The sequence below is a fragment of the Modestobacter italicus genome, from assembly GCF_019799965.1.
Classification (GTDB): Bacteria; Actinomycetota; Actinomycetes; order Mycobacteriales; family Geodermatophilaceae; genus Modestobacter; species Modestobacter italicus_A.
Genome location: NZ_JABGCJ010000002.1, coordinates 225253 through 452100, shown reverse-complemented (window position 1 = coordinate 452100; position 226848 = coordinate 225253). Strand labels below are relative to the sequence as shown.

The window sequence follows — 226848 nt, the reverse complement described above, 5'->3', positions numbered from 1 at the left end:
CCACTCGCACGCTCGTGGCGGGCCCCTGCAGGAGGGCCGAGGGGCCGGCACCGCGAGTTGGTGAGCTGAGCTAAGTACTGTCGGGTCGTGCAGACACGACGCCTCGGCCGTTCTGGCCTGACCATCTCCGAGATCGCCTACGGCAACTGGCTGACCCACGGCAGCCAGGTCGAGGAGGACGCCGCCCACGCCTGCGTGCGGGCCGCCCTCGACGTCGGGATCACCACCTTCGACACCGCCGACGTGTACGCCGGAACCAAGGCCGAGTCGGTGCTGGGCCGGGCGCTGGCCGGCCAGCGCCGCGAGGGGCTGGAGATCTTCACCAAGGTCTACTGGCCCACCGGCCCCGGGGCCAACGACCGCGGGCTCTCCCGCAAGCACATCGTCGAGAGCTGCAACGCCTCGCTACAGCGACTGCAGACCGACTACGTCGACCTGTACCAGGCCCACCGGTACGACTCGTCCGTGCCGCTGGAGGAGACGATGACCGCGTTCGCCGACCTGGTGCGGCAGGGCAAGGTCCTCTACCTCGGCGTCTCGGAGTGGCGGGCCGAGGAGATCGCCGCCGCCGCCGAGCTCGCCCGCGAGCTCAAGGTGCAGCTGATCAGCAACCAGCCGCAGTACTCGATGCTGTGGCGGGTCATCGAGGCCGAGGTGGTGCCGACCAGCGAGCAGGAGGGCCTCTCCCAGATCGTCTGGTCGCCGCTGGCCCAGGGCGTGCTCACCGGCAAGTACCTACCGGGCCAGCAGCCGCCGGCCGACAGCCGGGGCGGCCACGCGACCGTCGGCGGGTCGATGAAGAACTACCTGACCGACGACGTGCTGACCCGGGTGCAGCAGCTGCGCCCGATCGCCGACGAGCTGGGTCTGTCGATAGCGCAGCTGGCCGTCGCCTGGGTGCTGCAGAACCAGAACGTCGCCGCGGCGATCATCGGGGCCAGCCGCCCCGAGCAGGTGCACGACAACGTGAAGGCCGCCGGGGTCGAGCTGCCGGCCGAGGTCATGACCCGCATCGACGAGGTGCTGGGCGACGTCGTCGAGCGCGACCCGGCCAAGACCTCCCGGGGCTGACGGAGGCCCCCCTGCCCCCACCGCTCGCAGGCTCGCGGCGGGCCCCTGCACGGGGGTCGGAGGCCGTGGGGTGGACGTCGCTCGGCGGCGTCCACCCCACGGTCACGTCGCGGCCAGGCCCATCGGGCCGTAGACCCGTTCGCCGTCCTGCTGGAGCGTGACCGTCGCGACGCCGCGCTCCAGCAGGTCGCGCCAGCTCTCCCCCAGCCAGGACTCGGCATCGCCCTGGTTGTCGCACTCGGGCACCTCCACCCCGAGCGTGGCGGGGTCCACGGGCGCACCCGATGCGTCTTCCAGCTGCCAGGTCCAGCTCATGGCGGGAGGCTAACGGCCCGGGGACGCCTCGGCAGCCCCCGACCGCACCGGGACTGCCGCCGCGGCAGGGTCAAGCGATCTTGGTTTACACGGTAAGTGCATGGGCATGGTGCAGGCACCACCCACGCCCGAGACCGCGGAGGACCCATGAGCCAGCCCACCCCGGGCGCCGGCGCGAGCCGCGTGGCCACACCGCCGCCCGCCCCGGAGCACGCCTCGACCGGTGAGCTGATCGGCCAGCTCTCCGACCAGCTCACCCGGCTGGTCCGGGACGAGATGCGGCTGGCCCAGGCGGAGGTCAGCACCAAGGCGAAGAAGCTCGGCGTGGGCGCCGGGCTGTTCGGCGGCGCCGGCCTGTTCGCCTTCCTCGGCCTGCAGGTGCTCGTCGCGGCCGCCGTCCTCGCCGTGGCCCTCGCCGTCCCCGGCTGGCTCGCCGCGGTGATCGTCGCCGTCGTGCTGTTCGCGGTCGCCGGTGCGCTGGCCCTCCTCGGCAAGAAGGACGTGCAGCAGGCCGCCCCGCCGGTGCCGACCGAGGCCATCGCCAGCGTCAGGACCGACGTGGCCACCGTGAAGGAGAGTGCGTCCCGATGACCGGAGCCGACGCCGCTGAGCCGGACGGCGGGGCGGGCCCGACCGACCCCGACGCCATCCGGGCCGACATCGAGCAGACCCGCGAACAGCTGGGCCGCACGGTCGACGAGCTGAGCCACCGGCTGGACGTGCCCGGCCGGGCCAAGGAGAGCGCCGACCGCGCCCGGACGTCGGCCGTCGAGGGCGTCAACCGGACCAGGGACACCGCGGTCGAGACCTACCGCGAGAACCCACCAGCGGTGATCGGCGGCGGGGTCGCGGCCGTCACCGCGCTCGTGGGCCTGGTCGCCTGGCGGGGGCGCCGCCGGGCCGGCCGGGCGGAGCGCACCGCGGCCGAGGAGGCCGCCGAGCGCCGCGCCGCGGCAGCCCGGGCAGCTCGAAGGGCCGGCCAGGAGCGCGCAGCGGCCCGACGGGCGGCAGCCGAGCGGGCGGCCGCCCGGCGCACAGCGGCGGCCCGGGCCCGCGCCGCCCGCCGGCACACGGCGACCACCCGGGTCACCGCCACCCAGCGCGCTGCCACCGCCCGCCTGACCGCCGGCCAGCGGGCCGCCACCGCTCAACTGGCCGCCAGCCAGCGCGCCACCGCGAAGCGGCTGACCCGCCGGCGCAGCGGCTGGCGGCGGACGCTGGCCCGGGTCCTGCGGTGAGCCCCAGTCTCAAGGCCGTCTACCGCCCCTTCGGTCTGCTCGCCAGCGTGCTGGCCGGTGCCCTCTCCGGTGCGGTGTTCAAGCAGGTCTGGAAGCGCGTCGCCGACGAGGACGACGCCCCCGGGGCACTGCAGAGCGAGTACGGGATGCGCGAGGTCGTGCTGGCCGCCGCCGTCCAGGGCGCGCTGTTCGGCGCCACGAAGGCCGTGATCGACCGAGCCGGCGCCCGTGGGTTCACCAAGCTGACCGGCAACTGGCCGGGCGACTGACCCGCGAGGCCGACGACCACACCTGAGACGAGGGGACCACCCAGATGGTCGACACCGGGCGACCGGGCAGCGCCGTGGACAACATCCGCGCGCGAGTGCAGGAGAAGGCTGAGCGGCGGGCTGCGGCCCGGGCCGCCGAGCAGCGCGAGGCCGCCGGTGGGGGCACCGGCGGCGCGACGTCGTCCACGGTCGTGGCCACCGAGGCCCGTGAGGCGGCCCGGCCGGCGCCCGAGGTGCCCAGCAGGTCGGAGATGCCCGGGGTGCACGCGGAGAAGCCGACGGAGATCCCCCCGCGTGGGTGGCTGCAGATCGTGAAGCGGGCATGGGCGGAGAACAACGCCGACAACATGCCGATCATCGCCGGCGGGGTGGCCTTCTTCGCCTTCCTCTCCATCTTCCCGGCGCTGATCGCGACCATCTCGATCTACGGCCTGGTCGCCTCCCCCGAGCAGGTCAGTGAGCAGATCGCCGCGGTGTCCGACCAGCTCCCGGAGAGCGCCCAGGACATCCTCACCGAGCAGCTGACCGACATCACGAGCAACGCCGGCGGGGCCCTCACCTTCGGGTTGATCGCCTCGGTGCTCGGCGCGCTCTGGACGGCGTCCGGCGGCGTGAACAACCTGGTGAAGGCGGTGAACATCGCCTACGACGAGGTCGAGACCCGCAACTTCCTCAAGCTGCGTGCGCTCTCCTTGTTGCTCACCCTGGGCGCGATCGTGTTCGTGCTGATCACGTTCGCCCTGATCGCCGTGGTCCCGGTGGTGCTGGACGCGCTCCCGCTGGGCGGGGTCGGCACGGTGCTCGCCCAGGTTCTGCGCTGGGTCCTCCTGCTGGGCGTGGTGGCCGGCTCGCTCGCCGTCCTCTACCGGATGGCCCCCGACCGGGACGCGCCGAAACTGCGCTGGGTGAGCCTCGGCTCCGTCGTGGTCACCGTGATCTGGGCGGTCGTCAGTGTCGCGTTCAGCTTCTACGTCAACAACTTCGGCTCCTACAACGAGACCTACGGCGCCATCGCCGGGGTCATCGTGTTGATGCTGTGGCTGTACCTGACGTGCTACCTGGTGCTGCTGGGAGCGGAGATCAACGCCGAGACCGAGCACCAGACGGCCCGGGACACCACCCAGGGCGACCCACAGCCGATGGGCAAGCGGGACGCGGTCGTCGCCGACGAGATGCCCGACCCGCCGGTCCCGACCAAGGACTCCCACCCCAAGCGCTGACGCTCACGGCCCCGGCTCAGGGCCGGTGGCCGTTCGGCCCCGTGCAGGGGCCCACGGCGAGCTAGCGAGTCGTGGGGGGCACGGGGTCCTTCGTGTGGGACTCCACGAACGGCGGACGGCGGACGACGACCGGCTGCGGCCGGCCCCGGACGTCGACGGCGACCTCGTCGCCCTCGGCCACGCCCGACGCGGTGTCCAGCAACGCCAGCGCGATGCCGGTGCGCAGCGTCGGGGAGAACGTCCCGCTGGTCACCTCGCCGATGCGGGCGCCGTCCCCGTCGAGCACGACCATCCCGGGGCGCGGGATGCCCCGCCCGGGGGCCTGCAGGCCCCACAGCCGCCGGGCCGGCCCGGCGGCCTTCTCCGCCAGCAGCGCCTCCCGCCCCCAGAAGGCCTCCTTCTGCCAGCCCACCGCCCAGCCGGACCGCGCCTGGTTGGGCGTGATGTCCCGGGCCAGCTCGTGGCCGTGCAGCGGGTAGCCCATCTCGGTGCGCAGCGTGTCCCGCGCGCCCAGCCCACAGGGCCGGATCTGCTCCGGTGCCCCGGCGGCCAGGAGCGCGTCCCACAGCTGCCCGGCCCGCTCCGCGGCGACCAGCAGCTCGTAGCCGTGCTCCCCGGTGTAGCCGGTGCGGCACACGGTCACCTCGTCACCGCCGGTGCCCGGCGTCTCGGCGAAGGACATGTACTCCAGCCCGCCGGGCAGCCCCACGGCAGCCAGCACCTCGGCCGACCGGGGGCCCTGCAGCGCGAGCACGGCCACCTCGGTGTGCCGGTCGGTGACCGTGACCCCGGACGGGGCGTCCGCCGCGAGCCGGGCCAGCACGTCGGCGGCGTTGACAGCGTTGGGCACCAGCAGGACGTCGTCCGGGCCGTGCAGGTAGACGATCAGGTCGTCGACCACCCCACCGGCGTCCGGCTGGCCGTCGGCGACGCAGCACAGCGTGTACTGCGCCTGCCCCGGTCCGATCTTGCCGAGGTCGTTGGTGAGGCAGGCGTTGACGTACGCCGCCGCCCCGGGGCCCCGGACGGTGGCGGTGCCCAGGTGCGAGACGTCGAAGAGGCCGACGCCCTCCCGCACCGCGGTGTGCTCGGCCAGCACCCCGCCACCGGCGTACTCGATCGGCATCGACCAGCCGCCGAAGTCGGCGAACTTGGCGCCGGCGGCCGCGTGGCGTTCGTGCAGGGGGGAGGTCAGCGGGCTCACCGGCAGCACGCTAGTGGAGGGCCCGCCCGCGCGGCCCTCTGCCGGGCCACCTGGGCGGTGACCAGGCCCGAGGGCGGCCGACCCGGTCCGGTCCTACGCCGTGCTCACCACCTCCCTAGGATCGGCGGCGTGCCTCCGACTGTCTCCGCCACCGACCGCCCGCTCGAGAAGCTCAGTGCCGACGCCGTCGTCGTCGGCGTCGGGAAGGGACCCGACGGGCTGCTCAGCACACCGGGTGCCGATGCGGTCGACCGCCTGCTCGGTGGCCGCCTGCTCACCGCGCTCGCCGACCTGGGTGCCCGCGGCGGCGAGGACGAGGTCACCAAGCTGCCGACCTTCGGCCAGGGCCCGTTCCCGGTCGTCGCGGTGGTCGGCCTGGGCGCACCGCAGTCCACCGGTGGGTACTCGGCCGAGGCGGTCCGCCGGGCGGCCGGCTCGGCCAGCCGCGCACTGACCGGCCGCGGCTCGGTGGTCAGCCTGCTGGCCGCCGTCGGCGGCGCCCCGGACGCCGACCGGCTGCACGCCGTGGGCGAGGGGTCGCTGCTGGGCGCCTACGAGTTCACCGCCTACAAGTCGCAGCTGCCCGCCGACCGGCCCACCCCGCCGTCCTCGGTCGAGCTGGTGGTCCCCGACGCCGCGGCCGCCAAGGCCCCGCTGGCCCGGGTCCGCGCCGTCGTCGACGCGGTGACCCTGGTGCGCGACCTGGTCAACACCCCGCCCAACGACCTGTACCCGGCCGAGCTGGCCGCCCGCGGCGCGGCCGCCGGGAAGAAGGCCGGGCTGTCGGTCGAGGTGCTCGACGAGAAGGCCCTCGCGGCCGGCGGCTACGGCGGCATCCTCGCCGTCGGGGGCGGCTCCGCCCGGGGTCCGCGGCTGCTGCGCATGGAGTACAAGGGCAAGAAGGCGAAGACCAGCGTGGCGCTGGTCGGCAAGGGCATCACCTTCGACAGCGGCGGCATCTCGATCAAGCCCGCCGCGAAGATGGAGGACATGAAGAGCGACATGGCCGGTGCCGCGGCCGTGATCGCCACCGTGTGCCTGGTCGCCGAGCTCGGGCTGCCGGTCGACGTCACCGCCACCGTGCCGATCGCGGAGAACATGCCCAGCGGCACCGCCTACCGCCCGGCCGACGTGGTCACGTTCCGCAACGGCAAGAAGGCCGAGATCACCAACACCGACGCCGAGGGCCGGGTCGTGCTCGCCGACGCGATCTGCCGCGCCGTGGAGGACTCCCCCGCCTACCTGCTCGAGACCTCGACGCTCACCGGCGCCCAGCTGGTGGCGCTGGGCACCCGCACCGCCGGGGTGATGGGCAGCGACGACCTGCGCGAGGCCGTCGTCGAGGCCAGCAAGCGCAGCGGTGAGCCGATGTGGGGCATGCCGCTGCCGCCGGAGCTGCGCCGCGGCCTGGACTCCCCCGTCGCCGACCTGGTCAACGCCAACGCCGACCGGATGGGCGGGATGCTCGTCGGCGGGCACTTCCTGTCCGAGTTCGTCCCGGCCGGGCTGCCGTGGGCGCACATCGACGTCGCCGGGCCGGCGTACAACACCGGCGCGCCGTGGGGCTACACGCCCAAGGGCGGCACCGGTGTCCCGGTCCGCACGCTGCTGGCCACCATCGAGGGCCTGCTCGCCGACTGACGGCCCGGCCCCGCGCACCGCGAGGCGGCTCGACCGAGGCCCCCGTCCCGGACTCCACGTCGGGACGGGGGCCTCGTCGCCTGCCTGAGGCCCGCCGCTCGCCCGGGCTCGTCGCCTGCCTCAGGACAGCCGGTTGTCCTTCTGCCGGGCGCTCCAGTCACGCATCCGCTGCGGGTAGCCGGTCACCTGCGCGTCGTACACCGGGACGGCGAGGTCGCGGGACAGCTTGCGGGCGGTGTCGGGGCCGTCGATCCGCCGTCGCGTCCACTCGCCGTCGGCGGCCACCAGCAGGATCGTCGTCTCGGTCACCGCCGTCCGCGGCTCGACGTACCCCTCGACGCCGCGGCGGGTGGCGACGAACTGCTCCAGGTGGCTGAGGTCGGCCCCGGCGGACGCCCGGTCGAGCGTGCCGCGGCGGTCGCGGCCGCCGCCTCCGGCGCGGCGTCCGCGCAGCCGGTCCCACAGCCCCATGCCCTGCTCCCGTCCCCGGGGTCGCGGGTGACTCCGCGACGCTCCCGAGGGATGCAACGGAGCATCCGGACGCGCCGTTCCCGGGAGTGGCAGGATGGGCAGGCGCAGGATCGCCGTGCCCGGGCACCTCCGGGCCACCCAGTACTGAGGAGCACTCGTGAGCGCACCGACCACCCCCGCTGACCTGGTCATCCTCGGTGGTGGCTCGGGTGGCTACGCCGCGGCACTGCGGGCAGCCGAGCTCGGCATGAGCGTCGTCCTGATCGAGAAGGACAAGGTCGGCGGCACCTGCCTGCACCGTGGCTGCATCCCCACCAAGGCACTGCTGCACACCGCCGAGGTCGCCGACAACGCCCGCGAGGGCGAGCAGTTCGGCGTCAAGTCCACGCTGTCGGGCATCGACATGGACGGGGTGAACGCCTACAAGGACGGCGTCATCTCCAAGAACCACAAGGGCCTGCAGGGTCTGATCAAGAGCCGCGGCATCAACTACGTGACCGGTGAGGGCCGGCTGGTCTCCCAGACCGCCGTCCAGGTCGGCGACCAGACCTTCGAGGGCAAGCACGTCCTGCTGGCCACCGGGTCCTACGCCCGCTCGCTGCCCGGCATCGAGATCGACGGCACCAAGGTCATCACCAGCGACCACGCGCTCAAGCTCGACCGGGTGCCCAGCTCGGCGATCATCCTCGGCGGCGGCGTCATCGGCTGCGAGTTCGCCAGCGCCTGGAAGTCCTTCGGCGTCGACGTGACCATCGTCGAGGGCCTGCCGCACCTGGTCCCGCTGGAGGACGAGTCCTCCTCCAAGCTGCTCGAGCGCGCGTTCCGGCGCCGCAAGATCGACTTCTCCCTCGGCAGCCGGGTCTCCAGCGTGCAGACCACCGCCGACGGCGTGAAGGTCACCCTGGAGAACGGCAAGGAGCACGAGGCCGAGCTGGTCCTCGTCGCCGTCGGCCGCGGGCCGGTCAGCCAGGGCCTGGGCTACGAGGAGGCCGGGGTCGCCATGGACCGCGGCTACGTCCTGGTCGACGAGTACATGCAGACCAACGTGCCGACCATCTCCGCCGTCGGCGACCTGGTGCCCACCCTGCAGCTGGCCCACGTCGGCTTCGGTGAGGGCATCCTGGTGGCCGAGCGCCTGGCCGGGCTGCCGGTGGTGCCGATCGACTACGCCGGCGTCCCGCGCGTCACCTACTCCGAGCCCGAGGTCGCCTCGGTCGGCCTCACCGAGGCCCAGGCCAAGGAGAAGCACGGCGAGGTCGAGGTCGCCACCTACGACCTGGCCGGCAACGGCCGCGCGGCGATCCTCAAGACCGCCGGTGCCGTCAAGCTCATCCGCGTCGCGGGCAACGGCCCGGTCGTCGGCGTCCACATGGTCGGTAGCCGCGTCGGCGACCTCGTGGCCGAGGCCCAGCTGGTCTACAACTGGGAGGCCCTCCCCGAGGAGGTGGCCCAGCTGATCCACCCGCACCCGACGCTGAGCGAGGCGCTCGGCGAGGCCGCCCTGGTGCTGGCCGGCAAGCCGCTGCACGCGCACAGCTGACCCCCGCTCACGCACTCCCCCACCCGCTGCTCCACCCCCACGACCTGAGGAGACCTGTCTTCGATGCCGACGTCCGTCACCATGCCCGCCCTGGGCGAGAGCGTCACCGAGGGCACGGTCACCCGATGGCTGAAGCAGGAGGGTGATCAGGTCGAGGTCGACGAGCCGCTCCTGGAGGTGTCGACCGACAAGGTGGACACCGAGATCCCCTCGCCCGCGGCCGGCGTGCTCACCAAGATCGTCGTAGCCGAGGACGAGACGGTCGAGGTCGGCGCCGAACTCGCGGTGATCGGTGGCGGTGAGGACGGCGGCTCGCCGGCACCGGCCCAGGAAGCACCGGCTCAGGAGGCCCCGGCCCAGGAGGCCCCCACTCAGGAGGCCCCCGCTGAGGAGTCCCCGGCCCAGGAGGCCCCGGCGCCGTCCGGCGACTCCGGTGGCTCGGGCGGCGGCGAGGGCACCTCGGTGACCATGCCGGCGCTGGGCGAGAGCGTCACCGAGGGCACCGTGACCCGCTGGCTGAAGGCGGTCGGCGACGAGGTCACCGCCGACGAGCCGCTGCTGGAGGTCTCCACCGACAAGGTGGACACCGAGATCCCGGCGCCGGTGTCGGGCACCCTGCTCTCGATCACGGTCAACGAGGACGAGACCGTCGATGTCGGGGCCGAGCTCGCCGTCATCGGCACCGCCGGGGCCGCACCGGCCTCGGCCCCGGCGCAGCCCCAGCAGCAGGCCCCGGCCGAGGAGCCGAAGGCCGCCGAGGAGTCCAAGCCCGCCGCGGAGTCCGAGCCCGCCGCGCCGCAGCAGGCGCAGCCGACGCCGGTGGAGGCGAACACCGACACCGGTCAGCCCGGCGCCGACTACGGCTCCGGTGGCGCCATGCCGACCCAGTCGCCCACCGACCAGCCCTCCCCGGCCGAGGCGGTCGCCCCGGCGTCCCGTCCGGCCGCGGCTCCGGCGCCCGACGGGGGCGCTGCCTACGTGACCCCGCTGGTCCGTCGGCTGGCGGCCGAGCGCGGCGTCGACCTGGCGTCGGTCTCCGGCACCGGTGTGGGCGGACGGATCCGGAAGCAGGACGTGCTCGCCGCGGCCGAGCAGGCGGCGAAGCCGGCTGCCCCCGCGCCGGCCGCCTCCGCCGGCACCCGCCCGTCGCCGGCCGCCACCCCGGACTCCTCGCTGCGCGGCCGCACCGAGAAGCTCTCCCGGCTGCGCACCGTCATCGCCAAGCGGATGCTGGAGTCGCTGCAGGTCAGTGCCCAGCTGACCACGGTGGTCGAGGCGGACGTCACCAAGATCGCCCGCCTCCGTGACCAGGTGAAGAACGACTTCGTCGCCCGTGAGGGCGTCAAGCTGTCGTTCCTGCCGTTCTTCGCCAAGGCGGCCGTCGAGGCGCTGAAGGCCCACCCGGTGGTGAACTCCTCGGTCGACCTCGAGGCCGGCACGGTCACCTACCACGACGCCGAGAACCTGGGCATCGCGGTGGACACCGAGCGCGGGCTGCTGGTGCCGGTCATCCACGGCGCCGGTGACCTCAACGTGCCCGGCATCGCCCGGAAGATCGCCGACCTGGCGGAGCGGACCCGGGTCAACAAGGTCACCCCGGACGAGCTCGGCGGCGGGACGTTCACGCTGACCAACACCGGCAGCCGGGGCGCCCTGTTCGACACCCCGATCATCAACCAGCCGCAGGTCGCCATCCTCGGTGTCGGCTCGGTGGTCAAGCGCCCGGTCGTCATCAAGGACCCGGAGCTGGGCGAGGTCGTCGCGGTCCGGTCGATGGTCTACCTGGCCCTCAGCTACGACCACCGCATCGTGGACGGCGCCGACGCCGCCCGCTTCCTGACCACGGTCAAGGAGCGCCTGGAGGGCGGCCAGTTCGAGGGCGAGCTCGGCCTCGCCTGACGCAGGACCCCGTCCAGCGCCTCGCCTCCCGCACCCACGGGACGAGGCGCTGGACGGGGCTGGGGGCCCCGGCGCACGCCGGGGCCCCTCGTCGTCCGTCCGCGGCGCAGCCCGCCCCGTCCCAGGGAGCTCTCGATGAAGGTCGCCGTCACGGGTTCGTCCGGGCTCATCGGGTCGGCGCTGGTCCGCGCGCTGGCCGCCGACGGGCACGAGGTGCTGCGGCTGGTCCGGCGCACGCCACGTACCGCGGACGAGCACCGGTGGGAACCGGGACTGCGCCGCATCCCGCCGGGCCTCCTCGACGACGTGGACGCCGTGGTCAACCTGGCCGGCGTGGGCGTCGGCGACCGACGGTGGACGGCGAAGCACAAGGAGCAGGTGCTGCGCAGCCGCGTCGACAGCACCGCCACGATCAGCCAGGCGCTGGCCGATGGAGCGGCCGCCGACCCCACGCGTCCGCGGGTGCTCCTCTCGGCCTCCGCGGTCGGCTGGTACGGCGACACCGGCGCACGGGTCGTCACCGAGGACGACCCGGCCGGCGACGACTTCCTGGCCCGGGTCTGCGTCCAGTGGGAGGCGGCCACCGCCCCGGCGGCCGACGCCGGGATCCGGGTGGCGATGCTGCGCACCGGCCTGGTCCTCGGCCCCGGTGGCCTGCTGGGTCGGCTGGCCCCGCTCTTCCGGCTGGGGCTGGGCGGCAAACTGGGCTCCGGGCAGCAGTACGTGCCCTGGATCGGGCTGCACGACGAGGTCGACGCGATCCGCTTCCTGCTCACCGCCGCGGTGTCCGGGCCGGTCAACCTGAGCGCGCCCACGCCGGTCACCAACGCCGAGTTCACCGCCGCGCTGGCCGCTGCGGTGCACCGGCCGGCGGTGCTGACCGTGCCCGCCCCGGCCCTGCAGCTGGTGCTGGGTGAGTTCGCCCGGGTCGGTGTCCTGGCCGGCCAGCGGGCCGTGCCCTCGGTGCTCGAGTCCGCCGGCTTCCGGTTCCGCCAGCCGGACCTGTCCAGCGCGCTGGCCGCCGCGCTCGCCCGCGGCTGACCCAGCGCCCAGCCGCCCGACGAGCCCAGCACACGGGCCGCCACGACAGGTGTCGTCAGCCGGGCATGAGCATCAGCCGACCAGGGACGCGTCGGCGATGCGCCAGCCGTCGGGTCCGCGGTCCAGCACCATCCGCACCTGGGCCTCCCCTCGGCCGGGCACGGTGACCTCATCGACCGCTGCGCCGGCGGCGGCCTGGGTCTGCACCCGGTAGCCCGGCACCGTGTCGACCAGCAGCAGGCGGACCTCGTCGGGGTGCCGGCGGTCCACCTCGAGGACCTCGACGACCCGGGGCGAGAAGCCCTCCAGGACCTGGCCGGCCGCTGCCAGGTCGGCAAGCTGTTGCCGGTCGCGATCCCGGAGCGGGGCGTCCGCGGAGTAGACCGCGTCCAGCGCGGCAGGAGCGGCCCCGGCGAAGGCCACCGCCCGCTGTCCGTAGAGGCCGCCGACCAGGTCGGCCCAGCCCTGGGCATCGACCGGGTCGTCCGGTCCCGGTGCGGAGGTGGTCGTCCGCGGCTCCGCCGGGTCGACGGGCGCGGTCGCTCCCGTGCTGCCCGCGTCGGACGGTCCGGTGCCCGGCGACCCGGGATCCGAGGCCGCCGGCTCAGGTGCCGACGCCGCCGAGCCGCTGCCCGGCGGCTCGGGGGCCGGTGTCGCCGTCGTCCCCGCAGCGGTGGGGTCGGCGCCCGACGTGACCGCTGCGGCCTCGGCTGCCGGCACCGGGTCCGTGGCCGGCCCCCCGCCCCAGCTCGCCCCCGCCCACACCGCGACCGCGAGCCCCGCCGCGATGCCGGCCAGCACCAGCAGCCCGACACCCACCCGCCGGGCCCCTGCCCGCACCAGCTGCCCTGCGTCCGGGACCGAGTCGCCGAGCGTCGTCCGCCAGCGGCTCGCCACGCCGGCCCGCAGCCGGGTCAGCCGGCCGGCGGGGACCGGAGCGGAGTGCCCGGCCCCTGCGCGCCGACCGGGCACCTGGTGGGTCAGCTCCGTGCGCGGCCCGCGCCCGGTCGCGCCGAGCTCCTCGTCGGGCACCCCGCCCACCGGCAGCCGGACGGGCTCGGGGCGGCAGGCGTGCCGCAGGTCGAGTGCGAAGGCCGCGGCTGATCCGCGCAGGTGCGGTTCGGCGGACAGGCCGCGCAGCACGACCCGGACGAGCTCCTCCGGTGCCTCCGGGGCCAGCAGGGCCAGGTCGGGGAGCTCGCCCGCGGCGGCGACGGTCAGCGTGGCCCCTGGGCCGGCCGCGTTCCAGGGCGCCACCCCGGTCAGCGCATGGAAAGCGGCAGCGGCGACACCGAAGACGTCCGAGGCCGGCCCCGGCGCGCCACCGCGTGCCACCACCGGGTCGACGTACGCCGGGGTCATCTCGGCCCGGGCGGTGTCGCCCACGATGCGGGCCGTGCCCAGGTCCGTCAGCACCGGCCGGCCCTCCGCGGTGAACACGACGTTGCCCGGCGAGAGGTCGCCGTGCACCACGCCGCGCTCGTGGGCGTGCGCCAATGCGGCTGCCACCGGGGCCACGGTGGTGACCACCTCACCAGGCCGCAGGCGCCCACGCCGGGCCAGCAGCGCGGCCAGGCTCCCTCCGGCGAGCAGGTCGAGCACCAGGGCGACCTGCGCCGGGCCCTCGCGGACCTCCCGGCGCACCACCTCGTGCAGGCGCACCAGGTGCGGGTGGTCGAGCTCGCCGAGCATCGCGGCCTCCCGCTCCTGCCGACCCGGGTCGCCGCAGACGAGGACCTTGACGGCGACCGGAGGCCCGCCGGACCGCGGCCGGGCCCGCCAGACCTGCCCGGAACCACCCCGGCCGAGCAGCTCCTCGAGCACGTAGCCGGGCACGACGGGAGCAGCCGAGGGAGGGACGGGCGCAGGCATGCCCGGACGGTAGGGCGCAGCGGGCCCAGCGCGTGCGCGCCGTCCACAGGCAGGCGAACCGTCCACGACACCGGCGCCCCTGGTCTGCGGGGGACCACGGGGACACCCCGTCCATCCAGGGCGCGACGGCCGGCCGAGCCCGCACCGTCCGGGCCGTGCTGGGCCGGCTGGCCAGGGGGCCGGCTGACGCCCATGGCCGCCGAGCACGGCGCGCCACCGACGGGCGTCGTCCACGACCCGACCGCACCGCCGGGTACGCCCCCGCGGGCCTGCCGGCTGCACACCGAACGGGCATAGGCTCGCCGTCATGAGCGAGCTGGTGGTCGTGCGGGCGGGTCTGGTCCCCTACGAGGAGGCCTGGGAGCGGCAACGCGAGCTGCACGAGCAGCGGGTCGCGGGCACCGGCCCGGACACCCTGCTGCTGCTGGAGCACCCGCCGGTCTACACCGCGGGCAAGCGCACCGAGCCGCACGAGCGGCCCTTCGACGGCACCCCGGTCATCGACGTCGACCGGGGCGGCAAGATCACCTGGCACGGCCCGGGCCAGCTGGTGGGCTACCCGATCGTCGCCCTGCCCGACCCGGTCGACGTGGTGGCCCACGTCCGCCGGATGGAGCGGGCCCTGATGGAGGTCTGCGGCAGCTTCGGCCTGGCCACCGAGCAGGTCGACGGGCGCAGCGGCGTGTGGGTCCTGGCCGACGAGCGCGGACCCGACCGCAAGATCGCCGCGATCGGCGTACGGGTGGCCCGTGGCGTGACCATGCACGGCTTCGCCCTCAACTGCGACCCCGACATGCGTGCCTTCAGCAACATGGTGCCCTGCGGCATCCCGGACGCCGGAGCGACGTCACTGAGCGTCGAACTCGGTCGCGACGTCCCCGTCGCCGAGGTGATCGACGCGGTCGAGGCCGCGATGCGCCGCGTGCTCACCGGCGCGCCAGTGGCATGACGGGCCTGCCGACCAGCCGCTACGTCAGTCTCACCACCTTCCGCCGCTCGGGTGCGCCGGTGTCGACCCCGGTGTGGGCGGCGCCCCTCGTCGACGGTCCGGGACCAGCGCACGGCGGAGAGGTCCACTCCCTCGTCGTCTGGACCAACGCCGACTCCGGGAAGGTGAAGAGGCTGCGGCACACCAGCCGGGTCACCGTCGCGCCGTGCGACGTACGCGGCCGGCCCGCGGGACCCGCGGTGGAGGCCGTCGCCACGCTGCTCGAACCGAGCGACTGGCCGCCGGCGCTGCACGCCTTGGCCCGGCGGTACGGCTGGCAGTGGCGGATCACCTACGGCGCCTCCCGGCTCGCCACGCTGGTCACCCACCGGGGCCGGGAACGCCGGGCGATGATCCGGATCACCCCCGTCCCCTGAGCCCCCGTCCCCGTCGAGGGCGAGGTCCACACCGCCGCACACCGGTCGGCTGTCTCCCGCCGACCGGCCACGGCACACGCCTCCCACCGCACCGACGTCGGTGCGGTGGGAGGCGTCCTCGATCAGGTGACCTGATCGCCTGCGCCCCGGACGGCGGTGGGTCAGGCGACGACGAAGTTGACCAGCCGGCCCGGCACCGCGATCACCCGGCGCACGGTCCTGCCCTCCAGCTGCGCGGCCACCTTCTCGTCCGCCCGGGCCGCCGCCTCCAGTGCGGCGGCGTCCGCGTCGGCCGGCACGGCGACCTGCGCGCGGACCTTGCCGTTGACCTGCACGGCGACCTGCACGGTGTCGTCGACCAGCCACTGCGGGTCGGCCACCGGGAACGCCGCCCAGGCGACCGAGCCGGTGTGCCCCAGCCGGGACCACAGCTCCTCGGCCAGGTGCGGGGCCAGCGGCGCGACCAGCAGCACCAGCGACTCGGCGACCGACCGGGGCACCGGCGTGCCCGGCGGGCAGGCGGAGGTCAGGTGGTTGGTCAGCTCGGTGATCCGGGCGATGGCGATGTTGAACCGCAGCGTGGTCATGCCGTCGCGCACGGCCTCGATCGCCCGGTGCAGCGCGCGGGAGGTCTCGTCGTCCGGCTCGACGTCGGCGGCGCGCACGTCGCCGGACTCCTCGTCCACCACGACCCGCCAGACCCGCTGCAGCAGTCGCTGCGAGCCGACGACCGCCTTGGTCTCCCACGGCCGGGACTGGTCCAGCGGCCCGGTGGACATCTCGTAGACCCGGAAGGTGTCGGCCCCGTACTGCCCGATCATCTCGTCGGGGGTGACCATGTTCTTCAGGCTCTTGCCGATCTTCCCGTACTCACGGTTGACCGGCTCCCCCTGGTACAGGAACTGACCGTCCTGCTCCACGACCTCGGCCGCGGGCACGTAGAAGCCCCGGGCGTCGGTGTAGGCGAAGGCGGAGATGTAGCCCTGGTTGACCAGCCGGCGGAAGGGCTCCTCGCTGGTCACGTGCCCCAGGTCGAACAGGACCTTGTGCCAGAACCGGGCGTACAGCAGGTGCAGCACGGCGTGCTCCACGCCGCCGACGTACAGGTCGACCCCACCGACGTCGCCGGGCTGCCGCGGGCCCATCCAGTAGGCCTCCAGCTCGGGGTCGACGAAGCGCTCGTCGTTGCCGGGGTCCAGGTAGCGCAGGTAGTACCAGCACGAGCCCGCCCAGTTGGGCATCGTGTTGGTCTCCCGGCGGTACTCCCGCGGCCCGTCGCCCAGGTCCAGGGTGACCGTCGTCCACTCGGTGGCCCGGGACAGCGGCGGCTCGGGCTTGGAGTCGGCGTCGTCGTCGGCGAACGTCTTGGGCGAGTAGTCGTCGACGTCGGGCAGCAGCACCGGCAGCATCGACTCCGGGACGGCGACCGGCAGGCCGGCGTCCTCGCCGTCCACGGCGTAGACGACCGGGAACGGCTCGCCCCAGTAGCGCTGCCGGCTGAACAGCCAGTCACGCAGCTTGTAGGTCGTGGTCGCCTCGCCGGCGCCGGTGGCGACCAGCCACTCGGTGACCTTCGCGATCGCCGCGGCCTTGTCCAGCCCGTCCAGGGACAGCTGCTCGTTCGAGCTGTTGATCATCGGGCCGGTGCCGGTGTAGGCGCCGCCGTCGAAGTCGGCCGGCGGCTGCACCGTGCGGACGACGGGCAGCCCGAACGCCTGCGCGAAGTCCCAGTCGCGGGCGTCCTCTCCCGGCACCGCCATGATCGCGCCGGTGCCGTAGCCGGTCAGCACGTAGTCGGCGATGAACACCGGCAGGTCGGCCCCGGTCAGCGGGTTGCGCGCGGTGACGCCCAGCCAGACCCCGGTCTTCTCCCGGCCCTCGGCCTGCCGGTCCAGCTCCGAGCGGCGGGAGGCCTGGCGCTGGTAGGCCGCGACCGCCTCGGCCGGGGTGGCCGCACCGGCGGTCCAGCGCGGGTCGGTGCCCTCGGGCCATGCGGCGGCGGTCAGCGTGCCGACCAGCGGGTGCTCGGGCGCCAGCACCAGGTAGGTGGCGCCGAACAGGGTGTCGGGGCGGGTGGTGAAGACCTCGATCTCCTGCCCCGACAGCGGGAACCGCACCCGCGCGCCGGTCGAACGGCCGATCCAGTTGCGCTGCATCTGCTTCAGCGAGTCCGACCAGTCCAGCCGGTCCAGGTCGGTCAGCAGCCGCTCGGCGTAGGAGGTGATCCGCATCATCCACTGGGTCAGCGGACGCCGGAAGACCGGGAAGTTGCCGCGCTCGGAGCGCCCGTCGGCGGTGACCTCCTCGTTCGACAGCACGGTGCCCAGGCCCGGGCACCAGTTCACCGGGGCCTCGTGCAGGTAGGCCAGCCGGTGGGCGTCGACGACCCGACGTCGCTCGGCGGAGGACAGCTCCGCCCAGGTGCGGCCCTCGGGCAGCGTGCCCTCGGCCGGCTGCCGGGTGCCGGCGTCCAGCTCGGTGACCAGCTCGGCGATCGGGCGCGCCTTGCCCGCCTCCGGGTCGAACCAGGCCTCGAAGATCTGCCGGAAGATCCACTGGGTCCACTTGTAGTAGCCCGGGTCGATCGTGGCGAAGGTGCGGCGGGTGTCGTGGTCGACGCCCAGCCGGCGCAGCTGGGCGCTGATCGCCGCGATGTTGGCCTCGGTGGTGACCCGCGGGTGCTGCCCGGTCTGCACGGCGAACTGCTCCGCGGGCAGGCCGAAGGCGTCGTAGCCCATCGGGTGCAGCACGTTGTGGCCGTCCATCCGCAGGAAGCGGCTGGTGACGTCGGTGCCCAGGTAGCCCAGCGGGTGCCCGACGTGCAGGCCCGCGCCCGAGGGGTACGGGAACATGTCCATCAGGAAGGCCTTGGGCCGGTCGGCGACCCGGTCGAAGCCCTCGCTCAGCCGGCCGACCGGGTTGGGCGTGTGGAAGGTGCCCTCGGCCTCCCAGCGGTCCTGCCAGGCGAGCTCGATCTGCTGCGCCAGCGCCGGGGTGTAGCGGTGCGGCGGCACCCCGTCGGCGGGGGGCTCGGTGTGCTGGCTGGCCGTCTGGCTCATGGTCGGTGCTCCCGGGTACGAGGGGCGGACATGAAAAGACCCCTCACACAGGAGGGGTCGCCGTGCTGCTCTGCTCAGGTCAGATCAGCACGGCTGGGGAAGCAGGAGTCCGCCGGTCACGGGCCGATCCTAGCGCGCGGCTCCGGCCCCCAGCTCGACTCCGGGGCCGATCTGCCCGTAGCCTGCACTGGCTCGACTGCGGACGGGTGCGCGACTCCGGTCCGGGACGGGCCCGCCCGGACGAGCACGACCCGCTCGCACCGGGACGTCGAGACCCACCGGACTCCGCAGCGCCGCTCGGCAGGCGGCAGCGCGACCGGTGGCCAGGCCGGTGGGGGGCCGGGTGCATCGACGCCCCGACCAGCGCAGCTGCGCCCGCGAGGGGCGCGACCCCGCTCGCATCCCTCCCGGGGGTGCAGCCGAGACCGGTGGACGCAGCGGTCGAGCCCAGAGCACGGAGGAGGAGTGAGCATGCGACAGCGCCCAGCGCGCCGCCGGACGACGGGGTGCACCCCCGGCCGGGTCTCCCCTGTCTCCTCCGTCCCGGGCCGGCGGCGATGAGGGTCGTCTTCAGCAGCTTCGGCGGCCGCTACTCCGACAACCCGCGGGCGATCTACGAGGCGCTCGTCGCGCGCGGCGCGGACGTCGACGCCGTCTGGCTGGCCCGCCCGGAGCTGCGCGGCGACTTCCCGGCCGACGTGCACACCGAGGAGCACTGGGGCCCCGGCGCGCGGGCGGCCCTGGAGTCCGCCGACGTCATCGTCTCCAACGACGGCCTGTCCCGGGAGTGGGACAAGCAGCCGACCACGACCTACCTGCAGACCTGGCACGGCACACCGCTCAAGCGGCTGCACCGGGACGCGCTGTGGGCGCCGGAGGGCCGGCTGGAGATGATCATGCGGGACATCGCCCGGTGGGACCACCTGCTGTCGCCCAACGCGGCCAGCACCCCGCACCTGCGCAGCGCGTTCGGGTTCACCGGCCCGGTGCACGAGACCGGCTACCCGCGCAACGACGTGCTCAGCGCCCCGGACCGGGGGGAGCGCCGCGCCCGGGTCCGCGCGGCACTCGGCATCGCCGAGCACGTGCGGGCGGTGCTCTACGCACCGACCTGGCGGGACGACCTGGTGCTCTCCGACGACGGCCCGTCCTACGACCTCCCGGTCGACCTCGGTGACCTGGCGCGGGGCCTGGGGCCCGACCACGTGCTGCTCGTCCGGCTGCACGCGATGGTGTCCGACCGGCTGGACGTGCAGGGGTCACCGCCGCTGCTCGACGTCTCCCGGTACCCCGACGTGAGCGAGCTCTACCTGGCCGCCGACGTCCTGGTCACCGACTACTCCTCGACGATGTTCGACTTCGCCGTCACCGGGAAGCCGATCGTCCACTTCACCTACGACCTCGAGCACTACCGGGACGACCTGCGCGGCTTCTACTTCGACCTCGCCGAGATCGCGCCCGGGCCGCTGTGGACCACCAGCGAGGAGGTGCTCGCCGCGATCGCCGAGCTGGGACGGCGACCGTGGGCACCCACGGAGCGGTACAACCGTTTCCGGGAGAGGTTCTGCTCGCTGGAGGACGGCGCCGCCACCGAGCGGGTCCTCCAGCTGTTCTTCCCCGCGGCCGGCGCTCCCGCCCGGCCGGTCACCACCCCGTGCCCACGAACGACGAACCGAGGAGATGAGCATGCGCACTGCTGACCCGATCCTGACCGGGGGCCGCGATCAGCGGTCTCGTCCCCTGGTCGCCGTCCGTCCCGCCGAACCCACCACCGGGGTGCCGCAGGTGGTGGTGCTCGCCGCGGGCATGGGCACCCGGCTCGGCCGGAAGCTGCCCAAGCCGCTCACCCCGCTGATGGACGGCCGCAGCATCATGCAGCAGCAGCTGGACGGCGTCCGCGCCGTCTTCGGCGACGCGACCCCGATCACCGCAGTCGTGGGCTACCGGGCCAAGGCCGTCATGCGGGCGCAGCCGGACCTGCTGTTCGCGTTCAACCCCGACTTCGCCGTCACCAACACCTCGCAGAGCCTGCTGCGCGCACTGCGGACCTCGCAGCCCGGTGGCGTGCTGTGGCTCAACGGCGACGTGGTGTTCGACCCGGCGGTGCTCGACCACGCCGCCCCGCTGGTGCACGCCGACCAGAGCTTCGTCTGCGTGGACACCTCCACGGTCGCCGACGAGGAGGTCAAGTACACCCTCGACGAGGACGGCTACATCGCCGCGCTGTCCAAGACCGTCGTCGGCGGGCTGGGCGAGGCGGTGGGCATCAACTACGTCTCCGGCGCCGACAAGGCCGCGCTCATCGAGCACCTGGCGGCCTGCGAGGCCAGCGACTACTTCGAGCGGGGCATGGAGCTGGCCATCCAGCACGCCGGGGTGCAGTTCCGGCCGCTGGACATCTCCCGGTTCTCCGCGGTCGAGGTGGACTTCGACGACGACCTGCAGCGGGCCAACACCTGGCTGGGGTCGCGCGCGGCGCTGGAGCCGCTGGCCTCCGAGCTCGGCTGAGCCCGCGATGCCCCACCCGCCACCAGCGGGCGGGGCATCGCGCCGATCAGCCCAGCGCCGATCAGCCCAGCGCCGGTCAGCCCAGCTGCGGGGCGACCTCGGCCGCGACCAGGTCCAGGTGGTCCAGGTCGGCCAGGTCGAGCACCTGCAGGTAGACCCGGCTCGCGCCGGCCTCGGCGTACCGGCCGAGGGTGTCGACGGCCTCCGCGGGGGTGCCCGCCACGCCGTGCGCCCGCAGCTCGTCGACGTCCCGGCCGATCGCGGCGGCGCGGCGGGCCAGCTCGGCCTCGTCGCGGCCGACGCACAGGACGAGGGCGGAGCTGTAGACGAGCTCGCCGGGGTCGCGGCCGGCCTCGGTGCAGGCGTCGCGGACGCCGGCGAACAGCCGGGCGTTGTCCTCGGCCGAGGCGAACGGGACGTTGAACTCGGCGGCGTAGCGGGCCGCGAGCCGCGGGGTGCGCCGCTTGCCGTTGCCGCCGACCAGGATCGGCACGCCGCCGGGCTGTACCGGCTTCGGCAGCGCCGGGGACCCGGTGAGCTGGTAGTGATCCCCGGCGAAGTCGAAGGTCTCCCCCACCGGCGTGCCCCACAGCCCGCTGATCACCGCCAGCTGCTCCTCGTAGCGGTCGAAGCGCTCCCCCAGCTCGGGGAACGGGATGCCGTAGGCGCTGTGCTCCTCGGCGAACCAGCCCGAGCCGATGCCCAGCTCGACGCGGCCACCGCTCATCTGGTCGACCTGGGCCACCGAGATGGCCAGTGGCCCGGGCAGCCGGAAGGTGGCGGCGGTCATCAGCGTGCCCAGCCGGATGCGGCTGGTCTCCCGGGCCAGCCCGGCGAGGGTCACCCAGGCGTCGGTCGGACCGGGCAGCCCGTCGCCGCCCATGGTCAGGTAGTGGTCGGACCGGAAGAAGGCGTCGAAGCCGGTCTCCTCGGTGCGCCGGGCCACCGCGAGCAGGTCGTCGTAGGTGGCGCCCATCTGGGGTTCGGTGAAGATCCGTAGCTGCACAGGGGCAACCTAGCCAGCCACCTAGCCAGCCATGCCGCCCGCTGCCCGCCCGTGCGGAGGCCCGGCGGCGGGCTCGGGGTGTGCCCGCGGACGATGGCGGGCAGGATGATCGCGACGCGATCAACTCGGAGGTGCTGGAGTGTTCGGCAAGAAGAGCTCGACAGAGGTCATCGGGACCGAGTTGCAAGAGGGCCTCGCCCACATCGGCGCCGCGGTCACCGAGGCCCGCCGGGCGACCGCGGAACAGCTCGCGCCCCAGGTGGCAGCGGCGACCAAGGCCGCACAGACGGCGTACGCCGCCGACGTCGCCCCGCGGGTGGAGGCTGCGGTCGCCGCCCTGGCCCCGCAGCTCGACGCCGCCCGTGAGGTGCTCGTGCCCCGGCTGGAGGCCGCACAGAAGACGCTCACCCCGCGACTGGAGGCCGCGCAGAAGGCCTACGAGGCCGACGTCGTCCCGCGCCTGGAGGCCGCGACCAAGGTCGCCCGGGCCAACCTGGAGACGGCGGTCGCGGCTGCCACGCCCCGGATCGAGGCCGCGCGCGAGGCCAGCGGACCGGCGCTGGAGGCCGCCGCCAAGGCTGCCCGCGCCAACCTGGAGACGGCCATCGCCGCGGCCACCCCGCGGATCGAGGCGGCGCGGGACGCCGCCGGCCCGAGGTTGAGCGCCGCCACGTCGGCGGCCGCTGCGTACGCCGTGCCCCGGGTGACCGCGGCCCGCGAGGCCGCCGGGCCGGCACTGGACGGCGCCCGGGCGAACCTGATCGCCCAGGCCGAGGCCGCCCGCGCGCTGCTGGAGGCCCGCACCGCCGAGCTGGCCACCTCGGCCACCGCCGTCGGCGCGGTCACCGCCAAACAGGGCGAGAAGGTGCGCGCCGACGCCGTGGCGGCCGCCGAGGCGGCCCGCGACCAGGCCGCCGCCCGGTTGGTCGCGCTGCGTGCGGTGGCCGACGCCAACCGGGCGGTCGCCAGCAAGAAGGCGGCGAAGCTCGGCAAGAAGGCCGACAAGCTCGGCAGGAAGGCGGCCAAGCGGCGGGCCGAGCTGGAGAAGGCGGCCGCCCGGGCCCGCAAGGAGGCCGGCAAGCGCACCGCCACCACCGTCACCTCGGTGAAGCGCAGCGTGGGGATCGAGCCGCAGCCCCGTCGCTGGCCCTGGGTGGTCGCCGCCCTGGCCGTGCTGGCCGCCGGCGTCGCCATCCTGATCCGCCGCAACGCCCCCGAGGACCAGTGGACCCCGGCGCCGACCGGCGACGGCCCCGTGCCCAGCTACCGAGAGGACCCCGTGTCCAGTTCCCCGAGCACCCCCGCAGGCGGTACCGAGTCCCCGCAGGCACAGGGCAAGACCGTCTCCACCGCCGAGACGGCGCCCTCGGACTCCAGCCCGACCGACACCGACATCGGCGCTCTGGAGGCCCAGCCGGCCTCCGGGCCCGGCGAGCCGAGCAACCAGTCGGCTCCGGAGCCGTCGACCAGCAGCTTCAACGACCCCGACACCCCGGTGGCCTCCGCCGGTCCGACGGGTGACGACGAGGCGCCGGCCGGCACGCCCGGCAACACCCGCGGCTGACCTGCGCCGCGCGCACCCGGAGGGGGCCCAGCCATCGGCTGGGCCCCCTCTGGCGTCCCCGGGGGTGGCCGGGAGGCGGGAGTACCGTGCTGGGCATGAGCCTGGGCATGGAGGAGGCAGCCACGACTGCAGGGCCGGCGACCCCGGACACGTCGCGGATCGAACCGGCCGGCCGCAAGCTGCTGCGCCTGGAGGTCCGCAACAGCCAGACACCGATCGAGCGCAAGCCCGAGTGGATCAAGACCAAGCTGAAGACCGGCCCGGAGTACACCGAGCTGAAGTCGCTGGTCCGCCGCGAGGGTCTGCACACGGTGTGCGAGGAGGCCGGCTGCCCCAACATCTACGAGTGCTGGGAGGACCGTGAGGCCACGTTCCTCATCGGCGGTGACCAGTGCACGCGGCGCTGCGACTTCTGCCAGATCGACACCGGCAAGCCCGCCGACTTCGACGCCGACGAGCCCCGCCGCGTCGCCGAGAGCGTCGCGACGATGGGCCTGAAGTACGCCACGATCACCGGGGTCGCCCGCGACGACCTGCCCGACGGCGGCGCCTGGCTGTACGCCGAGACCGTCCGGCAGATCCACGCGGCGCTGCCCGGCTGCGGCGTGGAGCTGCTCATCCCCGACTTCAACGCCGAGCCCGACCAGCTCGCCGAGGTCTTCTCCTCCCGCCCGGAGGTGCTGGCGCACAACGTCGAGACGGTGCCCCGCATCTTCAAGCGGATCCGCCCCGGCTTCCGGTTCGAGCGTTCCCTGTCGGTCATCACCGCCGCGCGGGAGGCCGGGCTGGTCACCAAGTCCAACCTCATCCTGGGCATGGGCGAGGAGCCGGAGGAGGTCGTGGAGACCATGCAGGCGCTGCACGAGGCCGGCTGCGACCTGCTGACCATCACCCAGTACCTGCGCCCCAGCGTCCGGCACCACCCGGTGGTCCGGTGGGTCAAGCCGGACGAGTTCGTCGGCTTCAACGCCGAGGCCGAGCGGATCGGCTTCGCCGGCGTCCTCTCCGGCCCGTTGGTGCGCAGCTCCTACCGCGCCGGGCGGCTCTACCAGCAGGCCGCCGAGGCCCGCGGGCTGGCCGTCACCACCCGCTGACCGCACCGCCCCGCGCAGGCGCGGCGCGCGTCGCGCGGGGCGGGCACAGCAGGGTCTTACTCTTGGGGCATGGCACGCAGCAGGTCCACCGACTCCTCCGCCCCCTCCGGCGCCGCCGGGCGCGGCCCGGCAGGCGGCGCGCCCGGACGCGGCACGGGCGCCAGCGCGGTGGGCGCCCCGGGCAAGGCCGCCAAGCCGGGCAAGACCCCCAAGCCGGGCAAGGCCCCCAAGCTCGGCAAGGACGGCCAGCCGAAGACGTCGCGGCTGACGAAGCTCAAGGGCCAGGCCGGCATGATGCGCCAGGCCTACTCGATGACGTACAAGAACGACCCGAAGCTGCCGTGGTTCATGCTCATCGCCTTCGTGGTGGTGTTCGCGGTGATCGAGCTCGTCGGCGTGCTGCTCAGCTCTCCGTTCATCTTCCTGCCCATCGCCGTCCTGCTCGGCCTGCTGGCGGCGCTGATCGTCTTCGGCCGTCGCGCGCAGGGGTCGGCGTACCGGCAGGTCGAGGGCCAGCCGGGTGCGGCGTCCTGGGTGCTGGACGGGATGCGCGGTGACTGGCGGGTCAGCTCCGGCGTGGCCGGCAACCGCGAGCTGGACGCCGTGCACCGGGTGCTCGGCCGGCCGGGGATCGTGCTGGTCGGCGAGGGCAACCCCGGCCGGGTGCGCGGCCTGATCGCGGCCGAGAAGCGACGGATCGCCAAGGTCGTCGGCGACACCCCGATCTACGACGTCACCGTCGGCGACGGCGAGGGGCAGGTCCCGCTGAAGAAGCTGAGCGCCCACGTCATGAAGCTGCCCCGCAACCTCTCCGGCGCCGAGGTCAACGCCCTCGGCAAGCGGATGGCCGCCCTGGGTGGTGCCCGGATGCCGGTCCCCGGCGGGCCGCTGCCCGGCGGCCGGCAGATGTCGGTGAGCCAGCGTCAGGTCCGCCGCCGCTGAGTCGCCCCGCACCGCAGGACGCCCCCGAGCCGACCGGCTCGGGGGCGTCCTGCGTGTCGAGGGCCCACCGATGGCGGGGAGGTCGCATCAGCGTTCCCGGATCACCGCGGTGTCGGTGAGCCGGTCGTGCAGGCCACGACCGTCGGAGTCGACCACCAACGCCGGGAGCAGCAACATCAGCAGGGCCGTGCGGACGACGGCCCGCCACGGCGCCAGCCGGCGTCCCGGGCTCGGGTGGGCCAGACGCAGCCCCATCAGGCGCATGCCCGGGGTCTGCCCGGTCAGCACCAGGAACACCACGGTGACCAGGCCGAAGGACAACAGGCTCCAGTTGCGCGGCAGCTCGGGGGCGGTCACCAGCCCGGCGATCAGGGCGGCGGCGAAGGCGTCGAGGAGGAACGCGACGCTGCGCTGACCGAACCCGGCCAGCGATCCCGGGCCGTCCGCGGGCAGCCCCAGTGCGGCGCCACGGGTGCGTTGCTGAGAGGGTGGGGCGTCGTCCGCGGCCATCCCGCCAGCGTAGGACCTCCCCGGCGCCGTCCCGGCCGGGGCCGCTGGGCGGGGCGACCGGCCGCGGCGACCGTCTCCCGGCGACACGCCGGAGACGGTGTTACCGGCAGGAAACACGAGGGACACCGGAGAGCAACTCCTCGCTCGTAGCTTGCCGTTGAGCTGGCCGTCCACTCCCGGAGGATCGATGTTCAACAGTCCCGAAGAGGTCACCGCCTACATCCGCGACAACGACGTGAAGTTCGTCGACGTCCGGTTCTGCGACCTCCCCGGCGTCATGCAGCACTTCACCATCCCCGCCGAGACGTTCGGGCCGGACACCTTCGCCGACGGCCTGGGCTTCGACGGCTCGTCGATCCGCGGTTTCCAGGCGATCAACGAGTCCGACATGCTGCTGCTGCCCGACGCGAGCAGTGCGTTCGTCGACCCGTTCCGCATCCACAAGACGCTGAACATCAACTTCTTCATCCACGACCCGATCACGCGCGAGGCCTACAGCCGCGACCCGCGCAACGTGGCGAAGAAGGCCGAGGCGTACCTCGCCAGCTCGGGCATCGCGGACACCGCGTACTTCGGGCCGGAGGCGGAGTTCTACGTCTTCGACTCGGTGCGGCACAACACCTCGATCAACGAGGGCTACTACCACATCGACGCGGTCGAGGGCTCCTGGAACACCGGGTCGCTCACCGGCGAGAACGGCGGCCCGAACCTGGGTTACAAGACCCGGCCCAAGGGCGGTTACTTCCCGGTCGAGCCCTACGACCACCAGAGCGACCTGCGCGCCACGATGATGGTCAACCTGGCCAACGCCGGGCTGGAGCTCGAGCGCGGCCACCACGAGGTGGGCACCGGCGGTCAGGCCGAGATCAACTACAAGTTCGACACGCTGCTGCGGTCCGCCGACAGCTTGATGCTGTTCAAGTACATCGTGAAGAACACCGCCTGGGCGCACGGCAAGAGCGCCACGTTCATGCCCAAGCCGCTCTTCGGTGACAACGGCTCGGGCATGCACTGCCACCAGAGCCTCTGGAAGGACGGTCAGCCGCTCTTCCACGCCGAGACCGGCTACGCGGGGCTGTCCGACATGGCCCGGCACTACATCGGCGGCCTGCTCAAGCACGCCCCGTCGCTGCTGGCCTTCACCAACCCGACGGTGAACAGCTACCACCGGCTGGTGCCCGGCTACGAGGCGCCGATCAACCTGGTCTACTCCGCCCGCAACCGGTCGGCGTGCACGCGCATCCCGATCTCGGGTGACAGCCCGAAGGCCAAGCGCATCGAGTTCCGGGTGCCCGACCCGTCGGCCAACCCCTACCTCGCCTTCTCGGCGATGCTGATGGCCGGCCTGGACGGCGTCAAGAACAAGATCGAGCCCCCGGCGCCGATCGACAAGGACCTCTACGAGCTGCCGCCCGAGGAGGCCCTGGGCATCGAGAAGGTGCCGGCGTCGCTGGACGCGGTGCTCGACCGGCTCGAGGTCGACCACGACTACCTGCTCGACGGTGGCGTGTTCACCTCCGACCTGATCGAGACCTGGATCGAGTACAAGCGGGAGAACGAGATCGACCCGATCCGGCTCCGCCCGCACCCGCACGAGTTCGCGATGTACTACGACATCTGATCCACCGGCTGACCACAGCGGCCCCCGACCTCACCGAGGTCGGGGGCCGCTGTGCGTACAGGTCAGCAGCAGCGGCTGACCGGCGTGCGCTCCAGTGCGTCGGACCGGCGGCGTTCGAACTCGCGCCGGCTCAGCGGCTCGTGCCCGTGCGCGGCGCACTCGCGCAGGTGCTCGTCCCAGCGGGCCTCCCCGCTGAACTCCCGCAGGTACCAGCGCACCCCGCGCGCGGCCCGGACGACGGCCTCCCGGACCGCCGTCACCGTCGGCTCCCCTCCCCCGCGCCGGCCAGCGCCCGGTGCTCGGCGATGGCCCGCTTCTCCGCCGCGGTGGCGAACAGGTCGGCCGGCTCCACCAGCTGCGACGGCGTGGCCGGCTCCTCCGTGGTGGGCAGCCCACCGGCCCGCAGCGCCCGGACGATCACCACGACGGCGTTGGCGGCGACCACGAGCACCAGCACCGCGAAGAAGCTCTGCAGGACGCCGTTGAGGGTGGAGTTGAAGACGACCTGGTCCATCTGCCCCCGGTCCTGCGCGGGCGCGAGCAGCTCCCCGGCGTCCCGGGCGTCCCGGTAGCGCTCGGCCTGGGCGAAGTAGCCGATCGCCGGGACGTCGGAGAAGACCTTCTGCCAGCTGGCCGTCATGGTGACCACGAGGTCCCAGACCAGCGGCACGCCGGTCACCCAGGCGTAGCGGAGCTTGCCGTGCTTGATCAGCAGCACCGTGCACAGGGTCAGCGCGATCGCCGCGAGCAGCTGGTTGGCGATGCCGAACAGCGGGAAGAGCTGGTTGACCCCACCCAGCGGGTCGGTCACCCCGATGTAGAGCACCGAGCCCCACAGGGCGACCACGACCGCGCTGGCGATGACGTTGCCGGGCCGCCAGGACAGGTCGCCGAACTTCTTCCAGACGTTGCCGACCGTGTCCTGCAGCATGAACCGGCCCACCCGGGTGCCGGCGTCCACCGCGGTGAGGATGAACAGCGCCTCGAACATGATCGCGAAGTGGTACCAGAAGGCCTGGAGCCCGCCACCGAAGGCGTCGCTGAAGATCTGCGAGATGCCGACCGCCAGGGTCGGGGCCCCGCCGGTGCGCGAGACCAGCGTCGGTTCCTGCACCGCGGCCGAGGCGGCGGCGAGGTCCTGCGCGGTGGTGTCGAACCCGAAGCCGTTGACGAACGCCGCGGCCGACTCGACGGTGCCGCCGGTGGCCCCGGCAGGGCTGTTCATCGCGAAGTACAGGCCCTGGTCGATGACGCAGGCGGCGATGAGCGCGCTGATCGCCACGAAGGACTCCATCAGCATGCCGCCGTAGCCGATGAGCCGGATCTGGCTCTCCTTGGCCACCATCTTCGGCGTCGTGCCCGAGGAGATCAGGGCGTGGAAGCCGGACAGCGCACCGCAGGCGATGGTGATGAACACGAACGGGAACAGCGACCCGGCGAACACCGGGCCGGTGCCCTCCCGGGCGAAGTCGGTGACGGCGTCGGCCTGCAGCACCGGGCGGGCGATGAGCAGGCTGACCGCCAGCAGGGCGATGACGCCGATCTTCATGAACGTCGACAGGTAGTCGCGGGGCGTGAGCAGCAGCCAGACCGGGAGGACCGAGGCGACGAACCCGTAGACGACCAGCGCCAGGACCAGCCACTCCTTGGACAGCGTCAGCGCGTCGGCCAGCCCGCTGTCCTGCACCCAGCCGCCACCGATGATCGCCAGCAGCAGCAGGACGACGCCGATGCCGGTGGCCTCCAGCACCCTGCCCGGCCGGAGCGTGCGCAGGTAGACGCCCATGAACAGCGCGATCGGGACGGTCAGCGCGATGGAGAAGACGCCCCACGGGGACTCGGCCAGCGCGTTGACCACGATCAGCGCCAGCACCGCGAGGATGATGATCATGATGGCGAAGACGGCGATCAGCGCGGCGACGCCACCGACGATGCCGATCTCCTCGCGCACCATCTGGCCCAGGCTCTTCCCGTTGCGGCGCATCGAGAAGAACATGACCGTCAGGTCCTGCACGGCGCCGGCGAAGACGACACCCACGACGATCCAGATCGTGCCGGGCAGGTAGCCCATCTGCGCCGCGAGCACCGGCCCGACCAGCGGGCCCGCTCCGGCGATGGCGGCGAAGTGGTGGCCGAAGAGCACCCGCCGGTCGGTGACGTCGTAGTCGACGCCGTTCTGCAGCCGCTCGGCCGGCGTCGCCCGGCGGTCGTCGGTGCGCAGCACCTTGTAGGTGATGAAGCGGGCGTAGAAGCGGTAGGCGATGGCGTAGGAGCAGAGCGCCGCGAACAGGATCCACAGCGCGGACACCGCCTCGCCGCGCGCCAGCGCCAGCACCGTCCAGGCGACCGCACCCACTGCGGCCACCGCCACCCAGACGAGCACCGAGCGCACCGAGCGCCGCCCGGTGTCCGGGCCGCGGTGCCCGCCTCCGCCGCCTGTGTCGTCCCTGGTCACCGTCGTGGACATGCGCGCCTCCGAGCACCGCGGCGTCCTCGTCGACGCCGTCGTGCACGGAGCTTAGGGCCACATCCGGAACGATCGTGACCGCCTGCCGAACGGCTCGCGGTGGACGTCTGAGCCGCCGCCGCGTGGCCGCCACGCCGCGCCCCGGTGCGCCGTCGGCCGGGCCACGGTGCCCGGCCGGGTCCGACCCGCCGGAGGACGGCGGCACACCACCGGGTCGTGAGCCGCCGTCCGAGGTCCCGGGTCAAGTCCGGCCGCCGCCTGCCGATGTCGAGGAGGACGTCACCCATCGCACGGGTGACCGGGGACACCCGCCGGCTCGGCCGGTCAGGCGATGGAGGACATGGATGAGGCGGCGCGCGAGCACCCCGGACAAGGTCGTGCTCACCACGGCGGAGATGCCCCGTGACGTCGAGGCGGTGGAGAAGGTGATCGCCGTCCTCGACCGGGGGGTGACCGACGCCCTCGACGCGCACCGCACGATCACCGCCACGCTGGTCGAGGAGCTCGGGCTCTCCTACGGAGCCGTGTGGCTCCCCGGCCCGGACGGCGCGTTCCGCCTGGCGGGTGAGTCCGGTGAGATGACCGCCGCGATCGCCGCCACCGCGGCTGCCCGGGTCGAGGCCGTGACCTCCGGGGACGGCTACGGCGGCCAGGCGATCCGCACCAAGTCCGCTGTCCTGGTCGACCTGGACAGCGACCCGAAGGTCTGCCTGCGCTGGGCCGGGGCACTCGCCGCCGGGGCGACCCACGGCTGCATCCTGCCGACGGTGGAGAACGGCGTCGTCACGGCGCTGAACGAGTACTACGAGCGCGGGGAGCTGCCGTTCACCGGCGCACGCCAGGGCAAGTGGGACTCCCTGGGCCGGCTGCTCTCCCACGCCCGCCGGGCTGCGCTGGCCCGCAACGAGCTGCAGGAGACCCTCGACGACCGGGTCGCGGTGACCAGCGTCGTCACCGAGCTCGGGGCAGCCGCCGACCAGGCGTCGGCGCTGCGGATCGCGCTGGACACCGTGCGGGAGGCCTTCGGCTGGGCCTACGGCTCGTACTGGGCGCTGGACGAGTCGGCGAACGTGCTGCGCTTCCAGCAGGAGTCCGGCTCGGCCGGTGAGGAGTTCCGCCGGGTCACCCTGGCCGCCTCCTTCGCCGAGGGCGTGGGTGTGTCCGGGCGGGCCTGGCGTTCCCGGGACCTGTTCTTCGTCCGCGACATCGGGGAGATGACCGACTGCGTGCGCGCACCGGCCGCCCAGCGTGCCGGGGTCAAGTCCGGGGTCTGCTTCCCGCTGATGGTCGGTGGCCGGGTGATCGGCACGATGGACTTCTTCGTCACCACCACCATCGAGCTGTCGGAGTCCCGCCGCTCGGCGCTGCGCAACGTGCAGCAGCTGGTCTCCCAGCGGCTGGACGTGCTGCGCCGCACCGAGGAGTCCGCCGACAACGCGCGCGAGCTGCTGGACACCGTCTCCCGGCTCCGCGAGGCCGCCGGAGACGCCGGCCGGGTGGCCGAGAGCGCGGTCAGCCAGGCATCCACGATGACCGGTGAGGTCGAGGCCCTGGACGAGGCCTCCGCGGCGGTGGGCGAGGTCATCCGGATCATCTCCGGCATCGCCGACCAGACCAACCTGCTCGCGCTCAACGCCACCATCGAGGCCGCCCGCGCCGGGGAGCTGGGCAAGGGCTTCGCCGTCGTGGCCAGCGAGGTCAAGGACCTGGCCCGGGAGACCGCCAACGCCACCCAGAAGGTGTCCGACCAGATCGCCGGCATCCAGGCCAGCAGCAAGGCCGTCGCCGAGGGCATCCACACCACCAGCGAGATCATCGGCCAGCTCGACGCCGTCCAGGCGCGGATGGGCGAGGTGCTGGAGGAGCAGGCCCGGATGGCCTCCGCCTTCGACCGCCAGGTCTGACCCCCAGCTGCAGCACCGCGGAGCCCCGCACCTCACCGAGGTGCGGGGCTCCGCAGCATGTGGCGCGCGACCGATGTCCCGCGGGAGGTTCCGGACGCCGACGGCCTGGGCATGATCACCCCATGCGCCTTCCCAAGCCACGGGGCCCCGTCAGCGCCGCGCTGTGCGCGGACCTCACCGCCGGGTCGACCATCAGCCCGCGCACGCTCGCCGCCGCCGAGGGGCTCACCACCTCGGCGGCCGCCCCGCTCACCGACGACGACCTGCAGCTCAGCCTGGCGATCTGCTACGAGCTGCACTACCGCGGCTTCGACGGCGTGGACGACGCCTGGGAGTGGTCGCCGGACCTGCTGCGGCTGCGCGCCCTGCTGGAACAGCGGCACCTGGCCGCGCTGCGGGAGCTCATCACCCCCGTGGAGGTCACCGACGAGCCGGTGGACCAGCAGCTGACCGCGGTGATCGACGCCGACGACGGCCCGTCGCTGTCCAGGTACCTGGCCAAGGAGGGCACCCTCGAGCAGTGGCGGGAGTACCTGACCCTGCGGTCGGTCTACCACCTCAAGGAGGGCGACCCGCACACCTGGGCGATCCCGCGCATCGGCGGGCGGGCCAAGGCGGCGATGGTGGAGATCCAGGCCGACGAGTACGGCGGCGGCGCGGTCGAGCGCATGCACAGCCAGCTGTTCGCCGGGATGATGGCCGACCTGGACCTGGACACCGGCTACGGCGCGCTCTGGGACGACGCGCCCGCGGTGGCCTTCACCTCGGTCAACACCATGTCGCTGTTCGGCCTGCACCGGGCGTTCCGGGGCGCCTGCCTGGGCCACCTGGCCGCAGTGGAGATGACCTCCTCGGAGCCCAGCCGCCGGTACTCCGCGGGGCTGCGCCGCCTCGGCTTCGGGGACCGGACCACGGTCTTCTACGACGAGCACGTGGAGGCCGACGCGGTGCACGAGCAGATCGCCTCGGTGGACATGTGCGGGTCGCTGGTCGCCGAGGACCCGTCCCTGGCCGCCGACGTCCTCTTCGGCGCGCAGTGCTCGCTCGCCCTGGACGGCCTGACCGCCGAGCACCTGCTGGGCGCCTGGCGGGCCGGCCGCTCCGGCCTGCGCGAGCAGGACCCGGTCGCCGCCTAGCGACGACCGGGTCCACTCCGGGCCCCTGCAGGGGCCCGGAGTCAGCGGAGGCCGAAGACGGACAGGGTGCCGTCGTCCTCGTTGCTGGTCACGAAGAGCCCGCGGGAGGGGATGGCGAGCAGCCCTTCGGGGGCGTCGCCGACCGGCAGCACCTGCAGCAGCTCGGGCGCGGCGTCCCGGTCGGTGTCGTAGACCAGGACGGCGTCACCGCGCTCGGAGCCGATGAAGGTGTAGTCGACCCCGCGCATGCGGGCCACCTCCGCGCCCTCGAACTCCGCGCCCTTGTCGTCGCTGCGCCCGTCGGGGTACGCCCCGGCCGCCGCGAGCGCCTGCTCGGCGGAGCCGCCGCTGCTGTAGAGCACCGTTCCGGACTGGTCGAAGACCGTCCAGCCGCGGCCGCCGGCGGGCTCGTCGGCCAGGTCGCCCTCGTCGGCGGTGACCAGGTTCCCGCGCAGGGTCCACTGGACCGCGTCGGGCTCGCGCGGGGCCACCAGCGTGTCGTCGAAGGCGATCACGTCGTCGTCGGAGGTGTCGGCGTCGGTGCGGGTGACCGTGCCGGCGGAGAACGAGCCGACCACCCGCTGACGGGCCAGGTCGACCAGCGCGACGGCGTTGTTCTCCTGCAGGGTGACCGCGGCGATGTCGCGGCCGTCGACGTCGACGAACTCCGGCTCCGGGTCCTCGGCGTACACGGCCCCCGGCAGGCCGGTCAGCTCGACCCTTGCGGCGGTCCAGGCGCTGACCGGGCCGCGCAGGTCGACCACCGAGAGGTACCCGGCCGGCAGCTGCGGCAGCCCGCCCTCCACGTCACCGACCTCGAGGTCCTCGTCGCGCTGGTTCTCGATGGCGATGGCGGCGAACACCCCGCTCGGGCCGACGTCGATCGAGTCGGGCTGGCCGCCCAGGTCGATGGTGCGCACCACCGCGCGCCGGGGCAGGTCGACGACCGCCAGGTGCCCCGAGGGCCGGGCGAGGTCGGTGGTGGTGTCGACGGCGACCAGGGCGTACCGCGCGTTGGTGAGCACGGTGACCGAGGTCGGCGAACCGCCGACGTCGATCGAGCCGAGGTCCCGCGGGGTCCCGGGACGGCTGAGGTCGACCAGGCCGATCCGGCCCAGCTCGGAGTCGGTGTAGACGACCGTGCGCCCGTCCGGGGTGGCGGAGAGGATCTCGGCGACCTCGCCACCCACCTCGACGGTGGCCAGCGGCGCGAAGGTCGCAGCCGGCGCGGCGGCGGCCGGGCCGGCAGCGGCCAGCACGGCGAGCGTGCCGAGGGAGAGGACGGCGGAGACGGGACGGAGCGGACGACGGAGCACGGGCCACCTCGGGAGTTCGGGTCAGGGTCGCCGCTGACCCTGCTGCCCGCGGGGGTGCGCCCAGTGACCGGACGGCAAACTCCCGGTGACCCGGACGAGGCGGGCCGGGATCAGCCCTGGTGCTCCTGGAAGATCCGCGCGGCCGGCCGGGGGCGGGACGGCGCGCTGCCGGAGTGGAACCCGGCCCGCTTGTGCGTGCCGTCGCAGAACGGCTTGATGCCCGACTTCCCGCACCGGCACAGCGCGACGGTCTTGCGGCCGGGGTCGATCTCGTTGCCGTCGGTGTCGACCAGCCGGAAGTCCCCGCGCACGATCAGCGGCCCGTCCCGGTAGGGCGTGATGGTCGCCGTCGGCTCGTCCGCCGGCGGCTCGTCGCGCACGGCCTCGTCGGTGACGTCGTCGGCCGCCGGGAGCTGGGCGGCGGGGGTCTGCTGGTCCTCGGGCACCGGTCCGTCGTTCCCGGCGGGAACGCCGCTCAACCCCGGTCCCCCGGGTGGGTGAGCCGCACGGCCGCGGCGGTCGCGGACTCCCCGTCGGCGAGCAGCCCGGCGACCACGCCGTCCACGTCGGCGGCCGGGCGGTTCTGCGACATCTTCCACTTGGCCTCGATGCGGCTGATCCGCACCTCGACCCCGACGATCGCCCGCAGCTGCCCGGCGACGAACCGCGGCGGCGCGTCGGTGACCGCCCACCGCTCGGCCCGGCCGGCCTCGTGCGCGTCGGTGAGGCCGGTGACGTGTGCGGCCAGCCAGTCGGGGTCGGTGTGCGCCACCAGCTCGCCGTGCACGTGGGCGACAACGTAGTCCCAGGTGGGCACCACCCGGCCGTGCTCGGCCTTCGACGCGTACCAGGACGGCGAGACGTAGGCGTCCGGTCCGCGGACGATGACCAGCACCTCCCCCACGGTGTCCCGCCACTGGGTGTTGTTCCGGGCCAGGTGGCCGGTCAGGGTGCGGGCCTGCGGGTCGTGCAGCATCGGGAGCGTGGTGGCGGTCAGCCCGTCGGGCGTGCTGCTGACCAGGTCGACCGCACCCGGTGCGGCGAGCAGCTGGGCCAGGGCGTCGTCCGGGGCGGTGAAGTGTGCGGGCACGTACACGGTGCTCAGGCCTCCTCGCGGCCGTAGAAGACCTGCTCGACCACCGTGCGGGCGTGCCGGGTGACCCGCCGGTAGTCGTCGACGAACTGGCCGGCGTCCACGTCCGGGCCGTAGCCGCAGGCGCGGGCCACCCCGTTGAGCTCCAGGCCCTGCCGGGGCAGCTGGTCGCCGGGCCGGCCGCGCACCAGGAAGACCGCGTTGCGCGCCCGGCTGGCCAGCTCCCAGGCCGCCTGCAGCGCCTCGACCTGACCGGCGTCCAGCAGCCCGGCGTCCCCGAGCGCGGTGAGCGCCTGGACGGTCGGGGTGACCTGCAGCGGAGGGTGCGTCGCGGCGTGCTGCAGCTGCAGCAGCTGCACGGTCCACTCGACGTCGGCCAGCCCGCCGCGGCCGAGCTTGGTGTGCGTGGCCGGGTCGGCGCCGCGGGGCAGCCGCTCGCTGTCGACCCGCGCCTTGATCCGCCGGATCTCGGCCACCTGCTCCGGGCTGAGCCCCTCGGCCGGGTACCGCAGCGGGTCGACCAGCGCGACGAACTCCCGGCCCAGCGCCTCGTCGCCGGCCACCGGTTCGGCGCGCAGCAGCGCCTGCACCTCCCAGGTCGAGACCCACCGCTGGTAGTACTCGGCGAAGGCGCTCAGGCTGCGCGACAGCGCGCCCTGCCGGCCCTCGGGGCGCAGGTTGGCGTCCACCTCGAACGCCGGGTCCGGCGCGGGCTCGCTGAGCAGCCGGCGCAGCGCGTGCGCCACGGCGTTGGCGACCTGGCTGGCCCGGGTCTCGTCGTGCCCGGGCCGCACCCGGTGCACGAACAGGACGTCGGCGTCCGAGCCGTACCCCAGCTCCGCCCCGCCGAGGCGGCCCATCCCGATCACCGCGAGGTCCACCGGGACGTCGGCCACGGCGGTGCCCGACTCGGCGGCCCAGCTGCGCACCGCGGCGTCCAGCCCGGCCCGCAGGGTGGCGACGGCGACGTCGTGCAGCGCCCGGCCCACCCGGTGCACGTCGAGCCGGCCGAGCAGGTCGGCGCAGGCGATCCGCAGCAGCTCCTGGCGGCGCAGCGAGCGCAGCACCCGCACCCCGGCCGTCGCGTCCCCGGCCCGGGCGACCGCCTGCCGCCAGGCGGTGCTCAGCGCCTCGGCGCTGCGCGGCTCCAGCTGGGCGTCGTCGGCCAGCAGCCGCATCGCCTCGGGCGTGCGGGTCAGCAGCCCGGCCACGTACTGGCTGGACCCGAGCAGCACGGCCAGCCGCTCGGCGGTCTGGCCCTCGTCGCGCAGCAGCCGCAGGAACCACTGGTCGTTGCCCAGCGCCTCGCTGACCTTGCGGTAGGCCAGCAGCCCGGCGTCGGGGTCGGCGCAGGAGGCGAAGGTCTGCAGCAGCACCGGGAGCAGGTAGCGCTGCATCGACGCCGAGCGGCTCAGCCCCCCGGTGAGGGCGGTCAGGTGCCGCAGTGCGCCGTCGGGGTCGGCGAACCCCAGCGCGCGCAGCCACTCCCCCGCCGCCTTCGGGCCCAGCGCCAGCTGCTCGCCGGGCACCCGGGCCACCGAGGACAGCAGCGGCCGGTAGAACAGCTTCTCGTGCAGCCGGCGCACCACCCGGGTGTGCAGCGCCAGCTCCGCCTGCAGCACGGCGACCGAGTCGCCCCGGTCGTCGGGCTTGTAGCCCAGCGAGCGCGCCAGCCAGCGCAGCTGGTCGTCGGCGACCGGGAGCAGGTGGGTGCGGCGCAGCCGGAGCAGCTGCAGACGGTGCTCCACGGTGCGCAGGAAGCGGTAGGAGGCCACCAGCGTCGCGGCGTCCTCCCGGCCGATGTAGCCCCCCGCACCCAGCACGGTCAGCGCCGGGATGGTGCCGCCGACCCGCAGCGAGACGTCGGCCCGGCCGTGCACCAGCTGCAGCAGCTGCACGCTGAACTCCACGTCGCGCAGCCCGCCCCGGCCCAGCTTCAGCTGCCGGTCGGCCTGGGCGGCGGGGATGTTCTGCTCGACCCGCCGGCGCATGGCCTGGATCTCCGCGACGAAGCCGGGCCGGTCACCGGCCTTCCAGACCAGCGGCCACAGCTGGTCGACGTACTCCCGGCCCAGCGCCGGGTCACCGGCGACCGGGCGCATCTTCAGCAGCGCCTGGAACTCCCAGGTGCTGGCCAGGGTGTCGTAGTAGGCCCGGTGCCCGGCGAGGGTGCGCACCAGCGGTCCGCGCTTGCCCTCCGGCCGCAGCGCGGCGTCGACCTCCCAGGCGGCCTCTCCGCAGATCCGCATCAGTGCGCCGGCGACCCGGGCGGCACTGGCCACCGCGGCCGCGTCGTCCGCGCCGTCCTCGACCGGCTCGGCGACGAAGACGACGTCGACGTCGCTGACGTAGTTGAGCTCCCGGCCACCGCACTTGCCCAGCCCGATCACCGCCAGCCGACAGGGGGCCGCGTCAGCCGGCTGCTCGGCCACGGCCAGCGCCAGCCCGGCGGTGAGCACCGCGCCGGCGATGTCGGCCAGCTCGCCGGCCACCTCGTCGGCGGGCAGACCATCAGCCAGATCGCGGCCGGCCAGGGACAGCACGGCGCGCAGGTACGCGTGCCGCAGGTCGCGCACCCGGGCCGGGCTGGCGTCCGGTGCGGCGCTGCCCAGCCGGACGCCCCACGGCGGGTCGTCGGGGTCGGCGCCCACCGCGAACAGCAGCTGCTGCTCCAGCTCCTGCGGGCTGGGCCGCGGCGCCGCGCGGTCCTCGACGTCCAGCACCACCCAGTCGGTCGGGTGGGCGGCCAGGTGGTCGGCCAGTCCGGCGGAGGCGCCCAGCACCGCGAGCAGCCGGGCGCGCACCCCGGCCGAGCCACGCAGCCGGGCCAGCAGCGACGCGGCGAGGCCACCGTCGGGGTCGGCGTCGTCCAGCGCCTCCACCAGGCGGGTCAGCGAACGGACGGCGAGGTCGGGGTCGCCGGCCCGGGCCAGGGCGGACACCACCGGCGCGGCCTCGGGGTCGGCCGGCTCGTTGCGGTCGAGGTCCCAGAGCCCGAGCGCCGGTGAGGCGAGCAGCCGGGCGGCCCGGGCGCCGTCGTGGAAGCCCAGCCGGACCAGCCGGACGACGGCCCGGCGGGGCACCTCGTCGTCGACCTGTGGGGCGGTCGACACGGCTCAGGCCCCGGTCGCGGCGCGGGCCCGCACCAGGTCGGCGAACCGGGCGGCGAACGGCGCCCAGACCTCGGCCAGGTCGTCGAGGACCGCGGCGGCGCGTGCGCAGATCGTCGGCACGTCCAGCCCGCTGCTGGCCACCCCGACGGCGTCCCCGGTGGCCCACTGGCGCACCAGCGCCTCGTCGGTCTCGATGTGGAACTGCAGCCCGTAGACGTGCTGCCCGACCCGGTAGGCCTGGTTCTCGTAGCGGGGGTTGCTGGCCAGCAGGGTGGCCCCGGCCGGCAGCCGGTCGACCTCGTCGTGGTGCCACTGGAGCACGTCCGGGGACAGCGGGACCGGCCCGAACAGCGGGTCGGCGTCGGCAGCGTCCCGCTTGGCGACCAGGGTGGCGCCGACCTCGGGGCCGTCCGAACCGACCCGGGTGCTGCCGCCGCCGACCTGGGCGAGCAGCTGGGCACCCAGGCAGATGGCCAGGGTCGGCAGGTCGGCCGCGATCGCCTGGCCCAGCAGGTGCCGCACCCCGACCAGCTCCGGGGAGGTCCGCTCGTCGTCCAGCGACGACTGCGGGCCCCCCATGACCAGCAGCCCGTCGAACCCGGTCAGGTCCGCCGGCAGCGGCTCCCCGGTCGACAGCCGACGCTCGTCGAGCTCGAGCCCGGCGTCCCGGAGCCACTCCCCCAGCCGGGTCGGTGGGTCGGTGTCGGAGGGGACGACGACGAGCAGGCGGGCCATGCCGAGAGGCTAGTTCCCCGCCCCGGCTGGGCAGGAACGGCCATTCCTGCCCAGCCGGGGTCCTTCCTCAGAGGCCGGGGAGGTAGCGCTTCAGCTCGAACGGCGTGACGTTCTGCCGGTAGGAGTTGAACTCCTCCCACTTGTTGCGCAGGAAGAAGTCGAAGACGTGCTCGCCCAGGGTCTCGGCGACCAGCTCGCTGCCCTGCATCGCGGTCAGCGCCTCGCCCAGGGAGACCGGGAGGTCCTCGTAGCCGGCGGCCCGGCGCTCGGTGTCGGTGAGCGACCAGACGTCGTCCTCGGCCTCGGGCGGGAGCTCGTAGCCCTTCTCGATGCCGCGCAGGCCCGCGGCCAGCAGGACGGCGAAGGTGAGGTAGGGGTTGCAGGCGGAGTCCGGTGAGCGCACCTCGACCCGCGCGGAGTTGCCCTTGTTCGGCTTGTAGGAGGGCAGCCGCACCAGCGCCGACCGGTTGGCCCGCCCCCAGGTCGCCGCGGTCGGCGCCTCGGTGCCGGCCAGCAGCCGCCGGTAGGAGTTCACCGTCTGGTTGGTGACCGCGGTCATCTCCCGGGCGTGGGTGAGCAGGCCCGCGATGAACTGCTTGCCGGTGGTCGACAGCCGCATCGGGTCGGCCGGGTCGGAGAAGGCGTTGCGGTCGCCCTCGAACAGCGACACGTGGGTGTGCATCGCCGAGCCGGCCAGCTCGGTGAACGGCTTGGGCATGAACGTGGCGTGCACGCCCTGGGCCAGCGCGACCTCCCGGACGACGTGCCGCAGCGTCATGATGTTGTCGGCCATCGACAGCGCGTCGGCGTAGCGCAGGTCGATCTCCTGCTGGCCGGGGGCGACCTCGTGGTGGCTGAACTCCACCGAGATGCCCATCGCCTCGAGCGCGAAGACCGCCTCCCGGCGGAAGTCGTGCGCCACGTTGTGCGTGGACAGGTCGAAGTAGCCGCCGACGTCGGCCGGCTCGGGCGGGCTGCCGTCGCTGGGCAGGTCCTTGAGCAGGAAGAACTCGATCTCGGGGTGGGTGTAGAAGGTGAACCCCATGTCCGCGGCCTTGGCCAGCGCGCGCCGCAGCACGTGCCGCGGGTCGGCCCACGCCGGGGAGCCGTCGGGCAGCGTGATGTCGCAGAACATCCGCGCCGTCTCACTGGCCTGCCCCCGGGAGCCGGGCATCACCTGGAAGGTGGCCGGGTCGGGCTTGGCGAGCATGTCGGACTCGTAGACCCGGGCGAAGCCCTCGATCGCCGAGCCGTCGAACCCGATCCCCTCGGCGAACGCCGCCTCGATCTCGGCCGGGGCGACGGCGACGGCCTTGAGGTAGCCCGACACGTCGGTGAACCACAGCCGCACGAAGCGGATGTCGCGCTCCTCCAGGGTGCGCAGGACGAACTCCTGCTGGCGGTCCATGGCGGTCATGCTGCACTCCGGTCGTGACGAGGGTGTTACGGCCCCCTCAGCCTGCCCCCTCCGGGTGGCCGGCGGAAGCAGGGCGCGCGGTCAGCGGGCAAGGGCGGAGCCGGCCTGCCACTGCGCCCAGTCGGCGTTCCAGTCACCGAAGCCGTCGGTCGTCTGCAGCCGGGCACCGGCCCCGGTCACCTCGACCACGTCGCCGCGGCCGAAGTGGGTGTAGAACCAGCCGGCGTCGGCGACCGAGACGTTCAGGCAGCCGTGCGAGACGTTGCGCCGCCCCTGGTCACCGACCGACCACGGGGCGCCGTGCACGAAGATCCCGGAGTTCGACAACCGCGAGGCGTACTCCACCGGCGTCTCGTAGCCGTCCGGGGAGTCCGCCGGGACGCCGTAGCTGGCCGAGCGCATGGTGTAGTGCCGCGACTGCTGCATCACCACGTAGGTGCCGCTGGGCGTCGGGCTGGAGCGCTTGCCCATCGAGGTGGGCATCGTCCGCACGAGCTGGTCGTCGACGTAGAGCCGCAGCACCAGTTCGGTCGCGTCCACCACCGCCACCCGCTTGGGCCCGACGTCGAACTCCACGTGCTCGCTGCGCTGGCCGCGGATGCCCCGGCCGACGTCCACCCCGTACAGGTCGACGTCCACCGCCACGTGCGTGTGCGCCGGCCAGTACTGCTCGGGGCGGTAGTGCACGGTGCGGTCGGACAGCCACGACCAGGACCCGGTCACCGCCGGGGTGCTGGTCACCTGCAGCCGGCGCTCCACCGCAGCCCGGTCGGTGACGTCCTCGTCGAAGGTGACCGAGATCGGCTGCCCGACACCGACGGTGCCGGTGTCCGCGGTCGGGAAGACCGAGGCCAGGGTGAGCGTGCGCGGGGCGACCGTGGCGATCGACCCGGTGGCGGTGGTCGGCGTCCCGCCGGCGTCCACGGCGGTGGCGCGCACCGCGTAGCTCGTCCCGTACGCCAGGTCGGCGGCGGCCACCCAGGAGGCGCCGGTGGGGTCCAGCGCCCCGGGCAGCACGGCGCCGTCCTCGTCGGTGACGAGCACCTCGGTGAGCGTCCCGTGCCCGGCGTCCACGTGCAGCGGGGTGACCGGGGCGACGTCGACGGCGCCCAGCGGCGGGTCGGTGCTGATCACCGCCGGCTCGACGGGCTCGGGGCTGGGTGCGGCCGAGGTGGTCGGTGCCGCAGCGGACGGCTCCCCCGCCTCGGCGCCCTGGCAGGCGGGCAGGGTGAGGACGGCGAGCGCCACGAACAGCGCGGACGGGGCGGTCGACCGGGCGGGCCGGACACCGGACATGGCAGGTCCCAGGGGCTCAGGGGGGGGGTGCGACGCCTCTCCCATCGGCAGGCCGGGCCGGCGGTGTGACGGCACCCACAGCGCACGGGGGTCCCCGCCTGGCCTCGCCGCGGGTCCGCCGACCACACTCTGGGCTGTGAGTGATCAGCAGCGGACGGCGGAGTCGACACGGCAGCTGCGGGTGGCCCTGGCCCAGGTGGACACCCGGGTCGGCGACCTGGCGGGCAACGCGGGGCTGGTGGTCGACCGGGCCCGGCAGGCGGCCGGGCGAGGCGCCCACCTCGTGGTCTTCCCGGAGATGACGCTGACCGGCTACCCGGCCGAGGACCTCGTGCTGCGTGAGTCCTTCGCCCGGGCCAGCGAGCAGGCGCTGCTCGACCTGGCCGCCACCCTGGCCGCGGAGGGCCTGGGCGACACCGCCGTCGTCGTGGGCTACCTGGCGCACACCGCGGGCAGCGGCCCGGCGCCGGTGGACCAGCCACCGACCGACGCCGACGACGCACCCGGTGACGCCAACCCCCGTCGCGGCGCCCCGCGCAACGCCGCCGCCCTGCTGCACGGCGGCGAGGTGGTGGCCCGGTACCACAAGCGGCACCTGCCCAACTACGGCGTCTTCGACGAGGCCCGCTACTTCGTGCCCGGCACCGAACTGCCCGTCGTCCGGCTGCACGGGGTCGACGTGGCGCTGACCATCTGCGAGGACCTCTGGGTGGAGGGCGGCCCGTGCGGGGTCGCCGGGCAGGCCGGGGTGGACCTCGTCGTCTCCCCCAACGCCTCCCCCTACGAGCGGGCCAAGGACGACCTGCGCCTGCCGCTGGTGCGGCGCCGCGCCGCCGAGGCCCGGGCGACGATCGTCTACTGCAACCAGGTCGGCGGGCAGGACGAGCTGGTCTTCGACGGTGACTCGCTCGCCGTCTCCCCCGACGGCGAGCTGCTGGCGCGCGCCCCCCAGTTCGTCGAGCACCTGCTGACCGTCGACCTGACGATCGACCCGACCTCCGTGCCCGACCGGCGGGAGGGCCGGCTCGGCCCGATGACGGTCACCAGGCACCTGGTCTCCGACGCACCGGTCGCCCCCTACGAGCCGCGGCCGGGCACGGTCGCCGAGCCGCTGACCGACTGCGAGGAGGTCTGGCGGGCCCTCGTGCTCGGCCTGAAGGACTTCATCGACAAGAACGGCATGCCCTCGGTGGTGCTCGGCATGTCCGGCGGGATCGACTCCGCGCTGGTCGCCGCGCTCGCCGTGGACGCCCTCGGCCCCGACCGGGTGCACGGGGTCGGCCTGCCCAGCGAGTACTCCAGCGACCACTCGCTCACCGATGCCGCGGACTCCGCACAACGGCTCGGCATGCACTACTCCGTCGTCCCGATCGCACCGATGGTGGAGGCCTACCGCGGCTCGGTGCAGCTGACCGGGGTGGCCGCGGAGAACCTCCAGGCCCGGGTCCGCGGCACGCTGCTGATGGGGCTGTCCAACCAGCACGGCCACCTGCTGCTGGCCACCAGCAACAAGAGCGAGGTCGCCGTCGGCTACTCGACGCTCTACGGCGACGCCGCGGGCGGCTTCGCCCCGATCAAGGACGTGCTGAAGACCCTGGTCTGGGACCTCGCCCGCTGGCGCAACGCCCACGCCCGGGACCGCGGCGAGGTGGAGCCGATCCCGCAGAACTCCATCGACAAGCCACCGTCGGCCGAGCTCGCCCCGGGTCAGCAGGACAGCGACTCGCTGCCCTCCTACGAGGAGCTCGACGCGGTCATCGCCGACTACGTCGACCGCGACCTCGGGATGGCCGAGCTGCTCGAGCGGGGCCACGACCCCGAGGTGGTGGCCCGGGTGCTGCGGCTGGTCGACCTGGCCGAGTTCAAGCGCCGCCAGTCCGCGCCGGGCACCAAGATCTCCTTGAAGGCCTTCGGCCGGGACCGCCGGCTGCCGATCACCAACCGCTGGCGGGAGAGCCTGCCCAGCGTCCGCGAAGGAGCAGGCGCATGACCGAGTCGGTGCTCTACGGGGGCGGCTCGACCGCCCGGGTCCGCATCCACCACCTGCGCCAGGCCAAGGAGCGCAACGAGAAGTGGGCGATGCTCACCGCCTACGACACCTACGCAGCAGCGGTGTTCGAGGAGGCCGGCATCCCGGTGCTGCTGGTCGGTGACTCCGCCGGCAACGTCGTCCTGGGCCAGGCCTCGACCGTCGCGGTGACGGTGGAGGACCTGCTGCTGATGACCAAGGCGGTCACCCGCTCGACCAAGCGGGCGCTGATCGTCGCCGACCTGCCGTTCGGCAGCTACGAGTCCGGTCCGCAGCAGGCCTTCGACACCGCGGTGCGGATGATGAAGGAGGGCGGCGCGCAGGCGGTCAAGCTGGAGGGCGGCGTCCGGGTCGCGCCGCAGATCCGGGCGCTCACCCAGGCCGGCATCCCGGTGATGGCGCACATCGGCTTCACCCCGCAGAGCGAGCACGCCCTGGGTGGCTTCCGGGTGCAGGGCCGGGGAGCCGGGGCCGAGCAGCTGCTCGCCGATGCGCACGCCGTGCAGGAGGCCGGTGCGTTCGCCGTCGTCATGGAGATGGTGCCGGCCGAGATCGCCGGGCAGGTGACCGAGGAGCTGGCCATCCCGACGATCGGCATCGGTGCCGGCGCCGACTGCGACGCGCAGGTGCTGGTCTGGCCGGACATGGCCGGGATGACCGCCGGCCGGGTGCCGAAGTTCGTCAAGAAGTACGCCGACCTGCGCGGCGAGCTGCTGCGCGCCGCCCAGGAGTACGCCACCGAGGTCCGCGACGGCGTCTTCCCGGCGCCCGAGCACTCCTTCGACTGACGTCCTCCGGAGGTCATCGCGGCCAGGAGCCGTGCCCCAGCGGGGCTGAGCCGCTTCGTCCGCCCCTCGATCGCGAGCCGGAGGCTCGCTGTGCGGGTCCGGTGCGGCGGCCGGAGGCTGCCCGCCGGGGACGCACCGAGCGGCTCAGCCCAGGCGCGAGCCGGAGGCTCGCTGTGCGGGTCCGGTGCGGCGGCCGGAGGCTGCCCGCCGGGGACGCACGGAACGGCTCCGCTCAGGCGGGTACGCCTCCTGGCCGCGGTGCGACCCGGAGGGTCGCCATGTGCTCAGACGTCGGTGATGCGGATGCCGGCGTGGGCCTTGTAGCGGCGGTTGACCGAGACCAGGTTGATCGTCAGCGCCTCGACCTGGCGGGCGTTGCGCAGCCGGCCGGCGTAGACCCCGCGCATCCCGGGGAGCCGCCCGGCCAGCGCCTGCACCAGGTCGGTGGCCTCCCGGACGTCGCCGACGACCATGACGTCGCCCTCCAGGGTGGGCGTGGAGAGGTCCTCCAGCGTCACCGCGGACAGGTGGTGGAAGGCGCCGACGACGGAGCTGTCCGGCAGCAGCACGGCCGCCTGCTGGCAGACGCTGCCCTCGGCGACGTCCAGCACGTAGGCACCGAGCTCGTCCCAGCCCATCGGCACCACGCAGTCGACGACGACCTTGCCGGCCAGCGGGGTGGCCAGCTCGGCCAGGGTCTCGGCGTGGCCGGCGAAGGGGACGGCGATGATCACCAGGTCCGCGGCGCCCGCGACGTCGGTGTTGGACCCGCCCCGCACCGACACCTCGACCCCGCCGGCCGCGGCACCGGCCCGGACGGCGACCTCGGCCGCCACCTGCTCGGCGCGCTCGGCGTCCCGGGAGCCGAGCAGCACCCGCTGCCCGGCGGCGGCCAGCCGCACCGCGAGCCCGCGGCCCTGCGGCCCGGTGCCCCCGAGCACGCCGACCACGAGGTCCTCCACCGCACGTCCGTCCGTCACGACCCCTCCAGTTCCTCGGGCGCCCTGCCGGGCCCGCCTCTGCCGAGGATCATGCCCCGGCGGCCCCGACCTGGCCGATCGGGTCGGTGACCGGCGGCGGCGTGGCGTCGGGTCAGCGCCGGCCCTCCTCCCACGCCTCGTCGGCGGCGTCCTGCTGCTCGTTGCGCTCGGCGACCTTCTCCAGCGCGGACTCCGCCTCGGCGCGGGTGGCGTACGGGCCGAGCCGGTGGCGTTCGGCGCAACCGTCCCGGTCCTCGACGGTGTGGTGCTTCAGGCAGAAGAACCAGGGGCCCTGGGTCAACGTCGCTCTCCCTCCGGATGGGTGCACGTGCGCCGTCCAGCCTGGCACCCGGAGGGCCGGCACGCCCCTCCTGTCACGGCCGCCCCAGCGGAGGCGTGAGTTCCGGAAATGACGCGCCCCAGCCGGTTATGCCCGGGGCCGGGCTGCGGCATGCTGCTGCGCATGGTGGGGGCGCAACGGCCCGGTACGGGCCATCGGCACCGCGAGCGGTCCAGACCGGTGCACGACCTGCCGCGCCCGGAGCGAGGCGGTGAGCACCGCCTGGTCGCCTGGTGCCTGGCGGCCCTGTTCTGCGCCGGCGCCGCACTGGGCTCGGTCAACCTGTTCGTCGAGGGTGCGCTGCGCGACGGGGTGAGCCGCCCGCTCTTCGCCGCTGCCCTGGGCGCCTGTCTGCTGCTCGCCGTGGGCCTGGTGGTCCGCCAGCACGCCGGGGAGGCGCTGACCGCCGTCCTGGTGCTGCTCGGTGACGCCACCTACGTGCTGCTGGCCTGGTCCACCGGCGACCCGCTGCGGCACGCGCCACCGCTCATGCTGCTGTTCGGCTGCTTCGTGGCCGCCTGGTTCCTGGGCACCCGGGCCCTGGCCGTGCACATGCTGGCGGTGGTGGCCGCCTGCTGGGTCGCCCTGGCCGGCAGCTACCCGAGCACCCCGTTGCTGCTGGTGCACGTGGCGGTCAGCGCCGCCACCCTCGACGTCGCGACGCTGGGGGTGTTCCTGCTGCGCCGCCGGGTGCAGCGGCTGCTGGCCGTCACCCAGGAGATGTCCTCCACCGATCCGCTGACCGGGCTGGCCAACCGTCGGTCGCTGGTCGACCAGGCACCACGCATCTGGCGCCAGGCCCGCCGTGACGGCCAGCGGGTGGGTGCCCTGGTGCTCGACCTGGACCACTTCAAGCGGCTCAACGACGAGTTCGGTCACGCCGTCGGCGACGCGGTGCTGCGCAGCGTCGGGTCGGCACTGGCGGCCTCCGTGCGCCCACCGGACGTGCTGGCCCGCACCGGCGGGGAGGAGCTGGTCGTGCTCGGCCTGGTCGCCGACCCGAGCGAGGCGCGGCGGCTCGCCGAGCGGCTCCGCCTGGCGGTCAAGGGCAGCGTGGCCGGTCAGCAGCGGCAGGTGACCGTCTCCATCGGGGTGGCGCTGACCGGCCCGACGGACGGCGAGGACCCCACCGACGCCCTGTGGCGGCTGGTCGACCGGGCCGACGCGGCCATGTACCAGGCGAAGCAGGGGGGTCGCGACCGGGTCGCGGTGGCCGGCAGCACGGTCGTCCCGTTCCGTCGGGTCGGCAGCTCCCACCCGACCGCCGGGGGCATGGCCTGACGGGCCGCCCGGCGCGGGCGCAGTCCGAGCGGGACGGCGGCCGGTCTGATTTCCTGCCTGCATGACCGTGATCGCCGAGCGAGCCACCCCGGACCCCACCCGTACGGTGCCCCTCCCGCTCCGGGACCAGGCCGACGTCCGCGACCGCTGGCTGACCCAGCGGCTGCTGGACCTCCTCCCCGGGCTGATGGACCGCGCCGGGATCGACCTGTGGGTGGTCATCGGCCGGGAGTACAACGAGGACCCGGTGCTCCCCACGCTGCTGCCGGCGACCTGGCTGTCCGCGCGGCGGCGCACGATCCTGATGTTCCACCGCAGCGACGACGGGGTCACCGCGGTCGCCGTCTCCCGGTACCCGGTCGGCCAGTTCCTCCCGGCCTGGGAGGCCGACGACCAGCAGGGGCTGTCCGCCGAGGACGCGCAGTGGGCGGCGGTCCGCCGGTTCGTCGACCAGGCCGCGCCGCGCACCATCGGCGTCGACGTCTCCCGGGTGTTCGCCCACGCCGACGGGCTCTCGCACACCGAGCACCAGCTGCTGGTCGAGGCCCTGGGCCCGCACGCGGAGAAGCTGGTGTCGGCCGAGGCGCTGGCGGTCGGCTGGCTGGAGACCCGGCTGCCGGAGGAGATCGGCGCGCTGCACGCGATGAACCGGCTGGTGCACGAGGTGATCGACGAGGCCTTCTCCCCCGCCGTGATCACCGTCGGGGAGACCACTGCCCTGGACGTCGCCTGGTGGATCCGCCAGCGCTTCGCCGACCTCGGCGTCGACCCCTGGTTCCAGCCCACGGTCGGCCTGCAGCGGGCCGGCAGCCCCCTGGCCGACGAGCGCGGCACCGTGCTGCCCGGCGTGCCCTACGACGCCGTCGTCCAGCCGGGCGACCTGGTGCACTGCGACGTGGGGCTGTCCAGCCTGGGCCTGATGACCGACACCCAGCGCAACGCCTACGTGCTGCGCCCCGGCGAGACCGCCGCGCCGGCCGGGCTGGTCGCCGCCCTCGGCGTCGGCAACCGCATGCAGGACCTGACCACGGCCGAGCTGCGCCCCGGCCGCACCGGTGACGAGGTGCTCGCCGCGGCCCGGGCCGCCGCGGCGGCAGCCGGCATCGACGGCGACGTCTACTCCCATCCGGTCGGCGTGCACGGCCACGGTGCGGGACCGGCGATCGGCATGTGGGACCAGCAGGACGGCGTCCCAGGAGCGGGGCAGGCTCCCGTGCACCTGGACACCGTCTACGCCCTGGAGCTGTGCGTGCGGGTACCGGTGGCCGAGTGGGGCGGTCAGCTGGTCCGGATGGCGCTGGAGCAGGGCATCGCGCTCACCGAGGCCGGGGTGGAGTACCTGGACCGGCGGCAGACCGAGCTGATCCTCGTCCCGTCGGCCTGACCTGAACGCAGGTCAGCCGGCGGACGACGGCCCGCCGGCGGCCAGCTCGGCGCGCAGCCGCCGCACCTCCTCGGCCAGCGCCCGCACCTCGGCCCGCATCGCCTCGTCGGCGGCGGCGTCCGCGGCGTCGTCCTCGGCGCGTGCCGCGTCGGCGACCCGGCCGACGAACCAGGAGGCGACGGCGGCGGTGACCACACCCAGCAGGGCGATGCCGCCGACCATGAGCAGCCCCGCCACCAGCCGGCCCTCGGTGGTGACCGGGTACTCGTCGCCGTAGCCGACCGTGGTGATCGTGGTCAGCGCCCACCAGACCGCGTCCCCGTAGCTGGTGATCTGCGCGTCCGGGGCGCCGCGCTCGGCGTCGTAGGCGGCCAGTGAGGCCATGAAGACCACCAGCGAGGCGGTGAGGGTGACATAGGCGGCCACCCGGCCGTGCAGGGTGGCGGTGAGCCGGCGGTCCAGCACCCGCGCGACCCGTACCAGGCTGACGATGCGCAGCGGCCGCAGCAGCGGCAGCAGGACGGCGACCCCGTCGACCCAGTTCTGCCGGACGAACCGCCACCGGTGCTCGGCCAGCACCAGCCGCAGCAGGTAGTCCGCCAGGAACACCGGCCAGGTCACCAGCGTCACCACCGTCAGCACGGTGCGCAGCCAGCCGGGCAGGTCCGGCCGCAGCACTCCCCAGGCGTAGGCCACCACGAACAGCAGGGCCAGCACCACCAGCGGCCACTGGCTGACCTCTTCGTAGCGCCGGCGCAGGTCCTCCCGAGTCACCCGGTCAGTCTGGCCGGGTCACTTCCGGCGGGCCTCGGCGGTCTTCCGGTCGTTCGACTCCTGCAGCGCGTCGGCCAGCTCCTCCTTGTCCATCGTCGACCGGCCCTCGATGCCGGCGTCCTTGGCCAGGTCGTAGAGGTGGGCCTTGGAGGCGTTGGCGTCGACCCCGCCCAGGCTGCGCAGGTCGGTGTCGGCGTTGCCCTCGGCCGACTGCTGGTCGCTGGGCCCCTTGTGGTCCTTGGGCTCCCAGTGGTCGCCCACCTTCTCGTGGGTGTGCTTGACCGCGCCCCAGGCGACCCGGTTGGCTCGCTGCTCGTCGCCGTACTCCTCCGCGGCCGAGTCGTGTGCCTTGGCGAAGGTGCGCTGCGCCTTCTCGTCCGAGCGCTGCAGGGTGCTGGGGATCTCGTCCTGCTCCGCGTCGCCGCTCTTCGTCGTCTTCGGCATGGTGACTCCTCTCTCCGGCCGCTGGGCTACCCGGAGCACGGCGGTGGCATGCCCGTGCGAGGCCGCAGGCGGCGCAGGCGCGGCCGACCGCGGTGCGCGCCCTAGGCTGTCGGCCGGATGAGGAGGACCCAGTGACCGACACCCAGGCCCGCGGGGTCACGATCGCGACCATCGCCGCGGAGGCCGGGGTCTCCGTGCCCACGGTCTCCCGCGTCCTCAACGGGCGCTCCGACGTCGCCCCGCACACCCGGGAACGGGTGGAGCAGCTGCTGCGCGACCACGGGTACCGGCGCCGCGGCGGCCGGACGAGCACGACGGCGCGCCTGATCGACCTGGTCTTCAACGACCTGGACAGCCCCTGGGCGGTGGAGATCATCCGGGGCGTGGAGGACGCCGCCCACGCCGAGGGGGTGGGCACGGTGGTCACCGCCATCCACCGCCGGGCCAGTGACACGCGCAGCTGGCTGGACAACCTCGCCGGCCGGGCCAGCGACGGGGCGATCCTGGTGACCAACGAGGTCGACCCCACGCTGGCGGCAGAGCTGCGGCGGCTGCACGTCCCCGCGGTGGTCATCGACCCGGCCGGCGTCCCGGCGATGGACGTGCCCACGATCGGCGCCACCAACTGGGCCGGTGGGCTCAGCGCCGCCGAGCACCTGATCGGGCTCGGGCACCGGCGGATCGGGGTGATCGCCGGCATCCCGGCGCTGCTCGCCAGCCGCGCCCGGCTGGACGGGCACCGCGCCGCGGTGGAGGCAGCCGGGCTCACCGTCGACCCGGACCTCGTGCTGGTCGGCGACTTCGAGCACGAGTCGGGGTTCCGGCTCGGCGCCCAGCTGCTGGCCCACCCCGAGCCGCCGACGGCGATCGTGGCGGCGAACGACCAGATGGCCCTGGGCGCCTACGAGGCGGTGCGGCAGCGGGGTCTGCGGGTGCCCGAGGACGTCAGCGTGGTGGGCTTCGACGACCTGCCGGGTGCCCGCTGGTCCTCTCCCCCGCTGACCACCGTGCACCAGCCGCTGTCGGAGATGGGTGCGCTGGCCGCGCGCACCGTGCTGCGGCTGGTCCGCGGTGAGGAGCTGGAGGTGCCGCGGCTGGAGCTGGCCACGGCGCTGGTGGTCCGGGAGAGCACGGCACCGCCCCGGGGGCGGTGAGCCCCCGGGGCGGTGCGGTCGGTCGGCGGTGCGGGTCAGTCGGCGGTGTCGGAGGACTGCCGGTGACCGCCCTGGGCGTCGTCGGCGTCCGCGTGCACGGTGCGCTCCTCGGACTCGGCCAGGATGACCGCGGCCTGCTTCTCCGGGTCGGCGCTCGGCCCGCTGGAGCGCTCCTCGGGCAGCAGCTGCGCCCGGGTCTCGACGTTGTGCTCGGTGACGTTGGCGATCGCCTCGGGCGAGGGGTCCTTCATGTCGGGCATGACGTCCCCTTACCCCGCTCTCCATCGGCGACACCGTTCCACCTGGCCCCCTTGCAGGGTCCCGCCACGAGCCTGCGAGTGGTGGGGGCAAGGGGGCCCTTCATCAGAAGCGCTGCTGCTCCGTGTGGATGCCGAGGGCCTCGGCGACCTCCTGCACGTTGGTGAACTCCGCGTGCGCCGGCAGGCGGTCCAGCGAGGCGAGCACCCGGTCGGGGGCGTTGGACTCCCGGGCCTTGGCCACGAGGGCGTCCTTGTCGGCCGGCCACACCTCCTTGCCCAGCGCTTCGGCGATGGCGGCCCGGTGCTCGATGTCGGCCGGGTCGGTGCCCGGGGACGTCGCAGGCTGGTGGGGGTCGGTCATGAGGTGGTGCTCCGTTCTCTCGTGCGGCCGCGTCGCGGCCGGCGGATGGGGTGCCGACCGGGGTCAGCTGGGGGTGGAGTCGTCGGTGTAGCGGAGGACGGCGGCCACCGGGATGTCGCCGGGCATGGCCGTGCGGGGCACGACGACGACCGCGGCGTCGCTGCCGACCGCGGCGCGCAGCAGGGCCTGGTCGGCCGGGACGCGCTGGGCGTCACCGACCCCCAGCGCGGTCATGTCGTCGGCGCCCACCCCGAGCTGGAGCTGGTCGGGGCCGATGAACAGCTGCTCGTCGTCGAGCTGGTCGGCGAGCACGAGCGTCTCGACCTGGGCCTTGCGCAGCGCCTCGACGACCAGCGCCGTCCCGGTCACGGCGAGGCCGTGGGCCGAGGCCGCCTGCACGCGCTCGACCGCCTGGGCCTGCTCGTGGGCCTCGTGCTCGGCGACCAGCTCGATGGCGCGCTGCTCCACGACCTCCCGGTCGGCACCGGCGGCCCGGCCGCCCTCCTCGATCGAGACGAGGACGGCGCCGACCTCGTGGCTGGCCTTGTCGCTGATCAGCTGGCGGGCCCGCACGTCGCCGGCGACCAGGACGAACTGGGCCTTGTCGCGGGTGACCAGCGAGTGGAGCTCGTCGGCGACCCGGCCGGCGTTCTCCTCCCACTGGTTCTCCGCGGTGTGCATGTAGGTGTTGTGGGCCCAGCCGCCCACCTTCACCTTGCGGGCGTGGAAGTCGTCGCCCTCGATGGTGTCCTGGTCCTCGGGCTGCCCGGCCAGGGTGGCCACCGCGATGTCGGCGCCGATCCGGTCGGCGAACACGACCACGTGTGGCACGCGGCCGGCGAGCTGGCGGAGCACCGGCATCAGGTCCGGGCTGGGCGACCAGCGGGCGACCGGGTCGCGCGGCGCGTCGGCGAGGACCTCGTCCAGCACGACCGAGCCGTCGGCGGCCACGATCAGCGCGCGGCCGCGCAAGGTGGCGAGCTGCCCGCCGTCGTTGGTCTGCAGGAGACGCTCGCGCACCGCGTCGACGACCTGTTCCGGCGCGCCCTGCTCGACCAGCTGCTCGGCCACCGCCCGGACCCGGAGACCCACCTCGGCGTCGGCGTTCTCGGTGTTGTGGGTGATGTCGGCGCAGACCGTGGCGTAGGGGCCGGAGGCTGCGAAGACCGGCTGCAGGAAGGTCACGTCCATGGGACGGGGAGCTCCTTCACGTGTTCGGGGTACGGGGGCCGTGGCTCGGCCCGTGCGTCGTCGCGGCCTACCCACCGGTCCGGCCGGTTCACACCCGTGTGTCATCCCGGCCGCGCCGGGTAGCCGGTCCCGGACCCGTTCCCGCGATCGGAAGGAGCCGGGATGCCCGAGCACGACACCCTCCCGCTGCCCGACTACGACCACCTGCCCGTGGGGAGCCTCACCTCCCGCATCCGCACGCTGGACGCCGACGACCTCCGGACGTTGCTGAGCTACGAGAAGTCCCACGCCAACCGCATCCAGGTGGTGCAGGCGATGGACCACCGGCTCGGCCAGCTGGCGGAGGGCGTGCAGCCCTCCGGCGGCGACCCGGCCGGCGCCCAGCCCGAGCAGGCCCCCGCACCCTCCGGCGGCTCGCCGGTCTCCGAGGCGACCACCGGCCCGCCGGTGAACCCGCCGTCGCAGGGCGACCCGACCAACCCGGCGCAGCCCCGCTGAGGGCCGGTCAGTCGGGCTCGGCGGCGTTGTAGCGCCGCAGGGCCGCCTCGAAGGCGGCCAGCTCCTCGTCGCTCCACGCCGCCACCCGGCGGGCCAGCTCGGCCTGCCGGGCGGCGGCTGCCTCGTCGAGCAGGGCTCGGCCGGCGGCCGTGACGCTCAGCCGCCGGCCTCGCCCGCGCGAAGCGTCGCCGGCCCGGGTCACCAGCCCGCGCCGTTCCAGGTCGCCCACCTGTCGGCTGACCGTCGACCTGTCCAGCCGGTAGAGGTCGGCGAGGTCGACGCTGCGGCAGCCGCCCGCGGCGCTGATCGAGCTGAGCATCGAGTACGCGACGAACGGCAGCTCCCGGTGCAGTCGCTCCGGGAGGCCGCGCACCCGGCGGGCGAAGACGGTCAGCTCGCGCTGGACCCCTGCCGCGATCGTCTCCCGGTCCATCGACCACCTCCGAAGGTTGTATTGTGCAACTCGTCGTTTGAGTTGCCACTTACAACACAGTGAGGACGGCGCAGTGACCGCGCACGCAGCAACCGAGGTGCCCCCCGTCCGCACGGTGGTCCGGCACCTGCTCAGCCACCTCGTCGTGCCGGTCCTGCTGGCGACGGGGATGGCCCTGGCCTATCTCGGCGCCTTCCACCAGCCCGAGCCGCACGGCGTCCGGCTCGACGTCGTCGGCACCGGCCCGCAGGTCGCCGTGCTGGCGCAGACGCTGCAGGACGGGTTCGGCGACGCCGCCGCCGTGCGCACCGTGGCCGGCGTCGAGGAGGCGCGGGCCGAGCTGGAGCACATGGAGATCGCCGGGGCCTACGTGCCCGACGCCGACCGGCCTGCCCTGCTGATCGCCAGCGCCGCGTCGGACACCACCGCGACGATCGTGCAGCGGATGCTCGCCCCGGTCGCCCTCGACCAGGGGCTGCCGCTGCAGGTCACCGACGTCGTCCCCACCGCCGACACCGACCCCACCGGGCAGGGGGCGTTCTTCTACCTGGTCGCCCTGTCGGTGGGCGGCTACAGCGCGGCGATCGCGATCGGCGCGGCGGGCGCCCGCCTGCGCATGCGACTGCGGCTGCTCTTCGGGCTCGGCGCCGCCGCGGTCATCGCGACGGTCGCCACCGTGGTCGCCGGGCCGCTCTACGGCGCGCTGCCGGCCGCGGTGCCGCAGATCGGCCTGCTGGCCTGGCTGTACGTCACCGCCGTCGTCTGGATCGGTGTCGGGCTGCACTCCTTCCTCGGCCGGTGGACGACGCTCACCGTGGTCGGCCTGTTCGTGATGCTGAACTTCACCTCCGCCGGCGGTGTCTTCGCCCCGGCGGTGCAGCCGGGCTTCTTCGCCTCGCTGCACGGCTTCTGGATCGGCTCCGGCCTGGTCGAGGCGGCCCGCCGGCTGCTGTACTTCCCCGCGCTCGGCGTCGGCGCGCAGGTGCTCACCGTCGCGCTGTGGGCCGTCGCCGGCCTGATCCTGGCGGCCGTCGCGGGCCATGTGGAGCGCCGGCGGATCGCCGCCACCCCCGCCCCCGGCAACCCGGCCGACGCCGCCCGGCGGACCGACGACGGCGCGGCCGAGGACCGCACCGAGGAGGAGATCGAGGAGGCCGTCGGCGTCTGAGTCGCGGCCCTACGCCTCCGGGGCGCCCGCGGGGCCCAGCAACCGCTCGAGGACCCGGCGCTCCCCCGGCCAGGCCGCCAGCAGCACGTCCCGCGGGACCCGGCGGCCGGCGTAGCGCAGCGCCAGCGCCACCACCACGACGTCGTCCAGCGGGCCGATGACCGGCAGGAACTCGGGGATGAGGTCGACCGGCGAGAGCACCCATAGACCGGCGAGGAGCAACGCCCCCTTCGCCCGCCGCGGCACCGCCGGGTGCCGGCGCAGCCGCCGCACAGCGGTCACCGAGTCCGGGAGGAACCGGGCCAGGTCACGGGCGATGCCCGGCGGCAGCCGGCGGGCCAGCAGCACCAGCACCGACCAGCTCAGCAGCACGACGACGGCGGCCACGGCCAGACCCCGCCACCAGGCCTCCACGGCACCATCCTGGCGCAGCCGGGGCCGCGGACGGCCTGCAGGGCGGGGACGAGACCGGCCGTCCGGAGCCCACCGCGCGGCCGGGCCGGGCGATCCGCCGTCGTCCCCGGAGTGCTCCATCGGGTGAATCCGCAGGATCGCGCTTCACCCGGCTCCGACGGCACCCGATGACTGCAGCATGCCCGCAGCCCGCAGCCCGCAGCTCCTCGCCGGGGTGCCGCGCGGGCTGGCCTGCACCGTCGGCGTCCTGGCCGGCGCGCAGGTCGCGCTGGCGCTCTCCCCCGGCCGCGAGCTCGCCGGTGGGGTCGTGCTGCTGGCCCTCGCGCTCGCCCTCCAGCTCGCCGTGGCCGTGCTGCTGGTCTGGCGGGCCCGTCGCGCCGGTGACGACCGCTCGCTGTGGCAGCGCCTGGCCATCGCCACCGGGCTGGTCTCCGGCGGGCTGGCCACCGCCACCGCGCTCACCGCGGGCCACGGCGCCGGCGCCGCCACCACCGTGCCGCTGGCCGTGGCCCACCTCGCCGCGTTCCCGTTGGTCTACGGCGGGATGGTGCTGTGGAACCGGGACAGCACGGCCGTCGCCGACCCGAGCGACACCTTGCTCGGTGTCGCCGCCGTGCTGGCCGTCGTCGCCGTCACCGACACCGTGCTCGGCCACGTCGGCGGCGGCCTGGCGACGGCCTCCTGGTGGCAGGTGCAGCCGGCGCTGGCGCAGACGGCTGCGGGGCTGGTGCTGCTGGGCACGGCCGCGACGGTGCCCTTCATCTCCGGGATGTCCCGCGACCCGCGCGCCTGGTGGCTGACGGCGGCGCTGGCCGCCCAGGTGGTCGCCGGCACGGCCGTCGCGACGGGCCACCCGCAGGGCTGGGCGGCGGCCGCCGTCGGTGCGTGCTGCCTCTGTGTGGCCGCCGTCCGCCGGCCCACCCCGGTCCCCCGGACGACGACCGACCCCTCGACCACGACCATCGGCGCCTTCGTGGTGCTCATCGCCTCGACCGTGGTGCTGGTGGTGCTGGCGCTGTGCGACGCCGGTGCCACCGCGGCCTGGTGCGGCGGCATCGCCGCGACCGGTGCCGGCATCCGGCTGCTGCTCAACGTCCGTGACCTGGCCCAGCTGACCCAGAGCCGCCGGGAGGCGCTCACCGACGACCTCACCGGCCTGGCCAACCGGCGGGCCGTGCTCCGCCGGGTGGAGGAGCTGTGCGTGCAGGGCACCCCCCTGGTGGTCGGCGTGCTGGACCTGGACAAGTTCAAGGAGGTCAACGACGGCCTCGGGCACTCGGCCGGCGACGACCTGCTGCGCCTGGTGGCGCAGCGACTGCAGCACGTGCTCGCGACCGGCGACTCGCTCGGCCGGCTCGGCGGCGACGAGTTCGCGCTCATCGCCCAGGTGGCGCCGGGGACGTCACCGGCCGACCGCGCCGCTGCCCTGGACCGGGACCTGCAGCACTGGATGGCCGCGCCGTTCGAGGTCGGCGGCCTGACCGTGCACGTCGCGCTCAGCCTCGGGCTGACCTGCCACGCCGGGGCACCCGTGCCGCCGGCGGCACTGCTGCGCCAGGCCGACGCCGCGATGTACGACGCCAAGCGGTCGGGCAGCCGGGTCGTGCACTACGAGGCCGACCGGCACGGCGACAGCAGCGGCCGGCTGGCGCTGGTCGAGGAGCTCCGGGCCGGCGTGCTGGGCGGCGAGCTCGTGCTGCACCACCAGCCGCAGGTCGACGTGGCGACCGGGCGCACCGTGGGCGTCGAGGCGCTCGTCCGCTGGGCGCACCCGACCCGCGGGCTGTTGCAGCCCGGCGAGTTCCTGCCGCTGGCCGAGGTGCACGGGCTGATGGGCCCGCTGACCAACGAGGTGCTGGCCCAGGCCGTCGCCCAGGCGGCGACCTGGCACCGGGCGGGCCGCGAGCTGCGGGTCTCGGTCAACCTCTCGGCCAGCAACCTGCTGGACACCGGCCTGCCGCAGCGGGTCGCCGACCTGTTGCGGGCGCACGCCCTGCCGCCGTCCGCGCTGGTGCTGGAGGTGACCGAGACGGTGCTGCTCAGCGACCCCGAGCGCAGCCTCGCCGTGGTCGCCGCGCTCGCCGACCTCGGGACGACGGTGAGCATCGACGACTTCGGCACCGGCTACGCGTCCCTGACCTACCTGCACCAGCTCCCGGTGGCCGAGCTGAAGCTGGACCGCTCGTTCACCGCCGACCTGCTCACCGACGCCCGGGCGGCGGCGATCGTGGCCAGCACCGTCCGGCTGGCCCACCAGCTGGGCCTGCGGGTGGTCGCCGAGGGCGTCGAGGACCCGGCCACGCTGGTGCACCTGCGTGCGCTGGAGTGCGACGAGAGCCAGGGCTTCCTGCACTCCCCGCCGCTGCCGGCCGCGGAGCTGGAGGCCTGGCTCGCCGTCCGTGAACGCCTGCGCGCCGGCGTCCGGGCCTGACACCAGCGGGAGCCCTGACGCCCGTTGTGGCGGGAGAGGTCAACGCGAGACGACACGGTGCCGGAACCTGACGGACGGCGGTGGACGGACTGCCTACCGTCCGTCCATGCCCGAGCGCCGTCTCCCCCCGGTCCCCGACTCCACCGCCCGCCTGCACCAGCTGCGGCTGATCGCCGCCGCGCGGGTCAGCGCCTGCCGCACGACGTCGCGGCAGCAGGTCACCGACATCGTCCGGGTCACCGTGGACGACGAGGTGGACACCCGCACGTTCCGGGCGATCGTGGACGACGTCGCCGGCGACTCGCTGGGCTGACCGGGGCAGGCTCCCCCGCCAGTTCCAAGCTATAGCGCACCTCGGGGCTTGCGGCAAGCCCCGGGGTGCCGCGCAGAATCGCCGACCATGGCTCTGACCTGCAGCGATGCCGACGTGTTCGACCTCCCCGACCGCCTCGCCGCCAAGGCGGACCCGGCCCTGATCGCCGCCGACGCCGAGCACCTCACGGCGGTCGGCGCGACCCTCGCCGCCTCGGTCGCCGAGCTGTCGGCCCGCCTCGGCGCCGTCCGCCAGGCGCCCGGTGGGACCGGGCAGGCGGCGCTGGACCGCGATCTGGAGGTCCACCGGCTGGCCGCCCGGCTGCGCACCCTGCGCCGGTTCGGCCTGGACCTCTGCCTCGGCCGCATCGTGCACACCGAGGACCCCGAGCCGGTGTACGTCGGGCGCGTGGGCCTCACCGACCGCACGGGTCGCCGGCTGCTGGTCGACTGGCGCTCCCCCGCCGCCGAGCCGTTCTTCGCCGCCACCCACGCCCGGCCGATGGGCCTGGCCAGCCGGCGCCGGTACCGCTGGACCCGCGGCCGGGTCACCGACTACTGGGACGAGGTCTTCACCCCCGACGCGCTGGCCGGGCACGCCGCCCTCGACGACCAGTCCGCCTTCATCGCCAGCCTGGGCGCCGACCGCACCGACCGGATGCGCGACGTGCCCGGCACCATCCAGGCCGACCAGGACGCCGTCATCCGCGCAGGGTCGGCCGGCGCCCTGGTCGTCGACGGCGGTCCGGGCACCGGCAAGACCGTCGTCGCCCTGCACCGCACCGCCTACCTGCGCTACGCCGACCCGCTGCTCGGACCGGGGCGGGGAGGCGTGCTGTTCGTCGGCCCGCACCAGCCGTACCTGGCCTACGTCGGCGACGTCCTGCCCGACCTCGGCGAGGAGGGCGTGCAGACCTGCACCCTGCGCGACATCGTCCCCGAGGGCGCCGCGGCCGTCGAGGAGACCGATCCGGCGGTGGCCCGACTGAAGTCCTCCGCCGGGCTGGTGTCGGCGATCGAGGCCGCCGTCCGGTTCCACGAGGAGCCGCCCGCCCGGGGGACGACGGTGGAGACCGACGCCGGCGACCTGTGGCTCGGCGCCGACGACTGGGCGGAGGCGTTCACCGCCGCCGAGCCCGGCACCCCGCACAACGAGGCCCGCGAGGAGGTCTGGTCGGCGCTGCTGACGATCCTGGTCGACTCACACGGCGCCGCCCACGACGACGACGAGCTGCGCCGGTCCCTGCTGCGGGACCGGGAGCTGCGCTCGGCGTTCGACCGCGCGTGGCCGCTGGTCGCGGCGACCGACCTCGTCGCGGACCTGTGGTCGGTGCCGGCCTATCTGCACCGGTGCGCGCCGTGGCTCGGCCACGACGAGGTGCGGATGCTGCAGCGTGCCGACCCGCACCGCTGGACGGTGTCGGACCTGCCGCTGCTGGACGCGGCGCGGCAGCGGCTCGGCGACCCGGAGACGGCCCGCCGCAACCGGCAGCGGGCGGCCGCCGCCGCGGTCGAGCGCAGCCGGATGGCCGACGTCATCGACCGGCTGGTCGAGGCCGACGACTCGGAGCTGCTGCTGATGACCACGCTGCGCCACCAGGACCTGCGGGACGCGCTGGTCGACGACGCCGCGCTGCCCACGCCCGACCCGGACCTGCTCGCCGGCCCGTTCGCGCACGTGGTCGTGGACGAGGCACAGGAGCTGACCGACGCCGAGTGGCAGATGCTGCGCTCCCGTTGCCCCTCGGGCAGCTTCACCGTCGTCGGCGACCGCGCCCAGGCCCGGCGGGGCTTCCCCGAGTCCTGGTCGGAGCGGCTGTCCCGGGTCGGCATCGACCGGGTCACCGTGGCCTCGCTGACGATCAACTACCGGACGCCGGCGGAGGTCATGGCCGAGGCCCAGCCGGTCATCCGCGCCGCACTCCCGGACGCCAACGTGCCGACGTCGGTCCGCCGCACCGGGGTGCCCGTCCGGCACGGGACGGTCGCCGAGCTCGAGCCGCTGGTGGACACCTGGCTGGCCGAGCACGCCGACGGGGTGGCCTGCGTGATCGGCGCCCCCTCGTTCCCGCCGCGGCCCCGCGTCCGGTCGCTGGACCCGGTGCTGGCCAAGGGGCTGGAGTTCGACCTGGTCGTGCTGGTCGACCCGGCGGCCCTCGGCACCGGCACCGCGGGCGCGGTCGACCGCTACGTGTCGATGACCCGGGCCACCCAGCAGCTCGTCGTCCTCACGAGCCGCTGATCCCGGCGGAGGGCGACGGACGAGTCGGCCTGTACGCCGGGTTCTGTCCCCGGGCGCCTCGCGGCGTCCCGATGGGCGGCCATCCATCTAGGCCTGCCGTTGCCGGCAGGCTCGAGCGGTCCACCCGCAGGCTCGGGCGGGCAGCCCTCGATCGCCTGCGCAGGACGGCGGCGAGCCGCCGTCCCTTTTCGACCTTGCTCCGGGTGGGGTTTACCGAGCCACACCGGTCACCCGGTGTGCGGTGGTCTCTTACACCGCCGTTTCACCCTTACCAGTGCACGCACTGGCGGTCTGTTCTCTGTGGCACTTTCCCGCGGGTCACCCCGGGTCGCTGTTGACGACCACCCTGCCCTGTGGAGCCCGGACGTTCCTCGGCGGCAGGGTCTCCCCCGCCGACGCGACCGCCCAGCCGACTCGTCCGTCGTGCCGGCAGCCTACCTGCTGCTCATCCCCACCAGAGCCGGAAGCCGACCTGGCGCTGCCCGTCCTCGGTCAGGGTCGCCATGTCGACCTGTCGACGGGCCTGCTCCTCGACCGGGTCGTCGGACAGTGCCGCCAGGTACCGGCGGTGCTCGGTCAAGGAGGCGACGGCGGTCTCGACCGCGTCGCCGACGTCGACGACGTGTGGCGGCGGGCGCTCGACGGTGTGGACGGCGACGTACTCCACGCCCGACCACGGCGTCTCGGCGAGGTCGGGGAAGATCCACTCGTTCGCCGCGTCGGCGACCGCGTCGAGCACCGAGCGGCTGAGCGCCCGGTGGTCCGGTGAGTTCAGCGCACCGGGCGACACCTCGGGCGCGGTCCAGGCGTCCCCGCCCCACATGGTGACCACCAGGTCCGGGCGGTGCCGGCGGATCGCGGCGGCCAGGTCGCGGCGCAGCCCGAGGTCGGCGACCAGGACGCCGTCCCGGTGGTCGAGGAACTCCACCTCCGAGACCCCCACCACCGCCGCGGACCGGCGCTCCTCGTCCTCCCGCAGCGGGCCGGCCTCGGCCGGCGGCAGCCCGGCGATGCCCGCCTCCCCGCGGGTGGCCAGCAGGTAGTGGACCTCCTTGCCGGCCGCCGTCCAGACCGCGACGGCCGCTGCTGCCCCGTACTCGATGTCGTCGGGGTGGGCGGCGACGACCAGCGCGCGGTGCCAGTCGTCGGGGAACGGGAGGGGTGCCATGGCCGCGAGTCTGCCCCGCTCAGCGCGTCGGTGCGGCCGCTGGCTGCTCCGCCTGCCGGGGACGCTGCTGGGCCTGGCCGGGGGCGGCGGCGCGGACCAGCCAGAGCACCAGCAGACCGCCGACGATGCCGGCGGTGCCGCTGACCAGGAAGACGTCGTGCAGGCCGCTGGCGTAGGCGCTGCCCAGCAGGTCGGCCAGGCCGGCCCGGTCACCGGCGGGTGCTGAGCCGATCAGCTGACCGGCCTGACCCGCGGTCAGCGCGGAGGCGGTGCCAGCCGGGTCGGCCGCGCCGCCCTCACGCAGCACCGTGGCCGCCTGGGCGGTGAAGACGCTGCCCAGCACCGCCACCCCGAGGGCGAAGCCCAGCTGGCGGGAGGTGTTCACCGCGCCGGAGGCCATGCCGCTGCGCTCGCGCGGCACCGCGGCCAGCGCCGCCGAGGCCAGCGTCGGGTTGGCCACGCCCACGCCGATGCCCAGCACCGCCAGGCCGGGCACGAGGACGGTCCAGGAGGAGTCGGCGTCGACCAGGGCCAGCAGCAGCCCGGCGACGCCGATCACGACCAGGCCGCCGCCGACCACGAACCGCGGGGCCAGCGTCTGCAGGTAGCGGCCGGCGAATGCGGCGACGGTGAAGCTGAGCGCCGACAGCGGGATGAAGACCAGCCCGCCCTGCAGCGGCGAGAGCCCGAGCACCGACTGCAGCCACAGCGAGATGTAGAGGTTGTGCGCGAACGCCGCTCCGTTGAGCAGCAGGGCGCCCAGCATGATGCCGGTGAAGGAGCGGTTGCCGAACAGCGAGACGTCCAGCATCGGCGCCCGGCGGCGCCGCTCCACCAGCACCCAGGCGACCAGGACGAGGACGCCGGCGGCCAGCGGACCGGCCGCGACAGGGGCGCTCCACCCGTCGGCGGCGGCCCGCACCAGCCCGAAGACGACGCTGCCGGCGCCGAGGGTGAACAACACGATGCCCGGGACGTCGGGCCGGGGGGCGTTCGGCTGGCGCGCCTCCTGCACCGCCATCAGGGTGACCACCACGCCGAACACGCTGATCGGCAGGTTCACGAAGAAGATCCAGCGCCAGTCCAGCTCGGTGAGCAGCCCGCCGAGGATGGGGCCCAGCGCGGCGGCGGCACCGACCACGGCACCCCAGACGCCGAACGCCGTCCCCCGGTCGCGCCCCTCGTAGCTGGTGTTGATCAGCGCGATCGTGGTGGCCAGCATCGCCGCGGCGCCGATCCCCTGCACCGCTCGGGCGACGATGAGCAGCTCCGCGCTCGGGGCGAGCCCGCAGGCCAGCGAGGCCGCGGCGAACAACCCCAGGCCGGTCAGGTACACCTTCCGCCGGCCGTACAGGTCGGCCAGCGAGCCCGCTCCCAGCACGAGCGCCGCCAGCGCGAGGGCGTAGACGTCGACCACCCACTGCAGCTGGCCGAAGCTGGTGTCCAGGTCGGTGGCCATGTCGGGCAGGGCGACGTTCACGATGGTGACGTCGATGAGGAGCATGAACGTGCCGGTGCAGACCGCCACCAGCGGCAACCACTTGCGCATGCCGTCCACTCTGACGGTTGGCTCGGACAACACGCCCGCCGACCCGGTCGTCGTGACGGGATCCTCCATCCGAAGCGGACGTGGTGCAGGATCATGGTCGTGATCGACGCCACGGACCGCCAGATCGTGCACGCCATGCAGGTGGACGGCCGGGCGCCCTTCAGCCGGGTGGCCGGTGTGCTGGGGGTGTCCGAGCAGACGGTGGCGCGGCGCTGGCGACGGCTGCGGGCCGACGGCGTGGTCCGCGTCCTCGGGCTGGCGACGCCGGCCGCCACCGAGCCCAGCTGGCACATCCGGGTGCGGGTCCAGCCGGCCGCGGCCGGCGCGGTCGCCGAGGCACTGGCCCGTCGTCCGGAGGTCTCCTGGGTCAGCATCACCGCCGGGGGCGCGGAGATCACCTGTTCCACCCGGCCGCGCACGCCCCGCCAGCGCGACGCGCTGCTGCTGGACCGGCTGCCCCGCACCGTGCAGGTGATCGACCTGACCGCGTTCTCGGTGCTGCACGCCTACGTGGGCGGCGAGTACGAGTGGACCGGGTTCGAGGACCCGCTGACCGACGACCAGCTCGCAGCGCTGCGCCCTGCCCCGGCCCCGACGCCGACCAGCCCGCTGGCCCTGGACCCGGAGGACGAGCTGCTGTTCGCGGCGCTGGCCACCGACGGGCGGTTGAGCTACGCCGAGCTGGCCGGGGTCACCGGCTGGTCGGAGAGCCGGGTCGCCCGCCGCGTCGAGGCGCTGCGCGCGGCCGGTGCGTTGTACTTCGACCTGGAGATCGCCAACGAGCTGCTCGGTCACCCGGTCAGCGCGATGCTCTGGCTGGGGGTGGCCCCGGCGGACATCTCCCACGTGGGCGAGTCACTGGCCCGCCAGCCGGAGACCGGCTTCACCGCGGTGGTCACCGGGCCGGTGAACCTGATGGTGGCGGTCATCTGCCGGGACACCGCGCACCTCTACCGCTTCCTCACCGAGCAGGTGGGCGCGCTGCCGGTGCGCACGATGGAGACCTCCACCGTGCTGCGCCGGGTCAAGCAGGCCGGCAGCCGGATGGACGGCCCCCGGCTCACCGACCCCGAGCCCCCGCCCGCCCGCGGCCGCTGAGCCCCGCGAGGTCGATCAGCGGGCGCGGGCCACGCGGAGGGCCGCCCGGAGCATGGGCACCTGGAACGGGATCCGGGCCACCGCGACCGCCAGTTTCGCCTTCTGGTGGCGGAACACCCGCAGCGTCTGCGCGTGCGCGGGCAGGACGCCGACCAGCACCGCCACCGCCGCCCACCCCCCGGCCCGCCGGGTGGCCGGCACCGCCAGCAGCCCGGCGGTGACCAGTTCGACCACGCCGCTGCCCAGCACCCAGGGCCGGGCCGGGCCCAGCTCGGGCGGGATCATCCAGTCGTAGGCCTGCGGGCGCACCAGGTGGAACACCCCGGTGCCGGTCATCCCGGCGGCCATGACCAGTGCGCGCACGTCCCTCGGCATGGGGCACACCGTAGGCTCGGCGGCCGTGTCCGTTGCCGACCTCCTCATAGCCGCCGGGGTCGCCCTCCTGGCCGGCGGGATCAACTCGATCGCCGGCGGCGGGTCGCTGATCCTCTTCCCCGTCCTGGTCGGCCTCGGCCTGGGCACCGTGGCCGCGAACGTCACCAACTCGATCGCCCAGTGGCCCGGGTACATCGGCGGGGTGCTCGGCTTCCGCAAGGAGTACGCCGGCCAGCGCGGCCGGATGATCCGCTTCTCGGTGGTCGCCGTGCTCGGTGGCACGGCCGGCTCGGTGCTCCTGCTGACCACCCCGTCGGAGGCGTTCGACACCGTCGTCCCGGTGCTGGTCTTCCTGGCCAGCATCCTGCTGGCCTTCCAGCCGCTGATCACCAAGCGGCTCAAGCGCCAGGAGGGCGGCGTGGCCACCGCCGATCCGGTGTGGTTGTACCTGGCGCTCTTCCTGGCCACCGTCTACGGCGGCTACTTCGGCGGTGCGCTGGGGGTGATCCTGGTCGGCGTGCTGGGCCTGGGGCTCGGGCGGCTGAAGCTGGCCAACGCGATGAAGAGCGCCATCGCGCTGGTCACCGCGTCGGTGACCGTCGTGGTCTTCGGCATCTGGGGCCCGGTGGCCTGGGAGTACGTGGCGGTGTGCGCCCCGGCCAGCCTGCTCGGCGGCTTCCTGGGCGCCAAGGTGGCCACCCGCATCCCGAGCACGCCGCTGCGCGCGCTGATCGTCGTCTTCGGCGTCGCGGTCTCGGTCTACCTGTTCATCCGCGGCTGAGGCTGGCCCCCGTGCAGGGGCCCACCGCGAGCTTGTGAGCGGTGGGCCCCTGCACGAGGGGTCGTCCTGCTCACTCGCCGCCGCGGCCGGGCTCGCCGATGGCGATCATCGCCTCGACCGCGCGGCGGGCCCGGGCGGCGACGTCGGCGTCCACGTCGATGGCACCCTCGCCGCTGCGCAGCGTGTGCAGCAGCTTCGCCGGGGTGATCATCTTCATGTAGCGGCAGGCCGCCCGGTCGTTCATCGGGAGGAACTGCGTCCCGGTGTTCAGTGCCCGCAGCTGGTGCAGGATGCCCACCTCGGTGGCGACCAGCACCTGCGCCGCGCTGGTCGACGCCGCGGCCTCGGCCATGCCGCCGGTGGACAGCACCCGGGTGCGCTCGGCCGGCAGGTCACCGTGGCTGACCAGGTCCAGCACCGAGGTGGTGCAGCCGCACTCGGGGTGCACCAGGATCTCCGCGTCCGGGTGGGCAGCGATCCGGGAGCGGACGTCGGCGGGGCTGATGCCGGCGTGCACGTGGCACTCCCCCGCCCAGATCGAGATGTTCGACCGGCCGGTCACCCGCTTGACGTGCGCGCCGAGGAACTGGTCGGGCAGGAACAGGATCTGCCGGTCCGCGGGGATGGAGCGGACGACGTCGGCGGCGTTGGACGACGTGCAGCAGATGTCGGTCTCGGCCTTCACCGCTGCGGTGGTGTTCACGTAGCTGACGACGACGGCGCCGGGGTGCTCGGCCTTCCACTCGCGCAGCTGCTCGGCGGTGATGCTGTCGGCCAGCGAGCAGCCGGCGGCGTGGTCGGGCAGCAGCACGGTCTTGTCCGGGGACAGGATCTTCGCCGTCTCGGCCATGAAGTGGACGCCGCAGAACACGATCTCCCGGGCGTCGGTCTCCGCGGCCACCCGGGACAGGTACAGCGAGTCGCCGGTGTGGTGGGCGACGTCCTGGATCTCGGGCACCTGGTAGTTGTGCGCCAGGACGACGGCACCGCGCTCGTCGGCGAGCCGGCGGACCTCGGTGGCCCACACCTCGTACTCGGCGGCGCTCATGGTGCGCTCGTCCCCGACGAGGGTGGCTGGCGCTGTCGTGACGGTCATGCGGGTGCTCCTGGCTGGCGGCTGGTCACCTGTCGGACACAGTGTCCACGCTCCCGGGCCGGTGCCGACGGGCGCGACCTGCGGGTGGTGCGGCTGGGTCAGCCGAGGTGGCTGGTGTCGTTGACCAGCCGCACGGTGGCGCGGCCGTCGGAGGACCAGGTCACCGTGGACAGCGAGGCCGCCTCCAGGAACACCCGGTGCACCACGTCGTCGGCCACCCCGAGCCCGGCGGCCAGCAGCAGCTTGATCGGCATCATGTGGCTGACCAGCAGCAGGGTCTTGCCGGCGTGCCGCTCCAGGATGCGCGCGCGAGCACGGGCCACCCGGGCGGAGACGTCGGCGATCGACTCGCCACCGGGTGGGCGGACGTCGGTGGCCCCCGACCAGCGCCGGAACGCCAGCGGGCTCTTCTGCTGGGCCTCCGCGGCGGTCAGCCCCTCCCAGGCGCCGAAGTCCAGCTCGCGCAGGTCGGTGTCGACCTCGACCGGGACGCCGAGCACCGCGGCGGCGGCCTCGGCGGTCTGCCGGGTGCGCTGCAGCGGGGAGCTGACGATCACGTCGATGCCCCGGCCGGCCAGGTGCTGGGCCGCGGCGGCCGCGTCGGCCCGGCCGAGCTCGGACAGCGGAAGGTCGCTGCTGCCGCTGAACCGGCGCTCCGGGGTGTGCTCGGTGCGCCCGTGCCGCAGCAGGTGCGTCAGCGTGGTGACCACCGGCGCGGGCTCGGTGGCCGGCTGGACGTCGTCCTCGACGACGACCGGCTCGGCGGCCAGATCCCGGCGCACCGGCTTGCCGTCCATCGCGCTGTTGGCGAGCGCGTCGGCGGCCCCGTTCTGCGCGCGGGGCACCCAGGTGTAGCGCACGGAGCCGAGCTGCCGGGCGATGTCCCGGGCCTGCACGGCCAGCGCCTTCATGTCCGGGTGCTTGATCTGCCAGCGGCCCGACATCTGCTCCACGACGAGCTTGGAGTCCATCCGGACCTCGACGCTGGCGGTGGGGTCCAGGTCGAGCACCGCCTGCAGCCCGGCGACCAGGCCGCCGTACTCGGCCACGTTGTTCGTCGCGCGGCCGACCGACTCGGCCCGTTCGGCGAGCACCCGGCCGGTCTCGGCGTCGCGGACGAGAGCGCCGTAGCCGGCCGGCCCCGGGTTGCCCCGCGACCCGCCGTCGGCCTCGACGATGACGCGCCGGGTCACAGCCCGGACTCGGCGGTGCGGACCAGCACCCGGCCGCAGTTCTCGCAGCGCAGCACGGTGTGCGGGTCGGCGTTGCGGTAGGAGGCCAGCTCGGTGCCGTAGAACTCGATCCGGCAGCCCTGGCAGCGGCGGGCCTTGAGCTCGGCGGCGCCGGTGCTCCCGGTCTGCGCGGCGACCCGGTCGTAGACCTTGAGCAGGTCGGCGGGGATGGTGGCGGCGACCTCGTCTCGGGTGGCCTGGTGGGCCGCGGTGGCCTCGGCGATCTGCGCCAGCGCCTCGTCCCGTGCCTGCTCGGCCTGCTCCTGCTGCGCCTGCGCGCCAGCCAGCCCGCCCTGGGCGGTGGCCAAGGCGGCGTCGGCGGCCTCGCGGCGCTCCATCAGCTCGAGCACCTGGTCCTCCAGGTCGCCCTGCCGCCGGTTCAGCGACTCCAGCTCGTGCTGCAGGCCGGTGATCTCCTTGGGCGTGGCCCCGCCGGAGTCGATCCGCGCCTGGTCCCGCGCGGCGCGCTGCCGCACGGTGTCGACGTCGGCCTCCAGCCGCTTCTGCTCGCGGTCGAGGTCGCGCACCTCGGTCTCGGCCCGGACGACGTCGTCGGCCAGGGCCCGCTGCGCCTCCACGGCGGCCTCGACGGCGGCGAGCTCGGGGAGGGTGCGCTTGCGGTGGGCGAGTTGCGCGAGGGCGACGTCCTCCGCAGCGAGGGCCAGCAGCTTCTGCTGGACGAAGTGATCAGCCTGCACCCGGCCAACCTACCCGCGTGCGGGGGGCGCGGAGACACACCGGGGCGCATCGCCTCCCCGAGGGGGCGGGTCAGCCGGTCGTGCCCCCGACCTGCCAGGTCCACGGGTCGGTGGGCCGGGCAGAGACGGTCACCTCGACCCGCGCACCGAGGTCGCGGTGCAGCAGGTCGGCGGCGCAGGCCAGCCAGGGGTGCTCGGAGGCGAAGTGCGCCACGTCGCACAGCGCGGGGCCGTGGCCCTCTGTCGCCTCGGACACCGTGTGGTGCTTCAGGTCGCTGGTCAGGAAGACGTCGGCGCCGGCCGACGTCGCCGCCCCGAGCAGGGAGCTGCCGCTGCCCCCGCAGACGGCGACGGTGTGCACGAGGCGCTCGGGATCACCGGCGATCCGCACACCACCGGGCGTGGCGGGCAGCGCTGCGGCGACCCGTTCGGCGAACTCGCGCAGGGTCACCGGCCGCGCCAGCTCACCCACCCGGCCCAGCCCCGCCCGGCTGGGCGTGGAGGCGCTCTCGAAGAACGTGTAGCCCGGGTCCTCGTAGGGGTGCAGGTCGCGCAGCGCGCGCAGCACCGCGTCCCGGCGGGACCGCGGGACGACCATCTCCAGCCGCACCTCCGGCACCCGCTCGAGGTGGCCCTCCCGGCCGATCGCCGGGTGCGCCTCCTCACCGGGGATGAACGTCCCGGTGCCGGTGGTCTGCCACGCGCAGCGGGTGTAGTCGCCGATCACCCCGGCACCGGCCGCGGAGAGCGCGTCGACCAGCTCGTCGGTGTCCCCGACCGGGACGAAGACGACGAGGGTGTCGGTGTCCGGCGCCGGCACCGTCTCCAGCGGCCGGGTGTCGACCAGGCCGAGCGTGGCCGCGAGCGCGTCGTTCACCCCGTGGTCGGCGGCCCGGTCGGCGTTGGTGTGCGCCACGAACAGGGCCGTGCCCGCACGGACCATCCGGTGCACGAGCCGGCCCTTGGGGTCGCTGGCCGGGACGCCGTGCACCGGCGTCAGCAGCAGCGGGTGGTGGGTGACCAGGAGGTCGACCCCGGCGGCGATCGCCTCGTCGACCACCTCGGTGGTCGGGTCGACGGCGAACATCACCGACCGGACGGGCTCCTCGGGGTCACCGCAGACCAGGCCGACGGCGTCCCAGTCCTCGGCCAGCGCCGGGTCGTAGCGAGACTCGAGCGCGGCGATCACCTCGCCGAGGGCGACGCCCGGGAGCGGCAGCTCCCGGACCTGGGCCGTCGTCGCCTCGTCGGACACCGGGAGAGCCACGAGATCGGACTGTAGGTCAGCACGCCGGACCCGGCCTGTTGTGCGCGACATACCTGCCGGGGGCGCGCTGAACGGGTGCCCGGACGGCTCGGGGGCGGTGGTGGTCATCGCACGGTCTTCGTCGTCGGTCCCGCGGTCGGATTGCCGGCCGGGCTCATCGGGCCAGCCGGACCGGGCCGGCCCCGATGGGGGTGCGCACGAGGAGGTAGGGGTAGCGGCGTCCGTCCACGCCTCCGGAGTACCGGGCCTGCCTGTGCAGCTGGTTGGCGGTGACGTAGAGGTGGCCGTCGGCGGCGACGGACATGGTGTCCGGCCAGAGCAGCCGCGGGTCGTGCAGCACCGTCTCGATCGTGCCGTCGGGACGGCGGCGCAGCACGGCGTTCTGCTCGCCCGCGGTGGCGTAGAGGTTCCCGGCGTCGTCGGTCTCCAGCCCGTCGCCGGCGCTGCCCTTGTCCCCCTCGTCCACGACGGTGGCCGCGACCGCGTCGTCGTCCAGGCTCCGGTCGAGCAGGGCGTCGGTGGCCACGCTGTACCAGTGCCGGGCGGCGAGCGGGCAGTACCAGAGCCGCTCGCCGTCGGCGGAGATGGCGATGCCGTCGGCGCCCATGGCGACCGGCTGCGGCTCGGCGTCGGGCTCGGGCTGCTCCAGGAACGGCCGGCCCTCGACCATGAGGAGCAGCTCCGGCGGGGTGACCGCCTTGGTGGAGGGGTGGTCGCGCAGCCGCCGCCAGGACTCCCCGGTCGCCAGGTCGACCACGATGATCGCGTTCTCGCCGGAGTCGGCCGAGTCGGTGATGTAGGCGACGCCGGCCTCCCCGCGCCGCAGGTCGAAGCGGACGTCGTTGAGGTAGGTGGTCTCCAGCGCGACCTCGCGCGGGAAGACGATGGTCTGCACCACCGTGTCGGTGCTCAGGTCGATGCAGACCAGCTTCGGGCCGCCGACCTGGGTGGGCTGGAACAGCGGGGAACCGGTGTCGAGCACCCAGAGCCGGTCGGCGGGGTCCACGACGATGCTCTGCACGCTGACGAACGCCGCGCGGTCGTCGTCCGAGCCCGGGTCGTTCCAGGCCTGGTCGGGGAAGGCGACGACCTGGCCGTCACGGATCTCGGCGACGGTGGACTCCACGTCGTCGCCCCACTTGGGGAAGTTCACGAAGACCCGGCCGGTGTGCGAGACCGAGACGCCGGTCGGCATCGGCCCGTCCGTGAAGGCGTGCACCACCTCCAGCTCGCCCAGGGTGCGGTCGGTCTGCAGCTCGCCGGCGTTCTCGGTCATGGACCTGTTGTGCCCCGCCGACCGTCGGCTGCAACGTCAGGTGACCAGCCGCACCATGGCGACCCGCGGCCCGTGCCGGTCCAGCCCCAGCTGCTCCTCCCGGCGGCGCAGCGCGCGCAGGCCCGGGGTGAGTTCGGTGGTCACCTGCCAGCCGTGCCGGGCGTAGAACGGCGCGTTCCACGGCACGTCGGCGTAGGTGAGCAGGGTGACCCGGTCGGCGCCGTGGTCCCGGGACGCCTGCACCGTGGCGGCGAGCAGCGCGCCGCCGATGCCGCGCCGGCCGTGTGCCGGGTCGACCGACAGCTGCTCCAGGTGCACGGCGCCGTCCAGCAGCTCCAGGACGGCGAAGCCGCGCACCGGCCGGCCCACGACCAGCACCCGCCAGGCGTGCGCCCGCTCGGCTGCCGGCGCGGGTGCCGGCAGGTCGGTGATCCCCAGCGGCACGAACAGCTCGTCGGCGGCCGCCTCGACCGCCGGCAGCTCGACCAGGTCGTCGCCGTCCGCCTGCCGTACCTGCCCGTGCCGGTCCACGGCGCGACGGTGGCATGCCGGGCCGTCCTCCGCGAACCACGTGTCGACGCGTCGACCTGGCTGCCGCTGCGGGTGGGACCGGCCGGCCGCCTCCTCGACCAGCAGCCCTCCATCAGGTGAACGGCTGCGCGGCCCCCTGGTCAGGTGGCGCGGCAGCTGTCACCGTCCAGTCCATGAGCGCCCCGGCACTCGACCCCACCCGGACCGCACCTCGCCCGGCCGGCGGCCGGGCGGTCGCCCTGTTCGCCGGCCTGGCCGCACTGGCGATGGCGCCCTACCTGGCCGGGGTGCTGGTGCCCTACTACGTCAACGACCTCGACGCCCTGCCGCTGGCCGAGCTGACCAGCGGCGCCCACGACCCCAAGGACCTCTGGCCGCAGGGCCCGCTGAGTGGCCTCGTGCAGCTGGGCGGCCTGCTCTCCCTGGCGCTCACGCCGATGGGTCTGGTGGCCGTGCTGGCCGGCACGCTGCACAGGGTCGCCTCCCGCGGGCACCTCGACGCCCCCGCGGTGATGGTCGGGCTGCTCCTGGTGGCCCTGGCCTGCCTGGCCGGGCTGGTGCTGGTCTTCTCCCCGCTGGGCGGCGCGCTGGCGACCTGGCGGCTGGACTGATGCCCGGGTCGGTCGCCACAGCGGCGACGTCGGGGCAGGCGCCTCCGGAGCGGGTCTCCGTGCGCTCGGTGGCCGTGCTGACCGCCGTCCTGCTGCTCCCCGGGCTGGCATACGCCCTCACCGTGCTGGTGCCGTTCGTGCTGAGCGACCTCGACGAGCTGCCGCTCGCCGACCTGGCCGCCGGCGCGGACGCCCCTGGGTGGCCGGGCGGCCGGGTCCTCGGCCTCGCCGGGTTCGCCTCCCTCCTGATCGCGCCGCTGGGCGCCCTGCTGGCACTTGGCGGGGCGGCCGTGCAGCTGCTCGCCGCGCTGCCCACCGACCCACGCCGGCTCGGCCGCGGCGTCGCGGTGGGGCTCGGCCTGGTCGCCGCCGGCAGCGCGGCGACGCTGTGGTGGTTCCTGTCGCCGCTGGGCAGCGCGCTCACCAGCTGGCTGCTGGACTGACTCAGTCCATCAGCGGGTCGGCGTCCTCGTCGGCGGTGTAGGCCGCCCACAGTGCGGCGTAGGCGCCACCGGCGGCCAGCAGGTCGGCGTGCGTCCCGACCTCGACCACCCGCCCGCCGTCCAGCACGGCGACCCGGTCGGCGCGGGCGGCGGTGGTGAGCCGGTGCGCGACGACCAGCGTGGTCCGCCGCCGGGCGAGCGCGTCGGCCGCGCGGGTGACCGCCGCCTCGGTGGCCAGGTCCAGTGAGGCCGTGGCCTCGTCCAGCAGCAGGACGTCGGGGTCGACCAGCTCCGCCCGGGCCAGTGCCAGCAACTGCCGCTGCCCGGCCGACAGCGACCGGCCGCGCTCCCCCACCCGCGTCCGGTAGCCCTGCGGGAGCCCGGCGACCATCTCGTGCGCGCCCACCGCCCGGGCGGCGGCCTCGACCTCGGCGTCCGAGGCGTCCGGCCGGCCGTAGGCGATCGCGTCGCGCACCGTGCCGGCGAACAGGAACGCCTCCTGCGGGACGACGCCCAGCCGGGCCCGGTACTGCAGCAGGTCCAGCGAGCGCAGGTCCGCGCCGTCCACGCACACCGAACCGGACGTCGGGTCGTAGAACCGGGCCACCAGCTTCACCACCGTGGACTTCCCGGCCCCGGTCTCCCCGACCAGCGCGAGGGTCTCCCCCGGCGCCACGGTCAGCGAGACACCGCGCAGCGCGGGGGCCGGTGCGCCGCGGTAGGTGAACGTGACGTCGGCCAGCCGCACCTCGCCGCGCAGCCGGCCCACCGGTGCCGGGTCGGCGGCGGCCGGGGTGGACGTCGGGGTCCGCAGCAGGTCGCGCAGCCGGCGCAGCCCCACCGCGGCCTGCTGGTAGCTGTCGAACACCTGGGACAGCTGCTGCACCGGGGAGAAGAACGTTGAGACGTACAGCACGAAGGCCAGCAGCACGCCTGCGGTGATGTCCCCGTCGGCCAGCCGGGCGGCGCCCACCGCCAGCACCGCGGCCGCGGCCACCTCGGAGAGGAACTCCACGAAGGGGAAGTAGGTGGCGATGTAGCGCTGCGCCCGCAGCCGCACGTCCCGGTAGGCCTGGGCGTACTCGCGGAACACCTCGGTGGAGCGCTCGGTGCGGTCGAACACCTGGGTGGTCCGCAGCCCGGCGACGTCCTCCTGCAGCCGGGCGTTGACGGCGCTCACCCGCTCGCGGGCCTCCGTGTAGGCCGGCACCGAGCGGGCGCGGAACCACACGGTGGCCACCACCAGCACCGGCAGTGAGGCGACCAGCACCAGGGCCAGCTCGACGTCGTAGACGAAGACCACCACCAGCACCCCGGCCAGGGTGAGCACGCTGATCACCGCCGTGGTCAGCCCGGTCTGCAGGAACGCCGACAGTGCGTCGACGTCGGTGGTCATCCGGGTCATGATCCGGCCACCGAGCTCGCGCTCGTAGTGGTCCAGGCCCAGGCGCTGCAGCTGGGCGAAGGTCTTCACCCGCAGCGTGTAGAGCAGCCGCTCCCCGGTGCGACCGGTCAGCCAGGCCGCGCCCCGGGCGACCACGAGGTCGGCCAGCACGACGGCGAGGGCGATCCCGGCCACGCCCAGCAGCAGGGACAGCGAGCGGGCGGCGATCCCGTCGTCGACGCCCTCGCGCACCAGCGCCGGGATCGCCAGCTGCGCGCCGGTGTCCAGTGCGACCAGCACCAGCGCACCGGCCAGCACCCAGCGGAAGGGCCGGATCAGCCCCCACAGCGAGAACTCCGGGTCGGCGGCGCGGGCCCGCCCGGCCGGGACGTCGGGCTCGTCCACCGTCGGCGGCAGCCGGTCCACCAGCGCCCGCAGCGCCGGCGTCGGTGCGGCCGCGGCCATCGCCGAGCCCCGTCCGCCGATCGAGGGGGCCGCGGGCCGGCCCGGGCCGCCGTCCTCGGCGACCGGCTCGGGGTCCGGCCAGGCCGCGGGTGTGGTGCCACCGGGCGGCGGGGCGTCGTCGGCGGCCGGGGCCCCGCCCTCGCCGGACAGCAGCAGCCGGAACAGCGGCGAGCGCGCCTCCAGCTCCGCCGCGGTGCCGACGTCGACCACCCGGCCGGCGTCCAGCACCGCGACCCGGTCGGCCAGCGCGAGGGTGGAGCGGCGGTGCGCCACCAGCAGCGTCGTCAGGCCCTGGACGGCGGTGCGCAGCGCCGCGTGGATGCGGGCCTCGACCGCGGCGTCCACGGCGGAGGTGGCGTCGTCGAGCACCAGCACCCGCGGGTCGGTGAGCAGGGCGCGGGCCAGCGCGACCCGCTGCCGCTGGCCGCCGGAGAGGGTGAGCCCCTGCTCGCCGACGACGGTGTCGTAGCCGTCGGGCAGCTCGGCGATGAAGCCGTCGGCCTGCGCGGCGCGGGCCGCGGCGCGCACCTCGGCGTCCGAGGCGTCCGGGCGGCCGAAGGCGATGTTGGCCCGCACCGTGTCGGAGAACAGGAAGCTGTCCTCGAAGACGACGCCGAGCGCGCCGCGCAGCGCGCCGAGGTCCAGGTCGCGGACGTCGCGGCCGCCGATCCGCACCGCGCCCGCGGAGGCGTCGTAGAACCGCGGCAGCAGGCTGACCACGCTGGACTTGCCCGATCCGGAGGTGCCCACCAGCGCGAGGGTCTCCCCCGGCTCGACGCGCAGCGACACCCCCGACAGCACCGGCCGGTCGGTGGAGTGGCCGAAGGTGACCTCGTCCAGCTCGACGGTCAGCGGGCCATCCGGCAGCGGCTCGGTGCCGGAGACCAGCGTCGGGCGGGCGTCGACGATCTCCAGCACCCGCTCGACCCCGGCCCGGGCCTGCTGGCCGATGGTGAGGACGGCGGCCAGCTGCCGCACCGGTGAGACCAGCGCGGCCAGGTAGGTGGCGAAGGCCAGGAACGTGCCCAGCGTGATCGACCCGCGCAGTGCCAGCCAGCCGCCCAGCGCGAGCACCCCGACCTGCCCCAGCGCCGGGACGGCCTGCAGCAGCGGGTTGTACCGGGCGGTGAACCGGACGACGCGCATCCGGGCGCCGAACAGCCGACGGGCGTCGTCGTCGATGCGGTCGAGCTCCCGGTCCTCCTGGCCGAAGCCCTTGACCACCCGCACCCCGGTGACGGCGGCCTCGACGTCACCGGCGACGACCCCGGCCTGTTGCTGGGCGGCCCAGTTGGCCGGGAAGAGGTCCTGGCGGGAGCGCAGCGCCAGCCACCACAGCGCCGGGCCGACCGCGAGGGCCACGACGGTGAGCAGCGGGGACAGCCAGGCCATCACGCCGAGGGAGACGACGAACAGCAACGCGTTGCCGGTCAGGTTGGGCAGGAAGGCCAGCAGCCCCTGCACCAGCGTGATGTCGCTGATCGACCGGCTCACGGTCTGACCGGTCGACAGCCGGTCCTGCGCCGGGCCGTCCAGCCGGGACAGCGCCGTCGCGACGTCGTTGCGCAGGTCGACCTGCACGTCCAGGGACAGCCGCCCGGCCAGGTAGCGGCGGACGAAGCCGGCGGCGAACCGCAGCACGCCGGCCAGCACGAGGGCGACCACGAACGGGGTGACGTCGACCGGGGTGCCCGCCTCGGCTCCGGCGACCACCCGGTCGACCACCTCGCGGGTCAGCAGCGGCACCCCCGCGGCGATCACCGAGCCGACCAGCGCCGCGGTGAACGCCCCGACCAGGTCGCGCCGGTGCCGCAGGCAGTAGCCGACCAGCCGGCGGAACCAGCCGCCCTCGGGCACCGGCTCGACCGGCACGGTCCGCCGGCCGGGTGCCTGGACGGTGGCGGTCACCGGCGTCCCGCCGGCCCGGGCGGGACGACGAGGGGGCGCGGCACGGCGTCCAGTGTGCGACGCCCTGCCCCGCTCCGCCCTGCCCGGGGTGGGAGGCTCCGGTCCATGGTGGAGCGCGGGTTGCGGGCACCGGCCTGGCTGGAGGAGCTGGTGCGCACCAGCCCGGCCGGGGTGCCCTGGCGCGACGTCGTCCGCTTCGCCCTGGTCATCCCCGCACCGCTGGCCCTCGCCCTGGCGGTCGGCGGCATGCAGGGCTCGGCGCTGGGCGCCGGCGTCTTCGGCACCATGGGCTCGCTGGCGGCCACGCTCGCCCCCCAGTCCGGGCCGCTGCGCGTGCGGCTGCGCCGGGTCGCCGCCGCGTCGCTGCTGGGCGGCGCCGGCCTGCTCGTCGGGCACGCGCTCACCGGCGGCGGCTGGCAGCCGGTGCTGCTGCTGGCGGCGGTCTCGGCCGTGGCGGCGTTGATCAGCTCGATCAGCGGGGCGTTCTCCCTGGGCGCACTGCAGCTGCTGGTCTACACCGCGATCTCCTCGGGACTGGTCACCCCGCTGTCACCGGTGGTCGAGCTGGGCTTCTTCCTGGCCGGCGCCGCCTGGGGCACCCTCGCCGTGCTGGTGCAGGCCCGCACCGAGCAGGTCGACCCGGACCGGGCCGCCGTCGGCGCGGTGTTCCGCCGGGTCGCCGAGCTGCTCGAGGCGATCGGCGGCGACCACGTGGAGGAGGCCAGGCGGGAGCTCACCCTGGCGCTGAACGCCGGCTACGACCGGGTCATCCACGCCCGCAGCCGCTCGGCCGGCCGCAGCCGGGAGCTCGCCGAGCTGGCCGGGGTGCTCAACGCCGCCGCGCCGTTGATCGAGGCAGCCGTGGCCAGCGCCCGCGGCGGGGTCACCCCCGACTCCCGGGACATCGGCGCCGCGCACGCGCTGGCCACCGCCGTCACCGAGCGGCGTCCGCTGCTGGGCGAACGGCCGGCGCCGGTGGAGGACGGGCCCGCCCCCCGCCGCGCGGTGCGGCACGGCCTGCGGCTGGTGTGGAACGTGGTCGGGGACCCCGAGGAGCGGGCCTCGGCGGCGGTGGTGCGCCCCGAGCTCGAGTGGCGGGTGCAGCTGCACGACCTGTTCGACCGGACCCTCGGCAACGCCGACTCCCGCGCCTTCGTCGTCCGGCTCACGCTGTGCATGACGGTCGCCGAGGTGGCCCGGCAGCTGCTGCCGATCGAGCGGCCCTACTGGGTGCTGCTGACCGTGGCGATCATCCTGAAGCCCGACTACGGCTCGGTGTTCACCCGCGCCGTCCAGCGCGGCGCGGGCACGCTGCTCGGCGTCCTGATCGGGTCGCTGCTGCTGACCTTCCTGCACCGGGACGCCTGGGTGCTGCTGCCGATGGCGCTGGCCGCCGGCGCGCTGCCGTGGGCCCGCAGCGGCAACTTCGGCCTCTTCTCGGTCTTCCAGACGCCGTTCATCATCCTGCTGCTGGACCTGGCCACCCCCAGCGGCGCCGAACTGGTCGGCGCCAGGCTGGTGGACACGCTGATCGGCTGCGGCATCGTGCTGGTGTTCGGCTACCTGCTGTGGCCGCAGACCTGGCGGGCCCCGCTGGACGACGCGCTGCGCGCCGCCACCCTGGCCCTGGACCGGTTCGTCGACGCCGCCTTCACCGCCGGCCCCGACGCCACCCGCCGGGCCCGCCGGGGCAGCTACCGGGCGCTCACCGAGGTGCAGACCCAGCTGCAGCGGCGGCTCGCCGAGCCGCCGCCGATCAGCACCCGTGCCGCCGCCTGGTGGCCGGTGATCGTGCAGCTGGAGCGGACGTCGGACGCGGTCACCGAGGCGGTCATCGCCATGCGCGCGGGTGAGCCGGCGCCCGACCCCGCGCAGGTGGCGGTGCTCCGGAAGGCGGTCCGGGAGCTGGAGCAGGACCTGCGCGAGCACCGGCAGCCCGACGACGCCGAGATCCACGCCGAGGGGGTGCTCGCCCCGGTCGCCCGCGAGGTCGACGCCGCCCGCCGGCTGGTCCGGGAGACGACCCCGGGACGGCGCACCGGCGTCCGCGGCGCCGAGGACTGACAAAACCGCTGGCCGGGTGGCCGACCGGCCGCCTACGGTCCTCCCTGCCCGGGGTCAGCAGCCGCGGCGGCATCGCCGTCGCAGGTCCTGCGGATCGGCCCCGGGCGTGCCATGTCAGGGCAGACGTCTGCGGGACGTCCGGGGTTCGACTCCCCCGGCCGTCCGGCGCGCGGTCATCGGCGGTCCGGCCGGCCTGCGGCGCCTCGGCGTCCCCCGTCCGGGCCCGACCGCGCGCCGGCCGGTTCCCCGAGGGCAGCCGGAGCGAGCAGGGAGGAGGCAGGGACGTGCGCATCGTCGTCGAGGAGTGGGAGCGGGTCCTGGCCTACCGGGACGGCCGCTTCACCGAGGTCCTGGCCCCGGGGCGGCACCGCCGGGCGCGCCGGCGGCAGCGGTTCGTCCGGGTCGCCGTGCGTCCGCGGCTGCTGGTCGTGCCGGGTCAGGAGGTGCTGACCGCCGACGGGCTGACCGTCCGGGTGAGCCTGTTCGCGACCTGCGCGACGACCGACCCGCGCCGCTGGCACGAGGCGGTGCAGGACGCCGACGCGTTCGTCTACGCCGCGCTGCAGGTCGCGCTGCGGGAGGCGGTGGCCGGGCGGACCCTCGACGAGCTGCTGACCGACCGGGGTTCCCTGCCGTCCGTCGTGCGCGAGCCGGTCACCGAGCGGGCGGGGGCGGTCGGCGTCACCGTAGAGGACGTCGCGCTGCGCGACGTGATGGTGCCGGCCGAGCTGCGCCGGGCCGCGGCAGAGGTCGCCACCGCCCGCGCGCAGGGCCAGGCGGCCCTGGAGCGGGCCCGGTCGGAGGTGGCGGCGACCCGGGCCCTGGCCAACGCGGCCCGGATGGTCGCCGACCAGCCGGCCCTGCTCCAGCTGCGGACGCTGCAGGCGGTGGAGGCCGGTGGCGCGACCGTCGTCCTCACCACCGCGCCGGGCGGGGGCGACCCCGGCATCCGGACGACGCCCTGACCGGTCGCGCCGACGGCGGGATCCGCCGTCGGCGCGACCGCGCCCGGCCGCCCGGCGCCCCGCCCGCTACCCGGGGTCGCCGGCCGGAACGGGACCGGCCGGGACCCGTGGCTGCAGGAGCGCCCCGGCTGCGGCGGCCGGCAGCGGCCGGTAGAGCAGGTAGCCCTGCGCCTGGTCGCAGGCCTCGGCCCGCAACCGGGCCAGCTGCGCCGGCTCCTCCACGCCCTCGGCGACCACGGTCATCCCGAAGGTGTGCGCGGCGCGGATCATCAGGGCCACCAGCTCGCCGTGCCCCGGCTCCACCGAGGCGATGAAGCTCCGGTCGATCTTCAGGGTGTCCACCGGCATGTGCCGCAGCTGACCGATCGAGGTGTAGCCGGTCCCGAAGTCGTCGATGGCGATGGCGGCGCCGAGGGCCCGCAGCGCGGCGAGGTTCTCGATCGCGGCCGGGTCGTCGACCAGCACCGTCTCGGTGACCTCCAGCACCAGCAGGTGCGCCGGCAGACCCGAGGCGGCGAGCGCGTCGGCGACGTCGGCCACCACCCGCCGGTCGACGAGGTGACGTCCGGAGACGTTGACCGCGATGGTCGGCTCCGGCTCGCCGTCGGACACCCCTGCGGCCAGCCGCCACTCCGCCAGCTGACGGGTGGCCTCGTGCAGCACCCAGCGGTCCAGCTCGCAGATCAGCTGCGACTCCTCCGCCGCCGGGATGAAGTCGTCGGGCGCCACCCGGCCGCACCCGGGCCGCTCCCAGCGCACCAGCGCCTCGTAGCCGGTCAGCCGGTCGGTCGTGACGTCGATGACGGGCTGGTAGTGCAGCTCCATCTCCCCGTTCGCCAGACCGGAGGCGATCGCCGCCTCCAGCTCGGCCCGCTCGGCCAGGTGCGCGCGCAGCGCCTCGTCGAAGACCTCCGCCCGGCCCCGTCCGTGCCGCTTGGCCCGGTAGGCGGCGGTGTCGGCCTCGGCGAAGAGGACGTCGGCGTCCACGCTGCCGTCCCGGCTGACCGCGACGCCCACGCTGGCCCCGATGGTGACCACCTGGTCACCGGCCTGGATCGGCGCGCTGACCGCGGCGATCAGGCGCTCGGCCAGCTCGACCAGGGCGCGCTCGTCCTCGACGGCCTCTACCAGCACCACGAACTCGTCGCCACCGAGCCGGCAGACCACGTCCCCGGTCCGCACCGTCCGCCGCAGCCGGTCCCCGACCACGCGGAGCACCTCGTCACCGGCGGCGTGCCCGTGCCCGTCGTTGACGGTCTTGAAGCCGTCCAGGTCGACGAAGAGCAGCCCGGTCATCTCCCCGGACCGCTGGCCGCGGTGCAGGGCCGAGGTCACCAGCGTGACCGCCTGGCCCCGGTTGGGCAGCTGGGTCAGCGCGTCGTGCGCGGCCTGGTGCGCCAGCGCGGACTGCAGCTCCTCGCGCTGCTGCATCGAGTGGACGATCTGCTGCACCGAGGCGTGCACCACCTCGCCCAGCGGTCCGGGCAGCGGCTCGGCCAGCACGCTGTCGGACAGGTCGCCGCGGGCCACCGCCGCGGCCTGGTCCTGGATCCGGCGCAGCCCGGCCACGGCGGAGTCCAGCGCGGTGGAGACGGTGCGCACCTCGCGCGGCCCGCCGACCTCCACCCGCACCAGAGCGCCCTCGCTGACCTGGCGGGCCTGGCCGGCCAGCAGCTGGAGCGACCGGGTCACGCTGCGGCCGAGCACCAGCGCCACGGCCAGCGCGACCAGCAGCACCGACAGGCCCAGGACCAGGGTGCTGGTCAGCCGGCTGCGCGCCTCGGCACGGTCGGCCGCGGCCGAGGACTGCGCGCTGTCGGCCGCGACGTGCACCAGCTCGGTGAGCAGGGCGTCCCGGTCGCCGCTGTCGTAGAGCAGCGGCGTCATCTGCAGCACCGACATCATCGTCACCTTGCCGTCCTCGGTCGGGGTGAGGACGGCGTCGAGGCTCGTGGCGACCTCCGAGCTGCTGATCTCCTGCCAGCGCTCCACCAGCGAGGGCTGGGACAGGTCCGCCATCTGGTCCCGGGCGTCGGTGTAGGCCAGCCAGCCGGTCTCCGAGGCCAGCCGCGAGCCGATCAGCCCGCCCTCGTCCACACCGTCCGCGCCGCCGAACATGGCCCCGAGGTACAGCGGCATCTGACGGCTGGCGGTGGTGGCCAGCTGCGCGACCAGCTCGACGTCCTGGATCGCCCGCTGGGTGCGTGCGGGCAACCCCTCGGCGGTCGCGGAGGCGGCGGCGGCACGTTGTGCGTGCATCAGTGCGTTGGAGATGGCCAGGTACCGGAGGTAGACCTCCTCGGGCGCCACCTCGTGCGCGTCGGCCAGGGCACGCAGCGCACGGACGTCCGAGGCCGCACGGGCGGCGGCGGCCCTGCCGTAGGGGCTGCGGCCGGCGTTCTCCAGCGCCTCGTCGGTGACCCCGCGGGCGACCGCCTGGGTCCCCGCGGCCTGCTGCCGGGGCGCCGCCAGCACGGCGAGCGGCAGGCCCAGGGCGGTGGCGGTGTCGGGGTCGTCGACCACGGCGAGCGCCAGCGTCGGGAGGATCTCCTGCTCGACGCCGCTGCGGGCCGTGTCCAGCTGGGCCAGGGCGCGGACGGCGGCCTCGGCACGCTCTGCGCTGGCCGCCTCGGTCATCCGTGACCTGGCGACCACCACGGTCAGCGCCACCACGCCCATGACGGGGACCAGGGCCAGCGCCGTCAACAGCGTCCACAGCGGCACGCCACGACCCGGTCGTCGTCCTGCCTCGCGCCCTGCCCCTGGCTCGCGCCCTGCCCATCGCATGGGTCGACCATCGACAGGTCAGGGCCGGCGGTTCACCGGGTGGCCCCGAAGGAGTGAGGCGGGACACGGTCGGAGAGGTGGGCGCGGAGGGGTTCGAACCCCCGACCACTCGCTTGTAAGGCGAGCGCTCTACCGCTGAGCTACGCGCCCAGGTGCGGCCGGTGGGACCGGCCGCGGGCCGTCAGGCGGCCGCGGGCAACTGCGCGACGGCCGCCTTCCAGCCCGACTGCGGCCTCGGGTCGCCGACCTCGTTCACCTCGGTGAAGACGACGGTGCCCTCGGCGTCGATCAGGAAGGTCCCCCGCAGCGCCATCCCCGCCCGCTCGTTGAACACCCCGTAGGCCTGGGCGGCGGCACCGTGCGGCCAGAAGTCCGACAGCAGCGGGAAGGTCAGCCCCTCCGCCTGCCGGAACGCCTTGAGGCTGAAGGTCGGGTCCGTGGAGACGGCGACCACCTGGACGCCCGCGCCGGTGTAGGTGGCCAGCTCGTCCCGCAGCTGGCACAGCTCGCCCGTGCACGTGCCGGAGAAGGCGAACGGGAAGAACACCACGAGCACCGGTGCGCCCCGCAGCCCGGCCAGCGACACGACCTGCTTGTCCTGGTCGCGGAGACTGAACTCGGGGGCGGCGTCGCCGACGGAGACGGTCATCCCCCGATGGTGCCGCACCGAAGGCGACAGGCGCCGTTCGGCCCCCTCGCAGGGGCCCGCGCCGAGCTCGCGAGGCGTGGGGGCGAGGGAGTCCTTCCTCAGCGGCGGGAGCGGGCGGCCTTCGGGGTGACCAGCCGGATCCCGGACCAGTCCTTGGCCGCGGAGATGCTGGAGGTCTGCTGCAGCCCGGCGGTGGGAGCGGCCTCGGTGACGTCACCGGGCTCCACGTGGCCGGGGCGCCCGGACTTGGGCACGAGCAGCCACACCACGCCGTCCTCGGCGAGGGAGGCGATGGAGTCGACGAGGGCGTCGATCAGGTCGCCGTCCTCCTCGCGCCACCACAGCAGGACGACGTCGGCCACCTCGTCGGAGTCCTCGTCGACCATGTCTCCACCGGACAGCTCGACGACCGAGTCACGCAGGTCCTCGTCGGCGTCCTCGTCCCAGCCGAGCTCCTGCACGACCATGCCCGGCTTGATCCCCAGCCGGGCAGCCATGCTGGTGCTGCCCGAGTCGACGCTCATCCCTGCTGTTCCTCCGTGTGCTCGTCTGCCCGGTCTGCCCGGGCGGTGCGGTGTGCGGGGCCCCGTCGCGGTGTGCGGCGAGGCGGTGGCTCTGGGGGGATGGTGCCTTGTCCCGGGCCGTCCTGCCCGCTCGGGACCCCCGCCCAGCCCCTTCGTCGGGTGACGGCGGCGCCTGGGGAAGCCCGCCCCCCGGCTCAGCCGGCGTTCCGGGTCGACCGCCACCGGGGCCACCGTTGGAGCGGAGCGTAGGGCATCGACGACCACACGCAAGGCCCGTGACCGGGTCGGCAGCGCGGCCGTCGTCCCGTCGAGCAGGACGCGACACGGGGCAGACGTGACGTACGCCGCCCCGGCAGGAGACGATGTCCCCATGAGCGCACCGCAGCAGTCGGACGGAGACCCCGCCCGCACCACCGGCACCCCCCGCGCGGTCATCACCGACGGGCGGGCCAGCCAACTGCCCGACACCGACCCGGACGAGACCCAGGAGTGGCTGGAGTCCCTCGACGCGGTCGTCGACCACGCCGGTCGCAACCGGGCCCGCTACCTCATGCTCCGGATGCTCGAGCGCAGCCGTGAGCAGCAGGTCGGCGTCCCCGCGCTCCGCAGCACCGACTACATCAACACGATCCCGCCGGAGCAGGAGCCCTGGTTCCCCGGCGACCTGGAGGCCGAGCGGAAGATCCGCCACGCCATCCGCTGGAACGCCGCGATCATGGTGCACCGGGCGCAGCGGCCGGGGATCGGCGTCGGCGGCCACATCTCCTCGTACGCGTCGTCCGCGATGCTCTACGAGGTCGGCTTCAACCACTTCTTCCGCGGCAAGGACCACCCCGGCGGCGGCGACCAGATCTACTTCCAGGGCCACGCCTCCCCCGGCATCTACGCCCGCGCCTTCCTCGAGGGCCGGCTGACCGAGCACCAGCTCGACGGGTTCCGCCAGGAGGTCAGCCACCCCGGCGGCGGGCTGTCGTCCTACCCGCACCCCCGGCTGATGCCGGACTTCTGGGAGTTCCCCACCGTCTCGATGGGCCTCGGCCCGATGAACGCGATCTACCAGGCGCGGTTCAACCGCTACCTGCACAACCGCGGCATCGCCGACACCGCCGACCAGCACGTGTGGGCCTTCCTCGGCGACGGCGAGACCGACGAGCCGGAGTCGCTCGGCCCGATCGGCCTGGCCGCGCGTGAGGAGCTGGACAACCTCACCTTCGTCATCAACTGCAACCTGCAGCGCCTCGACGGCCCGGTCCGCGGCAACGGCAAGGTCATCCAGGAGCTGGAGTCGTTCTTCCGCGGCGCCGGCTGGAACGTCATCAAGGTGATCTGGGGCCACGGCTGGGACAAGCTGCTGGCCGCCGATCGCGACGGCGCGCTGGTCAACCTGATGAACAGCACCCCGGACGGCGACTACCAGACCTACAAGGCCGAGGACGGCGCCTTCGTCCGCGAGCACTTCTTCGGCCGCGACCCGCGCACCCGCAAGCTGGTCGAGGGGATGTCGGACCAGGAGGTCTGGGACCTCGCCCGTGGCGGGCACGACTACCGAAAGGTCTACGCCGCCTACAAGGCCGCGATGGACCACAAGGGCCAGCCCACGGTCATCCTCGCCAAGACCATCAAGGGCTGGACGCTGGGCAGCCACTTCGAGGGCCGCAACTCCACGCACCAGATGAAGAAGCTGACCGCCGAGGACATCGTGGGCTTCCGCGACCGGCTGGAGATCCCGATCCCGGACGAGCAGCTGGACAAGACGCTGCCGCCCTACTACAAGCCCGACCCGGACTCCCCCGAGATGCAGTACATGCTCGAGCGGCGTCGTCAGCTGGGTGGGTCGGTGCCCCGCCGCCGGTCGGAGCACAAGCCGCTGAAGGCCCCCGAGGACAAGGCCTTCGACGTCCTCAAGCGCGGCTCGGGCAAGCAGGAGGTGGCCACCACGATGGCCTTCGTCCGGCTGCTCAAGGAGCTCATGAAGGACAAGGAGCTGGCCCCGCGGTTCGTGCCGATCATCCCGGACGAGGCTCGCACCTTCGGGATGGACTCGCTCTTCCCGAGCATCAAGATCTACAACCCGCACGGCCAGAACTACACCTCGGTCGACCGCGAGCTGATGCTGGCCTACAAGGAGTCCGAGCAGGGTCAGATCCTGCACGAGGGGATCAACGAGGCCGGCTCCACGGCCTCGTTCATCGCCGCGGGCAGCTCCTACGCCACGCACGGCGAGGCGATGATCCCGATCTACATCTTCTACTCGATGTTCGGGTTCCAGCGCACCGCCGACTCGATCTGGGCGGCCGCCGACCAGATGACCCGTGGCTTCCTGCTGGGCGCCACGGCCGGCCGGACGACGCTGAACGGCGAGGGCCTGCAGCACGAGGACGGGCACTCGCTGCTGCTGGCCGCGACCAACCCCGCCGTCGTGACCTACGACCCCGCGTTCTCCTACGAGGTCGGGCACATCACCAAGGACGCCCTGGCGCGGATGTACGGCAACGACCCGGGCGCCCCGCTCGGTGGCCACCGCGACCCGAACGTCATGTACTACCTGACGATCTACAACGAGCCGTACCAGCAGCCGGCCGAGCCCGAGGGCCTGGACGTGCCCGGTCTGCTGGCCGGCATGTACCGCTACGCCGAGGGCCCGAAGACCGACGGCCCCAAGGCGCAGGTGCTGGCCTCGGGTGTCGCGGTGCCGTGGGCGCTCCGGGCCCAGGAGCTGCTGGCCAACGACTGGGGTGTGTCGGCCGACGTGTGGTCGGTGACCTCGTGGACCGAGCTGCGCCGCGAGGCGCTCGAGGCCGACGAGTGGAACCTGCTGCACCCGGCCGAGGAGCCGAAGGTCCCCTTCGTCACCCAGAAGCTCTCCGGCGTCGAGGGCCCGATCGTGGCGGTGTCGGACTGGATGAAGGCCGTCCCCGACCTGATCGCCCCGTTCGTCCCGGGTGGGATCGCCAGCCTGGGCACCGACGGGTTCGGGCTCTCCGACACCCGGCCGGCGCTGCGGCGGCACTTCCACGTCGACGCCGAGGCGGTCGTCGTCCGCACGCTGGCCTCGCTGGCCCAGCGCGGGGAGATCGACCGCGACGTCGTCCGGCAGGCCGTGGAGAAGTACCAGGAGCGCGACGAGCAGGCCGCCCCGGCCGAGGAGCGCACGGACGACCACCCGGCCACGTAAGGCAGCAGGCACGAACGGCCCGTCTCCCCTCGGGGAGGCGGGCCGTTCTGCTGTCCTGACCCCTCCGGGTCGACCCGCACCGGGCGGGGTGGAGCCGCGTGCGCCCGCGGCTCCACCCAGACTCGAGCGGGTCGACCCGGTCAGCCGGCGAGGGCGGTGAGGGCCATCTGGGCGTACATGGCGACGCCGGCGGGGAACGCGGCCTCGTCGAAGACGACCAGGTTGGAGTGGTTGCCCGGCGCGGTGGCCGGGTCGAGCTCGGGCAGCCGGGCGCCGAGGAACGCCATCGCGCCGGGCACCCGCTCCAGGACGTAGGAGAAGTCCTCGGCGCCCATCAGCGGCCACTCCATGACGGCGCCGGCCTCCTCGCCGAGCAGGGCCGCGGCCGTGGCGGTGACCTGGGCGGCGACCTGCGCGTCGTTGACGGTGACCGGGTAGCCCTCGACCCGCACGAACTCGCCGCGCAGCTCGTGCGCGGCGGCGACGTGCTCGCCCACCCGCTGCACCGAGGCCACCATGTCGGCCCGGCGCTCGGCGGACAGCGTGCGGATCGTGCCGTGCACGAGTGCGGTCTCCGGGATGATGTTGTCCGTCCGGCCGGCCTCCAGGTGCCCGACGGTGACGACGGCGGGGTCGAAGACGTCGACGCGGCGGGTGACCATCGACTGCAACGCCAGGATGACCTCCGCGGCGACCGGCACCGGGTCGGCGGCCATGTGCGGGGTGGAGGCGTGCCCACCCCGGCCGTGCAGGGTGATCGTGAACTGGTCGGCCGAGGCCATCATCGGGCCGGGCCGGACGTTGATCGTGCCGGTGGGGAACATCGTGGTGATGTGCAGCGCGAAGGCGCCGCTGACCGGGGCCTCCGGGACGACGTCCAGCAGCCCCTCCTCCAGCATGAACCGGGCGCCGTGGAAGCCCTCCTCGCCGGGCTGGAACATGAACACGACCTGCCCGGCGAGCTGGTCACGACGCGCGGACAGCAGCCGGGCCGCGCCGGCGAGCATCGCGACGTGGGTGTCGTGGCCGCAGGCGTGCATGACGCCGGGCACCTCGGAGGCGAAGTCCAGGCCGGTGTCCTCGGCCACGGGCAGGGCGTCCATGTCGCCGCGCAGCAGGTAGGTGGGGCCGGGGCGGGCGCCGCGCAGCACGCCGACGACGGAGCTGGTGCTGGTGCCGGTGGTGACCTCGATCGGCAGGTCGGCCAGCGCCTCCAGGACCATCGCCTGGGTGGTGGGCAGCTGGAGCCCGATCTCGGGGTGCCGGTGCAGCCGGCGGCGCAGGTCGACGGTGAAGGCGGCGTCGGCGGTGGCGGCGGCGAGCAGGTCAGCGGCAACGGATGCGTCGGCAGGCATGCCGCTCAGTCTGTAGCAGTGCTCACGATCCTGGGAAGGGTCACCGCGCCCAGGCCGGGCGGGCGGCGTCCAGCTGCCAGACGAGCACGGTCGCGGCGTCCGCGACCGGGCCCTCCCCCACGCCGGCGGTCACCTCGCCGTCCCGCAGCACCACCCGCAGGCCGGGCGGGACGTCGTCGGCGGAGGAGCCGGTCCACAGCCGGGCGTCGGCGCGGCCCAGGTCGACCCAGCCGCGGGGCCGCAGCAGCGCGTCGTGCGCCGGCTGCGCACCCGGCTCCGCCGACCGCAGGTAGGCCTGCAGCACGTGCGCGCCGTCCGCGCCGGCGACCTCGTCGTGCTCCAGGCCGCGCCCGGCGCGCAGCACCGCGACGTCCCCCGGTCCGAGGACGGCCTCCCGGCCCCAGGCGTGCCGCAGCGAGCCGGCCAGCACCACGGCCACCACGTCGACGGCGGCGTGCGCGTGCCGCCCGTACCCCGCGCCGCCGTCCAGCCGGTCGTCGGCCAGCCGCAGCAGCGGGCCCAGCGAGCCGTCGTCGGGGTCGAGCAGCACCCGGGAGTCGAGTCCGGTCATGGGTCCATCGTCGCCGACCGGGGACCCAGCGCCGCCCGGCCGCCGGGCAGCGCGCCGAGGGCCAGCGCCACCAGCAGGGTCCAACCCGCGCCCAGCGCCCAGCCGGCGACCACGTCGGAGGGGAAGTGCACGCCCAGCCACAGCCGGGTGAGGCCGACCAGCACGACCAGGACGACGCCGGCGGCCAGCCACACGCCACGGCCGGTCGGCCGCAGCCGCGGCCAGGCCAGCACCAGGGCGACCGTCACGAGCGTGGCGATCCCCGACGAGTGGCCGCTGGGGAAGCTCAGCGACTCCCAGCCCGCCCCGCCCTCGGCGAACTGCGGGCGGGCCCGGCCGGTGGACTCCTTCAGCAGCGTGGTGAGCGGGCCGATCAGCGCGGTCGAGGTCAGCACGAAGGTCGCGGTCCACCAGGCGCGGCGCAGCACCAGCCAGGCCAGCACCGGCAGGAACACCACCACCCGGACGGCGGACGACCCCGGCGCGGTCAGCAGCTGCAGTGCCACCTCGACCAGCCGGGACCGGTCGTCGCCGGCGTACAGGGCACCGCTGACCGCGCGGTCGGCCCGCAGCAGCGCCCCGGAGCCGCCGGCCACCGCCCAGGTCAGCCCGGCGACGACGGCCGCGCAGCCGGCAACAGCGGTCCACGCCGGTCGGACCGGAGCGGTGGAGGTACCCGGACGGGCGGTCTGCACAGCTCCACGATCCCCGACGCGCCGGCGTCATGACACGCTGGAGCCGTGGAGGACGCCGGTGCAGCGCGGGAGGGCACGCACCCTTCGGAGGCGACGCTGCGCCGGCTGGAGCGGGCCTCCGGTGCGCTGGCGACGCAGGCCGTGGCCCGGATGGACGAGGAGCTGGGCTGGTTCCGCTCGATGCCGGCGGCCCAGCGCTCCTGGGTCACCCTGGTCGCCCAGGCCGGCATCGCCTCCCTGGTCGAGTGGTGCCGCAACCCCGGCCGGCCGCCGCGGCTGACCGGCGAGGTGTTCGGCGCCGCTCCCCGCGAGCTGATGCACGCCGTCCCGCTCAAGCGGTCGGTCGACCTGATCAAGGTGACCGTCGAGGTGGTCGAGGACCGGGTGGAGCAGGTCGCCGAGCCCGGTGACGCCGAGCGGCTGCGGATCACCGTGCTGCAGTTCAGCCGGGAGATCGCCTTCGCCGCCGCGCACGTGTACGCCAGCTTCGCCGAGAACCGCGGCGCCTGGGACGCGCGGCTGGAGGCACTGGTCGTCGACGCCCTGGTGCGCGGTGACCGCTCCGACGAGCTGCCCGGCCGGGCGGCTGCGCTGGGCTGGACGGAGACCGAGCCGGTCGTCGTCCTGGTCGGTTCGGCGCCCCCCGGAGCGGAGGACTCCCGGGCCGCGGTGCGCCGGGCGGCCCGGTCACTGGGCTGCGAGGTGCTGGTCGGGGTGCACGCCGACGAGCTGGTCGTCGTCCTCGGTGGCGCGGCCGACCTCGCCGCGGTGACCAGCCGGGTGTGCCGCGAGTTCGGCCCCGGGCCGGTGGTCCTCGGCCCGCGGGTGGACTCCCTGGCCCGCGCCGGGGAGTCCGCGGCCACCGCGCTGGCCGGGCTGCGCGCCGCGGTCGCCTGGCCCGACGCCCCCCGCCCGGTGGAGTCCGAGGACCTGCTGCCCGAGCGCGCCCTGGACGGCGACCCGCTGGCCCGCACGGCGCTGGCCGAGCGGGTCGCGCTGCGCCTGCAGGGCGCCGGCGGGGAGGTGCTGGAGACGGTGCGCGCGGTGCTCGGCAACGGCGGCAACCTGGAGGCGACCGCCCGCGCCCTGTTCGTGCACACCAACACCGTGCGGTACCGGCTCAAGCGGGCCAGCGAGCTCACCGGCTACTCCGCCACCGACCCCCGCGGGGCGTGGACGCTGCAGGTCGCGCTGGCCCTGGCCCAGCTGGAGGGTGACCGCTCGCTCTGGCACTGAGTTGTGCCCTCCACCACCGACACGCGGGCGCGACCCGGGTTGCACACCCCTCGTTTGGAGGGATCCTCCAAGACACCGGTGTGGTTCTTCGTCGGGCATCCCACCTCTCCCGAGCGCCCGGTACTGGCACGGTGGACACGTGCTGGCCGTACTCGCCCCCGGACAGGGTGCTCAGAAGCCCGGGATGCTCACCGACTGGCTCGACCTGCCCGGAGCGGAGTCGTTCTTCCGCTGGGCCGGTGCGATCGCCGACGCCGACCTGCTGACCCTCGGCACCACCGGCGACGCCGAGGCCATCAAGGACACCGCGGTGACGCAGCCGCTGGTCGTCGCGATGAGCCTGTTCATCGCCCGCGAGCTGGGCGGCATGCCCGGCCCGGTGGTGCACTCCCCGCACGCCGGCCGGGACGTCGTCATCACCGGGCACAGCGTGGGCGAGCTGACCGCCGCCGCGCTGGCCGGTGTCCTCTCCGTCGAGGCGGCGATCGCGCTGACCGCGGTCCGCGGCCGGGCGATGGCCCGCTCCTGCGCCCAGACGCCCACCGGCATGTCCGCCGTCCTGGGCGGTGACGAGGCCGAGGTGCTCGCCGCGATCGAGCGGCACGGGCTGGTGCCGGCCAACCGCAACGGCGGCGGCCAGATCGTCGCCGCCGGCTCGCTGGAGGGCCTGGCCGCGCTGAAGGCGGACCCGCCCGCGAAGGCCCGGATCATGCCGCTGTCGGTGGCCGGCGCCTTCCACACCCACCACATGGCCAGCGCCCGCGAGGAGCTCGAGGCCCTGGTCGGTGGCCTGCGCCCGGCCGACCCGAGCCGGCTGCTGCTGTCCAACGCCGACGGCGCCGCCGTCAGCAGTGGCGCCGAGGTCGTCTCCCGGCTGGTGAGCCAGGTGACCAGCCCGGTGCGCTTCGACGCGTGCCTGGCCACCCTGCGCGACCTGGGCGTCACCGCCGTCCTGGAGCTGCCGCCGGCCGGCGCGCTGGCCGGGCTGGCCAAGCGGGAGTGGAAGGGCGCCGGCATCGAGGTGCTGGCCCTGACCGGCCCGGCCGAGCTGGACCGCGCCCGCGAGCTCATCGCCGCCGAGCGTGGCCGCGCCGAGGCCGAGCACTCCCCCGACTGGCGGGTGGTGGTCTCCCCGGTGCGCGGCACCGTCAGCCCCGCCGAGGTCGCCGAGGGCACCCGGCTCCCGGCCGGCAGCCCGCTGGGTTCCATCCGCAGCCGGCGTGAAGAGGTCAACGTCTCGGCCGGCTACGACGGCGTGCTCGCCGAGTGGCTGGTGCACGAGGGTGACCTGGTCGACGCCGGGGACCCGATCGCCCGTCTCTACCCGGAGGTGTCCCAGTGAGCACGATCAAGCTGCGGGAAGGTGCGCCCGGCGCGCAGATCCTCGGCCTGGGCGCCTACCGCCCGCGCCGCCGGGTCACCAACGACGAGCTCGCCCAGGTGATGGACACCAACGACGAGTGGATCCAGAGCCGGGTCGGCATCGCCGAGCGCCGCTGGGCGTCGGAGGACGAGACCCTGGTCGAGATGGCCGTCGCCGCCGGCGGCAAGGCACTCGCGGCCAGCGGCCTGGCCCCCGACGAGGTCGACCTGGTCATCCTGGCCAGCGCCAGCCTGCGCGCCCCGATCCCGGGCATCGGCCCCCAGGTGGCGCACCGACTCGGCATCCCGCGGCCGGGCGCCTTCGACCTGAACGCCGGCTGCGCCGGGTTCTGCTACGCCCTCGGCGTGGCCAACGACGCCATCCGCAGCGGTGAGTCCCGCAACGCGCTGGTGGTCGGGGTCGAGCGGCTGACCGACGTCACCGACCAGACCGACCGCAGCACCGCGGTGATCTTCGCCGACGGGGCGGGCGCCGCGGTGATCGGCGCCGCCGACGAGCCGGGCATCGGCCCGGTCGCCTGGGGCTCGGACGGCGACCAGTACAGCGCCATCGAGATCGCCGCCGGCCGCTCCACGATGACCATGGCCGGCCAGGCCGTCTACCGCTGGGCCACCACGAAGCTGACCGCCACGCTGGAGGAGGCGATGGAGAAGGCCGGCGTCACCGCCGCCGACATCGACGTCTTCGCCCCGCACCAGGCCAACCTGCGGATCGTCGAGTCGATGACCAAGAAGCTCGGCTTCGGTCCCGACACCGCGATCGCCCGCGACATCGTCCAGTCGGGCAACACCTCGGCCGCCTCCGTCCCGCTGGCGCTGACCGCGCTGATGGAGTCCGGGGAGGCCAAGTCCGGCGACCTGGCGCTGGTGCTCGGCTACGGCGCCGGGCTGACCTTCGCCGGTCAGGTGATCCGGCTGCCCTGAGGGGCACACCAACTGCCGGGACACCCGTCCCGGACGACGACGGCGGACCCGCACCCGGGCCGCCGCCACCAGCCAGAGAGAGGACCCCGCGTGCCCAGCACCGCAGACATCCAGGCCGGTCTCGCCGAGATCCTGGAGGAGGTCGCCGGCGTCACCCCCGCCGACGCCACCCCGGAGAAGTCCTTCACCGAGGACCTCGACGTCGACTCGCTGTCGATGGTCGAGATCGCCACCGCCGTCGAGGACAAGTTCGGCGTCGCGATCCCGGACGACGAGCTCGCCAACATCAAGACCGTCGGCGACGCCATGTCCTACATCGAGAAGAACCAGGGCTGATCCAGCTCTCCCCGGCCGTCCGGCCAGTCACTCCCAGGAGGAACGTCCATGAGCACGCCCACCGCCGACGTCGTCGTCACCGGGCTCGGCGCCACCACGCCCCTCGGTGGTGACGTGGCCTCCACCTGGGAGGCACTGCTGGCCGGCCGGTCCGGGGTCAGCCGCATCACCGACGACTGGGTCAAGGAGTTCCCCGCCCAGCTCGTCGCCCGGCTCACCAGCGAGCCGGCCGAGACCCTCGACCGGGTGCGCACCCGCCGGCTCGACCGCAGCCAGCAGGTCGCGGTCGTCGCCGCCGAGGAGGCCTGGCGCGACGCCGCCGGCGCCGACTCCGGGGTCGCGCCGGAGCGCATCGCCGTCGTCTTCGGCACCGGCATCGGTGGCGCGCTGACCCTGCTCGGCCAGGACGACGTCCTGGAGGAGAAGGGCCCCAAGCGGGTCTCCCCCTTCACCATCCCGATGCTCATGCCCAACGGCCCGGCCGCCGCGGTCGGGCTGGCCGTGGGCGCCCGCGCCGGCGTGCACGCACCGGTCAGCGCCTGCGCCTCCGGCGCAGAGGCCATCCGCTGGGGCCTGGACCTGCTGCGCCTGGGCCGCGCCGACATGGTCGTCGTCGGTGGCACCGAGGCCTGTGTGCACCCGCTGCCGATGGCCGGGTTCGCCGCGATGCGCGCGATGAGCACCCGCAACGACGAGCCCGAGCGCGCCTCCCGCCCGTTCGACAAGGGCCGCGACGGCTTCGTGCTCGGCGAGGGCGCCGCCGCGCTCGTGCTGGAGCGTGCCGAGGCGGCCCAGGCCCGCGGTGCGAAGGTCTACGCGCGCCTGGCCGGCGCCGGCGGCACCGCCGACGGCTACGACCTGGTCGCCCCGCACCCCGAGGGCGAGGGCGCGGGCCGCGCGATCGGTGCCGCCATCCGCGACGCCGGTCTCACCGCCGCCGACATCGGCCACGTGAACGCGCACGCCACCTCGACGCCGCTGGGCGACACGGCCGAGGCCACCGCCATCCGCGACGCGATCGGCGACCACACCCTGGTGACCGCGACCAAGAGCCAGACCGGCCACCTGCTCGGCGCCGCCGGCGCGCTGGAGTCGGTGTTCACCATCCTGGCGCTGCGCGACCAGCTGGTGCCGGCGACGGCCAACCTCGAGGACGTCGACGACAACCCCGCCGTCCAGGCGCTGGACATCGTGCGCCGCGAGCCGCGGAAGGCGACCTTCTCCGCAGCGCTGAACGACTCGTTCGGCTTCGGCGGCCACAACATGGCCCTGGTCTTCACGACGGTCTGAACAAGGGCCCCCTTGCCCCCCCACCACTCGCCAGCTCGCGGCGGGCCCCTGCAAGGGGGCCACGTGCGCCTCCCCTGCTCCGAGGAGCTGCTCATGACCACCGTGCACGCCGACCCGCCGGCTGCCGCCACCGTCGACCCCCGGGACCCCGAGGACCGGCTGGCCCGCTTCTTCGACGCCGGCTCGATGCAGACGCTGGCGGCCCGGGACACCTCGGGCGTGCTGGCCGCCCGCGGCACGGTGGCCGGCTCCCCCACCATCGCCTACTGCACCGACGCCACGATCATGGGCGGCGCGATGGGCGTCGACGGCTGCCGGCACATCGTCGACGCCATCGACACCGCACTGCGCGAGCGCGTGCCGGTCGTCGGCATCTGGCACTCCGGTGGTGCCCGGCTGGCCGAGGGCGTCACCGCCCTGCACGCGGTCGGTGAGGTGTTCGCCGCCATGGTGCGGGCCTCCGGGCGGGTGCCGCAGATCTCCGTCGTCCTCGGCGCGGCCGCCGGTGGCGCCGCCTACGGGCCGGCGCTGACCGACCTGGTGATCATGGGCCCGGCCGGCCGGGTCTTCGTGACCGGCCCGGACGTCGTCCGGTCGGTGACCGGCGAGGTCGTGGACCAGGAGCAGCTCGGTGGCCCGGACACGCACGGACGGCGCTCCGGCGTGGTGCACGTGGTGACCGACACCGAGGCCGAGGCACTGGAGACCGCGCGCACCGCGGTCGACCTGCTGGCCGCGCAGGGCACGTTCGCCCCGGCTGCGGACGAGCCGGCCGTCGACCTGATGGCCCTGCTGCCCGAGCAGCGCAACCGGGCCTACGACGTCAAGCCCGTGGTGGCCTCCCTGCTGGACGGGCCGGGGCTCGAGCTGCACCCACGGTTCGCGCCGAACGTGGTCACCACGCTGGGCCGGCTGGCCGGGCGCACCGTCGGGGTGATCGCCAACAACCCGCTGCGGCTGGGTGGCTGCCTGGACTCCGCCTCGGCGGAGAAGGCGGCCCGGTTCGTGCGGATGTGCGACGCCTTCGGGGTGCCGCTGGTCGTGCTGGTCGACGTCCCCGGTTACCTGCCCGGTGTCGGCCAGGAGTGGGACGGCGTGGTCCGCCGTGGCGCGAAGCTGCTGCACGCCTTCGCCGAGGCGGTGGTGCCGCGGGTGACGCTGGTGACCCGCAAGTCCTACGGAGGCGCCTACATCGCGATGAACGCCCGCTCGCTGGGCGCCACCGCCGTCTTCGCCTGGCCGGGCGCCGAGGTGGCCGTCATGGGCGCGAAGGCCGCGGTCGGCATCCTGCACCGCAAGAAGCTCGCCGCCGCCCCGCCCGGGGAGCGCGAGGCGCTGCACGCCCAGCTGGCCGCCGAGCACGAGCTGATCGCCGGCGGGGTCAACCGGGCCCGGGAGATCGGCGTCGTCGATGACGTCGTCGACCCGGCACAGACCAAGCGCCGGCTGGTGGCCGCGCTGGCCGAGGCGCCGTCCGGGCGCGGGGCGCACGGCAACATCCCGCTCTGAGCGAACGACGACGGCCCGGCCCCCTCCGCGGAGGGGGCCGGGCCGTCGTCGTTGGTGGGGCACACCGACCTCACCCCGTGGTCGCCGACCGCCCGCTGCAGCGTGAGGACGGCGTCGACCCGGTGGGTACGGAGCTGGACTACACGACCTGGTGCAGCCAGGTGACGGGGGTGGCGTCGCCGGCGTGCCGGTAGGCCTCGAGGTCGGCGTCCCAGGCGGCGCCGAGCAGCTGGTCGACCCCGTGCCGGAAGGCCTCGACCGAGCTGGCGGTGGCCGCGAGGTGGCGCAGCTGCTGCTCGGTGATGATCAGGTCGCCGTTGGCGCTGACCGGGGAGCGGTGCACACCGTGGCCGGGCACGTAGGACATGCGCTCGCCGTCGTTGCCGTGGCTGGCCCCTTCGGTGACCTCGAAGCGCAGCATCGGCCACTGCTTGAGGGCAGCGACGAGCTTGGCCCCGGTGCCGGGCGCGCCCGTCCAGGCGACCTCGGCACGGTAGGACCCGTGCGTCACGGGCTGTTCGGCCCACGACAAAGACACCGGCGCGCCGACGACGCGCTCCAGCGCCCACTCGACATGCTGGCAGAGCGCCTTCGGGCACGCATGCACGAAGACGACACCCTGGGTTGACCGTCGCTGCACGGCGCACCTCCATCGACTCGACTGGTTCGTCTTCCCCAACGGACCTGTCGCGCGATGACTGCATTCGTACCTCGGCGGCTCTCAGAGCAACCGAGCAAGAGTTTGCCGGATCGTGACCCGATCGCGCCAGCCCGAGTCGGTGCAGATGAGACGGATGTGACGGGATGCGTCCACTGAGCCGGATGATCTAGCAGGTCAGGGCGTTGATCGCCGCGACACGTGGACGATCCTGACGTGAACTGTCCACCGTGTCGCGCGGATGCCGGCTCCGCCGTGCGGTGGGAGGCTCCCGACCATGCAGAGCGCCCTGGGCCGACTGGTCGGAGTGCTGACCCTAGCGTGCCTGGGCACCCTGTCGACCGGTTGCGGCAGCGCGGACGACACGGCCGCACCTGCCGTGGCCGAGGGGCTGAGCTACCTGAGCCGGCCCGACCTCACGCCGCCCGACCTGGAGGTCACGTGGTCGGGACCGCCCCGGACGCCGGACGGCACGGTCGTCGTCCTCGGGCCGAAGGGCGAGGACGCGCCACTCACCGGTGCGCTGATCGTGGACGACGCCGGCGAGCCGATCTGGGTGCAGCCGACCGAGCGCCGCGTCTACGACGTCCGGGTGCAGGAGTACGAGGGCGAGCCGGTGCTCACCTGGTGGGAGGGCACCAGCCCGGTGGTCGGCCTGGGCGCCGGTGAGTTCGTCGTCGTCGACAGCGCCTACCGGGAGATCGCCACGGTGACCACCGGCGGGGACGTCGAACCGGGACAGGCCGACTTCCACGAGGGCCGGCTCACCGCGCGCGGCACCGCGCTGATCACCGCCTACGTCAAGGAGCCGGCCGACCTCACACCGGTCGGCGGACCGGAGGACGGGTGGCTGTGGGACGGCGTCGTCCAGGAGGTGGACGTGGCCACCGGCGAGGTGCTGTTCTCCTGGCGCTCGCTGGACCACGTGCCGCTGGAGGAGACCAAGAGCGAGCTCCCGGAGGACGGCGGGACCGAGGAGGAGCCCTTCGACTACTTCCACGTCAACTCCGTCGCCGAGGACGCCGACGGGTCGCTGCTGGTCTCGGCCCGCAACACCTGGGCCGTCTACGACGTCGACCGCACGACCGGTGAGGTCCAGTGGACGCTGGGCGGCGAGGCGAGCGACTACGTCCTCGGTGAGGGCGTGGAGTTCGCCTGGCAGCACGACGCGGAGCGGCAGTCCGACGGCACGCTGACGCTGTTCGACAACCAGTCCGAACCCGACGTCGGCCCGACCTCCCGCGGACTGCGCCTCGCGTTGGACGATGCCGCCCGGACGGCGACGCTGGTCACCGAGTACCTGCCCCCCGACCCCGACCGGCTCGCCGGCAGCCAGGGCAACCTCGAGCAGCTGCCCGACGGCAACGTGCTCATCGGCTGGGGCTCGCGGCCGTTCTACTCCGAGTTCACCGCCGACGGCACCCTGCTCTACGACGTGGCGCTGGGCAGCGGCGACAACTACCGCGCCTACCGGGCTCCGTGGACCGGCACACCGGCCGACCCGCCGGACGCGGTGCTCGCCGACGGTGCGGTGCACGTCAGCTGGAACGGGGCGACCGAGGTGGTGTCCTGGCGGCTGGTCAACGGGGACGACGAGGCGAGCGCGACGGCCGGGCAGCCGGTCGCGCGGGACGGCTTCGAGACGCAGCTGCCGGTCGACGGCGACCCGGCGTACCTGGCCGTGGAGGCGCTGGGCGTCGACGGCGCCGTGCTGGGCAGCACCGTGCTGGCCGACTGAGGGCGACCGCTAGCGTGATCGCCCTGGGGCGGTAGCTCAGCCGGTCAGAGCATGGGACTCATAATCCCTGGGTCGTGGGTTCGAGCCCCACCCGCCCCACCACGGATCCCCTGGTCAGTGGCTCGTCGAGAAGGTGCAGGGCGCCCCGGGCCAACGTTCTGTGACACGGTGTCGGCGTGGCCCGCGTGCTGAAGGTGTCCGCTCCGCTCGACTTCGCCGCGATCCGGGCGGAGGCAGGGGTGCCCGAGGGTTTCCCGGCCGACGCGCTGGCCGAGGCCGATCGGGTGGCCGCCGACCCGCCGTTGCCCGAGCACGACGCCACCGACCTGCCGCTGGTGACCATCGACCCGGCCGGCGCCCGCGACCTCGACCAGGCGGTACACCTGGCCCGCACCGCGGGCGGCTACCGGGTGTCCTACGCGATCGCCGACGTCGGCGCCTTCGTGCCGCTCGGCAGCGCGATCGACGCCGAGGCCCGGCGCCGCGGCCAGACCGTCTACTCCCCCGACGGACGGACGCCGCTGCACCCGCCGCAACTGTCCGAGGGCGCGGCCAGCCTGCTGCCCGGCCAGCTCCGGCCGGCCGCGCTGTGGACCATCGACCTGGACGCCGACGGCGAGGTCACCACCGTGGACCTGCGCCGCGCCCGGGTGCGCAGCCGGGCCCAGCTGGACTACGAGTCGGTGGGCGCGCAGGTGCCCGCAGAACTGGAGCTGCTGCCCGAGATCGGCCGACTCCTGCAGTCTCGCGCCCGGGACCGTGGCGCGATCGAGCTGGGCACGCCGTCCCAGGAGGTGGAGCCCGGACCGGACGGCGGCTGGACGATCGCCTTCCGCGGCCAGTCCGACGTCGAGGGGTGGAACGCGCAGATCTCCCTGCTCACCGGACGCTGCGCGGCGCGGCTGATGCTGGACGGCGGGGTCGGGGTGCTGCGCACCCTGCCGCCGGCCGATCCGCGCGCGGTGGACGCGCTCCGCCGGCTGGCCCCCGAGCTGGGCGTCGACTGGCCGGACGGGGCTGGTCCCGGCGAGGTGATCGCCGGCCTCGACCCGGCGCTGCCCCGGCACGCCACCTTCCTCGACGCCGCCGCATCGCTGCTGCGTGGCGCTGCCTACACCGCCTTCGAGGGCGCACCACCCGCCGAGCCCGGACACGGCGGGGTGGGCGGTCCGTACGCCCACGTGACCGCGCCGCTGCGCCGGCTGGTCGACCGGTTCGGCACGGAGGTCTGCCTGGCGCTGGCCGCCGGTGAGCAGCCGTCGGCGCGGCTGCGCGCGGCGCTGCCGGAGCTCCCCGGGCTGATGGCCGCCTCCGACCGGCGCACGCACGAGGTGGAACGCGCGGTCGTCGACCTCGTCGAGGCGACCCTGTTGGCCGACCGGGTCGGCGAGGTCTTCGACGCCGTCGTGCTCGACGCGGACGAGAAGCGGTCGACGGTGGTGCTCACCGAGCTCGCGGTGCAGGCCCGATGCGACGGCCGACTGACCGCAGGCGACCGGGTCCGCGTCCGGCTGACGACGGCGGACCCGGCCACCCGCACCGTCCGGTTCGCCGCCACCGACGATGCCGACCGGCCGCTGACGTGAGTGCCCACCCGAGCGAGGCGGGTCGCCGGGACGAGTGGCAGATCGGGTCGCGGCGTCCCGTCTCAGTCGCTGAGCGTCTCGACGACTGAGAGCACGACCGGCGGGGACGACGCAGCGGCGAGTTGTTCGGCCACCTTCAGCTGGGCGCGCAGCCGGGCTTCGGCCACCTGGTCCCGCAACGGCGCCAGCGGATCGGCAGGCGCCTCGACCAGCCCCAGTTCCCTGGCCGCTGCCGCCTCGGCGGCCCGGTCGACGAGGGACATGGGTGAGACGGCGTCCCGGAGCCCGGAGCCGGCCTCCGCCGCTGCGGTCAGCGCCGGGAGCAGTGTCGACACAGCGCGAGCCCGCTGCAGCGACGAGTCGGTCGTCTCGGCGGAGATGCTGGTGAGCGCACCGAGCTCGTCGAACACCACGGCGACGGCGCTGGAGGACCGGCCACCCGACTCCACCGGTAGTGCCGCCTCGTTGCCGGGATGGGCGACCAGCAGCCGCTGCACCTCGACCCGCCGCAGGTGGCACCGCCGGGGGCCCCTCGGCGTGGCCCGCCTCGGCGGCTCAGCGACCAGTGGGGTGCCGACGGACGAGGACGAGACGTCAGTCGCGGGCCGGGCCGGCACCGCAACTCCCGGCTCGACCTCGACCTCGTCATCGGAGGACGCCTGGACGGGCACGACCTCCCAGACCTCGAGCACTGCCGGCCGGGGCTGGCGGTAGCGGACCAGGCCGTCGTCCTGCCCGGGCTGGTAGTCGACGCGGCGCAGTCGCTGGCTGTCCCCTGGGATGGCCTCGAGGGTCACCGAGACGACCACGCGGAGCGTGTCGGCGAGACCCGTCCAGTCCGCGGAGCCACCGTCCTGGCCGCGGGCCCAGTCCTCGACCTCCCGGCGATCCGGGAGGTCGTCCACCCGGATCCGCTCGTCGACGTCCACGACGGTGGTCTGCAGTTGCCCGCTCCGCCAGGCGGCGTAGGCGGCCTCCGCTGCCCGCGCACCGATCGAGGCCGACAGCACCACCTGTTGCACGACCAGCAGCCGCTGCTGCCAGTGGCTGCTGGACGCTTCGTCGTCCCAGCACAGCAGGGCGGCCTGGGAGACCTGGGCGTGCGCCCGGGCCCCGGCGGCCATGGCGGACCGATAGGTCGCCAGTCTGGCGGCGTCGTCGGGGTGCTCGTCGACGTACCGGGGGTGCACGTCCCACGCCACCGGCTCAGCCATGGGTGGCAGGTCGGGAGCCACGCCATCGCCGGTCGGCTGATGATCGTCGAAGAGGTTGCGTCCCCCACCCACCGCGATCCCGGTGCCAGCCGCGGCCACACCCGCGAGACCGGCCAGGGCCGCCCACCCGGGCGGGCCCAGGGGCAGCAGGGCGGGTCCGGCGGCACCGAGGACCGCCGTGCCGGCCTGCAGCGCGGCCTGCCAGCCCGCCAGTGGCTCGACGGTCGTGGTCGCCTCCGCTCCGGTCAGCCGGCCGTCGGCCAGCAACCTCCACGTCGACTTCTGTGTCGCCATCCGCTGCGGACTCAGCTGCACCTGACACCGGGTCAGGAGGTCGGCGCCGACCTCCGTCGTCACCGTCGACGAGCACTCTGCGGTGCTCGTGCCGGTGAGCGGGTCGGCCGTGGTCCGGCGTGATCCGGTGACCCGGATGTAGGTCAGCGGCAACCGGTAGGAGAGGACGGGCATGGACGGCATCGGTGCCTCGATCCGTGCGGCCGGAGGTGGGCGAGTGGAGGCCGAACCGTCCTACCGACCGCCGGTCGCGTCCAGTGCGGGCCGCACTGTCGACCACTGGCCCGGCGTGCCGCTCCCCACCCCGAGCGCGCCGTCACACGCCCGGGCGGCGACCTCACCCACCGTCCCCGGGGTGACCCAGGGGCGGCCAGTCGACCGGTTCCCCTCGTGGCCCGGCGGGCAGACCACCCACCCCCGAGGATGGGGCCGTGGCCATCGACACCTCGAACACCTACCCCGCGACCCCGGACGCCGTCCTCGCCCTGCTCACCGACGAGCAGTTCCTCCGCGACCGCGCCGCGGCGCTCGGCGCGCAGGTGCAGGAGGCGACCGCGTCGGGCGCCACCACGACCACCCGGCTGTCGGCGCCCACCACCGGCGTCCCGCCGGTGTTCGCCCGCTTCGTCGGCTCGTCGGTCTCCGTCACCGAGCGCAGCGCCTGGACCCCGGACGGCGCCGGCGGGCACCGCAGCGACCTGGACGTGCAGTCGGAGGTCTTCGGCCGCCCGGTGCGGGTGACCGGCGAGCGGCGCCTGGTCCCGGCGGACGGCGGCACCCGGTCGACGGTCACCGGCGACGTCACGGTCGACGCCCCGCTGATCGGCCGGCAGGCGGAGGGCGCCGTCCGCGAGCTGATGGGGGTCGTGCTCCGCAAGGAGGACGAGCTGCTGCGGCGCCGGCTGGGCTGAACCGTCAGCACCACCGGCGAGGATGGCGGGCATGGTGGCCTTCTTCCTCCCGCGCGCCAGTGACGACGAGCAGGCCGAGCGGCTCTACGACGCCCTCGCCGAGTTCGCCGGCTGCGAGCCCGCGCCGCCCGGGCAGCGCGTGCAGTCGATCGCCTTCACCGAGGACGGAGCCCAGTGGGTCGCCGCGGTCGGTGAGCAGCTGTCGGGTCGCCGGACGACGCAGCAGCTGCGCCGCGGTGAGCTGATCGAGCGGATCGAGGAGCTCTCCTCCCCCACCCGCGTGCTCGCGGTCTACCCGGGCACGCCGTTCGTCGTCGTCACCGATGCCCAGCCGATCACCGGCACGCCGTCGGAGTGGTCGAACCCGTTCACCGCCCGGCCCGACCAGGTGACCCTGTTCGACCGGCCGTGACTCAGCGGCCCTGGCGCTCGCGGTACCGGGCCGCCCGCCTCTCCGCGGCCGCCCGCCTCTTCACCGTCTCGGCGGCCTGCCGGTCCAGCTGGGTCTCCTCCCGCACGGCCTGCGCCGTCCCGGCCGGGTAGCCGGCCTTGCGCACCCGGTTCTCGGTGGTCTCGGTCATGTAGGCGGTGGAGAAGATCAGCCCGAGCAGCACCCCGCCGAGCGCGGTCATGCCGCGGATCCAGAACGGGCCGGGCACCAGGAGGAGCACCAGCGCGATCGGGATGCTCATCTGGACGGCGGCGCGGGCGACGTGCCGGTAGGCCCAGGTGCTCGTCGTCGTGTCGTGCAGCACCCAGCTGCGGTGCCGGGCCGGCAGGCCCCCGCCCAGCGCGTACCAGAGCCAGCGCAGCGGTCCAGGACGGTGGAGCTGGTCGGCCGTCGACGGCTGCTCAGGAGGCACCCTTCCTGTGTACCGCACGGCGCGCTCACAACCGGCTCTTCCCTGATCACGCTGCGGGAGGACGCCGCGGTACCGGATCCCGGCCGGGCGGGAGCATTGACCGCCGCCCGACAGCGAGGATCATCGCGGGCATGTTCCCGCTCGTCGTGGACGACGTCGTCCCCTTCGAGGACTGGACGGCGGCCGCCCGCGCCTCGGTCGCCTTCCTGCACCGCACCGTCGGGCTCGACGTGTGGATGGTGACCCACGTCGAGGAGCCGGTGCAGGTGGTGCTGCACTCCCACCCGCAGGGCCTGGTCCCGCGCGGCACGGAGGTGCCGTGGGAGCGCAGCTTCTGCCGCCCGATGGTCAGCGGTCTGGGCCCGCGGGTGGCCACCGTCGCCGCGGCCACCCCGGCCTACGCCGACCTGCAGACCGGACTGCCGCTGCGGGTCGCCGCCTACATCGGCGTCCCGCTGATCACCCGCGACGGCGAGGTCTTCGGCACCCTGTGCGGGATCTCCTCGCGCGCGCAGCCCCGCACCCTGGCCCGGCACCTGCCGCTGGTGGAGATGACCGCCCGGATGCTGAGCACCCTGCTGCCGGAGGAGCCGCCGGACTGAGCCGACTCAGCGCGCGGCGAGCAGCTCGCGCGGCTGGATGCGGGCGCGGCCCACGTAGTAGAGCGTCGTCCCCTCCGGCACCGGGGTCGCCCAGCCGGGGCTGACCGTCAGGCCGTCGGGCCCGCGCAGCGCCAGGACCGTGGCCCCGAACGCCTCGCCGAAGCGCACCTGGCAGTCGCCGAAGGTGGCGAACGGGTGCCCGGCGGGCAGCCGGAGCGAGTAGGTGTTCCCGTGCCCGTGGCTGCTCATCAGGTCGCCGTAGACCTCGGTGAGGCCGGGGTCCAGCGCCTCCTCGGTGATCAGGAACGGCATGTGCCACTGGACGCAGGCGATGCGCGGGTCGACGTAGCGCAGGTTGTCCCGGCGGTCGAGGTCGCGCAGCGCCGCGACCTTGTGCACCCCGGGGGCCGCGTGGTGGACGGCGACCGCGATCGCCAGCGTCTCGTTGTCGTCGCGGCCGTCGATCACCACCGACCGCGCCGCCGCCACGTTGGCCCGGGTCATCACGTCGGCGTGGCTCAGGTCACCGCGGACGAAGGACACCTCGGTCCGGTCCGGGACCGGGTCCTCCGGCACGTCCTCCCAGGCGCACAGCGCGACCCGGGTGCGCCCCTCCGCGGCGAGCTCGGCCAGCATCCGCTCGGTCCGGCCCGGGAAGTAGCCCAGGACGACGAGGTGGTCGGTCAGCTCCAGCTCTCCCACACCCTTCAGGCGCCTGCTGCGGACCGACTGCAGGTAGTCGGCCAGCCGGGTGAACAGCAACGTCAGCGTGACGATGCCGCCGATGATCACGTACGCGCCGACGACGTGACCGGCGGCGGACACCGGGAAGAAGTCCCCGTAGCCGACCGTCGCGGCGGTGACGACGAAGTACCACCAGTAGTTGCCCGGCGCGGCGAGGTCACTGTCGGCCGGCTCCACCAGCGCCATCGCCGGCCAGCTGGTCAGGAACACGAAGACCAGCACGGCCAGCGGCAGCCGCCAGCCGTGCAGCCGCGCCTGGACCACCCGCGAGAAGCGCGAGAACAGATGGAACACAGGCCTCCTGCCAGGACGGACGGGTGCGGGCAACCTAGCGCGTGCACCGTACTGGGGTCAGGGTGTCGACATGACGACCCCGATGGACGACGACCTGCCCGAGCCCCGGGACATCGCCCTGGAGCAGGCCACCCCCGAGCAGGTCGAGGAGCTGGAGGCCGCAAGCGACGAGGACGACTGACGACTTCAGTTCCCGGCCGGTCCGGCCGATCTCCCCGTCGACACCGCGTCGATCGAGAGGCTGGACGAGGTCCATGTGGATCCGGGCACGAGCCCGTCTGTGGTCGTGGCAGAAGGCACTGGCGGTCGCCTGCGCGGCCGTCGCCGTCCTGTGGGGCGGCTGGCCGCAGGCCGTGGTCGTCGGCGGGGTGCTGCTGCTGCTGACGGTCAAGGCGTACGCGATCGTCCGGGCGATCGGCTGGGCCGCCGCCAACGCCAAGGAGTACAGCGCGGCGTACAAGGCCGACGTGCCGCAGACGGTCGAGGAGGGCATCGCCCTCCTCCGCGGGCGCGGGCGGTTCTTCCTGCCCTTCGGCATCAAGGACCACGTCCTGCGAGGCTGGACCCACGAGCGCGACAGCGACACACCGCAGCGGGCCCGCACCCGCGAGGTCGCCCGCCGCACGGTGTCCTGCCTCTTCGGCGCCCGGCCGCTGGTGAAGGCCGCCGCAGCGGTGTGCGTGCTGGCCGACCTGCGCCTCGGACGGCGAGCGGACGCGTTCCACCTCCCCTGGACGGAGGTGCCGCTGGTCGTCGTCCTCGCGGTGACCACCGCCGTGGTCAGCACGGTGCTCGTCGTGGAGGCGGTCACCTGGTACGTCACCGCCGGGTCGTACGCGCGGCCGTTCCACATGCTGGGCTTCACCCGGCGGACCGCGGCCGCCCAGCCCCCCGCGTCGGCGGAGATCCGGGTGTTCGCCCGGCTCACCGCCTACGCCGTGCTCGCCGACATCGTCGCGTGCACCGCCGTCCAGCGGTTCAGTGGCGGCTTCAGCGCCGCCCGGGAGGGCGGTGGCCTGGCCGCGGAGTTCGACCGGCTGACCCACTTCGCCTACTTCGCGCTGAGCAGCCTCACCACCACCGGCGGGTCACCGGTGGAGCCCGAGAGCTCGGTGGCGAACCTGCTCAGCGCCCTGGTGATGACCCAGACCCTGCTGATCGTCGTCTTCGCCCTGACCCTGGCCAGCAGCCTGCTGCGGGAGGACGCCGACTCACCCCGCACCGCTCCCCGACGTGTGCTCGACCCCGCGGACGACGACGCTGCCGACCTCCCGGAGAGCGGGCCGACCGTCGGCCCGGCGGTGACCGGCGTTGGTTGAGCGGCGCGGCGACACGGGTAGGTGCGGCACATGGAGATCCGGGACCTGCTGCTGACCGCGTTCGACAACGTCGAGGAGGCCGTGCGCGGCGCCCTCGACGGGATCGACCCGGAGCTGCTCAACGCCCGGGTCGACCCGGAGGCGAACACCATCGCCTGGCTGGTCTGGCACCTCACCCGGGTGCAGGACGACCACGTCTCCGAGGTCGCCGGCACCGAGCAGGCGTACACGGCCAACGGCTGGGCGGAGCGGTTCGGGCTGCCCTTCGACGTGGGCGCCATCGGCTACGGCTTCAGCAGCCAGGACGTCGCCCGCACCCGGATCACCGACCCGCAGCTGCTGATCGACCACCACGCCGACGTGCACGCCCGCACCGCCGAGTTCGTCCGCGGCCTCTCCCCCGCCGACCTCGACCGGATCGTCGACGAGCGCTGGGACCCGCCGGTCACCCTCGGCGTCCGGCTGGTCAGCGTGATCACCGACGACCTGCAGCACGCTGGGCAGGCCGCCCTGCTGCGGGGCACGTTGGAACGGCGCTGAGCACACGGCACTCGGTGTCACCCGGAGGTACCGTCCGAACGGTGAGCAACGACGCCACCAGCCCCGACTTCTACGCCCTCGAGGACCTGCTGGAGCCCGCGGAGATCGAGGTCCGCAACCGGGTCCGGGAGTTCTGCGCCCGGGAGGTCACCCCGGTCATCAACGACTACTGGGAACGGGCGGAGTTCCCGTTCGAGCTCGTCCCGAAGATCGCCGAGCTGGGCATCGCCGGCGGCACCGTCGCCGGCTACGGCTCGGCCGGGATGAGCGCGGTCGCCGCCGGCCTGGTCGCCGCCGAGTGGGCCCGCGCCGACGGCAGCCTCGGCACCTTCTACGGCGTGCACAGCTTCCTGGCGATGCAGTCGATCGCCCTGCTGGGCGACGAGGAGCAGCGCGAGCGCTGGCTGCCGGCGATGGCCCGGATGGAGCTGATCGGCGCCTTCGGCCTGACCGAGCCGCAGCACGGCTCGGACGCCGTCGCGCTGGAGACCCGGGCCCGCCGGGACGGCGACGAGTGGGTGCTGACCGGGGCGAAGAAGTGGATCGGCAACGGCACCATCGCCGACCTCGTGCTCATCTGGGCCCGTGACGAGGACGGCGCCGTCGGCGGCTACGTTGTCCCGAAGGGGTCGATCGGCTGGACCGCGACCCGGATGACCGGCAAGACGGCGCTGCGGGCGGTGTGGCAGGCCGAGATCACCCTGGACGAGGTGCGGGTGCCGGCTGAGAACAAGCTGACCAACTGCCACTCGTTCAAGGACGTGTCGGTGGTGCTGGACCGCACCCGGTACACCGTGGCGTGGCGCGCGCTGGGCATCGCCGAGGCCGCCTACGAGCTGGCGCTGCGGCACACCCTGCAGCGGGAGCAGTTCGGCCAGCCGATCGCCGGCTACCAGCTGGTGCAGGACAAGCTGGCCCGGATGCTGGCCGAGATCACCAGCATGCAGCTGCTGAGCTGGCGGTTGAGCAAGCTGGCCGACGAGGGCCGGATGACCGCGGCGATGGCGTCGATGGCGAAGATGAACAACTGCAAGAAGGCCCGGCAGATCGTCGCCGACGCCCGGGACCTGTTCGGCGGTGACGGCATCCTGCTGGAGCACCACATCGCCCGGCACCACGCCGACATCGAGGCGATCTACACCTTCGAGGGCACCGACCACGTCCAGGCGCTGATCGTGGGCCGGGACATCACCGGCATCTCGGCGATCACCGGACGGCGGTCGGCTCGCGCCGAGCGGAAGCCGGCCGAGCCGCCGCAGTCGATCTAGCCGACCTGCCGGAGCGCCGGAGTGGTCCGCTGCCGGCACTCCGCGCAGGTGGACCGGCCGGCGCTCATCCGGTCCCAGCGCTGGGCGCCCCAGACCTGCACGATCGCCCCGCAGACGGCGAGCTCGACCTCCCCGTCGAGCTCGTCGGCGGGGCGGTGCGCCTCCACGGCGTGCCAGGACATCGGCTGGTCGACCGGCTGCGCCCACGACCTGCGGTCGGGACGGGCGAATCCGACGGCGTACGTGCTCACGCACCACGGTGTGCCCCAGGCCACACCCGCTCAATCATCAGGTGAACTGCCGGTGCGCCGTCAGTGCAGCAGCTTGAGCCCGATCACGCAGCCGACGATGCCCAGCAGCAGGAGCACCTTGGCCACCGACGCCGGCTCGTCACCGGTCACCATCGCGTAGGCCACGGTGAGCGAGGCTCCGATGCCCACCCACACCGCGTACGACGTCCCCACCGGCAGCGTCCGCATGGCGTAGGCGAGCCCCACCATGCTGGCCACCACGGAGACCCCGAAGACGACGGTCGGACCGAGCCGGGTGAAGCCCTCCGACCGGCCCAGCGCGGTGGCCCACACCGCTTCGAGGACGCCGGAGAGCACGAGCACGAGCCAGGACATGAGGAGCTCCTCCGTGCCGTCTTGTCGCACACCGGGTACGGCACCCTCGTCCGGGAGCCACGTCGGGCTCTGATCCCAGCGTGCCACACCCGGTCGGGCGCCACCGGACACCCAGGCCCACCAGCCACGACGTCCGGGGCTTGGCGAGATCCGACAGACATCTCATTCGTCCTTGGTGACCCAGGGCACACAGCTCGACCGGTCAGCTGCCGATGATGGCGACATGTCACGTCGGCTCGCCTCTGTGGGGACCGCGACCGAGCAGCAGGTCGCCCCCGAGCGTTCGGCCTCGCCCTGGTGGCGGACGGCCGTGGTCTACCAGGTGTACCTGCGCTCGTTCGCCGACAGCAACGGCGACGGCATCGGTGACCTGGCCGGGCTGCGCGCCCGACTGCCCTACCTGTCCTGGCTGGGCGTCGACGCGCTGTGGATCAACCCGCACTACCCCTCCGGCGGCGCCGACGGCGGCTACGACATCTGCGACTACCGGGCGGTCGACCCCGACTACGGCGACGTCGCCGACCTGGAGGCCCTCGTCGCCGACGCCCGCCGGCTCGGCCTGCGGGTCGTGCTGGACGTCGTCCCGAACCACACCTCCGACCGGCACCCCTGGTTCGCCGCGGCGCTGGCCGACCCGGACTCCGCCGAGGCGTCCCGCTACCACTTCGCGCCGGCCTCGGAGGAGCCGCCGAACAACTGGCGCTCGCTGTTCGGCGGGCCGGCCTGGTCACGTACCCCGGACGGCCGCTGGTACCTGCACCTGTTCGCCCCCGAGCAGCCCGACCTGAACTGGCGCGACCCGGCGGTGGCCGCCGACTTCGAGAAGACCTTGCGGTTCTGGCTGGACCGCGGCGTCAGCGGATTCCGGGTCGACGTCGCCTACGGCCTGTTCAAGGACGCGCAGCTGCGCGACAACCCCGGCGCCTACTCCCCCACCCTCTTCGGCCACGGCCCCGAGCAGGCGATGACCTGGAACCAGCCCGAGGTGCACGACGTCTGGCGCCAGTGGCGGGCGGTCTGCGACGAGTACGAAGACGCCATGCTGGTCGGCGAGGTCTGCCTGGCCGACCTGAGCCAGGTGGCGCTGTACTCCCGGCCCGACGAGATGCACCAGTCGTTCTCCTTCCGGCTGCTCAAGTCGCCGTGGGACACCGCCGCCTTCGCCGACGGCGTGCAGACCGCGCTCGACGCGTTCAGCCAGGTCGGCGCGCCGGTCTCCTGGGTGCTGGGCAACCACGACAAGGACCGCCAGGTCACCCGCTTCGGCGGCGGCGAGCTCGGCACCGCCCGGGCCCGCGCGGCCGCGCTCATGGTGCTGGCGCTGCCGGGCTCGCCGTACCTCTACGCCGGCGACGAGCTCGGCCTGCCGCAGGCCGTCGTGCCCGACGAGGCGAAGACCGACCCGATCTTCTTCCGCAGCGGCGGCGCCCGCGCCGGCCGCGACGGCTGCCGGGTCCCGATGCCGTGGAACGCCTCGGACGGCGTCGGCTTCTCCCCCGACGGTTCCGCGGAACCGTGGCTGCCCATCCCGGCCGACTGGGACCGCTACGCGGTCTCCTCCCAGGTGCGGGACGGCAGCTCGATGCTCACCCTCTACCGCCGGGCGCTGGCGCTGCGGGCGGCGCACTCCGCCCTCGGCTCCGGTGAGGCGGTCGTCAGCACCCAGGGCGACGTGCTGACCGTGCGCTGCACCGGGGACGGCGAGGTGGTGCGCTGCGTGGTCAACATGGGCAGCGAGACCGTGCTGGAGCGGACGTCGGGCTCGGTGCTGCTCGCCTCGGCGGCCCGGGTGCACGACCGGGCCGGCACCATCGCCCTCCCGCCGAACACCGCCGTCTGGCTGCTGGAGGACTGAGCCCCGCGTTCAGTCGAGGCAGAACTCGTTGCCCTCGGGGTCGGTCATCACGATGAACCCGAGGCTCAGCGGCGGCTCGGGCTCGGCGCGGCGCACCCGCGTCGCGCCGAGCGCGACGAGCCGGGCGCACTCGGCTTCCAGCGCCGCCATCCGCTCCTCCCCCTCGAGCCCCGGAGCCGCCCGGACGTCGAGGTGCAGCCGGTTCTTGGCGACCTTGCCCTCCGGGACCTGCTGGAAGAACAGCCGTGGCCCGGAGCCGTCCGGGTCCTCGACCGCCGAACTGGAGTTCCACTGGTCCTCGGGCACGCCGACCCGGGCGAGGAAGTCGTCCCAGGCGGCCAGCGGGTCGGCGCCGGCGGGCAGGTCCGTGCCCGGCGGGGCCGGGTGCACGTAGCCCAGCACGTCCCGCCAGAAGGTGGACAGCGCCCGCGGGTCGGCGGCGTCGAAGGTGACCTGCCATTCGCGACTCATCGCGTGGCTCCGTTCTCGGCGGCGTGTGGTGGCGGCGACCTCGGCCCCATCGCACGCTGACCTCCCACTTCAGGTTCTCCCACACGCGGGGGCTTGCCGCAAGCCCCCGGTGGTGCAGCAGAGTCTCCGGCCGGACCAACGAACTGGGGGCGCGGCTGTGGAGTTCGACGTGATCGTCGTCGGTGGTGGACCCACCGGCGTGCTGCTCGCCGCCGAGGTCCGGCTGCACGGGGTGCGCGTGCTGGTGCTGGAGCGGGACGCCGAGCCGACCCGGGTGGTCCGGGCGCTCGGGCTGCACGCGCGCAGCATCGAGGTGCTGGACCAGCGTGGGCTGCTGGGCCGGTTCCTCGAGCTCGGCACGCGGTACCCGGTGGGTGGCTTTGCCGGGATCAGCAAGCCGGCGCCGGACGGGCTGGACACCGCGCATCCCTACCTGCTGGGCATCCCCCAGCCGACCACCGACCGCCTGCTGACCGAGCACGCCGCCGGGCTCGGCGTCGAGATCCGGCGCGGCGGCGCGGCGGTCGGGCTCAGCCAGGACGACGACGGGGTGACCGTCGACCTGGGCGACGGCACGCAGCTGCGGTCGCGCTACCTCGTCGGCTGCGACGGGGGGCGGAGCACGGTGCGCAAGCTGCTGGGCGTCGGCTTCCCCGGCGAGCTTGCCCGGCGCGAGTGGCTGTCCGGCGAGGTGGCGCTGACCGCGTCGCCGGAGGAGGTGGCTGCGGTGGTGACCCGGGTGCGGAAGACCCAGCAGGGGTTCGGTGTCGGGCCTTCCGGAGAAGGGCTGTTCCGGGTCGTGGTTCCGGCCGAGGGGGTGGCCGAGGACCGGGCGGTCACCATCGAGGAGGTCGCACAGCGGCTGCGGGTGGTCGCAGGAACCGACTTCGGCGTGCACTCACCGCGGTGGCTGTCCCGCTTCGGCGACGCGACGAGGCTGGCCGAGCGCTACCGGGTCGGCCGGGTGCTGCTGGCCGGGGACGCCGCGCACGTGCACCCGCCGACCGGTGGCCAGGGGCTCAACCTCGGTCTGCAGGACGCCTTCAACCTGGGCTGGAAGCTGGCCGCGCAGGTCAACGGCTGGGCGCCGGACGGGCTGCTGGACAGCTACGAGTCCGAACGGCACCCGGTGGCCGCGGACGTGCTCGACACGGCGCGCGCGACGGCGGAGCTGCTGTCGACCGAGCCGGGCCCGCAGGCGGTACGCCGGCTGCTGTCGCAGCTGATGGACATCGAGGAGGCCAACCGGTACCTCGTCGAGAAGGTGACGGCGATCGGCATCCGCTACGACTTCGGCGGGGAGCACCCACTGGTGGGCCGACGCCTGCGGAACGTGGCGCTGACGGGCGGGCACCTCTACGGGCTGATGCACGCCGGCCGTGGTCTGCTGCTCGACCAGACCGGCCGGCTCTCCGTGGCGGGCTGGGCCGACCGGGTCGACCTCGTCGTCGACGAGAGCGACGAGCTGGACGTGCCAGCAGCGCTGCTCCGGCCGGACGGCCACGTGGCGTGGGTCGGCGACGACCAGCACGACCTGCTCAGCCATCTACCGATGTGGTTCGGCGCAGAGCTCCCCGGCCCGCAGGTGACGCTGTGACCCCACGACTCGATCTCCACCTCGTTGATCAACGTCGGCGTCCAGAGCCCCTGCGCTGCCGACTGTTCCGCCTACCCCGGTCGGGAGTTCAGGCCGGCAGTCGGGGAGCCAGGAACCGGGCTGTCCGGCTCTCCGGCACGGCGGCGACCTCCTCCGGGGTGCCCGCCGCGACGATCCGGCCGCCGTCGTCGCCCGCGCCGGGGCCGAGGTCGAGCACCCAGTCGGCGCCGGCGACGACGTCCATGTCGTGCTCGACCACGACGACGGTGTTGCCGGCGTCGACGAGCTGGTGGAGCTGGCGCATCAGCAGCGCGACGTCCGCGGGGTGCAGCCCGGTGGTCGGCTCGTCGAGCAGGTAGAGGGTGTGCCCGCGCCGGGCTCGCTGCAGCTCGCTGGCCAGCTTCACCCGCTGCGCCTCCCCGCCGGACAGCTCGGTCGCCGGCTGCCCCAAGCGCAGGTAACCGAGGCCCACCTCCTGCAGGGTGCGCAGGCTGGTGGCCACCGACGGCAGGTCGGCGAGGACGTCGATCGCAGCCTCGACGGTCAGGTCGAGCACCTCGGCGATGTTCCTGCCGCGGTGGGTGACCTCCAGCGTCTCGGCGTTGTACCGGGCGCCGGCACACGTTGGGCAGGGCGCGGAGGTGCCGGGCAGGAAGAGCAGCTCGACAGCGACGACACCCTCGCCCTGACAGGTGGGGCAGCGCCCCTCGGCCACGTTGAAGGAGAACCGGCCGGCGCTGTACCCGCGCGCCCGCGCCTCGTCGGTGGCGGCGAAGACCTTGCGGACGTCGTCGAAGAGCCCGGTGTAGGTGGCCAGGTTCGACCGCGGCGTGCGCCCGATAGGCTTCTGGTCCACCCGCACCAGGCGGTCGACGGCGTCCAGCCCCTCGACCCGCACCGGAGCGACGGCGTCGTCGTCCGGGGCGTCGTCGTCGGACTCCGGGTCGGGCTGGGGACCGACGTGCTGGGCGACGACGTCGGCGAGCGCCTGGCTGACCAGCGTCGACTTGCCCGAGCCGGAGACGCCGGTGACCGCGGTGAAGACCCCCAGCGGGAACGCGGCGTCGACGCCGCGCAGGTTGTGCCGCTCGACGCCGAGCAGGTTGATCCGGCCGGTGGGCCGGCGCCGGGGCCGGACGGCGGGACGCTCGGTGTCGAGGAGGTACGGCCGGGTCACCGAGTCCTCGACCTCGGCCAGACCGGCGACCGGGCCGCTGTAGAGCACCCGGCCACCCCGCTCCCCCGCGTACGGGCCGACGTCGACGATCCAGTCGGCGCGGCGGGCCAGCGCCATGTCGTGCTCGATGACGAACAGCGAGTTGCCCGCCGCCACGAGCTGGTCCAGCACGTCGAGCAGCGGCTCGGCGTCGGCCGGGTGCAGCCCCGCGGAGGGCTCGTCGAGGACGTAGACGACGCCGAAGAGGCCCGACCGCAGCTGGGTGGCGATCCGCAGCCGCTGCAGCTCGCCCGGCGACAGCGTCGGGGTGGTCCGGTCGAGGCTGAGGTAGCCCAGGCCCAGCCGGGTGAGCACCTCGATCCGGGCGACGAGGTCGGTGGTGATCCGGACGGCGACCTCGCCCGCCTCCTCCGCGCCCCGGAGCGTGGCCGCGAGATCGGTGAGCGGCTGGGCGGCGAGCTCGGCGATGGTCCGGCCGGCGAAGGTGACGGCCAGCGACTCGGGCCGCAGCCGGCGGCCGCCGCACACCGGGCAGGGTGAGGTCCGCACGAACCGCAGCGCCCGCTGGCGCATCGTGGGGCTCTTGGTGTTCGCGAGGGTGTGCAGCACGTAGGCGCGGGCGCCGGTGTAGCGACCCTGGTAGTCGCGCTGCACCTGGTCGACGCCGCGCACCGGGTGCACGGTGACCTCGGGCTGCTCGTCGGTGAACAGGATCCAGTCCCGCTCGGCCTGCGGGATGTCCCGCCACGGCCGGTCGACGTCATGGCCGAGCTCGATGAGGATGTCGCGCAGGCTCTTGCCGTACCAGGCGCCGGGCCAGGCGGCGATCGCGCCGTCCCGGATGCTGAGCGACGGGTCGGGCACCAGGGTGTCCTCGGTGACCACGTGCACCCGGCCCAGGCCCGAGCACTCCGGACAGGCACCGGCGGCCGTGTTGGGCGAGAAGGCGTCGGAGTCCAGCCTCTCGGCGCCCGGCGGGTAGCTGCCGGCGCGGGAGAGCAGCATCCGCAGCGAGTTGGACAGCGTCGTGACGGTGCCGACGGTCGACCGGCTGCTGGGCACCCCGCGGCTCTGCTGGAGCGCGACCGCGGGCGGCAGGCCGGCGATCTCGTCGACGACCGGGGCACCGACCTGCTGGATGAGCCGGCGGGCGTAGGGAGCGACGGACTCGAAGTACCGGCGCTGGGCCTCGGCGTAGATGGTGCCGAACGCCAGCGACGACTTGCCCGAGCCGGAGACGCCGGTGAACACCACCAGGGAGTCACGCGGGACGTCGACGTCGACGTTGCGCAGGTTGTGCTCGCGGGCGCCGCGGACCCGGACGCAGGCGTCCGCCTGCTCGTCGATCATGCCGCCCAGCCTGACCGGCGGTTCGCGTGCCGGCGTCGGCGGGGCCTCACCGATGACTTCCGCCGGCCGGAGCAGTCCAGGCCGGCGTACCCACTCGCACCATCGACGGGAGACCCATCGTGACCACCCCCACCCACGCCGGGCGCGCGTTCTTCGTGACCCTGCCCGTGGCCGACGTCCAGCGCAGCAGGGCGTTCTTCGCCGCACTCGGCTTCACCTTCGACGAGGCCTTCTCCGGCGAGGGCGCCGCCTGCATGCTGGTCGGCGAGCGGGCCAGCGTGATGCTGGGTGACCACGCGACCTTCGCGCAGCACTCGAAGCTGCCGATGGCCGACCCGACCACGCACGCGCTGGCCCTCTACTGCTTCAGCGTGCCGTCCCGGGAGGACGTCGATCGCGTCGTCGACGCCGCACTGGCGGCCGGCGCCGTCGAGGCCGACCCGCTGGAGGACCTCGGTTTCATGGTGTCGCGCAGCTTCTTCGACCTGGACGGCCACGGCTGGCAGGTCATGTGGATGGCCCCGGCGACGGCCGGGCAGGACGCCGAGCCGGCCGCGCAGGGCGCCGGGGTCTGACTGCCCCGGCTACTCGCCCAGCGCGCGGGCGGCCTCGGCGATGTCGCTCGCGGTGAGGGTCGAGACGTCGTCCCGGTCGAGGTCGTCGACGCTCTTGCCCTCGCCGCGGGTCAGCCGCAGCGCCTGGCGGTTGAGCGCCTGCTCGAACAGCGTGCGGGCGAAGCGCGCGTTGCCCGACTCCTGGTCGGAGGTGAGCCCGCCGAGGGCGTGGCGCAGCGTCAGGCCCGCACCGGGCTCCAGCACGTACTCGTGCTGGAGGACGACACCGGTGAAGATGGCCTCGAGCTCGGCGGTCGAGTAGTCGGGGAAGTCGATCTCCCGGGCGAACCGCGAGCGGAGACCCGGGTTGGAGGCCAGGAACGCCTCCATCAACTGGGGGTAGCCGGCCACGATCACCACGAGGCGGTGGCGGTGGTCCTCCATGCGCTTGAGCAGGACCTCGATCGCCTCGGGCCCGAAGTCCATCCGGCCGTCGGACTCCGGGGACAGCGAGTAGGCCTCGTCGATGAACAGGACGCCGTCGAGCGCCTTGCGGATCACGCGGTCGGTCTTGATCGCGGTCGAGCCGACGTACTGCCCGACCAGCGCGGCCCGGTCGACCTCGACCAGGTGTCCCTTCTGCAGCAGGCCGACCGCGCGGTACATCTCGGCCAGCAGCCGCGCCACCGTCGTCTTGCCGGTGCCCGGGTTGCCGAGGAAGACGAGGTGCTGGGACGTCGCCGCCTCGGGCAGGCCGTGCGCCTTCCGGCGGGCCTGCACCTGCAGGAACGCGACCAGCGCCTGCACCTGCTCCTTCACCGCCTCCAGCCCGATGAGCCCGTCGAGCTCGGCCTGGATCACTGCGAGCGGCCGGGCCGGCCCGGGGCGACCGCCGAAGAGGTCGTTCATCAGGTCGTCCACGGGGCGGAAACCGGGCCGTGGGAGCTGGTCACCGAGGCGGCCGACGGTCTCGCGGAGGTCGTCCAGCGGCTTGCGGTTGGACGCCATCTCCCGAGCGTAAGCGCCCCCGGGGCGGCGGGCCCGTCTCGAGCTGCCACCCGGCCACAGCGGTGAACGGGCACGCTCGGCCACCGGCACCCGACGCGGGGCTGCCGATGGCGAGGACAGCAGAAAGGCCCCCGACCGGCGTCTCCGCCGGCCAGAGGCCTGGGTGGCTCCCCCGATAGGACTTGAACCTATAACCCTGCGATTTGATCTTTACCTAGTTGATCAACGTCGACAGGTATTGAATCAACGCTCTGACCAGCATGTAATGCGTTGGCCGATGTTGGCGACGTGAGCCTGTTGCAGCACGTTTTCGATGAGTAAGCGATGCTTGGTCGGCACGATTAATCCCAAGGTCCGGTCGGCGTCCCGTGGCACTACTCCCCGGTAGCTCTGGACTTCAACAGACAACGGCGCACCCTGCCCCGGGTCAGTTCAGCCGCCCCAGGCCATGAGCCTGCCGAGGATTCCAGGGCGGCGAACACCCAGCGCACGCCGAGTGGCGCGAGAGCTCGAAGGCGAGGATGACTCCCCAGGCAACTAGCCGGGCCAGCATCGGGCCTCACCTGGAAAGCCCCACCCCGGATGGAAGTTATGAGCCGCTCAGCGACGCCTGTGACAACCTCAGGGGGTGGAGGACGGCGACACCTGGCGGCCACTCACCGTTGTCGAGGCCAGCGAGCTCGGGTGGCGGCCTTCTCCCCATGGGCTCGGCAACGTCACCAGGGCGTATGACGAGTGGACCCTGACCAGTCGCGACCAGCGGACCTACCTCCACCTCACCTTGGGCTGGATGAACGAACGCTTCGAGGCCGAGTGGCGCGACATCATGAAGGGCCCGGGGTATGAGGACAGCCCGGAACCGATCGACATCTTTGAGAGCCGCGTGGGGATGTCACCGAGCGACTGGGCCTGGATGACCCTGGCCGGCGTCGTCCGCGATGCAGTCGCTGCTTACGAGGTTTACGTGGTCAAGGCCTGCTTCGAGGTCTTCCGCACCCAAGGCCGACAGACGCGACACGGCCTGCCCCCGCAGTTCCCGGTCGCCCGCGAGGCGTGCAAGATGCTCGGGGTTGATGCTCGGCCCTCTGCGGTTAACGACATCTTCGAGCTGCGGAACGTCCTCACACACCAGCGAGGTGAGCTACGGACGGAGGGCGAGCGGCAGCAGTTCAGCGATCAGGACGGCTTTTGGTCATACCTCGCCCACCTGGATGAGGCTCGGGTGCTGCAGTGCCTCGATGTCTTGGCCGCCAGCGTGGATGCCTTGGACCCCATCATGTGGGCGTACAGCTGGGGCCAGCTGCCGGCCCCGCCCCTGTCAGGCACCTGAAGCGTGCGGCGCAGACTGAAGTTGTGAGTGAGCCGCGGGTCGAGCATCCCAAGCCAACCGCCGCCACTGTCCGGGAGCTCTACTTTCACGCCTTCACCTGCGCTCGCCCGGATTGCGGGGAGTGGCTCTACAAGCCAGGGGCGCGCGAACCTGTGCTGAACAGCCGCGTATCGCACATCCATGCGCGTCGTTCGGGCGGACCGCGATGGAGGGCGGACATGACCGAGGAGGAGAACCGGGCCGCCGGGAACCTCCTGGTCCTGTGCATCCCGCACTCCTACGAGATCGATGAGCACGAGGAGCAGTACCCCGCCGAGCTGCTGCAGGAGTGGCGGGTCGCCCAACGCAAGGAACACGAGCGAATCCGCAAGAACTGGCCCCTGACCGAAGCCGAGGTCGACGAGGTCGCCAGTTCATCGTTCGACCAAAGCGAACACCGAGCGCGCGCCATGGCCGACGCGGTCAGGGCGGGCGAGCGGCTGGCGCTGGCGGTCGAGGCGAGCCGCGGACCGGTCGCCGCACAGGCAGGGGCTTGGCTCGATCTGTGGGACCGGTACCGGCGGCGGCCTGTCGGCTATGACCTCGACGGCAACTTGGCTTACGCCAACCCGCCGAGATCTGAGATGGAACAACACAAGGCAGCCCTGCTGGCCGCCCTGGGCTCAGCACAAGCATCAACAGGGCCGATCCTCACTGACCTGAAGACCGAGATCGCTGTCGTGGCAGCTCAGGCCCCCGACGCCGCTCCCTGGTGCGACTGGCTAGTCCGAGCTGGTCAAGAAGCCTTCGAGGCAACGGGAAAGTGGCCGGGTCCGCCGCCGGCTACTGACAGTGATGCACTTAGCGACGCCGTTCGGGAGCTTCGTCGAGCTGCGCAGACTCTGGCCGCGAAGCTGCGGGGCGACGTCGCCGTAAAGGAGCCGCCTGCACCGCCCATTGCGGAGCCTCCTCCCCCGCCTGATGAGGCTACTGACGCTCTGCGACGCCATGAGGAGCTCCTAGAGCGCGCTGGGCCGTTCGCACGCGTAGATCACCGGCCCTACGACGCCGAACTGGCGGAGGAACTGGCTGTTGCAGCGGAAGCCGCGGCAGGCATTCCGCCGATCCGCTCAGCTGCGAGCATCGATCTTCGGGAGACGGCTCGCCTGGCCGCTGCGGTGGCTCGCAACGCCTCGGACTCAGACCTGTTGCAGCTGGTCGAACGTCACCGCGTCGTCCGACCAATCTGCGTGGCTGTTCATCTGCTGCGAGCGCTGCACTTCCTCGCACAGAAGCGAGCACTCCCGGAGCTCGAAGCGGCGATCCGGACGGCGCTGACTGCCGAGCTGGCGTCGCTGGACTGGACCGAACCGAATACGTGGTCTGGGAATGAGAACTACGGCACGGACGTCTTTGCGCTGGAAGCGTCACTGACAAGCGGGGAGGCGGTCAGCGCCAAGTTGTCTCAGATGCTGGTCCAGGCCCCGGAGCGGCTCGGAGACCTGCTGCTGTCTTGCGCCCGGTGGAGCGAGCTGCTGGACGAAGCTGGGCAGACGACTGGCTTCCAGCGCCGCTATCGCGAACTCTCAGCCTGGTTCCCCCGGGAAGCCCTGACGCGAGCCGCAGCGGCCGAGTATCCGAATGTCGCGCCCGCTGCGGACAGCCACGACGACCGTCTGACTGACGAGGTTGAGCGGCTGCTATCGCAGGTTCTGCGGCTGTTGCGGCCCACTTCTAACACGCTTTGAGGAACCGGCCAGGTTCCCCTCGCCGCGGTGGTCGCCGGAATGCTGCGCACGCGATCGCGTGGCGTCTGCCGCGGCGTTGAGCTCGAGCCGACGAGGTCGAGTGACCGGGCTCGTGCTGTTCCCTTGGTCGACGTGGTCTCGGTGGTCTCGGGTGCCAGTGGTTCCGGGCTGGACTCGCGAGACGACCGAACTGATGAGGTCGTGCAAAGGCGCCCTGGCGGGTGCGCAGCTGGATGGATCAGGTGCTTGCTTGGAGCAAATGAGCTTTGATTCGCTCCGACTTCGGCAATTAGTTCCCTAGGCGCTCGGCCTAGCGGGTCGCAGAGCGACCACGGCGCGGATCCCTGCTGGGTCAGACGTGACGGGCGGATCGCGCAGTGCCTAGCGTCATCCCCCCGCGATCCAGTCGCTGGGGATGAGCTTGACTCCCCCTCGCCACTTGTGCCGTACCGCGTCCTGAAACCACTGCTCGGGCAGGTCGGCGTGGTCGCACACGATGATCTGGAAGTGCGGGGCCAGCTCTGCTACTACATCCCTCATTAGCTCGAACATCGCCCGTACCGCGACCCTGTCGGCGTCCTTTCCAGGCTCTCCACTGTCGTTGTCAGCATCCGACGGGTAGTGCGCCTGGGTGGGCTGGTCGAGCATCAAGAATCGAGGCACCGGCCGGCCTTGCAAAGTGAAGAACCGGTGCAGTGCGAGATGGGCCGCAAGGTGGTAGCCGATCCAGTTGGCGGCGCTGCCAATGCGAAACAGAGGTGTGGGCCCAGTCGGCGTATCGGTGACGACAGTCAGCCGGGCGAGGTCGAGGCGCACGCTCTCACTGCTGTGCTCGAGGTTAAGGCGTGCCGCGTAGGCGCTCATGTCCCGGCCGATCGTGAACAGGCGCGAGGTAAGCTGCTCGCGGTCGTTGTCGCCATCTAGGTCTCCTTCGAGGGCCGCAATTGTCTCCCCGACCTGCCGAATGCGCTGACGCAGGACCTCAAGCTGAACCTCATCCGCAAGCGCAGCGCGGCTGAGGAACGCGTCGATGCGCCCCCGGGTGAAGTCCCGCTGACTTGCGCCGGTATTACCGACGATGTCGGCGGAGCGTTCGAGGTTGAGCAACGCCGACTGCCTCGCGCGCAGCTCGCCGCGGAGGCGCTCGGCCTCCTGGTCCAATTCGGCCAGCGCCCTACGGCGCGTTGGACGCGCGCCGGTCAGCGCACCGACTTCGGCCCGGAGCGCCTCCAGCCCGGTGCGTAAAGCCTCTGCCGTTGGGTCGGGCTCTATGAGCTCGTGCCCACACGCGGGGCAAGCCTCCTCATCCAGCGCCGGCCCGACGTCATCACCGCGTTGAGCATCTCCGCCAACGCCGTGCCCCGTCTGAGCCGGTAGGAGCTGAACGGCCGCCAGCCGGTCTACCTGCTGCTCGAGGGCACTGGTGAAGCCGCCTGCCGCTTGCGACTCGCCGAGAAGTAGCGCCCTGTCATCTAGGACGCGGCGAAGGCTTGCCCGCAGCGAGTCGCGGGCGGTCACAAGGGCGTTCCGCTCGTCTTGGGCCCCTGCGTCGAGCAGCGGCCGGGGGGCTGGCTGCGCCGTACGGGCCGCCTGCAAGAGGCGAACGATAGCGCCCCGCCCAGTGGTCGAAGTGCTGTCGGGGGCGGCTTCTGCCATGGCGTCCGAGATCAGGCCGACGGCGCGGGCCTCGGTAAACATTCCCTGAAGTTCGACGTCAATGGTGGCTGCTGCGGCTTCAGCGCGGTCAAGCTCATTGGTTAGGCGTGTCAGGGTTCGCTTCGCATCGCGCAATTGCGCCCGCTTCAGCGCGTCGTCGCGGTCGACCGCCCCCAAGAAATAGGGGATGGTGTCGCGTAGAGCCTGGTCGATGCCCTGCTCACCTTGGCGGTGGAAGAGCGTGGTGGAGCTGGCAACTTCGTTCTGCCCCTGCAAACACAGAAGCGCAGCGTGGCTGAGGTTGGCTTCGAGAGGCTGCCTCAGGGATCCGGGACCGGGCTCGGTGACGTTCTCCTCGATGCCGATGTGACGACCGAGTTGCTCACGGAGGGCGCGGGTGTCGATGTTGACCCGCAGGTCCTCCAGGGGAGGTGGCGTCAAGTCGGCCCCGAACTCCAGCATGGCGAGGGTCGTGCTGGCTTTCCCCTTCGCCGGCGCAGGCCGGGCGACGAACGCTCGCCCGTCATCGAGCTGCCACAGTGCGGAGTACCAGACGACGGTGTCCGAGATCGGACCGACGGGCACAAGAACCTGCGACCTACCCAAGCAGTACTCGACGATGGTGAGGAGGGCGCTCTTCCCGGTCTGCGACTCGCCTGTGACGATGTTGAGGGCGCCGACCACGAAGTCGACGCTGCGGGTTCTGCCGTCGGCGTTGTAGACGGTGATCGCCAGGAGTTGCACGGCGGTTAGGGTGCCACGCCGAGCAAGACGAAGGCGGTAGCTGGTCGGTCGATCTTGGTGAGCCACTTGCCCACAAAGCCAGCCCTGTTGATGATCTCGCCGGTTTCGGTGCCGCGCGACGACCGGGCATCGAGGTCGCCAGACAGGCGGCCGAAGACGTCGACGGTCAGCACCGAGTGCGCCAGGCCGAATCGAATTCCTTCGCGGACCACCCCTGCCAGCGCGTGCGATCTGCGGGAGAAGCCCGCGTGCAGTACGGGGTAGGCCGCCAACCAGTTGGCCAAGTGGGTCCGGGTATCACGGGGCAGCGCCTCCCGGGTTCCGCGGTGAAGCACCATCGGGGCGACCAGGTACGCCAGGGGCCACGGCATCGGACCGCCCTCAGCCCGTTCGTACTCGACTGCAGCAGCGGCAGTCACCAACGCCAGCAGCGCAGGGTTCAGCATTGCCCCCTGCGCTGGTGAGCGCTCCCGCCATGTAGTCATGGACGACCATCCTGACATGACCGTGTCCCCGTGGGTCGCGTCGCCAGTCACTTGGCGCAGGTTGTGGCCTTTTCGTTTGGACCGCGCATCAGGCGGTTGCGACCACTGCTTGCAGACGGCTGGCGAAGTCCGGATGCCAGCCGATCCCGACGTGCCCAGACCGGTTCGCGAGTTCGTGGCGTTTACCGCGAGCAAAGAACGGGTCGTCGTAGTGCCGGCGGATCGTTACTGACGTGGAGTCAAGGAGCTGTCTCAGCAGCACCTTTCCCGCCCTGACCTTCGTCGCCTCGTCGATGGTCGATGGGTCGTACTCGCCCACCCCGCCCGTCACATCATCGAGCATGTCGGAGAACGCGCGTGCCCATTCATCACGCAGGTTTGCCTCGAACCGGCTTAGCTCGTTCAGCTCGAGCAGGCTGTCGTCTAGCCATTGTGTCTCTTGCGCTATAGCGCGATAATAGTCGATGACTGCGCGGCGCAGGTTGTCCTGCGGGTAAGACACCAGCCTCATCTGGTCGACGAAGCGCGCGTCGTCGGCGCGTGTGATGGGCTCCTCAGGTATGTCCTCGCGTTCTATCGTCGTCCAGAGACTGTCGGGGCCGAACCCGTTGCGGAGGTCTTGAAGAAAGGCTTGAAGCTGCCCGACCTCCAGGGCGGATCGCCGGCCGGCCAGCATGTCGACCGCCACCCTGTCCCACCAGCGGCGGACCTCAGCCACAAACCGGCTTTGCGCTTGCTCGCCCTGCGGGAGAACTAGCGTTAGAGCCCGGCGGACGGCAGCGTCAATATCTTGCGGTTGGGTGGCACCGTCCAGGACCCGAACCTTCGCTAGCAGGTTCTCTCTTGCGGCCGGTGAGAGGTCGAGAAACGTCACGCGTGCCGTCTCGGTACTTTTGGACGTCGACCCCTCGGCGGCCTGCTGCAAGAGCCTTGACGCACGAGGCACGTCACGGGTCGCGGGGTCGGGGCGCAGCAGGTATGCGGCGGTACCTGATTGTGCGACCGAAGTGGTAACCAGAGCTAGGTCGGCGCCACTAGGGTCCGTGGCGTCCGCGCGGGCCATCCAGTTTCCTAGGGTCTTCCAAATGTCGGTGTCCTTATCGCCGAGCCCTGCTGTAGCCCTCCTATGCAATTTCGCCTGGAGCAGCTCAGTGGCGCTGCCAGATGTGTCCTCCCAAGCGATGTCGTCGTGCATCTCCACAGAAATTGCTTGGTCCGGGCGATGCGGCGCCTGTCGTAGTAGCTCAAGAAGAGCCCAGGACGTTTGATAGAGGTAGCCAGAGGCGGAGGCCGCCGCGCTGTGGGTTTCCGAGGGCATCTGCTGGCCTCCTCCTTGCCTGCACCGAGTCCCATCCCGGTTCTACTGAAGCGAGCGTAGGTGTGACCCCGCTTCAGTGTGGCCCGGGTTCATCTCCGTCATCGGCAAGGTCCCCGGCGTCGAGGCGTCGGTTCTTGGAGGACAAACTGAGCACTGGACCGAGAGACACAAGATCACAAGGTCGACACGGACCCATGAACATGCGCCCGGCACGGCGCGTCAGCGCCTGAGGCGCCAGCCCGGATATCAGCGCTGGTCAGGCGACCCGGAGCCCCAGGTTGGGCCGAGGGACCTGACTCGCGCGGCGCGCCCAGCCAGCGGGCCAAAGTGCGCCCGGGGGCAACGAAGGTCCCGCCTACCCCAACAGGGTCGTACCGGCGGCGGATCCGCGATACCAGCCGTCCGCTGTCCACGGCGCCGACCGAGCCACGCCCCTCATCGTAAGTCCAGCAACGTCACGAGCACGCCGCAAAGCGGCTGCAGCAGCCCCCCGCCGACCCCGTCGCCAGCAAGATGACGACCGACACACCTCTTGCATCAGGGTTCGCCCGATTCGTGGTGACGAGTCCATGCACCTTGATACGGACCCTGGCCTGCATGGGTACCCGACGAACCGACGACTACCGCGCTCGCCGACGAGAGCGGGAGCGTCAGCGTCGTCATCAGCAGGAGCGCGCCGTGGCTCGCCAGAACCGTGCACCGGTCCGGGAGCCGGTACCGACTCCCGCGAGCGGCAGCGCGCGGCGGGCCGCCGCCACATCCTGCGGCTGGTGCAGCGGTCCCATCACGCCGCGGGCGAGTGGACCGGTCCCGAAGTGGTGCTCAAACACCTGCCGGAAGCGTGCGTGGGAGCAGAAGCGGGCGGCAGCGTCGGGCCGGTCCGCGGTTGAGATCGTCGAGCGAGTAGCCACGGTGCCCACGCAGCAGCCTCCCCCGATCCCTCGCCAGCTCGCCTGGGTGGATCTGCTCGGCGTACTCGTCCAGCAGCTGGACAGCGGCGCGGTCTACGACCGGCACCTGTTGGCCATCGCCGTCGCCGCGCAGGACGTCCTCCGCGCCGCTCAGCGGCGCAGCCTGGGAGCTCATGCACCCGTCGGCCGATAGAAGTGACCGCACAGGTCGGGGTGACAACGGGGTGACGCATCAGCAGGCCGCCCTGGGTGCGCCCAGAGCGGTGTCACCCCGACGCCGCTGGCAGCAATCGAACGACACCAGCGCCTCCTGGGGGTGACCGGCTCTACCCGTCGTCAACTGAGGAGATGCCATGACTGTTCGTTTGCTGACCACCGAAGAGGTCGCCGTCCGTTTCCGCACCAGCCCGGCCACCGTCCGCTACTGGCGTCACGTCGGCATCGGCCCCACCGGGATCAAGGTCGGCCGTCGGGTGCTCTACGACGAGGCGGAGTGCGACCGGTGGTGGGAGACGAAGGTCGCGGCGTCGCTGCACGGCACCCGCTGAGCCGAGCGAGCCGCCACCAGCCCAACACTGCCTGCGAAGGCCTGTCAGCTGATCTGCCATAGCCGGGCCCGGCTGCCATCCGGATCGGTGACCCCAGCGGGATCGACCAACGGCCCTCAAATCCTGAATGGCGACAGCCATGTTCGCGCCGTCGGCAGCAGCTGTCCCCGAAGGCGGCCTTTGGAACAACTGATGGCCTCGGCCATGTCTTGATCGTGAGCAGCAGGCCGCCGCGGTCGCGGCTGAAGCCTTCGGAGTTCACCTACCGCTCGTTCAGTTGGGTGCGTAACGCCGTAACCGGGCACGGCATCCACCGCTGAGGCTCCGAGGCCGAGGACAGTCGAACTGAGCCCGCGTAACGCAGCCGAGTGACGGGTGGGCACGGGGGACAAAGGGTACTGCTCTTAGGAGTTGGTTAGCTCGACGAATTTCCTTTGCCGCAGCGCTTAGCGCCGCCTTCTCGTCGCATCTTGGCTCATAGCCATGCCGGCAAGTCGCCCCAAGAGTACTACGGCATAGGACACGAAGACGAGCGCGATCAAGACCTTCACAAGTTGCCCAGTTGTATTGGCAGCCTGAAACGATTCGCCACCGACTGCAGCAAGGCTCGCGCTCATAGCTCGAGCCAGTTGATCAACGACGCCTGCTTCACTCGGATAGTCCACGAATGCCGAGAATCGTACGCCTGCGACCATTATTGTGGCGACGAGAGAGGGAAGGACGGCGACGAAGCCCAACCCAACGGCGAGCGCAAAGTCTTGATTAGGGTGCTCCGACCTCAGCCTGCTGGTGACCTTCGGCCAGCGATGATAGCTTCCAGACCACGGCAATCCCTCCCCTGAGGCGACCACGGCCTCTGCCACCAAGGCGAGTGCTCCGGCTACGAGCAGCAAGCTGGCGGACAACTCCAGATACCGGATTGCGCCGTCGGCCTCGCTCCCCAGAACCAGCCAAATCAGCAGAGCCGTCAGCACAGGGCCAGCGAGCCAGTAGAGCCACAGAAGCCGGAGGCCGGAGAAAAGCAGTGCCGCTATGCCAGTTGAGCGGTGCGCCGCAATCTTCAGTCGCCAGGATTTGACCCCGAACGGCAGGAAATCGCCCTCCAAGTCTTGGTACAACCGCCACAGCTTCTCTGGGTCAACCTGGGCGGATGGCTGCATTCCTCGAAACCGGCGTGCGAAGTCTCGTCCGTGATAACCGATCCATAGGGTTCCCCTAATGAGAGAATAGACCCGTACCGCAATGGCCATGAGCAGTAGAATTGCGAGCGCCTGTTGCACCATGGCTCCTCGTGTGGGCGATCGACAGGGCGGGAGTGGACCGGAGCAGCGGCTGCGTCCGCAGTCGACACTCCAGTCGCTACAGACGGGGTCTCGCTCGACTACACCGCCACAGGTTCGCACCGGTCGGCTTGTCACCGCGGAAGGCACGCGGCGTCGAACTGCACCGGGATTGCCACCCAACCGGAACCCCGGCGCATCCCATAGTGGGACGCTCAAGGACAGCACCGAGTTTCCTCCCCGAATCGCAACAGCGGGCGAACGATGGCGGTCCCGGTGGTAGTTCGCGTCGATCGAGTCGCGTACCCGCCGGAGTAGGCGACGCGGTCAGCGGCCGAGCACTCGGGCGGCCTCGGCGCTGACCACCTGGCGGCCGAAGTAGACGTCCAGCGTCATCGATGGGTTGGCGTGGCCGAGCTGGTCGGCGACCTGCCGCGGGGAGAAGCCGGCCTCATCGAGGCGGGTGGCGACGGTCTTGCGGAAGGTGTGCGAGGAGACCCACGACCACGGCCCTTCGGCGCAGCGGACCGGGCGGCCAGCCGCCGTCGTACTCGTCGCCGGCTGTAAGCCGGTCCCGTCGCAGACCTCGCACTCGAAGGAGTCCAGCAGCTGGCGCAGGTCACCCGACACGCTGTTCGGGTCGCGTAGCGTGCCGGCGAACGGCGCGGGGAAGACCAGCTCGGTGTCCGGCCGGTGGGGTGACGCAAGCCTGCGGCGCGCCATGTCGACCGCGAACTCCGGGACGGCGATGATCCGCCAGCCGGCGGCGGTCTTGGTGCGCGGCTGGACGACCATCCCCCGGTTGGGCACGCGCACCGCGGTGGCGTTGACCTCCCAGGTGCCGGCGTCCAGGTCCAGCAGCGGCCGGCCGGCGGTCTCCCCCATCCGCAGCGCTACTGCCTCGCCGATCCGGGCGCCGGTGGCGAGCATCCAGTCGACGAGGTCAGCCAGGTCGAGCTCGGCGGCGCGCGGGCTGGCGTGCAACAGCTCGACCAGCCGGGTGGTCTGCTCGACGGTCAGCGCCCGAGGTGCCTTCTTGGCGGTGGTGTCGATCCGGACGGTGGCGTCGCGCACGGGGTTGGCGGCGATGGCGCCGTCGTCGATGGCGAGGGCGAACATGCCGGACAGGCAGGCGCGGGCGGTCTTGGCGGCACCGGGCCCGCTGCTCTTGGCGATCGCGGTGAGCGCGCGGCCGACCCGGCCGGGGGTGACCTCCTGCAGTGTCAGCTGGCCGAAAGCAGGTAGGACCGAGGTGCGGATCACCGAGCGGTAGGTGCGCTCGGTGCCGGTCGACCAGCCGTGGTCGGCGGCCAGCCACGCCTCGATGAGTGCGGACACCCGGGAACTGGCGGTGATCACCCCGGCTCCCCCGGGGCCGCGGCGGGCGGCCAGCTCGGTCTTCAGCGCCCGCTCGGCAGCAGCGCGAGAAATGCCGGTCTTGGAGACCAGCCGGGTGCGGCCGTCGAAGTCCCGGAACCGGGCGCGGGCCTGGACCTCACCGCTGGCCATGAGCAGGAAGCCGATCTTGCCGAACGTGCCCACCGGCAGCGGTGGTCGTCCCATGCGGCACCTGCCCTCATCGGTAAACGATGAGTTGATGATGCCTGGTTCGAAGCTCCAGAGCCATGAGCCCTGGTCAGAGCTCCCCCGATAGGACTTGAACCTATAACCCTGCGATTAACAGTCGCATGCTCTGCCAATTGAGCTACGGGGGAACGGCGGGTGGTGCCCGCGCGCTCGTAGAGGTTACCCCACCGCCGGCGATGGTCCCGGCGGGGGGCTCCCGGCGCGTCCCGCGTGCGGCGTCCCTCACCGGGGTGACGACGCTCAAGCCGCCACCCGCCGCTGTCGACGTCCCTGGCATGGGGACGGCGTGGCGATCGGTCGTGGCGAGGGCCACCGCCCACATGGAGTGGGGTGCCGCCACCCTCCTGGTCATCTGCCTCATCGCCGCCCTGCCGCTGTACGCGCTCAGCGCCTACCGGTGGTCCGTCGGCGCGCTCTCCGACGCCCGCCTCGGCGCCGCCGGCGCAACCGTGTGGGCGGCGATGGCCGGTTACGTGGCGCTGCGCCGCCGCCTCGGCCCCCGGGACAGCGGCACGCTGATCGGCGTGGCCTCCACCGTGATGGTCGTCCTGGGCACCGGGTTCGACGACCTCAACGTGCGCTGGATGTGCGCCGCCGCCCTGGTCGTCGTCCCGGTGGCGTCGGCGATGCTGCTGCGGGCGCGCGGGGTGGCTCTCACCACGGCTGTCGCCGTCGCCGGTGTGGTCGCGATCAGCCTCAGCCTGCCGGCGCCGCCCGTGCTGCGCGGCTACGCGGCGTTGACCATGGTCGCCATGGTGGTCGCGCCGATCAGCGTCGTCACCATCCTGGTGCGCCGGATGCAGGCCGCCCGCGACCTTGCCCGCACCCTCGCCGTCACCGACCCGCTCACCGGGCTGGCCAACCGGCGCGGGATCGAGGAGCGCGCCGGCACCGTGCTGCGCGCGGCTGCCGCGGCCGGTGAGCCGGTGACGGTGATGGCCATCGACCTGGACCACTTCAAGAACGTGAACGACACCCACGGGCACGCGGTCGGCGACCGGGTGCTCACCGCCGTCGCCCACACACTGACCCGGGTCGCCCGCGCCGACGACCTGCTGGTCCGGCTCGGCGGGGAGGAGCTCGGCTGGATCGCCTCCTTCCCGGCTGCCGCGGACGTGGTCGCCGCCGCCGAGCGGCTGCGCACCGCGGTGCACGAGACCACCGGGTCCGACCTGCCCGCGGTCTCGGTCAGCGTCGGCGTGGCCACCGCCCACCTGGCCACCGACTCCGACCCGGCGGCCGCCGTCCTCGGCCTGCTCAGCACCGCCGACCGGGCGCTGTACGCCGCGAAGCGGGCCGGGCGCGACCGCGTCGTCCATGCCCGGCCGAGCCGCGAGCCGGCATTCGCCCGGTGACCTGCGGCCTCACCGGGTGACCTCGCGGACCGGCCGGTAGCGTCATCGCTTCCCCCGAACCCAGGAGGTCCCCCGTGGCCAAGCTGTCCTTCCTCGCCGGCTTCGGTGCCGGCTACGTCCTCGGCGCCCGGGCCGGCCGTGAGCGCTACGAGCAGATCCGCCGCGTCTACCAGCACGCCAAGGACGACCCGCGCCTGCAGACCGCCGCCGGCATGGCCCAGGCCCGCGCCGACGCCGCGGTCGACTCGGTCAAGACCCGGCTGGGCAACGAGACCGGCCCGCGCTGACCCGCTGAGGCGGCCCGGGGGTCAGCGCGTGGGGTCGTCGGCGTCGACCGCCGCGGCCAGCCGCTGCCGGGCCGCCTCGCGGGCCGCTGGGTCGTCCCGGTCGGCGTCGTCGTCGAAGACGACCGTCCACTCCCGCACCGCCTGACCCGGCACCCGTCGGGCCACCAGCAACACCGCCCCACCGCCGGGCAGCGGGTGCCGCTGACTGGTCACCACCGTGCGGTCCACCCGGGTGCGCAGCACGCCCGGCAGCTCGCCGGCGGTGCGCAGCACGTGCCGCTGCGCCGGCTGCCGGGCCTGCACCCCCGGCTCCACCTCCGTCAGCGGCACCACCGTGAAGGTGCCCCCGGCACCGGCCGCCGCCCAGCGGGCGGTGCCGATCTCGTGCCACCCCAGCACGGGGACGTCGGGCGTTCCCGTCCCGGGCTCCGGGACGACGCGCAGGCCCCGCGAGGTGGCCACCGTCCAGCCGCCGTCCACCCGTTCCCCCCAGGCCAGCACCCGCTCGTCGGGGTCACCGGCGACGGCGGCGCGCACCGGCTCGGGCGGGCGGGCGAACCGCGCGCGCACCTGCCCGATCAGGCTCACGGGGTCAGGCCGCCGGCCGCGCGCTTGCGCAGCGAGATGGCCAGCTGCTCGAGGTCCATCAGCTTTTTGAACGCCCGCATGTACTCGTCCTGCGCCTCGATCGGGTTCGTGCGCTGCAGCTTGCCCTTCAGCGCCGCGATCTCCCGGACCGTGGCCATCTCGTGCAGCCGGGCCATCAGCGCGTTGACGTAGGTCGGGTCGTTCTCCCCCACCGCGTGCAATGGCTCGACGGCCAGCGCGGTCAGCATCGCCTTCGCCGTCTCCCGGTCGCAGTGCGCCGACACCTCGTCCAGCCACTCCGGACCGGTCGCCGTCGCGCCCGCCGCTCCCCCGGCCGCCTGCACCGCCGCGGCCACCGCCGCGTAGTCCGGGTGGGTGTAGGAGCTCGGCTCCACCGCGTCGAACTGGGGCCCGGCGATCTCCGGGCACTGCAGCGCCGCCTTGACCGCCTCGCGTTCCACCTCCACCGCGGCGTCGTCCGGGGTGCGCTGCGGCGCCCGCGGACGCTGCTTGGGGCGACTGCCGCCGGTGTCCCCCGCCAGTGCCCGCACCCGGGCGACGACCTCGCTCTCGTCGGGCAGCCCGAGCAGGCCGGCGAGCCGGCGGGCGTAGGCCGGGCGCAGGGCGTGGTCCTTGATCTGGGCCAGCAGCGGCGCGGTCTTCTCCAGCGCGGCGACCCGGCCCTCCACGGTGTCCAGGTCGTACTCGCCCAGCGTCGTCCGGAGCACGAACTCGATCAGCGGGGTGCGCCGGGCGATCAGGTCACGCACCGCGGCGTCCCCGTGCGCCTGGCGCAGCTCGCACGGGTCCCGCCCCTCCTGCTCCACGGCCACGAAGGTCTGGGCGACGAAGCGCTGGTCCTCCTTGAACGACTTCATCGCCGCCGCCTGACCGGCCGCGTCGCCGTCGAAGGTGTAGACCACCTCCCCGCGGAACTCGTCCTGGTCCATCAGCAGCCGGCGCAGCACGTTGATGTGCTCCGGCCCGAACGCGGTGCCGCAGGAGGCGACCGCGGTGGTCACCCCGGCCACGTGGCAGGCCATCACGTCGGTGTAGCCCTCGACGACGACGGCCTGGTGGTTGCGGGCGATGTCCCGCTTGGCCCGCTCCACGCCGTAGAGCACCGAGCTCTTCTTGTAGAGCGGCGTCTCCGGGGTGTTCAGGTACTTCGGGCCCGGGTCGTCGTCCATCAGCTTGCGGGCGCCGAAGCCGATCACGTCACCGGTCAGGTCGCGGATCGGCCAGATCAGCCGGCGGTGGAACCGGTCGATCAGCGTGCCCCGGGACGACTCCTTGGCCAGCCCTCCGGTGACCAGCTCCTCCTGCGTGTAGCCCAGCCCGCGCAGGTGGCGGGTCAGGGTGTCCCAGCCGCCGGGGGCGAACCCGCAGGCGAAGTCCAGCGCCACCTGCCGGTCGAACCCGCGGTCGGCGAGGAAGCTGCGGGCCGGTGCGGCATCGGGGGTCATCAGCTGGGCGGCGTAGAACTCCGCGGCCGCGGTGTTCGCCGCGACCAGCCGAGCCCGCTGACCGGCGTGCGCCCGGTCCGGCCCGGCGGTCGCCCGGCCGCCGTCGTCCTCGTACTTCAGCTGCACCCCGGCCCGGCCGGCCAGCAGCTCGACCGCCTCGGAGAAGGACAGGTGGTCGATCTCCTGCACGAACCGGATGACGTCGCCGCCGACCCCACACCCGAAGCAGTGGTACAGCCCGCGCGAGGGGGTGACCTGGAAGGACGGCGACTTCTCGTCGTGGAACGGGCACAGCCCCTTCAGGCTGCCGCCGCCGGCGCGCTTGAGCTGCAGGTGCTCGCCGATGATCTCGTCGATCTTGGTGCGCTCGCGCACCAGTGCGATGTCCGCGGCGCGGATCCGCCCCCGGCCGGCCATCAGCTGGTCCCGCCGATGACCGCCGCGGACGTCGTGCCGACGATCACGGCGTTGTTCCGCCGGGTGACCACCAGCTCGATCCACAGCAGGAACACCCGGGTGGCCAGCGGCAGGTCGTCGTCCGCGGTCAGCGTCGGCCGCGGCGACCAGCCACCGGTGGTGCCGCTCTCGGCCACGGTGCGCCCGCCGGCGGTGTAGCGGTGCGTGCCCTGCCACCACGAGCTGCTGGTCATCTCCACGGTCGCGCCGTCCAGTTCCAGCTGCCACGTGCCCTTCCACAGCGACGTCTGCCGCGCACGCAGCCGCACCGCGTCGTCCGGCTCGGCCTCCCAGCGGGCCGTCAGCTCACGCCCCTGCTTCCCGAACACCCAGGTGCGGTCGCCGATGACGGCGGTCGCGGCCTCCTTCCAGTTGGCCGCCCGCAGCGTCGCCACCATGACCTCGCCGTCCAGCACCGGCACGGTGCCCTTCGGGGTGCCGTGCGACCCGCTCTTGCCCAGCTCCAGCACGGTCCTCCTCCTCAGCCGATCCCCGGCGCCCCGGCGACGCTCTCGCCGGTGGCGCGGTACAGCAGGTACGCGGCCGTCTCGCGCAGGATGTACCTGAACTGCGTCGTGCGGGTCTGCACCGCCGGGCCCTGCCGGGTCGGCGAGCTGCTGGCGGTGATGCCGGCGTCCTCGGCCATCCGCTCGGCGCGCATCACGTGCCACGGGTCGCTCACCAGCACGGCGGTCTGCCAGCCACGGTCGTCGAACTCCGCGCCCACCGCCCGCATGCTCTCCAGGGTGTCCACGCCCTCCTCGACCGCGAGCAGCGCGTCCTCGAACACCCCGGCCTGCGCCAGGTACTGCCGGCCGGCCTCGGCCTCGCTGAACTCGTCACCGGCGGCCCGGCCGCCCACGGTGACGATCCGCGGCGCGACGCCCTCCTCGAACAGCTGCAGGGCGTGCTCCAGCCGGGCCTCGAAGATCGACGAGGGCACGCCGTTGTACTGGGCGGACCCGAGCACCACGATCGCGTCGGAGCCCGGGCGGGCGTCCTGCCGCGCCGTCCACCAGATGGCCAGCGCCGTGGACCCGGTCAGCAGCACCGCCGCCGTCACCACCGCCCCCAGCACCCGGACGGCCAGCCGCCCCGCCATCCCTGCCACGCGTCATGGGTACCACGCCCGGCTGACGTCGGTGCCGGCCCTGGGGACGGCGTGCCGCTCAGCCCGCCGCGCCGGTGCCGCAGACCTTCGTGCCGCCCTCGGGGACGACGGTCAGCTCGGTGGTGGTGACCTCCCCGCCGTCGTCCCAGCGCACCTGGACCAGCTGCGCCGGCTCGCCGTCCACCTCGGTCTCCCGCGAGCCGGTCACCTCCGGGGTGCCCGGCTGCAGGAACCTCTCCGCCAGCTCATCAGGGGCCACCCGGGCGCGGACGTCGTCGCAGACCAGCCCGTAGGCGGTCTCGAGGTCGCCCTGGGACAGCGCGGCGGTGAAGACCCCGGCCACCTCGCGCGACTGGTCCTCCCCCGACCCCTTGTAGAGGGTCATGCCCAGCACCATGACGACCGCGATCAGCACCGTGACGCCGAGCAGGGCCAGCAGCGTGCCGTTGCGGTTGCGCGGCGTGCCGGTGTGCAGCGGCGCCGGGTCGTCGTCGTAGAGGAACGGGCCCTGCGTCACTGGTCGGCTCCTGTCCCGGTGGGGGTCATCCGCCACCCACCAGCAGTTCGGCCCCGGCCGGCGGGCGCGGGTCGTCGCGGTCGTCCAGCCAGCCCTCGGGCAGCGCCACCGGCCGCGGCGGGCTGGTGCGCCCGCGCGGGGCGCCAAGCACCGCCTCCGGGTAGGGCTGGTCGGGGATCCGGCCGAGCAGCTCGGCCAGCTCGTCCAGCCCGGACACCATGGCCAGCGCCCGGCGGACGTCGGAGCCGACCGAGAAGCCCTTGAGGTACCAGGCGACGTGCTTGCGGAAGTCGGTGCAGCCGTGCACCTCGCCCTGGTCGGCGGCCAGCAGCGTGGCGTGCCGGTGCATGATCGCAGCGACCTCGCGGAAGGTCGGCATCGTGCGCCGCTCCGAGCCGGCGAACGCGGCGGCCAGGTCGCCGAACAGCCACGGCCGGCCCAGGCAGCCGCGACCGACCACCACGCCGGCGCAGCCGGTCTCGGCCACCATCCGCAGCGCGTCGTCGGCCTCCCACAGGTCACCGTTGCCGAGCACCGGGATGTCGACGGTCTCCACCAGCCGGGCGATGGGCGACCAGTCGGCGGTGCCGCTGTAGAGCTGGTCGGCGGTGCGGCCGTGCAGGGTGATCGCGGCGGCGCCCTCGTCCTGGGCGATCCGGCCGGCGTCCAGGTAGGTGACGTGGTCGGCGTCGATCCCGATCCGGGTCTTGATCGTCACCGGGACGTCGCGGGCGGCACCGACCGCGGCACGGACGATGTCGCGCAGCAGCACGCGGTGCCAGGGCAGGGCCGAGCCGCCGCCCTTGCGGGTCACCTTGGGCACCGGGCAGCCGAAGTTCAGGTCGATGTGCGCCGGGCGGGTGCCGGCGACGTGCTCGTCGACCAGCATCTCCACCGCGCGGCCCACCGTGGCCGGGTCGACGCCGTAGAGCTGCACGCTGAACGCGTCGGCCTCACCGGGGGCGGCCTGCACCATCTGCAGGGTCTTCTCGTTGCGCTCCACCAGCGCCCGCGTGGTGATCATCTCGCAGACGTAGAGGCCGGCGCCGAACTCCCGGCACAGCGTGCGGAACGCCGGGTTGGTGATGCCGGCCATCGGCGCGAGCACCACCGCCGGGTCGACGGTGAGCCCGCCGAGCTGCAGCGGGGGCAGCGCCGCCGTGCGCTCGAGAGTGCTGGTCACGCCGTCCAGGGTAGGTCGCCGAACTGTGTGCCCCGGCTCACGGCCGGCCCGGCTCGGTGAGGTGGGTCAACCCGGCTGAGCTGACGTTGAGCCGTGCTGTGACGTGGCTCGGCCTCAGGCCCGGCGGGTTGACCCGGTCGGCGGCTAGCAGACCTCAATCCGGGGGCGCCCGCCGACGTCCCCCGGCGAGCGCCCCGTCCACCGGCGGCTCCGGGGCCCGCCCGGGGTTCCGGGCGCCGGTCAGGCTGCTGGGATGACCGTCTCGGTGCCCGTCCCGATGGCCGTCGACGAGCCCGGACGCCGCCGGTTGGGCGTGTTCACCACCGCTGAGCTCGCCGCCGCGGGCATCGGGGAGAGCGAGGTCCGGACGGCGGTGCGGGCCGGTACGTGGGTGCGGCTGCGCACCGGCGTCTTCATCACCGCGGCCGACCTCGCCGAGGTGGACCGGACCGGACGGCGCCCCGGGCTCGACGCGCTGGCCGTCACCGCCGGCCTGGCCCGGCCGTCCGCCGTCCTGAGCGGCGCGACGGCCGCGTGGGTGTGGGGCCTCCCCCGCCCGAGGGCCGTCCCGCCGACGGTCGAACTGACAGACCCGCACCGGTGGCGCCGTGGGCGTGGGTGGCTGATGACCCGGGCCGAGCTGCCGGCCGACGAGGTCACCGTGCGCGGCGCCTACCGGGTCACGACCGCGGCCCGCACCGTCGTCGACCTGGCTCGGGACTGGCCGGAGGTGGACGCCGTGGCCGCCGTCGACGCCGCGCTCCTGCGCGGGTTGACGACGCGCGCCGAGCTGGGCCGGGTGCTGGCCAGGCAGGCGTGCGTGCCTGGGGTGCCGCGGAGCGTGCGGGCCGTCGCACTCGCCGACGGCCGGGCCGAGTCGTGGCTGGAGACCCACGGGCGGCTCACCTTCGCCGCGCTCGGGCTCCCGCCGTTCGTCCCCCAGGTGGAGCTCTGGGTCGACGGCCGGCTCGTCAAGGTCGTCGACGGCTGGTACCCGGAGCAGGCGGTGGGCATCGAGTTCGACGGCCGGGTGAAGTACCGCCGTCCCGCCTTCGGGCGCACGCCCGAGGACGAGCTGTGGCAGGAGAAGCGGGCCGAGGACCAGCTCCGGTCGAGGGGGATCCGGTTCGTCCGTGCCGCCGCCGTCGACCTGGGCAGCCGGCGGGCCGAGCTCGACCGCCTGGTGCGGCGCTGCCTGGCCACCCCCGGACCGGCGACCCGGGACTGGAGCGAGGTGCCCCGACCCACCGGCCGGCCCCGAGGCGCATCCGACGGGGACGACGGCTGGCTGGCCAGGACCGATGACCTCGTCGGAGCGGTGTTGAGCCGCTCGACCTGACGTTGAGCCGCGCCGTGGCACGGCTCAACGTCAGGTCAGCAGGGTTGACCCGGGCGACGGCGGCCCGAGCCCGGCCGACCTCAGCAGCCGGGGAGGCGGGCTCCGAGGTAGCTGACGACCTGGGAGAGGGCGACCCGCTCCTGGGACATCGAGTCGCGCTCGCGGATGGTCACCGCGTCGTCCTCGAGGGTGTCGAAGTCGACGGTGATGCAGAACGGGGTGCCGACCTCGTCCTGGCGGCGGTAGCGGCGGCCGATCGCGCCGGCGTCGTCGAAGTCGACGTTCCAGTTCCTGCGCAGCTCGGCGGCCAGGCCGCGGGCCTTGGGCGAGAGGTCGGCGTTGCGCGACAGCGGCAGGACGGCGGCCTTCACCGGCGCCAGCCGCGGGTCGAGCTTGAGCACCGTGCGGGTGTCGACGCCGCCCTTGGCGTTGGGCGCCTCGTCCTCGGTGTAGGCCTCGACCAGGAACGCCATCAGCGAGCGGGTCAGCCCGGCCGCCGGCTCGATGACGTACGGCGTCCAGCGCTCACCGGAGGCCTGGTCGAAGTAGGACAGGTCGGTGCCGGAGTGCTCCGAGTGGGTCTTCAGGTCGAAGTCGGTGCGGTTGGCGATGCCCTCGAGCTCGCCCCACTCCGAGCCGGTGAACCCGAACCGGTACTCGATGTCAACGGTGCGCGTCGAGTAGTGGCTCAGCTTCTCCTTCGGGTGCTCGTAGTGCCGCAGGTTGTCCGGGGAGATGCCCAGGTCGGTGTACCAGCGGGTGCGCTCGTCGATCCAGTACTGGTGCCACTCGGCGTCCTCGCCGGGCTTGACGAAGAACTCCATCTCCATCTGCTCGAACTCGCGGGTGCGGAAGATGAAGTTGCCGGGGGTGATCTCGTTGCGGAAGGACTTGCCGATCTGGCCGATGCCGAACGGCGGCTTCTTCCGGGCGGCGCCCATCACGTTGGCGAAGCTGACGAAGATGCCCTGGGCGGTCTCCGGGCGCAGGTAGTGCAGCCCCGACTCGTCCTCGACCGGGCCCAGGTGGGTGCGCAGCATCATGTTGAAGTCGCGGGGCTCGGTCCACTGGCCCTTGACGCCGCAGTTCGGGCAGGTGATGTCGGCCAGGCCGTTCTCCGGGGCGCGGCCCTTCTTCTCCTCGAACTCCTCCTCGAGGTGGTCGGCCCGGAAGCGCTTGTGGCAGTTCTGGCACTCGGTCAGCGGGTCGGTGAACACACCGACGTGACCGGAGGCCACCCACACCTGGCGGGGCAGGATCACCGAGGAGTCCAGGCCCACGACGTCGTCCCGGCTCTGGACGACGGTGCGCCACCACTGCTTCTTGATGTTCTCCTTCAGCTCCACGCCCAGGGGCCCGTAGTCCCAGGCGGAGCGGGTGCCGCCGTAGATCTCACCGGAGGGGAAGACGAACCCCCGGCGCTTGCAGAGGTTGACCACCTTCTCCAGGCGAGCGGGGTCGGCGGTACGGGCAGGGGTGGTGTCGCTGGGCACGGGGGCTCCATCCGGCTGGGGTGTCGGCGAGTGACCCCCAGACGGTAGTCGGCGCCCCGGTCGGGGTCCCGGCCGCACCGGCCACCGGGAGTTCACCGGGAAGCGGTGGCCGCCGACGTCCCGGCGTCCCTACCGTCCGGCACGTGACCGCTCCTGCGCCGACCTTCCCGCCCGCCGCCCGCCCGGCGGCCGTCGACCAGCGCCTGGCCCGGGCCACGGCGGGGCTCTGCCGCGACCACCCGGGCGCCGCCACGGCGGTGCGGGGCGTGCTCGCCCCGCTGCGCGACCGCCTGCGCCGGGTGCACGAGCAGTGCCAGCAGGCCGAGGCGGCTGCCTGGGCGGTCTACACCGCCGACCTGGACCGCGGCCTGGACGAGCTGTCGGTGGAGATCGGCCGGGCGGCCGAGCGGCCCGGCGCGGCAGTGGACGAGGTGCTGTCCACCGCCGCCGTCCGACTGGAGCTGCGGGCCTGGCAGCTGCGGCTGCGCACCCTGCGCGGCGAGGGACGGGACGTGCAGGCCGCCGAGCAGCTGGCCGACCGGCTCGACCAGCGGCTGGCCCAGGTCACCGACACCGACGCCGTGGCCCCGCTCAACGACGACCTGGCCGACCTCCGCCGCGCGGTCACCGACGCCGAGCGGGGCTGAGCCGATCCGGAACTGAGGTCTTTCCGCAGTTCAGCGGGCCGTTCGGGTCACGTCGGGCGGACGGACTGCCGATCACCCGGGTGTACACCTGCGCCCGGGCCCCGGGGCGAGGTGACGTCCCCGGAGCGAGGAACGATGACCGGCCACCGCATCACGACGGCCCTGCGACTGCGCTCCCTGCGCGTCCTGCTGGTGCTGGTCGTGCTCGCCTGTTCCACCGTCCCGCTGGCCGGCCTGGGCGTGTTCGCCTGGCAGCGCAGCGAGGGCGACTGGGTCCGCAACTCCGGGGAGCTGTTGCAGAGCGAGGCCCGGTCCACGATCGACAAGATCGACCGGAACCTCTTCGAGCGCTACGGCGACGTGCAGGCGTTCGCGTTCAACCCCGACGCCTCCGCCGAGCCCGCCACGGTCGCCGAGGCCGCGGACTTCTACAGCAAGAACTACGTGATCTACGACCTGCTCCTGGTGGTCGACCTGACCGGCCGGGTGGTGGCCGGCAACAGCGTCACCGGGGACGGCGAGGCGATCGACCCGGCCGGCTACGCCGGTGCCGACCTGTCCACCCGCCCGTGGTTCGCCGAGGCCCTGGCCCTGGAGCCAGGGCAGACGTACGTGCAGGACCCCGAGGTCGACCCGCTGGTCGCCGCGGCCACCGGCCGGGACGACGCCACCCTGGTCTTCGCGGCGCCGGTGTACGGCCCGGACGGCAGCGTGCAGCGGCTGTGGGTCAACTGGGCCTCGGTCCCGCGGGTGATCGGGCAGATCATGGACGAGCAGGTCGCCGGCCTGCAGACCCGCGGCCTGGACGTGACCGCCCAGATGCTGCGCAGCGACGGCGTCGTCCTGGTCGGGCCGGGCGCCGAGGACGGGCTCGACCTGGCCGGCAACGACTCCCCCGCCGCGGCTGCCCTCGTCGCCGGGGAGTCCGGGCACGGCACCGACGAGCTCGCCGACGGCACCGGCTCGGACGTGGAGAAGGTGCGGGGCTGGTCGGCGTCCCAGGGGGCGCTCGGGTTCGCCGGCTACGGCTGGGGCGTCGTGCTCAGCGAGGACCTCGCCGACGCGGTCGCCCCGGCGTCGTCCCTGCTGCGTGCGGTGCTCCTGGTGGCCGTGCTGGTCGCCGCGGTCGTCGCCGTCGTCGCCCTGCTGGTGGCCCGCGCCCTGACCCGCCCGCTGGACCGCGCCGTCGCCGCGCTCGAGCAGGTCGCCGAGGGCGACCTGCGGCCCCGGCTGCCGGAGTCGGGCACCGACGAGGTGCGCACGCTGGCGGTCGCACTGAACCGGTCGCTGGAGGACATGGGCGGTGTGCTGAACGCCGTGCGAGACCGGACGAGTGACCTGTCCGGCGCCTCCGAGCAGCTCCGCGGTCTCGCCGAGGACGTCGCCCGGGACGCGGCCCGGGGCACCGAGGTCGCCGGCACCGCCCAGGCGGCCACCGAGGCGGTCAGCGACAACGTGCGCACCGTGGCCGCCGGCGCCGAGCAGATGGGCGCCTCGATCCGGGAGATCGCCCACTCGACGTCCGAGGCCGCCCGGGTCGGCGCCGCGGCGGTGGCCGCCGCTCAGGAGACGACGGCGATGGTCGCCCGGCTCGGGGAGTCCTCCCGGGAGATCGGTGCCGTGGTCTCGGCGATCACCTCGATCGCCGAGCAGACCAACCTGCTCGCGTTGAACGCCACCATCGAGGCCGCCCGTGCCGGCGAGGCGGGCAAGGGCTTCGCCGTGGTGGCCAACGAGGTCAAGGAGCTGGCCCAGGAGACCCAGCGGGCCACCGAGGACATCGTCCGGCGGGTGGAGGCGATCCAGGCCGACACCGCCGGCGCGGCGGAGTCGATCGCCGGGATCGCCGCGGTCGTCGGGCAGGTCAACGACTTCCAGCAGACCATCGCCTCCGCCGTGGAGGAGCAGAGCGCGACGACGGCGGAGATGAGCCGCAACGTCGCCGAGGCCGCCAGCGGCACGGACGGCGTCAGCGCCAACGTGCGGTCGGTGACCGAGGCGGCCCGCTCGACCGCGGGCTCCACCGGTTCGACCCGGGAGACGGCGGTCGCGCTCGCCTCGATCACCGAGGAGCTGCGCGGGCTGGTCGCCCGGTTCGAGCTGCCCTGAGGCTCAGTCGGTGAGGTAGACGCCCGGCTCGTCCAGCGCGTGCGCCCACACCGGCGCCCCGGCGATCTTCACCTCGGCCGCCGACAGGCCGCGGCGGTAGGCGCCGACGCCGTCCCAGCTGGTGCACAGCGCGAACAGCTGCGGGTCGTCGGCGGACCGGCCGAGCTCGCCGCGGAGGAAGCCGGGGCGCTCGCCCAGGGCGGCCAGCAGTTCGTCGGCGGCGGTCAGGAACGCCGGAACGGTGGCTTCGGGGACTCGCAGACGGGTGACGGCGAACACCGGGGCCAGCTTCCTCCTCAGACCGGGAGTTGACAACGGTTCTCACCGACTCGGACCATGACGCCATGACCGCGACCGCGTCCACCCGGCCGGCGGCCCGGACCGTACCCGCCGACGTCCAGGCCGCCAGCGAGCTGCTCGCCGCGCTCGCCTCGCCGCTGCGGATGTCGATCGTGACCCTGCTCGACGAGCACGGCTCCCGCTGCGTGCACCAGCTGGTGGACGCGCTCGGGGTGCCGCAACCGCTGGTCTCCCAGCACCTGCGGGTGCTGCGCGACACCGGCCTGGTCACCGGGGTGCGCCGGCACCGGGAGGTCGACTACCGGCTGGTCGACGGGCACGTGGCGCACATCGTCCGCGACGCCCTAGCCCACGCCGCCCACGGCAGCGACTGAGCGCACCGTCCGATCGCGAGCCGATCGGCCTGCCGTGTTCGTGCCGACCGCTGCACGGGCGGCGGAGCAGCGGCTACGGCTCGCGGTGCGGCTCGCCCCGGTCTCCGCCGCTCCGGCGGGTGCTGCGGCGGGTCTCGCTTTCCCTGCGGTCCTGCCGCCACCACTGGAACCTGATCGCCAGGTACCCCAGCACGACCACGGCGCAGCCGGCGATGACCAGGCCGGCGAGCACCGCCGTGGTGATCGGGCCGTAGCCCAGCCCGGGCCCGTACTCCCTGGCCAGGACGACGGGGCTGGTCCGGCCCGCGACGAGCACCCCTGCAGTGTGCTCGGCGAGTGCGCCGGCGGTGACGCTCACGCGCTGCCGAAGCGGCGTTGCCGGCTGGCGTACTCCTCGCAGGCCTGCCACAGGTGCCGGCGGTCGAAGTCCGGCCACAGCGTGTCCAGGAAGACCAGCTCGGCGTAGGCCGACTGCCAGAGCAGGAAGTTGCTGGTCCGGTTCTCCCCGGAGCTGCGGACGAACAGGTCGACGTCGGGCATGTCCGGCTCGTCGAGGAACCGGGCGACCGTCTCCTCGGTCACCTTGTCCGGCTTGATCCGCCCGGCGGCGACCTCCCGGGCGATGGCCGCGGCGGCGTCGGCGATCTCGGCCCGGCCGCCGTAGTTCACGCACATCGTGAGGGTCAGGACGTCGTTGTCCTTGGTCAGCTCCTCGGCGATCTCCAGCTCCTTGATCACGCTGCGCCAGAGCTTCGGACGGCGCCCGGCCCAGCGCACCCGGACGCCGAGGTCGTGCATCTCGTCGCGGCGCCGGCGGATCACGTCGCGGTTGAAGCCCATCAGGAAGCGGACCTCCTCCGGGCTGCGCCGCCAGTTCTCGGTGGAGAAGGCGTAGGCGCTGATCGCCCCGATGCCCAGCTCGATGGCGCCCTCGACGCAGTCGAACAGCGAGGCCTCCCCCGCCTCGTGCCCGGCGGTGCGGGGCAGCCCGCGCTGCTTGGCCCACCGGCCGTTGCCGTCCATCACGATCGCCACGTGGTGAGGCACCTTGTCCGCCGGGATCGACGGCGGCGTCGCCCCGGACGGGTGCGCGTTCGGCTGCTTCACCTCCCGCGTCACCAGGCCACCCCCGCGGGAGCCGGGCGGGTGCTCACGTCCGGTCCACCAGCGGCAGCGAGCGCAGCCCGCGCTCCAGGTGCCACTGCAGCAGGGCGGCGACCAGGCCGCTGCCCTCCCGCCGGTTGGTGCCGAGGCTGGCCTCGGCATGCCCCCAGTCGCCGGACAACAGCGCCTCCATGAGCTCGATGGTGACCGGGCTGGGCATCGCCGAGCCGGTGGGCCGGCACGACGGGCAGACGGTGCCCCCGGCCGGGACGGAGAAGTGCCGGTGCGGGCCGGCCTCGCCGCAGCGGGCGCAGTCGCCCAGCGCCGGCTCCCAGCCGGCCACCGACATCGCCCGCAGCAGGAAGGCGTCGAGCACCAGCGCCGGCGGCTTCTCGCCCTCGGCCAGCGTGCGCAGCGCACCGATGACCAGCAGGAACATCCGCAGCGACGGCTCCTTCTCCTCCACCGTCAGCCGGTCGGCGGTCTCCAGCACCGCAGTGCCGGCGGTGTAGGCGCGGTAGTCGCCGACTATCTCGGTGCCGTAGGCGCGGATCGACTCGGTCTGGCTGACGATGTCGAGGTTGCGGCCGGTGTAGAGCTGCAGGTCGACGTGGCTGAACGGCTCCAGCCGGGCGCCGAACTTGCTCTTGGTGCGGCGTACGCCCTTGGCCACCGCCCGCACCTTGCCGGTGCGGCGGGTGAGCACGGTGACGATCCGGTCGGCCTCACCCAGCTTCTGGGTGCGCAGCACGACGCCCTCGTCGCGGTACAGCGACTGCGGGGTGGTGCTCATCGGCCCTCGGTCGCGCCGCGCGCCGGAGTGCTCGTCACCTCAGTAGCCCAGCCGCTGGAGCTTCTTCGGGTCGTCCTGCCACTCCCCCAGCACCGTCACGTGCAGGGCCAGGTGCACCCGGCCACCCAGCAGCGTCTCCAGCCCGACCCGGGCCTCGCTGCCGATCGCCTTGATGGTGGCGCCGCCCTTGCCCAGCAGCATCGGCTTCTGGCTGGGTCGCTCGACGTGCAGCAGCGCGTGGATCTCGGTGAAGACGGCGTCGGGGTCGCGCGGGTCGGGCTTGCGGTTGATCTCCTCGACGGTGACGGCCAGGGAGTGCGGCACCTCCTGGCGCACTTTCTCCAGCGCCGCCTCGCGGACCAGCTCGGCGATCTGCCGCTCGACGTCCTCGTCGGTGGTCTGCTCGTCCGGGTACATCGGCGGGCCCTCGGGCAGCAGCCCGATCAGCAGGTCCTCCAGCAGCTCGACCTGGTCGCCGGCGACCGCGCTGACCGGCACGATCTCGCGGGCCTCGACCAGCTTGCTGGCAGCGACGAGCTGCTCGGTGACCTGCTTCTTGCTGGCCGCGTCGGTCTTGGTCACCACCAGCACGATCGGGGTGGTGACCTCCTTGAGCTGCCGGGCGATGAAGGCGTCACCGGTGCCGACGGGCTGGTCGGCGGGGATGCAGAAGACGATGACGTCGACCTCGGACAGCGTGTCCCGGACGACGTCGTTCAGCCGCTGGCCGAGCAGGCTCTTGGGCTTGTGCAGCCCGGGGGTGTCGACGAGCACCAGCTGGCCGGCCGGACGGTGGACGACGCCGCGGATGGCGTGCCGGGTCGTCTGCGGCCGGTTGCTGACGATGCCGACCTTCTCGCCGACCAGGGCGTTCGTCAGCGTGGTCTTGCCGGCGTTGGGCCGGCCGACCAGGCAGGCGAAGCCGCTGCGGTACGGCGGCTGATCGGATGAGGTCACGTCGTCCAGTCTCCCACTGCACACCGACAGCACCGCTGCGGCAGGCGCCGGGCCGCTGCTGGGATCATGAACCGCATGCCTCCCCGGTCCCGACGCAACGACGGTGAGCCCCTGGTCGTGACCGCGGCCCGGGCCCGTGAGCAGCACCTCACCCAGGTGACCAGCTACGGCTACTTCGCCGGCCGCGGGCCCAAGCGCAGCGTCACGGTCACCCCGCGGCCGCTGCGCTACTGGCAGTACGACCCGGCCGGCCCCGTCGTCGTCGCGCTCACCGTGCTCGCCGTGACCGCGTGGCTGGGCTTCCTGGCCTGGCGGGACGGCGGCGCGGCGGTCGCCGACGAGGCCCCGATCGCCCTCGGGCTGGGGCTGCTCGTGCTGGTGGTCTCCACCGGCCGGTTCACCATCGGCGACCATGCGCTGTCCACCGACATCGCCGGGCTGCGGCAGACGTCGTCCTTCGGGATCGTGCCGCTGGCGCTGGTCACCGACGTGGTCGCCGGCGCCCCGCCGGCCGGCTGGCCGAAGGCGAAGCGCCGGGGCGGCTGGCGGCCGGGCCGCCGGCGGATCAGCGTGCGGCACCTGGGCATGGACGGTCAGACCGACGAGGCGTTCACCCGCTGGGTCCGCGACCCGGCGGCCGTCGCCGACGCCCTGGACCACCCGCTCGCCCACGACTGACCCCGCCCGCCCCGCGCCTGATCGCGCGAAAGCGCGGGAGCTTTCGCGCGATCAAGCACGGGTGCTTTCGCGCGATCAAGCGCGGGTGCTTTCGCGCGATCAAGCGCGGGTGCTCTCGCGCGATCAAGCGCGGGTGCTCTCGCGCGATCGAGCACGGGGCTCGCGCGGTCGGGCGGGGGTGGCGGTCAGGCGGTGGTGCGGACGGTCCCGTCGGGGCCGGCGAGCAGCACCGGCGCGGACGGCGTCAGGTCGTGCACCGCGGCCAGCCCGGCCTGCTCGACCGACTCCGCGGCGCTGACCACGGCCGCGGCCTCCAGCCCCTCGACCCCGCTGGAGACCGCCGCGGCCACGGCCGCCTGCAGCGCCGACAGCTGCAGCGAGGGCAGCGACACGGTCGCGGCGAGGTAGGTGCGGCCGTCGGTGTCGCGGACCGCGGCGCCCTCGGCGGCGCCGGTGCGGCCGCGGGCGGATCGGGCCAGCGTGATCAGCTTGGCGTCCTCGGGGTCCAGCTCAGCAGACGTCACGAGGGGTCAGCCTTCCACGGTGGCCGGCTCGGGCTCCCGCGCGGGCTCCTCGGCCGCCTCCTCGTCACCCGGCTCGGGCACCCGGCAGACCAGGATGGTGTCTATCTGGTTGCGCCGACCGCCGGTGCTCTCGGCGACCAGGCGCAGGCCGCCGACCTCGGCTGCGGAGCCCTCGATCGGCACCACTCCGAGCTCGCGGGCCAGCAGGCCACCGACGGTCTCGACGCCGTCGTCGTCGGGGAGCTCGACCTTGAACAGGTCGGCGAGGTCCTCGACCGGGAGCCGGGCGGTGATCCGCGCCGAGCCGTCCTCGAGCTCCTCGATCGGCGGGCGCTGCACGGTGTCGTGCTCGTCGTCGATCTCGCCGACGATCTCCTCGAGGATGTCCTCGATGGTGACCAGCCCGGCGAAGCCGCCGTACTCGTCCACGACGACGGCCATGTGGGTGCGCGAGGCCTGCATCTCCCGCAGCAGCTCGTCGACCGGCTTGGACTCCGGGACGAAGCTGGCCGGGCGGAGCAGGTCCTCCACCCTGGGCTCGGCGGCCCGGGCGTCCGAGGACCCCTGCGAGCGGCGAACTAGGTCCTTCATGAAGACGACGCCGATGATGTCGTCGACGTTCTCGCCGATCACCGGCAGCCGGCTGAACCCGCTGCGCAGGCAGAGCGCCAGCGCCTGGCGCAGTGTCTTGCCGCGCTCGATCCAGACGACGTCGGGCCGGGGCACCATCACCTCGCGGGCGATCGTGTCCCCCAGCTCGAAGACGCCGTGGATCATGTTGCGCTCACCGGACTCGACGACGCCGCGCTCCTCGGCCATGTCGACCAGCTCGCGCAGCTCGACCTCGCTGCTGAACGGGCCGTCGCGGAAGCCCTTGCCGGGGGTGATCGCGTTGCCGATGAGGATCAGCAGCGTGGCCACCGGGCCGAGCACCCGGCCGAGCAGCCGGATCAGCGGCGCGGCGGCCAGAGCGACCGGGTAGGCGTGCTGCCGGCCGACGGTGCGGGGCCCGACGCCGATGAGCACGTAGCTGACCACGGTCATCACCGCGGTCGCCACGACCACGCCGAGGGTGAACCCGTCCAGGAGTGCGTAGAAGATCAGCGTCACCAGCACGGTGGCCGCGGTCTCGCAGACGATCCGCAGCAGCAGGAGCAGCGCCACGTGCCGGGCGCGGTCCTCCATGACCAGCACCAGGGCACCGGCCCGCTTGGCGCCGTCGCGGCGCAGCTCGTCCACCCGCGCCTTCGACAGCCGCTGCAGCGCGGCGTCCAGCGCGGCGAAGACCCCGGCGACCAGCACCAGGACGACGGCGATCACCAGCAGGACGATCGCGGTCGAGCTCATCGCTGCTCCGGCTCCACGGGTTCGCCGGTCACCGACTCGCGGGGGACGGAGCGCCAGCCCTCCAGCAACTTGGACTGCAGGCCGAACATCTCCTTCTCCTCGTCGGGCTCCATGTGGTCGTAGCCCAGCAGGTGGAGCACGCCGTGGGTGGCCAGCAGCAGCAGCTCGTCGGCCATCGAGTGGCCGGCGGCGCGGGCCTGCCGGACGGCGACGGCCGGGCAGAGCACGACGTCCCCGAGCAGCGCCGGGCCCGGGTCCGGGTCGTCGGGACGGCCGGTGTCCAGCTCGTCCATCGGGAAGGCCAGGACGTCGGTGGGGCCCTTCTCGCCCATCCACCGCTCGTGCAGGCTGGCCATGTAGTCGACGTCCACGCAGAGCACGGACAGCTCGGCGAGCGGGCTGACCTCCATGGCGTCGAGCACGTACCGGCAGACGCCGGCCAGCGCGCCCTCGTCGACGGAGATCTCGGACTCGTTGGCGACCTCGACGGCCACGCTCAGCTCCCCTGCTGCCGGGTCGGACGGGCGGGCCGGGCGGTGCGGGCCGGTCCGGCGCCCGGGCCGGGCTGCCGGGCGGCGTCCCAGCGCTCGTAGGCGTCGACGATGTCGCCGACCAGCCGGTGCCGGACGACGTCGGTGCTGGTCAGCGTGGTGAAGTGCACGTCGTCGATGCCCTCGAGGATGTCGCGGACGACCCGCAGGCCGCTCTGCGCACCGCCGGGCAGGTCGACCTGGGTGACGTCACCGGTGACGACCATCTTGGAGCCGAACCCGAGCCGGGTGAGGAACATCTTCATCTGCTCGGCGGTGGTGTTCTGCGCCTCGTCGAGGATGACGAACGCGTCGTTGAGGGTGCGGCCGCGCATGTACGCCAGCGGGGCGACCTCGATGGTGCCGGCCTGCATCAGCCGCGGGATCGACTCGGGGTCGACCATGTCGTGCAGCGCGTCGTAGAGCGGGCGCAGGTAGGGGTCGATCTTCTCCGACAGCGACCCGGGCAGGTAGCCCAGCCGCTCACCGGCCTCCACCGCGGGGCGGGTGAGGATGATCCGGTTGACCTGCTTGGTGGTCAGCGCCTGCACGGCCTTGGCCATCGCCAGGTACGTCTTGCCGGTACCGGCCGGGCCGATGCCGAAGACCACGCTGTGGGTGTCGATGGCGTCGACGTAGCGCTTCTGGTTGAGCGTCTTCGGCCGGATGGTGCGGCCCCGGCGGCTGATGATGTCGAGGCTGAGCACCTCCGCGGGGCGCTCGGAGCCGCCGGCGCGGAGCATGCCGACGACGCGGCGCACCGAGTCCGGGCGCAGGGCCTGGCCGGTGGCCAGCAGCGCGATCAGCTCGTCGAAGACGCGGACGGCGAAGGCGTTGTCGGCCGGCTGACCGGTGATGGCGATCTCGTTGCCGCGCACGTGCACGTCGGCGACGAGCTCGGTCTCGACCAGGCGGAGGAGCTCGTCCCCGGAGCCCAGCAGGGCCACCATGGAGACGGTCTCGGGGACGGTGATGGAGGTGCGGACGGCGGCCGGCACGGCCGGGCTGTCCGGGACGCCGGCTGCCGCGGCACGCGCGGAGAGCTCACGGGAGGACGCGATGGTCTCCGGTGCGGCGTCTGGTGAGGTGTCGGGCAAGAACGCTCGACCCTGCCTTCCTGCGACGGGGTTGTGACCTGGGCCAGCGTACCCGCGCGGGCCACTCCGACACCCGGCTCGACCCGGCCGGGCCGGTGGCGCTCAGCCGGGCGGCCAGCCCAGGCCGCGGCCACCGAGCACGTGCAGGTGCACGTGGTGCACGGTCTGCCCGGCCTGCGGGCCGCTGTTGGCGACCAGGCGCCACCCCGGCTCGGGACTGCTGTCGGTGACCAGCCCCTCCTGGACGGCGACCGCGTGCGCGGCCGCCACCAGCTCGGCGGTCAGCTCCGGGTCGGCCTGCGCGAGCGCGCCGAGGGTGGCGTGGTGCGCCTTGGGGATCACCAGCACGTGGGTGGGCGCCTGCGGGTTGATGTCCCGGAAGGCGAGCGTCCGGTCGGTCTCCCGGACGACGTCCGGCGGGATCTCCCCGGCCACCATCCGGCAGAACAGGCAGTCGCTCGCAGCGGCGGTCATGCCCCGACCCTAGGACGGGCGACGGCGGTCCGGAACAGGGAAGTCCGGTTCTGTCGCACACAACTGAGTGTTCCGGCTCAAGCCCGCGGCGGACCGGCCGAGGACGCAAGAGACCGTCGAAGCCCTGTTCCGGAGGACCGGCCATGCGCATCACCCCGTCCCGCCGCACCGCCCCGGACCGGACCGCCGAGCTGGCCGAGGCGCGCTCCGACGTCACCGCAGTCACCCGGGTGCTGGCCGCCCTCGACCGGACCAGCACCGCCGAGGAGGTCGCCCGGGTCGCCCTGGACACCGTGCGCGAGTGCTTCGGCTGGGCCTACGGCTCGTACTGGCGGATCGCCCCCGAGGACGGCCGGCTGCACTTCGCGGTGGAGTCCGGCGACGCCGGCCAGGAGTTCCGCCAGGTCACCCTGACCGCCTCCTTCGCCGAGGGCGTCGGGCTGTCCGGCCGGGCGTGGCGGGCGCGCGACCTGGTGTTCGTGCCCGACCTGGGCGAGCTGACCGACTGCGTGCGCGCCCCGGCCGCCCAGCGGGCCGGGGTGCGCAGCGGGGTGTGCTTCCCCGTCCTCCGCCGCGGCGCCGTCGTCGGCACCATGGACTTCTTCACCACCGAGACGCTGGCCCCCTCGACCGAGCGGCTGGCCGCGCTGCGCGCGGTCGGGCAGCTGGTGTCCCAGGCGTTCGGCCGGGTGGCCGAGGCCGAGGACCAGCGCCGGGCGGCCGGCGACGTCGCGGCGATCAACAGCCTGCTCCGTGAGCTGAGCGGGGCCCGCACCGCCGAGGAGACGGTGGCCACCGCGCTGGCCACCATCCGGCGGGAGTTCGACTGGCACTACGGCTCGTACTGGACGCTGGACGACGCGGGCACAGCGCTGACCTTCTCCCTGGAGTCCGGCGACCTGGGCGCGGAGTTCCGTGCGGTCACCCGGGAGGCCAGCTTCGCCAAGGGCGTCGGCGTGGCCGGCCGCACCTGGGCCGCCGGCGACCTGGTGTTCGTGGAGGACCTCGGCTCGGTCACCGACTGCGTCCGCGCACCGGCCGCCCGCAACGCCGGGGTCAGGTCCGGGGTCTGCCTGCCGATCACCGTCGACGGCCGGATCGTCGGCACGATGGACTTCTTCGCCACCCGCACGCTGATCATGAGCGACAGCCGGCGCGACGCGCTGCGCAACACCGCCTTCCTGATCTCCCAGACCGTGCAGCGGCTGGCGGCGGCGGGCCGGGTGGCCGAGGCCGGGCGGGAGCTGGTCGCCTCGATCGACGAGGTGGAGCGCAACGTCGCCGAGGCGACCCGGGTGGCCGGGGACGGGCAGCGCGTCGCCGGTGAGGCGACCGGGTTCGTCGCCGGCCTGGGCAGGTCCAGCGCGGAGATCGACAAGGTGGTCAAGGTGATCACCGGCATCGCCGAGCAGACCAACCTGCTCGCCCTCAACGCGACCATCGAGGCCGCCCGGGCCGGTGAGGCGGGCAAGGGCTTCGCGGTGGTCGCCGGTGAGGTCAAGGAGCTGGCCCGGGAGACCGCCCAGGCCACCGAGGACGTCAGCAGCCGGGTCGCCACCATCCAGGGCGACGTGCAGAACGTGGTGGGCGCGCTGGCTGCGATCCGGGAGATCGTCGAGCGGATCAACGAGACCCAGCACCTGATCGGTGGCGTGCTCACCGAGCAGGCGGCGGTGACCCGCAGCATCGTCGACCTGGCCTGACGCGCCGGGCGGGCCCTCCGGGTGGGCGGTCCGGGCCATGGGCGACGATGAGGCCGTCCCCCGTCGTCCGTCCCTGGAGGTCCCCGTGTCCGTTCCCCAGCCCCACCCGAGGACGTAGTGAGCAGCCGTCGCGCCGTCCGGTCGGGTGGCTCCGCACAACAGTCCCAGTTCCTGTCGCGGCGCGGCTTCCTCGCCGGCACCGCGGCCACCGCCGCCGCGGCCGTGCTCGCCGCCTGTGGCCGCACCTCCCCCGTGTCGTCGTCCGGGGGCCCGGCCGGGTCGTCGTCCGGCTCGCTGACCATCGGCGCGATCCCCGACCAGGACCCCGAGGTGCTGCAGCGGCTGTACGGCACGGTCGCCGACTCGATGTCCGCCGCGCTGGACCTCGACGTCCGCTACACCCCGGTGACCGACTACGGCGCCGCGGTCTCCCTCTTCCGCACCGGCGACCTCGACCTGGTCTGGTTCGGCGGGCTCACCGGCGTGCAGGCCCGGCTGCAGACCCCCGGCGCGCAGCCGATCGCCCAGCGCGACATCGACGAGTCCTTCACCTCGGTCTTCATCGTCAACGCCGACACCGGACTCACCCCCGCCGACGACCTCACCCCGCTGGCCGGCCTGCGGTTCACCTACGGCAGCGAGACGTCGACGTCCGGGCGGCTGATGCCGGCGTACTTCCTCACCCAGCAGGGCGTGGACCCGCAGGGCTTCCCCGGTGGTCCGGGGTTCTCCGGCTCGCACGACGCGACGATCTCGCTGGTGGCCTCCGGCAGCTACCAGGCCGGCGTGCTCAACGAGCAGGTCTGGGCCTCCCGCACCGAGGACGGCACCGTCGACCCGTCCACCGTGCTGCAGTACGCCCGCACCCCGGAGTACCACGACTACCACTGGCTGCTGGGCCCGCAGGCGGTCGAACGGCTCGGCGACGACCTGCCCGACCGGCTGCTCGACCACCTCACCGGCCTGCGCGCCGGTGACGAGGTGCTGGAGCTGTTCGGGGCCGGGGCGTTCATCCCGACCGAAGCGTCGAACTACGACCAGATCGAGGCCGTCGGACGCGACCTGGGGCTGATCAGCTGACCGCCGTCCTCCGGCTGGACGGCGTCACGGTCCGCTACGGCGGCACCGCCGCGCTCACCGGCGTGGACCTCACCGTCCACGCCGGTGAGCGGGTGGCCGTGGTCGGGCCGTCCGGTGCCGGCAAGTCGACGCTGCTGGGGCTGGCCAACGGCTCGGTGCTGCCCTCGACCGGCTCGGTGCGGGTGCTCGGCACCGACCCCACCGCGCTGCGCGGCCGGGCGCTGCGGGAGCTGCGCGCCCGGGTGGGCACCGTGCACCAGCACCTGGAGCTGGTCGGCCAGCTGCGGGTGGTGCACAACGTCAACGCCGGCCGGCTGTCGAGCTGGCCGGCCTGGCGGGCGGCCTGGTCGCTGGCCCGGCCGCAGGGGCTGCCCGAGGTGCTCGACGCGCTGACCCGGGTCGAGCTGGCCGACCGGGTGTTCGAGCGCACCGACCGGCTGTCGGGCGGGCAACGGCAGCGGGTCGCGGTGGCCCGGCTCCTCGTGCAGCGCCCGGAGCTGGTGCTCGCCGACGAGCCCGCCTCCGCGCTGGACCCGCTGCTCGCCGGTCGCACGCTGGAGCTGCTCGCCGGCCTGGCCGTCGACCGCGGCGGCGCGCTGGTGGCCTCGCTGCACGACCCGGTGCTGGCGCTGCGGCACTGCACCCGGGTGGTCGGGCTGGTCGCCGGCCGGATCACCCTCGACGCCCCCGCGGCGTCGCTGACCGCCGGCGACCTGGCCGACTTCTACGGCGCCCCCCGGTGACCACCGTGCTGGTCCGGCCCCGGGTGCACCCCCGGCTGCACCGGGTGCGGGCCCGCTGGGGCTGGGGGCTCGGCGCGCTCGCCGTGGTGGTGTGGTCGCTGGCCGGCGCCGGGGCGTTCTCCGGCGAGGTCACCAACCCGGCCGGGACGGCGCAGTTCGGCCGGTTCGCCGCCGCCGCCCTCTCCCCCGCGCTGGACGGCGCCTTCCTCCGGGTGCTCGCCGACTCGGTGCTGGTCACCGTCGCCTACGCCGCGCTGGGTGCCGCGCTGGCCATCGGGCTCGGCGCCGTCGGCGCGGTGGCCCTGGCCCGCACCACCTGGGGACGGCGCCGGGCGGGGTGGACGCTGGCCCGGGGCGCGCTCGCCGTCCCGCGCGGGCTGCACGAGGCGGTGTGGGGGCTGCTGCTGGTCAACCTGCTGGGCCTGGACCCGTGGGTGGGCGTGCTGGCGATCGGCATCCCGTACGGCGCGGTGACCGCCAAGGTGTTCGCCGACCTGCTCGACGAGGTGCCCCGCGGTGCGTACTCCGCGCTGCTCGCCGCGGGCGCGGGCCGGGCGACGGCGGCGCTGTACGGGCTGCTGCCGCCGGCCTCGGGCGGGCTGCTGTCCTACTCGTTCTACCGGCTGGAGTGCGCCGTCCGGTCGGCGGTGGTGCTGGGGCTGATCGGCGCCGGCGGGCTGGGCTACCAGCTGTCGCTGTCGTTCAGCTCGCTGCGCTGGGAGCAGGTGTGGTCCTGCGTCTACGCCCTGGCCCTGCTCTGTCTGGCCGCCGACGCCGGGGGCCGGGCGGTGCGCCGGCGGGTGGCCTCGCCCCGCGCGTCCGGGGACCGGCTGCGCCGCGACCCCGCGCTCACCACCGCCGTCGCCGTCGTGCTGGCCGGGGTGGGGTGGTCGTGGTGGTACCTGGCGATCTCCCCGGCCACCCTGGTCAGCGACCGCACCGGTGCGCAGCTGGCCTACGTGCTCTCGGCCGCCTGGCCCCCGGACGTCGACGGCCCGCTGCTGTCGGCGGTGGCCACGGCCGCGGTCGACACGGTGCAGATGTCGGTGATCGCGATCGCGGTGGCCACGCTCGGCGCGGTGCTGCTGGCCGGGGTGGCCGCCCGCCCCGCCCGGGCCTCGGCCGGACGGCGGCTGGCCGGCGCCGTCGTCCGGCTGGGGTTGCTGCTGCTGCGCGCGGTGCCGCCGCCGGTGTGGGCGCTCGTGCTGCTGTTCGTGCTGCTGCCGGGCGTGCTGCCCGGCGCGCTGGCGCTGGGCGTCTACACCCTGGGCGTGCTCGGCCGGCTGGCCGCGGAGGCCACCGAGGAGCTGGACCCGCGTCCCCGGGCAGCGCTGACCGCGCTGGGCGCCGGGCCGGTCGGCGGCTGGCTGTACGGGGTGCTGCCGGCCGCCACCGGGCCGGTGCTGGCGTTCGCGCTGTACCGCTGGGAGGTGGCGATCCGGGACACCGTGCTGGTCGGCCTGCTCGGCGCCGGCGGCCTCGGGGCGCTGCTGGCCAGCCGGGTGGCGGCCTTCGACTGGGGCGCGGTGACCACGGTGCTGGCCGCGCTGGTGCTGCTGACGGCGGCGGTCGACCTGGTCAGCGCCCGCGCCCGCGCCGCGCTGCGGTAGCTCACCGCGGTGTTGATCATCGGCGAGTGGCGGCCGGCACCGGCGCGTCGGGCAGCCACTCGCCGATGATCAACGGTCGGTGCGCCCGACTGCGCAGTTCGGGTCGTCCTGGACAGCGGGTCGGCGCGTGTCGGCGACAGGAACTGCACACTCGGCCGAGCGGGGCAGCTCGGCCGAGTGTGCGGTCAGGCCCAGCGGGTGCGGGCGGAGAGCGCGGCGAGGGCGGCGGCGCCGGCGGTCGAGGTCCGCAGCACCTCGGGGCCCAGGCGCACCGAGTGGGCGCCGGCGGCGCGGAAGGCGACCACCTCGCCGTCGGTCAGCCCACCCTCGGGGCCGACGATGACCGCGACCGTGCCGGTGGCGGGCACGTCGAGCTTCGCGAACGGCTGGCGGGCCTGCTCGTGCAGCACCAGCGCCAGGTCGACGTCGGCGAGCATTCCGCACACCTGGCGGGTGCTCATCGGCTCGGTCACCTCGGGCACCCGGGGACGGCGAGCCTGCTTGGTGGCCGCACGGGCCGCCGAGCGCCACTTCGCCAGGCCCTTGTCCACCCGGTCCTCGCGCCACTTCGTGACGCAGCGCGCCGCCGTCCACGGCACGATCCGGTCGACGCCCAGCTCGGTGGCCAGGTCGACGGCGAGCGGCCCGCGGTCGCCCTTGGGCAGCGCCTGCACCAGCACGAACTCCGGCTGCGGGGCCGGGACGTCGTGCCGGGCGAGCACCTGCACCCGCAGCGCGGACCCCTCGGCGGCGACCACCGAGCCCTCGACGAGCAGCCCCTGCCCGTCGCTGACCCGCACCCGCTCCCCGGTGGCGAGCCGCAGCACGTCGACGGCGTGCCGGCCCTCGGCGCCGTCCACGGTCAGCACGTCACCGTCGGGCACCTCGTCGAGCAGGAAGAGCGGGGCGCCGTCGGCCTCGGGGCCGGCCGAGGTCATCGGCCGTTGAACGCGTCGCGGACCCGGGTGAACAGACCGCCGTGGTGGGCGCTGCTGCCCTCGGTGAGGTCCTCGCCGCGCAGCCCGGCCAGCTCGCGCAGCAGCTCGGACTGGCGGGCGTCGAGCCGGGTGGGGGTCTGCACGTCCAGGTGCACCAGCAGGTTGCCGCGGCCGGTGCCGCGCAGCCGCGGGGCGCCGTGCGCGCGCAGGGTGAGCACGGTGCCGGACTGGGTGCCGGGCTTGATCGTCAGGTCCTCGTTGCCGTCTAGGGTCTCCAGCTTCAGCGTGGTGCCCAGCGCGGCGGCGGTCATCGGCAGGGTGACCCGGCAGTGCAGGTCCTCGCCGTCCCGGGTGAAGACGTCGTGCGGGCGCTCGTGCACCTCGACGTAGAGGTCACCGGCGGGGCCACCGCCGCGGCCGACCTCGCCGTAGCCGGCGAGCCGGATCCGCATGCCGTCCTCGACGCCGGCCGGCACCTTGATCGGGATGGTGCGGCGGGCGCGCACCCGGCCGTCGCCACCGCACTGCGCGCAGGGGTTGGGGATGACCTGGCCGGTGGCCTGGCAGGTGGGGCACGGGCGGCTGGCGATGACCTGGCCGAGGAAGGAGCGCTGCACGCTCTGCACCTCACCGCGGCCGTTGCAGGTCGAGCAGGTCTCCGGGTGGGTGCCCGGCGCCGTCCCCGCGCCGGTGCAGACGTCGCAGAGCACGGCGGTGTCGACGGTGATGTCGGTCGTCGTCCCGAAGACCGTCTCGTGCAGGTCGAGGTCGACCCGGATCAGCGCGTCCTCGCCCTCGCGGGTGCGGCTGCGCGGCCCGCGCGCGCCACCGGCGCCGCCGAAGAAGGCGTCCATGATGTCGCCGAGGCCACCGAAGCCCGCGGCGTTGCCGAACGGGCTGCCGCCGCGGCCGCCGCCGGTGTCGTAGGGGTCACCGCCGAGGTCGATGATGCGCCGCTTCTCCGGGTCGGTCAGCGCCTCGTAGGCCCGGCTGACCTCGCCGAACTTCTCCTTCGCACCCGGGTCGGGGTTGACGTCGGGGTGCAGGTCGCGCGCCATCTTGCGGTAGGCGCGCTTGATCTCGGTGTCGCTGGCGCCCTGCGACAGGCCCAGCACGCCGTAGTAGTCGGTTGCCATTCGGTGGTCTCAGTCCTCAGCTCTCGGCCAGCAGGTGGCCGACGTAGCGGGCCACGGCTCGTACCGCGGCGATGTTCCCTGCGTAGTCCATCCGGGTGGGGCCGACGACACCGAGGCCGCCCAGCGCCTGGTCACCGGACCCGTAGCCCACGGAGACGAACGACGCGGCGGTCAGCGCCTCGTGCTCGTTCTCCTCACCGATGCTCACCGTCACCGTGCTGGGCCCCACCTCGGCCATCAACCGCAGGACGACGACCTGTTCTTCCAGCGCCTCCAGCAGCGGGCGGAAGGTGCCGGGGAAGTCCAGCGCGCTGCCCTGCGCGAGGTTCGCCGTCCCGCCGATGACCAGCCGGTCCTCCGAGGGCTCGACCAGGGTCTCCAGCAGGGTGGCGCTCACCGCGGCGACCAGCGGCCGCAGGTGCGGGGCGGCGCTCTCGACCAGGTCGGCGACCTTGTCGCTGGCCTCGCCGAGCTTGGCGCCGGTGAAGGCGGCGTTGAGCGTGGTGCGCAGCTCGGCGACCGTGTCGGCCTCGGTGTCGACCGGCACCTCCACCACGCGCTGCTCGACCCGGCCGGTGTCGGTGATCAGCACCAGCAGCAGCCGGGACGTCGACAGCGGCACCAGCTCCAGGTGCCGGACGGCGCTGCGCGACAGCGTCGGGTACTGGACGACGGCGACCTGGCGGGTCAGCTGGGCCAGCAACCGGACGCTGCGGCCGAGCACGTCGTGCAGGTCGACCGCGCCGTCGAGGAACTTCTCGATCGCCTTGCGCTCGGCGGCCGACAGCGGCTTGATCGCGCTGAGCCGGTCGACGAAGAAGCGGTAGCCCTTGTCGGTGGGCACCCGGCCGGCGCTGGTGTGCGGCTGGGTGATGTACCCCTCCTCCTCCAGCACCGCCATGTCGTTGCGGATGGTGGCCGGGCTCACCCCGAGGTCGTAGCGGGCGGCCAGGGCCTTGCTCCCCACCGGGTCGTTGGTGGAGACGTAGTCCTGGACGATCGCCCGCAGCACCCGCAGGCGCCGGTCGTCGTGCGCCACGGCTGACACCTCCCGTACCGGTTCGACGTGGTCGCGGAGTGGGTGCCCAGGGCAGGTGCCTGGCACTCGCGCGGACCGAGTGCCAGCATACGACCGCACTCCCCCGCCGTCCTCCGCCTCGCGGGTGACCTCGGCCCTGGTGGGATCGATACCGCCGCGGCGGGCGTCGGCGACGGGCCTCGAATCCCACTAGGGTGGTTCCGGTCGACGGACCCCACCGGGGGTCCCGGGAGCGGGAGGCTCAGCCCTGATCTTCAAGGCGGTGCGCGACGGACGCCCCTATCCCGACCACGGCTTCTCCACCCGCGACTGGGCGATGATCCCGCCCCGGCAGATCCGCATGGACACCCTCGTCACCACCAAGCGCGAGCTGGCCCTCGACGCGCTGCTGGCCGACGACTCGACGTTCTACGGCGACCTGTTCCCGCACGCGGTGCAGTGGCACGGCGAGCTGTACCTGGAGGACGGCCTGCACCGCGCGCTGCGCGCGGCCCTGCAGCAGCGCAACGTCATCCACGTCCGCGTGCTCGACCTCGACGCGTTGATGCCCGCCGACCAGGACGCCACCGCCGAAGCGCACTGACGACCCGGCCCCCTCGCAGGGGCCCGGCGCCGAGCGGAGCGAGGGGTTGGGGGGCGAGGGGGTCCTTTCAGAGCCAGCCCTTCTCCTCCGCCACCCGCGCCGCCTCGACCCGGGTGCGCGCGCCGGTCTTGCCGATCGCCGAGGACAGGTAGTTCCGCACCGTCCCCTCGCTGAGGTACAGCCGGCCGGCGATGTCGGCGACCGTTGCGCCGTCCGCGGCGGCCCGCAGCACGTCGGCCTCGCGCACCGACAGCGGCGTCGCGCCCAGCGCCAGCGCCGCGGCGGCCAGGTCGCGGTCGATCACCCGCTCCCCCGCCATCACCGCGCGGATCGCCCTCGCCAGCTCCGCGACGGGTGAGTCCTTCACCAGGAACCCGGCTGCGCCGACCTCCATCGCCCGGCGGAGGAACCCCGGCCGGCCGAACGTGGTGAGGACGACGGCGCGCACCCCCGGCAGCTCGGTGGCCAGCTCGCGGGCGGCCTCGATGCCGTCCTGCCCGGGCATCTCGATGTCCAGCAGCGCGACGTCCGGCCGGTGCTCCTGCGCTGCGGCCAGGACCTCGTCACCGCGGCCGACCTCGGCCACCACCTCGATGTCGTCCTCGAGGTCCAGCAGCGTGCGCAGCGCGCCGCGCACCAGCGCCTGGTCCTCGGCCAGCAGCACCCGGATCGTCACGCGCCCGCCCGTCCCGCCGGCACCTCGGCCGGCAGCAGCGGCACCGTGGCGCGCACCCGGTACCCGCCGCCGTCCAGCGGCCCGGCCTCCAGCTCGCCGCCCAGCGCGCCCACCCGCTCGCGCAGGCCGGCCAGGCCCGACCCCGACGAGCTCCCCAGCACGGTCATCCGCTCCGCTGCTCCCCCGGCGCCGTCGTCGGTCACCGTCAGCGCCGCCTGCACGCCGTCCTCGGCGAGGTCGACGGTCACCGTGCCGGCCCGGCTGTGCCGCAGCACGTTGGTGGTCGCCTCGCGCACCACCCAGCCCAGCGCCGCGTCCACCCCGCCGGGCAGCGCCGGCACCCGCTCGGGCAGCCGCACGGTGATCCCCGCGCCGGTCAGCGCCGCCCGCGCCTCCGCGAGGGCCTGCCCGCAGCTGACCTGCCGGTAGCCGCTGACCGCGTCCCGCACCTCGGCCAGCGCCCGCCGGGCGGCCTCCTCGACGTCGGCCATCTCCTGCTGGGCGCGGGCCGGGTCCTTCTCGGCCAGCCGGCGGGCCACCTCGCTCTTCAGTGCGATCAGCGACAGCGAGTGGCCGAGCAGGTCGTGCAGGTCGCGGGCGAAGCGCAGCCGCTCCTCGGCGACGGCGTTGCGGGCCAGCTCGTCGCGGGCCTCCTGCAGCTCCCGGTTGACGGTGATCAGGTAGCCGGTGCCGCTGATGCCGAAGGCGGTGAGCAGGCAGATCGGCGGCAGGAAGAACAGCCCCGCGCCGTCGTCGGCGACGAGCACCGCGAGGCAGACCAGGGCCGCGGCGACCACGGCCGGCCACACCCAGCGCCACGGCAGCGCGGCGGCGGCCGCAGCCGACACGTAGATCATCAGCCCGGCCCAGTCGGCGCCGAAGCCGACCGCCAGCGCGACGGCGAGGACGGTCGTCACCACGAAGTCGGATCGCAGCGCCCGCGGCCGGCCGAGCCGGCCGATCACCCGCAGGTAGACGACGGTGAAGGCGACCAGCCCGAGCGCGCCGACCCAGCGGGCGGCGGCGGGACGGTCGGTGGTGACCAGGTCGGCGATCGGGAAGTACTGGAACAGCAGCCACGGCACCGCCCAGATCGCCTGACCCCACCAGCTCGACCGGTTCACCGGTCCGACGCTAGCGCCCGCTCGGGCGTGCACCGGTCAGCCCGCCACGGCGTGCAGCGGACGACGCCGGGCGACCGCCAGCGCCGCGGCGGCGAAGAGGACGCCGTAGCCGCCCAGCACCGCCACCGGCGCACCGGCCGGCGCCCCCTCCGCGACGTCCCGGCCCAGCTCGGCGAACCAGTAGGAGGGCAGCGTGCGGGCCACCGCCGCCATCCCGTCCGGGAACTGCTCGACCGGGAACCACAGCCCGCCCAGCGCGGCGAGCACCGTGCCGAGGATGCCGATCGCGGCACCCGCGGCCTGGGCGTCCAGCGCCAGCCCGACCGCGACGCCCAGGGCGACGAACACCACCGAGCCGGCCCACAGCGAGCCGACCAGCGCCAGCCACGTGCCCAGGCCCAGCTCGACGCCGTTGACGAACCGCCCCACCAGCGCCACGACGACCAGGCTGGGCAGCACCAGCAGCGCACCGACCGCGACGTCGACGGCGAACACCGACCCGCTGGGCACCGGGGTCACCCGCAGCTGCCGCAGCCAGCCGGAGGAGCGGTCGAAGGCGATCCGGATGGTGGCGCCCAGCGCCGCGCCGATCGCGCCGTAGGCCAGCATCGAGACCAGCACCGAGCCGGCGACCTCCTGGTAGTCACCGGGCGCCAGCTGCCCACCGATGACCTTGGTGAAGAAGACGGTGAACAGCGCCGGCAGCAGCACGGTGAAGAACAGGTACTGCCGGTTGCGCCCGACCCGGCGGAGCTGGAAGAGGAGCAGGTCGGTCATCGGAGGGCCCCGTTCGCGGTGGTCTGGTCGGTGGTGAGGTGCAGGAAGGCCTGTTCGAGGCTGGCGCCGCGCACCTCCAGGTCCGGCAGCCCGGTGCGGGCGCCCAGCAGCGCGCGCAGGGTCGCCTCGGCGTCGGTGGTTGCGAGCTCGACGAGGTCGCCGTCCCCGCCGATCCCGGTCACGCCGGGCAGCGCGGCCAGCCCGTCGCGGGTGCCCGGGCAGCGGAACCGGACGGTGCGCCCGGCGATGCGCGACTTGATCTCCGCCGCCGTCCCGTCGGCGAGGACCCGCCCGCCGGCGACCACCACGACCCGGTCGGCGACCGCGTCGGCCTCGTCGAGGTGGTGGGTGGCGAACACGACGGTGTGCCCACGGTCGGCCAGCCCGCGCATCGTCGTCCAGAACGCCTGCCGGCCCGCGACGTCCATCGCCGAGGTCGGCTCGTCCAGCAGCAGCAGCGGCGGCGCCCCGGCCAGGGCGAGGGCGAGCAGCACGCGCTGCCGCTGGCCACCGGACAGGGCGTCGACCCCGCGGTCGAGCAGCCCGGCGATGCCGGCGGTGGCGGCCAGGTCGTCCAGCGGCCACGGGTCGGCGTGCCGCCGGCGGACCAGCGCCAGCACCTCACCGACCCGGGCCTCGCTCGGCAGGCCGCCGTGCTGCAGCATCGCGCCCACGCCGCCGGCCTGCACCGCCTCGGCGGGGGCGCGGCCGAGCAGCCGGACCTGCCCGGCGGCCGGGCGGAACAGACCGAGCGCGGCGTTGACGATCGAGGACTTCCCGGCGCCGTTGGACCCGAGCAGGGCGACCGTCTCGCCGGCACCGATCCGCAGGTCGAGCGCGTCGACGGCGAGCGTGCCGCCGTAGCGGACGGTCAGTCCGTCGATCTCCAGAACAGGTGTCGAGAGCATGCTCCGAGCCTCGCGCCCGGGCGGGTGCCGGCGGCAGTGCGAGACGTCGTCCACACCGTCTGACGGATGTCAGATGACGGGCCCGAACCCGCCTACCCTCGCCACGTGGACGTGATCGAGGCCCCCGTACAGGCTGACCCCGCCCTCGAGGTGCTGGAGCGGGTGTTCGGCTACGACGCCTTCCGTGGGCCCCAACGCGAGGTCGTCGACCACGTCGTCGCCGGCGGGGACGCCCTGGTGCTCATGCCCACCGGCGGCGGGAAGTCGCTGTGCTACCAGGTGCCGGCGCTGCTGCGCGAGGGCGTGGGCGTGGTGGTCTCCCCGCTGATCGCGCTGATGCAGGACCAGGTCGACGCGCTGCGGGCGCTGGGAGTGCGCGCCGGGTTCCTCAACTCCAGCCAGGACCGGGACGAGCGCCGGGCGGTCGAGGAGGCGTTCCTGGCGCAGGAGCTGGACCTGCTCTACGTCGCTCCCGAGTCACTCGGCGGTGGCAACTCGCCGACCGCCCGGCTGCTGGAGCGCGGGAAGATCGCGCTGTTCGCCATCGACGAGGCGCACTGCGTCGCGCAGTGGGGGCACGACTTCCGGCCCGACTACCTGGCGCTGTCGATGCTGCACGAGCGCTGGCCCGACGTCCCCCGGATCGCGCTCACCGCGACGGCCACCCGGGCCACGCACACCGAGATCAGCACCCGGCTGCAGCTGGACGACGCCCTGCACGTGGTCGCCGGCTTCGACCGGCCGAACATCCAGTACCGGATCGCGCCGAAGAACGAGCCGCGCAAGCAGCTGCTGGACCTGCTGCGCACCGAGCACCCCGGCGACGCCGGCATCGTCTACTGCCTGTCCCGCGCGTCGGTGGAGAAGACGGCGGAGTTCCTCGTCGGCCAGGGCATCCCCGCGCTGCCCTACCACGCGGGCCTGGACCAGCAGGTGCGCGCGCGGAACCAGTCCCGTTTCCTGCGCGAGGACGGGCTGGTGATGGTGGCGACCATCGCGTTCGGCATGGGCATCGACAAGCCCGACGTCCGCTTCGTCGCCCACCTGGACCTGCCCAAGTCGGTGGAGGGCTACTACCAGGAGACCGGCCGGGCCGGCCGCGACGGGCTGCCGTCGACCGCGTGGCTGGCCTACGGGCTCGCCGACGTCGTCCAGCAGCGGAAGATGATCGACTCCTCTGAGGGCGACGCCGCGCACCGCCGGGTGCTGTCGGCGCAGCTCGACGCGATGCTGGCGCTCTGCGAGACCGTCGAGTGCCGGCGGGTTCGGCTGCTCGCCCACTTCGGGCAGGAGAGCTCGCCCTGCGGCAACTGCGACACCTGCCTGACCCCGCCGGAGTCCTGGGACGCCACCGTGCCGGCGCAGATGCTGCTGTCCACGGTGCTCAGACTGCAGCGGGAGCGCGGGCAGTCGTTCGGCGCCGGCCAGTCGATCGACATCCTGCTGGGCAGGCGCACCGACAAGGTCACCCAGCACTCCCACGACGAGCTGACCACCTTCGGCATCGGCACCGACCTGTCCGAGGGCCAGTGGCGCGGCGTCGTCCGGCAGCTGCTGGCGCAGGGGCTGCTGTCGGTGCAGGGCGAGTACGGCACGCTCGCGCTCAACGAGGCCAGCGGGCCGGTGCTGCGCCGGGAGCGCGAGGTGCTGATGCGCCGCGAGCCCGACCGCCCAGCCCGCTCCGCGCGGACGGCGAAGGGCAACCGGGCGAGCGCACCGGAGCTGCCCGCGTCGGCCGCCGGTGCGTTCGAGCGGCTGCGGGCCTGGCGCGCCGCGACGGCCAAGGAGCAGGGCGTGCCGGCCTACGTGGTCTTCCACGACGCGACGCTGCGGCAGATCGCCACCGAGGAGCCGGCCACCCTGGCCGCCCTGGGCACGGTCAGCGGCGTGGGCGCGGCCAAGCTGGAGAAGTTCGGCGACCAGGTCCTCGCCGCCCTGCACGGCTGAACGCCCGGCCCGCCCCGCGGGAGGACCGGGTGCTCCGCTAGTCCGTGAGGTCGCGGACGACGGCGTCGGCGAGCAGCCGGCCGCGGTCGGTGAGGACGGCGAGGCCCGCCTCGTGCGGCCCGGCTGCCAGCAGCCCCCGGACGCACGCCTCCGTGGCCCGGGCCCGGCCGGCGTCGCTCAGCGCGGTCAGCGGCAGCCCGTCGCGCAGCCGTAGGCCGAGCATCACCCGCTCCAGCGCCTGGTCGTCGGCGGTCAGCAGCTCGGTGTCGGCGGCCGGGTGCAGGCCGGCGGCGAGCCGGTCGGCGTAGGCGGCCGGGTGCTTGACGTTCCACCAGCGCAGACCGCCGACGTGCGAGTGCGCGCCGGGCCCGATGCCCCACCAGTTGGCGTTGGCCCAGTACAGCTCGTTGTGCCGGCAGCGGGCGGCGCGGTCGCGGGCCCAGTTCGACACCTCGTACCAGCCCAGCCCGGCGGTGCCGAACGCGCGGTCGGCCATCTCGTAGCGGTCGGCCAGCACGTCGTCGTCGGGCATCGGCAGTTCGCCGCGGGCGACCCGGCGGGCCAGCCGGGTGCCCTGCTCGACGATCAGCGCGTAGGCGCTGACGTGGTCGACCGGCGCGGCCAGCACGGCGTCGAGGGAGGCCTGCCAGTCGGCGTCGGTCTCCCCCGGCGCGCCGTAGATCAGGTCGAGGTTGACGTGCTCGAAGCCGGCAGCGCGCGCCTCGTGTGCGGCCTGCACCGCCCGGCCGGGGGTGTGCCGGCGGTCGAGGACAGCGAGCACGTGCTCGGCGGCGGACTGCATGCCCAGGCTGATCCGGGTGAAGCCGCCCTCGCGCAGGACGGCCAGCGACTCCGGCGTCACCGACTCGGGGTTGGCCTCGGTGGTCACCTCGACGTCCGGGCCGACCGGGAAGAGCTCACGGACGGCGTCCATGACCGCCACCAGGTCGTGCGCGGGCAGCAGGGTCGGGGTGCCGCCGCCGACGAAGACGGTCTGCACCGCCGGCCGGTCCGGGCCGAGCACCTCGGCGGCCAGCCGCAGCTCGGCGATGGCGGTGCCTGCGTACTCGCTGCGGTTGGCGCCGGGGCCGAGCTCGTCGGAGGTGTAGGTGTTGAAGTCGCAGTAGCCGCAGCGGGTGGCGCAGAACGGCACGTGCACGTAGAGCCCGAAGGGCGTCGTCCCGAGGGTGTCGCGGGCCGACGCCGGGAGCATCGAGGGATCTGCTGGGAGGGCCGGGGTCTGGCCGAGCAGGGGCAAGGTGGTCATCGCTGCTCCCAGTGTGACCGCTCCGGCCGAGCGACCGGCACGATGCCAGCGTGACCTCCGCGACCGATGACGCCCGCGTGCTCTCCGTCGACGTGTCCGCCGGCGTGGCCCGGCTGACCCTCGACTCCCCCGCCAACCGCAACGCCCTCTCCCGCGCGATGCGCGCCCAGCTGCGTACTGCCCTCACCGGGGCCCTCGCCGACGACGCCGTGCGGGTGGTGGTGCTCGACCACACCGGCCGGGTGTTCTGCTCCGGCATGGACCTCCGCGAGGCCACCGGCGGCTCGGCGGCCGACCAGGGGGTCAACGAGTTCCCCGAGCTGCTGCAGTTGATCTGGGACTCCCCCAAGCCGGTGCTCGCCGCCGTCCGTGGCCCGGCCCGCGCCGGTGGTGTCGGGCTGGCCGCTGCCTGCGACGTGGTGGTCGCCGGAGCAAGCGCGACGTTCGCGTTCAGCGAGGTGCGGATCGGCGTCGTCCCGGCGGTGATCTCCGCGGTCTGCCGGCCGCGGATGCTGCCGCACGCCGTGCACCGGCTGATGCTCACCGGGGAGGTGTTCGACGCGGCGACCGCCGCCGCCGGCGGGCTCGTCGACCTGGCGGTGCCGGACGACGAGGTCGACGCCACCGTGTCCGCGCAGGTGACCGCACTGGCCGCCGGGGCGCCGACCGCGCTGGCCGAGACCAAGCGGCTGCTGCGCTCGGGCACCGACCTGGCCGGCCAGTTCCCCGCGCTGCTGGAGCTGTCGGCACGGTTCTTCGCCGGCGAGGAGGGTCAGGAGGGCATCGCCGCGTTCCGGGAGAAGCGCCCCGCCCGCTGGGTGCCGGCCGACGCGTGACCTCCGCGACGCTCGTGCTCTGCGTCGTCCTCGCACGCAGAGCACGAGCATCGCCAGGACACGAGCATCGCCAGGACACGTCCCGACCGGCGCTGGCGCTCTGCCTCGTCCACACACCCAGGGCACCAGCGGCGCCGGAACGGGTACCGACCGGCGTCGGCCGGCGGCACCATCGGGGGATGACCGAGGACGACCCGCGCGCGCAGTACCGCCGGCTGCCCGAGCCGGTGCGGCCGGAGGACTCCGTGGAGACCGAGGAGGCGTCCTCCCGACGGGTCGTGGAGACCCCGCCGGAGATCGCCCTGCGGATCATCGCCGGCGGCAGCTCCGGCTGACCGGCCCGCCGGGTGGCACTGCGCCGTCCGGGTCAGAGCACGAACGTGGCGATCATCTGGCCGAGCTGGCGGATGTCGGCGTTGCCCTTGAACTCCAGCCGGACCTTGCCCAGGCCGCTGAACCACAGGTCCAGTTCGGCGTCCAGGTCGAAGGTGCCGGCGGTCTCGATCGAGAAGGCCTGGACCTTGCTGTACGGGAGCGAGGTGAAGTCGCGCTTCTTGCCGGTGATGCCCTGGACGTTGACGGCGATCAGCCGCTTGTCGGTGAAGACGACGAAGTCGCGGACGCCCTTGAAGGTGGCCGCGAACTGCTCGCCGGGCACCAGCAGCGGCGCGACGGCCGGCGCGATGTCCTGCGGGTCGCAGGGGTTGAGCTTGAAGACGGAACCGTTCGAGAAGTCGATCACCGCGTCACCGTAGGGAGCCGGCCGGAGAACGGCCGGCTCCCACGCCGGGTCAGCGCAGCCGGCGGGTGTTGTCCGGCTGGCGCACGGTGACCCCGCGGGCGTCCAGCCACTCGGCCAGCGGGACGGCGACCCGGCGGGTGGTGTCCCAGGCCCGGCGCGCCTCGCTGAGCGTGAACGGCTGCGGCAGCGCAGCCAGCCGGGCGCGGGCCTGCTCGGCGACGCCGGGGGCCAGGTAGATGCCGTCGGCGATCCGCACCAGCTGCCCGTCCCGGACCGCCGCCGCCAGCTCCCGCGGCCCCAGCCCGGCGGCCACCAGGTCACCGGCCTCGGGCGCGGCGAACGGGGCGGCCGCCAGCCGGGCGCGGATCCCGTCCACGGCCCGCTGCACGTCCGGCGGCAGCGCGGCCGCGCCGGCGACGACACGGCCGTCACGCAGGGCGAGCGGCTCCCGGACCAGGGCGGGCACCAGCTCCACGTCGGGCAGCTCCAGCGCCGAGCGCAGCACCGCCGTCGGCGGGCCGGGCTCCAGCGGACGCAGCTGCCGGTAGCGGGCCACCACCTGCGGCACCCGGGCGGCCAGCTCGTCGGCCAGCCCCGGCGCGATCAGCCACGGCCCGACCTCCGTGGTCCCCGCGGGCACCGGCCAGCCCATCGCCACGAAGTCCGCGCGGCGCACGAAGCGGCGCCGCACCAGGTCGGCCAGCGCGCCGCCCTCCCCCGTGGGCTGCTCGGCCAGCTGGGCGGCGCGGGTGCGGGCGGCACCGCGGCGGCGCAGCTCCGGTGGGTCGACGTCGCGCACGTCGGCGCCGAACACCCGGCGGGCGCCCGGGTCGCGCAGCAACAGCCGGTCACCGACCCGCAGCGGCAGCTCGGCGGCCAGCCGCAGCCGCAGCGCCGCGCCGTCCAGCGGTCGGACCCGGGCGGCGACCGTGGCCGAGCCGATGTGCACCACCAGCTCGGCGGGCAGCTTCTCCTCCACCGGCCGCACCAGCGTCACGTCCAGGTCCGCGGTGCGGCGGAACGCCTCCGGGGTGAGCAGGGCGTCGCCGCGGGAGAGCTCCTCCACGGCGACGCCGCGCAGGTTGAGCGCCACCCGGGCGGTCGCCGCCGCCGACTCGACCGGCTCGCCCAGCGACTGCAGCCCGCGCACCGTGACGGTCCGGCCGGCCAGGTCGAGCCGGTCACCGGCCCGCACCGTCCCGGCGGGCAGGGTGCCGGTCACCACGGTGCCGGCGCCGCGGATGGTGAACGCCCGGTCGACCCACAGCCGCACCGGCGCGGCCGGGTCGGGCGCTGGCAGCCCGGCGAGCACCTGCTCGAGCGCCGCGGACAGCTCGGACAGCCCCGCGCCGGTGCGGGCGCTGACCGCGACCGCCGGCACCCGGCCCAGCGAGGTGCCGGCCAGCCGCTCGGTGGCGTCGGCCAGCACGGGGCCTGCGTCGGCGAGGTCGGCCTTGGTGACCGCGAGCAGCCCGTGCCGCACCCCGAGCGCGTCCAGCACGGCGACGTGCTCGTCGGTCTGCGCCGACCACCCGTCGTCGGCGGCGACCACGACCAGCGCCGTGGGCACCGAGCCGACGCCGGCGAGCATGTTGCCGACGAACCGCTCGTGCCCGGGGACGTCGACCACGGCGACCTGCCGGCCCGAGGGCAGCGTCGTCCAGGCGAACCCCAGGTCGATGGTCAGCCCGCGCCGGCGCTCCTCCTCCCAGCGGTCGGGCTCCATCCCGGTCAGCGCCCGCACCAGCGTCGACTTGCCGTGGTCGACGTGGCCGGCGGTGGCGATCACGTCCACCGGGCGGCCACCTCCCGGACCGCGGCGACCAGCCGGGCGTCGTCGTCCGGGGCCAGGCTGCGCAGGTCCAGCAGCGTCCGGCCGCCCTCCAGGTAGCCGACCACCGGCTGGTTGGCGCGGCGCAGCGGCTCGGCGAACCGGGCGTCGAGCGCTACGGCCGCGCTGGGCAGCTCGAACTCCGGCGCCCCTCCCCCGCCGACCCGGGCGGTGGACGGCACCGCATCCGCCGCGACCCCCGCGGCCCGCAGCGCGTCGGCGACCGCGGCGGCCCGGTCCTGCAGCCCGGCGAGATCGGCGTCCAGCATCGCGCGCACCGGCGGCACCGGCCCGCGCAGCGTCGCCTCGAGCGCCGCCAGCGTCGTCTTGTCCACCCGCAGCGCGCGGTACAGCGGGTGCCGCCGCAGCCGCTGCACCAGGTCGGCGCGGCCCAGCACGATGCCGGCCTGCGGACCGCCGAGCAGCTTGTCGCCGCTGCACAGCACCAGGTCGGCACCGGCGGCCAGCGTGCTCTGCAGGTCGGGCTCGTCGGGCAGCGCGGGGTGCGGGCGCAGCAGGCCACTGCCCACGTCGGCGACCAGCGGCACCCCGGTGCCGGCCAGCGCCGGAGCCAGCTCGGCGACCTCCACGGCCCGGGTGAACCCCCGGACGACGAAGTTCGACGGGTGCACCTTGAGCACCGCGCCGGTGTCCGGCCCGAGCGCGGCGGTGTAGTCGGCCAGCGCCGCCCGGTTCGTCGTGCCGACCTCGCGCAGCCGGGCGCCGGTGGACACCAGCAGCTCGGGGATCCGGAAGCCGTCACCGATCTCGACCAGCTCACCGCGGGCGATGACCAGCTCGCCACCGAACGCCGTCGCCACCAGCGCCAGCGCCGCCGCGCAGTTGTTCACCACGATCGCGGCCTCGGCGGCGGGGACCGCCGCCAGCAGCGCGTCCAGCGCCCCCGCGCCGCGCGGTCCCCGGCGGCCGGTACCCAGGTCGAGCTCGACGTCGGTGGTGCCGCTGGCCGCGACGACGGCGTCCACGGCGGCGGCCGACAGCGGGGCCCGGCCGAGGTTGGTGTGCACCAGCACCCCGGTGGCGTTGAGCACCGGGGACAGGCTGCTCGCGGTGCCCGGCAGCTCACGCAGCACGGTCGCCACGACGTCGTCCGGGCCGATCTCGCCGTCCCGGACGCGTTGCTGGGCGGACTGGACGGCCGACTTGACCAGGTCCCGGCCCAGCCGCGCGGCGGCGGTCACCAGCTGCGGGTCGGCCAGCAGCGCGTCGGTGCGGGGGACGGCGCGGCGCAGGTCCGCGGTCACGGCAGCGGGCTCAGGTCGACGGGCACGCCGACGAGCCTAGGTCGACCCTGGACGCGGACCGGCCGGCCAGGTCGGGGCGACCTGGCCGGCCGGGGAGCTGGCGGAGGCGGACGGGAATCGAACCCGCCTGGCCGAGATGCTCGACCACGTCGGCTTTAGAGGCCGCGGGGGCCACCAGACACCCTGACGCCTCCACCACCGAGCCTACGCACGTCGGCAGAGGACCCCCGCCGGGCACGGACCCGGGCGGCATAGATTCGGTCCCGTGACGACCACCGCCTCGCCCGTCCGGCTCACCCAGTACGCGCACGGCGGAGGCTGCGCCTGCAAGATCCCGCCCGGCGAGCTGGAGGCGGTCGTCGCCGGCCTGACCCACACCGGCCCGCGCGACCCCGCGGCCGAGCTGGTCGTCGGGCTGGACGACGGCGACGACGCTGCGGTCGTGCGGACCGCCGGCGGGCAGGGGCTGGTGCTCACCACCGACTTCTTCACCCCGGTGGTCGACGACGCCTACACCTTCGGCCGGATCGCCGCGGCCAACGCGCTCTCCGACGTCTACGCCATGGGCGGCACCCCGGTCATGGCGGTGAACCTGCTGGGCTGGCCGCGGGACGTGCTGCCTGCGGAGCTCGCCGCCGAGGTGCTGCGCGGCGGGCTGGAGGTCGCGCACGAGGCCGGCTGCCACGTCGGCGGCGGCCACTCCATCGACGACCCGGAGCCCAAGTACGGGATGGCGGTCACCGGCCTGGTCGACCTCGACCGGCTGATCCGCAACGACGCGGCGACCCCCGGGACGGCGTTGTCGCTGACCAAGCCGCTGGGCGTCGGTGTGCTCAACAGCCGGCACAAGAACACCGGTGAGACGTCACCCGAGGCGGTGGCCTCGATGACCGCGCTCAACGCGGAGGCGTCCGTCGCCGCCGTCGCGGCGGGCATCCGCGCGGGCACCGACGTCACCGGCTTCGGCCTCCTCGGGCACCTCTACAAGATGGCCCGGGCGAGCGGGGTGACCGCGGTCGTCGACGCCGCCGCCGTCCCGTACCTGGCCGGCGCGCGGCAGGCGCTGGCCGACGGCTGGGTCTCCGGCGGCACCCGCCGCAACCTGGACTGGGTGCGCCCGCACGCCGACCTCTCGGCGGTCAGCGAGGACGAGGCGCTGCTGCTCGCCGACGCGCAGACCTCCGGTGGGCTGCTGCTCGGCGGCGAGGTGCCCGGCGCCCCGGTGATCGGTGAGTTCGTCGCCCAGCAGGAGCACGCCGTCGTCGTCCGGTGAGCTGCTCGCCGACGTGACCCACGTCGCTGCCGCCCTCCGGCTCGGTTACGTTGCGAGCATGCTGGCTGCCTTCGTCTCCACCCCTGCCCCGAAGGACCCGCTCTCCGTGCTGGAGGTGGGCGACCGCCCCGCACCGGAGGCGCCCGAGGGCTGGACGACGGTCACGGTCAAGGCTGCCTCACTCAACCACCACGACCTGTTCAGCCTGCGCGGGGTCGGCCTGCCCGCCGAGCGGATGCCGATGACCCTGGGCTGCGACGCCGCCGGCGTGGACGAGGACGGCAACGAGGTCGTCGTGCACGCGGTCATCTCCTCGCCCGGCTGGACCGGCGACGAGACGATGGACCCCAAGCGCTCGCTGCTGTCGGAGGTCCACCAGGGCACGCTGGCCGAGGAGGTCGTCGTCCCCCGGCGCAACCTGGTGCCCAAGCCCGCCGAGCTCTCCTTCGCCGAGGCCGCCTGCCTGCCCACCGCCTGGCTGACCGCCTACCGGATGCTGTTCGTCCGCTCCGGGCTGCGCCCCGGGTCGACGATCCTGGTCCAGGGCGCCAGCGGTGGCGTCGCGACGGCGCTGATCACGCTGGGCCGCGCGGCCGGCTACCGGGTGTGGGTGACCGGCCGCAGCGAGGAGAAGCGGACGGCGGCGCTCGCGCTCGGCGCGGACCAGGCGTTCGAGTCCGGCGCCCGCCTCCCCGAGCGGGTGGACGGCGTCATGGAGACCGTGGGTGAGGCCACCTGGAGCCACAGCATCAAGTCGCTGAAGCCCGGCGGCGTCGTCGTCACCTGCGGGGCGACCAGCGGGTTCAACCCCGGCGCCGAGCTGAACCGGGTGTTCTTCACCCAGCTGTCGGTGATCGGCTCCACGATGGGCACCCGCGACGAGCTCGACGACCTGATCCAGATGTGCCGGATCACCGGCGTGCGCCCGGTCATCGACGTGGAGCTGCCGCTGAGCCAGGCCCGGGACGGCTTCGAGCGGATGCTCGACGGCCGCACCGCCGGGAAGATCGTCTTCACGGTCTGAGGCCGCTCAGGCCCGGGCGGCGACCCGCTCGATCTTCGCGGCCAGCACCGGCCGGTCCTTCTCCGCCAGGAACGGCAGGATCGGGGTCAGCTCGGGCAGCCGGGCCTTCTCGGTCATCACGATCCGGAACGCCGTCTCCACGGTGATCCCGTGGTCGGGCCGGGAGACGACCGTGACGGCGTCGCCCGCGCCGACGTCCCCGGTCTGCAGCACCCGGAGGTAGGCGCCGGTCGCGCCGTGGGCGGCGAACCGCTTGACCAGGTCCGGGACTCCCCAGAAGCGGGCGAAGTTGGCGCACGGGGTGCGCCAGGCGGTCACCTCGAAGCGCGCCGTCCCCGCCTGCCACTGCTCGCCGATGACGGCGTTGCGCAGGTCGAGCCCGGTGGTGCGCAGGTTCTCCCCGAACCGGCCGGGCGGCAGCTCGCGGTCGAGCTCGGCCGCCCACCAGTCGGCGTCGTCCTGGGCGTAGGCGTAGACCGCCTGCCCCTCCCCGCCGTGGTGCTTCCTGTTGACCTGCACGTCGCCGTCCAGCCCGAGCTCCCCGACGGCGACCCGGCCCTCGACCGGCTTCTTGTCGATGCCGGAGCGGTTCGGGCGCTTGCCCGGCAGCGGCAGCAGGTCCGCGCCCGAGACGCAGACGGCGAGGACCCGGCCGCTCACTTGGGCTTGGCGGCGGTCGACTCGTTGGTGGAGAGCGCGGCGACGAACGCCTCCTGGGGGACCTCGACGCGGCCGACCATCTTCATCCGCTTCTTGCCCTCCTTCTGCTTCTCCAGCAGCTTGCGCTTGCGGGTGATGTCACCGCCGTAGCACTTGGCCAGCACGTCCTTGCGGATCGCGCGCACCGTCTCGCGGGCGATCACCCGGGAGCCGACGGCGGCCTGGATCGGCACCTCGAACTGCTGGCGCGGGATGAGCTCGCGCAGCTTGCCGGCCATCAGGACGCCGTAGCTGTAGGCCTTGTCCTTGTGCACGATCGCGGAGAACGCGTCGACGGCCTCGCCCTGCAGCAGGATGTCCACCTTGACCAGCGCGGACTCCTGCTCACCGGCCTCCTGGTAGTCCAGCGAGGCGTACCCGCGGGTGCGTGACTTCAGCGCGTCGAAGAAGTCGAAGATGATCTCGCCGAGCGGCAGCGTGTACCGCAGCTCCACCCGGGTCTCGGACAGGTAGTCCATCCCGGTGAGCGACCCGCGGCGGCTCTGGCAGAGCTCCATGATCGCGCCGGTGTAGTCGCTCGGAGCGATGATCGTGGCGTTGACGATCGGCTCGAAGATCTTGTCGATCTTGCCTGCCGGCCAGTCGCTGGGGTTGGTGACGGTGACCTCGGACCCGTCCTCCATCACCACCCGGTAGACGACGTTCGGCGCGGTCGAGATGAGCGACAGCCCGCCCTCGCGCTCCAGCCGCTCCCGGACGATCTCCAGGTGCAGCAGGCCGAGGAAGCCCACGCGGAAACCGAAGCCCAGCGCCGCCGACGTCTCCGGCTCGTAGACCAGGGCCGCGTCGTTGAGCAGCAGCTTGTCCAGCGACTCGCGCAGCAGCTGGTACTCGCTGCCGTCGATCGGGTACAGGCCGGAGTAGACCATCGGCTTGGGGTCGCTGTAGCCGCCGATCGGCTCGGCGGCCGGCTTGTGCTGGAGCGTCACGGTGTCGCCCACGCGGGACTGCCGGACGTCCTTCACCCCGGTGATGAAGTAGCCGACCTCGCCGACCCCGAGCCCCTCGACCGGCTTGGGCTCCGGGGCGATGACCCCGATCTCCAGCAGCTCGTGCACCGCGCCGGTGGACATCATCTTGATCCGCTCGCGGCCGCTGATCCGGCCGTCGACGACCCGCACGTAGGTGATGACGCCGCGGTAGATGTCGTACACGGAGTCGAAGATCATCGCCCGGGCGGGGCCGTCGGCATCGCCGACCGGGGCCGGGATCTTCGCCACGATCTCGTCGAGCAGGTCCGGGACGCCCACGCCGGTCTTGCCGCTGACCCGCAGCACGTCGGCCGGGTCGCAGCCGATGATGCCGGCGATCTCCGCGGCGAACTTCTCCGGCTGCGCCGCGGGCAGGTCGATCTTGTTGAGCACCGGGATGATCGTGAGGTCGTTCTCGATCGCCAGGTAGAGGTTCGCAAGCGTCTGCGCCTCGATGCCCTGGGCGGCGTCGACGAGCAGCACTGCACCCTCGCAGGCGGCCAGCGACCGGGACACCTCGTAGGTGAAGTCGACGTGCCCGGGGGTGTCGATCATGTCGAGGACGAACTCCTCGTCCCCGACCTTCCAGGGCAGGCGCACGTTCTGCGACTTGATGGTGATGCCGCGTTCGCGCTCGATGTCCATCCGGTCGAGGTACTGGGCGCGCATCTGGCGCCCCTCGACGATGCCGGTCACCTCGAGCATCCGGTCGGCCAGCGTCGACTTGCCGTGGTCGATGTGGGCGATGATGCAGAAGTTCCGGATCCGGGCGGGATCGGTGGCAGCGGGAGTCGTCACAGTGCCGCCATCGTCCCACGCCCGCGCCCCGGGTAAAGCGATTGCCCGGACGGACACCGTCGCCCACGGTGTCCCGGTGTCCGTCCCCGGCAGTCCACGCCTCCCCTACGACCGACTCCCGGCGGGGTTGCGGACGGCGATCGACGCGGCCCTCGGCTCCCCGGTGGCCGCCGTGTCACCTCGCACCGGCGGCTTTTCCCCGGGCCCGGCCGCCGTCGTCACCTGCGCCGACGGCAGCCGGGCGTTCGTGAAGGCCGTCGGGACGCCGCTGAACCCGGACACCCCCGGCCTGGTGCGCGCCGAGGCCGCGGTGACCAGCGTGCTGCCGCCGTCGGTGCCCGCGCCCGGCCACCGGGCGTTCGTCGAGTGGGCCGACGGTGACGACCGGTGGGTGGCCCTCGTCCTCGACGCCGTGGACGGCGACTCCCCTCCCCTGCCCTGGACGCCGCACACCGCGGCTGCCGTCGCCGACGGGCTGACCGAGCTGGCCCGGACCGCCACGCCCTGCCCGGTCGCCGGGCTGCCCACCGTCTCCGAGCGCCTCGGCCGGTCGCTGTCGGCCTGGGCCGAGCTCGCCGCCGAGCCACCGGCCGACCTGGACCCCTGGGAGGCCGCCCACCTGGACTGGCTCGGAGCCGCGCCGGAACGACTCGCCGCCGCCGGCTGGCTCGCCGGCGACACCCTGGTGCACGCCGACCTGCGGGCGGACAACATGCTGCTGGCCCCCGACGGCACCGTGACCTTCGTCGACTGGGCCTGGGCGGCCCGCGGCGCCGACTGGGTGGACACGGTGCTGTTCGCCTTCGACGCGACCACACAGGGCGGGGTGGACCCGGAGAGGCTGCTGGACCGCTCCCCGCTCGTCGCAGCGGCCGACCCCGCCGTGGTCACCGACCTGGTGGCGGCGATGACCGGCATGTGGGCCCACGGCATGCGTCAGCCGGCGCCGCCCGGACTCCCCACGCTGCGGGCCTTCCAGCGGCGTTTCCACGAAGCCGCGCTGACCTGGACGGCGCGACGGGTGGGCGGGTGATCGCAGGTTGGGTCGCTGCGGGCGAGCTGGTATCTTGTGAGGCCGGTCCGCAGTGCGCTGTGCTGCGCCGCGGACGCACTGTCAGAAGTACACCTCCCTGCGACACATCCGAGGCTCACGCGTGGCGAACATCAAGTCCCAGATCAAGCGGATCAAGACCAACGAGATCGCGCGCAAGCGCAACGTCGCGGTCAAGTCCGCCCTGAAGACGCAGGTGCGGCGTTTCCGCACGGCCGCCGACGCCGGGGACAAGGAGGCGGCGACCGCCGCCCTCGTGACCGCCTCGAAGGCCCTGGACAAGGCCGCCAGCAAGGGCGTCATCCACAAGAACCAGGCCGCGAACCGCAAGTCGGCGCTGGCCAAGAAGGCCGCCAGCCTCTGAGCTGCGCACCGCTCCGCGACGAGCCCCCTCCCTGTCGGGAGGGGGCTCGTCGCGTTCCGGGGGTCGGTCGACCGACCGTCAGCGGGACGTGCGCGCCCGTCCGCCGGCTCCGGCGGCGCGGATGGCGACGATCCGGCGCACCGCCCGCTCCAGCGCGTAGTCGGCGCTGGCCGCGGCGCCCTTGACGTCGGCGTTGAGCTCCGCGGCGACGCCGATCGCCTGCTGCAGCGCGTCGATGCTCCAGCCCCGGGCCTGCGCCTGGGCCTTCTTCACCTTCCACGGAGGCAGCTTGAGCTGACGGGCCAGGTCGCCGATGTTCGTGGTGTTGAGCGAGGCCACCCGGGCCGCGGTGCGCACCCCGTCGGCCAGCGCGTCGGCGATCAGCACGTGGGCCACCCCGCGGTCCAGCGCCCAGCGGAGCATCTCCACCGACCCGGCGGTGTCGCCCACCAGCACCCGCTCCGCGACGCTGAAGCCGGTCACCTCGGCCTGGCCGCGGTGGAACCGGGCCACGGCGTCGGCGTCGATCACCCCGCCGAAGTCGGAGACCAGCTGGCTCGCGGCGGCCGACAGCCCGCGCAGGTCGTTGCCCACCGCGTCCAGCAGCGCGGTGACGGCGTCGGGGGTGATCTTGCCGCCGGCGTGCCGCACCTCGTTGCGCACGAAGGCGACCCGCTCCCCCGCCGAGCTGATCTTCGGGCAGTCGTCGACCGCTGCCCCGGCGCTCTTGAATGCCTTGATGAGTGCCTCGTTCCGCTTGCCGCCGTTGTGCACCACGACCAGCGTGAGCTCCGGGTCCGGGTCCTTGGTGTAGCTGATCAAGGAGTCGGCCAGTGCGGCCGCCGACTCCTGCACCCCGGTGACCACGACGAGCCGGTGGCCGCCGAACAGCGAGGGGGCCAGCACGTCGGCCAGCTGCCCGACCGGCAGCCCGGCGGCGGCCAGCTCGTGCTCCTCGCTGTCGGGGTGGCGCTCGCGCACCGCGGCCCGCACGGCCGACACCGCGCGAGCGCGCAGCAGCTCCTCCTCGCCCGCCACGACGCGGAGCCGGGAGGTCGGGGCAGGGGTCTGTGCGGGCACGCGGCCATGCTGCCACGGGGTGCCGACCGGACCGGCCCGCCACCAGCGCCCGCCGGCACGCTGCGGCCGGTGTGCGCGGCCGGACCACTGCGGCCGGTGCGGGCGGCCGGATCGGCGGACCCGGTCCCGGCCCGCCAGGGTCCGATGACGCGGCCGTGGCACGCAGCGCGTCGTCCGGGCCGCGCACGGCCACGCCCCAGTCCTCCGCGCTGCCGCTGACCGCGACGTCGCCGTCCCGGTCGGTGCGGTGGACGCGCATGCCGGCCAGCATGTCCAGCAGCCGGTCGGCGGGGTGGCCGTAGGTGTTGTCGGCGCCCACCGAGATCAGCGCGACGGCGGCCCCGGTCGCGGACAGGAACCCCGGGTCGGCGTCCCCGCTGCCGTGGTGCGGCACCTTGACCACGTCGGCGCTCAGGTCGATGCCCGAGGCCACCAGCCGCGCCTCCGCCCCGGCGCCCAGGTCCCCGGTGAGCAGCACCCGCAGCCCGCGTTGGGTGGCCCGGAGCACCAGGCTGAGGTCGTTGGGCTCACCACCCGGCACGGCGAGCGCCGGGTCGGGCGCCAGCGCCTCGAACCGGGCGGTGCCCACCGTCCGCCGGTCACCGGGCCGCAGGACGACGTGCCGGGCCCCTGCCGCCGCCACGGCCGCGTCGAGCACGGGGCGCCGCTCGTCGGTCGGGGTGAGCGTCCCGGTCGCCACGTCGCCGACCTCCCGGCCGGTCAGCGCACCGGCCAGGCCGCCCACGTGGTCGGCGTCCAGGTGGGAGAGGAAGACCAGCGGCAGCCGGTCGACCCCCAGTCGGTCGAGGCACCCGTCGACCAGCGCCGGGTCCGGGCCGGCGTCCACGAGCACCGCCTCGCCGGGCCCGGTCGGCAGCACCAGCGCGTCGCCCTGCCCGACGTCGCAGGCGACGACGACGGTGTCCGGCACCGGCCACCCACGGGTCGCCTGGCGCAGCGGCCAGCCGACCACGACGATCCCGGCCAGGGCCGCCAGGGCCAGCAGGCGCAACCGCGGCCAGCGCAGCAACGACCAGGCGCCCGCAGCGAGCAGCACCGTGAGCAGGACCGCACCGGGCAGCCCCGTGGGCCAGCCGGTGACGCCGTCCGGCACCGCGGCGGCGCGCTCCGTGATCAGCACCAGCCATCGGACGGGCCACCCGGCCAGCCAGCTGAACACGTCGGCCAGGCCCGGGGCCACCGGCGAGCTGAGCGCGGCCAGCAGCCCGAGCACGGTGGCCGGGGCGACCGCCGGCGCGGCCAGCAGGTTGGCCGGCAGGGAGACGACGCTGACCACGCCGGACAGCGCGGCGATCAGCGGTGCGGTCACCAGCCCGGCCGCCGCGCTCACCGCCAGCGCGTCGGCCACCGGTCGCGGGGTGCCGCGGCGGCGGAGTGCCCGCGACCAGCCGGGCGCCAGCAGCACGATCGCCGCCGTCGCCGCGACCGAGAGCACGAAGCCGCCATCGACGGCCAGCCCCGGCTGCAGCAGGAGCAGCACGACCACGCTCGTGGCCAGCGCGGGGACGGCCGCCCGCGCCCGGCCCGACGCCAGCGCCAGCAGCGCCACCCCGCCCATCACCCCGGCGCGCAGCACGCTGGCGCCGGGTCGGGCCAGGACGACGAACCCGACCACCGCCAGGACGCCCACCACCGCCTGCACCCGGCGGTCGGCTCCCCGCGCCCGCAGCGGCCAGAGCACCAGGGCCACCACGATCGCGACGTTGGCACCCGAGACCGCCGTCAGGTGCGCCAGCCCGGCCCGCCGGAACTCCGCGGTGAGGGTGGGGTCCATCGCGCTGGTGTCACCGACCACCAGACCGGGCAGCAGTCCGGCAGGGCGTTCCGGCAGCGTCCGGGCCGCCGAGGCGACCAGCCCGCTGCGCAGTGCACCCGCGGCCAGCTGTCCCCGGCCCGGCCCCCCGACCGGCTCCGGCGGAGAGCGCGCCGACAGCACGGCCACCACGCCGTCCGCCGCACCGGCGGCCCGGACCGCTGCCCGCAGCCGGACCCCCTGGCCGGGCAACAACCCCGTCCACTCCTCGGCCGGCCCGAACAGGAGCACGCCCTCACCGCCCGCGGCGCGGTCACCGACCGCCGTCACGCTCCCCCGGACCAGCGCACGCGGGCCGCCGGCGGCCGTCAGCACGCGCGGGTCGTCGTCCAGCTCCAGCCGGACCTCGACCACCCGCCCGGCGAGGCCGGTCAACGGTGAGTCCAGCCGGTCCTGGGCACGGGCCGCCGACAGCCCGCCCGTCACGGTCAGCGCGGCGAGACAGGCCACCGTCACCGATGCGCCCGCCCGTCCACCACCACCAGACAGCAGCGCGGCCGCCACCACCGCGGACCCACCGGTCAGCGTGAGCAGCAGCGGCACGCCCAGGTGCGGCGCGGCCAGCGTCAGCAGCCAGACGGTCACCGCCACCGGCACCAGCCGCAGGTCGACCCACGACCACCGCCCGGTTGCCCGGACCCGGTGGACCGGTTTCCGCAGCCGCCGTGGGGCCGCTGGTCGCGTGTGCACCGTCAGACCCGGACCCGCTCGGCCAGCTCGCCGTAGATCGCGGGCCCGATGCCGCTGACGTCGTCCAGCTGCTCGACGCTGGTGAACGGGCCCTGCGCGGTGCGGTGGTCCACGATCCGCTGGGCCAATACCGGGCCGATGCCCGGCAGCGCGTCCAGGTCGGCCACGGTGGCGGAGTTCAGGTCCAGCGGGCCCCCGGCCGCGGTGGGGCCGGCCGCGGCAGGAGCGGCCACGCCGGGGACGCCGATGGCGATCTGCTCCCCGTCGGTGAGCACGGCCGCGGCGTTCACCGACGCCGGGTCGGCCGCCGGCAGGAGCCCACCGGCGGCGGCGAGCGCATCGGCCACCCGGGCGCCGGCCGGGAGCGTCACCAGGCCCGGGGCGGCCACCTGCCCGACGACCGAGACCACCACCGTGCCGCTCGGCACCGGGGCTGCCGCGTCTGCCGTCGGCGCGACCGCAGCGGTCGTGTCGCCGTCCGGGACGGTCGACGAGGTGGATGTGGGCACCCGCTCCACCGCCGGCCGGTCGGCCCACGTCCAGCCGACCACCAGGACCGCGGCCAAGACCGCGACGACCCACAGCGACCACGCTCCTGGACCGCCCGGGTCGAGCCGGGCCGTCCGGCCGGGAGCGCGGTGCCGGCCCAGGCCGGCGGGCAGCACGGTGTCGTCCCGCGGCAGGTCGGCCACGTCGTACAGCTCGTCGGTGTCCTGCTCGTCCGCCCAGCGGCCGGCCCCGGTACGCGCGTCGTCCGCCTCCCCCGGCCACCGGGCGGGTCGGGCGGCGTCGTCGTCCCCGGGCACCCAGCCGGCCCGTGGCTGCTCCTCGGCCAGCAGCGCGCGCAGCCGGGCGCGGATGACGTCGGAGTCGTCGCTGCGACGGGCGGAGGAACGCACCCGGCGGACGTTAGGAGCCGGTCACCCGCAGGGGCACCGCCCGACGGGGACTGTGGACGACCGCTCCCACTGTGGACGACCGGCGGCACCGGCCCGGGCCGCTGGGCCACGGTGCCGGGATGCGCGACCCACGGAACTCAGGCCTGCTGACCCGGTTCGTCCCCCGACTCGGCGTCCGCGCGCTGCTCCGGTGCGGCTGGCCCCGGCAGCTGCGGCCCGGCGCCGGCCGGCCGGGGCGTCGGGTCGATCACCACGCCCACCGCACCGGGTCCGACGTGCGCGCCCACCGCCGCGCCCAGCTCGCTGACGTGCAGCTCGGTGAGCCGGGGCAGCCGGGCCGTGAGCTGGTCGGCCAGCCGCTGAGCCCGCTCGGGAGCAGCCAGGTGGTGCACGGCCGCAGCGACGGCTCCGTCCCCGGCGACGTCCACCGCGCGCTGCACCAGCCGGTTCACCGCCCGGGCGGAGGTGCGCACCTTCTCCAGGGCGACCACGCGGCCGTCGGTCACGTGCAGCACCGGCTTCATGGCGAGGGCGCTCCCCAGCAGCGCGGCGGCCGCGCCGATCCGGCCACCCCGCCGCAGGTGCTCCAAGGTGTCGACCACGAAGAAGGTCCGGGTGACCGCGGCCGTGTCCCGGGCCGCCCCCGCCACCTCAGCGGCGGGTGCTCCGTCGGCGGCCGCGCGCGCGGCGGCGAGCACCGCGAACCCGGTGCCCATCGCCGCGGACCGCGAGTCCAGCACGGTCACCAGGTGCTCCCCGACCTGGCCCGCGGCGAGCCGCGCGGCGTCCCACGTGCCCGACAGCTCGCCGGACAGGTGCACCGACACGATCCGCTCGGCACCGCCGTCGAGCAGCCGGCGGTAGACCGCCACGAAGTCACCGGGCGTCGGCCGGGAGGTGGAGACGTGCCCGCCCCGCACCGCGAGGGACCGGGCCACCTCGGCGGAGGTGACGTCGCTGCCCTCCCGCCCGGACCGCCCGGCCAGCACGACGTAGAGCGGGACGACCTCGATGCCCAGGGTGTCCACGACCTCTGGCGGCAGATAGGCCGTCGAGTCGGTGACCACGGCGACGGACATGGCGCGAGGTTAGTGGCGCGGTCGACGAGGGCCGCGGTCAGCCCGCGGCGTCGGCGTCGGTCAGGGTCGCCGGCGGGGCCTCGTCCGGGGTGGCGCCCGACGGCGGGGCATCGGGCACGTCCGTGCCGGACGGCCCCGGGAACGGGCCCCGGTCGCCGGTCGTCCACCGGCCGCCCTCGACCTGCGCGGGCACCGACACGTTGTGCCGCATCAGCCGCCACCCCGATGCCTGGAACGACAGCTCGCTCCAGTGGCAGTTGCCCAGCGGCCCGAACAGCCGGCGGTGCTCCGGGCCGATGCCCAGCAGTGCCTCCAGCAGGCGCCCGGCCGTGCCTCCGTGGGTCACCAGGACGGCGACGGACGCCGGGGGGAGGGCCGCGACCGCAGCGAGCGCCCGGGCGGCGACGTCGGCCTGCGCCTCGCCGCCGCGCCCCGGCACCGGCCGGCCGGCCATCCAGTCGGCGTACTGCTCGGGGTGCCGCTCGGCCACCTCGTCGCGGGTCAGGCCCTCCCAGCTGCCGAGCCCGTGCTCCCGCAGTCGCTCGTCCACCTGCAGCGGCACGCCGAGGAACGGCGCGAGAGCACCCGCGGTGTCCACGGCCCGCTGCAGATCACTGGAGACCAGCAGCACCTGCTCACCGCGCAGCAGACCGGCCAGCACCGGCGCGGTCCGCGCCGCCTGGGCCCGGCCCTCGTCGTCCAGGGGCGGGTCCAGCTGGCCCTGGAACCGGCCGCCGGCGTTCCACTCGGTCCGCCCGTGCCGCCACACGACCAGGCGGCGCACCGGCGGGTCGCCAGCGCCGTCGGTCACCGGTCGGACTCGCCCTGCTCCGGATCGCCGGACCGGTCCCCGGGCGTCGTGTCGGGAGCGCCGGCAGCACCGGTCGTCGCACCGTCCGCCGGGCGGGCCGCCGCATCGGTGAACGGGATGACCGGGCAGTCCTTCCAGAGCCGCTCGAGGGCGTAGTACGCCCGCTCCTCGGCGTGCTGTACGTGCACCACGACGTCGACGAAGTCCAAGAGCACCCAGCGGCCCTCGGCCACGCCCTCACGGCGCACCGGCTTCACGCCGTGCTCGCGCAGCTGCTCCTCCACGGCATCGACGATCGCCTGCACCTGGCGCTCGCTGGGGGCGGAGGTGAGGACGAAGGCGTCGGTGATCGCCAGTCGATCGCTGACGTCCACGATCGAGACGTCGGTGGCCAGTTTGTCGGCGGCGGCCTGCGCTGCGATCAGCGCGGTCTCGCGGGCCTCGGCCGAGGCGGTCATCGGGGCATCTCCTGCAGGTCGGGGGACGTGTCGTCCCCGGGGGCTGTGTCGTCGGGCTGGGTGGGGTCGTCGGGCAGGGTGGGCATGCCCGACTCGTGCGGGGATGGTGCGGAGAGCGGGGCGGTCGTCGTCCGGTCGGGCACGCCGTCGAGCCGGACCCCGGTACCGGGCAGCACCTCGTCGGGCCCGGCGGCGCCGGGGTGGTAGAGCCCGCGCTTCTCGATGTACTGCACCACGCCGTCGGGCACCAGGTACCAGACCGGCCGCCCGCGGCGGACCCGGTCACGGCAGTCGGTGGAGCTGATCGCGAGCGCCGGGACCTCCACCAGGCTGACCGCGCCCCGGGGCAGGTCGGCGTCGGCCAGCTGGTAGCCGGGGCGGGTGACGCCGACGAAGTGGGCCAGCTGGAAGAGCTTGTCGGTCTCCCGCCAGCCGACGATCTGGGCGAGGGCGTCGGCGCCGGTGATGAAGAACAGCTCGGCGTCGGGGTGCTCGCGGCGCAGGTCGGTCAGGGTGTCGATCGTGTACGTCGGGCCGCCACGGTCGACGTCGACCCGGCTCACCGAGAACCTCGGGTTGGAGGCAGTGGCGATCACCGTCATGAGGTAGCGGTCCTCCGCCGGGCTCACCCCGCGCTCGGACTTCTGCCACGGCTGACCGGTCGGCACGAACACGACCTCGTCGAGCCCGAACAGCCCGGCGACCTCGCTGGCGGCCACCAGGTGACCGTGGTGAACGGGGTCGAAGGTCCCGCCCATCACCCCGAGTCGACGTCCTGCCACCGACCGAGCCTAGCCCGGCACGGCCACCGGCGGTCCGCCGACCACCGGCCGCCGGTTGGGCCGCCCCCGCCGGCGGGGCGCCCGGGCCTCAGAGCGTGGTGACGAAGTCGGCCAGCTGGGCGGCCGTCCGCACCTCCACCATCGGGATGACCTGCCGGTACTGGTCGGCCGCGGAGTCACCACTCCCCCAGAGTCGACGGGGCTCCGGGTTGAGCCAGTGCGCCGTCCGCGAGCGGCGCACCAGGTCGGCCAGCGTGGGCAGCCCGGGGTGCCGGTAGTTGGTGCGCCCGTCCCCGAGCACCAGCAGCGACGTCTTCGGTCCGACGGCGGCCGGCCACCGCTCGGCGAAGACCTCCAGGGAGTTGCCGTAGTCGCTGTGCCCGTCGAAGCCGACCACGTCGGCCTCCCGGCCGATCCGGGCGATCGCGTCCACCACGTCGGCGCCGGGTGAGAAGAAGCGGGTCACCTCGTCGGTGGTGTCGACGAACGCGAACGCCCGGACGCCGCTGAAGTGCTCGCGCAGCGCCTGGGTGAGCATCAGGGTGAAGTGGCTGAACCCGGCGACCGACCCGCTGACGTCGCACAGCACGACCAGCTCGGGCTTGTGCACCGCGCGCGGCCGGTGGTGGGTCACCAGCGGCATGCCACCGGTCGCCAGCGAGGCCCGCACGGTGCGCCGGAAGTCCAGCCGCCCGGCCCGACCGAGCCGGCGGCGGGCCGACAGCTTGGCTGCCAGCCGCCGGGCCAGTGGCGCGACCGTGCGCCGCAGCTCGGCCAGGTCGGCCTGCTGCGCCCGCAGGAAGTCGACCTGGTCGGCCAGCGGCCGGACGGCGTTGCGGGCGACCTTGTCCCGCCCCTTCTCGGCCGCTGTCCGGCGGCGGACCTCGGCCTCCACGGCGGTCCGGAACGCCGCGATCCGCTCCTTGGCCGTCGACCGGGCGACCTGCTCGGCGAGACCGCCGCGCTCCGCCGACCCCAGCATCCCGGCGAGCAGCTGGGCGACCAGCGTGTCCGGGGAGAGCGCACGCAGCACGCGGTAGCTGAAGAACGACTGCCCCGACGCGGTGGGCGTGCCGGCGCCGAGCTGGTCCACCGCCAGCCGGGCGAACCGGCGCAGCGCCTCCTCGTCACCGGCCAGCAGCAGGCGCAGCAGCTCGGCCCGCATCGCCTCGGCCAGGGCCCCCGGGTCGCCCACCGGCAGCGGCCCGTCGGCGTCCCCGCCGTCCTCGCCGTCGGCGTCGTCCGGCTCGTCCGCGTCGTCCGGGGCGGCAACCGGGCGGTCGGTCAACGGCCACCACAGGTCGAACAGGACGTCGTAGGCCTCCCGCTGCGCCGCCCGCCGCAGCAGCACCGCGGCCAGTCCGTGCCGCAGCTGCTCCCGGTCGAGCAGGTCGACCACGGTGAGCACCTCGGCGGCGTCCACCGCCTGGCTGATCCCGACCGGGACGCCGGCCTCGCGCACCGCGCGGACGAAGCCGTCCAGGTGCCCGGCCAGCCCACCCGGCACGGCCTGGCCACCCGGCCCGGGAGCGGCCGGCACGCCCGGCTGCGGCGACGGCCCGGACATCAGTTCAGCCGGAGCTCGGCCGCGGCGCGGGTCTGGTCGCTGGCGTGCTTGAGCACCACGCCCAGCGTCGAGCGCACCGCCTGCTCGTCCAGGGTGTCCAGGCCGAGCGCCAGCAGGGTCTGCGCCCAGTCCAGCGTCTCCGAGATCGACGGCGACTTCTTCAGCTCCAGCGCCCGCAGCGCGCGCACCGTGCGCACCAGCTGGTCGGCCAGGCCCGGCGCCAGGTCGGGTACCCGGGACAGCACGATCTCCCGCTCCCGCTCGGCGCTGGGGTAGTCCAGCGCCAGGTACAGGCAGCGCCGCTTCAGCGCCTCGGACAGCTCGCGGGTGGCGTTGGAGGTGAGCACCACCATCGGCCGGCGGGTGGCGGTGATCGTGCCCAGCTCGGGGATGGTCACCTGGAAGTCGCTGAGCACCTCCAGCAGCAGGCCCTCCACCTCGACGTCGGCCTTGTCGGTCTCGTCGATCAGCAGCACCGTCGGCTCGGTGCGCCGGATCGCGGTCAGCAGCGGCCGGGCGAGCAGGAACTCCTCACCGAAGACGTCGTCGTGCACGGTGTCCCAGTCGGCGCCGCCGGTGCCCGCCGCGGAGATCCTCAGCAGCTGCTTCTTGTAGTTCCACTCGTACAGCGCGCGCGCCTCGTCCAGCCCCTCGTAGCACTGCAGCCGGATCAGCTCGGCGCCGGTCGCGGTCGCCATCGCCTTGGCCAGCTCGGTCTTCCCCACCCCGGCCGGGCCCTCGACCAGCAGCGGCTTGCCCAGCCGGTCGGCGAGGAACACCGTCGTCGCGATCTGGTGGTCGGGCAGGTACCCCGCGGCCGACAGCCGCGTTGTCACGTCCGCCACGTCGGCGAACTGGGCGGCGTGCGTGGGCGTGCGGGACATGCGGCTCCTCGTTGAGCGGGTGGACCGGGGTCAGCGGGTGTGGCCGCTGCCGGTGACGACGTAGGTGGTCGAGGTGAGCTCCGGCAGCCCGAGCGGGCCGCGGGCGTGCAGCTTCTGGGTGGAGATGCCGATCTCGGCACCGAACCCGAACTCCCCGCCGTCGGTGAACCGGGTCGAGGCGTTGACCAGCACCGCGGCAGCGTCGACGCCGGCGGTGAACTCGGCGATCGCCCGCGCGGAGTCGGCGACGATCGCCTCGCTGTGCCCGCTCCCCCACCGGCTGATGTGGTCCAGCGCGGCGGGCAGGTCGTCGACCACCCGCACCGCCATGTCCAGCGACAGGTACTCGGTGGCCCAGTCCTCGTCGGTGGCCGGGACGACGCCCTCGTGCGCCCGGGCCGCGGCCTCGTCGCCGTGGAGGGTCACCCCCGCCTCGGCCAGTGCGGCCAGCAGCCGGGGCAGGAACGCGACGTCCCGGTGCACCAGCAGGGTCTCCGCGGAGTTGCACACGCTGACCCGGGAGGTCTTGGCGTTGAGCACGATCGCCTCGGCCATCGCCGGGTCTGCGGAGGCGTCGACGTAGACGTGGCAGTTGCCGACGCCGGTCTCGATCACCGGCACCGTCGACTCGCGGACCACCCGGGAGATCAACGACGCGCCACCGCGCGGGATGACCACGTCGACCAGGCCGCGGGCGTTCAGCAGCTCCCCCACCGACGCCCGGTCGGCGGGCAGCAGCGCGATCGAGCCGGCCGGCAGCCCCGCCTTCTCGGCTGCCTCGGTGAGGACGGCGACCAGTGCGGTGTTGGTGCGGTGCGCGGAGGCCGACCCGCGCAGCAGCGCCGCGTTGCCGCTCTTGAGGCACAGGCCCGCGGCGTCCACGGTCACGTTCGGCCGCGCCTCGTACACAATCCCGACCACGCCGAGGGGCACCCGCACCTGCCGCAGCTGCAGCCCGTTGGCCAGCGTCGACCCACGGACGACGTCACCGACCGGGTCGGGCAGCGAGACCAGGTGACGCAGCGCGTCGGCCACCGCCGCCAGCCGGGTGGGGTCCAGCCGCAGCCGGTCCAGCACCGAGGCCGGCGTGCCGTCCGCCGCGGCGGCGTCCACGTCGGCGGCGTTGGCGGCGAGCACCTCGTCGGCGCGCTCCAGCAGCGCCTCGGCCATCGCGGTGAGCGCGGCGTCCTTGGTCTCGGTGGGCAGGGTGCGCAGCACGCGGGCGGCCGCACGGGCGCGGGTCGCGGCGGCCCCGATCAGCGGGAGGTCGGCGTCGGACACCCCGGCGACGATACGCGGCGGCACACCCGCGCAGCGGGGTCGCTCGACCGCTGCCGACCGGCGCTGAACACGGCACACCGACCGGGACTGGGATCAGGTGACGTACACCCGCGGGCGCCATGGCCCGCTTCGCCGGGCGGCGGCCATGTTGGCCAACATGGCCGGCCTCCTGGACCGGCTCTCGCCCCTGGAGTCGCCTGCCTCGGCGGCGGGAGCGCTACGGGCGCGAGATGGAGTGGCGGGCGAGCCGGTGCCGGAGGCCGTTGCGGACGGCGGGCCACTCGGCGTCGGTGATCGAGAAGACGACGGTGTCCCGCAGCGAGCCGTCGGGCTGCCGGCGGTGGTTGCGCAGCACGCCGTCCTGCTTGGCGCCCAGCCGGGCGATCGCCGTCCGGGACTGCTGGTTGTGCCAGTGCGTGCGGAACTCGACCGCGATGCAGCCGAGCTGGTCGAAGGCGTGACCGAGCAGCAGCAGCTTGCTCTCGGCGTTGACCCCGGTGCGCTGCGCGGACGCCGCCGTCCAGGTGTAGCCGATCTCCAGCCGCGGGGCCTCGCGGTCGGCGTTGCAGAAGGTGGTCACCCCCACCACCCCGCCGGTGTCGTTGCGCCGGACGGCGAACGGCAGCATCGTGCCGGCCTCCCGCTGGGCCAGCTTCGCCGCGACGTCGGCGGCCATGCCCTCGGGCGTGGGCACGGAGGTGTACCAGAGCTCCCACAGCCGGCCGTCTGCCGCCGCAGTGGCCAGCGCCGGCACGTGGCCGTGGGCGAGCGGCTGCAGGGTGACCAGCTCACCCGTCAGCGTGACCGGCGCGAGCCAGGCCGGGTCCGGTGCCATGTCGGGCAGCCCTCGATCAGCTGCGCAGCGCCCGGAGGACCCGCTTGCGGGCCTCGCCGGTCAGCCGGTCGACGAAGAGCTTGCCGTCCAGGTGGTCGACCTCGTGCTGCAGGCAGCGGGCGAGCAGGCCGCTGCCCTCGATCCGCAGCGGCTCGCCGTGCACGTCGAACCCCTCGGCCACGCAGTGCATCGCCCGCACCGTCGGCGCGTACAGACCGGGGATCGAGAGGCAGCCCTCGTCGTCGTCCTGGGTCTCCTCGGAGCGCTCGGTGATCACCGGGTTCACCATGTGCCCGATGACGCCGTCCACGTTGTAGGAGAAGACCCGCAGGCCGACGCCGATCTGGGTGGCCGCCACGCCGGCCCGGCCGGGGTGGTCGACGGTCTCCTCCAGGTCGCGGACGAGCGCGGCGAGGTCGGAGTCGAAGGCACGGATCGGGTCGGCCGGGGTGCGCAGCACCGGGTCGCCGATCTCGCGGATGGGACGAACGGTCACGCGCCCTCCTCGCTGGCGCTCGTCGGTCGCGTGCCCATGGGTGCCCTGGCCTCCGGTTCGCTCGCAAGCTCGCTCACGTGGGCAGTCTCTCAGCCCCGGGTGCGGCGGCCGACGAGCACCATCTCGTCGCGGTGCACCACCTCGCGCCGGTGCTCCGGGTCCAGGTCACCGGTCTTGCGGCCGAGCAGCTCGGGCAGCTCGCGGGCGTCGTAGCCGACCAGCCCACGGGCGACAACCACGCCGTCCGGGCCGACCAGCTCCACCGGGTCGTCGGCGAGGAACTCCCCGGTCACCCCGGTGACCCCGGCGGCCAGCAGCGAGGCGTGCCGCTCCCGCACCGCGCGCACCGCGCCGTCGTCCAGCAGCAGCCGGCCACGGGGGCGGCTGGCGTAACGCAGCCAGAACTGCCGGGCCGAAGGACGGCGGCCGGTCGGCGCGAACAGCGTGCCGACCCGCTCCCCCGCCAGCGCAGCCGCGGCCTGCGGGGTGGAGGTCACCACGACGGGCACCCCGGCGCCGGAGGCGATCAGCGCCGCCTCCACCTTCGTCGCCATCCCGCCGGTGCCCACCCCGTTGCGACTGGCCGAGCCCAGGGTGACCGCGGCCAGGTCGTCGGGGCCGTGCACCGTGTCCAGCAGCTGCGCCGGGCCGGTGCGCGGGTCGCCGTCGTACACGCCGTCCACGTCGGAGAGCAGCACCAGCGCGTCGGCGACCGCGACGTGGGCGACGAGGGCGGCCAGCCGGTCGTTGTCGCCGAACCGGATCTCCTCGGTGGCCACCGTGTCGTTCTCGTTCACGATCGGCAGCACCCCCAGGGAGAGCAGCCGCTCGATGGTCTGCTGGGCGTTGCGGTAGTGGCTGCGCCGGGTCAGGTCGTTGGCGGTGAGCAGCACCTGCCCGACCGTGACGCCGTGCGCGGCGAAGGCGTCGGCGTAGGTCTGCACGAGCCGCAGCTGGCCCACGCTGGCCGCGGCCTGCGCGGTGGCCAGGTCACGCGGACGACCGGTGAGCGCCAGCGGCGCCAGGCCGGCGGCGATGGCGCCGGAGGAGACGAGCACGACCTGACGGCCGGCGGCCCGCAGCGCCCCGAGCACGTCGACGAGCGCCCGCAGCCGGCCCTCGTCCAGCCCGCCGGGCAGGGTGGTCAGCGAGGAGGACCCGACCTTGACCACCACACGCTGCGCGGTGGCCACCTCCGCGCGGGTGCTCACCGGTCGGCGTCGTCGAGCAGGTCGGCGTCCACCCAGCCATCGCCCTCGGCGACCTCGTAGGGCAGCCGGCGGGCCTTCTTGGCCGCCAGCCGGTCGTCGGCGGACAGCCGGGTGTTGGTGTCCAGCCTGGCGTCGGTGCCGCGACCGCCCAGCCCGGCGGTCTCCTCGACGGTGAGCGTGCCGGCCGGCAGCGTCGGCTCCCAGTCGAAGGTGACGTCGCCGATGGTGACCGCGTCGCCGGGGACGGCGCCGGCCTTGGCCAGCTCCTCTTCGACGCCGAGCCGGTTGAGCCGGTCGGCCAGGTAGCCCACGGCCTCGTCGTTGGTGAAGTCGGTCTGCCGGATCCACCGCTCGGGGCGGGTGCCGCGCACCAACCAGCCGTCGGTGCGCGGGTCGGGCTCGACGCTGAACCCGCCGTCGTCGACCGCCCGCGGGGCGATCGTGATCGGCGCGGCCGGGATCTCCGGGAGGGAGGCCCGGTGCTCCTCGACGGCGGCGGCGAGTGCGTAGCCGAGCTCGGTCAGCCCCTCGCCGGTCGCCGCACTGATCGCGAAGACCTGCAGGCCGCGTGCCTCCAGCGTCCCGCGCACCAGGTCGACCAGCTCACGGCCGTCGGGCACGTCGATCTTGTTGAGCACGGCGATCCGCAGCCGGCCGACCAGGTCGAGCTCCTCACCGCCGTACTCGCGCAGCTCGTGCTCGAGGGCGTCGATGTCGGTCTCCGGGTCGCGCCCGGGCTCCATCGTGGCCATGTCGACGACGTGCACCAGGACGGCGCAGCGCTCGACGTGCCGGAGGAACTCCAGGCCCAGGCCCTTGCCGACCGAGGCGCCGGGGATGAGCCCGGGGACGTCGGCCATCGTGTAGACGGTGTCGCCGGAGCGGATGACGCCCAGCTGCGGGACCAGCGTGGTGAACGGGTAGTCGGCGATCTTCGGCCGGGCAGCGGACATCGCGGCGACGAGCGAGGACTTCCCGGCCGAGGGGTACCCGACCAGGCCGACGTCGGCGATGCTCTTGAGCTCCAGCACGGCGTCCACCGCCTCGCCCGGCTCGCCGAGCAGGGCGAAGCCGGGGGCCTTGCGCCGGGCGTTGGCCAGCGCGGCGTTGCCGAGCCCGCCCTTGCCGCCGTGCGCCAGGACCAGGCGGGCGCCCGCGCCGACCAGGTCGGCGACGACCTGGCCGCCGACGCTGACCACCGTGCCGGACGGGACGCCGAGGACGAGGTCCTCTCCGCGGCCGCCGTTGCGGTAGTTGCCCGCGGCCTGCTTGCCGTTGCCGGCCCGCTGGTGCGGACGGTGGTGGAAGTCCAGCAGGGTGTGCACGCTGGGGTCGACCTGGAGGACGACGTCCCCGCCGTCACCGCCGTTGCCCCCGTCGGGGCCACCGAGCGGCTTGAACTTCTCGCGGTGCACGGAGCTGACCCCGTTGGCACCCTTGCCTGCCGAGACGTGGACCGTCACGCGGTCGACGAAAGCGGCCATGATCGCCGCCTCTCTGCGTTACGGCCGAACTGTCCGGAAAGGGAAACGGGTGGCGGCGCCGGAGTCCGGCGCCGCCACCCCGTCAGAGCTGGTGGAACTGGGTCGTGCTCAGGCCGAGACGGTCTCGCGGGCCGGGACGGCCGAGATCGCGACCTCGCGGCGGCCACGGCGGAACCCGAAGGTCACCGCACCGGGGACCAGCGCGAACAGCGTGTCGTCCTTGCCGCGGCCGACACCCAGACCCGGGTGGAAGTGGGTGCCGCGCTGGCGGACGATGATCTCGCCGGCCTTGACGACCTGGCCACCGAAGCGCTTCACGCCCAGGCGCTGGGCGTTGGAGTCGCGACCGTTGCGGGACGACGAAGCGCCCTTCTTGTGTGCCATGTCGTCAGCCCTTCGTGATGTCGCGGACCACGACGCTGGTCAGGGGCTGACGGTGCCCCTGGCGCTTGTGGTAGCCCGTCTTGTTCTTGAACTTGTGGATGTGGATCTTCGGGCCCTTGCCGTGCTCGACGATCTCGCCGGTCACGGTCACCCCGGCGAGCGTCTGCGCATCGGCGGTGACGGTGTCGCCGTCGACCAGAAGGATGGCCGGGAGGGTGACGGTGTCACCGGCCACCCCGCTCAGGCGGTTGACGGTGAACGTGTCACCGACACCCACCTTGTGCTGCGCTCCACCGGCCTTGACGACTGCGTACACCACTGACTCCTCGATCGGTTCCATGTGTCCAGCACTGTGTCCTGCGCGCACGACCGCCACGAGGGCCGAGGTGCTGGACGAGTTGCTCGCGCCGGCCAGGCGGCACCGGAGTGCACTGCCCGTGGTGCAGCAACCCGTCCAGCGTACCCGAGTCCTCGTGCGCGGGTCGAACGTGGTCTGTCTGCCGGCCCCCGTCCTGTGGGGGCCGGCGTGACCCCGGGGGGTCGGTCAGGAGGCGGGCGGCCCGGCGGGCCGCGACGCCGCCCGGCGCCGGCGCGGTCGGGCCACCGGCGGTGCGTCCTCGGCCACCGGCTCGGCGACCGGCTGCGGCGCCACGGCGACGGCCGACGGCGGCGCCTCCGGCGCTGCCTGCGCGGTGGCACCGGCAGGCGCCTCCTCGTCGGCGATCGCGGTCGCCAGCACCGTGTCCGGGGTCGCGGCCTCCCCGTTCGGGACCGCCTCGCCCGTGCCCGCCGGCACGTCGGTCACCGTCCTCCCGGCCGGCGGCGCCTCGTCCGCGGCCGGCCGGTCACCGGACGGCTCGGCGGCCGCCGCGGCCCGGGACTCGGCGGACTGCCCGCGCCCACGGCGCCCACGACCGCGACTGCGGCCACGACCGGTGGGCTCGCCGGACTCGTCCGCCTGCTCCCGGGCCGGCTCGACCGCGTCGTCCGCGGCGCCCACCGCGCTCCCCTGCAGGGCCATCGCGTCGGCGACGTCCCAGCCGGCCGCGGGGTCCACCCGGCGCGAGGACTCCCCCGGACCGACCGGCTCGCCGGCCGGCACGGCGTCCCCACCGGCGGAGACCGCATCGCCGGCACCGGACGTCGCGTCCGGCCCGGTCACGCCGGCGACGGCCACGTCGTCCTGGGCCGCGCCGGTCCGGGCGGCGTCCGAGCGTCCGCCACGGCGACGTCCGCTGCGCGAGCCGCGCTCCTGCGGCACCTCGTCGGCGGCCACCGCGTCCTCTGCAGCGGCGTCCGGGCCGGCTCCGTCCTGGGCACCCGCGCCCAGGACCTCGGTCGCCGACTCCGTGCCCCTGGCGCCCTTGGCCGGGCCGGTGTCCTCGGCGCCCTTGCCCGCCGGGCCCGAGTCCTTGGCGGAGCCATTGCCCGAGTCCTTGGCGGAGTTATTGCCCGAGTCCTTGCCGGACTCCTGGCCGCCTCGGTTCCGGCCGCCGCCGTTCCCGCCGCCGTTGCCGTTCCCGCCGCCGTTGCCGCCCGAGCGCTTCTTGTCGTCCACCGGATCGATCTGCACCAGCACCCCGCGGCCGCGGCAGTGCTCACAGGGCTCGGAGAACACCTCGAGCAGGCCCTGGCCGACCCGCTTGCGGGTCATCTGGACCAGGCCCAGCGAGGTGACCTCGGCGACCTGGTGCTTGGTGCGGTCCCGGCCCAGGCACTCGGTGAGCCGCCGCAGCACGAGGTCGCGGTTGCTCTCCAGGACCATGTCGATGAAGTCGATGACGATGATCCCGCCGATGTCGCGCAGCCGGAGCTGGCGGACGATCTCCTCGGCGGCCTCGATGTTGTTCCGGGTCACGGTCTGCTCGAGGTTGCCGCCCGAGCCGACGAACTTGCCGGTGTTGACGTCGACGACGGTCATCGCCTCGGTGCGGTCGATGACCAGCGAGCCGCCCGAGGGCAGCCACACCTTGCGGTCGAGGGCCTTCATCAGCTGCTCGTCGATCCGCAGGTCGCGGAAGACGTCACCGGTGCCGGTGTAGCGCTGCAGCCGCTCGGACAGCTCCGGCGAGACGTGCGCGACGTAGGCCTCGACGGTGTCCCAGGCGTCGTCGCCCTGCACGACCAGCCGCTTGAAGTCCTCGTTGAAGACGTCGCGAATGACCCGGATGGCCAGGTCCGGCTCGCCGTAGAGGAGCGTCGGGGCGTTGGACGTCGAGGCGGCCTTGGTCTGGATGACCTCCCACTGCGCCTGCAGCCGGGCCACGTCGCGGGTGAGCTCCTCCTCGGAGGCGCCCTCCGCGGCGGTCCGGATGATCACACCGGCGTCCTCGGGGACGATCTTCTTGAGGATGTCCTTGAGCCGGGTGCGCTCCTTGTCCGGCAGCTTCCGGCTGATGCCGGTCATCGAGCCACCGGGCACGTAGACCAGGAACCGGCCGGGCAGGTTGACCTGCTGGGTCAGCCGGGCGCCCTTGTGGCCGATCGGGTCCTTGGTCACCTGCACCAGGACCTTGTCACCGGACTTCAGCGCGGTCTCGATGGAACGGGACTTGCCGGACAGCCCGGCGGCGTCCCAGTTGACCTCACCGGCGTACAGGACGGCGTTGCGCCCCTTGCCGATGTCGATGAACGCCGCCTCCATGCTGGGCAGCACGTTCTGCACCCGGCCGAGGTAGACGTTGCCGGCGAAGGACGTCGCCTGCGCCTGGGTGACGTAGTGCTCGACCAGGACGTCGTCCTCCAGGACGGCGATCTGGGTGCGCTCGCCCTGCTGCCGGATCACCATCGCGCGGTCGACGGCCTCGCGGCGGGCGAGGAACTCCGACTCGGACAGGATCGGCGCGCGCTTGCGGCCGCCGTCCCGGCCCTCGCGGCGGCGCTGACGCTTGGCCTCCAGCCGGGTGGAGCCGGCCACGCCGCGGACGTCGTCGTCGCTGGAGGTGCGGCCGTTGCGGCCCGCCCGCTCCGGCCGGTCGTCGGCGTCCTCGGTGCTCTCGTCGCTGCCGGTCTCGCCGCTGCTGCCCCGGCGACGGCGACGGCGGCGACGGCGGGTGCTGGAGCCCGAGCCGCCCTCGGTGGCGTCGTCGTCCTCGTCGGACCCACCCTCGGCGTCGCCGGACTCGTCCGGCTCGTCGGCGGTACCGGCGTCGGACCCGGCCGGGCCGTCGGTGTCGTCCTCGGTGTCGGTGGCGTCGTCACCGGTGCGGCCGCGGCCGCGGCCGCGGCGACCGCGGCGCCGGCGGCGGCTGCCGGAGGAGCCGCCCTCGTCGCCGTCGCGCTCGTCGGCGTCCTCGAGGTCCCGCTCGTCGGTGTCGGTGTCGGTGTCGGTGTCCTCGACCTCGGTCGGCTCGGGAGCCGGCGTGTCCTCGGCGGTGGCCCGGCGACGGCTGCGGGACCGGCGCGCTGGGGCCTGCTCCACGTCCCGGTCGTCCCGGTCCCGGTCGTCCCGGTTCCGGTCGTCGCCGCCCTGGTCGACGGCCGGCGTGCCGGTCTCGGCGGGCTCGGCGGGCGACTCGGCGGCTGCCCGGCGGCTGCGCCGGCGGGGCGGCGCGGCCTCGGCCTCGGGCGCCACGAAGGACACGAAGGCGGGGGCGGTCGGTGCGACCGGCGCGGGCGGCGCGACGGAGTCCGGATCGGCGGCCAGGGCCGGCCGGGTGGCCCGGCGCCGGGGGCGGGCGGTGACGGTGGTGGGCTCCGGCGAGCTGAACTGGGCCCCGAAGCGGGGCAGCTCGGGCTCCGGGTCGGGCTCGGGAGCGGACGCGGCCACCTCGGCCGCGGGACCGGCGGGGGGCTCCTCGTCGGCCTCCTCGGAGGTGGCCTCCGGGTCCAGCGCCTCGGGGGCCGTCTCCGCCTCCTCGACGGAGGGCGTCCCGGACAGCGCGGCGGGGTCTCCCGCGCTCACGTCCTCGGTCGCGGTGGTCTCACTGGTGTCACTGTCGATGCGGTCGGCCACGAAGGGCTCGCCTCCTGTGCGTTCCCGGGCGCCGATCGTCTCCGACTGGCGGCCGCGCAGGAACGGGGTTGGGCGGGTCGGGCGGCCGCTGCGCGGCAGTTGTGCCCGGCCCGCGAAGTCTGGGTGCGCGCCCCGGCCGGTGCGGCTGGGGCCCGGTGGTGCTGCGTGCTGTACGCGGATGGTGCGGTGGAGCTGGGGACTGCGGTGGAGCGAAGACAGGGCGGTGCAGGTGCGCCACGGCTGGCAGACGTGTCGCAGGCGACGAGCGCCCGGCATCCGGCTCCGCTGGATCAGACCTGCGCCGGCTCCCCCTGGCAGCGGGAGCTGGCATCGCGGTCAGGCCCGAGCGGATCGGCGACGTCACCGCTGTCGTCGAGCCGGCCCTGCGCCTCACGCACGGCCCTGGCGGGCAACGGCGGGCGCAGGTCGGCGACGGCAGCCAGAGCGGCCATCACGTCGTCCGGTCGCACTGTCGGCGTGAGCTGACGTACGACCACGTGCAGTATGGCACAACCTGCCTCCACGGCCACGGCTGCGCTGACCACGGCGGCCCGTGCGTCGACGTCCTTCGTGCCGTTCTTGGTGCGCTTGGTGACCGGCACGGTCTCGGCCGCCAGCAGGGCCTGCACGGCCCGGGCCAGCTCGTCGGCGTCGACCCCCGGCAGGTCGATCCGCCAGCGGGTGGCGTCCAGCCGGTCGGCCAGCGAGCCGGCCCCCTCCCCCGCCTCGACGCACTCCAGGACGTCGATGCCCGGCGGCAGCGAGGCGTCCAGGGCCACCCGCACCTGCTCCGGGTCCCGCCGCTCCGAGAGGCCGATCTCGAAGTACTCCGCCTCGGAGGCCGCGCCGGTCGGCGCCGCCCCCATGTAGGAGATCTTCGGGTGTGGGCTGAACCCGGCGGAGAACGCCATCGGGACCTGGGCGCGGCGCAGCGCCCGCTCCAGCGCCCGGGCGAGGTCGCGGTGCGAGGCGAACCGCAGCGGGCCGCGCTTGGTGTAGCGCAGCCGGAGCTTCTGGACGGTGGGCGGCGGTGGGGGCCCGTCGGGCTGGCGGGCCACTCAGCGCACCACGGTGAGCGGCAGGAGGCTGCGACCGGTGGGGCCGATCTGGATCTCGGTGCCCATCGTCGGGCAGACCCCGCAGTCGTAGCAGCCGGTCCAGCGGCAGTCGCCGACCTCGTCCTCCGAGATGGCGTCCTGCCAGTCGTCCCAGAGCCACTCCTTGTCCAGCCCGGAGTCCAGGTGGTCCCAGGGCAGGATCTCGTGCTCGGTGCGCTCCCGGGTGGTGTACCAGTCCAGGTCGACACCGAAGGGGGCGAGCTCCTCGGCCGCGGCCGTCGTCCAGCGCTGGTAGGAGAAGTGCTCGCTCCAGCCGTCGAAGTGCCCGCCGTCGCGCCACACCCGCTCGATGACCCGGCCCACCCGGCGGTCACCGCGGGAGAGCAGACCCTCGATCACGCCGGGCTTGCCGTCGTGGTAGCGCAGCCCGATCGAGCGGCCGATCCGGCGGTCGGCGTTGATCGCCTCGCGCAGCACCTTGAGCCGGTGGTCGATCGTCTCCGCGCTGGCCTGGGCGGCCCACTGGAACGGGGTGTGCGGCTTGGGCACGAAGCCCCCGATGGAGACGGTGCAGCGGATGTCCTTGCTGCCGCTGGCCTCCCGGCCGGCGCGGATGACCTCGACCGCCAGCTCGGCGATCTCGAGCACGTCCTCGTCGGTCTCGGTGGGCAGACCGCACATGAAGTAGAGCTTCACCTGGCGCCAGCCGTTGGCGTAGGCGGTGGTGACCGTGCGGACCAGGTCCTCCTTGGACACGGTCTTGTTGATCACCCGGCGGATCCGCTCGCTGCCGCCCTCGGGGGCGAAGGTCAGCCCGGAGCGGCGGCCGTTGCGGGAGAGCTCGTTGGCGAGGGTCACGTTGAAGGCGTCGACCCGGGTGCTCGGCAGCGAGAGCCCGGTGTTGGTGCCCTCGTACCGGTCGGCGAGCTCCTTGGCCAGCTGCCCGATCTCGGAGTGGTCGGCACTGCTCAGCGAGAGCAGGCCCACCTCCTCGTAGCCGGTGGCCTTGAGGCCGGCGTCGACCATCGAGCCGATCCCGGTGATGGTCCGCTCGCGCACCGGGCGGGTGATCATGCCGGCCTGGCAGAACCGGCAGCCCCGGGTGCAGCCGCGGAAGATCTCCACGCTCATCCGCTCGTGCACGCTCTCGGCCAGCGGGACCAGCGGCTGCTTGGGGTAGGGCCACTCGTCGAGGTCCATCACGGTGCGCTTGCCCACCCGCGGCGGGACGTCGTCCCGGGTGCGGAGGACCTCGGCGATCGTGCCGTCGGCGCCGTAGGTGACCGCGTAGAAGCGGGGGACGTAGACGCCCTCGACCCGGGCGAGGCGGGCCAGCAGCTCCACGCGCCCGCCGGGACGGCCCTGCTCCTTCCAGGCGGCGACGACGTCGGTGATGTCGCCGACGACCTGCTCGCCGTCGCCGAGCACCGCGCAGTCGACGAAGTCGCTGACCGGCTCGGGGTTGAAGGCGGCGTGCCCGCCGGCGACGACGACGGGGTGGCTCTCGTCGCGGTCGACCGCGTGCAGCGGGACCCCGGCAAGGTCGAGGGCCTCGAGCAGGTTCGTGTAGCCCAGCTCGGTGGCGAAGCTGACGCCGAGCAGGTCGAAGTCGCGCACCGGGCGGTGGGCGTCGACGGTGAACTGGCCGACGCCGTGCTCGCGCATCAGCCCGGCGAGGTCGGGCCAGACGGCGTAGGTGCGCTCGGCCAGGGCGTCCGGGCGCTCGTTGAGCACCTCGTACAGGATCATGAGGCCCTGGTTGGGCAGGCCGACCTCGTAGGCGTCGGGGTACATCAGCGCCCAGTGGACGGCGACGTCGTCCCACGGCTTGATCTGGGCGTTGAGCTCGCCACCGACGTACTGGATCGGCTTCGCCACCTGGGCGAGCAGCGGCTCGAGACGGGGGTACAGGGACTCGACAGTCATGACCCGCCCAGGGTAGCCGCCCGGGCCACGTCCCCCGGGCGGCCATGTTCGCGAACATGGCCGCCCGGGGGTGTCGGGCGTGACCGCCGGGGCGTCAGCCCAGCTGGGGGAAGAAGAGCGCGATCTCGCGCGCGGCGGACTCGGGCGAGTCCGAGCCGTGCACGATGTTGGACTGCACCTCGAGGGCGAAGTCGCCGCGGATCGTGCCGGGAGCGGCCTTCACCGGGTCCGTGGCGCCGGCCAGCGCGCGGAAGGCCTCGATGGCCCGCGGGCCCTCGACGACCAGCGCGAGCAGCGGGGCGCTGGTGATGAACTCGACCAGCGAGCCGAAGAACGGGCGCTCGCGGTGCTCGGCGTAGTGCTCTTCGGCGACCTCGGTGGTCAGGGTGCGCAGCTCGGCGGCGACCAGGCGCAGGCCCTTGGCCTCCAGGCGGGCGACGACCTGACCGACGAGGCCTCGGGCGACGCCGTCGGGCTTGACCAGGACCAGCGAACGCTCAGCAGTGGGTGCAGACACGGCCGGGAGCGTACGGGACCGTCGACGTCAACCTCGGTTGACAGACCCGATGCGTCAACTTACGTTGACGACATGGCCTCTCCCACCGACGTCACCACCGCCGCCGCGGCCGACGACCCGGACACCGGGCTGCGCGCCATCCGCGCCCTGCGCGACCTCGCCGACCGGCTGGAGGTGCTGCAGGTCGGCAACGCCCGGGCGCGCGGCTGGTCGTGGCAGCAGATCGCCGACGCCCTCGGCGTCAGCAGACAGGCCGTCCACAAGAAGCACGCCACCTCGCGAAGGGACCGCTGACGTGTTCGAACGCTTCACCCGAGAGGCCCGTCAGGTGGTCGTCATGGCCCAGGTGCAGGCTCGCTGGCAGTACGCCGAGCGGATCGAGCCGGTGCACCTCCTGCTGGCCCTGACCGCCGACCCCGGTCGAGGGGGCCAGGTGCTGCGGGCGAACGGCGTCGACCTCGGATCCGTCGAGTCGGCCCTGGCCCGCTCGAACGGTGCGCTGGACGCCGACGCACTGGCCGCCGTCGGCATCGACCTGGACCAGGTGCGCGCAGCCGCGGAGTCCGCCTTCGGCGCGGGCGCCCTGGAGCGCGGCGGCCGGGAGCCGGCCGGACACATCCCGTTCGCCGACGGCAGCAAGCGCGCCCTGGAGGAGGCGCTGCGGCACGTGCTCCGGTCGAGGCTGCGCCGGCGCGCCCGGGTCATCGACACCGGTGCGGTGCTCGCCGGGCTGCTGACGGTCGGCGACCCGGTGGTCGTGCGCGTCCTCCAGCAGCTGGGCACCGACGCCGACCGGCTGCGCGGTCAGCTCGGGGACGCGTCGGCCGCCTGAGGGCCGCACACGAGGCGGTCGGCGCCTCAGCGGGTCAGGTCGAGGCGGGCCATGTGCCGCCAGAGCTCCTGGTCCTTCTCGCTGAGCCCGTTCCAGCAGTCGTAGCTGGCCCGGGCGTGCAGCTCACGGGCGTGCCGGTCCACGGCGTCCTCGCCCACCCGGTGCCGGACCCGCGCGGCGTAGGAGACGATCGTCGTGCTGATCGGCCCGGCCAGCGGGATCGCCGGGTCGGCCGGCTGCCCGGGACGCTTCTCCGGCTTGCGGTCGTGGTGTCCGGCGCAGCAGCGGCTGTGGTCACCCATCGCCGTCCTCCTGTCCCTCGGCTCCCCCGGTGACGCGTCCGTGCGTCACTGCTGGGGAGTTCGGCAAGCCTCGCCCGCCGGTGCACCCGGGCGCAGCGCGCACCCCCCGATCGGATGAGCCGACGGGGCCGCCGTCACTCAGCGACAGGCGGAGGTGCCGTCGGCGGCGGGCCGAGGGGCGAGCCCAGCAGGTCCTTGCGCACCTGCAGCAGGTACAGCCAGATCAGCACGAAGACGCCACCCACGAGCCACATGGCCGAGCTGAACAGCCCGGTCAGCAGCAAGGGGACCTGCAGCACGCTGCCGATGAGCAGACCCTGCGGCCGGCGCTGCACCCCGCTGGCCAGGATCAGCAGCACCGCCAGCACGATCAGGTAGACCAGCCGGAAGCCGGTCAGCCCGTCGCCGCTCTGCGCGATGCCCCGCGGCACGAACAGGACGGCGATCCCCTCCAGCAGCAGGATCGCCGCCGCCGCGCCGCCCAGCGCCCTCCCGGCGCGCACCGGGTCGGGAGCGGTCACCGCGACTTCCCGCCCAGGAGTGCGCGGGCCTCCCCCGCCGTGATCACGCTCCCGGTGACCAGCACGCCGGACCCGCCGAGGGCGTCGTCCGGGCCGGCCTCGGCCAGCTCGATCGCCGACTCGATGGCCTCGGTGAGCAGCGGGTGCACGCTCACCCGGTCAGCGCCGAAGACGTCGACGGCCAGCGCCCCCAGCTCGTCGGCCGGGATGGCCCGCGGCGAGCTGTTCTGGGTGACGACCAGCTCGGCGCACAGCGGCTCGAGCTCGGCCAGCATGCCGCTGACGTCCTTGCCCTGCACGCACCCCACCACCCCGACCAGCCGGGTGAAGTCGAAGGACTCCCGGACCGCCTCGACCGTGGCCCGCATGCCGGCCGGGTTGTGCGCGGCGTCCACCAGCACGGCCGGGGAGCTGCGCACCCGCTCGAGCCGACCGGGCGACCGGACGGCGGCGAAGGACTCCCGGACGACGTCCTGGGCCACCACGCCGGTGGCCGCGCCGGCGCCGAGGAACGCTTCGACGGCGGCCAGCGCGACCGCCGCGTTCTGCGCCTGGTGGGCGCCGAACAGCGGCAGGTAGACCTCGTCGTACTCCCCGCCCAGGCCCTGCAGCCGCACCTGCTGTCCGCCGACGGCGACCCGGCGCTCCAGCACGCCGAACTCGGTGCCCTCGCGAGCCACCGTGGCGTCGACCTCGATCGCCCGGCGCACCAGCGCCTCCAGTGCACCGGCCGGCTGGTGGGCGAGCACCGCGACGACACCGCCGTCCGGGCGCCCGTCGGGCAGCACCCCGTCCCCGGAGGTCGGCTTGATGATCCCGGCCTTCTCGGTGGCGATCGTGGCGACGTCGGGGCCGAGGTACTCGGCGTGGTCCAGCGAGACCGGGGTGACCACGGCGACCCGGGCGTCGGCGACGTTGGTGGCGTCCCAGGTGCCGCCCATGCCGACCTCGATGACCGCGACGTCGACCGGCGCCTCGGCGAAGGCGGCGTAGGCCATCGCCACCATCACCTCGAAGAACGACATCGGGACGTCGCTGCCCGCGTCGACCATCTGCACGTAGGGCGCGATGTCGTCGAAGACCTCGACGAAGCGCTCGGCGGGCAGCGGCTCACCGTCGAGCACGATCCGCTCGCGGATCGACTCCAGGTGCGGGCTGGTGAACCGGCCGACCCGCAGACCGAAGCCGCGCAGCAGCTCGTCGATCATGCGCGCGGTCGTCGTCTTGCCGTTCGTGCCGGTGACCTGGACGACCGGCATCGCCCGGTGCGGCGAACCGAGCAGGTCGACCAGGGCGGAGATGCGGGTGAGGGACGGCTCGAGCCGGCTCTCGGGCCAGCGCGCCAGGAGCGCCTGCTCGACCCGGGCCAGGTCACGGGGAAGGGAGGTGCTCATCGCTCTTAGGATGCCAGTCATGGTTGCCGACACCCGATCCCTGGACAGCACTCCCCCGGGGAGCACCGGCGGCGTACCCGAGAAGCCCTCGATCGACGGGCTGGAGGAGAAGTGGGTGGCCCGCTGGGCCGAGGGCGACACGTACGCCTTCGACCGGGACGCCGCGCTGGCCGCCCCCCGCGCGCAGACCTACGCGATCGACACCCCGCCGCCCACCGCGAGCGGCTCGCTGCACGTGGGCCACGTGTTCAGCTACACCCACACCGACATCGTCGCCCGCTACCAGCGGATGCGCGGCAAGCACGTCTTCTACCCGATGGGCTGGGACGACAACGGCCTGCCGACCGAGCGCCGGGTGCAGAACTACTACGGCGTGCGCTGCGACCCCTCGCTCCCCTACGACGAGGACTTCCAGCCCCCGGAGAAGCCGGGCAAGGACCAGCTGCCGATCTCCCGGCGCAACTTCGTCGAGCTGTGCGAGCGGCTGACCGCCGTCGACGAGGCCGCGTTCGAGGAGCTGTGGCGCCGGGTCGGCCTGTCCGTCGACTGGACCAACGTCTACCGGACGATCTCGGAGTCCTCGCGGGCCACCGCGCAGAAGATGTTCCTGCACAACCTGGCCCGCGGCGAGGCCTACGCCCAGGAGGCGCCGACCCTCTGGGACGTCACCTTCCGCACCGCCGTCGCCCAGGCCGAACTGGAGGACCGGGAGCGCCCCGGCGCCTACCACCGGATCGGCTTCGCCGGGCCGGAGGGCCCGGTGTTCATCGAGACCACCCGCCCCGAGCTGCTGCCCGCCTGCGTCGCCCTGGTCGCCCACCCGGACGACGAGCGGTACCAGCCGCTGTTCGGCAAGACCGTCACCACGCCGCTGTTCGGCGTCGAGGTGCCCGTGGTCGCCCACCGGCTGGCCGAGCCCGACAAGGGCTCCGGCATCGCGATGATCTGCACCTTCGGCGACCTCAACGACGTCACCTGGTGGCGCGAGCTGCAGCTGCCCACCCGCGCGGTCATCGGCTGGGACGGCCGGTTCATCGCCGACCCGCCGGCCGGCGTACCCGCCGACGTCTACGGCGAGCTGGCCGGCAAGACCTCCTTCAGCGCGCAGCAGCGGATCGTCGAGCTGCTGCGCGAGTCCGGCGACCTGGTCGGTGACCCCAAGCCGATCACCCACCCGGTGAAGTTCTTCGAGAAGGGCGAGCGCCCGCTGGAGATCGTCACCACCCGGCAGTGGTACATCCGCAACGGCGGCCGGGACGCCGACCTGCGCGAGGCGCTGCTGCAGCGGGGCCGGGAGATCCAGTGGGTGCCCGAGCACATGCGGCACCGCTACGAGAACTGGGTCGAGGGCCTCAACGGCGACTGGCTGATCAGCCGCCAGCGGTTCTTCGGCGTCCCGTTCCCGGTCTGGTACCGGCTCGACTCCGACGGCGAGCCGGACTACGCGAACCCGATCACCGCGCCGGAGTCGGCGCTGCCGGTCGACCCGTCGTCCGACGTCCCGGAGGGCTTCACCGCCGACCAGCGCGGCGTGCCCGGCGGGTTCATGGCCGACCCCGACGTCATGGACACCTGGGCGACGTCCTCGCTGTCCCCGCAGGTCGCCTCCGGCTGGGAGACCGACCCGGAGCTGTTCGCGCACGTCTTCCCGATGGACCAGCGGCCGCAGGCGCACGACATCATCCGCACCTGGCTGTTCTCCACCGTCGTCCGGGCGCACTTCGAGCACGGCACGGTGCCGTTCACGCACGCCACCATCTCCGGCTTCGTGGTCGACCCCGACCGCAAGAAGATGTCGAAGTCCAAGGGCAACGCGACCACCCCGATCGACGTGCTGGAGCGCTACGGCACCGACGCGGTGCGCTGGCGCGCCGCCGGCGCCCGGCCGGGTGCGGACAGCCCGTTCGACGAGGCGCAGATGAAGGTCGGCCGCCGGCTGGCCATGAAGGTCCTCAACATCGGCAAGTTCGTGCTGGGGCTGGGCGCTTCACCCGACCTGACGGCCGAGGCGGTCACCGAGCCGATCGACCGCGGGCTGCTGGCATCGCTGGCCACCGTCGTCGACGAGGCGACCGCGGCCATGGAGGCCTACAACTACACCCGGGCCCTGGAGGTCACCGAGTCGTTCTTCTGGTCGTTCTGCGACGACTACGTGGAGCTGGTGAAGACCCGGGCCTACGGCACCGGGGACGCCGCCGCCTCCGCCCAGGCCACCCTGGCGCTGGCCCTGTCGGTGCAGCTGCGACTGCTCGCCCCGGTGCTGCCCTTCGTCACCGAGGAGGTCTGGTCCTGGTGGCAGGCCGGCTCGGTGCACCGCGCGCTGTGGCCGACCGCGAGCGAGCTGCCGACCGGTGGCGACCCGGCGGTGGTGACCGCCGCGGCCGAGGTCCTGTCGCTCGTCCGCAAGGCGAAGTCCGACGCGAAGACCTCGATGCGCACCGACGTCGCCAGCACGACGGTGACCGCGCCGGCCGCGCGGTCGGCGGCCGTCGAGGCCGCTCGCGGCGACCTGGTGGACGCCGGCCGGATCGCCGAGCTGACCGTGGTCGCCGAGGAAGGCCCGCTGCGGGTGGACGTCGTCCTCGCCGAGACCCCCGAGGCCTGACCGCCTCACAGAGTTGGCGATGTGCGTCTGGGGCGGGTTCTCGGCTGAGAACCCGCCCCAGGAGCACATCGGTGCGCTGGTGCACAGCCCCGCCCGATGTCGACAGGTCGCCGTCCGCCTGGTCCACCCGGAGGCTGTGACCGCATCGTGGGCCGGTGGCCCATGACCTGCACGCCCTGCTTGGACCCGATGGGGTCGCCCGCGTTGCGGCGTTGAGCCAGCACGTGGACCGGCACACCGTCGGCGAGTGGGTGCGGGCAGGTCGGCTGCTGCGGCCTCATCCCGGGGTCGTCGCCCTGCCCCACAGCCTCGACCGATGGCGGACCCGAGCTCTCGCCGCGGTGCTGGCCACTGGAGGCACGCTGACCCACACCTCTGCACTGACCGTCTGGCGGCTGAGCCCGGAGACGGACCCGGTGCACGTCTCGATCCCGGCCCGCCGACGGGCACCGAGGCGGCCCGGTCTGGTCGTGCACCGCGTTCGCGAGCTGACCACCGACCGCCTCGGACCGTATCCGGTCACCGACCTCCCTCGCTCCCTGGTCGACGCCTGGGGCATGGCGCACGGGACTGCGGGCGCCGCCCGGCTGGTCGAGGTGTCCCGCGGTGCAGTGATCGCGGCTCTGCGCGAACGGCGGGTCCGACCGGCTCAGCTGCGTGCTGAGATGGTCGGTCACCCGGCGCTCCCCGGGCGCGGTGGGCTGAGCGAGCTGATCAGGCTCGTCGAGAACGGCTGCCAGAGTGAGCTGGAGATCTGGGGCGTCCGAGAGGTGCTCCGCGGACCGGGCATGCCGCGGGTCGTGCAGCAGCACCCTGTCGTCCTGCCGTTCGCGACGGTCCACCTCGACGCCGCGGTGCCGGAGCTGAAGATCGCCATCGAGCTGGACGGGGCCGCCTTCCACGGCAGCGCCGAGGCACGAGAGCGGGACACCCGCCGGGACGTCGCACTGGCAGCTCTCGGGTGGGTGGTCCTGCGGTTCAGCTACCGCCGGCTGAGGACGGACCCGGCCGGTTGCCGCGCGGAGGTCATCGCGGTCTGCGCCGCGCGGCGAGCGCTGGTGGCCCCCCGGTGATGTGCCTCTGTGGCGGGTTCCCGAGCAAGAACCCGCCACATACGTACATCGCCCGCCCCGGCGGGGCCGGGACGGGCGATGGGGTGGACCAGGGCGGTCAGGCGCTCTTCTCGCGGGGGGCGCGGGCGGGCTTGCGGGGCACGATCGTGGGGTTGACGTGCTCCAGCACGACGTCCTTGGTGATCACCACGGTGCCGACGTCCTCGCGGCTGGGCACGTCGTACATCACCGACTGGAGCACCTCCTCCATGATCGCCCGGAGGCCACGGGCACCGGTGCCGCGCAGGATGGCCTGGTCGGCGATCGCCTCGAGGGCGTCGTCGGTGAACTCCAGCTCCACCCCGTCGAGCTCGAACAGCCGGCGGTACTGACGCACCAGGGCGTTCTTCGGCTCGGTGAGGATGTTGATCAGGGCCTCACGGTCCAGCTTCTGCACGCTGGTGATGACCGGCAGGCGGCCGATGAACTCGGGGATCATCCCGAACTTCATCAGGTCCTCGGGCATGACCTGGGCGAAGGCGTTGGCCTGCTCGATCTCGGCCTTGCCGCGCACCTCGGCACCGAAGCCGATGCCCTGCTTGCCGGTGCGGGCCTCGATGACCTGGTCCAGCCCGGCGAAGGCGCCACCCACGATGAACAGCACGTTGGTGGTGTCGATCTGGATGAACTCCTGGTGCGGGTGCTTGCGCCCACCCTGCGGCGGCACCGACGCCGTCGTCCCCTCGAGGATCTTCAGCAGCGCCTGCTGCACGCCCTCACCGGAGACGTCCCGGGTGATCGACGGGTTCTCGCTCTTGCGGGCGATCTTGTCGACCTCGTCGATGTAGATGATCCCGGTCTCGGCCCGCTTGACGTCGTAGTCGGCCGCCTGGATGAGCTTGAGGAGGATGTTCTCGACGTCCTCACCGACGTAGCCGGCCTCGGTCAGCGCCGTGGCGTCGGCGATGGCGAAGGGGACGTTCAGCATCCGCGCCAGGGTCTGCGCCAGGTGCGTCTTGCCGCAGCCGGTCGGCCCCATCAGCAGGATGTTGGACTTGGCGAGCTCCACGCCCTCGTCGCGGGTGGCGCGGTCACCACCGGCCTGCACCCGCTTGTAGTGGTTGTAGACGGCGACGGCGAGCGTGCGCTTGGCCTGGTCCTGGCCGATGACGTACTGCTCGAGGAAGTCGTGGATCTCCTTGGGCTTGGGCAGCTCGTCGAACTTCAGGTCCGACGACTCCGAGAGCTCCTCCTCGATGATCTCGTTGCAGAGGTCGATGCACTCATCGCAGATGTAGACCCCGGGGCCAGCGATGAGCTTCTTGACCTGCTTCTGGCTCTTCCCGCAGAAGGAGCACTTGAGCAGGTCGCCGCTCTCACCGATACGTGCCACCTGGCTGACCTCCACCTCGAGTGGGACGACCGTGTCGCCGTCCCCGGTATGTGCGTTCGTGTGCCCTCGTCGACGCCGTCGATGCGTGGCGTCCGTCGTCCCTGCGGTGCTGACCGGGGATCGGGTGTTCGCCGAACCTACCCGGCTGGTCCGACCTTCTGGGGCAGGAACTCACCCGGGTCGCCCGGCCCGCAACACCCGTCTCGGCACTCCCCCGTGACCCGGCGGAGACGCTGGCGCGGGCCGCCTGGACGGGTTGGGAGAACGGTACGGGCCGGGGGCGCGACACGCGCGCCCTCGACCCGTACCGGGCCCTGCCTCCCGTGGTGCACCCCGGCCCGAGGAGGGCCGGGGACCACTCAGCCGGCCAGGTCGGGCAGCGCGTTGAGCTTGCGGCTGGTGACCACCTGGTCGACGATCCCGTAGTCCTTGGCCTGCTCGGCCGTGAGGATCTTGTCGCGGTCGATGTCCTTGCGGACCTGCTCCTGGGTCTGGCCGGTGTGCCGGGCCAGGATGTACTCCATCTGGGTGCGCACGCGCTCGATCTCGTTCGCGTGGATCTCCAGGTCGGTCACCTGACCGCCGGCCTCGCCGGAGGGCTGGTGGATGAGGACCCGGGAGTAGGGCAGCGCCAGGCGCTTGCCCTTGGTGCCGGCCGCGAGCAGGACGGCGGCAGCGGACGCGGCCTGGCCCATGCACACGGTCTGGATGTCGGGCCGGACGAACATCATCGTGTCGTAGATCGCCGTCAGCGCGGTGAACGAGCCACCGGGTGAGTTGATGTACATGGTGATGTCGCGGTCGGGGTCGTTGGACTCCAGCGTGATGAGCTGGGCCATCACGTCGTTGGCCGAGGCGTCGTCGACCTGCACCCCGAGGAAGATGATGCGCTCCTCGAAGAGCTTGTTGTACGGGTTGGACTCCTTCATGCCGTAGCTGGTGCGCTCGACGAAGGAGGGGAGGATGTACCGGCTCTGCGGCATCTGGAAGTCAGCCATGGTCACTTCTCCGGTCCGTCGGTGACCGGGTTGTCGGTCTGGGTCATGGTGTCGGCGCGGGTCACCACGTGGTCGACGAAGCCGTACTCGAGGGCCTCCTGCGCGGTGAACCAGCGGTCGCGGTCGGAGTCCTTCTCGATCTGCTCGACCGTCTGCCCGGTGAACTGGGCCTGCAGCTCGTTGAGCTGCTTCTTGGTGCTGCGGAAGAGCTCGGCCTGGATGGCGATGTCCGAGGCGGTGCCGCCGACGCCGGCCGAGGGCTGGTGCATCAGGATCCGGGTGTGCGGCAGTGAGTAGCGCTTGCCCTTGGTCCCGGCCGTCAGCAGGAACTGGCCCATGGAGGCGGCCAGGCCCATCGCGTAGGTGGCGACGTCGCAGTCGATGAACTGCATCGTGTCGAAGATCGCCATGCCGGCGGTCACCGAGCCACCGGGCGAGTTGATGTAGAGGTGGATGTCCCGGCTGGGGTCCTCCGCCGAGAGCAGCAGCATCTGGGCGGCGAGCTGGTTGGCGATCACGTCGTCGACCTGGGTGCCGAGGAAGATGATCCGCTCACGCAGCAGACGCTCGTAGACGGAGTCGTTCAGGTTCATCATCGACCCACCGGCGCGCATCAGCGGCGCGCTCGGCGTGATCAGGTCTGGGTTGCTCACGGGTGCGGTGACCTCCGTAGGACTGCAGTGCAGTCGGTCTCGTGGAACGGGTTGGCCGGTGGTCGGGGCGACCGGTGACGCCGCGGACGCCTGCTCGGTGCCGGTCGTCGGTGCGGCCCCAGGCGATCGCCCCACAGTGATCGCCTGAGTGTCATGTCGACCCTAACGCGGACCCCCGACCGGTTCCTCCCGGTCCGGGCCGGTGTTCGCCCTGGGCGCAGCCCTGGTCGCGGGTGGCCCACGGGCCCGGGAACGACAGCGCCGCCCGCACCAGGTGGGTGCGGGCGGCGCGGTGTGCCGGGGTGGGTCAGGCCTTGTCGGCCGCCGTCTCGGTGTCGGTCTCCTCGACGGCGTCGGCCTCGACGACCTCGGCTGCGTCGGTCTCCTCGACGTCGTCTTCCTCGGCCTCGGCCGAGTCGGCGGCGACGGTGCGCGGGCGCAGCGCCTCCAGGTCGACGACGTTGCCCGACTCGTCGGTGATCGTCGTCTGCTCCAGCAGCTGGGCCAGCGCCTTCGTGCGGCGCACGTCGGCGACGAACTCGGCGATGTTGTTGCCCTGCTGCAGCTGCTGGGCGTACTGCTCCGGGCTCACCCGGTTGCGCTGGGCCTGCGCCATGATCTGCGCCGACAGGTCCTCGTTGTCGACGGTGACCTCGCGGGCGTCGGCGATCGAGTCGAGCACGAACTGGGTCTTGACCGCCTTCTCGACGTTCTCCCGCATCTCGGCGTCGTAGGCCTCGCGGCCGTCGACGTCGGCGGCGGAGAAGTAGGCGTCCCAGTCCATGCCGGCCTGCTGCAGCTCGCGCTCCATGGCCTGGGTGCGCCAGGCGAGCTCCTGCTCGACCAGCTTCTCCGGCACCGGCACCTCGATCACCTCGAGCAGGTGCTCGACCAGCTTGTCGCGGGCCTGCGCGCCCTGCTGCAGGACCTTGGTGCGGGACAGCCGGGTGCGGACGTCCTCGCGCAGCTCGGCGAGGGTGTCGAACTCGCTGGCGATCGAGGCGAACTCGTCGTCCAGCTCCGGCAGCTCCTTGGCCTTGACCGAGCGGACCGTGACGGTCACCTCGGCCATCTGACCGGCCTGGTCGCCGGCGAGCAGCTCGGTCGAGAAGGTGGCGCTCTCGTCGGCGGACAGCCCGCGGAGGGCCTCGTCCAGCCCGTTCATCAGGTTGCCGGCGCCGACCTCGTAGGACATGCCGGTGGTGCTGCCGTCCTCGAGGACCTCGCCGTCCAGCGTGGCGGCCAGGTCGATGGAGACGTAGTCGCCGTCCTCGGCGGCCCGGTCGACGCCCGCGAGGGTGGCGAACCGCTCGCGCATCACGGAGATCTGCTGGTCGATCTCCTCGTCGGTGACCTCGACGTCGTCGACGGTCACCGCGAGAGAGTCCAGCGGGGGCAGCTCGAGGGCCGGGGCGACGTCGACCTCGGCGGTGAAGGCGAGGGCCTCGCCGTCGTCGAGGCGGGTGACCTCGACGTCGGGCTGGCTGATCACGCGGACCTGGTTCTCCCGGATCGCCTCGGAGTAGACCTCCGGGACGGCGTGCTGGACGACCTGCTCCAGCACGACCGGGCGGCCGATCCGCTGGTCGAGCACGCGGTTGGGGACCTTGCCGGGGCGGAAGCCGGGAACGCGCACCTGGCGGCCGAGCTCCTTGTAGACCTCACCGAAGGCGTGGTCCAGGTCGCTCCACGGCACCTCGATCGCGAGCCGGACCCGGGTCGGGCCCAGGTTCTCGATGGTGCTCTTCACAGCGGCGTGCTCCTCAGGTGCGACGGGGTTGGACGCGGCCTCCGTGGGGACGGCGGCCGCTCGTGCCCGCGAGTCTTCCAGACCTCGCGGCAGTGTCGGGGTGACAGGATTTGAACCTGCGGCCCCCTGCTCCCAAAGCAGGTGCGCTACCAAGCTGCGCTACACCCCGTGGCCAGGGCGAGTCTAGGCCGACGGCCTGCGGACGCCGCCGCGAGGGCACGGGATAGGCTGGCGCGGTAAGCATGCGGGTGTAGCTCAATGGTAGAGCCCCAGCCTTCCAAGCTGGCCATGCCGGTTCGATCCCGGTCACCCGCTCTCACCGCCCGACGCCGCCGGCCTGCTCAGCGACGGGCCAGTGCGTCCAGCTCGCGCACCAGCCAATCGGCGACGCGGGCGTTCCACGCGGCGTTCCCGGCCACCGCCGTCCCCCGGGGCACCGCCTCCACCACCATGACCAGCGCCAGGTGCGCCCGGTACAGGTGCAGCCGGTGACGCGTCGCCTCGTCGAGCACGACCGGACCACCGCCGTCGGCGTAGCCGGCCAGGAAGTCGCGGTCCCCGGCAATGTCGCCGAGCAGGGCCAGGGAGACGAAGTCGGCGGCCGGATCGGCCCACAGCGCGCGCTCGTGGTCGATGAGCCCGGTGACGACCGGTTGGGGGCGGTCCAGGTCGACGAAGACGTTGCCGTCCCAGAGGTCGAAGTGGACGAGCACCGGCGTGGTCACCGCACCCAACGAGGCATCGGCTGCCGCGTGCAGCCGCTCCCCGATCTCCGCCGCCGGTCTCGGCAGGTCGACGGCGTACCGCGCGGCGTCGGCCAGCAGCGCGTCGACGACCTGCTGGTAGGCGCCGGTCCAGGTCGGCGCGCTCAGCTCTGCGCGGCCGGGGTACCCGAAGGGCCCGTCGCCGGTCACCGAGTGCATGGCGGCGACGTGCCGGCCGACCTGTCGGCGCAGCGTGGCGCGCTGCCGGCCGTCGATCCGCTCCGCCTGCGACGACCAGGACGCGCCGGGCAGCAGGGAGGTGAGCAGGTACTCGCGCCCCTGCGCGCTGACACCGGCAGCGACCAGTTCGGGCAACGGGGCGGAGGTGCGTTCGGCGAAGGCCCGCAGGCAGTCGGCCTCGGTGCTCAGCAGGTGCCGCTCGTAGGTGAGCAGCGGCGTCCCCGGCGGGGGCGCGACCTTGAGGACCAGCTCACGACCGTCGGCCAGGGTGAGCGCGTACGCCGAGTTGAACGTGCCCTCGGTCAGCTCCCGCGCACCCCGGACGACCGCCTCCGGCCCGAGCGCCTCGCGGACGACGTCGGCGGTCTCGACCGGCGAGAGCGGTCGCTTCACCGCCGTCGGGGACGGCAGACCGGACTCACCGCCCGGCCGGTGCCGGGTTCCTCGGCAGGCCGAACAGCTCGAACAGCCGGGGGCCGAGGAACGCCGTCATCCGTACGACCAGGCCGCCGCGGAACTCCACGGCGTGCACCGCCCACGGCTCGAACGACCCGCCCGGCCCGCTGGGCCGCCACTGGGCGAAGCCCGGGTTGCCGTTGAGCTCCAGCGGGACCACGTGCGAGCCCCGGCAGCCGTGCCCGGGGCCGGTGAACCAGGTGGCGATGTCGGCCGAGCCGCGCAGCCACATGGCGTAGGGCGGCATGTCCATCACCGCGTCCTCGTGCAGCAGCGCCACCAGCGCCTCGATGTCGTAGCGGCCGAAGGCGTCCAGGTAGCGGTCGAGCAGGTCGGTGTCGGTCGCCGCGACGTCCCGGGCAGGGGCGGCGCCGGTGCCCTGGTGCGCGGCGAGCGTGGCCCGGGCCCGCTGCAGCGCGCTGTTGGCCGCCGGGACGGACGTCTCGAGCAGCGTCGCCACCTCGTCGGCCTTCCAGCGGAGCACGTCACGCAGGACCAGCACCGCACGTTGCCGGGGCGGGAGCAGCTGCAGCGCGGCGATGAAGGCCAGCCGCACCGACTCCTTCTGCACGGCCAGGTCGGCCGGGTCGCTGCCCACCGGCAGCACCGCGCGGTCCAGCGCGGGCTCGACCCAGGCCCCGTCGGGCAGCACCCCGGCCAACGACTCGACCACCGGCGCGCTGGGCTCACCACCGGACAGGTCGACCGGCAGGGCCCGGCGCTTGCGACCGTCCAGGGCGTCCAGGCAGACGTTGGTGGCGATGCGGTACAGCCACGAGCGCAGCGCACCGGCGCCCTGCAGTCGGTCGAGGGAGCGCCAGGCACGGATCATCGTCTCCTGGACGGCGTCCTCGGCGTCGAAGGAGGAGCCCAGCATCCGGTAGCAGTAGCCGGTCAGCTCCCGGCGGTGCTCGGCCAGCCGTGGCTCCAGGTCGGCGGCGCTGCCTGCCCCGGGCCGTTCGGTCATCACACCGGTCATCACGTGGCTCCCGCCTCGTCCGCCGCCCTGCCCGTCGCCTCGGTCGAGGCGCCCTCCGACGTCGGGAGCGATCCTGCCGGAGGGGTCCGACAGAACCAAGGAGTCCGGCTACTGGTAGGTGACCAGTTCCGGCGTCGGGTGCACCTGCTCGATCGTCTGCTGCGGGGTGAGCATCGGGACGTCCTCGTCGATGAAGTTCTTCCAGCCCCAGTACAGCGGCGCCGGGGCGTTCCGGTGGAGCACCTCCCAGGTGTCCTGCTTGGCCGGCTGCGAGCCCTGCCCGTCGACGTGCACCAGGATCGCCAGCTCATCGCGGGAGGTGTCCAGCCGCTCCCGGTCGGTGATCATCCGCACCTGGAACTGGTGCAGCACCAGCAGCTTCTGCGGCAGGGCGTTCGCCCGGGTGAGGTCGGCCAGCCAGGTGACGACCTGGTTGACCTCGTCGATGCCCACCTGGCCGATCTGGACCAGGTGCACCCCGTTCGGGCCCAGCCGCCACTCCGGGTCCAGCGCCAGGCCGACGTAGGGCAGCTCCAGCAGCGGCTGGTACTGCTTCGCCTGGGTGAGGAAGTCGGTGCGGCCGGGCTGCAGGTCGAGCACCACGTACATCCCGGCGGCACCGGCACCCTCGACCCACGGTCGCAGCGTCTCGACGTCCTGCTCCGCCGAGTAGTTGCCGTCCGGCCCGGCGCTGGAGGACGCGACGGTGGCGATGATCTCGAAGGTCGGGACGACGGTGGTGTCGACCAGCGGCTGGTACTCGCCGGCGTACTGCTGGGCCCGGGTGATCGCGCCGGGCAGGTCCTGCTCGCCGAGCAGGCCCAGCGCCCCGCTGCCGGGGATGCCGTACAGGGCGATCAGCGTGTGCTGCGGGAAGAGCAGCTGGCCACCGCCGGGCAGCTGGGCGCCCGAGGCCGCGGTGTCCAGCTTCCAGTCGATCCCCTCGGCGCCGGCCAGGTCGGCCCCGAGCACGACCACGGTCGGCTCCTCGGCCAGCCGCTCGACGACCTCGGCGGAGCCGCGGGGGTCGGCGACCGCGCCGGTCAGCAGCACCTCGGCGCCGGCTGCCCGGGCCGTGGCGACCCCGGCCACCGACCGCGGGTCCCCGCTGGCCAGCACGAGCACGTCGGTCAGCGGTTCAGGTCGGCCCAGGCCGGGCAGCTCGCCGTCGGGCTCTGCCGCCGACGAGGAGGCAGCCGCGGAGCCCGACGGGGAGGCCGATGGCGAGCCGGACGGGGAGGCCGGGTCGGCGGCGGCCGGCTCCGCCCGCAGGGCCGGCAGCGAGTCGGGCGCCAGCTCGGCCACGGCGGCCGCGCGGTCGGCCTCCGGCACACCTCGCCCGTCGTCGAGGTCCAGGCCGGTCGCCTGCTCCACCGCGCCCGGGTCGGCGGGCACCGTCACGACGTCGACGTCGACGTCGTCGGGCAGCAGGCCGCCGGCCCCCTCTCCCACGGCGAGCACGGTCTCCACCCCGAGCCGGTCGAGCTCGGCACCCAGCTGGTCGTCGCCCTCCCCGCCACCCAGCAGCATCGGCACGCCGAGGCCCACGGCGGAGACGGCGCCGAGCAGCTCGTCGCCGGTCTCCCCGGCCTCGGTGACCACTGCCACCGGGGAGCTGCGGAAGAGCGCCCGGCTGGTGGAGACGGCGGCGGCCACCGGGTCCTCGTCGGCGACCAGCGTGCGCTCGGCGTCCGGTGCCACCGTGACCGCCGCCGGTGCGTCGTCCGACGCCTGGCCCGCGGGCTCGTCGGAGCGGTCCTCGCTGGTGCACCCGGCCAGCAGGACCAGGGCCAGGGCGGCGGACGGGACGGCGGCGGCGGGGCGCATGGCCTTCTTCCTGTGGCCGCGGCACCGGGGAACCGGGGTCCCCGACTGCGGGCGGGCACGAATGCGGTCGACAGTCCCCCGAGCCTAGAGCCCCACGCCGGGCCCAGGGGGTGACGGTGCTGGACTGCGGATCGGGCGGCCGGGATCATCGCCGCCGACATGGACACGGACAGGTCGGGCCAGCCCGAAGGCACAGCGGCCAGCCTGCGGGCTCGGCGCGTGCCCGGAGGCCGGCCAGGCTGGTCGGCGTGATCACCGACACCGCCGTGCTCCCGGCCGGGGACCTCGGCCGGCTCCCCCGTCGCGGCTGGTTGCGGCAGCTCGGCGTCGACACCGGCTACGTGCTGCTGGGCTTCCCGCTCTCGCTCCTGGCCTTCGTGCTCGTGGTCACCGGGCTGGCGGTCGGTGTGGGCCTGGTGGTGATCTGGGTGGGCGTGCCGCTGCTGGTCGGCACGCTGTACACCGCCCGCGGGTTCGCCTCTCTGGAGCGCAGCCGGCTGCCGGCGGTGCTGCGGCGGGCCGTGCCGACGCCGGGCTACCGCATCGCCGCTCCGGGGGCGTCCGCGCTCCGTCGGCTGGTCACGCCGCTACGGGACGCCCAGTGCTGGCTGGACGTGCTGCACGCGCTGCTGCACATGACCGTGGCCGTCCCCGCGTTCGTCGTCGCGGTCGTGTGGTGGTCGATCAGCCTGGCCGGGCTGTCGTCGGTCGCCTGGGACTGGGCGATCCCCTACGGCGGGGCCGAGGAGCCGGAGAACCACACGCTCCCCGAGGTCCTCGGGATGGCCGACACCGGCACGAACCGGGTGCTGCTCTACACGGCGATCGGCGTGCTCTTCGCGCTCACCCTGCCGGCCGTCGTCCGGGGCGCTGCGCTGGCCCAGGCCCAGTTGGGCCGCGGCCTGCTGACCTGGCGGGGCGAGGCGCAGGCGGAGATCGGCCGGCTGGCCGAGGGCCGGGACGCGGCGGTCGCCGCCGAGGCGGTGGCGCTGCGCCGGCTCGAGCGGGACATCCACGACGGCCCCCAGCAGCGCCTGGTGCGGCTGAGCATGGACCTGCACCGGGCCGAGCGGATGCTGGAGCGCGACCCCGCCGGTGCCCGGACCACCCTGCGGGAGGCGGCGGAGCAGACCCGGGAGACGCTGGAGGAGCTCCGGGCACTGTCCCGGGGCATCGCCCCACCGGTGCTCGCCGACCGCGGGCTGGCCGCGGCGCTCGTCGCCGTCGCCGCCCGCTCCCCCGTACCGGTCGAGCTCGCCGTCGACCTCGAGCCCGGGCAGCGGCTCGCCCCGGCCGTGGAGAACTCCGCTTACTTCCTGGTCAGCGAGGCGCTGGCCAACGCCGCCAAGCACAGCGAGGCCACCGTCGCCCGGGTGACCGTGTCCTGCCAGGCCGGCCGGCTGCGCGTCGAGGTCGAGGACGACGGCCGCGGTGGGGCCGTCCTCGCGCCCGGTCACGGGCTGGCCGGGCTGGCCGACCGGCTGCGCGCGGTGGACGGCGTCCTCGCCGTCGACAGCCCCCGCGGCGGACCCACCCGGCTGATCGGAGACCTCCCGTGTCCATGACCACCCGCCCCACGACCACCCCCCGCCGCGTCGTCCTGGCCGAGGACTCGGTGCTGCTGCGCGAGGGTCTGGTCCGGCTGCTCGGGGAGGCCGGCGCCGAGGTCGTCGCCGCCGTCGCCGACGGGCCGAGCCTGGTGCGCGCCGTCGTCGAGCACCGGCCCGACGTCGCCGTCGTCGACGTCCGGATGCCGCCGACGCACACCGACGAGGGGCTGCGAGCCGCTGTGGAGGCCCGCCGGCTCGTCCCGTCGACGGCGGTGCTGGTGCTCAGCCAGTACGTCGAGGTCGCCTACGCCGACGAGCTGCTCGCCGACGGCGCGGGCGGGGTCGGCTACCTGCTCAAGGACCGGGTCGCCCAGGTCGAGCAGTTCCTCACCGCGCTGGACGACGTCGTCTCCGGCGGCACCGTCCTCGACCCGCAGGTGGTCTCCCAGCTGTTCGCCCGCCGCCGGCGCGACGACCCGGTGCAGTCGCTGTCGCCGCGGGAGCGCGAGGTGCTGGGGCTGATCGCCGAGGGGCACTCCAACGCCGCGATCGCCCGCCGGCTGGTGGTCACCCAGGGCGCGGTGGAGAAGCACACCCAGCACATCTTCGCCAAGCTCGGCCTGACGCAGGACGATGACCAGCACCGCCGGGTGATGGCGACCCTGGCCTATCTGCGCAGCTGATCGCCGGGCTCATCCCGGCGGCGGGACGCCATCCGCGTCGAAGGTCGCACGCAACCGGGCCGGTGCGCGCAGCCGCCACGCCTCGGTGAGCAGCTCGGCCAGCTCCCCTCGTTCGATCGCCGCGAGCTGGACGACGACCATGCTGCTGCTCCGGTAGTGGTGCGGCACCGAGAAGACCTCGGGGCGCTCGGCGGTCAGCTCGGCGTTCTCGCCGGGCGCCAGCCGGATGGCCACCCACTCCTCCGCCGGCGGCATCGAGGCGAACACCTCGTCGCGCACCCGCAGGCACGCCATGTCCCAGGCCGGGCGCTCGGTGGCCTCGGGCAGGGCCAGGGCGATCGCCCGGACGTCGTCGGCGGTGGCTGCCATGGCGGCAGGGTGCCACCGGCCACCGACAGGACGCGCCCCGTCGAGCCGACCGGCGAACCGCGGGTCGGGCCAGCCCGACCTCGATCGGGGGGCCAGCGGCAACGACATGATCACCTCGGCCCGAGAGGCTCGGCGCAGTGACGCCGCGACCGCGGCTCCCGAGCCGGAAGGCCTCCACCGTGAGCGTGCCCGTGATGACCGCCCTGCCCGACACTGCGCCACCTCCCGCACGGGACGGGCTGGCCGTCCGGGTGGCCCGGTGGAGCGCCACCCACCGCTGGACCGTGGTCGGCCTCTGGGTGCTGGCCGTCGCGCTGGCCGTGGTCATCGGCGGTGCGACCGGCACGAAGACGCTGACCGGGGCGCAGAGCGGCAGCGGCGAGTCCGGCCGCGCCGACGTCGTCCTGGACCGGGCCGGGTTCCCCGACCCACCGGTGGAGCAGGTGCTGGTGCAGAGCCGGGACGGCGCGGCGCTGGGCTCGCAGGGCGAGGCCGCCGCGGCCGACGTCGCGGCCGCGGTGCGCGGGCTGGACGGCGTGGCGGACGTCGGTGCGCCGGTGCCCTCGGCCGACGGGACGGCGCTGCTGGTCCCGGTCACCCTCGACGTCGGCGACCTGACCGGCTCAGCCGCCGACGACGCCGCCGAGGCGGCCGTCCTGCCGGTGCTCGACGCCGTGGCCGGCGTGCAGGCCGACCACCCGGACCTGCGGGTCGTGCAGTCCGGTGGCAGCTCGCTGGACGCGGTGGTGGGCGAGCAGCTGGAGGAGGACTTCCTGCGCGCCGAGCTGCTCAGCCTCCCGGTGACCCTCGTCGTCCTGCTGGTGGCCTTCGGCGCGCTGTTCGCCGCGGGCGTGCCCCTGCTGCTCGGTCTCACCGCCGTGGGCGGCGCGCTCGGCCTGGTCGCGCTGGTGTCCCAGCTGACCCCGGTCGACGCCAGCACCTCCAGCGTCGTGCTGCTGATCGGCATGGCCGTGGGCGTGGACTACGCGCTGTTCTACGTGCGCCGGGCCCGGGAGGAGCGGCGGCACGGCGCGCCCACCGCGCTCTCCGTGGAGCTGGCCGCGGCCACCTCCGGGCGGGCGGTGCTGACCTCCGGCATCGCCGTCGCCGTCGCGATGGCGGGCATGTACCTGGCCGGCAGCCCGGTGTTCACCTCCTTCGCCACCGGCACGATCCTGGTCGTGCTGGTGTCGGTGGTCGGCTCCCTCACCGTGCTGCCGGCGACGCTCGCCCTGCTCGGGCGGGGCATCGAGCGGCCGCGGGTCCCGCTGCTGGGCCGGCTGGTGGGCCGCTCGGACGACAGCCGGGTGTGGACCGCCGTCGTCCGCCGGGTGGTGGCCCGCCCGGGTGTCTCGCTGGTCGTGGGCACCGGCGTGCTGCTCGCGATGGCCGCACCGGCCCTGGGCATGCAGACCGCCAACCCCGGCATCGACGCACTCTCCCGGGACAGCGAGGTGGTGCGCGCCCACGACGCGATCGCGGCGGCCTACCCCCAGGAGGGCAGCACCGACCAGGTGGTCGTGTGGCGCGCCGACGGCGGCCGGCTGGGCGCTGCCGCCGTTCGGGACGCCGCCGCCGACCTGGTCGACCGGCTGCCGGACCCCTCGGCCGCCGGCGAGGTCGAGCTGAGCCCGGACGGCACCGTCGCCCGGTTGTCCGTCGCCGGCACCGGTGCGGCCGGCAGCGCCGAGGCGAAGGCGGCGCTGGCCGAGCTGCGGCAGGACGTCGTGCCGGCCACCCTGGGTTCGGTGCCCGGCGCGAGCACCGCGGTCACCGGGGCCACCGCCGGCGACGTCGACTTCGGCGCGACCATGTCGCAGCGGCTGCCGATCGTCATCGGTTTCGTGCTGGCGCTCACCGTCGTCGTGCTCACCGTGGCCTTCCGGTCGCTGATGGTGGCGCTGATCGCCGCCGTGCTCACCCTGCTGTCGGTGGGCGCCGCCTACGGCGTGCTGGTGCTGGTGTTCCAGTCCACCTGGGCCGAGGCCCTGCTCGGCTTCACCTCGACCGGGTCGATCGTCTCCTGGATCCCGCTGTTCCTGTTCGTCGTCCTCTTCGGGCTGTCGATGGACTACCACGTGTTCGTGGTCTCCCGGGTCCGGGAGGCGGCGCAGGCGGGCATCCCGCTGCCGCTGGCGGTCACCACCGGGGTGTCCCGGTCCGCCGGCGTGGTGACCAGCGCCGCGGTGGTGATGGTGGCGGTGTTCAGCATCTTCGCGACGCTGTCGATGCTGGAGTTCAAGCAGCTGGGGGTCGGCCTGGCGGTCGCCGTCCTGGTCGACGCCACGCTGGTGCGCGGGGTGCTGCTGCCGGCCACCATGGCCGCGCTGGGCGAGCGGACCTGGTGGCTGCCGCGGTGGCTGCGCTGGCTGCCGGCCGCGGCGCACTGACCGGCCCGTGGAACTGGTTGGCGGATCGTCACCCCTGCCCGGTAGACACCACCCGTGACCGATCTCGCTGACCAGCTCCGCCCGATCACCGCCGAGGAGTGGCCGCGGTTCGTGCGCGCCATGCGCACCACCTTCGGCCACGACCACACCGGCCCGTACATGGACTCCCCGTCGCCGGTCGCCGAGCTGGACCGCTCGCTGGCCCTCTTCGACGGCGAGCGGGTGGCCGCCACCTCCGGGATCTACAGCCTGGAGATGTCCGTGCCCGGCGCCGTGGTGCCCACCGCCGGCGTCACCTGGGTCACCGTCTCCCCCACCCACCGGCGCCGCGGGGTGCTGACGGAGATCATGCGACGGCAGCTCACCGAGGTGCACGAGGCGGGGCGGGAGCCGGTCGCTGCCCTGTGGGCCGCGGAGTGGCCGATCTACGGCCGGTTCGGTTACGCCCCGGTCGCCTGGCGGGGTGGCTGGACCGGGCAGACCGAGCGGCTGCGGCTGCGGCCGGACGTCGACTGCGGCACCGGCACCGTGCGGCTGGTCGACGTCGAGGAGTTCCGCCCGGCGGCCGCTGCGTTGCACGAGCAGGTGCGCCGGTCCGTGCCGGGCAACATGGCCCGCGACGAGCGGTGGTGGGAGCGGCGGCTGCAGGAGTCCCCTGAGCTCGCCGCGGGTGGTCCGCCGCGCCAGCTGGCGCTGCACACCGAGGCCGACGGCCGGGTCACCGGGTACGCGACCTACCGGCCGCGGGCGTCCTGGACCGAGTCGAGCGAGCCCGAGGGCACGCTGACCGTGGAGGAGGTCCGGGCCAGCACCCCGGCCGGCTACGCCGCCCTGTGGCGCTACCTGCTCGGGCACGACCTGATGCGCACGATCGAGTACCCGCACGGCCCCGCCGAGGACCCGCTGGCGCACCTGCTGGTCGACGGGCGGGCCTGGCACGCCCGCCCGGTCGACGCGCTCTGGGTCCGGCTGGTCGACGTGGGTGCCGCGCTCTCGGCCCGTCGGTACCCGGCCCCGCTGGACATGGTGTTCGAGGTGCGCGATCGGTTCTGTCCCTGGAACGACGGGCGCTGGCACGTCTGGGGCCACCCGGCCGGTGCTTACAGTGACCGTACCGACCGCGACCCGGACCTGGTCCTGGACGTGGAGGCACTGGCGGCGGCCTACCTGGGCGGCGTCTCGCTGGCCGCGTTGCAGGCGGCCGGCCGGGTGACCGAGATCAGCCCCGGCGCGGTCACCCAGGCGTCGACGGCCTTCGGCTGGCCGGTCGCGCCGTGGTGCCCCGACCAGTTCTAGGCGGACCCAGCTGCCCCCACCACTCGTAGGCTCGGCGGGAGCCTGCAGCGGGGCCGTTCCAGCACGTCAGGTGGGCTGGGTGCCGTCCCACTCCGACAGCGGGGCGCAGTGCCAGCGCCAGGAGGTGACCGGCTCGCGGCCGGGCAGCTCACCCCGGCCGGTGGCCCACAGCAGCGCCGTCCACGGGTCGGCCTCTGCCGGGGCCCACGGGAACAGCCGGGCTCGGACGGCGTCGCCGACCCGGGACGGCGGGGTCCAGTCCAGCCCGCGGTCGGTGGCCACGTCCCCGGCGTGCAGCAGCAGCTCGGCGCAGCCCATCCCGGCGAAGCCCGAGGCGTCGGCCAGCCCCCAGTCGTGGAAGCCCCGCTCGTCCGGGCCGGCGGCGTCGACCACCCGCGCCAGCACCTCGGTGGCGGCACGCAGCTGGGTGAGGACGTCGGCCAGCTCGGCGTCCGGCCGGCGCACCAGGTCGAAGGCCGTGGCCTCGTCGGTGCCGGCCACCAGGTCGCTGGCGTACCAGGTCAGGCACGAGGTGATGTGCGTGGCGACGCCGATGACGTCGGTGCCCAGGGTCGGCACCGCCGCGGCGCCGTCGGGCACCCGGGCCAGCAGCTCCTGGACGGCGAGGCCAGCGACGCGCAGGTCGTCCCCGGTCACCGGGCGCTCGTCACGGGGTGCGGGTGGGCAGCCCGCCGGCCGGGCGGTGCCGGTCGCGCTCGTAGTCGGCGAGCAGGGCGATGCGACGGGCGTGCCGCTCCTCGCCGCTGAACGGCTCGCGCAGGTAGGTCAGGACCAGCGCGGTGGCCTCCTCGACGCTGTGCTGCCGGTTGCCCACCGCGGCGACGTTGGCGTCGTTGTGCTGACGGGCCAGCTTCGCGGTGCTCTCGTTCCAGATCAGCGCGGCGCGCACGCCGGGCACCTTGTTCGCCGCGATCTGCTCGCCGTTGCCGGAGCCGCCGATGACGATGCCCAGACTGCCCGGCTCGGTCACCACCCGCTCGCCCACCTCGAAGCAGAACGGCGGGTAGTCGTCCTGGGGGTCGTAGTCGAAGGCGCCGCAGTCGACGGGCTCGAAGCCCTCGTCGGCGAGCACCTGCATCAGGTGGGACTTCAGTTCGAGACCGGCGTGGTCGGTACCGAGGAAGACGCGCATGGGGCGATCTTCTCACCGACTCGATCCCGCCGGTTGCTGGCAGGCTGGCCGTGTGGCGGTGCTGGGGGTCGACGGGTGGCGCGGCAGGTGGGTCACCGCGCTGCTGGAGGGCCGCACGGTCCAGCTGCGGGTGCTCGACGCCGCGGCGGAGCTGCTCGCCGTCCCCGACGTCGACGTCGTGGCCGTCGACATGCCGATCGGGCTGTCCGAGGACGGCGTCCGGGCCTGCGACGTGGCGGCGGCGGGGCTGCTGCGGCCCAGCGGTGCGGCCAGCTCGGTCTTCCCCGCGCCGGTGCGGGCGGTGCTGACCACGGACGACTACGCCGAGGCCCGCGCGATCTCGCGGGCGGCCACCGTCCCACCGCGCGCACCGTCGGCCCAGGCCTTCATGCTGGTGCGCTCGATCCGCGCCCTGGACGACGTCCTCGGTGACCCGCCGACCGACCGGGTGGTCGAGGTGCACCCCGAGCTGGCGTTCCGGCTGGGCATCGGCGGGGTCACCGACCGGAAGGGCACCGCCCGCGGCACCGTGCAGCGGCTGCGGGCCCTGCGCGCGGTGATGGACGTCGAGGAGGCGCTCGCCGGGGCACCGGCCGGCGTCCCGGTGGTCGACGCGCTCGACGCCTGCGCCGCCGCCTGGTCGGCCCGGCGCCTGGCGGAGGGCACCGCCGAGTGCGTGGGCGACGGGACGACGGACTCCCGCGGCCGGCCGATGCGGATCAGCTGGTGACCGCCGGGTGGCGCGAGGTCGGCGACCGGGTGTTCGTGCGCCGACACCGCGAGCTGGACCTGAACTGCGGCTTGGTCGTCGGCGACGGTGGCTGCCTGGTGGTCGACACCCGCTCGCACCTGGGCGAGGGGCGGGCGCTGGCCGAGGCGGTCCGGGCGGTCACCCCGCACCCCTGGACGGTGGTGAACACCCATGCCCACTTCGACCACTGCTTCGGCAACGCGGCGTTCCGCCCGGCCGACGTCTGGGGCCACCGCCGGTGCGCCGAGGAGCTGGAGGCGACCGGTGAGCAGCAGCGCGCTTCGGTGGTCGCCGGCCTGCGGGAGGACGGCGACCCCGCGGCCGAGCTGGTCGCCACCGCACCGATCGACCCGCCCGACCACCTGGTGGACGACGTCGCCGTGCTCGACGTCGGTGGCCGGGCAGTGACGCTGCGCCACCTGGGCCGCGGCCACACCGGCGCGGACCTGGTGGTGGCCGTGGACGACGTCCTGTTCGCCGGTGACCTGGTCGAGGAGGGTTCGCCCCCGGCGATGGAGGACGCCTACCCGCTGGAGTGGGGGCAGACGGTCACGGCGCTGCTCGAGCTGGTGCGCGGGCCCGTCGTCCCCGGGCACGGCGCCGTGGTGGACGCGGCCTTCGTGGCCGCCCAGCGCGACGAGCTGGCCCGGCTGGCCCACTGGCTCACCGCCCCCGGGGCCGACCCGCCGTTCGACGACCGGACCCGCGAGATCGCCCGAGCCCGCCTCTAGGCGAGCTTGCGGACCACCGGGAGAGGGAGGACGCGAAGCAGCCCGGCGATCGGCCGCCACGGCCACTCGGGCACGTAGGCGCGCACTGGCTCCCGCTCGATCGCCGCCGTCAGCGCGGTCACACCGGTCTGCAGGTCGACGGTGAACGGGCCACGGCGGCCGACGTTGATGTCGGTCTCGATGAAGCCGGGGTGGATGGTGCTGACCCGGATGCCGCGGGTGCGGCGGTCGCCCAGCAGGTCGGCGCGGATCCCCTCGGCGAGCACGGCGTCGGCGGCCTTGGAGGTGGCGTACGCCGTCCGGGTGCCGCCCATCCCCCGCACCCCGGCGACCGAGGAGATGACCACGAGGTGCCCGCTCCCCTGGGCGCGGAACAGCTGCACGGCCGCCTCGCAGCAGGCGTGGGTGCCGAGCACGTTGGTGACGAGCACCTGCCGGTTGGGCCGGGCGCCGCCGGTGCCGACCGGCACGCCCTTGCCGATGCCGGCGTTGGCGATGAACCGGTCGACGCCGCCCAGTTCCCCGGCCAGCTCGGGCACGGTCGCCGCGACGGCCTCGGGGTCGTCGACGTCCAGCTCGCCGATCACGACGCGGATGCCCGGGTGCCGGCTCTGCAGCTCGTCCCGGAGCTCGGCCAGGCGCTCCAGCCGGCGGGCCACCAGCACCAGGTCACGGCCCCGGGCGGCGAACTCGCGGGCCATGCCCTGGCCGAGGCCGGCGCTGGCGCCGGTGATGAAGATCCGCTGGCGGACGGGGTGCGGCATCGACTCAGGATGCCGCACGGCCATGTTGGCCGACATGGCCGTGCCGACCGGCGGTCACCCACCGCCCGACGGCCACGTCGGCCAACACCGCCCAGGGGTCAGCGGGTGCCGGTGAGCTCCAGGGCGTCGGCCGGCACCGAGGACATGTCCGGGCCGGTGGTGCGGGTGCGCTTGAGCTCCCAGAAGTCGGGCAGGTTGGCCAGCAGGACGGCGCCGTCGAAGGCCTTGCCGGCGTCCTCGCCGGTGGGCACCTTGCTGATCACCGGACCGAAGAACGCGACCCCGTCGATGTGCATGACCGGGGTGCCGACGTCGTCGCCGACCGGGTCCATGCCCTCGTGGTGGCTCTTCTCCAGGGCCTCGTCGTACTCCGTCGAGGACGCTGCCTGGGCCAGCTCGGCCGGCAGGCCCACGCGCTCGAGCGCCGGGGCGATGACGTCCTCGATCTCCAGCCCGTCGTGGTGCCGCAGCGTGCCCATGGCGGTGTAGAGGTCACCCAGCACACCGTCGCCGTGCTGCTGCGCGGCGGCGACCGCGACCCGCACCGGGCCGATCGCCTTGGCCATCATGTCCTGGTACTCCGGCGACAGGTCGCGCCCGCGGTTGAGCACCGACAGCGACATCACGTGCCAGTGCAGGTCGATGTCACGGACCTTCGCCGCCTCGAGCACCCAGCGGCTGGTCAGCCAGGCCCACGGGCACAGCGGGTCGAACCAGAAGTCGACACGGGCCTTCACGGGGGCGCTCTGCACTGCCTCGGTCATGGGTGCTCCTCGGTCTGTCGTCGGTGCTTCCGGGCGCTCGGACGAGCGGCGACCGGTCGTCTGGGGCCTGCAAGGCAAGCCGCACCCGCCCTGTTCCCGGAGCTCGCCGCGACCACACCAGGAGAGACCGTCGGCCCCGCATGGGAGGCTCCGGGGCGTGGCAGTTCCCAATCTGACTCGTGACGACGCCGCGGCGCGCGCCGCCCTCCTGGCTGTCTCCAGCTACGACCTCTTCCTGGACGTGACCGACGGCCAGGGCCATCCCGGCGAGGAGACGTTCCGCTCGGTCACCACCATCCAGTTCCAGGCCCGCACCCCCGGCGCCGACACCTTCGTCGACCTGGTCGCCGATCGGGTCCGGTCGGCCACGCTCAACGGGGTGGAGCTGGACGTCAGCGGCTACACCGAGGAGGGCGGCCTCGCCCTGCCGGGTCTCGCCGAGTCCAACGAGCTCGTCGTCGACGCCGACTGCCGCTACTCCCGCACCGGGGAGGGCCTGCACCGCTTCGTCGACCCCGAGGACGAGCAGGTCTACCTCTACACGCACTTCGAGCCGGCCGAGGCCAAGCGGATGTTCGCCTGCTTCGACCAGCCCGACCTCAAGGCCACCTTCACCGTGCACGTCACCGCGCCGTTCGACTGGCAGGTGGTGAGCAACACCGGCGACCGCACCATCGAGGCCGGGGAGGCCGGGTCGCAGCTGGTGCACTTCACCCCCACCAAGCGGATCTCCACCTACTTGGTGGCGCTCGTGGCCGGCCCCTACGCCCGGGTCACCGACCTGCACGACGGCATCCCGCTGGGCATCTACTGCCGGGCGTCGCTGGCCCAGCACCTCGACCCCGACGAGATCTTCGCGGTCACCAAGGCCGGCTTCGACTTCTACCACCGGGTCTTCGACTACCCGTACCCGTTCGACAAGTACGACCAGCTCTTCGTCCCGGAGTTCAACGCCGGGGCGATGGAGAACGCCGGCTGCGTGACCTTCCTGGAGGACTACGTCTTCCGGTCCAAGACCAGCCGGGCCCGCTACGAGCGGCGCGCGGAGACGATCCTGCACGAGCTGGCGCACATGTGGTTCGGCGATCTGGTGACCATGCGCTGGTGGGACGACCTGTGGCTCAACGAGTCCTTCGCCACCTACATCTCCACGCTCTGCCAGGCCGAGGCCACCGAGTACACGACCGCCTGGACGACGTTCGCCAACACCGAGAAGAGCTGGGCCTACGCCCAGGACCAGCTGCCCTCCACCCACCCGATCGCCGCCGACATGGTCGACGTCGCCGCGGTCGAGGTGAACTTCGACGGGATCACCTACGCCAAGGGCGCCTCGGTGCTCAAGCAGCTGGTGGCCTACGTGGGGCAGGAGGACTTCCTCGCCGGCGTCCGCCGCTACTTCCGCAAGCACGAGTACGGCAACACCACGCTGGACGACCTGCTCAGCGAGCTGTCGGAGGCGTCGGGCCGGGACCTGTCGGACTGGTCGGCCCAGTGGCTGCAGACCAGCCAGGTCAACACCCTGCGCCCGGTCTACGAGTTGGACGACTCCGGCCGGTACGCCTCGTTCGCCATCGAGCAGACGGCGGTCGCGGCGCACCCGGTGCTGCGTCGGCACCGGCTGGCCGTCGGCCTCTACAGCACCGGCCCCGACGGGCTGACCCGGTCGCACCGGGTGGAGCTGGACGTCGACGGGGCCCGCACCGAGGTCGCCGAGCTGGTCGGCCACCCGGCGGCCGAGCTGGTGCTGGTCAACGACGACGACCTCACCTACGCCAAGCTGCGGCTCGACGAGCGGTCGCTGGCCACCCTGCGCAGCCAGATCGGGGCCATCCCGGACTCGCTGCCGCGGGCGCTGTGCTGGTCGGCGGCCTGGGACATGACCCGGGACGGTGAGCTGGCGGCCCGCGACTGGGTGCAGCTGGTGCTGGCCGGCGTCGACGCCGAGACCGAGATCAGCGTCGTCCAGTCCCTGCTGGCGCGGGTGCAGACCGCCCTGGCGTCCTACGCCGACCCGGCGTGGGCACCGACCGGCTGGGCGCTGCTGGGTGACAAGGCGCTGGCGGCCCTGCGCAGCGCGGAGCCTGGCAGCGACGCGCAGCTGCAGTGGTCGCGGACCCTCGCCGCCGCCGCCCGCACCGACGAGCACGTGGCTGCGCTGCGTGGCCTGCTCGACGGCACGGTGACCGTCGAGGGCCTCGCCGTCGACGCCGACGCGCGCTGGGCGTTCCTGCAGGGCCTGGTGGCCGTGGGCGCCGCCGGCGACGCCGAGATCGACGCTGAGGCCGAACGGGACGCGACCGCCACCGGCGCACGC

At 74.0% G+C, this 226848-nt stretch carries 206 protein-coding genes, 6 tRNA genes, 1 other RNA gene, 1 pseudogene and 1 riboswitch (1 of these 215 only partly in view); of the genes and pseudogenes, 89 read left to right on the top strand and 125 right to left on the bottom strand.

Annotation, left to right across the window (positions count from 1 at the left end; genetic code table 11):
* The first annotated feature begins 87 nt into the window (after positions 1–87).
* Positions 88–1071 (top strand): aldo/keto reductase family protein, encoded by a 984-nt coding sequence (locus HLA93_RS06195; RefSeq protein ID WP_222193455.1) that lies wholly within the window; start codon positions 88–90, stop codon positions 1069–1071.
* A 102-nt stretch (positions 1072–1173) separates the two neighbouring features.
* Here HLA93_RS06195 and HLA93_RS06190 read toward each other — a convergent pair whose 3' ends face one another.
* The gene (locus HLA93_RS06190) at positions 1174–1386 is read right to left on the bottom strand and encodes a hypothetical protein (protein WP_222193454.1); all 213 of its coding nucleotides are present in this window, start codon (positions 1384–1386) and stop codon (positions 1174–1176) included.
* Positions 1387–1533: 147 nt separating this feature from the next.
* On the opposite strand from HLA93_RS06190, the gene HLA93_RS06185 reads away from it, so the two are divergent.
* Genes HLA93_RS06185 through HLA93_RS06170 form a run of 4 tightly spaced genes read left to right on the top strand, consistent with a single transcriptional unit; the run spans position 1534 to position 4113 of the window.
* The gene (locus tag HLA93_RS06185; protein WP_222193453.1) at positions 1534–1977 is read left to right on the top strand and encodes a phage holin family protein; all 444 of its coding nucleotides are present in this window, start codon (positions 1534–1536) and stop codon (positions 1975–1977) included.
* Positions 1974–2624, top strand: a complete 651-nt coding sequence (locus HLA93_RS06180) for a DUF3618 domain-containing protein (RefSeq protein WP_222193451.1) — start codon at positions 1974–1976, stop codon at positions 2622–2624. Before HLA93_RS06185 ends, HLA93_RS06180 begins: the two co-directional genes overlap by 4 nt.
* Positions 2621–2893 (top strand): DUF4235 domain-containing protein, encoded by a 273-nt coding sequence (locus tag HLA93_RS06175; protein WP_222193449.1) that lies wholly within the window; start codon positions 2621–2623, stop codon positions 2891–2893. The genes HLA93_RS06180 and HLA93_RS06175 overlap by 4 nt, the downstream gene beginning before the upstream one ends.
* A gap of 44 nt (positions 2894–2937) precedes the next feature.
* Entirely contained in the window at positions 2938–4113 is a 1176-nt protein-coding gene (locus HLA93_RS06170) for a YihY/virulence factor BrkB family protein (RefSeq protein WP_222193448.1), read from the top strand.
* 61 nt (positions 4114–4174) lie between these two features.
* Here HLA93_RS06170 and gcvT read toward each other — a convergent pair whose 3' ends face one another.
* Positions 4175–5317, bottom strand: a complete 1143-nt coding sequence (gcvT, locus tag HLA93_RS06165; protein WP_222193446.1) for a glycine cleavage system aminomethyltransferase GcvT — start codon at positions 5315–5317, stop codon at positions 4175–4177.
* 129 nt (positions 5318–5446) lie between these two features.
* Between gcvT and HLA93_RS06160 the strand changes: the two genes are divergently transcribed.
* Positions 5447–6958, top strand: a complete 1512-nt coding sequence (locus HLA93_RS06160; RefSeq protein ID WP_222193445.1) for a leucyl aminopeptidase — start codon at positions 5447–5449, stop codon at positions 6956–6958.
* 120 nt (positions 6959–7078) lie between these two features.
* Here the strand turns inward: HLA93_RS06160 and HLA93_RS06155 are convergent, their stop codons facing one another.
* Positions 7079–7429 (bottom strand): oxidoreductase, encoded by a 351-nt coding sequence (locus tag HLA93_RS06155; protein WP_222193442.1) that lies wholly within the window; start codon positions 7427–7429, stop codon positions 7079–7081.
* 157 nt (positions 7430–7586) lie between these two features.
* Here HLA93_RS06155 and lpdA point away from each other — a divergent pair, with 157 nt between their 5' ends.
* The 3 genes from lpdA (at position 7587) to HLA93_RS06140 (ending at position 11909) form a co-directional block, all read left to right on the top strand.
* Complete coding sequence (gene lpdA, locus HLA93_RS06150; protein WP_222193441.1) at positions 7587–8969, top strand: dihydrolipoyl dehydrogenase; 1383 nt, start codon at positions 7587–7589, stop codon at positions 8967–8969.
* 63 nt (positions 8970–9032) lie between these two features.
* Positions 9033–10868, top strand: coding sequence for a 2-oxoglutarate dehydrogenase, E2 component, dihydrolipoamide succinyltransferase (gene sucB, locus HLA93_RS06145; RefSeq protein WP_222193440.1), 1836 nt, complete (start codon positions 9033–9035; stop codon positions 10866–10868).
* Between the two features lie 135 nt (positions 10869–11003).
* Positions 11004–11909, top strand: coding sequence for a TIGR01777 family oxidoreductase (locus HLA93_RS06140; protein ID WP_222193439.1), 906 nt, complete (start codon positions 11004–11006; stop codon positions 11907–11909).
* A gap of 72 nt (positions 11910–11981) precedes the next feature.
* On the opposite strand, the gene HLA93_RS06135 is transcribed toward HLA93_RS06140, so the two are convergent.
* Positions 11982–13781 (bottom strand): serine/threonine-protein kinase, encoded by a 1800-nt coding sequence (locus HLA93_RS06135; RefSeq protein WP_222193438.1) that lies wholly within the window; start codon positions 13779–13781, stop codon positions 11982–11984.
* A 307-nt stretch (positions 13782–14088) separates the two neighbouring features.
* On the opposite strand from HLA93_RS06135, the gene lipB reads away from it, so the two are divergent.
* Positions 14089–14730, top strand: coding sequence for a lipoyl(octanoyl) transferase LipB (gene lipB, locus HLA93_RS06130; RefSeq protein ID WP_222193437.1), 642 nt, complete (start codon positions 14089–14091; stop codon positions 14728–14730).
* Positions 14727–15146: a PPOX class F420-dependent oxidoreductase gene (locus tag HLA93_RS06125; RefSeq protein WP_222193436.1), complete on the top strand. Its 420-nt coding sequence runs from the start codon at positions 14727–14729 to the stop codon at positions 15144–15146. The genes lipB and HLA93_RS06125 overlap by 4 nt, the downstream gene beginning before the upstream one ends.
* Positions 15147–15307: 161 nt before the next feature.
* On the opposite strand, the gene leuS is transcribed toward HLA93_RS06125, so the two are convergent.
* Complete coding sequence (leuS, locus tag HLA93_RS06120; RefSeq protein WP_222193434.1) at positions 15308–18205, bottom strand: leucine--tRNA ligase; 2898 nt, start codon at positions 18203–18205, stop codon at positions 15308–15310.
* Between the two features lie 557 nt (positions 18206–18762).
* Here leuS and HLA93_RS06115 point away from each other — a divergent pair.
* Together HLA93_RS06115 and HLA93_RS06110 are read left to right on the top strand one after the other, a co-directional pair.
* A complete protein-coding gene (locus tag HLA93_RS06115) occupies positions 18763–19905 on the top strand; it encodes a CDP-glycerol glycerophosphotransferase family protein (protein WP_222193432.1) in 1143 nt (380 codons plus the stop codon).
* Positions 19892–20713, top strand: a complete 822-nt coding sequence (locus HLA93_RS06110) for an NTP transferase domain-containing protein (RefSeq protein WP_222193430.1) — start codon at positions 19892–19894, stop codon at positions 20711–20713. Before HLA93_RS06115 ends, HLA93_RS06110 begins: the two co-directional genes overlap by 14 nt.
* 76 nt (positions 20714–20789) lie before the next feature.
* On the opposite strand, the gene HLA93_RS06105 is transcribed toward HLA93_RS06110, so the two are convergent.
* Positions 20790–21719 carry an LLM class F420-dependent oxidoreductase gene (locus HLA93_RS06105; RefSeq protein ID WP_222193429.1) on the bottom strand — a complete coding sequence of 310 codons (930 nt, stop codon included), beginning with the start codon at positions 21717–21719 and terminating at the stop codon, positions 20790–20792.
* Between the two features lie 139 nt (positions 21720–21858).
* On the opposite strand from HLA93_RS06105, the gene HLA93_RS06100 reads away from it, so the two are divergent.
* The 3 genes from HLA93_RS06100 (at position 21859) to HLA93_RS06090 (ending at position 25319) form a co-directional block, all read left to right on the top strand.
* Positions 21859–23283 (top strand): hypothetical protein, encoded by a 1425-nt coding sequence (locus HLA93_RS06100; RefSeq protein ID WP_222193421.1) that lies wholly within the window; start codon positions 21859–21861, stop codon positions 23281–23283.
* Between the two features lie 95 nt (positions 23284–23378).
* Positions 23379–24377 (top strand): lipoyl synthase, encoded by a 999-nt coding sequence (gene lipA / locus HLA93_RS06095; RefSeq protein WP_246625833.1) that lies wholly within the window; start codon positions 23379–23381, stop codon positions 24375–24377.
* Between the two features lie 69 nt (positions 24378–24446).
* Positions 24447–25319: a DUF4191 domain-containing protein gene (locus tag HLA93_RS06090; protein ID WP_222193420.1), complete on the top strand. Its 873-nt coding sequence runs from the start codon at positions 24447–24449 to the stop codon at positions 25317–25319.
* 87 nt (positions 25320–25406) lie between these two features.
* Here HLA93_RS06090 and HLA93_RS06085 read toward each other — a convergent pair whose 3' ends face one another.
* Complete coding sequence (locus tag HLA93_RS06085; protein ID WP_222193417.1) at positions 25407–25829, bottom strand: RDD family protein; 423 nt, start codon at positions 25827–25829, stop codon at positions 25407–25409.
* A 187-nt stretch (positions 25830–26016) separates the two neighbouring features.
* Here HLA93_RS06085 and glnA point away from each other — a divergent pair, with 187 nt between their 5' ends.
* Complete coding sequence (gene glnA / locus HLA93_RS06080; protein ID WP_222193416.1) at positions 26017–27450, top strand: type I glutamate--ammonia ligase; 1434 nt, start codon at positions 26017–26019, stop codon at positions 27448–27450.
* Positions 27451–27512: 62 nt separating this feature from the next.
* Here glnA and HLA93_RS06075 read toward each other — a convergent pair whose 3' ends face one another.
* Together HLA93_RS06075 and HLA93_RS06070 are read right to left on the bottom strand one after the other, a co-directional pair.
* Positions 27513–27710, bottom strand: a complete 198-nt coding sequence (locus tag HLA93_RS06075; RefSeq protein ID WP_222193413.1) for a CstA-like transporter-associated (seleno)protein — start codon at positions 27708–27710, stop codon at positions 27513–27515.
* Positions 27707–29917, bottom strand: a complete 2211-nt coding sequence (locus HLA93_RS06070) for a carbon starvation CstA family protein (RefSeq protein WP_222193411.1) — start codon at positions 29915–29917, stop codon at positions 27707–27709. Before HLA93_RS06070 ends, HLA93_RS06075 begins: the two co-directional genes overlap by 4 nt.
* A 344-nt stretch (positions 29918–30261) precedes the next feature.
* On the opposite strand from HLA93_RS06070, the gene HLA93_RS06065 reads away from it, so the two are divergent.
* The gene (locus tag HLA93_RS06065; protein WP_222193408.1) at positions 30262–31821 is read left to right on the top strand and encodes a methyl-accepting chemotaxis protein; all 1560 of its coding nucleotides are present in this window, start codon (positions 30262–30264) and stop codon (positions 31819–31821) included.
* Positions 31822–31943: 122 nt separating this feature from the next.
* The gene (locus HLA93_RS06060) at positions 31944–32957 is read left to right on the top strand and encodes an iron-containing redox enzyme family protein (RefSeq protein ID WP_222193407.1); all 1014 of its coding nucleotides are present in this window, start codon (positions 31944–31946) and stop codon (positions 32955–32957) included.
* A gap of 41 nt (positions 32958–32998) precedes the next feature.
* Here HLA93_RS06060 and HLA93_RS06055 read toward each other — a convergent pair whose 3' ends face one another.
* The 7 genes from HLA93_RS06055 to HLA93_RS06025 form a co-directional block, all read right to left on the bottom strand.
* Complete coding sequence (locus tag HLA93_RS06055) at positions 32999–34273, bottom strand: hypothetical protein (protein ID WP_222193406.1); 1275 nt, start codon at positions 34271–34273, stop codon at positions 32999–33001.
* Between the two features lie 110 nt (positions 34274–34383).
* Positions 34384–34752: a CDGSH iron-sulfur domain-containing protein gene (locus HLA93_RS06050; RefSeq protein ID WP_246625832.1), complete on the bottom strand. Its 369-nt coding sequence runs from the start codon at positions 34750–34752 to the stop codon at positions 34384–34386.
* Positions 34749–35369 (bottom strand): FMN-binding negative transcriptional regulator, encoded by a 621-nt coding sequence (locus HLA93_RS06045; protein WP_222193401.1) that lies wholly within the window; start codon positions 35367–35369, stop codon positions 34749–34751. Before HLA93_RS06045 ends, HLA93_RS06050 begins: the two co-directional genes overlap by 4 nt.
* 5 nt (positions 35370–35374) lie before the next feature.
* Positions 35375–38479, bottom strand: a complete 3105-nt coding sequence (locus HLA93_RS06040) for a bifunctional [glutamine synthetase] adenylyltransferase/[glutamine synthetase]-adenylyl-L-tyrosine phosphorylase (protein ID WP_222193400.1) — start codon at positions 38477–38479, stop codon at positions 35375–35377.
* A 3-nt stretch (positions 38480–38482) separates the two neighbouring features.
* Positions 38483–39214, bottom strand: a complete 732-nt coding sequence (locus HLA93_RS06035; RefSeq protein WP_222193398.1) for a type 1 glutamine amidotransferase — start codon at positions 39212–39214, stop codon at positions 38483–38485.
* A 67-nt stretch (positions 39215–39281) separates the two neighbouring features.
* Positions 39282–40631 (bottom strand): glutamine synthetase family protein, encoded by a 1350-nt coding sequence (locus HLA93_RS06030; RefSeq protein WP_246625831.1) that lies wholly within the window; start codon positions 40629–40631, stop codon positions 39282–39284.
* Between the two features lie 81 nt (positions 40632–40712).
* Complete coding sequence (locus HLA93_RS06025) at positions 40713–41927, bottom strand: L,D-transpeptidase (RefSeq protein WP_222193396.1); 1215 nt, start codon at positions 41925–41927, stop codon at positions 40713–40715.
* 136 nt (positions 41928–42063) lie between these two features.
* On the opposite strand from HLA93_RS06025, the gene HLA93_RS06020 reads away from it, so the two are divergent.
* Positions 42064–43917, top strand: coding sequence for an NAD+ synthase (locus HLA93_RS06020; RefSeq protein WP_222193393.1), 1854 nt, complete (start codon positions 42064–42066; stop codon positions 43915–43917).
* Positions 43914–44744: a 3-methyl-2-oxobutanoate hydroxymethyltransferase gene (gene panB, locus HLA93_RS06015; protein ID WP_222193392.1), complete on the top strand. Its 831-nt coding sequence runs from the start codon at positions 43914–43916 to the stop codon at positions 44742–44744. The genes HLA93_RS06020 and panB overlap by 4 nt, the downstream gene beginning before the upstream one ends.
* 284 nt (positions 44745–45028) lie before the next feature.
* On the opposite strand, the gene npdG is transcribed toward panB, so the two are convergent.
* Both npdG and HLA93_RS06005 read right to left on the bottom strand, forming a co-directional pair.
* Positions 45029–45724 (bottom strand): NADPH-dependent F420 reductase, encoded by a 696-nt coding sequence (gene npdG, locus HLA93_RS06010; protein WP_222193390.1) that lies wholly within the window; start codon positions 45722–45724, stop codon positions 45029–45031.
* 112 nt (positions 45725–45836) lie between these two features.
* Complete coding sequence (locus tag HLA93_RS06005) at positions 45837–46025, bottom strand: hypothetical protein (protein ID WP_222193388.1); 189 nt, start codon at positions 46023–46025, stop codon at positions 45837–45839.
* A gap of 219 nt (positions 46026–46244) precedes the next feature.
* Between HLA93_RS06005 and HLA93_RS06000 the strand changes: the two genes are divergently transcribed.
* Complete coding sequence (locus HLA93_RS06000; RefSeq protein ID WP_308127964.1) at positions 46245–47345, top strand: GGDEF domain-containing protein; 1101 nt, start codon at positions 46245–46247, stop codon at positions 47343–47345.
* Positions 47346–47406: 61 nt separating this feature from the next.
* Positions 47407–48729, top strand: a complete 1323-nt coding sequence (locus HLA93_RS05995; protein WP_222193384.1) for a M24 family metallopeptidase — start codon at positions 47407–47409, stop codon at positions 48727–48729.
* A 12-nt stretch (positions 48730–48741) separates the two neighbouring features.
* Here HLA93_RS05995 and HLA93_RS05990 read toward each other — a convergent pair whose 3' ends face one another.
* Positions 48742–49503, bottom strand: a complete 762-nt coding sequence (locus HLA93_RS05990; RefSeq protein WP_222193383.1) for a potassium channel family protein — start codon at positions 49501–49503, stop codon at positions 48742–48744.
* An 18-nt stretch (positions 49504–49521) separates the two neighbouring features.
* Positions 49522–49947 carry a ChaB family protein gene (locus HLA93_RS05985; RefSeq protein ID WP_222193381.1) on the bottom strand — a complete coding sequence of 142 codons (426 nt, stop codon included), beginning with the start codon at positions 49945–49947 and terminating at the stop codon, positions 49522–49524.
* Between the two features lie 131 nt (positions 49948–50078).
* Between HLA93_RS05985 and HLA93_RS05980 the strand changes: the two genes are divergently transcribed.
* On the top strand, positions 50079–51101 hold the full coding sequence (locus HLA93_RS05980; RefSeq protein WP_222193380.1) for a LacI family DNA-binding transcriptional regulator: 1023 nt from the start codon (positions 50079–50081) through the stop codon (positions 51099–51101).
* Positions 51102–51136: 35 nt separating this feature from the next.
* On the opposite strand, the gene HLA93_RS05975 is transcribed toward HLA93_RS05980, so the two are convergent.
* The 3 genes from HLA93_RS05975 to HLA93_RS05965 form a co-directional block, all read right to left on the bottom strand.
* Positions 51137–51361: a hypothetical protein gene (locus HLA93_RS05975; RefSeq protein WP_222193378.1), complete on the bottom strand. Its 225-nt coding sequence runs from the start codon at positions 51359–51361 to the stop codon at positions 51137–51139.
* 103 nt (positions 51362–51464) lie between these two features.
* The gene (locus HLA93_RS05970) at positions 51465–51722 is read right to left on the bottom strand and encodes a DUF2795 domain-containing protein (RefSeq protein ID WP_222193377.1); all 258 of its coding nucleotides are present in this window, start codon (positions 51720–51722) and stop codon (positions 51465–51467) included.
* A 63-nt stretch (positions 51723–51785) separates the two neighbouring features.
* The gene (locus HLA93_RS05965; protein WP_222193376.1) at positions 51786–52913 is read right to left on the bottom strand and encodes a baeRF2 domain-containing protein; all 1128 of its coding nucleotides are present in this window, start codon (positions 52911–52913) and stop codon (positions 51786–51788) included.
* A gap of 162 nt (positions 52914–53075) precedes the next feature.
* Here HLA93_RS05965 and HLA93_RS05960 point away from each other — a divergent pair, with 162 nt between their 5' ends.
* Positions 53076–53411: a hypothetical protein gene (locus tag HLA93_RS05960; protein WP_222193374.1), complete on the top strand. Its 336-nt coding sequence runs from the start codon at positions 53076–53078 to the stop codon at positions 53409–53411.
* 7 nt (positions 53412–53418) lie between these two features.
* On the opposite strand, the gene HLA93_RS05955 is transcribed toward HLA93_RS05960, so the two are convergent.
* Entirely contained in the window at positions 53419–53844 is a 426-nt protein-coding gene (locus HLA93_RS05955; protein ID WP_222193373.1) for a MarR family winged helix-turn-helix transcriptional regulator, read from the bottom strand.
* Positions 53845–53917: 73 nt separating this feature from the next.
* Between HLA93_RS05955 and HLA93_RS05950 the strand changes: the two genes are divergently transcribed.
* The gene (locus HLA93_RS05950; RefSeq protein WP_222193372.1) at positions 53918–55012 is read left to right on the top strand and encodes a hypothetical protein; all 1095 of its coding nucleotides are present in this window, start codon (positions 53918–53920) and stop codon (positions 55010–55012) included.
* Positions 55013–55021: 9 nt separating this feature from the next.
* Here HLA93_RS05950 and HLA93_RS05945 read toward each other — a convergent pair whose 3' ends face one another.
* Positions 55022–55426: a YkvA family protein gene (locus tag HLA93_RS05945; RefSeq protein WP_308127963.1), complete on the bottom strand. Its 405-nt coding sequence runs from the start codon at positions 55424–55426 to the stop codon at positions 55022–55024.
* A gap of 178 nt (positions 55427–55604) precedes the next feature.
* Here HLA93_RS05945 and HLA93_RS05940 point away from each other — a divergent pair, with 178 nt between their 5' ends.
* The 3 genes from HLA93_RS05940 to helR all read left to right on the top strand — a co-directional run bounded on the left by HLA93_RS05940 (position 55605) and on the right by helR (position 60411).
* Entirely contained in the window at positions 55605–57857 is a 2253-nt protein-coding gene (locus HLA93_RS05940; RefSeq protein ID WP_222193369.1) for a putative bifunctional diguanylate cyclase/phosphodiesterase, read from the top strand.
* 106 nt (positions 57858–57963) lie between these two features.
* Positions 57964–58170 carry a hypothetical protein gene (locus HLA93_RS05935; RefSeq protein WP_222193368.1) on the top strand — a complete coding sequence of 69 codons (207 nt, stop codon included), beginning with the start codon at positions 57964–57966 and terminating at the stop codon, positions 58168–58170.
* 87 nt (positions 58171–58257) lie between these two features.
* Entirely contained in the window at positions 58258–60411 is a 2154-nt protein-coding gene (gene helR / locus HLA93_RS05930) for an RNA polymerase recycling motor ATPase HelR (RefSeq protein ID WP_222193366.1), read from the top strand.
* A 16-nt stretch (positions 60412–60427) separates the two neighbouring features.
* Here the strand turns inward: helR and rnpB are convergent.
* The 3 genes from rnpB to HLA93_RS05915 all read right to left on the bottom strand — a co-directional run bounded on the left by rnpB (position 60428) and on the right by HLA93_RS05915 (position 63128).
* Positions 60428–60828, bottom strand: an RNA gene (gene rnpB / locus HLA93_RS05925) — RNase P RNA component class A.
* A gap of 28 nt (positions 60829–60856) precedes the next feature.
* Positions 60857–61579 carry a PIG-L deacetylase family protein gene (locus HLA93_RS05920; protein ID WP_222193365.1) on the bottom strand — a complete coding sequence of 241 codons (723 nt, stop codon included), beginning with the start codon at positions 61577–61579 and terminating at the stop codon, positions 60857–60859.
* Positions 61580–61598: 19 nt separating this feature from the next.
* Complete coding sequence (locus HLA93_RS05915; RefSeq protein WP_222193364.1) at positions 61599–63128, bottom strand: MFS transporter; 1530 nt, start codon at positions 63126–63128, stop codon at positions 61599–61601.
* Between the two features lie 99 nt (positions 63129–63227).
* Between HLA93_RS05915 and HLA93_RS05910 the strand changes: the two genes are divergently transcribed.
* Complete coding sequence (locus tag HLA93_RS05910) at positions 63228–64226, top strand: Lrp/AsnC family transcriptional regulator (RefSeq protein ID WP_222193363.1); 999 nt, start codon at positions 63228–63230, stop codon at positions 64224–64226.
* 15 nt (positions 64227–64241) lie between these two features.
* Here the strand turns inward: HLA93_RS05910 and HLA93_RS05905 are convergent, their stop codons facing one another.
* A complete protein-coding gene (locus tag HLA93_RS05905) occupies positions 64242–64601 on the bottom strand; it encodes a DoxX family protein (protein WP_246625830.1) in 360 nt (119 codons plus the stop codon).
* Positions 64602–64626: 25 nt separating this feature from the next.
* On the opposite strand from HLA93_RS05905, the gene HLA93_RS05900 reads away from it, so the two are divergent.
* Positions 64627–65382 carry a sulfite exporter TauE/SafE family protein gene (locus tag HLA93_RS05900; protein ID WP_222193362.1) on the top strand — a complete coding sequence of 252 codons (756 nt, stop codon included), beginning with the start codon at positions 64627–64629 and terminating at the stop codon, positions 65380–65382.
* A gap of 70 nt (positions 65383–65452) precedes the next feature.
* Here the strand turns inward: HLA93_RS05900 and nadA are convergent, their stop codons facing one another.
* The 6 genes from nadA to HLA93_RS05870 form a co-directional block, all read right to left on the bottom strand.
* Positions 65453–66478 (bottom strand): quinolinate synthase NadA, encoded by a 1026-nt coding sequence (nadA, locus tag HLA93_RS05895; protein WP_222193361.1) that lies wholly within the window; start codon positions 66476–66478, stop codon positions 65453–65455.
* A 98-nt stretch (positions 66479–66576) separates the two neighbouring features.
* Positions 66577–67671 (bottom strand): bifunctional RNase H/acid phosphatase, encoded by a 1095-nt coding sequence (locus HLA93_RS05890; protein ID WP_222193360.1) that lies wholly within the window; start codon positions 67669–67671, stop codon positions 66577–66579.
* Entirely contained in the window at positions 67668–68408 is a 741-nt protein-coding gene (locus tag HLA93_RS05885; RefSeq protein ID WP_222193359.1) for a zinc ribbon domain-containing protein, read from the bottom strand. Before HLA93_RS05885 ends, HLA93_RS05890 begins: the two co-directional genes overlap by 4 nt.
* 70 nt (positions 68409–68478) lie before the next feature.
* Positions 68479–69675, bottom strand: coding sequence for a Nif3-like dinuclear metal center hexameric protein (locus HLA93_RS05880; RefSeq protein WP_308127962.1), 1197 nt, complete (start codon positions 69673–69675; stop codon positions 68479–68481).
* Positions 69676–69829: 154 nt separating this feature from the next.
* The gene (locus tag HLA93_RS05875; protein WP_222193356.1) at positions 69830–70951 is read right to left on the bottom strand and encodes an L-dopachrome tautomerase-related protein; all 1122 of its coding nucleotides are present in this window, start codon (positions 70949–70951) and stop codon (positions 69830–69832) included.
* 36 nt (positions 70952–70987) lie between these two features.
* Positions 70988–71482 carry a GNAT family N-acetyltransferase gene (locus HLA93_RS05870; protein ID WP_222193355.1) on the bottom strand — a complete coding sequence of 165 codons (495 nt, stop codon included), beginning with the start codon at positions 71480–71482 and terminating at the stop codon, positions 70988–70990.
* Positions 71483–71655: 173 nt separating this feature from the next.
* Between HLA93_RS05870 and HLA93_RS05865 the strand changes: the two genes are divergently transcribed.
* Positions 71656–72093 (top strand): hypothetical protein, encoded by a 438-nt coding sequence (locus HLA93_RS05865; protein ID WP_222193353.1) that lies wholly within the window; start codon positions 71656–71658, stop codon positions 72091–72093.
* Positions 72093–72536, top strand: a complete 444-nt coding sequence (locus HLA93_RS05860) for a hypothetical protein (RefSeq protein ID WP_222193352.1) — start codon at positions 72093–72095, stop codon at positions 72534–72536. The genes HLA93_RS05865 and HLA93_RS05860 overlap by 1 nt, the downstream gene beginning before the upstream one ends.
* A gap of 1 nt (position 72537) precedes the next feature.
* Here the strand turns inward: HLA93_RS05860 and HLA93_RS05855 are convergent, their stop codons facing one another.
* Positions 72538–76293 carry an ABC transporter ATP-binding protein gene (locus HLA93_RS05855; RefSeq protein WP_222193350.1) on the bottom strand — a complete coding sequence of 1252 codons (3756 nt, stop codon included), beginning with the start codon at positions 76291–76293 and terminating at the stop codon, positions 72538–72540.
* A 105-nt stretch (positions 76294–76398) separates the two neighbouring features.
* Between HLA93_RS05855 and HLA93_RS05850 the strand changes: the two genes are divergently transcribed.
* Positions 76399–78357, top strand: coding sequence for an FUSC family protein (locus HLA93_RS05850; RefSeq protein WP_222193349.1), 1959 nt, complete (start codon positions 76399–76401; stop codon positions 78355–78357).
* A 284-nt stretch (positions 78358–78641) separates the two neighbouring features.
* Positions 78642–79322 (top strand): slipin family protein, encoded by a 681-nt coding sequence (locus HLA93_RS05845; RefSeq protein WP_222193348.1) that lies wholly within the window; start codon positions 78642–78644, stop codon positions 79320–79322.
* 66 nt (positions 79323–79388) lie between these two features.
* On the opposite strand, the gene HLA93_RS05840 is transcribed toward HLA93_RS05845, so the two are convergent.
* From HLA93_RS05840 to HLA93_RS05825, 4 genes are all read right to left on the bottom strand, one after another.
* Entirely contained in the window at positions 79389–82046 is a 2658-nt protein-coding gene (locus HLA93_RS05840; RefSeq protein WP_222193347.1) for a putative bifunctional diguanylate cyclase/phosphodiesterase, read from the bottom strand.
* A 141-nt stretch (positions 82047–82187) separates the two neighbouring features.
* Positions 82188–82259, bottom strand: a tRNA-Val gene (locus HLA93_RS05835).
* A gap of 31 nt (positions 82260–82290) precedes the next feature.
* Positions 82291–82758, bottom strand: a complete 468-nt coding sequence (locus tag HLA93_RS05830; protein WP_222193346.1) for a peroxiredoxin — start codon at positions 82756–82758, stop codon at positions 82291–82293.
* Between the two features lie 98 nt (positions 82759–82856).
* The gene (locus HLA93_RS05825; protein ID WP_222193345.1) at positions 82857–83282 is read right to left on the bottom strand and encodes a DUF3052 domain-containing protein; all 426 of its coding nucleotides are present in this window, start codon (positions 83280–83282) and stop codon (positions 82857–82859) included.
* Positions 83283–83652: 370 nt separating this feature from the next.
* Between HLA93_RS05825 and aceE the strand changes: the two genes are divergently transcribed.
* On the top strand, positions 83653–86457 hold the full coding sequence (aceE, locus tag HLA93_RS05820) for a pyruvate dehydrogenase (acetyl-transferring), homodimeric type (RefSeq protein WP_222193342.1): 2805 nt from the start codon (positions 83653–83655) through the stop codon (positions 86455–86457).
* Between the two features lie 140 nt (positions 86458–86597).
* Here aceE and HLA93_RS05815 read toward each other — a convergent pair whose 3' ends face one another.
* The 3 genes from HLA93_RS05815 to HLA93_RS21970 are packed head-to-tail and all read right to left on the bottom strand — an operon-like array spanning position 86598 to position 89078.
* Positions 86598–87812 carry a M20 metallopeptidase family protein gene (locus tag HLA93_RS05815; protein WP_222193339.1) on the bottom strand — a complete coding sequence of 405 codons (1215 nt, stop codon included), beginning with the start codon at positions 87810–87812 and terminating at the stop codon, positions 86598–86600.
* 40 nt (positions 87813–87852) lie between these two features.
* Positions 87853–88383 (bottom strand): pirin family protein, encoded by a 531-nt coding sequence (locus tag HLA93_RS05810; RefSeq protein WP_222193338.1) that lies wholly within the window; start codon positions 88381–88383, stop codon positions 87853–87855.
* Positions 88380–89078, bottom strand: coding sequence for a phosphatase PAP2 family protein (locus HLA93_RS21970; protein ID WP_222193337.1), 699 nt, complete (start codon positions 89076–89078; stop codon positions 88380–88382). The genes HLA93_RS05810 and HLA93_RS21970 overlap by 4 nt, the downstream gene beginning before the upstream one ends.
* 45 nt (positions 89079–89123) lie before the next feature.
* Between HLA93_RS21970 and HLA93_RS05800 the strand changes: the two genes are divergently transcribed.
* From HLA93_RS05800 to HLA93_RS05775, 6 genes are all read left to right on the top strand, one after another.
* Positions 89124–90314 carry a PucR family transcriptional regulator gene (locus tag HLA93_RS05800; RefSeq protein ID WP_222193336.1) on the top strand — a complete coding sequence of 397 codons (1191 nt, stop codon included), beginning with the start codon at positions 89124–89126 and terminating at the stop codon, positions 90312–90314.
* 139 nt (positions 90315–90453) lie between these two features.
* A complete protein-coding gene (locus tag HLA93_RS05795; protein WP_222193335.1) occupies positions 90454–91656 on the top strand; it encodes an acyltransferase domain-containing protein in 1203 nt (400 codons plus the stop codon).
* Positions 91653–92621: a beta-ketoacyl-ACP synthase III gene (locus HLA93_RS05790; protein WP_222193334.1), complete on the top strand. Its 969-nt coding sequence runs from the start codon at positions 91653–91655 to the stop codon at positions 92619–92621. Before HLA93_RS05795 ends, HLA93_RS05790 begins: the two co-directional genes overlap by 4 nt.
* A 90-nt stretch (positions 92622–92711) precedes the next feature.
* The gene (locus tag HLA93_RS21435) at positions 92712–92957 is read left to right on the top strand and encodes an acyl carrier protein (protein ID WP_222193333.1); all 246 of its coding nucleotides are present in this window, start codon (positions 92712–92714) and stop codon (positions 92955–92957) included.
* 48 nt (positions 92958–93005) lie between these two features.
* Positions 93006–94247 carry a beta-ketoacyl-[acyl-carrier-protein] synthase family protein gene (locus tag HLA93_RS05780; RefSeq protein ID WP_222193332.1) on the top strand — a complete coding sequence of 414 codons (1242 nt, stop codon included), beginning with the start codon at positions 93006–93008 and terminating at the stop codon, positions 94245–94247.
* A 93-nt stretch (positions 94248–94340) separates the two neighbouring features.
* A complete protein-coding gene (locus tag HLA93_RS05775) occupies positions 94341–95756 on the top strand; it encodes an acyl-CoA carboxylase subunit beta (protein ID WP_222193331.1) in 1416 nt (471 codons plus the stop codon).
* A gap of 139 nt (positions 95757–95895) precedes the next feature.
* On the opposite strand, the gene HLA93_RS05770 is transcribed toward HLA93_RS05775, so the two are convergent.
* Positions 95896–96363 (bottom strand): DUF3145 domain-containing protein, encoded by a 468-nt coding sequence (locus HLA93_RS05770; RefSeq protein WP_308127998.1) that lies wholly within the window; start codon positions 96361–96363, stop codon positions 95896–95898.
* Positions 96364–96691: 328 nt separating this feature from the next.
* Here HLA93_RS05770 and HLA93_RS05765 point away from each other — a divergent pair, with 328 nt between their 5' ends.
* The 3 genes from HLA93_RS05765 to HLA93_RS05755 all read left to right on the top strand — a co-directional run bounded on the left by HLA93_RS05765 (position 96692) and on the right by HLA93_RS05755 (position 99738).
* Complete coding sequence (locus HLA93_RS05765) at positions 96692–98152, top strand: arylsulfotransferase family protein (protein WP_222193327.1); 1461 nt, start codon at positions 96692–96694, stop codon at positions 98150–98152.
* A 25-nt stretch (positions 98153–98177) separates the two neighbouring features.
* Positions 98178–98254 (top strand) — tRNA-Ile (locus HLA93_RS05760).
* 74 nt (positions 98255–98328) lie between these two features.
* Positions 98329–99738: an RNB domain-containing ribonuclease gene (locus HLA93_RS05755; protein ID WP_222193326.1), complete on the top strand. Its 1410-nt coding sequence runs from the start codon at positions 98329–98331 to the stop codon at positions 99736–99738.
* A 62-nt stretch (positions 99739–99800) separates the two neighbouring features.
* On the opposite strand, the gene HLA93_RS05750 is transcribed toward HLA93_RS05755, so the two are convergent.
* Entirely contained in the window at positions 99801–101429 is a 1629-nt protein-coding gene (locus HLA93_RS05750) for a hypothetical protein (protein WP_222193324.1), read from the bottom strand.
* 248 nt (positions 101430–101677) lie between these two features.
* On the opposite strand from HLA93_RS05750, the gene HLA93_RS05745 reads away from it, so the two are divergent.
* Positions 101678–102157 (top strand): DUF2505 domain-containing protein, encoded by a 480-nt coding sequence (locus HLA93_RS05745; protein ID WP_222193322.1) that lies wholly within the window; start codon positions 101678–101680, stop codon positions 102155–102157.
* Between the two features lie 22 nt (positions 102158–102179).
* Positions 102180–102569: a hypothetical protein gene (locus HLA93_RS05740; protein ID WP_222193321.1), complete on the top strand. Its 390-nt coding sequence runs from the start codon at positions 102180–102182 to the stop codon at positions 102567–102569.
* 1 nt (position 102570) lies between these two features.
* Here the strand turns inward: HLA93_RS05740 and HLA93_RS05735 are convergent, their stop codons facing one another.
* The gene (locus HLA93_RS05735; RefSeq protein ID WP_222193319.1) at positions 102571–103020 is read right to left on the bottom strand and encodes a DUF5313 family protein; all 450 of its coding nucleotides are present in this window, start codon (positions 103018–103020) and stop codon (positions 102571–102573) included.
* Between the two features lie 131 nt (positions 103021–103151).
* Between HLA93_RS05735 and HLA93_RS05730 the strand changes: the two genes are divergently transcribed.
* The gene (locus tag HLA93_RS05730) at positions 103152–103622 is read left to right on the top strand and encodes a GAF domain-containing protein (protein ID WP_222193313.1); all 471 of its coding nucleotides are present in this window, start codon (positions 103152–103154) and stop codon (positions 103620–103622) included.
* Positions 103623–103628: 6 nt separating this feature from the next.
* Here HLA93_RS05730 and HLA93_RS05725 read toward each other — a convergent pair whose 3' ends face one another.
* Positions 103629–104660: a potassium channel family protein gene (locus tag HLA93_RS05725; protein WP_222193312.1), complete on the bottom strand. Its 1032-nt coding sequence runs from the start codon at positions 104658–104660 to the stop codon at positions 103629–103631.
* A gap of 254 nt (positions 104661–104914) precedes the next feature.
* Between HLA93_RS05725 and HLA93_RS05720 the strand changes: the two genes are divergently transcribed.
* From HLA93_RS05720 to HLA93_RS05710, 3 genes are read left to right on the top strand one after another with little or no spacing between them, the layout of a single operon-like run.
* Positions 104915–105979, top strand: a complete 1065-nt coding sequence (locus tag HLA93_RS05720; RefSeq protein WP_222193311.1) for a hypothetical protein — start codon at positions 104915–104917, stop codon at positions 105977–105979.
* Positions 105980–106009: 30 nt separating this feature from the next.
* Positions 106010–106519 carry a mycothiol transferase gene (locus tag HLA93_RS05715; RefSeq protein WP_222193310.1) on the top strand — a complete coding sequence of 170 codons (510 nt, stop codon included), beginning with the start codon at positions 106010–106012 and terminating at the stop codon, positions 106517–106519.
* A gap of 41 nt (positions 106520–106560) precedes the next feature.
* Positions 106561–107787, top strand: a complete 1227-nt coding sequence (locus tag HLA93_RS05710) for an acyl-CoA dehydrogenase family protein (RefSeq protein WP_222193309.1) — start codon at positions 106561–106563, stop codon at positions 107785–107787.
* Here HLA93_RS05710 and HLA93_RS05705 read toward each other — a convergent pair.
* Together HLA93_RS05705 and HLA93_RS05700 are read right to left on the bottom strand one after the other, a co-directional pair.
* Positions 107784–108038 carry a hypothetical protein gene (locus HLA93_RS05705; protein ID WP_222193308.1) on the bottom strand — a complete coding sequence of 85 codons (255 nt, stop codon included), beginning with the start codon at positions 108036–108038 and terminating at the stop codon, positions 107784–107786. The two genes, HLA93_RS05710 and HLA93_RS05705, sit on opposite strands and share 4 nt — an antisense overlap.
* Positions 108039–108098: 60 nt before the next feature.
* On the bottom strand, positions 108099–108413 hold the full coding sequence (locus tag HLA93_RS05700) for a DMT family transporter (protein WP_222193307.1): 315 nt from the start codon (positions 108411–108413) through the stop codon (positions 108099–108101).
* 10 nt (positions 108414–108423) lie between these two features.
* A riboswitch (guanidine-III (ykkC-III) riboswitch) is annotated at positions 108424–108486 on the bottom strand.
* A 171-nt stretch (positions 108487–108657) separates the two neighbouring features.
* Here HLA93_RS05700 and HLA93_RS05695 point away from each other — a divergent pair.
* Complete coding sequence (locus tag HLA93_RS05695) at positions 108658–110268, top strand: glycoside hydrolase family 13 protein (protein ID WP_308127961.1); 1611 nt, start codon at positions 108658–108660, stop codon at positions 110266–110268.
* 9 nt (positions 110269–110277) lie between these two features.
* Here the strand turns inward: HLA93_RS05695 and HLA93_RS05690 are convergent, their stop codons facing one another.
* Positions 110278–110739, bottom strand: a complete 462-nt coding sequence (locus HLA93_RS05690) for a VOC family protein (RefSeq protein WP_222193305.1) — start codon at positions 110737–110739, stop codon at positions 110278–110280.
* 157 nt (positions 110740–110896) lie between these two features.
* On the opposite strand from HLA93_RS05690, the gene rox reads away from it, so the two are divergent.
* Positions 110897–112336: a rifampin monooxygenase gene (gene rox, locus HLA93_RS05685; RefSeq protein WP_222193304.1), complete on the top strand. Its 1440-nt coding sequence runs from the start codon at positions 110897–110899 to the stop codon at positions 112334–112336.
* Positions 112337–112424: 88 nt separating this feature from the next.
* On the opposite strand, the gene HLA93_RS05680 is transcribed toward rox, so the two are convergent.
* Complete coding sequence (locus HLA93_RS05680; protein ID WP_222193303.1) at positions 112425–114863, bottom strand: excinuclease ABC subunit UvrA; 2439 nt, start codon at positions 114861–114863, stop codon at positions 112425–112427.
* Positions 114864–114982: 119 nt separating this feature from the next.
* Between HLA93_RS05680 and HLA93_RS05675 the strand changes: the two genes are divergently transcribed.
* The gene (locus tag HLA93_RS05675) at positions 114983–115438 is read left to right on the top strand and encodes a VOC family protein (protein WP_222193302.1); all 456 of its coding nucleotides are present in this window, start codon (positions 114983–114985) and stop codon (positions 115436–115438) included.
* Between the two features lie 9 nt (positions 115439–115447).
* Here HLA93_RS05675 and HLA93_RS05670 read toward each other — a convergent pair whose 3' ends face one another.
* Positions 115448–116425 carry an AAA family ATPase gene (locus HLA93_RS05670; RefSeq protein ID WP_222193301.1) on the bottom strand — a complete coding sequence of 326 codons (978 nt, stop codon included), beginning with the start codon at positions 116423–116425 and terminating at the stop codon, positions 115448–115450.
* Positions 116426–117053: 628 nt separating this feature from the next.
* On the opposite strand from HLA93_RS05670, the gene HLA93_RS05665 reads away from it, so the two are divergent.
* Positions 117054–117755 (top strand): hypothetical protein, encoded by a 702-nt coding sequence (locus tag HLA93_RS05665; RefSeq protein ID WP_222193300.1) that lies wholly within the window; start codon positions 117054–117056, stop codon positions 117753–117755.
* A gap of 218 nt (positions 117756–117973) precedes the next feature.
* Positions 117974–119482 (top strand): hypothetical protein, encoded by a 1509-nt coding sequence (locus HLA93_RS05660; RefSeq protein WP_222193299.1) that lies wholly within the window; start codon positions 117974–117976, stop codon positions 119480–119482.
* Between the two features lie 387 nt (positions 119483–119869).
* Here the strand turns inward: HLA93_RS05660 and HLA93_RS05655 are convergent, their stop codons facing one another.
* The 3 genes from HLA93_RS05655 to HLA93_RS05645 form a co-directional block, all read right to left on the bottom strand.
* Complete coding sequence (locus HLA93_RS05655) at positions 119870–121882, bottom strand: DUF3732 domain-containing protein (RefSeq protein ID WP_222193298.1); 2013 nt, start codon at positions 121880–121882, stop codon at positions 119870–119872.
* Positions 121883–121887: 5 nt separating this feature from the next.
* Complete coding sequence (locus HLA93_RS05650) at positions 121888–122367, bottom strand: three component ABC system middle component (protein WP_281425156.1); 480 nt, start codon at positions 122365–122367, stop codon at positions 121888–121890.
* An 88-nt stretch (positions 122368–122455) separates the two neighbouring features.
* Positions 122456–123685, bottom strand: coding sequence for an ABC-three component system protein (locus tag HLA93_RS05645; RefSeq protein ID WP_222193296.1), 1230 nt, complete (start codon positions 123683–123685; stop codon positions 122456–122458).
* A gap of 912 nt (positions 123686–124597) precedes the next feature.
* Between HLA93_RS05645 and HLA93_RS05640 the strand changes: the two genes are divergently transcribed.
* Both HLA93_RS05640 and HLA93_RS05635 read left to right on the top strand, forming a co-directional pair.
* Entirely contained in the window at positions 124598–124789 is a 192-nt protein-coding gene (locus tag HLA93_RS05640) for a hypothetical protein (protein WP_222193295.1), read from the top strand.
* 160 nt (positions 124790–124949) lie between these two features.
* The gene (locus HLA93_RS05635) at positions 124950–125144 is read left to right on the top strand and encodes a helix-turn-helix transcriptional regulator (protein ID WP_222193294.1); all 195 of its coding nucleotides are present in this window, start codon (positions 124950–124952) and stop codon (positions 125142–125144) included.
* A 446-nt stretch (positions 125145–125590) separates the two neighbouring features.
* On the opposite strand, the gene HLA93_RS05630 is transcribed toward HLA93_RS05635, so the two are convergent.
* From HLA93_RS05630 to HLA93_RS05620, 3 genes are all read right to left on the bottom strand, one after another.
* Positions 125591–126424: a hypothetical protein gene (locus HLA93_RS05630; protein WP_222193293.1), complete on the bottom strand. Its 834-nt coding sequence runs from the start codon at positions 126422–126424 to the stop codon at positions 125591–125593.
* Positions 126425–126751: 327 nt separating this feature from the next.
* Positions 126752–127987, bottom strand: a complete 1236-nt coding sequence (locus HLA93_RS05625; RefSeq protein ID WP_222193292.1) for a site-specific integrase — start codon at positions 127985–127987, stop codon at positions 126752–126754.
* A 79-nt stretch (positions 127988–128066) separates the two neighbouring features.
* Positions 128067–128139 (bottom strand) — tRNA-Asn (locus tag HLA93_RS05620).
* 102 nt (positions 128140–128241) lie between these two features.
* Here HLA93_RS05620 and HLA93_RS21785 point away from each other — a divergent pair.
* Together HLA93_RS21785 and HLA93_RS05610 are read left to right on the top strand one after the other, a co-directional pair.
* Positions 128242–129366, top strand: coding sequence for a GGDEF domain-containing protein (locus HLA93_RS21785; protein WP_222193291.1), 1125 nt, complete (start codon positions 128242–128244; stop codon positions 129364–129366).
* 74 nt (positions 129367–129440) lie between these two features.
* The gene (locus HLA93_RS05610) at positions 129441–129653 is read left to right on the top strand and encodes a hypothetical protein (protein WP_222193290.1); all 213 of its coding nucleotides are present in this window, start codon (positions 129441–129443) and stop codon (positions 129651–129653) included.
* Between the two features lie 21 nt (positions 129654–129674).
* On the opposite strand, the gene HLA93_RS05605 is transcribed toward HLA93_RS05610, so the two are convergent.
* From HLA93_RS05605 to dusB, 6 genes are all read right to left on the bottom strand, one after another.
* Positions 129675–130241, bottom strand: coding sequence for a hypothetical protein (locus HLA93_RS05605; RefSeq protein ID WP_222193289.1), 567 nt, complete (start codon positions 130239–130241; stop codon positions 129675–129677).
* Positions 130238–132124, bottom strand: a complete 1887-nt coding sequence (dnaG, locus tag HLA93_RS05600) for a DNA primase (RefSeq protein ID WP_222193288.1) — start codon at positions 132122–132124, stop codon at positions 130238–130240. The genes HLA93_RS05605 and dnaG overlap by 4 nt, the downstream gene beginning before the upstream one ends.
* Positions 132124–132633 carry a hypothetical protein gene (locus HLA93_RS05595; RefSeq protein WP_222193287.1) on the bottom strand — a complete coding sequence of 170 codons (510 nt, stop codon included), beginning with the start codon at positions 132631–132633 and terminating at the stop codon, positions 132124–132126. Before HLA93_RS05595 ends, dnaG begins: the two co-directional genes overlap by 1 nt.
* Before the next feature lie 11 nt (positions 132634–132644).
* A complete protein-coding gene (locus HLA93_RS05590; protein WP_222193763.1) occupies positions 132645–133265 on the bottom strand; it encodes a YdcF family protein in 621 nt (206 codons plus the stop codon).
* A 67-nt stretch (positions 133266–133332) separates the two neighbouring features.
* Positions 133333–133791, bottom strand: coding sequence for an Rv0361 family membrane protein (locus tag HLA93_RS05585; protein ID WP_222193286.1), 459 nt, complete (start codon positions 133789–133791; stop codon positions 133333–133335).
* Between the two features lie 25 nt (positions 133792–133816).
* Entirely contained in the window at positions 133817–134974 is a 1158-nt protein-coding gene (gene dusB / locus HLA93_RS05580; protein WP_222193285.1) for a tRNA dihydrouridine synthase DusB, read from the bottom strand.
* Between the two features lie 253 nt (positions 134975–135227).
* On the opposite strand from dusB, the gene HLA93_RS05575 reads away from it, so the two are divergent.
* Positions 135228–136313: a type IV toxin-antitoxin system AbiEi family antitoxin domain-containing protein gene (locus tag HLA93_RS05575; protein ID WP_246625828.1), complete on the top strand. Its 1086-nt coding sequence runs from the start codon at positions 135228–135230 to the stop codon at positions 136311–136313.
* Positions 136314–136393: 80 nt separating this feature from the next.
* Here the strand turns inward: HLA93_RS05575 and HLA93_RS05570 are convergent, their stop codons facing one another.
* A complete protein-coding gene (locus HLA93_RS05570) occupies positions 136394–137806 on the bottom strand; it encodes a glycine--tRNA ligase (protein WP_308127960.1) in 1413 nt (470 codons plus the stop codon).
* Positions 137807–137949: 143 nt separating this feature from the next.
* Between HLA93_RS05570 and HLA93_RS05565 the strand changes: the two genes are divergently transcribed.
* Both HLA93_RS05565 and HLA93_RS05560 read left to right on the top strand, forming a co-directional pair.
* Positions 137950–138453, top strand: coding sequence for a hypothetical protein (locus HLA93_RS05565; protein WP_222193284.1), 504 nt, complete (start codon positions 137950–137952; stop codon positions 138451–138453).
* A 135-nt stretch (positions 138454–138588) separates the two neighbouring features.
* Positions 138589–140562, top strand: coding sequence for a methyl-accepting chemotaxis protein (locus HLA93_RS05560; RefSeq protein WP_222193283.1), 1974 nt, complete (start codon positions 138589–138591; stop codon positions 140560–140562).
* Between the two features lie 3 nt (positions 140563–140565).
* Here HLA93_RS05560 and HLA93_RS05555 read toward each other — a convergent pair whose 3' ends face one another.
* Complete coding sequence (locus HLA93_RS05555; protein WP_222193282.1) at positions 140566–140841, bottom strand: antibiotic biosynthesis monooxygenase family protein; 276 nt, start codon at positions 140839–140841, stop codon at positions 140566–140568.
* 65 nt (positions 140842–140906) lie between these two features.
* Here HLA93_RS05555 and HLA93_RS05550 point away from each other — a divergent pair, with 65 nt between their 5' ends.
* Entirely contained in the window at positions 140907–141236 is a 330-nt protein-coding gene (locus tag HLA93_RS05550) for an ArsR/SmtB family transcription factor (protein WP_222193281.1), read from the top strand.
* A 73-nt stretch (positions 141237–141309) separates the two neighbouring features.
* Here the strand turns inward: HLA93_RS05550 and HLA93_RS05545 are convergent, their stop codons facing one another.
* Genes HLA93_RS05545 through era form a run of 4 tightly spaced genes read right to left on the bottom strand, consistent with a single transcriptional unit; the run spans position 141310 to position 144090 of the window.
* The gene (locus tag HLA93_RS05545; protein ID WP_222193280.1) at positions 141310–141594 is read right to left on the bottom strand and encodes a hypothetical protein; all 285 of its coding nucleotides are present in this window, start codon (positions 141592–141594) and stop codon (positions 141310–141312) included.
* On the bottom strand, positions 141591–142355 hold the full coding sequence (locus HLA93_RS05540; RefSeq protein WP_222193279.1) for an isoprenyl transferase: 765 nt from the start codon (positions 142353–142355) through the stop codon (positions 141591–141593). The genes HLA93_RS05545 and HLA93_RS05540 overlap by 4 nt, the downstream gene beginning before the upstream one ends.
* Positions 142356–142386: 31 nt before the next feature.
* Positions 142387–143133, bottom strand: coding sequence for a DNA repair protein RecO (gene recO / locus HLA93_RS05535; protein WP_222193278.1), 747 nt, complete (start codon positions 143131–143133; stop codon positions 142387–142389).
* 39 nt (positions 143134–143172) lie between these two features.
* Positions 143173–144090 carry a GTPase Era gene (gene era / locus HLA93_RS05530; RefSeq protein ID WP_222193277.1) on the bottom strand — a complete coding sequence of 306 codons (918 nt, stop codon included), beginning with the start codon at positions 144088–144090 and terminating at the stop codon, positions 143173–143175.
* 75 nt (positions 144091–144165) lie between these two features.
* Here era and HLA93_RS05525 point away from each other — a divergent pair, with 75 nt between their 5' ends.
* Positions 144166–144768 (top strand): hypothetical protein, encoded by a 603-nt coding sequence (locus tag HLA93_RS05525; protein ID WP_222193276.1) that lies wholly within the window; start codon positions 144166–144168, stop codon positions 144766–144768.
* 185 nt (positions 144769–144953) lie between these two features.
* Here the strand turns inward: HLA93_RS05525 and HLA93_RS05520 are convergent, their stop codons facing one another.
* From HLA93_RS05520 to HLA93_RS05500, 5 genes are all read right to left on the bottom strand, one after another.
* On the bottom strand, positions 144954–145292 hold the full coding sequence (locus tag HLA93_RS05520; RefSeq protein ID WP_222193275.1) for a cytidine deaminase: 339 nt from the start codon (positions 145290–145292) through the stop codon (positions 144954–144956).
* 6 nt (positions 145293–145298) lie between these two features.
* On the bottom strand, positions 145299–146639 hold the full coding sequence (locus tag HLA93_RS05515) for a hemolysin family protein (protein ID WP_222193274.1): 1341 nt from the start codon (positions 146637–146639) through the stop codon (positions 145299–145301).
* A complete protein-coding gene (ybeY, locus tag HLA93_RS05510) occupies positions 146636–147133 on the bottom strand; it encodes an rRNA maturation RNase YbeY (RefSeq protein WP_222193273.1) in 498 nt (165 codons plus the stop codon). Before ybeY ends, HLA93_RS05515 begins: the two co-directional genes overlap by 4 nt.
* 2 nt (positions 147134–147135) lie before the next feature.
* Positions 147136–148266 carry a PhoH family protein gene (locus HLA93_RS05505; protein WP_246625827.1) on the bottom strand — a complete coding sequence of 377 codons (1131 nt, stop codon included), beginning with the start codon at positions 148264–148266 and terminating at the stop codon, positions 147136–147138.
* Positions 148267–148368: 102 nt separating this feature from the next.
* Complete coding sequence (locus tag HLA93_RS05500; RefSeq protein WP_222193272.1) at positions 148369–148740, bottom strand: histidine triad nucleotide-binding protein; 372 nt, start codon at positions 148738–148740, stop codon at positions 148369–148371.
* Between the two features lie 143 nt (positions 148741–148883).
* On the opposite strand from HLA93_RS05500, the gene HLA93_RS21430 reads away from it, so the two are divergent.
* The 4 genes from HLA93_RS21430 to HLA93_RS05480 all read left to right on the top strand — a co-directional run bounded on the left by HLA93_RS21430 (position 148884) and on the right by HLA93_RS05480 (position 153876).
* Positions 148884–150443 carry a GAF domain-containing protein gene (locus HLA93_RS21430; RefSeq protein WP_222193271.1) on the top strand — a complete coding sequence of 520 codons (1560 nt, stop codon included), beginning with the start codon at positions 148884–148886 and terminating at the stop codon, positions 150441–150443.
* A 117-nt stretch (positions 150444–150560) separates the two neighbouring features.
* Positions 150561–151523 (top strand): putative selenate ABC transporter substrate-binding protein, encoded by a 963-nt coding sequence (locus tag HLA93_RS05490; protein WP_222193270.1) that lies wholly within the window; start codon positions 150561–150563, stop codon positions 151521–151523.
* A gap of 62 nt (positions 151524–151585) precedes the next feature.
* Complete coding sequence (locus HLA93_RS05485; RefSeq protein WP_308127959.1) at positions 151586–152266, top strand: phosphonate ABC transporter ATP-binding protein; 681 nt, start codon at positions 151586–151588, stop codon at positions 152264–152266.
* Complete coding sequence (locus tag HLA93_RS05480; protein ID WP_222193269.1) at positions 152263–153876, top strand: PhnE/PtxC family ABC transporter permease; 1614 nt, start codon at positions 152263–152265, stop codon at positions 153874–153876. Before HLA93_RS05485 ends, HLA93_RS05480 begins: the two co-directional genes overlap by 4 nt.
* Before the next feature lie 185 nt (positions 153877–154061).
* On the opposite strand, the gene HLA93_RS05475 is transcribed toward HLA93_RS05480, so the two are convergent.
* From HLA93_RS05475 to hrcA, 3 genes are read right to left on the bottom strand one after another with little or no spacing between them, the layout of a single operon-like run.
* Positions 154062–154814 (bottom strand): 16S rRNA (uracil(1498)-N(3))-methyltransferase, encoded by a 753-nt coding sequence (locus HLA93_RS05475; RefSeq protein ID WP_222193268.1) that lies wholly within the window; start codon positions 154812–154814, stop codon positions 154062–154064.
* On the bottom strand, positions 154811–155950 hold the full coding sequence (dnaJ, locus tag HLA93_RS05470) for a molecular chaperone DnaJ (RefSeq protein WP_222193267.1): 1140 nt from the start codon (positions 155948–155950) through the stop codon (positions 154811–154813). The genes HLA93_RS05475 and dnaJ overlap by 4 nt, the downstream gene beginning before the upstream one ends.
* A gap of 16 nt (positions 155951–155966) precedes the next feature.
* A complete protein-coding gene (hrcA, locus tag HLA93_RS05465; protein ID WP_222193266.1) occupies positions 155967–156989 on the bottom strand; it encodes a heat-inducible transcriptional repressor HrcA in 1023 nt (340 codons plus the stop codon).
* Between the two features lie 247 nt (positions 156990–157236).
* Here hrcA and HLA93_RS05460 point away from each other — a divergent pair, with 247 nt between their 5' ends.
* A complete protein-coding gene (locus HLA93_RS05460) occupies positions 157237–157572 on the top strand; it encodes a type II toxin-antitoxin system VapB family antitoxin (RefSeq protein ID WP_222193758.1) in 336 nt (111 codons plus the stop codon).
* A 67-nt stretch (positions 157573–157639) separates the two neighbouring features.
* Here the strand turns inward: HLA93_RS05460 and HLA93_RS05455 are convergent, their stop codons facing one another.
* From HLA93_RS05455 to HLA93_RS05440, 4 genes are read right to left on the bottom strand one after another with little or no spacing between them, the layout of a single operon-like run.
* Positions 157640–158248 carry a response regulator transcription factor gene (locus tag HLA93_RS05455; protein ID WP_222193265.1) on the bottom strand — a complete coding sequence of 203 codons (609 nt, stop codon included), beginning with the start codon at positions 158246–158248 and terminating at the stop codon, positions 157640–157642.
* On the bottom strand, positions 158245–159372 hold the full coding sequence (locus tag HLA93_RS05450) for a sensor histidine kinase (protein WP_222193264.1): 1128 nt from the start codon (positions 159370–159372) through the stop codon (positions 158245–158247). Before HLA93_RS05450 ends, HLA93_RS05455 begins: the two co-directional genes overlap by 4 nt.
* Before the next feature lie 36 nt (positions 159373–159408).
* Positions 159409–160149 (bottom strand): ABC transporter permease, encoded by a 741-nt coding sequence (locus HLA93_RS05445; protein ID WP_222193263.1) that lies wholly within the window; start codon positions 160147–160149, stop codon positions 159409–159411.
* The gene (locus tag HLA93_RS05440; protein ID WP_222193262.1) at positions 160146–161057 is read right to left on the bottom strand and encodes an ATP-binding cassette domain-containing protein; all 912 of its coding nucleotides are present in this window, start codon (positions 161055–161057) and stop codon (positions 160146–160148) included. Before HLA93_RS05440 ends, HLA93_RS05445 begins: the two co-directional genes overlap by 4 nt.
* A gap of 105 nt (positions 161058–161162) precedes the next feature.
* Between HLA93_RS05440 and recQ the strand changes: the two genes are divergently transcribed.
* Entirely contained in the window at positions 161163–163004 is a 1842-nt protein-coding gene (recQ, locus tag HLA93_RS05435) for a DNA helicase RecQ (protein ID WP_222193261.1), read from the top strand.
* Between the two features lie 37 nt (positions 163005–163041).
* Here recQ and hemW read toward each other — a convergent pair whose 3' ends face one another.
* Entirely contained in the window at positions 163042–164271 is a 1230-nt protein-coding gene (hemW, locus tag HLA93_RS05430) for a radical SAM family heme chaperone HemW (RefSeq protein ID WP_222193260.1), read from the bottom strand.
* Positions 164272–164321: 50 nt separating this feature from the next.
* On the opposite strand from hemW, the gene HLA93_RS05425 reads away from it, so the two are divergent.
* Both HLA93_RS05425 and HLA93_RS05420 read left to right on the top strand, forming a co-directional pair.
* Positions 164322–165107, top strand: a complete 786-nt coding sequence (locus HLA93_RS05425; protein WP_222193259.1) for an enoyl-CoA hydratase-related protein — start codon at positions 164322–164324, stop codon at positions 165105–165107.
* Between the two features lie 179 nt (positions 165108–165286).
* Positions 165287–165442 carry a hypothetical protein gene (locus tag HLA93_RS05420; RefSeq protein ID WP_222193258.1) on the top strand — a complete coding sequence of 52 codons (156 nt, stop codon included), beginning with the start codon at positions 165287–165289 and terminating at the stop codon, positions 165440–165442.
* A 32-nt stretch (positions 165443–165474) separates the two neighbouring features.
* Here HLA93_RS05420 and HLA93_RS21425 read toward each other — a convergent pair whose 3' ends face one another.
* From HLA93_RS21425 to HLA93_RS05400, 4 genes are all read right to left on the bottom strand, one after another.
* On the bottom strand, positions 165475–165849 hold the full coding sequence (locus HLA93_RS21425; protein ID WP_222193257.1) for a PH domain-containing protein: 375 nt from the start codon (positions 165847–165849) through the stop codon (positions 165475–165477).
* Positions 165850–165898: 49 nt separating this feature from the next.
* Complete coding sequence (selB, locus tag HLA93_RS05410; RefSeq protein WP_222193256.1) at positions 165899–167644, bottom strand: selenocysteine-specific translation elongation factor; 1746 nt, start codon at positions 167642–167644, stop codon at positions 165899–165901.
* On the bottom strand, positions 167635–168945 hold the full coding sequence (gene selA, locus HLA93_RS05405) for an L-seryl-tRNA(Sec) selenium transferase (protein WP_222193255.1): 1311 nt from the start codon (positions 168943–168945) through the stop codon (positions 167635–167637). Before selA ends, selB begins: the two co-directional genes overlap by 10 nt.
* A 98-nt stretch (positions 168946–169043) precedes the next feature.
* A tRNA-OTHER gene (locus HLA93_RS05400) sits at positions 169044–169139 on the bottom strand.
* A gap of 71 nt (positions 169140–169210) precedes the next feature.
* Between HLA93_RS05400 and selD the strand changes: the two genes are divergently transcribed.
* Together selD and HLA93_RS05390 are read left to right on the top strand one after the other, a co-directional pair.
* Positions 169211–170218: a selenide, water dikinase SelD gene (gene selD / locus HLA93_RS05395; RefSeq protein WP_222193254.1), complete on the top strand. Its 1008-nt coding sequence runs from the start codon at positions 169211–169213 to the stop codon at positions 170216–170218.
* Entirely contained in the window at positions 170175–171242 is a 1068-nt protein-coding gene (locus tag HLA93_RS05390) for a zinc-binding dehydrogenase (protein WP_439957951.1), read from the top strand. Before selD ends, HLA93_RS05390 begins: the two co-directional genes overlap by 44 nt.
* Positions 171243–171248: 6 nt before the next feature.
* On the opposite strand, the gene HLA93_RS05385 is transcribed toward HLA93_RS05390, so the two are convergent.
* Complete coding sequence (locus HLA93_RS05385) at positions 171249–171902, bottom strand: MOSC domain-containing protein (protein WP_222193253.1); 654 nt, start codon at positions 171900–171902, stop codon at positions 171249–171251.
* A complete protein-coding gene (lepA, locus tag HLA93_RS05380) occupies positions 171899–173731 on the bottom strand; it encodes a translation elongation factor 4 (protein ID WP_222193252.1) in 1833 nt (610 codons plus the stop codon). Before lepA ends, HLA93_RS05385 begins: the two co-directional genes overlap by 4 nt.
* A 76-nt stretch (positions 173732–173807) precedes the next feature.
* Between lepA and HLA93_RS05375 the strand changes: the two genes are divergently transcribed.
* A complete protein-coding gene (locus tag HLA93_RS05375; RefSeq protein WP_222193251.1) occupies positions 173808–174764 on the top strand; it encodes a phosphotransferase family protein in 957 nt (318 codons plus the stop codon).
* A 121-nt stretch (positions 174765–174885) separates the two neighbouring features.
* Complete coding sequence (rpsT, locus tag HLA93_RS05370; RefSeq protein WP_222193250.1) at positions 174886–175146, top strand: 30S ribosomal protein S20; 261 nt, start codon at positions 174886–174888, stop codon at positions 175144–175146.
* A 78-nt stretch (positions 175147–175224) separates the two neighbouring features.
* Here rpsT and holA read toward each other — a convergent pair whose 3' ends face one another.
* From holA to ndk, 20 genes and pseudogenes are all read right to left on the bottom strand, one after another.
* Positions 175225–176226 (bottom strand): DNA polymerase III subunit delta, encoded by a 1002-nt coding sequence (holA, locus tag HLA93_RS05365; protein ID WP_222193249.1) that lies wholly within the window; start codon positions 176224–176226, stop codon positions 175225–175227.
* A 469-nt stretch (positions 176227–176695) separates the two neighbouring features.
* Positions 176696–178021: pseudogene (locus HLA93_RS22180) on the bottom strand (ComEC/Rec2 family competence protein); the annotation flags it as partial.
* A 731-nt stretch (positions 178022–178752) separates the two neighbouring features.
* Positions 178753–179649, bottom strand: a complete 897-nt coding sequence (locus HLA93_RS05355; RefSeq protein ID WP_222193248.1) for a ComEA family DNA-binding protein — start codon at positions 179647–179649, stop codon at positions 178753–178755.
* A 137-nt stretch (positions 179650–179786) separates the two neighbouring features.
* A complete protein-coding gene (locus HLA93_RS05350; protein ID WP_222193247.1) occupies positions 179787–180728 on the bottom strand; it encodes a DegV family protein in 942 nt (313 codons plus the stop codon).
* A gap of 37 nt (positions 180729–180765) precedes the next feature.
* On the bottom strand, positions 180766–181539 hold the full coding sequence (locus tag HLA93_RS05345; RefSeq protein ID WP_222193246.1) for a histidine phosphatase family protein: 774 nt from the start codon (positions 181537–181539) through the stop codon (positions 180766–180768).
* Positions 181536–181997: a ribosome silencing factor gene (gene rsfS / locus HLA93_RS05340; RefSeq protein WP_246625826.1), complete on the bottom strand. Its 462-nt coding sequence runs from the start codon at positions 181995–181997 to the stop codon at positions 181536–181538. Before rsfS ends, HLA93_RS05345 begins: the two co-directional genes overlap by 4 nt.
* Positions 181994–182779, bottom strand: coding sequence for a nicotinate-nucleotide adenylyltransferase (nadD, locus tag HLA93_RS05335; RefSeq protein ID WP_308127958.1), 786 nt, complete (start codon positions 182777–182779; stop codon positions 181994–181996). The genes rsfS and nadD overlap by 4 nt, the downstream gene beginning before the upstream one ends.
* Before the next feature lie 88 nt (positions 182780–182867).
* Complete coding sequence (locus tag HLA93_RS05330) at positions 182868–184346, bottom strand: vWA domain-containing protein (RefSeq protein WP_246625825.1); 1479 nt, start codon at positions 184344–184346, stop codon at positions 182868–182870.
* Positions 184346–185230: an AAA family ATPase gene (locus HLA93_RS05325; protein WP_222193245.1), complete on the bottom strand. Its 885-nt coding sequence runs from the start codon at positions 185228–185230 to the stop codon at positions 184346–184348. The genes HLA93_RS05330 and HLA93_RS05325 overlap by 1 nt, the downstream gene beginning before the upstream one ends.
* Before the next feature lie 30 nt (positions 185231–185260).
* A complete protein-coding gene (locus HLA93_RS05320) occupies positions 185261–186511 on the bottom strand; it encodes a glutamate-5-semialdehyde dehydrogenase (protein WP_222193244.1) in 1251 nt (416 codons plus the stop codon).
* A 217-nt stretch (positions 186512–186728) separates the two neighbouring features.
* On the bottom strand, positions 186729–187346 hold the full coding sequence (locus HLA93_RS05315; RefSeq protein ID WP_222193243.1) for a GNAT family N-acetyltransferase: 618 nt from the start codon (positions 187344–187346) through the stop codon (positions 186729–186731).
* A gap of 16 nt (positions 187347–187362) precedes the next feature.
* Complete coding sequence (def, locus tag HLA93_RS05310; RefSeq protein WP_222193242.1) at positions 187363–187842, bottom strand: peptide deformylase; 480 nt, start codon at positions 187840–187842, stop codon at positions 187363–187365.
* 89 nt (positions 187843–187931) lie between these two features.
* Positions 187932–189053 (bottom strand): glutamate 5-kinase, encoded by a 1122-nt coding sequence (gene proB / locus HLA93_RS05305; protein WP_222193241.1) that lies wholly within the window; start codon positions 189051–189053, stop codon positions 187932–187934.
* Positions 189050–190537, bottom strand: coding sequence for a GTPase ObgE (obgE, locus tag HLA93_RS05300; protein WP_222193240.1), 1488 nt, complete (start codon positions 190535–190537; stop codon positions 189050–189052). The genes proB and obgE overlap by 4 nt, the downstream gene beginning before the upstream one ends.
* Before the next feature lie 108 nt (positions 190538–190645).
* On the bottom strand, positions 190646–190921 hold the full coding sequence (rpmA, locus tag HLA93_RS05295) for a 50S ribosomal protein L27 (RefSeq protein WP_110554204.1): 276 nt from the start codon (positions 190919–190921) through the stop codon (positions 190646–190648).
* A gap of 4 nt (positions 190922–190925) precedes the next feature.
* Positions 190926–191261 (bottom strand): 50S ribosomal protein L21, encoded by a 336-nt coding sequence (gene rplU / locus HLA93_RS05290; protein WP_246625824.1) that lies wholly within the window; start codon positions 191259–191261, stop codon positions 190926–190928.
* 204 nt (positions 191262–191465) lie between these two features.
* The gene (locus HLA93_RS21420; RefSeq protein WP_308127957.1) at positions 191466–194876 is read right to left on the bottom strand and encodes a ribonuclease E/G; all 3411 of its coding nucleotides are present in this window, start codon (positions 194874–194876) and stop codon (positions 191466–191468) included.
* Between the two features lie 290 nt (positions 194877–195166).
* Entirely contained in the window at positions 195167–195934 is a 768-nt protein-coding gene (locus HLA93_RS05280) for a TIGR03936 family radical SAM-associated protein (RefSeq protein WP_222193238.1), read from the bottom strand.
* Complete coding sequence (locus HLA93_RS05275; RefSeq protein ID WP_222193237.1) at positions 195935–197860, bottom strand: TIGR03960 family B12-binding radical SAM protein; 1926 nt, start codon at positions 197858–197860, stop codon at positions 195935–195937.
* A 94-nt stretch (positions 197861–197954) separates the two neighbouring features.
* The gene (gene ndk / locus HLA93_RS05270; protein ID WP_222193236.1) at positions 197955–198377 is read right to left on the bottom strand and encodes a nucleoside-diphosphate kinase; all 423 of its coding nucleotides are present in this window, start codon (positions 198375–198377) and stop codon (positions 197955–197957) included.
* A gap of 72 nt (positions 198378–198449) precedes the next feature.
* Here ndk and HLA93_RS05265 point away from each other — a divergent pair, with 72 nt between their 5' ends.
* Entirely contained in the window at positions 198450–198671 is a 222-nt protein-coding gene (locus HLA93_RS05265; protein ID WP_222193235.1) for a helix-turn-helix domain-containing protein, read from the top strand.
* A gap of 1 nt (position 198672) precedes the next feature.
* The gene (locus tag HLA93_RS05260) at positions 198673–199209 is read left to right on the top strand and encodes a Clp protease N-terminal domain-containing protein (protein ID WP_222193234.1); all 537 of its coding nucleotides are present in this window, start codon (positions 198673–198675) and stop codon (positions 199207–199209) included.
* Positions 199210–199235: 26 nt separating this feature from the next.
* Here HLA93_RS05260 and HLA93_RS05255 read toward each other — a convergent pair whose 3' ends face one another.
* The 3 genes from HLA93_RS05255 to HLA93_RS05245 form a co-directional block, all read right to left on the bottom strand.
* Positions 199236–199511 (bottom strand): hypothetical protein, encoded by a 276-nt coding sequence (locus tag HLA93_RS05255; RefSeq protein ID WP_222193233.1) that lies wholly within the window; start codon positions 199509–199511, stop codon positions 199236–199238.
* A 134-nt stretch (positions 199512–199645) separates the two neighbouring features.
* Positions 199646–200032: a DUF4233 domain-containing protein gene (locus tag HLA93_RS05250; protein ID WP_222193232.1), complete on the bottom strand. Its 387-nt coding sequence runs from the start codon at positions 200030–200032 to the stop codon at positions 199646–199648.
* Positions 200029–201426 carry a bifunctional folylpolyglutamate synthase/dihydrofolate synthase gene (locus tag HLA93_RS05245; RefSeq protein WP_222193231.1) on the bottom strand — a complete coding sequence of 466 codons (1398 nt, stop codon included), beginning with the start codon at positions 201424–201426 and terminating at the stop codon, positions 200029–200031. The genes HLA93_RS05250 and HLA93_RS05245 overlap by 4 nt, the downstream gene beginning before the upstream one ends.
* 19 nt (positions 201427–201445) lie before the next feature.
* Between HLA93_RS05245 and valS the strand changes: the two genes are divergently transcribed.
* Together valS and HLA93_RS21965 are read left to right on the top strand one after the other, a co-directional pair.
* Complete coding sequence (gene valS / locus HLA93_RS05240) at positions 201446–204031, top strand: valine--tRNA ligase (RefSeq protein WP_222193230.1); 2586 nt, start codon at positions 201446–201448, stop codon at positions 204029–204031.
* A 155-nt stretch (positions 204032–204186) separates the two neighbouring features.
* Complete coding sequence (locus HLA93_RS21965; RefSeq protein ID WP_222193229.1) at positions 204187–205104, top strand: DUF559 domain-containing protein; 918 nt, start codon at positions 204187–204189, stop codon at positions 205102–205104.
* A gap of 97 nt (positions 205105–205201) precedes the next feature.
* Here the strand turns inward: HLA93_RS21965 and clpX are convergent, their stop codons facing one another.
* From clpX to HLA93_RS05210, 5 genes are all read right to left on the bottom strand, one after another.
* Positions 205202–206476 carry an ATP-dependent Clp protease ATP-binding subunit ClpX gene (clpX, locus tag HLA93_RS05230; protein WP_222193228.1) on the bottom strand — a complete coding sequence of 425 codons (1275 nt, stop codon included), beginning with the start codon at positions 206474–206476 and terminating at the stop codon, positions 205202–205204.
* Between the two features lie 359 nt (positions 206477–206835).
* Positions 206836–207474, bottom strand: coding sequence for an ATP-dependent Clp protease proteolytic subunit (locus HLA93_RS05225; protein WP_222193227.1), 639 nt, complete (start codon positions 207472–207474; stop codon positions 206836–206838).
* A 2-nt stretch (positions 207475–207476) separates the two neighbouring features.
* Positions 207477–208127 carry an ATP-dependent Clp protease proteolytic subunit gene (locus HLA93_RS05220; protein ID WP_439957950.1) on the bottom strand — a complete coding sequence of 217 codons (651 nt, stop codon included), beginning with the start codon at positions 208125–208127 and terminating at the stop codon, positions 207477–207479.
* A 307-nt stretch (positions 208128–208434) separates the two neighbouring features.
* Complete coding sequence (gene tig / locus HLA93_RS05215) at positions 208435–209877, bottom strand: trigger factor (RefSeq protein WP_222193226.1); 1443 nt, start codon at positions 209875–209877, stop codon at positions 208435–208437.
* Between the two features lie 95 nt (positions 209878–209972).
* Positions 209973–210046 (bottom strand) — tRNA-Pro (locus HLA93_RS05210).
* 75 nt (positions 210047–210121) lie between these two features.
* Here HLA93_RS05210 and HLA93_RS05205 point away from each other — a divergent pair.
* A tRNA-Gly gene (locus HLA93_RS05205) sits at positions 210122–210192 on the top strand.
* A 26-nt stretch (positions 210193–210218) separates the two neighbouring features.
* Here HLA93_RS05205 and HLA93_RS05200 read toward each other — a convergent pair.
* The 3 genes from HLA93_RS05200 to HLA93_RS05190 all read right to left on the bottom strand — a co-directional run bounded on the left by HLA93_RS05200 (position 210219) and on the right by HLA93_RS05190 (position 214083).
* Entirely contained in the window at positions 210219–211214 is a 996-nt protein-coding gene (locus HLA93_RS05200; protein WP_222193225.1) for a phosphotransferase family protein, read from the bottom strand.
* Positions 211215–211239: 25 nt separating this feature from the next.
* Complete coding sequence (locus HLA93_RS05195; RefSeq protein WP_222193224.1) at positions 211240–212256, bottom strand: sigma-70 family RNA polymerase sigma factor; 1017 nt, start codon at positions 212254–212256, stop codon at positions 211240–211242.
* Positions 212257–212364: 108 nt separating this feature from the next.
* A complete protein-coding gene (locus HLA93_RS05190) occupies positions 212365–214083 on the bottom strand; it encodes a hypothetical protein (RefSeq protein ID WP_222193223.1) in 1719 nt (572 codons plus the stop codon).
* 248 nt (positions 214084–214331) lie between these two features.
* Here HLA93_RS05190 and HLA93_RS05185 point away from each other — a divergent pair, with 248 nt between their 5' ends.
* Both HLA93_RS05185 and HLA93_RS05180 read left to right on the top strand, forming a co-directional pair.
* Entirely contained in the window at positions 214332–215648 is a 1317-nt protein-coding gene (locus tag HLA93_RS05185; protein ID WP_308127956.1) for a sensor histidine kinase, read from the top strand.
* Positions 215645–216316: a response regulator gene (locus HLA93_RS05180; RefSeq protein WP_222193222.1), complete on the top strand. Its 672-nt coding sequence runs from the start codon at positions 215645–215647 to the stop codon at positions 216314–216316. The genes HLA93_RS05185 and HLA93_RS05180 overlap by 4 nt, the downstream gene beginning before the upstream one ends.
* Before the next feature lie 9 nt (positions 216317–216325).
* On the opposite strand, the gene HLA93_RS05175 is transcribed toward HLA93_RS05180, so the two are convergent.
* Positions 216326–216685 carry an MmcQ/YjbR family DNA-binding protein gene (locus HLA93_RS05175; protein WP_222193221.1) on the bottom strand — a complete coding sequence of 120 codons (360 nt, stop codon included), beginning with the start codon at positions 216683–216685 and terminating at the stop codon, positions 216326–216328.
* A 179-nt stretch (positions 216686–216864) separates the two neighbouring features.
* Between HLA93_RS05175 and HLA93_RS05170 the strand changes: the two genes are divergently transcribed.
* Together HLA93_RS05170 and HLA93_RS05165 are read left to right on the top strand one after the other, a co-directional pair.
* Positions 216865–219075: an MMPL family transporter gene (locus HLA93_RS05170; RefSeq protein ID WP_308127955.1), complete on the top strand. Its 2211-nt coding sequence runs from the start codon at positions 216865–216867 to the stop codon at positions 219073–219075.
* 54 nt (positions 219076–219129) lie between these two features.
* On the top strand, positions 219130–220371 hold the full coding sequence (locus tag HLA93_RS05165) for a GNAT family N-acetyltransferase (RefSeq protein WP_222193220.1): 1242 nt from the start codon (positions 219130–219132) through the stop codon (positions 220369–220371).
* A gap of 66 nt (positions 220372–220437) precedes the next feature.
* Here HLA93_RS05165 and HLA93_RS05160 read toward each other — a convergent pair whose 3' ends face one another.
* Positions 220438–221028, bottom strand: coding sequence for a hypothetical protein (locus HLA93_RS05160; protein WP_222193219.1), 591 nt, complete (start codon positions 221026–221028; stop codon positions 220438–220440).
* A 10-nt stretch (positions 221029–221038) separates the two neighbouring features.
* A complete protein-coding gene (locus tag HLA93_RS05155) occupies positions 221039–221524 on the bottom strand; it encodes a ribose-5-phosphate isomerase (protein ID WP_222193218.1) in 486 nt (161 codons plus the stop codon).
* Positions 221525–221576: 52 nt separating this feature from the next.
* On the opposite strand from HLA93_RS05155, the gene HLA93_RS05150 reads away from it, so the two are divergent.
* Both HLA93_RS05150 and HLA93_RS05145 read left to right on the top strand, forming a co-directional pair.
* Positions 221577–222254: a DUF429 domain-containing protein gene (locus HLA93_RS05150; RefSeq protein WP_222193217.1), complete on the top strand. Its 678-nt coding sequence runs from the start codon at positions 221577–221579 to the stop codon at positions 222252–222254.
* Entirely contained in the window at positions 222251–223006 is a 756-nt protein-coding gene (locus HLA93_RS05145) for an MBL fold metallo-hydrolase (RefSeq protein ID WP_222193216.1), read from the top strand. The genes HLA93_RS05150 and HLA93_RS05145 overlap by 4 nt, the downstream gene beginning before the upstream one ends.
* Here the strand turns inward: HLA93_RS05145 and HLA93_RS05140 are convergent.
* Together HLA93_RS05140 and HLA93_RS05135 are read right to left on the bottom strand one after the other, a co-directional pair.
* Positions 223003–223770: an SDR family oxidoreductase gene (locus tag HLA93_RS05140; RefSeq protein ID WP_222193215.1), complete on the bottom strand. Its 768-nt coding sequence runs from the start codon at positions 223768–223770 to the stop codon at positions 223003–223005. The genes HLA93_RS05145 and HLA93_RS05140 overlap by 4 nt on opposite strands.
* 98 nt (positions 223771–223868) lie before the next feature.
* Positions 223869–224534, bottom strand: a complete 666-nt coding sequence (locus tag HLA93_RS05135) for a mycothiol-dependent nitroreductase Rv2466c family protein (protein ID WP_222193214.1) — start codon at positions 224532–224534, stop codon at positions 223869–223871.
* Positions 224535–224691: 157 nt separating this feature from the next.
* Here HLA93_RS05135 and pepN point away from each other — a divergent pair, with 157 nt between their 5' ends.
* Positions 224692–226848, top strand: the 5' portion of a protein-coding gene (gene pepN, locus HLA93_RS05130) for an aminopeptidase N (protein ID WP_222193213.1). 393 nt of this gene lie beyond the right edge of the window; only the first 2157 of its 2550 coding nucleotides appear in the window; its start codon is at positions 224692–224694; the stop codon falls past the right edge of the window.

Excerpts from the sequence above, each read along its gene's own strand:
- HLA93_RS06190 (WP_222193454.1), bottom strand. The coding sequence starts at position 1,386 with ATGAGCTGGACCTGGCAGCTGGAAGACGCATCGGGTGCGCCCGTGGAC.
- HLA93_RS06185 (WP_222193453.1), top strand. The coding sequence starts at position 1,534 with ATGAGCCAGCCCACCCCGGGCGCCGGCGCGAGCCGCGTGGCCACACCG.
- HLA93_RS06180 (WP_222193451.1), top strand. The coding sequence starts at position 1,974 with ATGACCGGAGCCGACGCCGCTGAGCCGGACGGCGGGGCGGGCCCGACC.
- HLA93_RS06170 (WP_222193448.1), top strand. The coding sequence starts at position 2,938 with ATGGTCGACACCGGGCGACCGGGCAGCGCCGTGGACAACATCCGCGCG.
- HLA93_RS06155 (WP_222193442.1), bottom strand. The coding sequence starts at position 7,429 with ATGGGGCTGTGGGACCGGCTGCGCGGACGCCGCGCCGGAGGCGGCGGC.
- sucB (WP_222193440.1), top strand. The coding sequence starts at position 9,033 with ATGCCGACGTCCGTCACCATGCCCGCCCTGGGCGAGAGCGTCACCGAG.
- HLA93_RS06140 (WP_222193439.1), top strand. The coding sequence starts at position 11,004 with ATGAAGGTCGCCGTCACGGGTTCGTCCGGGCTCATCGGGTCGGCGCTG.
- HLA93_RS06135 (WP_222193438.1), bottom strand. The coding sequence starts at position 13,781 with ATGCCTGCGCCCGTCCCTCCCTCGGCTGCTCCCGTCGTGCCCGGCTAC.
- lipB (WP_222193437.1), top strand. The coding sequence starts at position 14,089 with ATGAGCGAGCTGGTGGTCGTGCGGGCGGGTCTGGTCCCCTACGAGGAG.
- HLA93_RS06125 (WP_222193436.1), top strand. The coding sequence starts at position 14,727 with ATGACGGGCCTGCCGACCAGCCGCTACGTCAGTCTCACCACCTTCCGC.
- leuS (WP_222193434.1), bottom strand. The coding sequence starts at position 18,205 with ATGAGCCAGACGGCCAGCCAGCACACCGAGCCCCCCGCCGACGGGGTG.
- HLA93_RS06115 (WP_222193432.1), top strand. The coding sequence starts at position 18,763 with ATGAGGGTCGTCTTCAGCAGCTTCGGCGGCCGCTACTCCGACAACCCG.
- HLA93_RS06110 (WP_222193430.1), top strand. The coding sequence starts at position 19,892 with ATGCGCACTGCTGACCCGATCCTGACCGGGGGCCGCGATCAGCGGTCT.
- lipA (WP_246625833.1), top strand. The coding sequence starts at position 23,379 with ATGAGCCTGGGCATGGAGGAGGCAGCCACGACTGCAGGGCCGGCGACC.
- HLA93_RS06090 (WP_222193420.1), top strand. The coding sequence starts at position 24,447 with ATGGCACGCAGCAGGTCCACCGACTCCTCCGCCCCCTCCGGCGCCGCC.
- HLA93_RS06085 (WP_222193417.1), bottom strand. The coding sequence starts at position 25,829 with ATGGCCGCGGACGACGCCCCACCCTCTCAGCAACGCACCCGTGGCGCC.
- glnA (WP_222193416.1), top strand. The coding sequence starts at position 26,017 with ATGTTCAACAGTCCCGAAGAGGTCACCGCCTACATCCGCGACAACGAC.
- HLA93_RS06070 (WP_222193411.1), bottom strand. The coding sequence starts at position 29,917 with ATGTCCACGACGGTGACCAGGGACGACACAGGCGGCGGAGGCGGGCAC.
- HLA93_RS06065 (WP_222193408.1), top strand. The coding sequence starts at position 30,262 with ATGAGGCGGCGCGCGAGCACCCCGGACAAGGTCGTGCTCACCACGGCG.
- HLA93_RS06060 (WP_222193407.1), top strand. The coding sequence starts at position 31,944 with ATGCGCCTTCCCAAGCCACGGGGCCCCGTCAGCGCCGCGCTGTGCGCG.
- HLA93_RS06035 (WP_222193398.1), bottom strand. The coding sequence starts at position 39,214 with ATGGCCCGCCTGCTCGTCGTCGTCCCCTCCGACACCGACCCACCGACC.
- HLA93_RS06030 (WP_246625831.1), bottom strand. The coding sequence starts at position 40,631 with ATGACCGCCATGGACCGCCAGCAGGAGTTCGTCCTGCGCACCCTGGAG.
- HLA93_RS06025 (WP_222193396.1), bottom strand. The coding sequence starts at position 41,927 with ATGTCCGGTGTCCGGCCCGCCCGGTCGACCGCCCCGTCCGCGCTGTTC.
- panB (WP_222193392.1), top strand. The coding sequence starts at position 43,914 with ATGACCGAGTCGGTGCTCTACGGGGGCGGCTCGACCGCCCGGGTCCGC.
- HLA93_RS05995 (WP_222193384.1), top strand. The coding sequence starts at position 47,407 with ATGACCGTGATCGCCGAGCGAGCCACCCCGGACCCCACCCGTACGGTG.
- HLA93_RS05985 (WP_222193381.1), bottom strand. The coding sequence starts at position 49,947 with ATGCCGAAGACGACGAAGAGCGGCGACGCGGAGCAGGACGAGATCCCC.
- HLA93_RS05975 (WP_222193378.1), bottom strand. The coding sequence starts at position 51,361 with ATGCCCGACATGAAGGACCCCTCGCCCGAGGCGATCGCCAACGTCACC.
- HLA93_RS05970 (WP_222193377.1), bottom strand. The coding sequence starts at position 51,722 with ATGACCGACCCCCACCAGCCTGCGACGTCCCCGGGCACCGACCCGGCC.
- HLA93_RS05965 (WP_222193376.1), bottom strand. The coding sequence starts at position 52,913 with ATGGACGTGACCTTCCTGCAGCCGGTCTTCGCAGCCTCCGGCCCCTAC.
- HLA93_RS05960 (WP_222193374.1), top strand. The coding sequence starts at position 53,076 with ATGCCCGAGCACGACACCCTCCCGCTGCCCGACTACGACCACCTGCCC.
- HLA93_RS05955 (WP_222193373.1), bottom strand. The coding sequence starts at position 53,844 with ATGGACCGGGAGACGATCGCGGCAGGGGTCCAGCGCGAGCTGACCGTC.
- HLA93_RS05940 (WP_222193369.1), top strand. The coding sequence starts at position 55,605 with ATGCCCGCAGCCCGCAGCCCGCAGCTCCTCGCCGGGGTGCCGCGCGGG.
- HLA93_RS05935 (WP_222193368.1), top strand. The coding sequence starts at position 57,964 with ATGCCCGAGCGCCGTCTCCCCCCGGTCCCCGACTCCACCGCCCGCCTG.
- helR (WP_222193366.1), top strand. The coding sequence starts at position 58,258 with ATGGCTCTGACCTGCAGCGATGCCGACGTGTTCGACCTCCCCGACCGC.
- HLA93_RS05920 (WP_222193365.1), bottom strand. The coding sequence starts at position 61,579 with ATGGCACCCCTCCCGTTCCCCGACGACTGGCACCGCGCGCTGGTCGTC.
- HLA93_RS05915 (WP_222193364.1), bottom strand. The coding sequence starts at position 63,128 with ATGCGCAAGTGGTTGCCGCTGGTGGCGGTCTGCACCGGCACGTTCATG.
- HLA93_RS05905 (WP_246625830.1), bottom strand. The coding sequence starts at position 64,601 with ATGCCGAGGGACGTGCGCGCACTGGTCATGGCCGCCGGGATGACCGGC.
- nadA (WP_222193361.1), bottom strand. The coding sequence starts at position 66,478 with ATGACCGTCACGACAGCGCCAGCCACCCTCGTCGGGGACGAGCGCACC.
- HLA93_RS05875 (WP_222193356.1), bottom strand. The coding sequence starts at position 70,951 with ATGACCGAGAACGCCGGCGAGCTGCAGACCGACCGCACCCTGGGCGAG.
- HLA93_RS05865 (WP_222193353.1), top strand. The coding sequence starts at position 71,656 with ATGAGCGCCCCGGCACTCGACCCCACCCGGACCGCACCTCGCCCGGCC.
- HLA93_RS05860 (WP_222193352.1), top strand. The coding sequence starts at position 72,093 with ATGCCCGGGTCGGTCGCCACAGCGGCGACGTCGGGGCAGGCGCCTCCG.
- HLA93_RS05850 (WP_222193349.1), top strand. The coding sequence starts at position 76,399 with ATGGTGGAGCGCGGGTTGCGGGCACCGGCCTGGCTGGAGGAGCTGGTG.
- HLA93_RS05830 (WP_222193346.1), bottom strand. The coding sequence starts at position 82,758 with ATGACCGTCTCCGTCGGCGACGCCGCCCCCGAGTTCAGTCTCCGCGAC.
- HLA93_RS05825 (WP_222193345.1), bottom strand. The coding sequence starts at position 83,282 with ATGAGCGTCGACTCGGGCAGCACCAGCATGGCTGCCCGGCTGGGGATC.
- aceE (WP_222193342.1), top strand. The coding sequence starts at position 83,653 with ATGAGCGCACCGCAGCAGTCGGACGGAGACCCCGCCCGCACCACCGGC.
- HLA93_RS05815 (WP_222193339.1), bottom strand. The coding sequence starts at position 87,812 with ATGCCTGCCGACGCATCCGTTGCCGCTGACCTGCTCGCCGCCGCCACC.
- HLA93_RS05810 (WP_222193338.1), bottom strand. The coding sequence starts at position 88,383 with ATGACCGGACTCGACTCCCGGGTGCTGCTCGACCCCGACGACGGCTCG.
- HLA93_RS05780 (WP_222193332.1), top strand. The coding sequence starts at position 93,006 with ATGAGCACGCCCACCGCCGACGTCGTCGTCACCGGGCTCGGCGCCACC.
- HLA93_RS05775 (WP_222193331.1), top strand. The coding sequence starts at position 94,341 with ATGACCACCGTGCACGCCGACCCGCCGGCTGCCGCCACCGTCGACCCC.
- HLA93_RS05765 (WP_222193327.1), top strand. The coding sequence starts at position 96,692 with ATGCAGAGCGCCCTGGGCCGACTGGTCGGAGTGCTGACCCTAGCGTGC.
- HLA93_RS05750 (WP_222193324.1), bottom strand. The coding sequence starts at position 101,429 with ATGCCGTCCATGCCCGTCCTCTCCTACCGGTTGCCGCTGACCTACATC.
- HLA93_RS05740 (WP_222193321.1), top strand. The coding sequence starts at position 102,180 with ATGGCGGGCATGGTGGCCTTCTTCCTCCCGCGCGCCAGTGACGACGAG.
- HLA93_RS05730 (WP_222193313.1), top strand. The coding sequence starts at position 103,152 with ATGTTCCCGCTCGTCGTGGACGACGTCGTCCCCTTCGAGGACTGGACG.
- HLA93_RS05720 (WP_222193311.1), top strand. The coding sequence starts at position 104,915 with ATGTGGATCCGGGCACGAGCCCGTCTGTGGTCGTGGCAGAAGGCACTG.
- HLA93_RS05715 (WP_222193310.1), top strand. The coding sequence starts at position 106,010 with ATGGAGATCCGGGACCTGCTGCTGACCGCGTTCGACAACGTCGAGGAG.
- HLA93_RS05700 (WP_222193307.1), bottom strand. The coding sequence starts at position 108,413 with ATGTCCTGGCTCGTGCTCGTGCTCTCCGGCGTCCTCGAAGCGGTGTGG.
- HLA93_RS05690 (WP_222193305.1), bottom strand. The coding sequence starts at position 110,739 with ATGAGTCGCGAATGGCAGGTCACCTTCGACGCCGCCGACCCGCGGGCG.
- HLA93_RS05680 (WP_222193303.1), bottom strand. The coding sequence starts at position 114,863 with ATGATCGACGAGCAGGCGGACGCCTGCGTCCGGGTCCGCGGCGCCCGC.
- HLA93_RS05670 (WP_222193301.1), bottom strand. The coding sequence starts at position 116,425 with ATGGCGTCCAACCGCAAGCCGCTGGACGACCTCCGCGAGACCGTCGGC.
- HLA93_RS05660 (WP_222193299.1), top strand. The coding sequence starts at position 117,974 with ATGACCGAGGAGGAGAACCGGGCCGCCGGGAACCTCCTGGTCCTGTGC.
- HLA93_RS05650 (WP_281425156.1), bottom strand. The coding sequence starts at position 122,367 with ATGACTACATGGCGGGAGCGCTCACCAGCGCAGGGGGCAATGCTGAAC.
- HLA93_RS05645 (WP_222193296.1), bottom strand. The coding sequence starts at position 123,685 with ATGCCCTCGGAAACCCACAGCGCGGCGGCCTCCGCCTCTGGCTACCTC.
- HLA93_RS05635 (WP_222193294.1), top strand. The coding sequence starts at position 124,950 with ATGACTGTTCGTTTGCTGACCACCGAAGAGGTCGCCGTCCGTTTCCGC.
- HLA93_RS05625 (WP_222193292.1), bottom strand. The coding sequence starts at position 127,987 with ATGGGACGACCACCGCTGCCGGTGGGCACGTTCGGCAAGATCGGCTTC.
- dnaG (WP_222193288.1), bottom strand. The coding sequence starts at position 132,124 with ATGGCCGGCCGGGGGCGGATCCGCGCCGCGGACATCGCACTGGTGCGC.
- HLA93_RS05590 (WP_222193763.1), bottom strand. The coding sequence starts at position 133,265 with ATGGCGGGGCGGCTGGCCGTCCGGGTGCTGGGGGCGGTGGTGACGGCG.
- HLA93_RS05575 (WP_246625828.1), top strand. The coding sequence starts at position 135,228 with ATGACCGTCTCGGTGCCCGTCCCGATGGCCGTCGACGAGCCCGGACGC.
- HLA93_RS05560 (WP_222193283.1), top strand. The coding sequence starts at position 138,589 with ATGACCGGCCACCGCATCACGACGGCCCTGCGACTGCGCTCCCTGCGC.
- HLA93_RS05550 (WP_222193281.1), top strand. The coding sequence starts at position 140,907 with ATGACCGCGACCGCGTCCACCCGGCCGGCGGCCCGGACCGTACCCGCC.
- recO (WP_222193278.1), bottom strand. The coding sequence starts at position 143,133 with ATGAGCACCACCCCGCAGTCGCTGTACCGCGACGAGGGCGTCGTGCTG.
- HLA93_RS05525 (WP_222193276.1), top strand. The coding sequence starts at position 144,166 with ATGCCTCCCCGGTCCCGACGCAACGACGGTGAGCCCCTGGTCGTGACC.
- HLA93_RS05515 (WP_222193274.1), bottom strand. The coding sequence starts at position 146,639 with ATGAGCTCGACCGCGATCGTCCTGCTGGTGATCGCCGTCGTCCTGGTG.
- HLA93_RS05500 (WP_222193272.1), bottom strand. The coding sequence starts at position 148,740 with ATGACCGCCGCTGCGAGCGACTGCCTGTTCTGCCGGATGGTGGCCGGG.
- HLA93_RS21430 (WP_222193271.1), top strand. The coding sequence starts at position 148,884 with ATGCGCATCACCCCGTCCCGCCGCACCGCCCCGGACCGGACCGCCGAG.
- HLA93_RS05475 (WP_222193268.1), bottom strand. The coding sequence starts at position 154,814 with ATGACCTCGGCCGGCCCCGAGGCCGACGGCGCCCCGCTCTTCCTGCTC.
- dnaJ (WP_222193267.1), bottom strand. The coding sequence starts at position 155,950 with ATGGCAACCGACTACTACGGCGTGCTGGGCCTGTCGCAGGGCGCCAGC.
- HLA93_RS05445 (WP_222193263.1), bottom strand. The coding sequence starts at position 160,149 with ATGACCGACCTGCTCCTCTTCCAGCTCCGCCGGGTCGGGCGCAACCGG.
- HLA93_RS05440 (WP_222193262.1), bottom strand. The coding sequence starts at position 161,057 with ATGCTCTCGACACCTGTTCTGGAGATCGACGGACTGACCGTCCGCTAC.
- hemW (WP_222193260.1), bottom strand. The coding sequence starts at position 164,271 with ATGACCACCTTGCCCCTGCTCGGCCAGACCCCGGCCCTCCCAGCAGAT.
- HLA93_RS05420 (WP_222193258.1), top strand. The coding sequence starts at position 165,287 with ATGACCGAGGACGACCCGCGCGCGCAGTACCGCCGGCTGCCCGAGCCG.
- HLA93_RS05350 (WP_222193247.1), bottom strand. The coding sequence starts at position 180,728 with ATGTCCGTCGCCGTGGTCACCGACTCGACGGCCTATCTGCCGCCAGAG.
- rsfS (WP_246625826.1), bottom strand. The coding sequence starts at position 181,997 with ATGACCGCCTCGGCCGAGGCCCGCGAGACCGCGCTGATCGCAGCGCAG.
- HLA93_RS05330 (WP_246625825.1), bottom strand. The coding sequence starts at position 184,346 with ATGTCCGGGCCGTCGCCGCAGCCGGGCGTGCCGGCCGCTCCCGGGCCG.
- HLA93_RS05325 (WP_222193245.1), bottom strand. The coding sequence starts at position 185,230 with ATGTCCCGCACGCCCACGCACGCCGCCCAGTTCGCCGACGTGGCGGAC.
- HLA93_RS05315 (WP_222193243.1), bottom strand. The coding sequence starts at position 187,346 with ATGGCACCGGACCCGGCCTGGCTCGCGCCGGTCACGCTGACGGGTGAG.
- obgE (WP_222193240.1), bottom strand. The coding sequence starts at position 190,537 with ATGGCCGCTTTCGTCGACCGCGTGACGGTCCACGTCTCGGCAGGCAAG.
- rpmA (WP_110554204.1), bottom strand. The coding sequence starts at position 190,921 with ATGGCACACAAGAAGGGCGCTTCGTCGTCCCGCAACGGTCGCGACTCC.
- rplU (WP_246625824.1), bottom strand. The coding sequence starts at position 191,261 with ATGGAACCGATCGAGGAGTCAGTGGTGTACGCAGTCGTCAAGGCCGGT.
- HLA93_RS05275 (WP_222193237.1), bottom strand. The coding sequence starts at position 197,860 with ATGACTGTCGAGTCCCTGTACCCCCGTCTCGAGCCGCTGCTCGCCCAG.
- HLA93_RS05265 (WP_222193235.1), top strand. The coding sequence starts at position 198,450 with ATGGCCTCTCCCACCGACGTCACCACCGCCGCCGCGGCCGACGACCCG.
- HLA93_RS05255 (WP_222193233.1), bottom strand. The coding sequence starts at position 199,511 with ATGGGTGACCACAGCCGCTGCTGCGCCGGACACCACGACCGCAAGCCG.
- HLA93_RS05245 (WP_222193231.1), bottom strand. The coding sequence starts at position 201,426 with ATGAGCACCTCCCTTCCCCGTGACCTGGCCCGGGTCGAGCAGGCGCTC.
- valS (WP_222193230.1), top strand. The coding sequence starts at position 201,446 with ATGGTTGCCGACACCCGATCCCTGGACAGCACTCCCCCGGGGAGCACC.
- HLA93_RS05225 (WP_222193227.1), bottom strand. The coding sequence starts at position 207,474 with ATGGCTGACTTCCAGATGCCGCAGAGCCGGTACATCCTCCCCTCCTTC.
- HLA93_RS05195 (WP_222193224.1), bottom strand. The coding sequence starts at position 212,256 with ATGACCGGTGTGATGACCGAACGGCCCGGGGCAGGCAGCGCCGCCGAC.
- HLA93_RS05190 (WP_222193223.1), bottom strand. The coding sequence starts at position 214,083 with ATGCGCCCCGCCGCCGCCGTCCCGTCCGCCGCCCTGGCCCTGGTCCTG.
- HLA93_RS05180 (WP_222193222.1), top strand. The coding sequence starts at position 215,645 with ATGACCACCCGCCCCACGACCACCCCCCGCCGCGTCGTCCTGGCCGAG.
- HLA93_RS05175 (WP_222193221.1), bottom strand. The coding sequence starts at position 216,685 with ATGGCAGCCACCGCCGACGACGTCCGGGCGATCGCCCTGGCCCTGCCC.
- HLA93_RS05155 (WP_222193218.1), bottom strand. The coding sequence starts at position 221,524 with ATGCGCGTCTTCCTCGGTACCGACCACGCCGGTCTCGAACTGAAGTCC.
- HLA93_RS05140 (WP_222193215.1), bottom strand. The coding sequence starts at position 223,770 with ATGCCGCACCCCGTCCGCCAGCGGATCTTCATCACCGGCGCCAGCGCC.
- HLA93_RS05135 (WP_222193214.1), bottom strand. The coding sequence starts at position 224,534 with ATGACCGAGGCAGTGCAGAGCGCCCCCGTGAAGGCCCGTGTCGACTTC.